We start from the raw sequence: 230686 nt of genomic DNA, 5'->3' as shown, positions 1-230686 counted from the left end.
CCCACATCACCGGGCCCACCGACTACCAGGCCGCGCAGGACCGGGCGGCGGGCACCCTCGGCGCACTGGAGGAAGCGGGGCTCGCCCTCTCCGGCGGCCAGGTGCTCTTCGGCGCATGGTCGCAGCGGTGGGGGCGGCAGGCGGCCGAGATCGTGCTCAACTCCGACCCCGGGATCGACGCCGTGGTCTGCGGGAGCGACCAGATCGCCGCCGGCTTCGTCGAGGCCGCCCGCGAGCGGGGCCGCCGCGTGCCCGAGGACATCGCGGTCGTCGGGTACGACAACTGGGAGGTCCTGTCCACCGAGACCAGGCCCCCGCTGACCACCATCGACATGAACCTCGAAGTGCTGGGCCGCACGGCCGCCCAGCACCTGTTCGCCGCCATCGACGGCCAGGCCGGCTCGGGGGTGCACCGCATGCCGTGCAGCCTGACGATCCGTGACTCGACCCTGCCCCAGTAGCGCGGCCCGCCGACGGCCCGCTGCCTACGCGCCGTCCTCCGGCGGTGTCGCGGGCCTGGTGTGGAGGACTTCGCGGGCCTGTTCGGCGGCGCGGGTGATGCTCTCGCTGATGAAGTCGAGGAAGCGCGCGATGTTCTCCAGGCGGGCGGCGGCCGGGGTGTCGGGGCCGAGGACGGCGACACCCTGACGGGCCGTCGCGACGAGATGGTCGTTGGCCCGGGCGCTGGCGATCGTCGCCTGGAAGAAGAGCTCGTCGTCGACGACGTAGCGGTCGCGGCGGCGTTCGTCGCGTTCCCGGCGCACCAGGCTCTGGCTCTCCAGGAACGAGATCGCCTTGGAGACGGACGCCGGGCTGACCTGGAGGCGCGAGGCGAGTTCGGACGCCGTGAGGCTGCCCGCGTCCGTGGTGAACAGGCAGGTCAGCACGCGGGCCGGAGTCTTGCCCAGGCCCGAGCCCATCAGCACGGTCGTGAAGGTCTCCTCGTACTCCGCGACGGCCGCGGCGTCGCGTCCGTGCGACTGGGGAGCCGTCTGCGGGGCCCGGGAGGACGCGGGCCGGCGCCGGTGCGCGCGGTGCTCGGTGGCGCGGTGCGCCAGGTCGGCGCGGTAGGCGGTGGGGCCGCCGTTGCGCATCACCTCGCGCGTGACCGTCGAGGTCGGACGGTCCAGGCGCCTGGCGATTTCGGCGTAGGGGAGGCTGTCGGCCAGCCCCAGCGCGATCTGCTGGCGTTCGGACTGGGTGAGCCTGCCTCCCGGCATCGCGATCTCCTCGGTGGTTCCTCACGGCGGTCCCTGACTCCCCCATCATAGCGTTCACTTCTTACCCATTGCAATGCATGAGAGATCTGTCGTTGCGTTACTTTCAGGTCCGTTGCAACACTTTCCAGCCTCTGAACTGCTGTTCTATGGATTCGATGCAACAAGTATGTTGTCGTGCGATGGAAAGCAACGTAGCGTTTCTCATGTCGGAAACAAGGAACGAGCACAGGAGAGAACGATGCAGAAGTTCGACACCCCGGCCCCGGTGACCGCGATCCTGAGCATCCCCGCCGGCCGCGTCCAGGTGATCGCCGCCGACCGCGCCGACACCACCGTCGAGGTCGTGGCCGCCGATCCCGCCAAGAGCCGCGACACCAAGACCGCCGAGCAGGTCACCGTCACCTGCACCGGCGGCATCCTGCGGATCACGGCGCCCGACGCCAACCGGCTCATCGGTCCTTCCGGTTCGGTGGAGGTCACCGTCCAACTGCCCGCCGGTTCCCGCCTCGAGGCCAAGACCGGCAGCGCCGAGCTGCGCGGGGTCGGACGCCTCGGCGACGTGGTCTTCGACGGCGCGTACCGCCACATCAAGATCGACGAGGCGGCGGGCGTCCGCCTCACCGCGGTCGACGGCGACGTCGAGATCGGCCGGCTGGGCGGTCCCGCGGAGATCAGCACCGCGCGGGGCGACATCCGGATCACCGAGGCCGTGCGCGGCACGGTCGTGCTCAGCACCCAGTCCGGTGACATCTCGGTCGGCGCGGCCGCCGGCGTCTCGGCCGCCCTGGACGCCGGAACGGGCCACGGCCGCATCGTCAACGCCCTCAAGAACGACGGCACCGTCGAACTCGACATCCGCGCCACCACCCCGCAGGGCGACATCACCGCCCGCAGCCTCTGAACAGCGCGGCACCCCCCACCCCGCCCGACCCGCCGCGGCCGAGTTCCGTTCGGCCGCGGCGGGCGCGGCAGGCCTTGGCAGGGGCCCACGATTCCGCGCCGGGCCCCGCACACCACGTACAGGACATCTCACGCGAGCAAGGGGAATCCCATGACGAACAACAGCACGTCCAAGGCCGGTGCGCAGTGGTCCGGCATGGTTCCGGTCGAGGACACGGCCCTGGCCGTCACCGACTCCGGTGGCCCCGGCATCCCCGTGGTCTACCTCAACGGCCAGTTCGCCACCCAGGGGTACTGGCGCCGCGTCCTCGCCGAACTCGGCCCGCAGTGGCGGCACATCACCTACGACGAGCGCGCCCGCGGCAAGTCGGGGCGCTCGTCGGACTACTCCTTCGAGGCGGCCGTCCGGGACGTCGACGCCGTCCTCGCCGCCAGGAACGTGGACCGGGCCCTGGTCATGGGCTGGTCCTACGGCGCGGTCGTCGCGGCGCACTGGGCCGACCGCAACCCGCAGCGCGCCCTGGGCGCGGTCCTGGTCGACGGCGCGTTCCCGCACGACTGGCTCGACGAGGCCATGGAAGTGCGCATCCGCAAGCTCTTCCGGCGCATGAGCTGGTTCCTGCCCCTGCTGCGCCCGACCGGCCTGGCCCCGCGCATGACCGCCGCACAGCAGGCCGAGAGCAACATCGAGCTGGGCGTGCTCTCCCGCGAACGCGAACTGGGCCCCGTACTCGACCGCGTCACCGTCCCCGTCCGCTACGTCGTCGCCTCCGGCACGTCCCTCGGCAGCCGCGGCGACGAGCAGGAGCGCATCCGCGCCGGCCTCGACGCGGTGACCTCCCGCAACCCGAACATACGGATCGCCGCGAAGGTCGCCAGCAACCACGGTGCGATCCTCAAGAAGGACTACCCGGCCGTCGCCCAGGCCCTGCGCGACATCGCCCCGCAGGACGGCACGGGTCACTGAGCACACCACCGGCGGACTCGGAGGCACGACGGGCGGGCGGCGAGTGACGCGGGCCACCACACAACGAGACCGGATGCGCGCACATCGGGCCCCGGGCGTCCGAACCGCCTCACCCCCGGGATCCCGGACGTAGATTCCAGTTCAGCAGTGCGGGCCCGCGGACGCGTGGCACACGCTCGCGGCCCGGTCCACGGCCCGTCCGGCCGGGATCACGGCGTGCGAGGTGCGGCACCAGGAGCCCCGCAGCCCGCCGCCGTCATCCCTGGAGGAGTTCCGACCGATGAAGACCGTCACCCACTGGATTGCCGGCAAGCCGTTCACGGACGCCCCGGGTGCCCGCGGCACCTGGGGCACCGTGACCGACCCCGCGACCGGAGAGGTCACCGCACAGGTGGCGATGGCCGGCGCCGAGGAGGCCGACGCGGCGGTCGCCGCGGCCAAGCGGGCCTATGCCACCTGGCGCACGACCTCGCTCGCCCAGCGGATCGCGGTCCTCTTCCGCTACCGCGCCCTGCTGGACGCACGCCGCGACGACATCGCCGCGCTGATCACCGCCGAGCAGGGCAAGGTCCACGCGGACGCCCTCGCGGAAGTCGCCCGAGGCCTGGAGATCGTCGAGCTGGCCTGCGGGATCGGCACGGCGCTCAAGGGTGACACGTCCACGGAGGTCTCGGGCCGTGTCGACGTGGCGTCGTTCCGGCAGCCGCTCGGTGTGGTCGTCGGCATCTCACCGTTCAACTTCCCCGCCATGATCGGCATGTGGATGTTCCCCATGGCGATCGCCTGCGGGAACACCTTCGTCCACAAGCCGAGCGGAAAGGCCCCGTCGGCCTCCATGCTCCTCGCGGAACTCGCGGCCGAGGCCGGAGTGCCCGACGGTGTGCTCAACATCCTGCACGGCGACAAGGTCGCGGTGGACGCGCTGCTCGACCACCCCGACGTGGCCGCGGTGTCGTTCGTGGGCTCCACGCCGGTCGCCCGCCACGTCTACAGCCGGGCCGCCGCGAGCGGCAAGCGCGTCCAGGCGCTCGGCGGGGCGAAGAACCACATGCTGGTGCTGCCGGACGCCGACCTCGACGCGGCGGCCGACGCCGCCGTGACCGCCGCCTACGGATCCGCCGGCCAGCGCTGCATGGCCGTCTCCGTGGTCGTCGCGGTCGGCACGGCGGGCGACGCACTCGTCCCGCGGATCGCCGAACGGGCCGCCCGGATCACGATCGGACCCGGGAACGACCCGGCGTCCGAGATGGGCCCGCTCGTCACCCGGGAACACCGCGACGAGGTCGCGGACTACGTCGCGGGCGCTGCCGCCCAAGGCGCCGATGTGGTGCTCGACGGCAGGGATGTCACCGTCGAGGGCCTGGAGAACGGCCACTGGATGGGCATTTCGCTGCTCGACAGGGTCAGCACGGCATCGGACGCCTACCGCAACGAGATCTTCGGTCCCGTCCTGTGCGTGGTCCGCGTGGAGACCTTCGAGGAGGGCCTGGCCGTCATCAACGGCTCCCGGTACGGCAACGCGAGCTCCGTCTTCACCCGCGACGGCGGCACGGCCCGGCGGTTCCAGTTGGAGGTCGAAGCCGGGATGGTCGGCGTGAACGTGCCAATGCCCGTGCCGGTGGGCTACCACTCGTTCGGCGGCTGGAAGGACTCGGCCTTCGGCGACCACCGTATGTACGGGAGCGAGGCCGTGCACTTCTACACGCAGGGCAAGGTGGTCACGAGCGTGTGGCCGGAAGCCGCAGCTCGGGCCTCCCGCTGAACCCCGCGACGGGCGGCGGTGCGCCACCTCGCACGCCGCCGCCCAACTCCGCTGCACAGGCGTCGCGTTGATGTCTCACAGACGGTCGGCCCGGCACCGGATCTCTGTTACTGTCCCCGCCGACAGGCCACTGCGGGCGACTCATCGGCGGAGGAACGCATGGGAGAGGCCGTTGTCGTCGGTGCCGGGCCGACCGGTCTGTGGCTGGCGGCGGAACTGCGCCTGGCGGGCGTCGACGTGACCGTCGTCGAACGCCGCGAGGAGCGCTTCCCGCACTCGAAGGGCTTCACGATCCATCCGCGGACCATGGAGATCTGGGCGTCGCGCGGGATCGACCACCTCTTCCTCGACGAGGGCAGGAAGATCCCGAACTCCCATTTCGGCCTGCTCGACCAGCGCGTCGACTTCAGCACGCTGGACACCCCCTTCCCGCACATCCTCGTGCTGGGCCAGCCGAGGGTGGAGGAACTGCTGGAGCAGTACGCTCGCGGCCTGGGCGCGGACATCAGGCGCGGACACGCCTTCGCCGGCCTCACGCAGGACGCCGATTCGGTGGTGGCGCAGGTGGAGACCGCGGGCGGCCGGTACGCTCTGGAAGCCGACTACCTGGTCGGCTGCGACGGTGCCGCGAGCGAGGTCCGCAAGGCCGTCGGCATCGCGTTCCCGGGAACGGACTCCACCGCGTACACCTGGATCGCCGACGTCACCCTCGACAACCCGCCCGACATACCGTACTTCCAGCGGAACAGCGCCGCGGGCCAGGCACTCGTCGTCCCCATGGGCAACGGCCTCCACCGCGTCGGCGGGGTCAACGCCACCGGCGACGGCGACGACGACTGGACGCGCCATGCGGGCGCGGAGGAGCTCCGCGTCCGGCTCGCGGCCGTGGCAGGCTCGGACTTCGGCCTCCGCGATCCCCTGTGGGTGTCACGGACCGGATCCGCCAACCGGCTCGCGGAGCGCTACCGGTCCGGGCGGGTCCTGCTGGCCGGGGACGCCGCCCATCGCATCTTCCCCGTCGGCGGCCTGGGCCTGAACGTCGGCCTCCAGGACGCCTGGAACCTGGGATGGAAGCTCGCGGCCACCGTGCGGGACTGGGCGCCCGCCGGGCTGCTGGACACCTACCACGACGAACGCCACGCGGCCGGTGTCGCGCTGATGGAACTCGTCCGCGCCCAGACGTCGCTCATGACCGACTTCCGGCCGGACCTGCTCGCCCTGCGCTCGGTGCTGAACCGGGCCATCAGCGACGTGCCCGCGTTCTCCGCTTCACTGGCCAAGGAGTTGTCCGGGCTCGCCGTCGCCCATCCGCCGGGCGGCAACGCCCATCCGCTCACCGGCCACCGGGCCCCGGACCTCCGACTCGCCGACGGCAGGGGACTCTTCTCGGTCCTTGCCACCGATCGGTACGTGCTGCTCATGGCCTCGAAGGCGGACGCGGAGGCCGCGTCGCCGCGCACGGACGGCGGGCGTCCGCCACACGTCCTGACCGTGGTCGCGGACGCGCCCGACCGCGTCCGCCCGGAATGGGACCGGCTCCGCGCCGCACTGATCCGCCCGGACGGCCACGTCGCGTGGGCCGCGGAGACCCGCGACGGCGCGGCGCTCGCCGCCGAGGCGACGGAAGCGGTCGCCGCGGTCAGGCGACCGGGCGCCTGAGCACGGCTCTCCTCAAGCGGGTGCCGCAGGTTCGAATCCTGCCTGGGGCACAGGGGAGAAGGCCCCGGACCGAGCAGGGTCCGGGGCCTTTGACTTCTGACATCAACGGCGGCGGTCAGCCGCGGTACTGGCCGCGCTTCGGCCGAGGACGACGGCGGCCACGATGCCGGCGGTGACGTCGGCGCGGACGGCCCAGTGGATGGCCGACGCGGCCGTCGACGGCGACCAGGGAGATCGTGTCGGACGCGCCGATGCCGGCCCCCGTGGCGGAGGCCAGGTTGAGGTCATCGGCGGTCGTTGTGCCCGACACGGTGGTCGCGCCTCAGTCGAACGTATTGCTCAGTCTTATTTAGCGGATCGCCAATTCCGGGTGGCCGCCCGTCATTGCGATACAGCCCTGTGGGGTCTGTGGGTCTGATCGCTGCGGCCGCCCGCTGGATGTCCGCCGCCGGGTGGCGACCCTCAGCGCCTCCCGGACGGCGGACGGTCCCCGTTCCGGCCATGTGAAGGGTTGTGGACTGCGGTCCGTTCGGCCTGACGCCAAGCGGCGCGAAGCTCGTGAACGGCGCGAACGAGGCTGACGCAGCCACGGAGAACGTCCGCGGCGGCCTTGGGGAGACGGGATGCCGCCGCGAGGACCACACTGAGTCCTCCGAGGACGGCCAGGATGTGAGTGACGCTCATGTGCACTACTGTCTTCCCGCCCAGCGGCAGTGGGACGAATTCCTACAGCAGCCGACGCAACCGGACAGGGGGAACAGGATGGGCGTTCCGGGGCAGTTCAAGAAACCGTCTCTACCGGCGGGCCGTTTGCGCGACCTCAACGATGCTCTTCACGCGCTGCACCTGATCGCGGGGCAACCGAGCCTGGAGAGCATGCACCGCGTGCTGCAGAAGCGGATATCCCGTACCCGCCTGCACGATGCCTTCACCGAACCGCGGCTTCCACCGTGGGACACCGTTGACGCTCTGGTCGAGATCCTTGCGACACGCGCTCCGGGCAGAACGCCTCAGGAGGTCCTACCCGAGATCCATGCCCTCTGGGTCCTCGCCTCCCGGCAGAGGTCGTTGCTCGATCTGCGTGAGCGTGAGGTGCGGATCGAAGTTGTCGAGATTTTCGCACAGTTGCTTGAGATCAGGCCGCGCGAGGTGAAGCTGGACGTACCTCTGGACGAGATCGCGGCCGATTCCGTCACGGTGCTCGAAGCGGCGGGGCGTATCAACAGGTGCTTCGATGTCAGCCTGGAAGACGAAGCCATCGCAGAAGCGGAAACAATCGAGGATCTGGTGAGCTTGACTCTCCTGACGCTGAAGATCGCGCGCGAGGATGGCTAGAGCCATTCCATTGGTCCGATCGTTGACTCGTTGAGTGGGCGTATCTGCATGGCGTGGCCCTCACTCAAGCGGATCTTGCCCGGTCGGCGGACCCGCGGAGCGGCCGGTGTCGGGCACCGGCCGCTCCGCGGAGGTCACTTCAGGCCGAAGGCCCTCGTGATGGTCTGAGTGATGCCGCCGCCGTTGCGCTGCGCGGCGGTGACCCGGATCGACACGTAGTGCGCCCCGGCCGGGGCGTGGAGCTGCGTCTGCCAGGTGCCCTTGTTCTCCTTCATGTTCTGCGGGCGCCAGGATTTCCCGTCGTCGTACGACACGTCGAGCCGGACCGACGAGACCGCGTCCTTCGCGGCGTCACTGCCGAGGACGGCGGGCGTGACGGAGAAGGCCGACGTGTGCTTGGCCCGTCCGTCGAGGTCCACGTCCGTGGCGTAGTCGAGTTGGGCAAGCGGCAGGGCCTGGTCGTCGGCGGTGCCGGACAGGAACGTCCACTCGGTGTGCGTGGTGGCGGAGTAGGGGGTGAAGTCGGCGTTGGCCTTGGTGTCGACGACCAGCCGGTACGGGAGCTTCTGGGGTGCCAGGTCGCCCACCCCGAAATCGGGTCGCGGCCCGCTCTGCACCAGCAGCCGGTCCCCCTGGTAGAGCGCGAAGCTCCGCGACCACAGGGACGACGTGTCGCCGCTGTGGGCGGATCCCCCGTCGCCGAACCCCGCGATCATGCCGCCCATGGCGTTGCCGACCCGGTGCGGGACCTCGAAGCCCAGGATGCGCGGCCGGGTGATCGGGCCGAACCAGTGCTCGCTGTGCACGCTGCCCGGCTGGTAGCCCACGATGTCGGTGAAGGTCCCCCAGCCGTCGGTGGACGCGTACTGCTGCCACTTGACGCCCTTCCCGGCGGACACCCAGTCGGTCCGCTGCCCCCGCGCGACCGGTTCCCTCGGGAACGGCGGGACCCGCACCGATCCGTACACGGCGTACGGGTAGCCGGCCGGCCAGAACTCGTACGGCGGGCTGTCCTCCCGGCTCTCCACGACCTGCGCGCCGGCGGGCGGGGCGAAGACGTTGTCGATGCGCGCGAGGCTGCCGGGGTCGGTGGCCGCCGACGGGTCCTGCGGGATGCCTCCCTGGTGGTAGTCGGCCAGGTCGTACAGGTACGCGGGCGAGGGGTGCGCCTCGACCGCCAGCTTCGTCCCGGCCCTGCCCGCGGACGCGATCCGCCGAATCAGCGTCTCGCCTTCGTCCGTGGTGAGCGAGGCGACCGGCAGCGGACCGGTGCCCATGCCGTCCGGTGCGCCGTACCAGTCGGTCCCGCGGCCGTCCCCGTCGTTGACCACCAGCAGCATCGCCGCACCCGCGGCGTGCGCCGCGGCCGCCTGGTCCGCGGGGGCCACGTCGGCGCTGCGGCGGACGACCACGGCCTTGCCGCGCGCGGACAGGCCCGCGTAGCCGGCGGCCGTTCCGTCGCCGGCGAAGACGGCATCCACGTGCGCGGTGCCGTCGCGGAACTGAGGGGATCCCGGCTGCACCAGCAGTGTGTCGTCGAGAGCGTGACCGGCGTAGCTGATCCTCAGCGGGGTCTGCTCGGCCCGGATCCGGGTGGTGAAGACGAAACTGCCCTTCTTCACCTTGCCGTTGGTCGGCAGCGCCCAGAGGCTGTCGTACGCGGGCGAGGGCAGCAGGATCTCGTGCAGGGCCTGCGTGTCGGTGGGCGTGGGCTCGGCCGAGGTGAAGGAGCGGAAGAGGTCGATCCTGCTGGTGGTCACGGACGTGGGCTTGGGCGTCGCCACCTTGACCTGGCGGATGCGCGAGGCGTCGAGGTCGACGGTCCGGTCGGCCGTCAGGTCGACTTCGGGGGCGGTCAGCACCGCGAACCCGAGGGAGTGCGGGCCATGGCGGCCTTCCACGTCCAGCGTCGACACTACGGTGTAGGAGCCGGGCGCCCAACGGCTGCTGAGCGTGCCGTCCGGGGCCCACATGACGGTGGTCCTCCCGTCGGCGCCGGTGATCTCGACCTCCCCGCTGACCGGCTTGCCGGAGCCGTCCTTCAGACGCACCGTCAGGGTGTGCTTCTCGGACTCGACGGACAGGCCCACGGCCGTGTGCACGGAACCGGTCGGCGACACCGCGGTGACCTGGGCGGCGTACTGACCGGGAGCCAGCCCTCCCGGGTTCGCCACGATGCCGACGGTCGCGGATCCGCGCGCCGGTACGGTGACGCGGTCGGCGGCCAGGGTGAACACGCCGGCGGGCGAGGCCCCGCGATCGGTCGAGAGCCGCAACGTCACCGCGCGGTCTGTGGTGTTGGTGTACGTGATCTTCCGCGTGACCGGATCGTGCTTCCGGTCCTTGGCCCAGCGCACGAGTCCGGCGTCCACCGAACCGGTCGCGACGACCTGGTCCTTCAGGTAGGCCGCGGCGACATCCACCCGGCCGGTGCCGGCCTGGTACGGGCTGTAGTCGGGCGTCAGGACGCTGCTGTCCATCAGCGCGTCCTTGATCTGCCGCCCGCTCCACGTCGGGTGCTTCTGGGCCAGCAGGACGGCCGCGCCGGCGACATGGGGCGCCGCCATGGACGTACCGCTGTCGGAGCGGTACCAGCCCTCGCCGCCGTCGGTCATGTACTGGGAGCGGGCGGCCGTCACGTCGACACCGGGGGCCGTCAGATCGGGCTTGAGGGCGTCGTCGTTCAGGCGGGGTCCGGCGCTGGAGAAGTCGGCCAGGTGGTCGGAGCCGTCCACCGCGCCGACGGTGAGCGCGGCGTCCGCGGTTCCCGGAGCGCTCACGCTGTAGGGGCTGTTGCCGCTGTTGCCCGCCGCGATGACGAACAGCGCGCCGGTCTCGGCGCTCAGCTCGTTCACCGCCTGGCTCAGCGGATCGTCCTGGGTGTGCCAGGCCGGCGTGCCCAGGCTCATGTTGATCACCTTGGCGTGTTCGGTCCGCACCGCCCACTCCATGCCCGCGATGATCCCCGATATCGCGCCCGAGCCGTTGTCGCCGAGGACCTTGCCCACCACCAGGTCGGCACCGGGGGCGACACCGCGCTCCTTGCCGTCGGAGGCGGCTCCGGTTCCGGCGACGGTGGAGGCGGTGTGGGTGCCGTGGCCGTAGCGGTCCACGACCTCCTGGCCGGGGACGAAACTGCGCGACGCCACAATGCGGTCGGCCAGGTCCGGGTGGGTGGCGTCCACACCCGAGTCCAGCACCGCGACCCGCACCCCGGCGCCCGTGCCGCCCGCGGCCCAGGCCGCGGGAGCGCCGATCTGCGCGGTCGAATCGGCCAGCGTGGCCTGTGCCTTGGCGTCCAGCCACACCCCGTCCACACCGGCGGCGAAGAACGGCGCGGACGTGCCGGCCGGGGCGGCCCCGGCGGTCCTCGCCGCCGGCAGGTCGCCGTCCCCTGCACCAGTCAGGGTCGACCAGAACGCGGTTGCCTTCGACCGCTGGGTGCGAACGGCCGCTCCGTGAACGGAGGGCAGGTCCACGGTGGTGGCCGTCCCCGGCAGTGCCTTCTCCAAGGCGCCGCTCGTGCGAGCGGACGCGGCATTGGAGTGGGTGATGATCAAGGGGAGCGCGCCGGCGTGGGCGTCGTCATAGCCCTGGGCCACCAGCCGTGTGACGTTGAAGAGTTGCTTGTCGAGCCGGCCCGTCGCGATGTACGCCATGGCCTCGTCGGGGTACACAAACGTGTCGCCGCCTTCGGCGACCACACGCACGGACCCCTTGGCCCCCGGCGCGCGCTCGACGTCTATCAAAGGAGCCTGGCGGCTCACGTCCTGAGTCATCGTCACCTTGTCCCCGGTGATCAACGTCACGGTGACCGGCGCGTGCTGGGCCCCGCCGGTTCCGGCCGAGGGCGCGGCAGCGGGGAGGAGTGGGGCAGCGCCGTGAGCCGCCCCGGGAGTGCTCAGGGTGACGGCGAGAACCGCGGCGACCGACGCCGCAGATCTTCGGGCGAAAGGGGCTCGCACATTTCCTCCAGAGTCGACGATGGACGGCATCCGACCATCCCCGCAGGGGAAATGTAAAGCCCTTGAACTAATAACTTTCCTGGCCCGTCGTCAGATCGGCCGACGACTGGACAACCCCCGCCACAACGGCACTTGACCAGACAGAACAGCCCGGGACCGGGCGTCAGGAAACGCCCGCGAAATACCCCTTTCACCCAGCACGCAATTCGACATCCGGTGGTTTTCGAAGTTTTCACGCATACGGAACAACGCGGAAATCCCGCCTCGGTACCGCCAGGGCTTCGGCGTTCTTGCGCGACGTCCGTTTTGTGATCACGTGAGCAGGGGCGGCTGGTGGAGGTGCTCGTGGAGCCGGCGGAGGCCGAGGAGGATCCAGCGCGGCGAAAGCAGGTTGTGGCCGCTACCGCCAGCTGGACGTGATGGATCTTGCCGCCCCTGTACGGTGTGCCAAATGAGCCTGGGAGTCCACTTCGCCATCGATGAGAAGACCGCCGATCGTCTGCTCGCGGCCGACGACGACGAGGTTGCTGCGCTCGTCGAAGAGATCGAGGAGGAGGCCATCGGTGTCGGCCACTGTGACACCGACAAGGCATGGGACGCCATCCATCGCAGCCTGACCGATGGTTACCTGGGCTACGACAACGGCTTCTACCCGCTGAACGCGGTGATCCTGGGCGGCGTGCAGCTTTACGAAGGGGACGATTACATCGTCAGTCTGCTCACTCCGGATCGGGTTCGCGACGCCGCCGATGCCGTGGCCGATGTCGGCCGTGAAGCACTGAAAGCCGGCTACGACCGCATCGACATCGAGGACTACGGACCGAACTTCGGCCACGAGGACTTCGCTTACACCTGGGCGAACTTTACTGACTTGGTCGTCTTCTTCCGGCAGGCAGCAGATGCAGGAAGCCACGTGATCTTTACGGTCGACCAGTAGGGGGCTCCGGGGCCGGGGCCATCGGCGCCCTGAAGCTGTCCGGCGCCACCGACATCGCGGCCGACCTCCGCCGCGACGCCCGCTGGCCCTACTCGACCTCGCGTGATCTGGATGATGCGTTGACAGGCACGATCTTCCAGTCGGGCCACGGGGCGTAGAGAACTCCATGATCTTGGAAGCCGTGCCTGCCGTGTTCCCAGGCCCGCGCCGTCCGACGGATCGTCACAGACCGGACGCCCTGTGACTACGCCGAAGCCCTGTCGGTACCGCCAATGAGAACGGAACGCGCGGAACCCCGGCGCCGGGGCCCGGGCCCCGCGGTCACCAGCGTGGAGCGGTGTCCGCGAGCTGGAGTTCGCCCCTGCCGAAGGAGAAGCTCTCGTTCGGAACGGGGATCAGCGCGATGAAGATGTCGTCCGGCGAGACGCCGACCGCCTCGGCCACCAGCCGGTTGATGGCGGCCGCGACCGCCCGCTTGTCCTCCAGGGGCCGGTGCGCCCCGAGGAGCACCGTGATGATCATCGCGTCGCTGCTGCGCTGCATCCCCATGAAGGTCGGGTCCAGGAACAGTTCGCTGTCGCTGTGCTCACTGATCACGATGAAGCGGTCGCCCTCGGGAATGCCGAGCCCCTGCACGAGCGACTGGTTGAGCGCGTCGGCGAGGGCGCGCTTCTGCTCCGGCGAGAAGCGGCCCGCGGGGACGTAGGCGTTGAAGACGGGCATGGCATGCTCCTTCGGCAGGGAGGCCCCGGGGTCCGCGACGCGGTCCGGCCGGGCGTGGACCGTGTGCGGAGGCGAGTGTGCGGCGCCCTCCGGAGGACCGGCCGTCCGGGCGCGGCACGCGCGCCCGCCCCAAAAGGGCTCACGAGGGCATTCTCATCGAGGCGGCACTCCCCCGCGAGGCGGCCGCCCGAACGATGCGCCGACTCCCCCGGACCGAACACGCCCTACAGGCGTGCCGTCATCCCGCCGTCGATCGCGAGCGCGGCCCCCGTGATGAAGCCCGTCTCGTCGCTCAGCAGGAACGCCGCGAACGCGGCGACCTCCTCCGGCCGCCCCATCCGCCCGAGCGGGTGCATCGCCTCGGCCGCGCGCCAGGACTCCTCCCACGTCACGCCCGGCAGGCCGCCGGCCAGCCCCCGCGACAGGGGGGTGTCCACCCCGCCGGTGATCAGGGCGTTGATCCTGATCCCCGCCGGGGCCGCGTCCAGCGCCGCCGAGCGCGTCAGCCCGATCACGCCGTGCTTGGCGGCGTTGTAGGACGCCATGTTCGGATAGGCGGCGACGCCGCAGGTGGAGGCGTTGTTGAGGATCGCGCCGCCGCCGGCGGCCCGGAGCGCGGGGATCTGGTGCTTCAGGCCGTAGAAGACGCTGCTGAGGTTCAGCTCCAGCTCCGCGCGCCAGGCCGCGCCGTCGATCCCGGTGACCGGGCCCATGGCCGTGGGGGCACCGACGTTGTTGAAGGCGCCGTCCAGCCGGCCGTACCGGCTCACCGTCCGCCGGACGAGTTCGGCCACCTCGGCCTCCGCGGTCACGTCGGTGGGGACGAAGACCGCCTCGCCACCGGCCGCCCGGATGCCGGCCACCACCGCGTGGCCGGACTCCTCGCCGCGGGCCGCAAGGACCACCTTCGCGCCCTCGCCCGCGATCCGCTCCGCGGTCGCCCGGCCCACGCCGGAGGTGGCGCCGGTGATCAGGACGACCTTGTCAGTGAATCGGGCGGACACGCGACCCTCCCGTGCTCAGTCGGGCCGGAGGACGGGCAAGAGCCTCCGGCAGAGCCCTGCGGCCAGGTGCTTCACATCCCGCCGTGGGCCGGCGCGGCAGCGGTTGCCAGGTGAGCCTGCTCGTGGTCCGCTGCCGCCGCGCGCTCCTCGACCCAGGTCCGGGCCACGTTCCACGCGTGTCCCGCCGGGTCCACGACGTCGAAGTGGCCGTCGCCGGGCGAGGCCACGAAGGTGACGTCCGCGCCCCTGGCGGCCGCCGCCTCCGCGTAGGTCCGGCCGTAGGCGGGCGGAATGACGTCGTCGGCCGTGCCGTGGATCACGAGGACCGGGACGCCTCCATTCTCCAGCAGAACGGGGGACGCCGCCGCGTACCGCTCGCCGTGCTCGGTGACGCGCCCGCCGAGCAGGAGCGGCACGATCCCGTCGTGCGCCCGCGAGGCGACGTCGGCCCAGGGGTCCGGCAGGGACGGCGACGGCGCACCGGCCGGCGGCTGGGCGCCCGCCTCCGCGAGCTCCGCTCCGAGCCGGGCCTCGTCGGCCGCGACCAGGTCGAGCACACCGGCCAGGGTCACGACGCCGAGCGGCCGCACCTTGGGACGGGCACCCGGGACACCGTCGGGCAGCACGGACCGGTGTGCGGTCCACGTGGCGAGCTGGCCCCCGGCGGAGTGGCCCACCACCAGGATCCGGTCCGCGTCGATCGCGGGGTCGAGGTCCGGCACCGCGTCCACGGCGGTCGCCACGTCTTCGAAAGTGCCGGGCCAGCCGCCGCCGGGCTCACCGATGCGCCGGTACTCGATGTTCCAGACCGCGAACCCGCACGCGACCAGGTCCTCCGCGAGGGCGGTCGACTGCCTGCGGTCGAACATCGCCGCCCACCAACCGCCGTGCATCAGCACGACGGTGGGGAACGGGCCGTCGCCCTCCGGCAGGTACAGCTCTCCGACCTGCGACGGTTCCGGGCCGTACGCGATGGTGCGGACCGCGCGCGGGCCGTCCTCCGCGTCGTCGTACCGCACGGCGCTCTCGGCGCTCACCAGCGTGTCGATCGTGGCGAAGAAGGCGGCGATGCCGGGGAGGTTGCCGCCCTTCGCGCTCGATTCGTCGTACGCCTGCGCGTCGGTCCACTCGACGATGTCGAGCCAGGTGTTCTCCGCCACGCGGACCAGCCGTGCGGCGATGAATCCCCGCCGGTCCGCACGGAAGTCGGCGAGCATCCCGCTCCGGGCGGCCAGCATTGCCGACGTCCGCTCGGGCGCGACAGTGAAGGTGGTCAACTCGATGACAGACATGGAGGAGCTCCCGGCGGTGCGGCATCTCGGGACAGAGGCCGGTAGTAAGTTTCAGTGACTATCAAGATTTCTTACCAATGAGCCTAAGCAGTCGTCCGCGCGATGGCAACCCACCGCTCCGCCCGCCCCCTCCGGCGCTGCTTGCATGGGTGAAAAAGGAGCGTTACGTTCACATTAGTCATGAATTTTGACTGTCGCGATGAGTCACCATGCGTCCCTCGGAAAAGGTGAGCACGTCATGCCCGACACGACGTTCCGCGAGTTTCTGACCACCGACAACGCGGCACTGGTCCTGGTCGACCACCAAGTGGGCCTCTACAGCGGGGTCCGGGACACCGACCTGCTGGAGTTGAAGCACAATGTGGTCGCCCTGGCGAAGGCCGCGCAGGTGCTCGGCCTGCCGATCGTGGTCACCACCACGGCCTCGGACAGCATGTGGGGACCGCTCGTCCCCGAACTCGACGCGGTCCTGCCGCGCGATGTCGACGTCATCGACCGCGGCACGGTGAACGCCTGGCACGACAGCCGGGTACGGGACCGGATCAGGGCGACCGGCCGGCAGCGGCTGATCTTCACCGGCATCTCGCTCGAAGTGTGCGCCGCCCTGCCCGCCATCGCCGCGGCCGCCGAGGGCTTCGCCACCTACGTCGCCCTCGACGCCTCAGGCACCTTCTCCGACGCCAAGCGCGAGGCCGGGCTCATCCGCCTCCAGCAGGCAGGGGTCGTCGTCAGCGACTACGCCACGCTGATGGTCGAGATCCTCGCCGACAACGCCTCACCCCTGGCCGGGGACGTGTACGGAGCGCTCGACATGCCCTTCTCGGTCCTCGTCGGCCAGCTCTCGGAGGCGTACACCAAACACGCGTGACGGGCACGGCGGTGCGCCGGCGGCGTCAGTCGGCGGCGACCGTGCTCGCGTCGCGGCGCTGCTGCTCGACGACATCCACGAACAGGCGCTTGAACTCGGCGTAGACACCGACCCCGAGGCGCTGCGCGTGGCGTGCCTGCATCTCCGTCATGATCTTGTCGGCGGCGGCCATCTGGGCGCGACCGCGCTCCGTGGGGCACACGAGCTTGGCCCTCCGGTCCGCGGGGTCGTTGTGGCGCTCGACGTAGCCCAGCTCGGTGAGTTCGTCGACGAGCGTCCCGATCACCTGCTTGTGCTGACCGGACACCCGGGCCAGGTCGGTCGCGCGGATGCCCTCGGGCTGGAGGTACGCGAGGACCGCGCCATGACGGGGCTTCAGGTCGTCGAACCCGAGGTCGCGCAGACGGGAGAACAGCTCGGCCTGGACGGCGAACAGCAGGCGCCCGGCCAGCACCCCGAGATCCGGGTCAGCAACGTTGCGCACCGTGCGGCTCACGCCCCTTCTCCATCGCCTCGCCCCGGGAGCTGACGCCCCGTATCCCGATCCGGTGATTGTAACGGCGTGGCGGGCGGCCGTACGGGCGGCATGACGAGGCGTCCGCCCCGTCGCGTCAGCGGTCCGCCGTGCCGGCGGCGCCCAGCCATTGGGCGAGGACAGCGGCCTCGCTGTGGTCGAGGTCCTTGGTCGCGGTGAGCAACGTGACCTTGCCGTGGGCGGCGAGGTCGCGCAGATGCCGGACGGCGGGCCGGTGACCGGCGTCCTCCAGCTCGCCGATGTAGCGGTCGCGGAACTCGGCGAAGCGCTCGGGGTCGTGGTGGTACCACGTGCGCAGGTCCGCGGAGGGCGCCACGTCGCGGAGCCATTCGTCGAGGTGGGCCCGCTCCTTGCTCATCCCGCGGGGCCACAGGCGGTCCACGAGCACACGTTTGCCGTCCCGCGACGAGGTCTCCTCGTAGATCCTCCGGCAGCCGAATCGTCCGGCCATGGCGAGTCGCCACCTTCCCGATGGGCCTGCCCGGACTCCGGCCCGAAGCCGGACGTGCCGGGGCGGGAGCCTTCGGTGATCACTCTATCGGCGGTACGGCGCCATGGCCCGGCGAGCGCGGAAACGCCACGTGGGCGGGGCCGCCGGCTGCGGCCCCGCCCACGCGGTACTGGCCCGGGTCGTCCCCGGGGGATGACGTCAGCGCAGGCCGAAGGCCCGGGTGATCGTCTGGGAGACGGTGTTGCCCGCGTTGTCCCGTGCGCCGACCCGGAGGGTGACGAACCCGGCCGACCGCGGCGCGCGAAGGTTCGTCCGCCATCCGTCGTCGCACCGGCTCAGGTCGGACCGCTGCCAGGTCTTGCCGTCGTCGTACGACACCTCGACGGACGGCTTCCCGATGGCGGCTGTGGTGCCCGGCAGGTGCGAGGCGGTGACCGTCAGCGGGGCACGCCGGTCGGCACGGCCCGAGGCGTCGGTGTCCACGCCGTAGTCGAGCTGGATCAGCGGCAGGGACACCGCCGCGTCGCTGCCGGTGACCGCGGAGGTGAAGTCCCACTCGGTCAGGGTGTGCGTCGAGTACGGACTGGCCCAGGTGCCGCGGTCGTTGTCCAGGACCAGCCGGTACGGCAGGCGCTCCGCGCCGAGCCCGGGAACCTGCAGGTATTCGGCGTTGCCCCAGTCGAGCTGCTGGTCGCCCTGGTACAGCGACATCCAGTCCTTGACGTCGAAGTTCGCGCCGGCCTCACCGACATGGCCGGAGCCCGAGTCGCCCCAGCCGGGCGCGGTGATGTACATCGTGTCGAGGTAGCGCACCGGCTGGTAGTTCACCGGGCCCATGCGGGGCCGCTGGATCGGGCCGAACCACTTCACCTCGGCGGTCCTGCGCGCCGGGTAGGTCAGCGGCCCCATCGCGTGCTGCCCCGTCTCGCCCTGGATGAAGGCGTCGTCCAGCCACGTGGCACCGGCGGTCACCCAGTCGGTGCGCTCGCCCTGCGCCGGCGCGGTGAGCTGGTTGCCCACGGCCCAGCCACGCCAGACGTCCGGACGGAACTCCATGGCCTTGCCCTGCCGGAAGTTCCGGAAGGAGACGTTCACCCTGCCGAGGTCCTTGGTCTCCTCACGCCAGGTGGGGTCCTCCGGGACTGCACCGGTCCAGTGGTGCACGACGTCGTAGACGTAGTCGGTCGTGGGGTGCGAGGTGACCTTCAGCGACACCGATCCGTGGCGGAGCGAGCCGATCAGCTCGGCGCCCTGGTCGGCGTTGAGCGTCGCCACCGTCACCGGGGCCGGGCTCAGCGGGCTCCAGGGGTTCTCGTCCCAGGGCTGCAGGCGGCCGGTGCCGTCGTTGACGACCAGCAGCAGCCGGGCCCCGGCCGCCGCGGCGGCGTCGGCCTGCGCCTCGATGCCCTTCGTGCCCGCGCTCCGCACCACGACGGCCTTGCCGCGCACGTTCTGCCGCGCGAGTTCCTCGGCGGTGCCGTCACCGGCGAAGACCGCCGTCAGGTTCCGGGTACCAGCGGGCAGCGGCGTGGCCGCCCGCTTGACCAGCGGGTCGTCGAACGTCGTGGACTTCGTGCCCAGGGTCAGCGCGGGCTGTTCGAGACGGAAGCGCGCGCCGGCCTCGAACTCGCCGTCGGTGACCTTCTTCCCGGTGGGCAGCGCCCAGATGCTGTCGTACGAGGGGTCGGGCAGCATCGAGGTCTCCACCAGGCTGTCGCTGTACGACCGGTGGGCGTCCAGACGCGGCGCGACGGCGGTGGTCTCCTGCGGCACGTGCGCCAGGATCCGGCGTGCCTTGCGGCCGTCGAGCGTGACGGTGCGGTCCTGGTCCAGCTTCACGTCGTTGAAGGCGAGCAGCGCCATGCCGCGCGAGTGCGCGCCCTCGGCGCCCTGCACGTCACCGGTGAGCCAGCCGCTGTAGGAGCCGACGGGCAGCCGCGCGGTGCCGGTGCCGGAGGCGTCGAGGTCCATCACCGTGAAGAGGTGCTCGGCGCTGAGGACGACCCGGCCCTCCATCGGCTTGCCCGCACGGTCCTTCGCGACGACCGTCAGGTTCTGCCGCTGGCCCTCGCGGGCCGCGCCGATCAGGGTCCGGGCGCGGACCGCTCCGGCGCCGTCCGTACCGGTGATCATGGCGCTGACCGACTGGTCACCGGCCAGCTTGTCCAGGGTCGCGGTGAGCGTGACCGAGGCGGTGCCGTGCGCGGGCACGGTGACGTGGTCCGCGGAGAGGCTGAACAGCCCTGCCGGGACGGTGCCGTTCACCGCCAGCGCGAGGCTGACCGGGGCGTCGCCGACGTTGGTGTACGTCACGGTCTGGACGTTGGTCTCCCCCGGCTTCGGGGGCCAGGTGTAGAAGCCGGAGTAGGCGCTCGTGGTGGCGAAGACCGTGGTGTGCACGGCCGCAACCGCGTCGAGCCGGCCGGCGCCCGCCTGGTACGGGGTGTACGCCGGGGTCGCCTTGGCGCTGCTGACCAGCGCCTCCTTCAGCTGGGCGCCCGTCCAGTCGGGATGCGCGGAGGCGAGGAGCGCGGCGGCGCCGGCGACATGCGGCGTCGCCATCGACGTGCCGCTCATCGTGGTGTAGTAGCCGGAACCCCGCTTGTAGTGCGAGCGCGCCGCGACGATGTCGACGCCGGGCGCGGTGATCTCCGGCTTCAGGCCGCCGTCGCCGTCGCGCGGGCCCTGGCTGGAGAAGTCGGCGAGCGTGTCGGTGGAGTCGACGGCGCCGACGGTCAGCGCGGAGTCCGCGGCGCCGGGGCTGCTGATGGAGTGCGGGCCGCCGTTGCCCGCCGCGATCACGAACAACGCGCCCGTGTCGCGGCTGAGTTCGTCGACGGCCTGGCTCATCGGGTCGGACTTGTCGCCGCCGCCGCCCAGGCTCATGCTGATGATCCTGGCCTTCTGGTCGCGGGCGGCCCACTCCATGCCCGCGATGATCCAGGACTCCTGGCCGCTGCCCTCGGAGTTGAGCACCTTGCCGACGGCCAGCCGGGCGCCGGAGGCGACACCCCGCTCCTTGCCGTCGGAGGCGCTGCCCGTGCCGACGATGGTCGAGGCGACGTGCGTGCCGTGGCCGTTGTAGTCGGCGATGTCGTCCTCGCCGGGGACGAAGCTGGCGCTGTCCGACACCTGCCCGACCAGGTCGGGGTGTTCGGTGTCCGCGCCGCTGTCCAGCATCGCGACCTTCACACCCTGGCCGGTGTCGCCCTCCGCCCAGACCTTGTCCGCGCCGATCTGCGCGGTGGAGTCGGCCAGATCGGCCTTCACCTTGCCGTCGAGCCAGACCTTGGCGACGCCGCCCGCGAAGGACGGCGTGGCCGAGCGGGCCGCCGCGGCGGAACCACCGGTCAGCGAGGACCAGAACTCCGGTGCCTGCCGGTGGTTCTGCGCGAGGGCCGCGCCCTGGATGCTGTCCAGGCGGCGGACGCCGGTCGAGCCGGCCATCTTCGCCCGGGTGCGGGACGTGGCAGCGGCGCCGGTGTAGCGCACGATCAGCGGCAGCCCGGAGCTGTGCGCGTCGTCGTAGCCCTCGGCGATCAGCCGTGTCACGTTGAACAGCTGCTTGTCGAGCTTCCCCGCGCTCACGTACGGCAGGGCGGCGTCGGGGTAGACGTAGGTGGCGCCGTCCACGACGGCGCGGTGGAAGCCGGTGGTGGCTCCGCCGGCGGCCTGGAACGAGCGCACGACGGTGCCGTCGGCGGCGGTCCCGAGGGTGACCTTGTCACCCGTGATGAGGGTGACGGTGTGGGTGCCGGAGGTCCGGTGGGCGGCGTCGTTGTGCGACACCTCACCGGCGGAGTACGCGGACACGGCGGCGGTCGCCGGTATGACGCCGAGTGTCAGCGCGGCAGCCACGGCGAGGGCGATCGGCCCGGGCCGGGGAATGGGAACCTTGGGCAAGGATGACTCCTGGGGCGCGGCGATGAGCGAAAGATCACTGGATCCTCCGGCCGCCCTCGCCGTTGTTCAAGGGGTCGCACACGTCACTCTTGTGCCATGGCACAGGTGCGCCGCGATCAGACACGTTCGTCGGCCGTCGCGCGTCCGGGGGGACTGCGGTGGATCTCCCCGTGAATTCGGGGTGTTCGGGGTGTTCGCGGTGTTCGCGGTGTTCGGCGCGTTGAGGCATGGGGCAACGGCTGGGTGGCACCGTCCCGTTGACCGGCGTTGACCGGCGGGGTGAGCCGCGCCCGCACTGCCGCGTCGCCGGTGCGGTCAGGCTCCGGGGCCCGGCGTGCCGTCCTCGCGCCCGCAGGCGGTTTCCGCCGTGCTGCCGCCGGCCGGTTCGCGCAGTTCCACACAGCACCGGTCCGGGCAGGGTGCCAGCACGGCGTCGACGCCGTTGGCCTCCAGGCCGTCGAGCATCCCGGCCAGGAACGCGTGGTTGATGCCGCAGATCAGTTCCGGTGAGCGGGCGGCCAGTTGGTGGAAGGGGCAGTTGAGCAGACGGAGCAGGGTCGGTGCCTGACGGTCGGGCTCGAATCCGAACCGCTCCAGCAGCGGCTCACTGACGCTGAGGGAACGCTCCGGGCCGAGGCGGCCCGGGCGGATGCGGGCACGCTCGGAGGCTCCCATGTCCCGGCCGCGGTCGCGGGCGATGCGCAGGGCCGCGGTGCGGGCGTCCTCGCCGGGATGCCCGGCCAGGACGGCGTCCATGAGGATCTCGGCGATCACGTCCGGGCGGCGTTCGGGGATGCTGACACGGACGTCCGCGTCGGTCGGTTCGTAGACCTTCGGCTTGCGGCCGACCTTGCGGATCCCGCCCGGGTTCTCGTACCGCGTGCGCAGCAGGCCCGCGTCGACGAGCTTGTCGAGGTGGAAGGCCGCGAGTTTGGTGGAGATCCCGGCGTCGGCCGCCGCCTCCTCCCGGGTGACCGGGCGCCTGGCGCGCCGGGCGAAGGCGTACATCCGGCGGCGCTGCTCGTCCGCGAGGACCGCGACGGTCCCGACCGGGTCGTCGTCGGAGGGTTCGGGCGCTGCCGGACTCATGGCCATCGCCCCACAGTAACACCCATGCATGTGGCCGTAACCCCGCCTCACGGCCCTTCTTTACAGGTAGCTTGACCCTTCGAGTCAATAAGTCTAAAACTTGCTGGTGAAAACTGTCGGCGAGGAGAGCCTGCTATGACGAGCGAACCGCACCAGCAAGCCATACGACCCGTCGGCGCGCCCCCGGTCGGCACCGCCGCCCGGGCCGCACGCCGCGACGCGGAACCCGTGACACCGGCACCTCCCGCCGCCCTGCACGTGGTGCACGACACGGACGGCGTCGACCTGTCCGCGGCCGAGACGGCCGCCCGGCAGTTCCTGCACGCGCTCGGCGTCCGCACCGACAACGAGAGCATGCGGGGCACCCCCGGGCGCATGGCCCGCGCCTACGCGGAGCTGTTCAGTCCGCGCGCCTTCGACCTCACCACGTTCCCCAACGACGAGGGCTACGACGAACTCGTCCTGGCCCGCTCCATCCCGGTCCGGTCGGTCTGCGAGCACCACCTGCTGCCCTTCGTCGGCACCGCCCACGTCGGCTACCTCCCCGGGCGGCGCATCCTCGGGCTGTCCAAACTCGCCCGTGTGGTCGAGCACTTCGCCTGCCGCCCCCAGGTGCAGGAACGCCTCACCAAGCAGATCGCCGACTGGCTCCAGGCCCAGCTCGACCCCCAGGGTGTCGGCGTGGTCATCGTGGCCGAGCACACCTGCATGACCCTGCGCGGAGTCCTCGCCACGGGATCGACGACCGTCACCTCCAGTCTGCTGGGACTTCTGCGCCACGACCCCCGGTCGCGCGGCGAGTTCCTCGCGCTGACCGGGGTCACCGCCTGAACGACGGCCCGCACGGCGGGCCGTGCCCGCACCGACAGAAAGGCGAAGCCTTGGAGATCTGGATCAACCCGGCCTGCTCGAAGTGCCGTTCGGCACTCTCCGTCCTCGACGCAGAAGGAGCGCAGTACACCGTACGGCGCTACCTGGACGACCCGCCCACCGCGGCCGAGCTCACGGCGCTGCTGGACCGGCTCGCCCTGGAGCCGTGGGACATCACGCGCCTCGGCGAACCGGTCGCGGAGGAGCTCGGCCTGACGGCGTGGGGCCGGGACGGCTCGACCCGCGAGCGGTGGATCGAGGCCCTGACCCGGCATCCGGTGCTCATCCAGCGGCCGATCATCACCGCGGACGACGGAACAGCCGTCGTGGCCCGCAGCGAGGACGTCGTGCGCTCCGTGCTGCCTTCGTCGTCATCGACGTGAACCTCTCCCGGGCGGTGTGTATCGGCTCCCCTGTGGTCGATACACACCGCCCGCGCCCCCTCCAGGCCCCCCGTCCGTGACCGCCGGCCGGCCGGCGGAACTCTCAGGAACCGACGCGCGCGGGGCTGGCCGTTCCGTGGACCGAGCGGGCGTGGGCCGCGTAGCGGCGGCGCCCCAGGGTCGGGACGATCAGCCGCACGGGCAGCGGGGCGTTCGCCAGGACCGCCTTGACGACCTCCGGGTCGCCCTCGTACATCGCCATGCCGAAGACGAGCGGCAGGTCCTTCTTCGGCGTGTGCGCCATGCCGTGCTCGCCGAGCTGGTGCCATTCCGCCGCGGTGACGTGCTGAGCCGCCAGCGGCAGGATCTCCTTCTCCTCCAGCGCCATGTGCTCGATGAGCACGGTCAGCAGCCGCTCGAAGGCATCGGCGAGCCGCTCGCCGTCCCGTCCCGTGGAGCGCCAGCCCGCGACGAGTCCGGTCACCTCGGTGTGCAGTGTGTCGATCGCGTGGTGCTGCTGCTCCATCGTCGGCACGATGGCCTCCGCCTGCTCGCCGGCCCGCTCGACGAGCTTGGGCCACAGCAGGAGGTCCTCGCCCTCGTGGTGCGTGTGCAGGACCCGGCACACGAGCGCCGCGTGCGCGCCGACGACCTCCGCGCGGCGGGTGTCGCCCGGCGCGACGGACCGGATGAGGGCGGGAAGCAGCCTGAACTCCCGGCGCAGCGCGGTGTGGGCCATGTACATGTCGCGCGTGTCGGCCATGGGTTCGTCAACGAGTGGAGCCATTGTCTCTTCCTCTTACGGCCGCCCGGCATCCCGGAGGATGGCGCGGCCCGGTCGGGCAGGACCCCGCGCGGTGACGTTGCGGAACCGTCCGCCGCACCGGGCGACGGCCGCCGGGTGCCACAGAGGGCGCAGGGTGATCAGGGCAGCGGAAGGCACAGCTCGGTGGCTTTGCCCGCTGCCCAGGTCACTGTGCCAGGGCGCCACGCCCGCCGCATGCGTCAAATGCCCCTGCCTCACGGCCCCCGCATGGGTCGTCCGACTCTGCCGGCCCTCGCACGGCGGGCGTTGGGGTCCCGCTCCACCGTGGCGCCCGCACCCGTGGACCCGATGGGTACGAGGTGCCCTCCCCCCGGTGCGGCCGGGAAGGATCGGCGTCCCCTACGCTGCACACCGTGATCGCGAACCCCACTCCTGTGTGCTCGTGCTGCGGCACCCCCGTGCCCGACGAGGAGCGGATCGACGCCCGCTTCGGGCTGCCCGACGCCGCACTCGGCGTCCCGGAGGACGCCCGGCACGAGGTCGGGGTCGCCGCGCTGCTCCGCGTCGACGGCGCGGGCAGCTTCATCCGCTGCCTGTTGCCGGTCCGCCTCACCGGCGGAACCGAACTCGTCCTCGGCACATGGATGCGGATCAGCGACGACGACCTCGACCACGCCCACCGGATCTGGGAGGACCCGGCCTACCGGGGACTCACCTTCCAGGGCACCATGGCCAACGCGATCATGCCGTGGGGCGCCGGCCTGCTCGACGCCCCGGCCACCCTGGTCGTGCGCGACCCGGACGAGATCCCGTACGTCGACGGCAGCGACAGCGCGCTGCTCCGCAGTGTCCTCACCACGACCTGGGACCGCGACGACGTCCTCAGCCGCCTCGCCCACCCCCTGCCCGTGCCGGTCCGCACCCCGCTGGACGAGCACTGGTCCGTCGAACGCACCCGCGGCCTCTCCGCACGCGTCGTCGACGGCACGCACCGCTTCCTGGCACCCGGCCGGACCGTGCACTGCGACGTGTTCACCGACCGGATCCGCCGCGGTCCCGAGGAGTTCCTCGACGCCCTGCTGAACGGCGCACCCGCCGTGCCGCCGGAGCAGCGGATCACGGAGGACACCGGGAACGGGATCCGGCACGCCTTCTGGACCGTCGCCACGCCGAACGGCCGCACCCAGCACGAGCTGTACGGCTTCACGGTGGACCGCGACGGCAACGCGGCCGGTGTCGTCTGCATGTGGGACAAGCCGGACGACCTCGCCTGGGCACTGCACGTCTGGCGGTCGGTCCGCGGCGTTGGGTGAGCCCGTCGAGCCGGTGACGGAGTCCTGGGTGATCGACGGCGACAGCGCGGCCCCGGTTCCGGCCGCGCTTCGGGCGCGCGTGGGCCGGGGTGCGCTCGAGACGTGGCTGACCAGTTCGTCGGGGCGGTCGCTGGCCTTCGTGACCAACACCGAGCGGGCGATGGTGATGCTGCTCGACGGGGAAGGCGATCCCGGCGAGCATGCCGTCGACCCCGGAGCCGAGGGGTCGAGCGACGGGTTCGTCCTGTCCAACGGGCAGCGGGACACGTACCCGGACCGGGACACCGTGCCCGTCGAGGAGGCCTTCCGGCTCGTGGAGCACCTTGTCCGCACGGGATCCTGGCCCGCGGACGCGCGCTGGATCGCCGACCGCTGAGGCGACGGCCCACCGGATCCGTGCGTCCCCAAGTCCCCCGCCGCCCGGGGCTGTCACAAACACGGGGGTCGCCTTGTCGTCAGTGCGGACACTCCCCGTTTGGAGGAAGAGATGAGCGCTGAGCACACGCACATGCCCCCTGGCGTCGAGGTGATCTCGACCCTGCCGGAGGCGGCGGCCCGCATCCCGGCCGGCGCCGAGGCGAGGACCGTCCGCGTCACCCTGTCGCCCGGTGACCCCGGCGCGCCTCCGCACCGGCACCCCGGGCCGCTGTTCGGTTATGTGACGCAGGGCGAGATCCTCTTCGAGCTGGAGGGGCAGCCGCCGCGGGTGCTGAAGGCGGGCGACGCCCTGTTCGAGCCCGGCGGCGACGTGATCCACTACCAGGGCGCCAACAACCTCCAGGACGCGGAGTCGCAGCTGGTGGTCACCATGTTCGCGGTGCCGGGCACCCCGGTGCTGACCGTGGTCGACGCCGAGGAACTGGCCGAACGACGGCACCTGCGGTACGCCCAGTCCTGATCACCACTCGCGGGCCGGGCGGCGTCCGGCTCCCGCGGCGGGCCGGGCCCCGGTGCTGATGCCACCGGGCAGGGGTGGAGGTGCGGACGGCCCCGATACCTCCACCCGGCCCGGGCCGGCCATGGCCTGCCGCTCCCCTGCCGTGCGGGCCCTCTTCCGGCCCCGGCGGAGCGGGCGGCGTCCCCGCACGGCGAAACACTCACCACCCGCCTCGAAAGGGCTTTTCATGCAGCGCCATTCCCCGTTCCGGAACCTCCTGACACCGCTCTCCCTCATGGCCACGGTGACCGCCGCCGGTCTCCTCGCCGTGGCCGTGGCCCCGGCAGGCGCCGCCAGGGGCAGGAACACCTCGGGCGACCGCAAGCCCACCGTGGTCCTCGTCCACGGCGCGTTCGCCGAGTCCTCCAGCTGGAACGAGGTCGTCAAGACCCTGAAGCGGCACGACTATCCGGTGGTGGCCGCCGCCAATCCGCTGCGCGGACTGGCCTCCGACGCCGCGCACATCAGGAGCCTCCTGGCGAGCATCGACGGACCGGTGGTCCTCGTCGGGCACTCGTACGGCGGGTCGGTGATCACCAATGCCGCCCACGGCTCCGACAACGTCAAGGCCCTCGTCTACATCGCCGCGTTCATGCCGGACCTGGGCGAGAGCGCCGTCGAACTGTCGGCCAGGTTCCCGGGCAGCTCGCTCGGCAGTGCGCTGCGCCGTGTGCCGTTCACGCTGCCCGACGGCTCCCAGGGCGTCGACCTCCTCATCGAACAGGACAGGTTCCACCACCAGTTCGCCGCCGACGTGCACCCGTACACCACGAGTCTCATGGCGGCCACCCAGCGCCCCGTGACCGCGGCCGCGCTGGAGGAGGCCTCCGGCGAGCCGGCCTGGAAGTCGGTTCCTTCCTGGGCCCTGGTGACCGGGGAAGACCTCAACATTCCCCGTGCGGCGCAGCTGTTCATGGCCGAGCGCGCCCGGGCCCACGTGGTCGAGATCCACTCCTCGCACGCCGCGAGCGTGTCGCACCCGGACGACGTCGCCGACATCATCGACAAGGCGGCGCGGGCGGTCCGCTGACCGGCCCCTCGCGGCGCCGGATTCATCGCGAGTGACGAGAGCCCGCCCGAACACCCCTATCACTACAAAGTATTGGTCAAAACATGGCCAGGCCGCCGAAAACGGCCGTCCGTTGCGGTGACCGCCATCTGCCGTTCACACCTGTCTCACCGCTCCGGTCGATCGTGCTTCCTAGCGTCCGTGAGGGCGCGCACCGCTGACCTGCCGCAGCCCGCTGTCAGGTTCGGGGCGCCGCTCTCCGGTCGGTGTGCGACTGCACCCGACGACGCGAAAGGCCCCTGGCATGTCGGAAGCACCCAAGCAAACCAGAATCTCCCGCCGCAACGCGCTCGGCCTGTTCGGCGCGACAGTGTCCGGCGCCGCCGCCGGGCCGCTGGTCCTCGGCGCCGGGACCGCCGAGGCGGCCCCGGCGCAGTCGGAGGTCACCGGTCTCACCACCGGCTCGCCCACCACCCCCGTCCAGGGCCTGCACCTGACCTTCGGCGCCGACCCGCGCAGCCAGATGGTCGTCTCGTGGATCACCGACGCGGCCGTCAAGAACCCGCGGGTCGTCTACGGCACGCTGAGCGGCGGTTTCGGCTCCACCGTGCACGCGAAGTCGAAGTCCTACGTGGACGGCACCTCCGGGCGGACCGTCTGGGCCCATCACGCGCTGCTCAGCAAGCTGAGGGCCGACACCGACTACCTGTACGCGGCCCAGCACGACGGTGCCACCCCCGACGCCGGCACCTTCCACACGGCCCCGTCCGGCAGGGCGCCGTTCACCTTCACCAGCTTCGGTGACCAGGGCACGCCCAGCGTGACGTGGAAGACCGGTGCGAACCCGGCCGACGCCTCGGGCCGCGACTTCGAGCCCAACGCCACGCCCGCCGCCGCCGACATCGTCACCGGCATCGAGAAGGTCGGCCCGCTGTTCAACCTCCTCAACGGCGACCTCTGCTACGCCAACACCGGGCCGGACCGCGTCCGCGTCTGGAAGGACTTCCTCACCAACAACAGCCGCTCGGCGCGGTTCCGTCCGTGGATGCCGGCCGCGGGCAACCACGAGATCGAGCTGGCCAACGGCAAGCTCGGGCTCGACGCGTACCAGACCTACTTCGAGCTGCCCTCGACCGAGACCCAGCCCGAGCTCGACAACCTCTGGTACTCCTTCACGGTCGGCTCGGTGAAGGTGATCGTCCTGCAGAACGACGACATCGCCCTGCAGGAGGGCGGCGACATCTACATCAAGGGCTACTCCGGCGGCCGGCAGCTCGCCTGGCTGGAGAAGGAGCTCAAGGCGGCACGGTCGTCCAAGGACGTCGACTGGATCGTCATCTGCATGCACCAGGTGATGATCAGCTCGGCGACCGCCGCGAACGGCGCCGATGTCGCGCTGCGCGCGGCGTACGGCCCGCTGTTCGACAAGTACGGCGTCGACCTGGTGGTCTGTGGCCACGAGCACGACTACGAGCGCTCGCTGGCCGTGCGCGGCGTCGTCCCCGGCAGCGTCACCCTCACGCCCAACCCGAGCCAGACCGCACTCGACGTGATCGAGAGCGAGCACGGCACGACGCACATGATTCTCGGCGGCGGCGGCGTGTCCGGCATCACCAACAACAGCTTCACCAACGACGACGCCGACGGCCACGGGCACCACTCGGCGTACGTCCAGATGGAGCACGTCGGCAAGTTCAACTCCGTCAAGGAGCAGGAGACGGCGGTCTGGATCGGCGTCCGCGACTCGGAGCACCCCTACGGCTTCGCCGAGTTCAGCGTCGACCCGGGCCGTCACGCCGGTGACATGACCCGCATCCACGTCACCTACTACAACATCATCACGCCCACCGGTGAGCTGTCGGTCTTCGAGAAGTTCACGCTGCAGCGCCGTCGTAGCGACGGCGGCCACGGCGGCCACAACGACCACGGCGGCCACGGCCACCACTGACCCGTCGGGGTCAACGGCAGTAGTAGCCGGAAACGCCTGGGGCCGGGACGACGTCCCGGCCCCAGGCGTTTCCGGTCAGGGCCCGCGGGCCGCCGTACCCGATCCGTCACCGTCGGTGACGAACGGGACGGGACGCGTCCCGTGTCGGGGAATGAGCGGGATCACCCGGCGGCGCGACGTCCGTTTTCCCCGGGCGGTCACGCACTCGGGCCGTGCGCCGAAAGTGCCAATCGGCCGGGCACAAAGTCGTAGGACCATGAGCCGGTTCCGGGACGCGAAGAGCGATCGGATAGGGTCGCTGTCACCGCGGAAGAGCTGCTATTGAGCCCGTTCCGCGGTACCGCAATTCGGGAGGAGCCGCTTTTATGTCACGTCCGATCCGTATAGCCATCGTTGGAGCAGGTCCCGCTGGAATCTATGCGGCGGACGCGCTGCTGAAATCCGATTCCGCGCAGGAACCGGGCGTGTCCATCGACCTGTTCGAGCGCATGCCCGCGCCCTTCGGTCTCATACGCTACGGCGTGGCACCCGACCACCCCCGGATCAAAGGCATCGTGGATGCCCTGCACCAGGTTCTCGACAAGCCGCAATTGCGGCTGTTCGGCAATGTCGACTATCCCGCGGACATCGACCTCGACGATCTGCGCGCCCTTTACGACGCGGTGATCTTCTCGACCGGGGCGCGCACCGACCGGGCCCTGGACATTCCCGGTGTCGGCCTGGACGCGTCGTACGGCGCCGCGGACTTTGTCTCCTGGTACGACGGTCACCCCGACGTGCCGCGCACGTGGCCGCTGACCGCGGAGAAGGTGGCCGTCCTCGGCGTCGGCAATGTCGCCCTGGACGTGGCCCGCATCCTCGCCAAGACCGCCGACGAGCTGCTGCCGACCGAGATCCCGCCGAATGTGCACGAGGGACTCAAGGCCAACAAGGCGCTGGAGATCCACGTGTTCGGCCGCCGCGGCCCCGCGCAGGCCAAGTTCACCCCCATGGAGCTGCGGGAGCTGGACCACTCCCCGAACATCGAGGTCGTCGTCGCCCCCGAGGACATCGACTACGACGACGGCTCGATCGCCGCCCGCCGCGGGAGCAAGCAGACGGACATGGTCGCCAAGACCCTGGAGAACTGGGCGATCCGCGACGTCGGCGACCGGCCGCACAAGCTGTTCCTGCACTTCTTCGAGTCCCCGGTGGAGGTCCTCGGCGAGGAGGGCCGCGTCGTCGGGCTGCGCACGGAGCGGACCGAACTCGACGGCAGCGGGAACGTCCGCGGCACCGGCAGCTTCACGGACTGGGACGTGCAGAGCGTGTACCGCGCCGTGGGCTACTACTCGGACGAGCTGCCGAAGCTGCCGTTCGACGTCGTCTCGGGCACGGTCCCGAACACGGCCGGCCGCGTGCTCGACGGCGGCGAGCACATGACCTCGGTCTACGTGACGGGATGGATCAAGCGGGGGCCGGTCGGCCTGATCGGCCACACCAAGGGCGACGCCAACGAGACGGTCGCCTGCCTCCTGGCGGACCACGCGGCGGGCCTGCTGCCCGACCCGGCCGTGCCGGATCCCGACGCCGTCGTGAAGCTCCTGGAACAGCGCGGCATCCGGTACACGACGCGCGAGGGCTGGTACCGGCTGGACGCCCACGAGCGGTCCCTCGGCCGGCCCGAGGGGCGCGAGCGCGTCAAGGTCGTGGACCGCGAGGCGATGCTGGACAACTCCGGGGCCTGACACCGTCCATGGCCCGGCACGGCCGCAATGCCGCCCCACGACCGGCGTCGTGGGGCGGCATTCCGGCACCCGCGCGGGCGCTTCGGACCTAGTGCTTTTTGCCGATGCGCGGTGCGCCGGGAGACCGATTTCCCCCGCGCCGTGAAGCAATAGTGTCGGCCGTATGAGCGAGCACCCGGGGAAGCCCTCCCACGAGCGCGCGATCGACGTTGTCCGGGGCTACGCGAACCACAACGCCGTCGCGGTGCGCAATGCGCTGGCCGATCTGGATCCCGGCGGCTGGACGGACGTATTCGGGGTCCTGAACGGCCTGCTGCGCTCCACCATCGGCATCGTGGAATTGACCGGCGCGGAGTGGAATACCGGCCAATTGGTCCGGCACGCCGACGAAGTCGCCGCCGCGGCCCCGCCCCACTACGAGTTCGCCGTCGCCGAGGCGACGCGGGCGTGGGCCCTCGGCGACGTGTCGCCGCTGCGCACCTTCGCCGACGGGGACCTCCCGGCGGCGGTGCACATCACGGGTGTGTTCGTCGCCGTTCTGGGTCTGGCGCTGTGGGGCAGGGCCGGCTTCCTCGATGTGGTGAACCGGCTCGACGAGTCCGCCGCCGCACTCATGAACAGCCCGGACTCCGCGATTCCCACCATCCGGCCGTAGCGGCCGGACATCAGACTCTCGCCGGCTTCGTGGTCGTCGATGCCACGAGTTCACGAAGCCGGCGAGACCCCCTTGCCGCTTCTCGTGCGGGAGTCACACGCCGTGAATTTCCAGACCCCTCTGTCCGCCCTGGTCCCGGGAACCTCGGGCCGGCTGCTCACCGCGCTCGTGGCACACCACACCGCCGACGCGAGCAGCCCACTGGCGCTGGACGAGCTGTCCCGCGCCGCCGCGGTGACACCGGCCCAGATGGAGACCGCGCTCTTCCGCCTCGGACTGCTCGGCCTCATCGCGCCCAGGCACGGCGGCGAAGCCGTGTGCCTCGTCCCCGGCCACATCGTCTGGGACGCCCTGCGTCAACTCACCGATCTGCGCGGCCGCGTGGTGGACACGGCGCGCGAGCAGACGCGGGCCCACCTCCACCCGGCACCGGAATACCTCGCGCTGAGCGGCGCCGTCATCGAGGGAACGGCGACGCATTCCGCGGACGTGCTGGAGCTGATCGTCGTCCCGCCCACCGCCGCTCCGGCGGACTGGGACGACGGCCTCGCCGCCCTCGTCACGCAGATGTCCCGCGCCCTGGGCAATGTCGTCGTCCCCCGCCGTGCCCGCAGCACGCGGGAGGCGGAGGCCATGGGCAGCGAGAGCACGGTGCGCATCCTGCCGGCCTGACCGGCCACACCGGTCGGATCACCGTGCCGGGCGGCTGCGGTCGCGGCGTGCGTCCGTATCCGCAGGTGCGCACCGTGCGGTTGACGCGGGACGCGAAGCCTACGGCGGCGGGAAGGGTGCGGCGATCGCGCGGTTCCTCCGGGAACACGGGCCTCACCTCGTGTCCCGCGGACGTGTGGGCGTCGTCCGGTCCGACCTCGCGCGGTGTCCCGCCGGAATCCCGGCACTCCCGCGCGCTCGATCGGGCCGCCGCGTCCGCGGCTCGCGGGCGACCCGCTGGTTCCCGGGCGATCCGGGCGGACGAAAGGAAGCCGTGTGCGCGCGGCACGCGGGCGCGGTGACCGTGCTGCCGGGTGCCTGAGCCGCCGGGCTTGCGCGAGGTGCCGCGATCGGGCTCTCCGCGTCGAGAGCCACACCGTCCGCACCCCCAGGGCATCGGCGTCAACGGCCGCGGACACCGTCCCACCCCGGCAACGCGGCCCCTACAGGAACCGCACGCAACCGCGACGGCCGCACCCGCCGGGGGCCCGAACCCGCACGGCCATACGGAACTGCACCCTGCCGCCAGGCTTCCGCGAGGTGCCCGCGATCGGGCTCTCCGCACCGAGAGCCATACCTTCCGCACCCCACAGGGCATCGGCAGCGGCCTGACGATCACCACGGACACCAACCCACCCCGGCAACGCGCCCCCTACAGGCACCGGACCCAACTGCGACAGCCGTGCCCGCCATGCGGAACCGCGCCCTGCCGCCGGGCTGCTGTGAGGTGCCCGCGATCGGGCCTTCCGCACCCCGCAGGGAATCGCCGGCGCCGGCCTGCCGATCGGCGCGCACGCGATCACCCCGGCAACGCGACCCCTACAGGCACCGCACGCAACTGCTGCGGTGGGAGGCCGCGGCGTCGCCCAACCGTCCGTCGTGCGGCCCGCACGGGCACGCGCCGAAAGGCGATGTCCGCGGTCGGCCGAAAGTCGTAGTGCCCCGTGGCAGGTCCGACTTCTGCCCGAAGCCGGGGCGTGGGCCGCCTTCATAGCCTGCTGGTCATGAGCTCCATGTCGTGGACTCGGCACTCCGTACGGCCGGCGACCCAGGTCGCCCCCTCGGGCACGGGCCCGGTCGTCAGTCGTCAGGAAAGGCGCCGCATGCACTGCGTACCATCGATCGCTTCCGGCGTCCGCGTCGCCGAGCCGCCCCGGCAACGCGGCCGCGGGGACCGGGCGGAGCTGACGCTCGACCCGGCGGCGATCGCGGCCAACACCCGGTTCCTCGCCGCGCGGGCCACCCGCTTGATGGCGGTGGTCAAGGCCGACGGTTTTGGGCACGGGGCCGCCGAGGCCGCCGCCGCCTCGCTCGGCGCGGGCGCGACGTCGCTCGGCGTCACGTCGGTGGAGGAGGCGCTGTCCCTCCGGGGTGCCGGATTCCGGGTGCCGATCCTGAGCTGGCTCAATCCCGTGGACGCCGCCTTCGACGAGGCGCTGCGTGCCGGTGTCTCCCTCGCTGTCCCCGGCTGTGCGCACCTGGCGGCCGTGGTGCGTGCCGCCTCCCGGACGCGCCACCGGGCGCGGATCCATCTGCAGCTGGACACCGGGATGGGCCGCGAGGGCGCCGAACCCGGGGCGTGGCCGGAGCTGTGCCGGCGGGCGCGGGCGGCGGAGGCGGAGGGCCTGGTCGAGGTCGTGGGTGTGATGAGCCACCTCGGCTGCGCGGACACCCCCGGCGATCCCTGCACCGACCGCGCGCTCGCCCTGTTCCGGTCCGCGGTGTCCACCGCGGCGGAGGCCGGGCTGCGTCCGCGCCGCCGGCATCTGGCGGCGACGTCGGCGACCCTCACCGACGCGCGGACCCGGTTCGACCTGGCCCGCGTCGGCGCCGGCCTCTTCGGTATCGACCCGACCGGGACGACCCGGCTGCGTCCCGCGCTCACCCTGACCGCACCCGTGGTGTCGGTCCGCGCCGTGCCCGCCGGTGCCACGGCGGGCTACGGCCACGCCTGGAGCGCGGGACAGCGCACCCACCTGGCCCTGCTGCCCGTGGGGTACGCCGACGGTCTCCCCCGCGCCGCGTCCGGCCGCGCGGAGGTCCTCCTCGGCGGGCGCCGGTGCCCTGTGGCCGGCCGCGTCTCGATGGACCAGGTCGTCGTCGACACCGGTGACCGCCCGGCGGTGCCGGGCGAGCTCGCGACCGTCTTCGGTCCCGGCGACCGCGGGGAGCCGACGGTCAGGGAATGGGCGCGGTGGTCCGGGACGCTGGAGCACGAGATCGTGACGGGGCTGGGCGCACGCCTGCGCCGTACCGTGCGCAGCCGGGCGGTGGCGGCATGACCGGCACAACGGCATCGCGGGACGGCCGCGTCCGCGTCGCGGTGATCGGCGGCGGCCGCAACTGCGAGCACGAGGTCTCCCTGGCGACCGCGGCGTCCGTGCGTTCGGCGCTCGACCCCGCCCGCTACGACGTCCTCGCCCTCACCATCGGCCGGGACGGATTGTGGCAGGACGCCTCCGGGCAGCCGCTGGCGGCCACCGCCGCGGGGAGCGTGTCGGCCGCGCTGGCGCTGCTGGCCGGCTGTGACGTGGCCTTCCCCGCGGTCCACGGCCCGTACGGCGAGGACGGCACGCTGGCCGCGCTGCTGGACCTGGCGGACGTGCCGTATGTCGGATCGGGGGTCCGGGGCGGCGCGCTGGCCATGGACAAGTGGGCGACCAAGCTGGTGGCCGAGGCCGTCGGTGTCGCCGTGGCCCCGGGCCTCCTGGTCACGGCGGACGACGCCGACCAGGTGGTCTTCGACGGCCCGGTCGTGGTGAAGCCGGTGGCCGCCGGATCCAGCCACGGGGTCTCCCTCGTGACGCGGGCCTCCGAGCTGGCCCCGGCGCTCGCCGAGGCGCTGCGGCTCGACGAACGAGTCCTGGTCGAGCAGCTGGTCGTCGGGCGCGAGGTGGATCTGGCCGTGCTGCGGCGGGCTGACGGCGGTCTGACGGTGGGGCCGCCGCTGGAGATCGTCCTGGACGACGGGCGCCTCTTCGACACCGAGCAGAAGTACGACGGAGGGGCCCGGTTCCTGATCCCCGCGCCGCTGACCGTCGACGAGCACGACCAGCTGGCCGAGGCGTCCCTCGCCGTGTTCACGGCGCTGGGCTGCCGTGGAGTCGCCCGGTGCGACTTCTTCCTCACCGCCGCCGGCCCCGTCCTGAACGAGGTCAACACCATGCCGGGCATGACCGCGCAGTCGCAGGTCCCGAAGATGTTCGCGCGCCAGGGGCTGAGCTACCCCGAGCTGCTGGACGAACTCGTGCGCGGCGCGCTACGCACCCACGGCGCGTCGGCCGGCGAGCGGATCCTCGCGTGACCGCGCCGCCGAACGCCGTCCTTCCCGGCGCCCGCCGGGCCACCGTCCACCGCCACAGGAGGTTTCCCATGTCCCTTTCCCTGCAACGGCTGCTGCACTCCGCCCGGGTCTACACCGTGACCGCCCTCGAAGTGGCCGTCCTCGGCGGCAGCACCGACCTGATGTCGGCCGACCCGGACACGGCCCGCGGCGGGAACCGCGACGCGGAATCGCCGGCCGCCCCGGGAACCGCCGGCACGGGGCGCCACCGCGCCGCGGTCCCCGGAGTGAGCGGTGTCTCAGGGGCATCCGAGGCGCTTCGGTGACACTGGAGGGAACCGCGGAGGGCCTGCCGCCCGTCCGGCGAGCCGGAGCACGGCACGACAGTAGGGAAGACGAAGGCGTGGACAGCAGCACGGACCGCTTCTTGGAGCGGCTGGTGCGCGGTGTGGTCGGGCTGGCGGGCCTCGGGGTCCTGCTCGGTCTGGGCATCGTGGACCTGACCATGGGAACGGTCCTCGCGCCCATCGTTCTGCTGGCCGCCGCCGTGGCCATGGTGACGTGGCGGCTGTCCGGGCAGGCGCTGGGCACCGTCGCCGTGGGCCTTGGCGTGATCATGGTGGCGGCGACGAGGGAGGTCAATTCCGGCGCCATCGACGCGCTGCCGTTCGGGCTCACCATGACCACCGTCATCCTCCTGGTCATCGGTCTGGCCGCCTGGCGGGCGGAGCCCGTCCGCGCCGCGCTCGCGGTGCCGCTGCTGCTGGCGAGCCTGGTGCTCCAGCCCCTGCACATGATCTCCGTCTCACGGGCCACACCCGTGGTCTCCCTGGCCCTGGCACTGGCGGGTGTCATCGCCGGCGCCACCGGCCTGTGGGCGCGCATGCTCCGGACCAGCCGGCAGCGTCAGGCGACCGCCGAACAGCTGGCGCAGCGCACGAGCATCGCGTCCGACCTCCACGACTACGTGGCCCACCACGTCACCGGCATCGTGGTGCTCGCCCAGGCCGCGCAGAGCGTCGCGGCCAAGCAGCCGCAGGCGGTGCTGCCCGCGCTGGAGCGCATCGAGGCGGCGGGGGACGAGGCGATGACCGCCATCCGCCGCATGGTCGCCCTGCTGCACGAGCCCGGCTCGCAGGCCCGGCTCACCCCCATGGGCACGATCGCCGACATCGCCTCCCTCGCCGACCACTTCACCTCCGGGGACGACGTGAAGGTGCGGCTGAGGATCACCGGGGACTTCGACGACGTGCCGATCGACGTCCAGTCGGCCGCGCACCGGGTGGTGATGGAGGCGCTGACCAACGTCCGCAGGCACGCCGAGGAGGTGCGGACCCTGGAGATCCTGGTGAGCCGCGACGCGTGGCCCGACGCGGTGACGGTCGAGGTCTCCAACGACGGCCGCGGCCGCGCCGGCCACTCCGCGGGCGGCGGCTACGGGCTGAGCGGTCTGCGCGACCGGGCCGTGGCGCTCGGCGGCTCCTTCACCGCCGGTCCGAGGGACCCCGAGGGCTGGACCGTCCAGGCCCGTATCCCGGCGGGAGGCGCCCGATGACCATCCGTGTGCTGCTCGCGGACGACCAGGCCATGGTCCGCACCGGCTTCTCCCTGATCCTCGGTGCCGAGGACGACATCGAGGTGGTGGGCGAGGCGAAGGACGGCGTCCAGGCCCTGGAGATGAACCGGCTCCTCAACCCCGACGTCGTCCTCATGGACATCCGCATGCCGCGGATGGACGGGCTGCAGGCACTGCGCGAGCTGAACCGCTCCGGCGCCGCGCCCAAGGTCGTGGTCGTCACGACCTTCGACGACGACGCCTATGTCTACGAGGCGCTCAACAGCGGCGCCTGCGGCTTCCTCCTCAAGGACTCGGGGCCGGTGCTGCTCACCGAGGCGGTGCGCGCGGCCCATTCCGGCGAGGCCCTGGTGAGCCCCGCGATCACGGTCCGGCTGCTGCGGGGCATCCAGCCGCCGCGGACGGTGTCACCGGCCGCGTCGGACCTGTCCTCGCGCGAGACGGAGGTGGTGCGGCTGGTGGCCGACGGGCTGACGAACGCGGAAATCGCCGCCGCGCTCTTCGTCTCCCTCGGCACGGTCAAGACCCACCTGGGGAACATCCAAACCAAGCTCGCCGCGCGCAACCGGGTGGAGATCGCGCTGTGGGCGTGGCGCTCCGGTCTCGTGGACAGCTAGGGCCCGCGGTTCACACCGGCGGCCGCGGCACCCGGGGCACGTAGGGCAGCAGCAGGTGGGAGGGGTGGTCCGGTCCGGACAGCAGGGTGGTCGTACCGCCGAAGACCTCGGCCGGACGGTCCTCGGGGTCGTTGTGCAGGAAGATGCCGTGCCCCTTCATCGGCACGCCGTGGACCTGCGGCCAGGGGCCGCTTCCGGGCAGTTCGAAGTCCCGGCCGGTGACGGTCAGGGCGAGCCGGTGGCCGGCGGGCACCACGACTGAGGTGGGCCAGATCTCGATGTCCAGCGGGACGGCGGTGCCCGGCGTGAGCGGTTCGACGCGGTCGTGGGGGTGCCAGGGACGGTACGGCAGGCTGCGGCCCGGGTCGGTGGCGCGGTGCGAGGCCCTCAGCCAGCCCATGCCGATCACGCCGGCCGGATCGAGCCCGCTGACGAAGGTCACGTCCCTGCCCTCCGGGTCCAGGACGCGCAGGGTCAGGAACAGGTCCGCGTCGGTGGTGGTGGACGCGACGTGCAGCCGGGCGGCGGCGGGCCCGGTGATCTCGGTCTCCTCGGCGAACGGCTCGGTGGTGAGGGTCAGCCCCTCACCGGTGGCGGCGAACTCCGCCCGCTCCTCGCGCGTGAGCGCCTTCTCGCTCAGGGACCGGCTGTCCAGGTGGAGGTCGAGCTCGGTCCACCTGGTCCGGGCGAGCGGCCACTCCTGCTCCGCGCGTCGCTCGAACGTCCCGTCCACATGGCGGACGTTGAGCCGGACCGGCGGCCGGCGGTGCCAGCCGGTGTCCTCGCCCTTGAGGAAGTGCCCGAAGAAGCGCTTCTGCAGAGCTACCCCGTAGTCGGTGTAGAACTCCGCGAAGTGCTCGTTGCCGTGCACCTCGAGCCATTTTTCGGCCGATCCGGCGCGGGCGTACCCCTCGAAGCCGCCGCGGGTGTGGAGGTGGTGGGCCCAGTTGACGGCGGAGAGGAGGGGGACGTCGATCTTCTCCAGTTCGGGCGAGCGGTCCCGGTACCAGTCGTCGTCGAGGGGCCGGGAGAGCAGTTCCGCGGGGGTGTCGACGCGGTGCGCGGCGAGTTCGGCGTCGGAGAGGGTGCCGGGCCCCGCGACGGGTTCGCCGGTGCTGGGGTTGCGGGCGCCGCGTTCGCCGACGCCGTGCTGCACGGATGCGACCTGCACCGGGAACCACACCGAGGTGAACGTGTTGAGGATCCCTCCGTGCCGGGCGAACTCGCGGTAGAGGTCGGCGGCTCCCTCCCACGGGCAGATGGCCGCGAGGTGCGGCGGCCGCAGAGCGGCGACCTGCCACTGGTTCATCGCGTAGTACGAGATGCCCAGCAGGCCCACCTTCCCGTTGCTCCACGGCTGGGTGCCCGCCCATTCGACGCAGGTGTAGTAGTCCTGGGTCTCGCGCGGGGAGAGCAGGTCGAGCAGGCCCGGTGAGCGGCCGGCGCCGCGCGAGTCCACGCGGACGCACACGTACCCCTCCGGCACCCATTTCTCCGGGTCGACGGTCTCCCAGTTCTGGTAGCGGTTGGACGATCCGGCCGTCGCGTCCGGGTACTTGGCCGCGAGCGGCGTCCACATGCCCGGATAGCCCTCCTGGAAGGCGAGCCCCTTCGCGTACGGGCCATGGGTCATGATCACCGGGTGGCGGCCGTCGGCCGCGGGCCGGAACACGTCCGCCCGCAGCACCACTCCGTCGTCCATACGGATCGGGACGTCCCAGTCGATGCGCATTCCGCCGGGCACCGCGTCGTCGCGGGTCTCCATGGTCCACTCCGTTCATCGAGCCGTGCGCTGACGGGACGGGCCGTGCCGGTGGCCCTGGTCAACGGGCGATGAGCGCGACGGTAACATGAGTTCGTGCGCAAGCAAACAGGTTCGGACGCGTGTCCGCCAGACGGCACGCAGGGGTACGCCCACCCGGGCCCGGCGGGCTTGTCGCACCGGGCCGAGCGGGCCGCGATGAATGCCACGGACAGTCGTTGTCGTCCCGAGAAAATGCATGTCCGGTCCTGCCGGAGGAATTCCTGCGCCAGCAGTACGGGGCAATGCGACGCATCGGGAAAAGGACCTACTCCCCCGGACTTAGGCCTGGTCAGCGCGGTCTTGACGGGAACGGAAAATAGACCCGCGCCGGTTTTCGTGCTAGAAATCCGATCGGATCGCGACCCACCGCGCCCTGCCTTTGCGCCGGGGTTCTCCCTTTCCTGTCCACCCGCGTTCCCACCCGCGTTCCCGCTCGCATCACGGGACGCGGACCGACGGCCGCCGCGGCCGCCGCGATCCTGCCGAGGACGGCTCGCCCGTCCACCACGACCACCGGCCTTGTGCTGTGCCGCGAGCGGCCGGCATGCGATCCGGCCCCGCTCTGTGCCCGCCGGGCGGCCATGCCATCAGCCAACGGCCCACACCTGGAGACCTCCATGCCCGACTACGGCCGCGACCTGCAGTTCGGATCCTTCGTCACCCCGCTCAACCGCGACCCGGAAGCGGTGGTCGACCTCGCCCTGCTCGCCGAGCGGGTCGGCCTCGACCTCGTCTCGTACCAGGACCACCCCTACCAGAACGGCTTCCTGGACACCTGGACCCTGATGTCCTGGGTCGCCGCCCGGACGACCTCGATCCGGCTGGCCACCAATGTGGCCAATCTGCCGCTGCGCCCGCCGGCGGTCCTGGCGCGCGCCGCCGCCAGCCTCGACCTGCTCTCCGGGGGACGCGTCGAACTCGGCCTGGGGGCCGGTGGTTTCCGCGACGCCATCGCCGCGATGGGCGGCCCGGACCGCACCGTCGGCGAGAGCGTCAGCGCGCTCGGCGAGGCGATCGACGTCATACGCGGCATCTGGGACGAGGGCAACCGCTCGCCGCTGCGCGTCAAGGGGACGTACTACACGGTCGACGGCGCCAAGCGGGGCCCCGCCCCGGCCCACGAACTGGGCATCTGGCTCGGCGCGTACAAGCCGCGCATGCTCCGGCTGACCGGCGCCAAGGCGGATGGCTGGATCCCCACCATCAACTACGTGAACTCGCCGGACATGGCCGAGAGCAGCAGGATCATCGACGAGGCCGCGGCGGAGAACGGCCGCGACCCGCGCGAGATCCGCCGGGTGCTCAACATCTTCGGCGGTATCGGGCGCGGTGCCGAACCCTGGCAGGGCCCGGCGGACGACTGGATCGAGCGCATGCTGCCGCTGATCCTGGAGCACGGTTTCGACACGGTCATCCTGGGCTCCGACAACCCGTCCGACATCGTCGCCTTCGCCGAGGAGATCGCCCCCGCCGTGCGCGAGGCCGTCGCCGCCGAGCGTGCCGCGGCCGGCACCCCCACCGGCCGGGTGCGGTCCGCCGCCGCCCTCGCCAAGCGGGCACCGGGCATCGACTACGAGGCGCTGCCCGCCCCGCTGGCCGCACGGGCCGTGGAACCGGGCGACCGCGGCTACGCGGCCCTGCGCTCCACCTACTTCACCGCGGGCACGCCCGGTCTGGTGCTGCGGCCCTCGAACGCGGAGGAGACGGCGGCGGCCCTCTCCTACGCCCGCGCGCAGGGCGTGCCGTTCGCCGTCCGCAGCGGTGGCCACGGCATCAGCGGACGGTCCACCAACGACGGCGGCATCGTCATCCACCTCGGGGCGATGAACGGCGTCGAGGTGATCGACCGGGAGCGGCGCCTGGTGCGGGTGGGGGCCGGCGCGCGCTGGGGCGAGGTCGCGCAGAAGCTCGCGCCGGCCCGACTGGCCATCAGTTCCGGCGACTTCGGCGACGTGGGTGTCGGCGGGCTGGCGACGGCCGGCGGCGTGGGGTTTCTGTCCCGTTCGTACGGGCTGACCATCGACCACGTCAGGGGGGCCGAGGTGGTGCTGGCCGACGGGCGCGTCGTACGCGCCGACGCGGAGAACCACCCCGACCTGTTCTGGGCGCTGCGGGGGGCAGGCGCCGGCATGGGCATCGTCACGTCCTTCGACATCGAGGCGACCGAACTCGGCGACGTGATCTACGGGCGCTTCGCCCACGAGGTCGAGGATCTCGGCGCCTTCCTCCAGGCGTGGGGGCGTCTCACCGAGAGCAGTCCTCGCGAACTGACGCCGTTCCTCGTCGTGGCGGCCCAGGGCGGCCGGAGGATCGCGCATACGACGGTCCTGTGGGCGGACGACGACACCGAGCGCGCGACCAAGGCGCTCGAGGCGTTCCTGAACCTGGCGCCGGTCCTCGACCAGCAGGCCGCCATCACCCCGTACGCCGCTTTCATGGCCCCGCAGAACCATCCGCAGGACGGTCACGGCGGCCCGAACTTCCGCTCCGCGCTGGTCGATCACCTCGACGAGCGGACCACCGGCGTCATCAGCGGGATGTTCGACAGGGGCGAGACGGGCTACTTCCAGATCCGTACCGTGGGCGGGGCGGTCAACGACACCCCTGCCGACGCCACGGCGTACGCCCACCGGACCCAGAACTTCGCCCTGGCCGTGGTTCCCCGCGGCAGCGCCGCCGACCTCAGGAGCTGGGACGACATCGACTTCCAGGGCCTGTACCCCAGTTTCGAGAGCCACGCCCAGGATTCCGCGCTGGCCAAGGCCTTCCCGCCCGCCACACTGGAGCGGCTGCGCCGGATCAAGGCGGCGTACGACCCGGAGAACGTCTTCCGCGGCAACTTCACCATCCTGCCGGCGACCGGGGCGTGACCCCGGCCGCTCGTGTCCCCGCGCGACACGGCGCAAAGGACCCGGCCGCCCCCGGTGCGGGGCGGCCGGGTCCGTGCGGGGAGCCGGCCCGGATGCGTCGTCAGGCGCCCACGCGGGGCGGCGTGCTGGTGCCGTGCACGCGCTCGGCGTGAGCGGCGTACACAGCCCGGGCGGCGTCCGTCAAAGCAGTGCGGTCGGGCTCGGGCACGTCGGCGAGCAGTGCCGCGACGACCTCCGGGGCGGCCTCGTACGTCGCCATGCCGAGGGACAGCGGCAGCGCCTCCTGCGGGGTGCGGGCCATCCCGTGCTCGCCGAGCTGCTTCCACTCGGCCGCGGTGACGTACCGCTCGGTGAGGGGAAGGATCTCCTTCTCCTCCAGCGCCAGGTGCTCCACGAGGGCGGGCAGCAACCGCTCGACGGCTTCAGCGAGTTGCTCGCCGTTCCGGCCCGTGGCCCGCCACTGCGGCAGCAGCCCGGTCACCTCCGCGTAGCTGCGCTCGATGGCGTGGTGCTGCTCCTCCATCGTGGGCACGATCGCCGTCGCGCTGTCGCCGGCCCGCTCGAGCAGGCGCGGCCACAGCAGCAGGTCCTCCCCCTCGTGGTGCAGATGGAGGATGAGGCAGACCTGTTCGGCATGGGCCCCGATGACGTCCGCGCGCTCGGCGTCACCCGGCGTCACGTCCCGCACCAATTGCGGGAGCAGGCGGAACTCCCGGCGCAGCATGGTGTGCGCCATATACATGTCTCTCACGTCCGCCATGGGCTCGTTCAACCGGGTCATTTCAACACCTCTATTGCTGTGGGAACGCAGTACGTGCGGCCGCCCGGTATCCCGTGGCAACCCTCGACGGGCGCGGGGAATTTCGCCGGCACGGCAATTCACGGGGTCGGCGCATTGCGGGCGGCTCTCCACCCGCGGTGCCACTCTACAGGGTATGTGCGTACGCAAGCAAATATGCGCGAACGTCATCATCCCCTGCCTCTGAACTGGTACTTCCCGTCGCCAGGTGCCCGTCCGGGCGGCTCTCCCTCCCCGATGGCAGCGGCACACCGGCCCGATCGGTCCTACGCCCGGAGCCGTAGACCCAATGTCCCCTTCATGTCCGCTCCCCGATGACTTGACGAGGGACAATCCCACTTTTTAACTGGTGAAGCCGGCGCCCTGATTGCCGCGGTGCGACGGAACTTCCGCCGGCGAAGGGTGAATTCCTCCGATTCTCGAGAACGGGACAACAATGAGCACTGCCCGCACGGCCCGCACGGCCCGCATCATGGGGCGCGACGTGGACGTCTCCCGGGCCGCACCCGATGTGGTGCGGTTCCTCGCCTCCTACTTCGAGGCGAAGTCGGCGGACGACGTGGACGTCCTGATGGGCCATTTCCTGCCCGAGTCGGTCACGTACACCGACGCCACGCTCGGGTGGATCTTCCACGACTGGCAGACCCTGTACGACAAGTTCGCGGAGCTGCTGGCGGCCTGGCCGGCGGAGGCCGTCGCCTGGCCCACCCGCATCGTCGGCGACTTCGACAGCGCCGTGGTGTTCTTCACCGACTCGCCGGAGATGTTCGGCCGCGAGCTGCGCGCCGCCGGCACGGTCGACTTCCGCGAAGGGAAGATCGTCCGCTGGGTCGACACCTGGGACGGGCGCTCGCTGACCGCCGAGACCGCCGCCTCGATGCGTGTCCCGCACGACGTCTACCCCGCGGACTTCGGCGAGGAGAAGCTCGGGGAGAAGGCCGCGCCCGTCCTGCGGCGGGCCGCCCGCGCGTTCGCCGTGGCGCTGGCGGCGGGGGATGCCGCCCAGGCGTCGTCCCTGCTCCACGAGGACGTCGTCTTCGAGGACACTTCCCTGCACCTCCTGCTCGAAGGGCGGTCCCAGACGCGGGACTTCCTCGACCGCACCCTGGCCGACCTGGCCTACGGTCCGGGCTCGACGCTGCGGCACGTCGTGGGCAGCGCCCAGGGAGGCGCGTACGAGTGGAGCACGGGGGGCCGGGTTCCGGCGGGCGTCACCACGCTCGAACTGGACGAGGACGGCACGATCACCCGCGTGACGTCCACGTGGGACGCCTCCCTGACCCCGGAGGCCGTCCTGCACCGGATCCAGAACGCGGCCATCGTGCCGTGACCCGCGTCCGGGCGCCGCACCGCCGGGGCCGTGCCCCGTCGGTGCCCGCCCGCCGACCTCACCATCCCTGATCCAAAGGAAGTTTCAACGTGTCCGGCACCAAGCCGCGCCACCTCGGGGCGGTGCTCGCCCTGCTGGCATTCGCCCAGATGATCGTCGCCATCGACTACAACATCGTGTTCGTCGCCCTGCCCGAGATCGGCGCCGATCTCGGTTTCACCGCGCAGAACCTCCAGTGGGTGGTCTCCGCCTACGCCGTCGCCTTCGGGGGGTTCCTGCTGCTCGGGGGCCGTGCCACCGACCTGTTCGGCCGCAAGAACATGTTCCTGCTGGGCATGTTCCTCTACGCCGCCTCCTCCCTGGTGGGAGCGCTGGCCGCGGCGCCCTGGATCCTCGTCGCCGCACGGGCGGTGCAGGGTCTGGGGGGCGCGTTCCTGGCCCCCGCGACCCTGTCCCTGGTGACGACCCTGTTCCCCGAAGGACGGGAGCGGATCCGGGCCCTGTCGGTGTGGGGCGGCGCCGGCGGCGCCGGCATGGTCCTCGGCTCCATCCTCGGCGGGGTGCTGACGGACGCCTTCGCCTGGTCCGCCGTGTTCTACGTCAACGTGGCCATGGCCGGCGCCGGACTGATCGCGGCACTCGTCCTGCTGCCCAGGACCGCCCGGGCCGCGCGCGGCGGCTTCGACCTGCCCGGCGCGGTGCTCGGCACCGCGTCCTCCTCCCTGCTGGTCATCGGCCTCGTGCAGGGGCCGGACCGGGGCTGGGCCGCTCCGGTCGTCGTATGGTCCCTGGTGCTCGCGGTCGTGCTGTTCGCGCTGTTCGTGGTGGTCGAGGGCAGGTCCGCCTCGCCGCTCGTGCCCCTGAGGCTGTTCCGCAACCGGGACCTGTCGACCGGCACGGTCGTCACCTTCCTGTTCATGGCAACCTTCGGTGCGCTGGCCTACTTCCTCACCCTGCTCTGGCAGTCGGTCCAGGGGTACAGCGCTCTCACCACCGGCTTCGCCTTCGTCGTCCCCTCCGGCCTGGCCCTCGTCGGCACCTTCGCCGGGGGACGGGCCGCCACCCGGGCCGGGACGCGCACGACGCTGCTCCTCGCCCTGGCGATCAGCACCGCCGGCGCCGCCGGGCTCGCCCTGACGATCAGCGCCGACCGGCCCTATGCCGTGATCGCCGTCCCGCTGGCCGTGCTGTCGCTGGGGCAGGGCATGGTGTTCGTGACAATGTTCGCCGCCGCCTCGACCGGCGTTCCGGCCGAGGACCAGGGCATCGGCAGCGGCATCGCCACGACCGGCCAGCAGATCGGCGGCGCCGTCGGCCTGGCCCTGCTGATCGCGCTGGCCGGCGCGGTCGACGGGTCGCACGCCGAGGCCGATCCGGCCCGGGTCGTCGACGGCATCAGGGCCGCCGTCTGGGCCATCACCGCCGGCATCGGCCTGACCGCACTGGCCGTCCTGAACCTGCGGCGGCCCCCCTCCACCATCCGTGCCACGAGCACGGCCGCAGCCGGGACCGCCGCAGAACTGTCCGGCGACCGCGGACGCTGACCCGTCCCCCACCGCGCGCGGTGCGGGCCCGGTGACCTCGGCGCCCGGCACCGCCCGTGTGCCACGATGTGCGGCCCGGCGATCCCGGGGCCGCACATCGGCGCGCCCGGGCACCACCGTTCAGGGCGCCACGGGCTCCAGCACCTGCTCGGCCCAGATGGTCTTGCCCACGGGCAGGTACCGGGTTCCCCAGCGGTGCGAGCACTGGGCGACCAGGAAGAGCCCGCGCCCTCCCTCGTCGGTGGTGGCGGCCCTGCGAATGTGCGGGAAGGTACTCGACGCGTCGCTGACCTCGCAGATCAGCGTCCGGTCGAGTACCAGCCGGAGCCGTATCGGGTCATGGCCGTGGCGGATGGCGTTGGTGATCAGCTCGCTGACGACGAGTTCCATGTCGAAGGCCAGGCGCTCCAGGCCCCACTGCTCCAGCTGCCGCCGCGCCAGGGCCCGCATGCTGCCCACGGCACCGGGGACGGGCGGCACGGTCCACGTGGCCACCTTCTCGGGGTCGAGGGTGCGCGTCCGGGCGAGGAGGACGGCCAGACCGTTGTCCGTCGGGAGGTGGGGGGCGATGAAGTCGGCGATGGCGGCGCATGTGTCGTCGAGCGGACGGCTCCGGCCGGCGATGACCGTGCCGAGCCGGACGGCCAGGGCGTGTGCCTTGTCGGGGTCAAGGAGCGCGTGGCTGCAGAGCACCAGGGTGCTTCCCTCGCCGAGTTCCACGTCCAGCGGCTCGAACACCGGGTCCCCCAGGCCGAGCGGGTTGTTGACCGGCAGATCGGGAAACGTCACCTCCCCCTCCCGGCTGACGACGGCCGGCGGGTGGTGGCCGGCACTGGCCATCACGCAGCGCCGCGAAATGGGGTCGTAGACGGCGTACACGCAGGTGGCGCCCTTCAGGGCCTCCACCACGGGTGCGGAGCCCGAGGCGTGTTCGCGCTCCAGGAGGCGTGGCACCATCTCGTCGATCTGGCCGAGCAACTCGTCCGGGGTGAGGTCCAGTTGGGCCAGCGTACGGATCGCGGAACTCAGGTGCCCCATGCACGCGGCCGCCTGGAACCCCTCGCCGGGCACCGCGCCCACGACCAGCGCCACCCGCGCACCCGACAGGGGGATCACGTCGAACCAGTCGCCGCCGACGCCCGCGTGCCGGCGGGACGGCCGGTAGTGGTGGGCCACCTCGACCGCGCTCTGGTCCGCGACGCTGCGCGGCAGCATGCTGGCGTGCAGGGTGAGGGCCGCCGCGTGCTCGTTGGTGTAGCGGCGGGCGTTGTCCACGCAGACCGCGGCGCGCGCGACGACGTCCTTGGCGAGAACGAGGTCGTCCTCCTCGAAGGGCCGCGTGCGCTTGCGGTACAGATGCACGAAGCCCAGGGTCACGCCCCTGGCGCGCACGGGCACGAGGATCAGGGAGCCGATGCCGTACTTGTGCATGGCCCGGACGCGCCGGTCGGCGGAGTTGCGCAGCCACGCGCCGTCGAGGTCGAGGTGCGGGATGAGCCGCGGCTGCCCGTCGACGAGGCTTTGCACATGGGGCGAGTCGATGGTGTAGCTCCGCAGCTGCCCGAGCTCGGCGAGCCCCTCGAAGACACCGGGTTCGGCGGCCTTCCGAGCCACCAGGCGCACCGCGACCCGGCCGGTGCACGCCGGCTCGGGGTCCGGCTCCGTGCCCGCCATGACGCGGTCCAGGAGGTCGACCACCGCGATGTCGGCGAATCGCGGCACCAGCATGTCCACGAGCTCCTCGCACGTGCGCCGCACGTCGAGCGTCGTCCCGATGCGGACCGCGGCCTCGCCGATGAGGGCCAGGCGCTCCCGCGTCCGGTACTGGTCGGTGATGTCGATGATCAGGTCGGCCACTCCGAGGACACCGCCGTCCGGTCCGGTCAGGACCACGGAGGACACGTCCCACACATGGTCCCGGTCCGGATCCGCGGGGGTGCGCCCGTGATGGACGGCGTGGACGATCGGCTGCCCGGTCTCCAGGACCTTCCTGATCCTGCACTCGATCGCCCCGGCGTCCAGCCCCGGCAGGAGCTCGCCGATGGAGCGGCCGAGTGCCTCCTCCTCGGGGAAGCCGTGGATACGCTCCAGCGCGCTGTTGACCCGCGCGACACGCAGGTCCCGGTCGTATACCGCGACGCCGATGGGCGCTTGGGTGAACAGCGCCTCCAGGAGGGCCTCCCCCTCGACCGTCGCGCGCGGGCCGACGGGGACGGCGACGACCACGCAGCCCTCTCCCGGCAGGCCCCCCGGGGCCTGCATGCGCGAGGTGTGGAGGACGACATCGGCGGGCGGGCCCTCCCGGCGGGCGAGCACGACACGATGCCCTGACGGGCCCCCTTCCGCCGGGCCCGCGGCCCTTCCCTGCTGGTGCGCGAAGGCCTCCGGCCACAGGGCCGCCACCGAGCGCCCGACGACCTCGGAGGGGCGGTAGCCGAAGAGTTCCTCGGCGGCGGCGCTCCACGCGGAGACGAGGCCGTGGCCGTCGAGTACGAAGCCGGCGACCTTCTGGTCGCCGGGCGGGGGACGGCTCGCGGCGCGATTGCCCATGCTCGGTCCTGTCAGGCGAGGGACGTCCGCGGGCCGACGTCGACCGCGGACGGCCGGCGCCGGTGGTTCCGCGGCCGGTACCACCGACGGGTGGCTCTCACCTTCAGCGTAAGCAGACCACCTGCCTCCCGCCCGGCTGCCGGCCCTCCGCACGGCTCCCCCGTATCGCCGGGCACACTGTGTGCTACATACCGGTCGCGCTGCGATGCGCGCGGGTGCGCGTGACGACCGCCACATCATGCCGTTTGACCTGGATTTTCCCGGGAATTGGCCGGATCGGGGACCGGTGGAACACACTGTCTCCACTGATCGGACACCGGCGCGTGTGATCATAAGTCGCATGAGTTGCCACTCCCTCGAGTCCGCCCCCGCCGAAGTGCACGGGGCGGACAGCCCTTTGGCCGTCCTGCCGGGCCCGCGCCCCGGCGCCCGAAGGGAGGGGGCGACGCCTCTTCCACAGCTCGATGCCGCCCTCTGCGAGGTCTTCGACGCCTACGAGGCCCTGGGCACCACCGGGCCGGCCGAGGCATGGGCCGCGTTCACGGACGGTTTCCAGTGGACGGCGTCGCTGCCCGCCGCCGAGCCGGCCGCGGACGACCCCCACGGCGCCCCCACGGCCCGCCCCGCCGACGGCGGTCACATGGTCTCGGGAACGTGGCGTCCGGCGGCTGCCGCGCGGGAGGGACGCTGGATCGCTCTGCCGGTCCGGGCGGGAGACGGCACCCCGGTCTTCGCCGTGCGCCGCTCGCAGGGCACGCACGACGTCGCCGACGGCACATTCCGGGTCAGTGGTCTGTTCGTGCCGACGGGCATGACGAGTTCCGCGGAGGGCACGGCTCTGGGCAGCCGGCACACGGCTTACGCGTGGTGCGCCGCCCTGGGGATGGCGTTCGGCTTCGGGCGGCTCCTCCTCGCGCAGGCCGACGGCCTGCCCGCTCACCCGGAGGGGACGACCTCCTCCCACCTCACTGCGCTGCTGACCCGCGAGCGCGAGGCGGTACGGGGCCACCTGCGGCGCCTGCCCGTCGGGCCGGGCGGCGATGAGCTGCTGGCGGAGCGGGTGCGAGCGGGCGCCGACCTCGTGCGCGACGTGTACGCGGCGGGCGCGGCCGGGGCGGCCGGACCGACCGCGTCGGCGCCACTGCTCCTCGCGGGCGCGCCGCTGCTCCAGTTCGCGAGGTTCGCCACGGAGCTGCTGCCGCCGGGCGCCGCCGGGGCGTGACCTCGGCCGCGGGAGCTCGGCGTGCCCGGCGTACGGGCACGCTCCTGCGTCACAGCGTTCTCCAGGACGGTGGCACAAGTTGCACCCGTCCCGACCATATTACTTGCTTGCGAACGCACACATTGCTAGGTTCATTGCGCACAGCATGGCGCCTGCGGGGACCGCCTCGCCACTCAACCGGATACCGGCGAAAACCCTCCGCCGCGCGACGGTACAGTCTCACCCCGACCTCTTGGGCCCACCGTGCGAATGGAGCCGGAGATTCCGTCATACATCCTGGTACCGGAAGACCCCGTCTTCGCTTCCAAGTTCCGTACCGTCGAAGAACCCCTGCTGTATTCACTGCACTTCTGGTACCGGGGCGAGATTCCCGCCCACCAGAGCGACGTGGTGGACACCGCGTACTCCAGTTACGGGGAAGTGCTGCGCTCGTTCCCGGCACGGCTTCGCCGGCTGATCTGGGAATGCACTTCCGGGCAGAGCGACCGCGATTCCCCAGGCGAATCCGCCGACCCGCCGTTGCCCCGCCTCCATCCCGTCGCCGTCCGGCAGTCGGACCTCGATTCCCTCGACCGCTGCTGCCGGATGCTGCGCACCGCGCACCGGGAGGGCCCCACGAACCCGCTCGGCGAGATCCTCGACGAACTGGGTGAGGGGATCGACCTCGCGGACACCTTCTCCCGCGTGCTCCAGGTCCTGAGACTCCCGGCCCCCCAAGGGCTGATCGCGCGCTCCTTAGGCAGCCGGACGCCCCACAGGGAGGAGCACGTCCAGTACTGCTCCGAGATGATCCGGGCCCTGAGCGACGGCGACGAGTTCCAGCAGCTCGCCCATCGGGCCCTGTACCGGACCTTCGACTCGGCGACGAATTGAACCGCGTTCCCCGGGCGTTCCACCGGCGGACGGGCACCACCGCGACACCAGGAGGTATCCCGGTCCCGGGAGGGCGAGACTGGGGACATGGGAACCGTGGAGTTCGGCAGGGCGGTGCGCCGGTGGCGCGACAAGGTGTCTCCCGAAACGGTGGGCGTGCCCGCGGGCGGTCACCGGCGTGCGGCGGGGCTGCGCCGCGAGGAACTGGCCCAGCTCGCGGGGATCTCCGTCGACTACGTCACCCGGCTGGAACAGGGCCGCGCCTCCAACCCGTCCGCGCAGGTCGTGGAGGCCATGGCACGGGCGCTGCGGCTGTCGCCGACGGAACGCGGCCATCTCTTCGAGCTCGCCGGGCTGGCACCGCCGGGGCCCGAGACGGTCCCCGCGTACATCACCCCGAGCGTCCACCGGCTGCTGGACCGCATGACCGGCACCCCCGTCGCGGTCTACGACGCCTCCTGGACGCTGCTCCAGTACAACCCGCCCTACGCGGCCCTGATGGGCGACCCCTCCGGATGGCGCGGCAACGAGCGCAACGGCGTCTGGCGGCACTTCCTGGGCGCCGACGAGGGCCGCGTCCTGCGCACGGCACAGGAGAGGGCCGACTTCGAGACCGCCGTCGTCTCCGACCTGAGGGCCGCCGCCGCCCGCTATCCGTCCGACCGGCAGCTACGGCACCTGGTCGGCGAACTGCGGGCGCACAGCGGCAGATTCGCGGAGCTGTGGGACTCCGGCGCGGTCGGCCGCCACGAGGCCGCGCGCAAGACCATCGACCATCCGGCGGTCGGCCCCGTACGGCTGGACTGCGACGTGCTCACCGTGGCCGGCAGCGACCTGCGCATCATGGTCTACACCGCCGAACCCGGCACCGAGGACGCCGAACGCCTCGCCCTGCTCACCGTGCTCGGCACGGGCACCGCGAGCGGACCGCGCTGACCGGGCCCTGCGGCGCGGACAGGGCGGCTGTCACTTCCGCGCCATGGCGCGGAACGTCGCACCCCGGTCGATTCCCCTTGCGAATGGCTACGATCGCCGAGGCAAGAGCAGTCCTGAACGGTGGAATTCATGGAATTGTCCGCGGCCTATCCGGTGTTCCGCGCACCCGACACGAAATCGGCCCTGACCGTGGCCTCCCGTCTCGCGCGCTGCGGATCCGTCCGGGGACATCCGGCGGTGTTCGTGAACGCCGAGCTGGCGAACGTCGCGGACGCGCTGAAGGCCCGCACCCTCTTTCCAGGGGGCTGGTATTCGTTCGGGGATTCCCACGTCCGCATGGGGGACCTGCCCGGCGACGGGGAGGCGGTCGCCCGGCTGCTGCCCGGCGAGGTCGACGTGGAGGAGGTCGTGGACGAAAGTGCTCTTCGGCGCTTTCTCCCGCTCACCGCCCCGGGGGCGTGCGGGCATCTGACCTGGGCGGGTCTGAGCTGGCCGGCCGTTCCGGGACTGGGGCTGGGCCCGCAGTGCGAGCGTGCGGGCGTGCAGTTGTGCATCAACTCCACCGTCGACTACAAACGGGTCCTGGGGAACACCGTGTATGTGCACATGCGCCCCGGTGAGGCCGAGCGGGCACACGACCTCGCCCACCGCGTGGGACAGGCGGTCCTCGGTCCGGCCGAAGGGGGATGGTGACGCGCCGTGCCGGTGGGCGGCCCGACCGGTTCAGTCGAGTCCGGCCGCGATGGTTTCGAGTTGCTCGGCGAAGCCGGCGACCGTGGCCGCTTCCAGGTGGTCGATGACGCGCTTGCGGGCGCTCGCCAGATTCGTGGGGTACGCGGACTGCAGCCGCCGCAGGCCTTCGGCCGTCAGGCTCGCCACGCTCCCCCGGGCGTCGTTGGCGTCGCGCTGCTTCACCACCCAGCCGCGGGTCTGCATCGCGTCGGCCACACGCGAGATCCGGCTGACGGACAGCGCGGTCGCGGCGGCGAGATCGGTCATGCGCATCTCGCGTTCCGCGGCCTCGGACAGGTGCACCAGTACCGCGTACTCGGACATCGTCAGCCCGGTGACCTTCAGCAGGTCGTCGTCCAACGCCTTCGGCAGTGCCACCATGACGCGCATCAGCGCACGCCAGAAGCGGTCCTCGTCCGGGTTCAGGGGCGCATCCGATGTCACCGGAGCAGACTACCCTGCCCTCCCTTCCTCACCCGGCCTTTCGCTGCTTTGCGTGCGCACGCAACACCGTGGTACGTTCCGGCACGGCGGATGCGGACTCGCCCCTCGACTTCGCACGATGGCCACGGGTCCCCGACATTCCCGCCTGCCGCACCTTCGCGGCGGGAAAGACCCGCGGGCGCCTTGCGCGTCCGCTCCCCGCTCCACCCTCCCCACGACCGGAGCCGGCGCTCGGCCGGCCCCTCAACGTCAGCCCCTGGATCCGGCGTTGCGTCATGTGGTGAGCGATCGGTCCACCGCGCGCGACGACCGAATCGACTCCGCCGGAATGGATGCGATGCCTGAGACGAACGACCTGCTCGAGGTCGAGGAGATCGCGTACCGCCTGCTGGTGACGGCCGGCACGGTCTCGGTGGATCAGGTCGCGGCGGAAACCGGCGTCTCCGCCGAAGCGTCGGAGGAGGCACTGACGTCGCTGGTCGCGAAAGGGCTGGCCGACCGCACCTGCCGGCCGGACGCCCGGTTCAGCCCCGCGGCGCAGCCCGTCACGGAGGTCCAGGCGCGGCTGCGGCAGCAGGCGGAGGCCCTGGACCGGGCTCGTGCCACCGTCGAGACACTGTTGACGACCTATCACACCGTCGCCGACCGCACGGCGAGTCAGCCTGTCGAGCGGATCACCGGCGCGGCGGCGATCGCCCACCGTGTCGAACTCCTCCAGGAGGAGGCCCGGCACGAGATGGTCTGGCTGGTCAGGTCCCAGGACTTCCTGACGGGCGGCCACCGCTTCGGCGACCACGTCCGCCACCGCGTGCTGTGCGGCGGCACCGTCGTCCGTGGGGACGCCGAAGGCGATGTCGCACGGCATCTGGCGCGCTTCGAGGGCCTCGCGCGCGTCGTCCCGCACGTACCCGTGGACCTGGCGATCTCGGACCGCGACGCGGGCCTGTGCCTGCTCGCTCCCGAGCCCCCGGGGGACGAGTCCTTGCCGCCGACGGCCGTCGTCGTCCGCGACAGCGGCATTCTCGACGCGCTGAGACTCCTCTTCGAGACCCAGTGGGAGATGTCGCTCCCCTGGCAGGGGCAGGGGGCCTCCGTCGGCGAGGGCGACGCGTCCGATGCCGCCCCCGCGGCCCTGGACGAGGCGGATCTGCGGATACTCACGCTGCTCATAGAGGGCGCCACGGAAAAGGCGGCGGCCCGGCATCTGGGGGTGAGCCTGCGCACGCTGCAACGCCGGATCGGGCGCCTGATGACCCTCACGGGTGCGTCGAGCCGTATGCAGTTGGCATGGCAGGCGGCCCGCAGGGGGTGGCTCCGCTGAAGCGGGTTCACCCCTGCGTACCGCTGTCGGGCGGCAGCCTTCCTGCCCTGTTCAGTGCGGCCTCGGCCTGCGCGGCAAGCGTGGTGACGAGGTCGGCCGCCGACGGCAGGTCGGTGACGAGGTCGACGGCCTCGCCAGCCCAGACCGGCAGGGGCGGGATCGCCCCTCGTGCCACGTCGTCCTGGTATTCCTGACGGGCGCGAGGGTCGCCGGCCAGTTCGGCCTCCCGGCCGCGCCACCGGTCGAGACAGGGGTGGCCGAGGGTACGGGCGGTGTACTTCGCCGTCGGCCAGCTTGCGCCGCGGGCGAGGTCCAGCACACTGCTGCGCTCGAGGTCCTGTCCGCGCCCCTCGACGACGGCCTTGTGGACGGAGGGGTCGGCCAAGGCCTCGGTCGTGGCCAGGAAGCGCGTCCCGATGAGGGCCCCCGCCGCACCCAGGGCCAGGGCCGCGGCGACACCCCGGCCGTCCGCGATCCCGCCGGCCGCCAGGACCGGTACGGGTGCCGCGAGGTCCACCACGAGCGGGACGAACGGCAGCGTGGACCGCCCCCGCCGGGCACCGTGGCCGCCGCTCTCGGTCCCCTGCGCCACGATGACGTCGGCGCCCACGTCCACTGCCCGCCGGGCCTCGTCCGGATCGGTGACCTGGACCATCAGGACCGCGTCCGACCGGCGGATCCGGTCGGCGAACGGGCCGGGGTCGCCGAACGACAACATCACGGCCGCGGGCCGGAATTCAAGAGCCCGCTCCACCGCCCCCGCATCCACCGCCCAGGCCAGGAAGCCGACGCCCCACGGCCGGTCGGTGCCCGCCGCGACGATCGGCAGCTCCCGCTCCAGCCAGTCCCGGTCCCCGAACGCGCCGCCCAGCAGCCCCAGTCCACCCGCCCGGGAGACCGCCGCGGCCGGCGCGCCTCCCGCCGAACCGCCCATCGGTGCCTGCACGATGGGGTGCCGCAGGCCCAGCAACTCCGTCAGCTCCGTCGACAGCGCCATGCGCACATCATCGTCCGCTCATCGGGGCGGCGGCCTCATCACGTCCCGATCCCGTGAGCGGCGCCGCCCGCGACGGCGCGGAGCTTGTCCGGGTTGGCCACATTGTGGATGGCGGTGACGCGGCCTTCGGCGTCGAAGTCGAAGGTGACCGTGGCGATCACGCGGTCCGGCCCGCTGAACAGCATGCCCGGTCCGCCGTTGATCTCGGTGAGCTCGGCCCTCATGTCGGCGGGCTCGACGCCCTGGTAGCTGACGGTGCCCATGGCCGCGAACCACGAGGCGACCGTCCGCGCGCCCACGACCGGTTTCATGGCCTGGCGGACCTTTCCGCCTCCGTCGGTCCACAACGTGACGTCCGGGGACAGCAGTTCCATCAGCGCGTTGACATCACCACCGGTCGCGGCGGCGAAGAACCGCTCGGTCACCGCGCGTTGCCGGGACCGGTCGGCGGTGAAGCGCGGCCGCCGGGCCCGCACATGTCCACGAGCACGGTGCGCGGCCTGCCGCACGGCCGTCTCGGAGCGCTCCAGCGCCTCCGCGATGTCGGCGTGGCTGAAGTCGAAGACCTCCTTCAGCACGAACACCGCGCGTTCGAGCGGGCTCAGGGTCTCCAGTACCACCAGCATCGCCATCGACACCGACTCGGCGTCCACGACGACTTCGGCGGTGTCGCGGCTGGTGAGGATGGGCTCCGGAAGCCACGGGCCGACATAGGTCTCCCGCTTGTGCCGTGTGGAGCGCAGCCTTTCCAGCGCCAGGTTCGACACGATCCGGGTCAGGTACGCCTTCGGGTCGGCCACTTGCGAGCGGTCGGCGGCCGACCACTTGATCCAGGCGTCCTGGACGGCGTCCTCGGCGTCGGCCGCGGTGCCGAGGAAGCGGTAGGCCACGGAGAACAGCAGGCTGCGATGGCGGTGGAACATCTGCTGATCGACGTCCGCGGGCACGTCGTTCACCGTACCTTCGGTATGCGGGTGAAACGTCCGCCACGGGGCCAGAACGCGCCCGAGGCCGGCATCTTCTTCATGCGGCCGAAGGTCGGCCAGGGCGAGGCGGTCACCGTCTCCTTGTACCAGGCGGCCGTACGACCGGTCAGGTGAACGCGTCGCGGGCTGTCGTCGGGCCGGGTGAACTGCACGACCGCGTCGTGCCGTCCCAGGCTCACCGGTGTGTGGTAGTAGCCGAAGCGGAACGGCCTCGGCTGCTTGCCTCGCAGGGCGCGGACGATCGAGACCGCGGCGTGCACCCCGGTCGGCATGCCGCCCTGGCAGGTGCCGTGCATGACGCCGTAGCCCTGGCGGACCGCGGCCGCGTCGCCCACCGCGTACACGCTCGGGTGCGACACCGAGCGCAGCGAGGCGTCGGTGACGACACGGCCGCGTTCGTCGACGGTCAGCCCGGCGGCGGCCGCAAGCGGCGACACGCGGGTACCACTGGCCCAGACGACCGCGTCGGCGGCGACGGACCCACCGCCCGTCAGCCCGACCTCGCCGGGCAGCACTTTCGCCACCTGGACCCCGCTGCGCACCTGGACGCCCAGCCGGTCGAGCGCGGCCCGCAGATACGCCCCGGCTTTCGGGCCGAGGGAGGCACCGGGCTCGGTCCGGCCCAGGAGGACGACCTTGAGCCCGGGGTGCCGCTCGGCGATCTCCGCGGCCGACTCGACGCCGGTCAGCCCGGTCCCGGCGACCACCACTGTGCCGTGGCCGAGCCGCGCCAGCCGGGCGGCCAGTGCCTCGGCGTCCAGCGAGCTGTTCAGGGTGTACGCGTGGTCCGCGACCCCCGGCACCGACGCCGTGTCGGCCACGCTGCCCAGCCCGTAGACGAGCGTGTCGTAGCGCAGGACCGTGGCGTCGTCGATCCGTACCGTCCGCGCGTCCGCGTCCACCGCCGTCACCCAGCCGCGCACGAACCTGGCACCCGTGCCGGCCAGCAGCTCGGGGACGCTCCGCTCGGCGACCGGCTGCCCGGTGGCCGTCATGTGCAGCCGCATGCGCTCGGTGAACCGCTCCTGCGCGTTGACCAGGGTCACCCGCACGTCCGCGTGCCGACCGGTCCTGGCCGCGAGCTGGACGGCCGCGGCCATGCCCGCGTACCCCGCTCCCAGGACCACAACACGGTGGACACCCGCGCTTCCGGCTTCCTGCTGTGCGCTCATCGCTTCGCCTGCCTCTCACTCGGCTTCCTCGGCCCGCTGCTGACGAGCACCAGATGGAGGCAGCCGTCCGCTCCGTGACACGAGGAGAATGTGACACGGGCCACAGTGCCTACCGTCGGCCTCCCGGCCGGGCCGGGCGCCCCGCGGCGTGGTGCAGGGAGCGCCACGCCACCACGGCCCAGGCCGCGACGAGCAGCACGTAGAAGCCGACGGCGCTCCACACGAACACCTCGGAGCCGGTGCGGACGGCGAGGGCGCCGGTACCGGTGACGCACGCGCCCAGGGGGAAGATGACGGACCACCAGGTGGGTGCGAAGGGCAGGCCCGCCCGGACCTCCCGTACGGTCAGCGCCGACGCGAGCACCAGCCACAGCATGGCGAAGCCCCAGACGCCGAGGCCGCCGAACAGCGCGAGGACGGCGGCTCCCCGCGCGTAGGGCGCCGGCAGTGCGCTCGGTGCCGCCGTCGCCAGCGCGCCCAGCGCCGTCACCGACTGTCCCAGCGCCCCCACGCCGATCCACACCGTGGGCACCACCGCTCCGGTCGGGGCCTCGTGGTGGACCAGGCGGCTGTACACCATGGCGAGCACCAGCAGTATCGCCACCAGGCTGAGCCCGACCATCGCGTAGCACGCCAGCAGGAGGGTCAGTCGCGCCTGGCCCGCGGGGGCGTGCGGGACGAGCACCGCCCCTGTCGCGGCCGACACCATCGGCGGCACGATGGGCATGAGCCAGCCCCCGAACGCGGCGTCCGGGGCGTAACGGTGCCGTGTGACCATCAGGTACGGCACGGTGCAGGCCGTCACGAGGCCGAGCGCGGTACCGGCCGACCACAGTACCCAGTCCACGTCCAGCGCCGCCCGCGGCCCGATGATCCGCCGGCCGAGCAGCAGCGTTCCCGCGCCCACGATCAGCAGGGCCATGGGCGGCGCGCCGAAGAACTGCGACAGCGCCGGGTCGGCGGCGTGGTGCCGCAGGGCCCGCTGCCGGACGTATCCGGCGGCGAGTACGACGAGCAGCAGGGCTGCCCCCAGCCAGACCGCCGTCGCGGCGTCCCGCAGCCCGGGGAAACCGCGCGGCAGGGTGGCCGCCGCGTTGGCGACGATCCCGGTGCCCATGACGGCGGCGAACCAGCCGGGGACGAGCGCCAGGGGCCCTCCTCCGGTCCTGGGCCGCCGGGCACGGGCGTGCACAGGGCGTCTCGGGCCGGCTCCGTCCGTGGTCGGAATGGCTCGGTCGCTGCTGGGATGGGGCGGCACGGCGCAGTACGCCTCTTTCCTCGTCGTGGGACACCGTCGGTGGTCGGCCGGCGGCGTGGGCCCATGCGGCAGCGGCCCGCGGGTCGGAGCCGAGTCGTCGGCCCGTCGGCTCGCCGGCCTTAGGAGGTTATGGCGGTGTCCCGTGCACGGTGCACAACAGCGTGTGCCACGACAGCCTCAGTTCAGGACACGGCGGGGTGCCCCACGGCGGGCCCTCACGGGCGCGGGCAGCGGTCTGCCTCCTCCGGCGGCGCCCCGGGCGATGTCCTGATGTGCCGCCGTTGTGGCACGTCCGGCTCTCCCTTCCCGCACCGCGCCGCCGTACGGTCGATTGCGCGACACGGCGGATGGGTTCGCCTCAACGACGAGCAGCGGAACCGAGGACCTCGGACGCCATGGGGAACGGCCGAGGAGACCGGCCGCGTCCACCATCGAACGCTCCGAGTGAGGAAAGAAGGCGACCACCCAATGGTGTCGCAGTCACACGCCGGGGAGCCGGCGCTCCGCGGGCTGGAATTCGGGCTCAACGAATGGCTCGTGGACGAGCAGTACAAGCGCTACCTGGAGGACCCGGCCTCGGTCGACCGGACGTGGCGGGACTTCTTCTCCGTTCCGGCCGCCGCGATCGGCCGGCAGGAGCGCCATGCGGCGACGACCACCGTGCCGGACAGCGCGGGCGACGCGGCGCTCAAGGCGGTCCGTGTCGCGGCGCTGATCGACGCGTACCGGGTGCGCGGTCACCTGGTGGCCGACACCGACCCGCTCTCGGCCGAGCCCACGGACGTCCATCCGGAGCTGGACATCGCGGCGTTCGGGCTCGGGCACGAGGACCTGGAGAGGGAGTTCGTCGTCGACGGCTTCGCCGGCCGGGACTCGATGACTCTTCGTCAAGTGCTGGACGTCCTGCGGGAGTCGTACTGCCGCTCCGTCGGCGCCGAGTACATGCACATCGAGGCCGCGGAGGAGCGCCGCTGGATCCAGCGGCGGGCCGAGTCGCCGCAGCCGGTGCCGGACCGCGCCGAACAGCTGCAGATCCTCTACCGGTTGGGGGCCGCGGAGGCCTTCGAGACGTTCCTGCAGACCAAGTACGTGGGCCAGAAGCGGTACTCGCTGGAGGGCGGCGAGTCGGCGATCGTGCTCCTCGACGCCCTGCTGCACCGCTCCATCGAGCACGGCGTGGGGGAAGCCGTCATCGGCATGGCGCACCGGGGCCGGCTCAACGTCCTCGCCAACATCGTCGGCAAGTCCTACGGGGAGATCTTCCACGAGTTCGAGGACGCGGTGGACATCCGGTCGGTCCAGGGCTCCGGCGACGTGAAGTACCACCTCGGCGCGGAGGGCACCTACCGCGCCCTGGACGGCGGCGCGATCGCCGTGTCCGTCGTGGCCAACCCCTCGCACCTGGAGATCGTGGCGCCGGTCGCGCAGGGCGTCGTGCGCGCCCGGCAGGAGCTGGCCGCGCACGCCGGCGAAGGCCTGTCCGTGCTGCCGGTCGTCGTCCACGGCGACGCGGCGTTCGCCGGGCAGGGCGTGGTCTCCGAGACGCTCAACATGTCGCAGCTGCCCGGGTACCGCACCGGCGGGACCGTTCACGTCGTCATCAACAACCAGGTCGGCTTCACGACCTCGCCCGCCGGCGGCCGCTCCGGCACCTATGCCACCGATGTCGCCAGGTCGGTCGAGGCCCCGGTCCTGCACGTGAACGGCGACGACCCCGAGGCCGTCGTCCGGGTCGCGCGCCTGGCCTTCGACTACCGCCGGACCTTCCACAAGGACGTCGTCGTCGACCTGGTCTGCTATCGGCGCAACGGGCACAGCGAGGTCGACGACCCCTCCATCACGCTGCCGGGGATGTACGACCGCATCGACGCCAGGCCCTCGGTGCGCAGGCTCTACGCCGAGGCGCTGCTCCGTCGCGGGGACGTCGGGGAACGGCAGGTGGAGGGCGCGCTGGGGGACTACCGGGCGCGCCTGGAGCAGGCGTTCACCGAGACCCACGCGGCGGCGCCGCCCGCCGGCCCCACGGCTGTCGCGGAGGCGACCGCCCCGCGGCCGGACACGGCCATCACGGAGGCCGCGGCCCGGCGGGTCATCGCGTCCCAGACCGGCCTGCCGGAGGGCTTCACCGTGCACCCGCGCGTCCTGCCGCAGCTCCGGCGGCGCGCCGCGACGCTGGACGCGGGAACGGTCGACTGGGCCACGGCGGAGACCCTCGCCCTCGGCTCCCTGCTGCTGGACGGGATTCCGGTACGGCTCTCCGGACAGGATTCCCGGCGCGGGACCTTCGGCCAGCGCCACGCCGTGCTCACCGACCGGCGCACCGGCGCGGAGCACACGCCGTTGAACTCGCTCGGCGCGCCGGCGTCCTTCACGCCCTACGACTCCATGCTGTCCGAACTGGCGGCGCTGGCCTTCGAGTACGGCTACTCGGTGGCCCGGCCCGAAACCCTGGTGCTGTGGGAGGCCCAGTTCGGCGACTTCGCCAACGGCGCCCAGACGGTCGTCGACGAGTACATCGCGTCGTCGGAGGAGAAGTGGGGGCAGCGCTCCGGAGTGACGCTGCTGCTGCCGCACGGCCTGGAGGGGCAGGGGCCGGACCACTCCTCGGCCAGGATCGAGCGTTTCCTGCAGCTGTGCGCACGGGGGAACATGACCGTCGCCATGCCCTCGCTGCCGGGCAACTACTTCCATCTGCTGCGGCAGCAGGCGCTCGATGGGCACAAGAGGCCGCTGGTGGTCTTCACCCCCAAGTCGATGCTGCGGCTGAAGGCGGCCACCTCCGCGCTGTCGGAGTTCACGACGGGCGCGTTCCGCGCGGTCGTACCGGACGGAACGGCGGAACCCGCAGGGATCAGCCGCGTGCTGGTGTGCTCGGGCAAGGTCTTCTACGACCTGGACGCCCACCGGCAGGACGCCGGCCTGTCGGACACCGCCATCGTCCGCCTGGAGCGGCTCTACCCGTTCCCGGAGGAGGAGCTCGGGGCCGAACTCGGGCGCTTCCCGGCCGGTGCGGAGGTGCGGTGGGTGCAGGAGGAACCGGAGAACCAGGGGGCGTGGTCGTTCGTGGCACCGCGCCTGGAGCGCATGACAGGTCGTCAGGTCAGCTGTGTCAGCAGGCCTGAGGCACCGGCCCCCGCCGTGGGCTCCGCGCGACGCCACGCCGCCGAGCAGAAGACCCTGATCGAAGCGGCCTTCGCCTGACCGGCCCCCTGTCACGGGCACCCCTCGGACCGCTGTCCGAGGGGTGCCCGTCCGCCGTGCCGGGTGACCGGCGCCCATAGGTGGCGGACACCCGCACGCGAGACGACGGCCTGAGCGAACAGCCTCCGGCCGCGCCCGGATTGGGTGACAAGCCATCAGGCCCGATGCGTCATTGGGTCGAAGGCCCCGGCCCCCGCCGTGAGGCCCGCCCGACGCCACGCCGCCGAGCAGAAGGCCCTGATCGAAGCAGCCTTCGCCTGACCGACCCCCTTGCCACGGGCACGCCCGGCCGCGTCCGGGGGTGCCGGCCGCCGCCGCTGTTGGCGCCGACCAGTCCGAGCTGGCGCCGCAAACGCCACGGGCCGACCGCGAACGCCGGGCCCGCCCCAACCAACGTGCCGGGCGGCCGGCGCACACGGCATCAGGGGGCGCCATACGGGCGAACGGCCGCCCGGCCGAACAGAGATGGTGGACGCCCGCGCGCGACACGACGGCCTGGGCGAACAGCCGCCGGCCTCGCCGATAGTGGGTGATGGACCGTCAGACTCGCCGAGTCAGCAGGCCGGAGGCACCGGCATTGCATTGGGCTCCGCCCGGCGCCATGCCGCGAGCAGCGAGCCCCGGTCGAATCGGCCCTCGCCTGACCGTCCCCCTCCCACGGGCACCCCGGACCCCCGACCGGGGGGTGCCCGTCCGCCGTGCCGGGCGACCGGCGTACACGGCATCAGGGGCGGCCTCCACGAGACCGCCCCTGATACGGGCGTACGACCGCCCCGCCGGTCAGAGGTGGTGGACGGCCGCGCGCGAGACGACGGCCTGGGCGAACAGCCGCCGGTAGAAGGGGCCCAGACCGTCGGGGACCGCGAGGGACCGGAAGGCCTCCCCGATGGACAGCAGCCTGCGGTGGGCCGTCCCGCAGCACGGATTCCACGGGGCGAGTCGCACCTCCGCCCGCCACATCGACCGGATCAGCACCAGCCCCTGCCGCGGACCCCGGACGCAGACGCTCCGGCCGAACCCGAGCAGCCTGCTCTCCATCACCGTGGCGCAGGCCTCCTCACGGACCTTCCGGCGCACCGTGTGGCGGCACTCCTCGTGCGGTGCGGCGCAGCCGCTGGGCAGGCGCCACTGCTGCCCGTCCTCACTGACCAGCAGGACCCGGTCGCCGACGACGCACACCACTTCGGCGCCGTACGGCGTGCCCGGCGGGGGTTCGGGGGGCGGGCAGTACGCGACGTCCCATTTCTCGCAGTCGACGGGGGTGGTGAAGTCGGCGCCGTTGTCGGGGATGTGGTCCATGATTCCCTTCCAGCAGTCAGGTGGGCGGTGCGGGGCCGCTCAGGCCACGCGTTGCCGGGTCTCCTGAGGCACCGCCGCCCCCTCGGCCGCCGTGCGGCGGATACCGAGGAGGCCCAGTACCGCGCCGAAGGCCGTCAGGCAGGCGGCGACGGCGAAACTGAGGGCGTAGCCGCGCACCGTGGCGGTCGCCGGGTCGAGGCCCGCGTGCCGCAGGGCGGCGGCGTGGCTGGTGCCCACCGAGACCAGGGCGGCCAGGCCGAGGGCGCTGCCGATCTGCATGGACGCGTTGTTCATGCTGGTGGCGATGCCCGCGTCCTCACCCGTGGCACCGTCCACCCCGGCGACGGTGGACCCGACCAGGACCAGGCCGCCACCAAGGGGTACGAGGACCATTCCCGGCAGTACGTCGGACAGGTAGGTGCCGTGCGCGCTCAGTCCGGCGAGGAGGAGGTACCCGGCCGTGGAGATCGCGAGTCCTCCCCCGTTGAGGACCCGCAGCCCGTAACGGCGGAGCAGGCGCGGTGCGAGCACCGTCGCGCTGAACAGGATGACCAACCCGAAGGGGACGAAGGCGAATCCGGTCGCCAGCGGGGAGAAGCGCAGCGTGTGCTGCACGTACAGGCTCAGCGAGAAGAAGAACGTGGCGAAGCCGACGTAGTAGCAGATGCGGACCACGTTGGCGATGCTCCGGTTGCGCGAGCGCAGGAACGCCAGGGGTACCAGCGGCGCGGCTGCCCGGGCCTCGACCAGGACGAACCCGGTCAGGAGGAGCACGCCGACCCCCACGGCACCGAGGACGGCAGGCGAGAGCCAGGCGTGGCCAGCCTTCTCCAGCAGGCCAAACACCACGAGGAGCAGCCCGAGGGTGACCAGCAACGCGCCGGCGACGTCGGGCCGGCCGCGCCGCGCCGCGGCCCGGCTCTCGGAGACGAGCCGGGGCGTGACGAGGTACGCGAAGGCGGCGACGGGAAGGTTGATGAAGAAGATCCACCGCCACGAGGCGATGTCGGTCAGGATGCCCGACAGCACGACACCCAGCGCCACGCCGACTCCGGCCAGGCCGCTCCAGATGGCCATGGCCCGTGCCCGTTCCTGCCGCTCGCTGAACATCAGCGTCACCAGGGACAGGGCCGCCGGGCTCACGAGCGCCGCACCGATGCCCTGCACGAAGCGGGCGGCGATCAGCACACCCGCCTGCTGGGCCAGTCCGGCGGCCGCCGACGAGAGCGCGAAGACGGCCAGGCCGACGAGGAACAGCCGCCTGCGGCCGAGCAGATCGCCCAGGCGGCCACCGAGCATCAGCAGTCCGCCGTAGGTGACGGTGTAGCCGTTGACGACCCAGGCCAGGCCGCTGGTCGTGAGGCCGAGCTCCCGCTGGATCGGCGGGAGCGCGACGTTGACCACGGTCACGTCGAGCAGCAGCATCACCTGCACCAGGCAGATGACGGCGAGCGCGCGCCACCTGCGCGGATCGGGTTCGGGAGTCGGACTGCTCGCCATCATCGTCGATCGCCTTCTGCTCGGCCGGGGCTCGGTCCCGGTCCTCGGGTGTGCTTCCTCCTTTCTTCAACCCCGCGGGGATCGCGAGCGCTGGCCGCAGATCAGGACAGCAGGGGGGCACATCCGGCTCGCCGGCCCGCGCCGTCGTGAAGTGCCGTCGTGATGTGCCGTCGTACGGGCATGCGTCAGTGGCCCCGGTCACGCGTCGCGGCGTGCGAGGCGGCGTGTGCGGCAGTGTGTGCCCGGCCTCAGCCGGTCACGGGGCCCGGGCCCTCGCCGGTCGTCCGGAAGCGGGCGCGGTACGCGCCGGGCGTCACCCCAAGGTGCCGGGCGAACGCTCTGCGGAGCGACTCGGGCGAGCCGAAGCCCGTGCGGCGCGCGACGACCGCCATGGAGTCGTCGCTGCGTTCCAGCAGCCCCTGGGCGGCTTCCAGCCTGATCTGTTCCACGTAGCGGGCCGGGGTGGTTCCCACCTCTTCGTAGAAGAGCCGGGTCACGTGGCGGACGCTGACTCCCGCCCTGCGGGCCATGGCGGCCAGCGTGTGGTTGCCCCCGGGTTCCTGGGCGACCGCGTCCAGGACTCGGCGGAGCGTGTCCTGTTGGGTGTGCGGGGCCTGGCACCGGGCGCTGAACTGGGACTGGCCGCCCGGTCGCTGCATGAAGACGACCATGTCCTTGGCGGTCGCCCGGGCGACGTCCGCGCCGTGGTACTCCTCGACGACGGCCAGGGCCAGGTCGATCCCGGCCGTGACACCCGCCGAGGTCATCACGTGCCCGTCCCGGACGAAGATGGCGTCGGGGACGACCTCCACGGACGGGAAACGCAGGGCCAGTTGCTGCGAGTAGCGCCAGTGGGTCGCGGCGCGGCGGCCGTCGAGGAGGCCGGCCGCGGCGAGCAGGAACGCCCCCGTGCACACCGACGCCGTGCACCGGCTGTTCTCGTTCAGGCGCCGGACGACGTCCAGGAAACCGTCGTCCTTGACCAGCTTCTCCCACTCGGGACCGCCCGGCACCACCAGGACATCGCTGGGCTCCCCCCGCAGGTCGTCGACCGACAGGTCGGCGCCGACGCGGGTCCCGGAGGCGGTGACCACGTCCGCCCCGTCCTCGGAGACCATCCGCACCTTGTAGCGCCCGCCGAACTCGTTCGCGGTCGTGAAGACCTCGACGGGGCCGGTCACATCGAGCAGCCGCACGCCCGGGAAGACGAACACGGTCACGGTGAGCGGGTCCGCTCCAGGGCGCTTGTGGTTCATCCGATGCCTCCGGGCCGTGCGCGGTGTGGACACCGGGTCCGGCAAGCCCGTGCACACCGGGAAAGTGCTGTGGGACCCGCCCGCGGGCCGCCGGTCCGGGCCGCGCGTGCCGGCTCCCTGTCGGGTGCCGGCCGCGCCGGCGGGAGGCCGTGCCGCGGACGTCACCGGTCCCGGAGCACCGGTCGGCGAGAGCTCCGGGGCAGATCAGGAAGCGGATCACGGTCGGTGCCGGACCGCCGTTTCCCGGTTTTCCCACCGCGAGTCTACGCCTGCGCGCGCCGCCCCGACCCGGGGCCCGGCCGTCCCTGCCGATCCGGTGGACACGTTCCGTTCAGATGGTGAGTACGGTGCGCCACCCGCGCGGCACCCTCCGGCGCGGCGCCGGGTGCCCGGCAGGCACACGGTCACGGTGCGCCCGGCGCGACAGCGCGTCACCCAGGGCCGGTCCGGGGACGATGCGTGTCCCCGGGCCGGCCGCGGGCGGTCAGGCGCCGAAGATCTGGAGCGCCGAGCACTGGCCGGCCGGCCAGCCGGTGTTCGCGGTGAAGTTCAGCCGCACATGGCGCGCGGTGACCGTGGCGGGCAGGGTGAGGGTCACGGCGTTGCCCGTCGCCGGGTCGAAGGTGCAGTTGGCCGACGGCAGCAGGGTGGTGAAGGCGCCGCCGTCGGTGCTGCCCAGCACCGACAGGGTCTGGGTGCGCGTGCCCCAGGCGGTGGAGGGCGGCAGGTGCAGGACCAGCCGGCGGATCGCGGTGGCGGCCTGGAGGTCCACTTGGAGCCATTGCGGGAAGGCGTTGTTCGCGCTCTCCCAGTAGGTGGTGAGGTCGCCGTCGGTGGCGTTGCCCGATCCGTACACCTGGGTGTGGCTGCTCTCCGACGTGGGCTTGCGCAACGCCAGGTCGGTGGTGCCGGAGCCGGTGTCGGTGGTGACGGAGACCTGGTTCGAGGGCTGGGAGACGTTGCCGGCCGCGTCGGCCGCCAGCACGTCGAAGGTGTAGGCGGTGGACGGGCTCAGGCCGGTGACGGTGAAGGAGGTCCCGGTGGCGGTGCCGACCTGGGTCCGCGTGGATCCGCTGACCCGGGTGATCCGGTAGCCGGTGACGCCGACGTTGTCGCCGGCGGCACTCCAGGCCAGCGCGACGGTGGTGTCGCTGTGTCCGGTGACCCGCAGCGCCCCCGGCGCCGAGGGCGGGGTCGTGTCGCCGCCGGCCACCGGCGGGGTGGGCCGGACGGGGGTCAGGGCGATCTGGCCTTTGAGCATCCGGCCGCCGTCGCCGGTCAGCCGGAGGTAGTAGTCGGAGGAGCAGAAGGTGCCGTCCTCGTCAAGGGCGAGGAATCCGGAGCCGGTGGGCACCGAGGCCTGGGTCTCGGCGGTCTTGGCGATCTGGTTGCCCTCGTTGTACTCGTCGAACATCGAGATGTAGATGCCCTGCACGCCGGCCCGGCACATGTTGTAGAACTGCCGCCACATGAAGTCGCCGTGCGCCCGCTGCCGTCCCGAGACGTCGCCGGGCAGCACGCACGGCTGGTAGTCGATGCCGTGCGCGAGGCAGTCCGCCTCGTCGCCGAGGGTGTAAGTGGTGTAGGCGTTGTCGGACTCGGCGGCGTTGCCGATGGCACCGACCATCCACGGCGAGATCATGTGGAAGGCGTGGTAGACGTCCGAGTAGCCGGTCCTGGTGCCCGCGCCGCCCGTCCGCCACTCGCGCGGTACTCCGCCGATGACGTAACAGCCCTGCGCCTTGAACCAGTTGATCACGTCGAGGCAGGCGGCCGGCGGGAACGGGTGGTTGTCGTCGTTGAAGCCGAAGCCCCAGACGCACACCACCGGCTTGCCGTTCTGGCGGGCGTAGGCCGGTGAGGCCGTGTGCGCCGCCATCTTGGCGGTCCAGTCCGTCTTGATCTCGGACTGCATGTTCCACCAGTTGGAGACGTCGTACATGACGTAGAACTTCACGCCGTGCGACTCGGCGGCGCCGCGGACCCTGGCCGCCATCTGGTCGCGGGTGGCGCCCTCGCCGCCGTTGGGGTTGAAGCGCTGGAGCGCCGCGGTGTCGATGGCGTTCTGCTGCATCCAGGAGAAGTGCAGGTCCACGGTCTGCTGGTCGTACGAGGAGAACAGCGTGGCCGGCTGACCGTTGCCCAGGTTCCCGAACGCGGTCGGGTAGGTGTGGGTGTACTCGCGCATGTCGGGCCAGCACGTGATGGCCTTGTTGGTCGTGGACGGCGGCCGGCCCCAGTCCTGGCTCCAGTGCCACCAGCCGTTGATCGGGGCGCTGTCGCCGCCGCAGGCGAACCAGCCCTGGTAGCCGACCGTGATCTTGCCGACCACGTCGCCCGGCGGACTGCCGGCCGCCCCGGCCGGCGGGGCCAGTGCCGTCTGCGCGGCCCCGGTCCCGCCCGCGGCGGTGGCCGCGATCGCGGCCTGCAGGAAGACCCTGCGCGTGACACCCATCTGGACTCCTCCGATCGGCTGTCAACTCCCGTTGCCCGACAGGGCCGTGAGACCGCACGCGGACGGGAGGCCTGGCGCCGGGGAGCGTAACGACGCGATGAGGCATCCGCAATACATGGCTCAGCGAGCGAAATAATCGGCTGGAAACACGCAAGAACGTCACGCCGCCGCTCCGGGAGCCACAGGAGGTCAGCCCCTCACGTGAGTGGACGACAACGGCAGAGCCGACCGCGTTGCCGTCAGGTCGACGGGTCGAGAAGCGGGATCCGCTCGTACGGCGCGTCCATGTGCGTGAGTTCGGCCGTCTCCGCCGCCTGATGCCCGCGCAGCAACCGCGCGATCACCCGCACGCCGCGCGGCAGGTCGTCCCGGATCAGGAGGTCCAACTGGTCGGAGTGCCGCACATGGCCACCGTCCGCGCCCTGCACGGAGGTACTGCCGGTCACTTCGGCCCATCCCAGGCCGGACGTGTGCAGTTCGGCGGAGAGTTCCCCGGCGATCGCCTGCGCGAACCGCACCGGACGGCCGGCGGCGGGCAGGATCAGGGACAACCGCCACGAGCGGCTGCCGGCGAGAGGGCTCGTTCCGCACCACGCCGCGACAACCGTGCCCCGCTCGGTCCCCGCCAAGGTCTCCACGGCCCATGCCGCTTCGGCCACCGCGACGGGCTCGGCCAGCGCGCGGAGCAGGACGGGGTGGCCGAAACCCGCCCGGGACAAGGCCGTCGCAAGGGCGCCGACATGCCGGTGTCCTTCCGGCCCCGTGCAGCGCCCGAGGGCGTCCAGCACCGCGGGGGTGCGCACGGCCGGGTCCGTGCGTACCGCGTCCAGCAGTTCCGTCGCCCGCGCGAGCAGCCCGGACCATGCGGCGAAGGGGAACTCGTCCGACGCGGGCTCCCGCAGGGAGTACAGCATCGCCCCGTCGCGGTCGTGCTGCGTCACCGTCCGGCAGCCGTCGGGCCCGTCGGCCCACTCGATCCGCGTGCCGCGCAGGTCCCGCAGGTCGAACCAGTCCCGTGTCTCCTCCCGCACACCCGCCCTGGAGGCCGCGTCGCTGTCCTCCGCGGGCTGCGCCGCGCTGAAAGCCGCGTCCACCAGCGGCGTGATGGTGTCAAGATCCTCGCCCCCGGACAGGAAGGCGAAGCGCAGCAGCAGTGCGAGCATCGGGCCCGGGTACCGCGACGCCGGGTCGCGCAGAGCCACCGCGCGGCACAGCAGGTCGAGTTCGGACCAGGGCATGACGTGCGGGTGGAAGTGCGCGGTGTCGTCCCAGCCCACGGTCCTGGCCTCCGCGGAATCCGGGGCAAGGACCGCCAGGTCGACGTATTCGATCCCGGGCTCGAACTCGAGCCTGAGTCCGAGACCCCGATCCAGCGGGAACTCCGCCCGCAGGATCTCGTCCTCCTCCGGCTCCTCGTCCTCCCGGGCCTCCGCGTAGGCCTCCGTCGCCTGGCTGTCGAAGAGGTACAGCGGCCAGAAGCCGGGCTCCGCCGAACGCGCAGTCAGATCGTTGTCTCGGGACACGCGGACACGCTATCGCCCTGGTCCGACACACCCTTCTCCCCACCCCCGGGCTGCGACGACGCGGTGACGGTCCCCACCCGCGTCAGCACCGGACGGCGTCGCCAGGCCCCGCGCACGCGGAAGCAGCCGGGTGCTCACGGGGCCGGCGAGGTTCAAGGCGAAGGTGGTGACCGGCGCATTCTCCCAGACCGGCGACACGTGGCTTCCGGCACGGCGCGACCTCACCCTAGAGTCCCCGCATGGACTGGCTGGCCCCCGTGAACACGCTGCTCGGCGCGGCGATCGGTGTCGGCGCCACGCTCATCGCCGACCGGCTCCGCTGGCGGCGCGACCGCGCGGCGGTCCACCAGGACACGCGCCGGCAGGCGTACGCGGCCTTCATGGGCGGGTTGGCGGAGGCGTACGCGCAACTGTGGGAGATCGCACACGCCGCACGGTCGGCGGACGAGGCCCGGGCGGCGGCCCACCAGGTGTTCGCGTCCAGCACGTTGTACCCGCTGCGCTACGAACTCGCGCTCATCGCCCCCTGGGACGTGATGGACCCGGTCAATCAGGCCTTCTGGAAGGTCCGTTCCCTCCGTGACCTCGTGGGAGGAGGCGCCGGGACGGAGGACCCGCAGTTCGGCCGGCACGTCCGCGACTACCTCGCGGCGGCCGAGGAGGCGCAGGAAGCCATGCGCCGGGACCTCGGCACCTCCTGGCCCCGGCGCGATCCGGGCCCGGACGCCTCCGGACACGACGCCTGAAGGGCCGGCTGCCGGTTCGTGTCAGTGCCCCAAGGTGTCCTTGGTCTTCTCCTTCGCGCTGCGCATCCTGCCTCGTGCCTCCAGGGCCGCGCCCTTCGACGCGAGGGTGTTCTTGTGCATCGCGTGCGCCCCCTTCCGCACGATCCTTCCGACGACCTGCTCGGCCTGGGCCTTGACTTTCTCTCCCGTGCTCATCCCGGCACCTCCGCGGACTCTCACTGGGCCGCTGCCCGTGAGGCGGGCGGCAAAACCCGCCACCGGCCGACGGCCCCGCACGCCGCGGTGCGACACTCCGCGGGCCAGGCGGTCCTGAAGGGTCGGCCGGCAGACGGAGACCCGTTGAGACTCGTCCCGTTGGCGACTGCCGCGACAGTCGTCACGCTGCTTGCCTCCTGCACCACGCAGGCACAGGTGCCACACCGTTCCGCAGTGTCGCGCAGCCACTCCCCGGCCCCGGCGAGCGCCCCCAGGTGTGCTGCCGACGCGTACACGTGGTCAAAGATCACGTACCGGGGGTCCTGGCAGGTGTGTCGGAGGCGCAGGATGCCGAACGCGCGTCCACGTCCGCGCCGGTCCACCTCGTTCCGCCCTCCCCCGCCCGCCCCGACCGGCCCGCCGGCGCCTTCGGACCCGTCGAAGTGCTGCCCGCCGTGGCCTGCATCGGAGTCTTCCGCTCGACGGTGGTCGATCCGGGACTCGACCCGGTGCTGCACCGCTCCGTGCTCACCGTCGCCTGGTTCCAGCCGCTGTCGGTCGTCCCCGCCGGCGAGGACGCCGATCCGGCGCTGCGCGAGGTCCGCTGGGAGGAACTGGCGCGGGACTACGAGCTCTGACTCCCCCCTCCGGCGGGAACCGCCGGGAACCGCCGGGAACCGCCGGACCCTGGTGCACGTCGAAGGGCCATGCGAAGAAGGTACTTGGTGCAGGTCGCGGCCGTGCTGCCGCTCATAACCGTGGCGGGCTGCGGACAGTTGGGCGCGGCCGAGCGGCCCTGCACCGCGATGGGTGCGCTGTCCGGAGTCTCAGTCCTGCTCGACACGAACCCCGCCCTGCGGTACCGGCTCTGCGCGGGCGCGTCCTGCGTCACCGGCAAGCCAGGGGACAGCGACCTCATGGTGCGGCTTCCCGACTCCGTGGGCGCCAGAAGCGTGACGGTACGGCTCACCGGAAGCCCCGGCGGTGCGTCCGCCGGCTCGACGCCCACCGTGGACGAGCGCACCGAGGTCACGTTGAAGAGGTACCAGCCGAACGGGCCGCAGTGCCCGCCCACCGTGTATCACGTGGGCCTTCGGTACGAGCCGGGACAAGGACTGGTCCCGGTCGGATAGACGGCCGGCACCGCCCGCCGCGGCGTGGACGCGCGCGGCGGGCGGAACCGTCCCGTGTCGTACGGCGGTTCAGGACTCGAGGGCGGCCTGCGGTGCGGGGGCCGGCGCGGCGTCCGCCCCGGCGGAGGCGCTGCGGGCGGCCGGGATGGCGACGGCGATGAGGGCGGAGACGAGGGCGATGCCGCAGCCGGTCACCAGACCGGTGCGGAAGCCGTTCTCGGAGGTGAAGGTGAAGCCGCCGGCGGTCGTCGTCAGCTGGGAGAGGACCACGCCGATCACGGCGGCGCCCACCGAGGTGCCCAGCGAGCGCATCAGGGCGTTGAAGCCGTTGGCGGCCGCGGTCTCGGTGATCGGGACCGAGCTCATGATCAGGGCGGGCATCGATCCGTAGGCCAGGCCCACGCCGCTGTTGATGACCATGATGGCGAGCATGAGCCCCCACGCGGTGCCCGTCAGCACCAGGGACAGCCCGTAGCCGGCGGCGAGTACCAACGCGCCGCTGATCAGCGTGAACTTGGGACCGCGGGCATTGGTCAGCTTCCCGCCGAGCGGCGAGACGATCATCATCATGATGCCGCCGGGCAGCAGCCAAAGACCGGCCGCGAGCATCGACTGGCCGAGACCGTAGCCGGTCGCCTTGGGGAACTGCAGCAGCTGCGGGATGACCAGCATGCCGGCGTACATGCCGAAGCCGACGAAGACCGAGGCGACGTTGGTCAGCAGCACGCGCGGGCGGGCCGTGGTCCGCAGATCGACCAGCGGGTCGCGGGTGCGCAGCTCCCACCAGCCCCATCCGAGCAGCACGACGACGGCGGCGGCGAGCAGGCCGAGGGTGGTGGCCGAGCCCCAGCCCCAGTCGGCGCCCTTGGAGACCGACAGCAGCAGGCAGACCAGGCCCACGCCGAGGCCGATGGCACCGGGGAGGTCGAAGCGCTGTCCCTTGGCGCCCGCGGGGACGTCGGGGATGAAGAAGAAGATCAGTACCGCGACGACGGCGGCCAGCCCTGCGGAGCCCCAGAAAAGCACGCGCCAGTCGGCGTACTGGGCGATCGCGGCGGCGATCGGCAGGCCGAGGCCACCGCCGATGCCCATGGAGGCGCTGACCAGGGCGATGGACGAGCTGAGCTTCTCCGCGGGGACGACGTCCCGGAGCAGGGCGATGCCCAGCGGCACCATGCCCATGCCCATGCCTTGCAGTCCGCGCCCGACGATCATCGGGACGACGGAGGAGGAGAGCGCGCACACCACCGAGCCCGCCACCAGCGGCACCGAGCACACCAGCAGCATGCGCCGCTTGCCGACCAGGTCGCCGAGGCGCCCGAAAACCGGGACGCACACGGCCGCCACGAGCAGAGTGGCCGTGATCACCCAGGCGGCGTTCGAGCCCGAGGTGTGCAGGATCTGCGGCAGCTCGGCAAGGAGTGGGGTGACCAGGGTCTGCATGATCGCGGCCGTGATACCGGCCAGTGCCAGCGTGGCGACCACGCCGCCCGCGCGGGCTGTGGGTTGTGGGGCATTCATGACGGCACTCCTCGCACGACGTTCGAACCCTCTCGGCATGCATCGTACATAGGAAGTGCATCGCGCACATGATGTGGCTGGTGCATGCGCTGTGAGATGATGGATGCGGGCCCCGAACCAGCACACCGGCGGCCCGGCGAACGGCAGGAGGCTGAAGCACATGGGCAGGCCCACCCACGAGGTCGAGTACGAGCAGATGCTGCTCAGCCGGCACGAACTCCTGCGCCACAGGGACAGCTCCCTGGAGCGCAGCGCCTACATCCTGCTCAGCCGCATCCGCGTCCAGGGGCCCATGTCGATCGGCGAGCTGAGCGACGCCTTCGCGCTCGACGCGTCCACCCTCAACCGGCAGACGGCCGCCGCGATGCGCGCGGGCCTCGTGGAGCGCATCCCCGACCCCGAGGGCGGGATGGCCCGGAAGTTCCGCATCACCGACAAGGGCGCCCGGATGCTGGACGAGGAGCGCGACAGCATCATCGGCGGTCTGGGCAAGGTCATGGCCGACTGGCCGGACGAGGACATCGCCGCCTTCGCCTCCTACCTGAGGCGCTTCAACAGTGACATCGAGCGCCTCGACGGACGGCCCTGGCCGCGCCCGTGAGCGGGGCCGCGGCACCGCGGACCTGAGCACCTGAGGACCTGAGGCCCACCGGAGGATCCCTGCGGACCCCGCACGGCGACGATTGCCAATCGGAGGACCCTCCGTTACGTTGGGGAAGGCAAACCGGAGCCCCCTCCGGTTCAGGGTGCGCGCCCTCGGGCGTCCGGCACCCCCGTTGACGACCCCCGCAGGAGTGCCGACATGGCCACACCCCAAGTGCCGCTCGCCGACCTTCCGTTCGACGCCGCCTCCACCGCCGAGGAGGTCGTCAAGGGCATCGACCTGACCGACAGGACCGCCGTCGTCACCGGCGGCCACTCCGGCATCGGGCTGGAGACCACGCGCGTCCTCTCCCTGGCCGGCGCCGAGGTCGTCGTACCGGTCCGCTCGCCCGAAAGGGCCGCCGCGGCACTGCGGGGAATCCCCCGGGTGCGGATCGAGCCGCTGGATCTCGTCGACCCCGCCTCCGTCGACGCCTTCGCCGAGGCCTTCCTCCGGCTCGGACGGCCGTTGCACATCCTGGTCAACAGCGCCGGGATCATGGGCGTACCGCTGTCGCGCGACGCCCGCGGCCACGAACTGCACTTCGCCACCAACCACTTGGGCCACTACCGGCTCACCGCCCGGCTCTGGCCCGCCCTGGTCCGGGCGGAGGGTGCACGCGTGGTCGCCCTGTCGGCGGCGGCCCACCGCTACTCCCCCGTCGACTTCGCCGACCCGCACTTCGAACGCCGCGTGTACCACCCGATGCTGGGCTACGGCCAGTCCAAGACCGCCAACATCCTCTTCGCCCGGCGGCTCGACGAGCTCGGCGCGGACGCGGGTGTACGCGCCTTCTCCGTCCACCCGGGTTCGATCCTGGGCACCAACCTCAGCGGCTACGCCACGCCCGAGGCCCTGCGCGGGATGGGCCTCGTCGACGACGAAGGCAACCCGGTCATCGACCCGTACACCGGCAAGAAGAACGTCCATCAGGGGGCTTCGACCACGGTCTGGTGCGCCGTCAGCCCGCGGCTGGACGGCATGGGCGGGGTCTACTGCCTCGACAACAACATCGCGTCCGTCACCGCGCCCGCCGACCACGACCCGGGGCAGCACGGCACCCGTCCCGTACCGCCCTCCGGCGTCTCCCCGCACGCCGTCGACCCCGAGGCCGCGGTCCGCCTGTGGCACCTCAGCCGCGACCTGACCGGGGCCGACCTGGCCCGCTGACCGAGCCGGGCCGCGGGCCCGGACGCGGCGTACGCGCCTGTGCGAAAATGACGCGGAGGAACCTCCGGTCGCCGTCCCCGGTCCCGGCCGGAAGGGCTCCGCCGAGCGACCGCACAGAACGGACCTCCCCCGCCGTGACCCCGAGACAGACCCGCTCCGACGCCGTCGCGAACCGGGACCGCATTCTCGCCGTCGCACGGGAGGCGTTCGCCGACGCGCGGGACACCTCCCTCACGGCGATCGCCCGGCAGGCCGGAGTCGGCATCGGCACGCTCTACCGGCACTTCCCGACCCGCGAGGCGCTTGTCATCGAGCTGTACCGCCGCGACATCCAGCAGGTCATCGACCGGGCACCCGCCCTGCTCGCGACCCGCCCCCCGCTGGAGGCGCTGCGCGCCTGGTTCGAGGAGGTCGCCCACTACGGCCGGCTGAAGTACGGGATCGCCGAAGTCGTCCACGCCGTGACCGACGGCGGCCTCGACGATCCCTTCTACGACCCCTTCGTCCACGCCATCGGCATGCTGCTCGACGCCGGTGCGGCCGAGGGACGCCTCAAGGCGGGTCTCGACCCGGAGGACGTGCTGTTCCAGCTCAGTGTGCTGTGGAAGATCAACCCGGCCAAGTACACCGATGCACGCGCGTCACGCCTCCTCGACCTCATCATCGACGGCCTGCGCGTCCCGGCGGCCGGCAGCAACCACTGACGGCCCGTCAGCCGGACCGGGGCGTCAGCCGGATGACCGGCAGCTCGCGATCGGTCCTGCTCGCGTAGCGGGCGTACTGCGCCTGCGCGGCGACGATCCGCCGCCACGCCGCCTCGCGTTCCTCGCCATGGAGTTGTTCGGCGGTCACCTCGGTCGTGCGGCCGCCCGACTCGATGGTGGCCTCGTCGGGACGGGCGGCCAGGTTGAGGTACCACGCGGGGTGACGCGCCGCGCCGTTGGCGGACGCCACGATCAGCCAGGTGTCGTCCTCCCCGGGGAACCAGGCGACCGGCGACTTGCGGGGCTCACCGCTCTTGCGGCCGACGGTGGTCAGCACGAGGGCGTCGACTCTCCCCAGTCTGCCGCCGCCGTTGCGGACGATGGTGCGCATCGTGAACTTGTTCACCATGCGCACCATCGCGCCGGGCCTGCGAGCGCCGTAGGTGCCGGTGGCGGTGGGCTTGAAGCTCATGGGATCTCGCATCTCCTGGTGGGCACAACGCTGTTGCGATCGGACAGTGGGACGAGTGCGGGGGCGATCGGGCCGCCCGGAATTGCCCGGGCCGTTCAGCCTTTGGTGCTGCCGGCGTGCCGGGCGATGTGGGCGACGCTCACGTCCCAGATGCGCCGTTGCAGGTCGGTGTCGTAGGAGGAGTCCGGGGAGGGGGTGTCTGTTTCCAGAAAGAAGTAGCGGCCCGTCGTCCCGGCGAGTTCCCGTGCGGTGGCCGCCTTCAGGGTGGCGGCGGCGCCCTGCTCGGGCGTGAGGAGACTGCGGCGGGTCAGCGGCAGCAGAGGTTTGAGGACCGGGGGCGCGATGTCGTCGATGATGCCGGTGTCGACCAGGCCGGGGTGGACCGCGTTGACCGTGACACCGGTGTCGCGCAGCTGTTCCGCGAGGTGGTAGCCGCTCATCAACGTGAGCATCTTGGCCCGGGCATAGGCTTCGAGCGGCTTCCAGCCCGCCGCCGGATTGAGCTGCCGCAGGTCGTCCAGGTCCGGGTCGATGCGCGGGGCCCGGGGCCGGCCGCCGAGCCTGACCATCCGGGTGTCCTCCAGGGCCATCGACACGACGTTGACCACCCGGGACGGGGCGCCGGCCCGCAGCGGTCCGAGCAGCAGATGCGTCAGCGTGAAGGCGGCGAGGTAGTCGATGGCGATGTGCATCTCGATCCCGTCGGCGTTGACCGTCCGCCGCCGGAAGTGGGAGCCGGCGTTGTTGACCAGCAGATGCAGGGACCCGTACCGGGTCGTGAACTCCTCGGCCAGGCGCTGCAGATCGTCCCGGGAGACGAGGTCCGCGGTCAGCACCTCGACACGGTCAGCACCTCGACACGGTCGGCACCGACGTCCGCGGCGACGCGCCTGCGCAGCTGTTCACCCCGCTCACGGTCGCGTACGACAGCGAGCACGGTGCTGCCCAGCCGGGCGAGCCGGGTGGTGATGACCTGGCCCATCCCACCGGCGGCACCGGTGACCAGGCTGACCTTGCCGGTCAGATCGACAGGGGAAGACGGGGGGATCATGCGGCGTTCCTCGAAGTCCGTTGCGGGGGGCTGCGTTTGAGTGCCGACGGAGGGCCGGTCCGCCGGACGGCGACATCCGGCGGCACCGTATGAGACATGTTGTCTCGCACATCTCACACGGTACTACGGCAGTCCGTCTACGAGTCAAGCTGTCTCATACTTTGCGCTCATAGAATGGGTGCGTGAGCAACCCGACGGACCCCCGCGCCGCACGCAGCAGAGCCGCGATCCTGGTCGCGGCCCGCTCGCTGCTGCTGGACGAGGGCCCCGCCGCGATCACCCACCAACGCGTGGCCCAGAAGGCCGGCGTGGGACGCGCCACCGTGTACCGGCACTGGTCGCAGCCCGGGCATCTGCTCCACGACGCCATGACCGGCATCGACATGCCGTTCTTCCACGACCCGCGGACACCGGTCCGCCCGTGGCTCCGGACCCACCTCCAACGGCTCGCCGACGCACTGACCACGCCCCAGATCTCCGGCGTCCTGCTCACCTTGATGCAGGGCGCGCTGCGCGATCCCGGTATCGCCGCACAGCGCGACGCGTGCCACGAGGACATCAACCAGAAGCTCCGGAACGCGCTGGCGTTGGCCGTGGCCGACCACGAGGTCGAGTTGTCCGCCGACCCGCACGACCTCTCGTCCATGCTCGTCGGCCCCGTCCTCTATCACACCGCCATGCGGGGCAGCACCGTCCCGCCGCATCTGATCGAGCAGCTCATCGACGGCCTGGGCACATGGCGCGAGGCCCCTGCCGCGCCCGGCGGGCCGGGACCGGCGTAGGTCGGCTCACCCCGCGGAACGCGCGCCCGGAGTCGGAGAAGAATGCGGCGGCCGCGGCCTGGGGGGCGATCGCCATCATCTCGGCGGGTATCTCAAGGACTTGTCCGGCGTGCCAGGCAGCGGTGCGCTCGTCGATGCAGCCCGTCATGGTCTCCGCGTACCGGTGGAGACGGGCAGGGTGGAAGGCCGGCTGGGATCAGCCGTCGCTGCCGACGGTGCGCGCTGTACGGACAGGTGGGGAGCCCGTTGCCCGCTACTTCCCGCGCACGATCGTAGACGGGACCGCCTCTGTCGAAGGCGCGGTCACTGGTGAGGACGTGACGGGTCAGTTCCGCGTCGCAGAGCACGACGACGGTGAGCGGCCCCAACCGGATGCGGACCAGATCCCCGTGGTCGGGCAGGGAGGTCAGGAACGCCGGCGGATCCCGCAGCAACCGCACCAGGTGACCGGCCAGAGGAAGCGCGTGGGGAGCTGCGGGGATCGCACGCAGGTCCTTCACTTCTGCTCCGAGGCCGAGGTGTTGGTGGGCAGCGCGTGCCACCACCAGCCGATGCAAGGGATGTCCGGGGGTGCGCCGATCGCGCTGGGAATGTCCGCGACGGGGCTCGTCGCCACACGTACGGCGCCGGGGTGGCGGCCGTCGGGATCGGTGTAGCGGCCTGCCCGTATGCCCCATTCGTAATTGCCGCGGATGAGGCAGGTCAGGTTGGACAGATAGCGGCGCAGCGGCTCGGAAGCGGTCTGCTGGACGATGTCACGAACCTCGACGAAGCGGGCCAGGACACGGTCGCGCAAAGCGACGGCCTGCCTCTGGGCGTCCTGTTGGGTGCACCCGGGCCGGGCCTCGTAGAGGCCGACCAGATTCAGGACAGGCCCGGTCTCGGCAGGCTGCCGGGCGGCGAACCACAGTTCCTTGCCATAGGAGAACAGGTCGTCGTCCATGCGTGCCGTCCCGCCGGTTTCTGGAGAGCACATCGGCCCGAGAGGCTTCGCGGAGCCGCCTCATCTGTCCACGGCGACTTCCGGCAGACGCACCAACCGCCGGGTCAGTAGCGGAGGCGGGCCTCGGACCCGTCGATACTCAGCAGGCAGTTCCGGAAGACCCGCAACGGAGGCTGCCGGCCGTCGACCGGAGCCAGCCTGAGCTCCAAGTCCTGCAACGGCCTGAGGACAGCGACGGTTCGAGACCCGTCCGGGTCCGGGCCCTCAAGGGCCGCCCATGCCTCGAACAACGCCCCCACGCTCTCCCAACCGGGCCCCGGGGTGAAGCGCGCCAGGAAGAAGGGCTGATCGCAACCATGCTCACTGAGCTCGCCGATCAGGACCTCCTCCCGCAGGAGCCACCACTGCGCCATCAGGTGTCCCATCCTCCGCTGCCCAGTCGAGATCGCTTCCTCGCAGCACACGATCCTCTGGCCGAGCGCTTCATTCCGCAACGATCGGTTGGTCCCAGATCCACCCCTGCTCAGGGAACCGACCCAACAGTGCGGTCAACGATTCCGCTTGCAGGATTCCATCGGCCCAGGACCCGGCCGAGACGTCCACGAGCAGCAACGGCGGAGGCTGCCGCCGGAAGTCGTACACGAGCAACTCACGGCTCCCGTCGCCGCCGATGATCACAGCGCCCGGGAGGCGGGTCGCCAACTCGGCCGCCTCGTTGATTCCGGGCAGTTCGTCCACTGGGTTCAAGATGATGCAGTCACCAGTGGACGACCATCGGCCAGTCTCAACTGGCTCTTCAGCGACGAAGCCCCTGTAGTCCTGGGGAAAGTGGATGCCGAGCTTCTGCTCCACTCCCCCGATCGCCTCCAGCGACGAAGCCATGGCTGTCTACTCCTGTTCCTGATGGCTCCCGAGCAGACGGCTGTCCGCAAGCCGCCCGCTCGGCAGGGCGAATTCCGGACGCCCTGCCCGGGGACCAGGCGTGCCTAGCCGCGGCGGCGGCGGCCCCTGGCCTTGCGGGGGTACGGGAAGAGGCGGGGGCTGCGGCGGGCGGCGACGTCCTCCATCCAGCCGAAGAGAACGATCGCGAGAGCGATGAGCGGGACGGCGACGATCAGCGGGAACCACTGGCTCCGCAGCAGCCACTGCATGTGGGCGTAGAAGAAGCCGTTGCTCCACAGCGGGTCGATCAGCGGCTCGCAGAGCACCAGCGCCACGCAGTGCCACAGGTAGACCGTGACGGCACGCGAGTTGAGCAGGCTGATGACCCCGTTGAACCGCTCCAGCGGCTTCGGCCACTGCTCCCAGGAGGGGCTGAGGTGGAGGAGGAGCAGCACGCACCCGAAGGACCAGACGGCCTGGGCCAGCGGTACGGCTTCGAGGTCGGCGCCGATCCGGGGGTTGTCCACCGGCTGCTGCTGGAGCCACCAGTACCCGGCGACGAGGACGAACGGTGCAATCGAGGGGACGACGTACTGCGGGATGCGGCGCAGCAGGCCCTCGTGGTGGGCGATGCCGAGCAGCCAGCACGCGCCGAAGGTGGTGAAGTCGGTGGCGGTCTCCATGATGCGGCCGGACTGGTCGACCAGGCCGGAGTTGAGGAGTGCCGACAGCGCCAGCGGGGCGAGCAGGGTGACCCAGGGCAGCCGGCGCATCGCCTTGAGCATGAGCGGGGACAGCAGCACGAACCAGAGGTAGGCGCGCAGGTACCAGAGCGGGACGGTGATCTGCTCGGCCCAGGTCGTGGGCAGGTGGCCGCCGAAGCCGTGGAGGGAGTCCGCGAAGGGCGGTGTGCTCAGCGGCATGATCCAGAAGGCGAGTTCGCCCCACCACCGGTGGGGGTGGCCGGTCGTGTGCGGGCCCCAGCCGTCGATGATCATGGCGGTCACCACCACGGCGCCGAAGAGCCACATCGGGGGCAGCAGGCGCCTGACGCGGCTGCGGATGACGCCGAGCGCGGGGCGGCTGAGCGACCGCGCCATCAGCGATCCCGCCAGCGCGAACATCACGCCCATGGAGGGGAAGACCAGGGGCAGCCAGGTCCAGCTGAAGTTGTGGTAGATCACGACGCGGACGAGGGCCAGCGCGCGCAGCAGGTCGAGGTAGCGGTCGCGGCCGGCCGGCTTCGGGGGCGATTCCGCGAGTTCGGGAAGGTGGGGGACGCGGAGCGTCAGCGTCTTCGAGGATTCGTCGACGCCGGGTGCGCCGAAGTTGACCGCGCTCATGCCGGTATCTCCGAGGTGGTGACGTCGAGGCCGACCTCGCCGGTGCGCCGCAGCTTCTGCCAGCGCAGCCGGCCGCCGGTCAGGGCGGTGATCCAGGACTGGAGCAGGACCATGTACATCAGCACGCGGTAGACCACCTGCTGCACGGGCAGCGTGATCAGGTGCCAGGGTTTCTCGCGGTCCAGGTGGAAGGACCACCAGGCGCAGAAGCCCTGGAGGGTCAGGACCGCGAGCCAGGCGCCCAGGCTCTTGGCCGGGTCGACGAAGAACACCCCGTACACCATCGCGATGTCGATGGCGGGCGCGAGCAGGGGGGTGAGCACCATGAACAGGGCGACGAAGGGCAGGCCGACGCGCCCGAAGCGGCCGGCGGCGCCGCGTTCCAGGACCGCGTGGCGGTGCTTCCACATCGCCTGCATGGTGCCGTAGCTCCAGCGGTAGCGCTGGGACCACAGCTGGCTCATGCTGCCGGGCGCCTCGGTCCAGGCCCGGGCGTTCTCGACGTAGACGATCTTCCACCCGCCCCGGTGCAGGGCCATGGTCACATCGGTGTCCTCGGCGAGCGTGTCGTCGCTCATTCCGCCCACCGCGTCCAGGGCGCTGCGGCGGAACGCGCCGACCGCTCCGGGGATGGTCGGCATGCAGTCGAGCACGTCGTACATGCGGCGGTCGAGGTTGAAGCCCATGACGTACTCGATGTGCTGCCAGGCGCCGATCAGGGTGTCCCGGTTGCCGACCTTGGCGTTGCCGGCCACCGCGCCGATGCGGGGGTCGGCGAAGGGCTGCACCAGTTCGCGGACGGTCCCGGGTTCGAAGACGGTGTCGCCGTCCATCATCACGACAAGGTCGCCCGACGCGGCGGCCACGCCGGTGTTGAGGGCCGCGGGCTTGCCGCTGTTGGGCTGGCGGATGAGCCGGACGATCGGCAGGTCCATGCTCTCCACGATGGCCGCCGTGTCGTCGGTCGACCCGTCGTCGACGACGATGACCTCGATGGGGTGGTCGCTCCTGGCCAGCGAGAGCAGTGTGTTGGTGATGCACTCCTGCTCGTTGTACGCGGGCACGATCACGCTGACGCGTTCGGTCACCGCGGGCCCCCAGGAGAAGCCCGGCCTGCGGGTCCTCCGTACGTGGATGAGCGAGAGCACGAGCATCAGCGCGAAGCGGGCGAAGACCAGGACCCCGACGACGGCGAGCAGCACGACCAGGAAGGGCATCACCTTCATCGAGAAGGCGGTGCACCACAGGAACGCCTTGCCGGCCCACAGGTCGTAGCCGGTGACCGGGGTGTTCGCGGGGGCCGTGCCGAGCGCCTCACTGATGGTCTTGAACTGGTAGCCCTCGGCCTTGAGTTTGTCGATGATGACCGGGAGCGCGGCCAGTGTCTGCGACCGGTCGCCGCCGGCGTCGTGCAGCAGGATCATCTCGCCCTGCCCGGCCAGGTCGGGCAGGGCCGCCTTGACGATGGCGTCGACACCGGGACGCTTCCAGTCGTCGGTGTCCTTGTCGATGAAGGCGGTCAGGTAGCCGTGCGCGCCGACGTCCTTGGTCACCGGCCAGGACCAGTCGTCGAGGGCGTCGGCCGTGGACGAGTAGGGCGGGCGGAAGAGGCTGGAGTGGATGCCCGCGACGCCCGCGAGGGCGAGCTGGGTCTCGCCGAGCTCCCAGGTGAGCCGGGTCCCGGAGTGCAGCGCGAGGTCGGGGTGGGTGAAGGTGTGCAGCCCGATCTCGTGGCCGCCTGCCACGATCTTGCGGATCAGCGCCGGGTTGTGGGTGGTCATGGCGCCGGTGACGAAGAAGTCCGCGCGGACGTCGTGCTGCTCGAGCACCTTGAGGATCTTGGGCGTCCACTGGGTCGACGGGCCGTCGTCGAAGCTGAGCACGACGGTCTTGTCGGGGATCGCGTAGCTGACCGGCTTGTCGTTCCTGTCCCCGCGCGCGTCGACCAGCGGACCGCCGACGAGCACGCTGCGGGGCACCGCGTCCTTGTTCACGGAGACCGCGATGCGCTCGTCGTGGAAGACCTCGTTGCCGGCCATACCGCGGAGCACGAGCAGCGCCAGCAGGGTCGCCAGGACGGTCACCGGCAGGAAGAAGCGCAGCGGTGGTGCGGCGAGTCGGCGCGGCCGCAGAAGGGACTGCCGTTGGCGCTGGTGGCGTGACATGGATTTCCTGGTGTGTCGCGTGCTGCGGTCGGGACGTCGGGTTGTCACGGGGCCGAGGCGGGGGCCCCGGTGGGGGTGGCCGCCTCGCCGCCAGCGGCGCTCGGGGCGCCGGTCGCGGGACCGGCTCCCAGCGGCGCCGACGGGAGCGGTGCGTTGACGTACTGTCCGGGCTCCGCGGTGTCCGCGGTGGACGGGATCGAGAAGGCCGGCGCGTGCGACTGGGTTCCCACGAGACCCGAGATCATGGCCAGGACGAAGCCGACGAGGACGAGGCCCAGCAGCCAGCCGAGGCCGCGCAACCGCCGTCCGCGGCGCCCCGTCCGGTCGACGAAGACGGGCGAGGTCTCGGCCTTGGTGAGCGTGCTGGTCACTGGAGGACCTCGGGCTTTCCGTGAACGCGTCGCCGCGCGAGGGGTCGGATGCAGAACTTAGTCCAACGCGGCGGCGAATAGCGGACTATATGTTCGATTTGCCGGATCCCCTGCCCAACTATGTGATCTTACTGAAATGAAAATGTGTAGATCCCCCTGCGGGTCTCCTACACTCCCGGTGGTCAAGCACTTCTCCGCCTGCCGGATCGGAACGCCTCGTATGCCCAGCACCCACCGCTTCGGCCGTCTGGCGGCCGCCGCGGCACTCGCGGCCGGCGTCGCGGTCCTCGCGTGCGCGTGCGGCGGCCAGGCCGCCGACGGAGCCTCCCCCAGCGCCCCGGCAACGCCCTTCGACGTCTCCTCGCTGCGGCACCCCGCCGGCCGGATGCTGGGCGTCGTCGACGACAAGACCCCCTGGCAGTACGGCATCGTCACCACCTTCACCAAGCAGGCGGGACGCGCCCCCGACATCCGCGAGTACTACGGGTCCTGGGGCGAGGACTTCGACCCGGAGGGCAACGCCTTCCTGTGGCAGCACGGGCAGCTCCCGATGCTGGAGCTGACGCCCTCCGACACCGCGCTGTCCGACATCGCCCAGGGCGCGGACGACGCCTGGATCCACCGTTTCGCACGCCAGATCGCGGACTACGACGGCCCGCTCGCGCTGTCCTTCGCCGGTGAGATGAACAGCCCCTGGAACTCCTGGGGGCCGGGCCACGCCACCGCCGCCGACTTCGTCGCGGCCTGGCGGCACGTCCACGACGTCGTCCGGGACGCCGGCGCGAAGAACGTGATCTGGGTGTGGAGCCCGCATGTGGTGGACTCCGGCTCCCGGGCCCCGCTGCGCCCCTACTACCCGGGCGACGCCTACGTCGACTGGGCCGGCGTCATCGGCTACTACGGGCCGGTCGACGGCGTCGCCTTCTCCAGCCTGTTCACGCCGACGCTCCGCGAGATCGCGCGCTTCGCCGACCGTCCCGTGCTGATCACCGAGACCGGTGTGGCGGAGAGCGGCCGCAAGGAGGAGCAGATCCGCGACCTGTTCACGGAGGCCGCGAAGGCGGACGTCATCGGACTGGTCTGGTACGACCAGCGCAAGAACTGGCCTGGCAGTTCACTGCCGATGGACTGGCGGATCGACACATCGGTGGGCGCGCAGGCCGCCTTCCGCGTGGAGTCCGAGCGGGCCGGCTTCGGCCATCCGCTCAAGGACGACTGAGTCCGGGAGGCGGACCGGCCGCGCGTGCGTCCGGCCGGTGCGCCTCCGCGACGACGCGTCGGGGCAGCCGAGGCCACGACACGAGGACCGAGACCCAGACCCAGACCCAGACCGAGCAGAGCGGAAGTACGCGGATGACGACGGAAGGGCCGCCGGAACGGGGTGTTCCGCGGGAGTACCCGGGCCGGGGTTCCTGGCCGCCGCCCGGGCAGGGCGGACCGGAGCCCGCCCAGGGTGGGACGGAGCCGTGGGAGGCCTGGCCGGCACGCCACGGCGAACCGCAGCACCGCGACTCCCGCCGGCTCCAGCGGGACCCGTACGACCAGGACGTGGGCGGCACCGTCCCGCCCGTCCCCGAGCACCCCTGGCCCGACCCGGACCCCGCGCCGGGAGTGGGCGAACCGCACGGTGCCCGGACGGACTCCGGGGAGCAGGCGGGCGGCTGGGCGCTGCCTCCCGAGTGGGCGGAGCCCTCGTCCGGCGTCGTCGTTCCGCGGCCGGCGGCCGAAGCGGTCCCGGCGGCCGCGCAGTCCGCGCCGCTGCCCGTACCGGTACGCACCGGGCCGGTGCGCGCGCCCCGCAGGGGCAAGCGCGCGGCCGGTATCGCGCTCACGCTCGCCGTGCTCGTGGCCGGTGGTGCCACCGCCGTCGCCCTGGACCGCAAGGACGCCCCGCCGCTCGCGTCCCGGCAGCTCACCCAGGTGTGGCAGGTGCCCGCGCCGGCCGCCGACGACACCCTCGTCGGGAGCTGGGTCACCCCGGAGCTGCTGATCCGGGCGAGCACCCGCGGCGGCGTCACGGGCTACCACCTGTCCGACGGCAGCGAGGCGTGGAAGGCCTCCCTGCCCCGGTCGGCGGCAGGTGTCCCCTGCGCCATGTCCCCGACGCTCTCCAAGGACGGGACCGGGACGGTCGCGTTCGGCACGGACGGCAACTCCTGCACGTCGCTGGCGGGCGTCGACGCGGCCACCGGCCGGATCCTGTGGACCAGTCCGCTGGTCGACCGCGGGCACCGCACGGCGACGTCCGCCCGGACCTACCTCCAGGGCGAGGTCGCCACGATCGTGAGCGGCAACTTCCTCGGCGGTCTCGACGTCCGCACCGGCCGCACCGTGTGGGGCTACCGCGCCCGGGGCGACTACTGCAACGTCCGGGCGTCGGGCAGCGCGGGCGTCGTGCTCGTGGACGACTACTGCGCCGACCACGCCGACCAGTTCACGCTGCGCGCCTTCGACGGCAGGACCGGGAAACTGCTCTGGGCCCACCGGCAGCGCACGCACACCGATGTGCTGCACGCCTTCTCCGGCTCGCCCCTCATCGCGTCCCTGCACACCCCGGACGAGGACAGCACCCGGGTCTTCACCGCCTCGGGCGGCAGCCGCAAGCTGGCGGTGGGCGACTCCCAGACCATGACCGGGAACGACACGGACGCCGACCACTCCGCCCGGCTCGTCGGGGACGTCCTGGTCACCCCGGCACTGGGCGCGGACCACCTGGAGGTCGACGCGTTCGACGTCACCAGCGGCGCCAAGCTCTGGACCCTGCACTCGGCCGCGCTGGCCACCGCGGTGGCGGGGGACGACGCGGTGTACGCGGTGTCCTCGGCCGGGTCCCCGCAGCTGGTCCGGCTGGAGCCGCGCACCGGCGCGCTCACGCCCGTCGCGGCCCTGCCGTCCGGAATCGCCGGCTCCGGCGTCGTCGGCACGGGCACCGGCACCGTGTACGTACTGCCGGACGACGGCGGAGTGCTGGAACTCGGCGCGCAGGGCAGGAACGGCGGTGCCCGGATGTTCCGGTGAACCCGGAACGGGCGGGCCCCGAGCCGTCGGCCCGGGGCCCGCCCGTGAAGCGGGGCGGCTACGTGCCTACTTGGTGGTGCGGTAGGCGCGGTAGACCGTCTGCTTGGCCGTGTTGCCGTCGGTGTCCGTGAGTGTCACGCGCAGCGAGACGGTTCCGGGACGGGCGGGGTGCCGCAGTTCGAGCCGCTTGCCGTCGACGGCCCTGGCCGGCTTCCAGGTCCTGCCGTCGTCGTAGGACACCGCGAACCGCAGGGAACGCACGGTGCGCGCGGTGGCCGCGCCCTCGATCGTGAACGGGACCGTGAAGACCGCGCCCGCCTTTGCCGTACTGGCCGTTGTCAGCCGGGGCGTGAAGCGCACCGCCGACAGCGGCAGCCACGTCCCGGTGTCCCCGGCCGCGTGGGCGGAGCGGAAGGTCCACTCGGCGGTCACCCGGGTGCTGACCGCGGAAAGGGCGGCCGGGCGGGAGACATCGGTGGTGAGCCGGTAGGTGCGACGCCCGGCGGGGAGAGTGGCCGCCATGCCGTCCAGGGGCGCGTCCGAGGTGAACACCGGCCTGCCGTCCGCGTACAGCGCGCTCCTGGCCCTGCTGTACACCGAGTCGCCGGCGTGGCCCGCGCCGTCGGAGAAGAGCGGCACACGGGCGGTGAAGGTGTCGCCGCGACGGGTCGCGCCCGCCGCGTGGTCTCCCGAACGGATCAGGTGCGGGCCGAAGACGCCGAAGTTGAAGCGCTGCGTGTACGTCTTGCCCGCGCTGTAGGACCTGGCCGCGGTGTCGGTCTGGCCGCCGTCCCACTGCGGCTCCCCCGACGCGTCCGGGGCGCCCGACTGGTAGACGGCGAACTGCCACTTCACGCCCGGCAGGACGTACTCGGTGCCGGCGCGCGGCAGGGTGCCCTCCTCCACGGACGCGGCGTACCAGGAGTCGCTCGGCATCCGGGGCGCGGCGACCAGGCTCATGGACTTGCCCGCGGCGGGCTCGCCGACGGTCAGCGCGATCCTGGCGAAGTCCTGCGGCCGGAGGTTCGCGGTGAACCCGGCCAGGTCGCCGGTACGGTTCCAGGCGGGCCGGTAGTCCACCGCGCCGTGGCTCCAAGTGCCGTTGTACTGCGCGAACGCCTCGCCCGCCGGCAGCCGGGCGCCCAGCTGCCCGACCCGCAGCTTGGCGAAGTCGCCGATGTCGTACGTGGACATGTAGCCGGATCCGCCGTTCGCGACGCCGAAGTCGAAGACGGCGCCGGTGTGCACCGCGGCGTGGTCGGGGACCGTGATGCGCACCGGCTTGGCCTTGCGGGCGTCCATCACCAGGGTCGTGTCACGGGTCAGCGCGAACTTCGGCTGGACCAGCAGCGACAGCCGGCCGCCGGCGGGGTCGGACTCGGGGTAGATGCGGCCTTCGAGGGCGTAGCGCCCCGCGGGCAGCCGCACCGTGAACTCGCCGTCCGCGTCGTCGGAGTAGTCCTGCCAGAGGTCGCCGTCGAGGGCGTACACACCCGTCGCGGACAGGCCGGTCGGCCTGCCGTGCAGATCGAGGTGCTTGACCGTGAGGTTGTACGACTCGGGCTCGCGGTCGACACCGATGGCGGTCCGGACGGTGGTCTCCCCGGCGGTCGCGGTGACGGCGCCGCCGAACGCGCCGTCGGCCGTGCCCACGCGGGTGTCGGCGGTCACGGAGGCGGTCGCGGTGCCGCCGGCCGGGATGGTGAGCCGCTGCGGCGTCACTGTGAACATGCCGTCCGGGGCGGGCTGTCCGGAGTCCCCGCGCGCGTCCGCCGCCAGGTCGAGGGTGACCGGCCGGTCGCCGTCGTTGCGGTAGGTGAGCTCCTTGGTGACGGGCCGGTCGTCGGCGTGCGGCCACTGCGCGATGCCGAAGCCCAGCGCGGGACCCGCGGTCACCTGCTGGACCACAGCGCGGCCGAGGTCCGTGCGGCCGGTGCCCTGCACGAAGGCGGAGACGCCCGCGGCCGGTTCGGCGGAACCGGTGAGGACGGCCTTGATCCGCTCGCCGTTCCAGTCCGGGTGCTCCTGGGCGATGATCGCGGCGGCGCCCGACACGTGCGGGGTGGCCATCGACGTACCGCTCATCGAGACGTAGCCGTCGGCCGCCGGGTCGCCCTCCACGCCCTCAGCCGCGTGCGCGGCGACGATGTCCACACCGGGGGCGGTGAGGTCGGGCTTGAGGGCGCCGTCCGCGGCGGGGCCCCGGCTGGAGAAGTCGGCGACGGTGTCGTCGCGGTCCACCGCGCCGACGGTGAGCGCGGCCGCCGCACTGCCCGGGGAGCCGATGGTGGACGTGCCGGGGCCGCTGTTGCCCGCGGCGATCACGAAGAGGGCGCCCGACGAGGCCGACAGCTCGTCCACGGCCTGCTCGACCGGATCGGTCTCCGGGCTGTCCGGGCCGCCGAGGCTGAGGTTGACCACCTTCGCGCCCTGGGCGACGGCCCACTGCATGCCGGCGATGATGCCGGACTCGTCGCCCTCGCCGGTGTCGTCGAGCACCTTGCCGATGATCAGGCGGGCGCCGGGCGCGACACCCTTGTACTTCCCGCCCGACCGGGCCCCGGACCCCGCCACGATCGAGGCCACATGAGTGCCGTGGCCGACATGGTCCACGGTGTCCGGCGTGCCGGAGAAGTTCTTCTGGGCGTCGATACGGTCCTTCAGGTCCGGGTGGGTGGCGTCCACCCCGGTGTCGAGGACCGCGACGGTGACACCCTTGCCGTCGTAGCCGGCGGCCCATGCCTCGGGGGCGCCGATCTGCGCCGTGCTGCGGTCCAGGCTCGCCTTCACCTTGCCGTCGAGCCAGATCCTCGCGGCCTTCGCCGGAGTTGCGGCGAGCGCGGGGCCCGCCGGCGCGGCGGCACCGGTGAGGGTCCGCCACAGGGTCGCGGCCTCGGACTTGCGGGCCCGCAGGGCGTCGCCGTTGACGCTGGGGAGGTCCCGGCTGACCTCGGCGCCGGAGCCGGCCAGCGAACGCGCCGCGAGGGACCGCCCCTTGGGGTACGTGACAATGAGCGGCAGATCGGACCGCGAGGCGTCGTCGTACCCCAGACCCACCAGGCGCGTCACGTCGAACAGCCGCCGGTCGACGGTGCCGTCGGCGACCAGCCGCTCGGCGTCGCCGGGTATGGCGTAGGTGTCCCCGTCGGCGGCCCGGGATATACGGAATCCCGTGCCTTCGCGGCCCTTTGCGGGCCGCATGCCGACGACCTTTCCGCCGGCGTCCAGGACCGCCTTGTCACCGGTGACGAGGGTGACCGTCCTGCCGGTGTCCGGCAACGGCCCGGGCCCCGCGCCCGGTCCTGCGTCGACGGGGGCGGCCTCGACGACCGCGGGCGTACCGCTCAGCAGGGCGGTGGCCAGGGCGAGGGCGACCGCGGCTCCTGTCGCTCGTCTCTTGCGCTCCAAGACATGCCTCTCTCTTCGGGTTTCTTCGGGTTTCTCCGGGCGAGCCGCGCGCGGCACACCCGCTTCACCATTTAGCTATCTGATTAGTGGAATGATGATGGTGCTGGTCCGGCGCAGACCTGTCAACGAGGACCCCGTCGGCCGGCGCGATTGCGGAGCCGGGCGCATCGGTGGAACCATCGGCAGCCGAGTGGCCCCGGATCCCGGTCGAGGCGGTGGACGGACATGGCGGCGACCGACTGGGCATGGGACGACACGCTGTTCTCGGGATGCGCCCCGTACTACCGGCGCGGACGGCCCCCCTATGCCCCCGGGCTGGTGGACGCCCTCGCCGAGGAACTCGCGCTCGACGGGCACGGCCGCCTCATCGACGTGGGCTGCGGGCCGGGCACGCTCGCCCTGGGCCTGGCGCACCTGTTCGGCGAGACCGTCGGCCTCGACCCGGACCGCGGGATGATCGCCGAGGCCGAGCGCAGCGCCGCCGGACTCGGCCTGGGCGACAGGACCCGCTGGGTCCGGGCCCGGGCCGAGGAACTGCCCGCGGGGCTGGGCACGTTCACGGTCGCGACCTTCGGCCAGTCCTTCCACTGGATGAACCAGGAGCTCGTGGCGGCCGCCGTCCGGGACATGCTCGTGCCCGGAGGCGCGCTGGCCCACGTGTCCGACGCGAAGAACGAGTCCTGGCCGCTGGACGGCCTCCCGTATCCGGCCGTGCCCTACCCGGCCGTCAGCGAGCTGGTCGCACGTCGGCTCGGTCCGGTCCGGCGCGCCGGCCGGGGGACGCTGCCCGAGGGAACACCCGGCGGCGAGGCCGCGGTTCTGGCCCGAGCGGGGTTCCGCGGTCCTCGGCGCCGGATCGTTCCCGGCGGGCAGGCACGTGAACGCACCTGCGACGACGTCGTCGCCCGGGTGTTCTCCATGTCGTACTCGGCGCCGCACCTGTTCGGCACGCGCCGGAGCGAATTCGAGAGCGAGCTGCGCGCACTGCTGCGGGAGGCCTCCGCCTCGGGCCGGTTCAGCGAACGCCTGCCGAGCACCGAGTGCGTCATCTGGCGCACGCCGACCGCCTGACCCTTGCACGGCGCTGGAATCCGTGTACGCGGACCGGGAATTCGGTCATGCCGCGGATCTGCTTCGACAGGCGCACAGATGGTGGGTCCGAGTCGAATCAACGGGGGTGGGCCTATGGACGAGCGCACGGCCGGGCTGAACGAACTCGCGCAGGGACTGCGTCCACTCGCACGCGGGGTAGTACTGCTGGACCTGAGCGGGTTCTGCCTTCAGGCCCGCGCGACGGTGGAGGACGGCGCGGGCAGCTGCCCGAGCAGCTGACGAAGATCATCGATCTGCCGGAGGACGAGCGCGTGAAGGCATTCCGGCCGCTGGTCGCCCTGTTGGGAGTGGCCGACAAGCGCCGCCGGGAGCGATTCCGCTTCGCCGGGTGCACCCACGCGTGGCACCAGGCCCGTCCGGCGCCGGCCCGAGGAATGACGTCGGCATCGCTCAGGTGAGCGCAGCCATGTGCCGCGACGAGGTCATCGGACGCGGCGGTCCCCCTGGCGGGCCGGCAGCGATGTGCCGGTCCGTCAGGGGGACGTGGGCCGCGGACGTTCAGGACACCGTCAGCGGGAACCGCGCTTCACGCTGCGGAGCAGGACGAATCCCGCGATCGCGAGGACCGCTCCGAGCGCCGCCGGCCACAGGTTGGCGCCCGTGTTGGCGAGGCCGCCGCTGATCTCCTGCTGGCCGGCCTGGCCCGCGGGGCTCGGGGCTGCCGGCACGGCGGCCTGGGTCTGCTCGGCGGAACCCGCGCCCGCCTGGTCGTCGTGGTGCTCGTGCTCCTCCGGGGCCCCGGCCGCCGGGGCCTCGGTCGCGCCCGCGCCCTGGGACGCCGGGGGCGTCGCGTCGGCCTTCGGCGTCACCGTCGCCGGGACGCCGGGGGCGTCGTCGCCGGGCTGCCCGTCCTGCGGGGCGCCGGTCGAGGGCTCCGTGCCGTCGCCGTGGTTGCCTTGGTTGCCGTGACCGCCGTGGTTCTGCCCGTTGTCGCCGCCGTTGCCGCCATCGCCGCCGTCACCGCCGGCCACCGTGCCCGACGTCGGTTCGTCCGACGCGGGCGGTTCCTGCGTCGGCTCCTCGGACGCCGGGGGCTCGTCCGTCGGCTGCTCCGACGCCGTCGGCTCGTCCGACGGCTCCTCGGTCGGCTGCCCGCCGGCGCCGCAGGTGCGGCCCTCGTTGATGCAGTCGGCCGCCTCCTGCATCAGCTTCTCGTCGAAGATGTTGATGAAGTCGCCGTGGTCGGTGATCGGCTTGTGCAGGTTCTCCGGGAAGGAGTCGACCGCGAACAACGGGACGCTGCGCCCGCCGTCCGCCAGGCTCGGCGCGTCGACGTCGTAGACGATGCGCTGGACCAGCTGCGGGATGGCCACGAATCCCTGCGGGCAGTTGCCCGCGGGGTCGGCGAACGCCACGTGCGTACGGTGGTTGGCGCTGTCGACGTTCCGTCCGTCCCAGCAGCTCTGGAACCGGAAGGTCCGCACCACGTCACTGCCGCTGGGGCACAGCGGGTACTTGTCCTTCAGCTGCCGGTCCTCGTGACCCGTGCAGCTCCACGACGCGTTCGCGTTCGCGGGGCCGTTGACGAACGCCTTGGCGTCGCCGGTGATGATGCGCAGCAGGCGCGGCATGGGCGTGACCTTGGTCAGCGGGTTGCCGACGAAGGTGAGGGTGACCTCCTTGGGGGTGACGATCTGCCCCGCGTTGCCCTCGGTGCCACCGCCCGGTGCGTCGGCGTCCCGCTCCTTGGTGCCGTTCTGCAGCCGCAGCACGGGCCAGTAGTACGACGACCTGTCGCCCTGGTCCTGGCAGCTCGTGTCGGCCTTCGCCAGGTCGTCGATGGTGGCCAGGCCGTTGTTGGCCTGGTTGCCCACGTAGTCGTGGAAGTGGTGGGCGCCGTTGGTCACGCCGGGCGCCACGATGATGTTGTCGGAGTTGAACAGGCCGCCCGCGTTCACTCCGCAAGCGGTGGTGAACGTGCCGGGCGAGGCGTCCGACGGCCGCGGGGTGCGCGGGGCGTCCGAGGGGACGCTCATGATGTCGGCGTAGTCCGCCACGACCGGGCCGTTCCCGCCCTGGCCGCCCTGGCCGGTCTGGCCCTGGTCTCCCCCGCCCTGGTCGCCCGGGGCCCCCTGGCTGTTCTGGTCCCCGGCCGGTGCGGTCGGCTGCCCCTCGGCGGGCGGGCTCTGGGTCTCGGGCGCGCGCAGACCGCAGGCCGCGAGGTCGTCGACGCCCTGCGGGCGGTCCCCGACGCGGTCGATGGCCTCCAGGATGCGTGCGATCGTCGCGGCGCGCTTCTCCTTCAGCGGGCCCAGGATCGCGTTGTCGGTGAAGGCGGCGTCCTGCTGCTGGGCCGCCGACGTGTCCTTCAGCCGCTGGTAGGCCTCGGCGATCTGCCCGTCCAGAGCGGCGAGTTCCTTGTCGACGTCCTCCCTCGCGCCGTCCGGCACGGAGGTCAGCGCGTTGCCCACGTCCGGGCAGTCGACGGTGAAGGCCTGCGGCGCCGCCGAGACCGTCTGCGCGTCCGGAGTGCCGCTCGCATCACCCTCGGTCGCGGAGGCGAAGACATTCGCCGTGACCAGTACCCCGCCTCCCAGCATCAGGGCGACGGCCACAAAAGTGCCGCTCCGCGTGCCGGTTGCGCGTCTGCGCGTGTTGCGTCCCAAGGAAATCCTCCTGCGCCCGATGGGTGACGGCCTGACACAGCAAGCCGCCGCTTCATACGCAGGGGGTACCTCTGACGTTCAACCGTCCCGGAAATTCACAGGAGTTGTCCTCGGTCGCACCGCGAGGCGCCCCGGGTCGCGGTCACGTCGCAGCAGGCCAATGGGAGGATCGCCACCATGGCGACCCCGAGCTGCATCGACTGCTGTACCGAACCCGCGCTCGTCCGGGTGCGCACACTCCATGAGTCGGCCCACGACCAGGAATCGCTGCTGCGGTGCGCCGGCTGTCAGGCGTTCTGGTTCCACCGCTTCCACGAGTACACCAACTGGGCCGACGGCAGCGACGACCTGACGTCCTGGTACAGCCCCCTCACCCCCGCGGAGGGCGAACGGCTGCGGGACAGCGCCGATCCGGCGGGCGAGGACGTGTCCTTCCTGCGCACGCGCGCCGCCTGGATGGACGACTCCCGGGGGATCCACCGGGTGGAGGGCGCCCCGGACCGGCCGTTCGGCTGAACCCTGCCCCCGGCACCCGGGTGGCTCAGGGGACGACGACCATGCGGAAGCGCGCGGCCCCCGACATCATGCGGGCGAACGCTTCGTTGATGCCGTCCAGCGGCATCGTCTCGGTCATCGGGCGGATCCCGGCGAGCGCGCTGAAGTTCATGGCGTGCTCGACGTCGCGTGAGGTGCCGGAGGGGTGACCGACGATCGAGCGGGACGTCAGGACGATCTGGCTCGGGGTGATCGGCATCGGCTCGGGGGCGATCCCGATGGCGATCAGCTCCCCGCCGGGCCGCAGTCCGTCGACGCCCGACGCCATGGCCTGCGAGTTGGCGGCGGTGGCCAGGACGACCGTCGCACCGCCGAGGGCCTGCAGGGCCTTGGCGGTGTCGCCGGCGGAGCTGTCGACATAGTGATGGGCGCCCAGTTCCACCGCCAGGGCCCGCTTGTCCTCGCCCCGCGCGACGGCCACCGTCTCGTATCCCGACTTCGCCGCGTACTGGACCGCCAGATGGCCGAGGCCGCCGATGCCGATGACGGCGACGAGGTCGCCGGGCCGGGCGATGCTCTTCCTGAAGGCGTTGTACGTGGTGACGCCCGCGCAGCCGAGCGGCGCGGCGTCGACGGCCGACAGCCCGTCGGGGATCCGGGCCAGTGCGTTGACGGGTGCGACCATATGGGTGGCGTACCCGCCCTCGTACGCCCAGCCGGGCACCTGAAGGTTCCGGCAGTCGATGAAGGCGCCCTCGCGGCAGGGCACGCAGTGGCCGCAGTGACCGCCGAACCAGCCGACCTCCACGCGGTCGCCGACCGACCAGTACCGCACGCCCTCGCCGAGGGCGTCGATACGGCCGGCGACCTCGTGGCCCGCGACCAGCGGGAAGGTGACGTTCGGGTAGGCGTTGTGGACGAATCCGGCGTCCGAGTGGCACACACCCGAGGCCTCGACGGCGATCCGGACGTGGCCGGGGCCGGGCTCGGGAAGCTCGCGCTCGACGATTTCGAATGGTCCGCCCGGTTCGGAGACCTGGGCCACCCGCATGGAGTTCATCGCCCGTCCGGTGTGTGAGGGGTACGGCACGCAAGGCGTCGGTCCCGCTCATCGTGGCACGGGGGGCATGCTCCCGCGCGTCGGGCAGCGGCCACCTCGGGGCCCCGCCGGAGGTGTTGGGCGCTGCGCCGCGAACGGGCGCGACCGCCGCTACCAGGCGTGCAGTGCGGCGAACGCCTCGTCGGTGACGGTGGCGAGAGCCAGGCCGCCGTCGGCCTCGACCCAGTGCTCCAGGGCGACCGTCAGGCAGTCCAGAGCCGCCGCCACGCGTACATGCGCGGCCAGGGAGGTCAGTCCGGAGGAGGCGGAGCGTTCGAGGAGCACGCTCGCCAGATGGGGACGCCAGCTGTCCTGCTTCTCCCGGAGCCGGGCGCACAGTGCGGGCGTGGCCTGCACCAGCCTGAGCAGCGCGAGGGTGTCGGCCGGCTCGGCGGAGAAGTGTCCGACGGCGGGGTCGAGAGTCCTGCGCAGCACCGTCCGGTCGTCCTCGCCGGCGGGCCGGGCGCGCAGGGCGCCGGTCATCAGGTCGAGCAGGGGGTCCAGGGTACAGAGGACGACTTCCTCCTTGGTGCCGAAATAGCGCAGGAAGGTGCTGCGGGACACTCCCGCCGCCGCGGCCAGGTCGTCCAGGGTGGCCTTCTCGAAGCCTTCCCGGTGGAACAGCCCAATGGCCACCTCGGCCAGTTCTCCCCGGACCGCGGTGCGCGCGATGTCCCGTGTCTTCGTCCGTGTCGTCGCCACGCCGCCATCATATCCGGCCTTCGCCACTCACTTGCAGGAAGGGAACTCGATAGCTAGCCTGACACTCAGTTTCACCTCTGCGATTCAGTGCCGCGGGGGCTGGTTCGCCGGAGTCCCGCGACGACCGCATCGCACCAATGCGCCACCTTTCGACACGGAATGGAACAGACTCATGACCAAGACCCTCGGGCTCATCGGCAGCGGCATGATCGGAGGCACGCTGGCCCGCCTCGCCGTCGCCGCGGGCTGGAACGTCGTGCTCAGCAACTCACGCGGCCCCGAGACCCTCGGCGCGCTCGTCGCGGAACTCGGCGAGCGCGCCCGGGCGGCCACACCTGCGGAAACCGCCGAGGCCGCCGACCTCGTCGTGGTCACCGTCCCGCTCCACGCCCACGACCGGCTGCCCCGCGAGGCGCTGGCCGGGCGGACCGTGCTGGACACCCTGAACTACTACCCGCAGCGTGACGGGCACGTCACGGAGCTGGACTCCGGGGAGCTGACCTCGAGCGAACTCGTGCAGCGCCATCTGAGCGGCGCACGGGTGGTGAAGGCGTTCAACAGCATCGGCGCCACGCAGCTGCTCTCCCTCGCGCGGCCGGCCGGCGCCGCCGACCGCAGCGCGCTGCCCATCGCCGGGGACGACGCCGCCGCGAAGGCGGAGGCGGCCGCGCTGCTGAACGCCCTGGGCTACGACGCGGTGGACACCGGCAGCCTCGCGGACAGCTGGCGCAGCGAGCCCAACACCCCTCTGTACTGCGTTCCCTACGTGGGCGACATGCCGTCCGGGCTGGACCGGGCGGAGTTCCAGCGCTGGTTCTTCGAGGCGCCCGGCGTCCCCGTGCCCGCCCAGCGGGTCAAGGAACTGGCCGACGCGGCCGAGCGCGGACCCGTCGGCGGCTCGCTGTAGCGCGGCGGCGCGTACCGCCCGCGGCGCGGAGGGGGCGGCGCCACAGGCGGGGCGGGGGTCACTTCGCCTTGAGCGGCTGCCGGTAGGACTTGCGCAGGGACGAGGCGGCCACGGGGAGCAGCCCGGCGAGCACCTTGCCCTTGAACGTGCTCGGTTCACGAGTGAGTTCGACGTCGATACGGGTGCCGTCACCCTCGGGGGTCAGCTGGAAGACCCAGCCGCCGCCGGGCCCGAAGACCTTCGACTCGTGCGTGGTGACGGTGACCCGCCCTCGCTCGGCGTCCCACTCGTAGCGCGCGCGTTCCCATGCGGAAGTGGTCCCCTCGGTCACTTCGGCCCAGGTGTCGCCGATCGCGTGGACGGTGACGGCGTCGATGGTGGGCCAGTTCTCGGCGCGCGAGGGGCCGAAGTCGGTCAGCACCGCCAGCGCGTCCGAGGGACCGAGCGAGGAGTTCAGGTGGAAACGCACGACTGACATTGCGGATTCTGCCTTTCTTGGCAAACGACTGCGCCGACTCTTCGTGCGGGCGCCCTTGACGCCCACGGAGCGTCACCCTTTCAGGTGGTGACGAGATCATCGCAGCCATGCGCGACACCTGTCAAACAGGTGACGGAAGGCCGGAACGGGTGGCGCCCCGCGCAGGGCGTGGATCGCGCCGCAGATCCCCCGGTCGGGCTGCGGACCACCGCCCCGCGGCAACCGGCGCATGCGGCCCCCGGCGCTGCACCCCGACCGCGTCAACCCCGGCGCGCTGTGGGGCGCGGCCGTCACGCTCTTCCCGGCACGCGCGTCGTCATAGGGTGGCGGTGACTCGGATCGGGACGGACGGGGGACCCATGGCCGCGGTGCACGCGTTGATCCATCTTCACGACTTCGACGACGGGAGCTCCGACTTCAAGCTGATCGGGATCTACTCGTCGCGGGAGATGGCCGCGCGGGCCCGGGCCACCGCCGGGGGACTCCCGGGCTTCACGGACTGTCCCGAGGGCTTCGGCATCGAGCCGGTGGAAGTCGACGGACCGAGGGCGGAACACCCCCTCCCCGCCGAGGTGTTCCTGCTCTTCCTCACGTTGCCCGACTCCGGCCGCGGCGAGGAGGTGCGGATCCTCGGGGCCTACCGTACGGAGGAAGGGGCCGACGCGGCCGCGGCGACGGCTCTGCCCCGACCGCGCCTCGGCGAGCTGGAGGTCTGCCCGGTCGACGTGGACGCGACGACGTGGACCGATGGCTTCGTCACCGTCGGGCCCGGGGAGGACTGAGGCCTTCCCGGCCGTCACGGCGCCGAGGACAGCCCGCGCTCCTTCAGACGGGCCCGGTAGGCCCGTACGTTCTGGGTGTTGCCGCAGGTGGTGACGTCATGCCACACGCGTGAGCAGTTCTTGGAACGGTCGTAGAACGCGCCGCGGCAGCGCGGGTTCGCGCACACCTTCAGCCGGCGCAGCGTCCCCCCGTACGAGGCCGCCACCAACTGGACCAGGGCGTAGGAGCGCAGCGCCTCGACGTCGTCCCCCTGGGCGCTCAGCCGCGCGCCTCCCGGGCCGAGAGTGACGGCGGCCGTCGTCCCGATCGAGGGGACGGCGACGGTCTCCGCGGTTCCCTCGGCGGGCCCCGGGGACAGCAGGGCGCGCAGGTCGTCGCGGAACGACACGACGTGCCGGAGGCCGCCGGGGTCCAGGCCGTCCGGCATCGCCGGGGCGCCGGGGTCGATCCGGTGGAGGACGGCGGCGGACGCGTGGAGCCACTGCCGGGCCGCATCGGCGGACTCCAGCAGGTCCGGCTGGCGCGGCTTGCCGAGGCTGGCGGTGTTCAGCAGGTCCTGGACGAAGCCCAGACCGCCCGGCGCGCTGCTCTCGGGGGCCTCGTAGCGAGCGGAAGCGGGCCATCGGGCCGTTGTCATCTCGTCCTCCTCCTCCTCGCTTCCGCCGGACAGATGTAAGAGCCTATCGCCTTCACCTCTGGCAACGGCGGCAGGGGGCTCCCGGGGAGGGCCGTCCGCCGGGCCCGCTACTCTCCCCGGAAGTCGACGGCCGGACGCGGCCGGCCGGCCTTGAAGGCGGCAACCGCCGACGCGAGTCCGGCCGTCGCGTCCCGGGTCTCGAACAGCGGCATCGCGATGTCGAACATCGCGTCGTCCGCCGCCTTCACGCCGCCGGCGTCCCAGAGGCGCAGCAGCGCCTTGTGCGCGGCGTGTGCGCGCGTCGGTCCCGCGGCCACCTTGCGGGCGAACGCCCGCGCGGCCTCCAGGACTTCACCGTCCGGCAGCACGTGGTTGACCACTCCGGCCTCGGCCATGGTGGCGGCGGGCACCTGTTCCGAGGTCAGCGCCCATGCGTAGGCACGGGCACGGCCCGCGCGCGCCGCCACGCGGTGAATCCCGCCGAGGAGCGTGACGATGCCGAGGGTCTGCTCCGGATGCCCGAACCGCGCCCCCTCCCCGGCGAAGATCACGTCGGCGCGCAGGGCGAGTTCGAAGCCGCCCCCGAAGCACAGGCCGCCCACCGCCGCGACGACCGGTACGGGAATCTGCTCGAAGCGGTTGAACGCGAACATGTACCGCTCGAACAGCGTCCGCAACTGCCGGGTGTCGAGGTCGGGCCAGGTCACGATGTCGCCGCCGAAACTGAAGTCGGGCCCCTCCGCGCGCACGACGACCGCCCGCGCGCCCGCCGACTCCGCCTTCTCGACCGCGGCGAGCAGCTCGGCGGCCATCCGCTCGTCGATGCGGTTCTGCGGCGGATGGTCCAGGACGATCTCGGCGACCTGTTCCTCGACGACGACGTGCAGACGGCTCATGGGTGCTCCCGGTCCTCGAACATGCCGCGATCACTTCCCCCGGTGCGGATCCGGCTCCGCGGTCTCCGTGCTCTCCGCGGTCCCCGCGCTCCCCTCGAAGAAGTGGGCGGACGGGACGGTGCCGGCCAGCCGGTCGCGGAGCTCGGCGGAGAACCGCAGCGCCGCCCCGAGGGGCCGGTGGTGGATCGCCGCACGGGTGACCTTGCCGTCGGCGTTCTTCTCCAGGACGGTGACGCCGGAGATCGGCAGGCCGCCGAACGCGGTCGCCCGCCACTGCAGGTAGGTCGTGGTGCCCTGGGTCACCTCGGCGATGAACTCCAGTGACTCGTAGACAGCGCTGGCGGCGGCGAGGGCCGTGGCGACGAGCTCGCGTCCGGCGAGGGGGCGCACCAGGACACTCGCCTCCAGGACGACATCCCCGGCGAAGCGTGCGGCAAAGGTGCTCGCGGACTGCGAGGCGAAGCCGCCGCGCCAGCCCGAGGCCGCGTCACCGGGGTCCAGGGAACGCAGGAAGGCGAGGATCTCGCCCGCCAGAATGTCCGGGAACTCCACGTGCAGCCAGTGACCGCCGCCGGGGACGGTCGCGACACGCGCGCCGGGGAAGCGGGGCGCGATCGTGCCGGCGACCAGCTCGTGCGTGACAAATCCGTCCTCGGCACCGCGGACGATGAGGACCGGGCCGCCGTAGGCGCTCGTTCCCGGTGCTTCGGCGACCCCGTTGTTCCAGATGTCGACATATCGGGCCACCACCGCGGCGGGTACCAGCCTGCCGGCGCGGCCCAGCCTGTCCAGCGCGTCGCTGTCCAGGGCGGGAGAGAGGCGCGCGCGGACGGCCCGCTCCGCCTCCGGGTTCCCACCGAGGGCCCGGAACGGCGCGACCGACCTGTCCGGCAGGTGCGTCCCGCCGAGCGGGACCGGGGTGAGCAGGACGAGCCCGGCGACCCGGTCGGGCCGTGCGGCAGCCGCGAGTTCGACGACCTGGCCGCCCATGCTCTGGCCCATCACCACCACGGGCCCCTCGATCGCGTCGATGACGGAGGCGACCTCGCCGGCGAACAGGGTCAGGCTCAACTCGCCCATGTCCTGCGGCTCGGACGCCCGGCCGCCGGACCCCGGCAGGTCGTAGCGCACGGTGGGCACCGCGCCTGCCACCGCCTTGACGAGGCCGTCCCACACGGCGGCATCGTCCAGGAACCCGTGGACGAGCAGCAGCGTCCGCGTCGCCTCGCCGTCGCGGCGGACGGGGGTGCCTGCGGGAAGGGTCTCGTCGGTCATGTCTGTCCCGTCGTCGGTGGGGGCGACGGCCGTCGGGCCGCCTCGATGAGCGGGCACTCGTACATGAGCATATTCCGAATACTTATTACTGGCCAGAAACGTCCTTCGGCAGGGGTCACTCACCCAGGAGGGCGAGGGCTCCGTACCAGACCGGGCCGGGGTTGATCCGGTCCGGGTGGCGCCGCAGCATCTCGTCGTAGAAGTCGCGCGCGCCGGAGGCCGTGCCCAGCAGCTCCGCGACGTCCCTCAGGTACTGCCGGGTCGTGCCGACGGCGGCCGGGGAATCGGGCAGGTCCTTGTTCTTGTGGCCGGCCACCACGGCGGTCGGACGCAGGGCCTCCACCTGGTCGAGGGCCTTCTGCCACTCCTCCAGACCGCCGTCCACGCCTTCGCTGAAGTACTGGTGGACCCCGTTGTAGACGACGTCGCCGGCCACCACCAGCCCGGTGGACGGCACGTGCAGGACGGTGGTCCCGTCGGTGTCGGTGTGCCCGACCTCCACGGCTCGTAGCGCCCTGCCCTCCAGTGCGAACCCGTCCGCCGGGACCGGCTGCGCGAGAACGGGGCTGTCGGGGATCTGGCCGGGCCACAACACGTCCCACATCTGCGCGCGGCCTTCGGTGGCCTGCCGGTGCATGAGCTCGATGGTGCCCTCGGTGGCGTACACCGTGGCGCCGGGGAAGCGCTTGAGCAGTTCCGCGGTGCCCAGCCAGTGATCACCGTGTCCGTGGGTGATGTAGACATGGCGCAGGCGCTTGCCGGACGCCTCGATCCAGTCGCCGGTCTCCTTGATCTGGTCGCGGGTGAACGGGACGTCGACGAGAACGGCGTCCCGCTCCCCCTGGATGAGCGTAGTGGTGACCGGCGAGGAGACGATCGGCCGGCCGTCCGGCAGCCGCTGGTCGCCGGCGCGCGGGGCGCCGGCCACGACGAGGGTCTCGTAGCCCAGGGGCTCGGGGGTGGTCATGGGTTCTCCTCCCGTGGGGAGACGTCCTTGTCCGCGGCGGTCGCGAGGTTGCGCGCCCTCGCATGCCGATGGACACCCGCGATGAGGGGTCGCGGGGCCCCGGCAACCCACTCCGGGGGAGGACGCGGTCGCACCTTGGCGCCACGCGCCTCCGCCGAGGACTCCACACGCACCTGCTACCAGCACTTTCCCACTAAAACGGCGCTGGTGCAGGAGTACCCGCGGGACCCCGGGACCGGGCCGGCACACCGGATCGCACAGCACCTGAGCCGGGCGCGGCACACGCCCGAGGACCGGATGCCGGCCCTGCACGACGCCGTCGAGGCCGCCCGGGGGCACGGCCCCGTACGCACAGAGGCACCCCGGGCACGTGGGCCGGGGTGCCTCGGTCCGTTCATGGCTCGCCGCGGCGGGCCCGTCAGGCCGCCGGGCGCCGGGCGAAGGAGCGGGCGCGGGCCAGGCGGGCGGGGTCGAAGGCGTCGGTGGCGCCGGCGCCCACGGCGCCGCCGAGCCCGGCGTTCCCCGCCTCGATCTTCCGGGCGACGCCCTTCACCTTGGGGTGGCCCGGTGCGAGGGCGATCTCGAAGTGGGACTCCTTGGGCACCGGGAAGTCGCCGCCCCAGGCCACCACGCCGTCCAGTTCGGCGAGGATGTCGCGGACCACGGTCAGCTCGCGCGGGTAGAAACCGCCCCGCGCGTTCAGCGGGTAGGCCAGGGGCCTGATCTCGAGCGCCGTGCCGGACAGGTAGTTCGACTCGAACGCCTCTCGCACCCGGTACGACGACGCCCGGTACCCCAGGACGTCGCCGGGGCGGAGCTGGTCGATCTCGTAGTGGAAGCGCCGCGCGACGTACAGCAGGACGGTCGCCGCGGCACCGCCGGCCAGGCGCACCGGCAGACCGCTTCCCTCGATCACCTGGGACCGCGCCCCGTCCGCGGTGAGGACCTGCCAGCCGTTCGCCGAACGGCTGCCGGGCCACGCGGCGGCTGTGTCCTGCGTGTTCGCCGGGACGGCGGCGGCGGGCGCCGCGCCCAGCGTGCCGAGGGCGGCGGCCCCGGCCAGTGCGGTGGTGGTGCCGAGCAGATGACGCCTGGTCAGCTCGTTCACGGTGTGCCTCTCTTGGTGTGTCGGTGGAGAACGGCGAGCCGTGCGGAACGCCGGCCGGACCACGGCCGGAGCGGGGTTCGCCCGGCCCGGCACCGGGTCGTGGCCGGCGTGGCACCTGTTGTGGAGCGGGAGCCGCTGCGGGTACGCGTCGGCGTGCGCCCGTGGCCGGCGGCCGGCGGCGCGGTGCCGAGGAACCGGCGGGCACCGCGACGCCACCGTCAGGGCCGATCGCCCGGCCCCGCACCCACAGGCCGGGACCGGCCGGGAGCACGAGGAGCAGCAGTGCGCTAGCTCCGCGTGCCGGTCCTCGTGGCCCGTGCCGCGGCCCGCTTCGCGGCCTGCTCCTGGTAGGCCGTGAGGTTCCGGCGGTACTGGGCGGCCCGGCTGTTCTCGAGGCCGATCAGGGCGAGCTGACGGTCCGTGAAGCCCTGGCAGAACTCGTCGAACTTGGCCTGACCCCCCGGCAGCAGGATGTAGTCGCCCGGCAGGACGGCGCCGGACGCCGTGATCAGCGCGAAGCGGGCCGGGCTGATCTTGGAGTCCGCCGTGCCGTAGAGCAGGCGGCTGCAGGACGACGTGGTGTTCCCGGCCGTCTGCCAGCGCCGGTCGAAGTGCGCGCGGAAGCGGCTCAGCCCGCCGCCGTTGTTGTACTGGGAGGTCACCCAGTCGACGATGCTGCCGCCCCCCGCCACGTACTTGGCCAGCAGGTAGCCGTCGACGTCCTCGATCATGTCGGTGAAGGAGAAGCTGGAGACCGTGCCCGGGATGGCCAGCTTGGCCCTGCAGAAGGCGCCCGGGGAGGCGTACTGCTCCTCGGAGTTCCGCCAGTCCGCCCAGAAGGTCATGATGTCGCCGCCCCAGCCGGCGACGTCGCCGCCGGTCGCGTCGCCCTTGTTGTCCGGGTCGGGGGCGACCAGGAACCCGTTGGCGGTGGCCATCAGGTGGGCGGCGTCCAGGGTGTAGCCGGTGACGGGATCCGTGAACGAGTAGGCGTCCGGCACGCCCGCGCCGCGGCTGTCGCAGTAGGCGACGAAGTCGTCGTCGTAGCTCCCTGCCAGCCACCACCAGGTCAGGCCCTGGTACTTGCGGTGACGCAGGTGCTCCATGACCAGCTGGCTCGCGTTGGTGCCGACGTTGTTCGCGGCCTTGTAGGCGAGCGCGAGGTCGTGGATGTGCTGCACGTAGGCGATGAACGAGTCGGCCGGGCCGGCCGAGCTGTTCACCGAGCCCACGCCCGGCTCGGCGTACGCGCCGTGCCGCCACACGTCCCGGTCCAGGTCGAAGGTGTCGGAGCCGTTGACGACCTGGAACTCCTTGATCTGGTTCATCGCCCAGTTCGACGGCAGGGGGTAGCCGAGGTTCCCGGAGAAGCCCCAGGACATGCCGGAGACGAAGGAGAAGCGTGCCCCGGTCCGCTCGGTGACGTTGGTGCAGACGTTGCGGGAGCCGTAGACGCCGTGGAAGTACCTCTTGCCGCGACTGGCCAGTCCGGCCACCACGCCGTTGAAGTAGGCGACGACACCCTGGGGCTGGCCGTCGATCTCCCACTGCTGGGCGTCGTAGTCCACGGCGAAGTAGATCGTGGTGCCCCGGTCGAAGCCGTAGCCGGACGCCAGGTCGTGGGCGTTGAGGGCGTGCTGGAATCCCTGGGTGTAGGTGAAGTCGGACAACTGGCGCGCGTTGTCCTGGTAGATGGGGAAGACCCGCAGGCCCGCGTCGAAGATGGTCTGGAGCTCGCCCGGCTTGATCTCCTTGTCGAGGGTGGAGCCCGGCGGGTCGTACAGGTAGCGGCCGACGAGGCGGTAGCCGTTGTCGTACATCCAGCGGGCTCGGGAGCCGGTGATCTGGAAGCGGGTGTCGGAACCGGACGCCGCCCGGTCGGCGTTGCCCATCGACACCAGCAACTGGGCCCAGGTGTCGTACTCGCCCACCCCGTAGGACGGGTCGCCCTGGCTGTACAGCTGCGAGAACCCCTGGAAGATCTCGACGAATTCACGGGTCTTGTCGTCGAAGGTGCTCTTGAAGGTGGTCCGGACCTCGGAGTCGTCGGGGCCGCGCAGGATCACCGGCTCGTTGAACACGCAGGCCGCGGTGAAGAGCTGGACGAAGATGCCGGCGTCGCCCTGGCGCACGGTGTGCTGGCGCAGACCGGCCTGAGTACCGGGCCCGAAGTTCCCGTTGGGCTCCAGTCCGAGCTCGTACTGCAGGCCGATCATCAGGGACTTCTGCACGTCCCGGGAGTAGATGCCGTCGGCCGGGCCGATGCTGTACGCGCTGCGCTGCCAATAACGGCCGTTGAGCCACTGCTGGATGGCGCGGATCTTGTCGGTGCCCCCGGCCACGACGACGTACGCGTCCATGTTGAGGATGCACTTGGCGATGGTGGCGTTGATCGTGCCGTCGCCCTCGGGTATCCCCATGTTGGCGCGCAGGTCCTTGACCGCTTCCCGGGTCACGCCGGTGAACCAGCCGTAGCTGTCGGGCTCGACGCCCCAGTAGCCCTTGCAGAACAGGCCGTGCTCGAGGATGGCGACGATGTTGCGGTTCGCGTCCCAGCCGAAGCCGATCTCTCCGAGGGCCGCGAACCGGGACACGGTGGTCGGCCCGAAACTGGCGACCACGGGAGAGATGCCGAGTTCGTGCTGAAGGCCCATGATCAGGGAGTACATGGTGGACCAGCCGGTACGGCCGTCCTCGGGGCAGCGCTGATAGCCGCTGACACTTCCATAGGTGGCGTTGACCCACTGCTGGGCTTCCAGAACCTTCGCGTCCGCCATCGTCCAGCCTTCACGTCGTGGGGGGACAGGCCGGATCGGAGCCCGGCCTCTGGCCTTGGCCCACCCTAGGAGCGCGTTCTCTCCTCTCTCTCTTCATGTCTCACTTCACACGGGAGACCCCGGCCGCCCGCACCGGGCGGGAGCGGCCGGGGCGGAGGGTGCTCAGGTGGTGTACTCGGAGTTCAGCCGCACGTAGCCCTCGGTGAGATCGCAGCCGTAGACGGTGAACTCCCCGTCCGCGATGCCCAGATCGATGCCGATGACCACCTCGTCGTTCCCCTTGAGGTAGGTGGCGACGGACGCGCGGCGGTCGTCCTCGTCGGCCCCGGGCGGGTAGACGCCGATGTCCCCGAAGCGGACGGTGACGTCCTCCTGGCGGATGTCCAGGTCGTCCTGGCACTTGCCGACGGCCATCACGACCCGGCCCCAGTTCGGGTCGGCGCCGTGCACGGCGGTCTTGACCAGGGGCGAGTTGACCACGGTCTTGCCCACGCGCTTGGCCTGGGCCGCGTCGCGCGCCCCGGTCACCTCGACCTGGATCAGCTTCGAGGCGCCCTCGCCGTCGGAGGCGATCATCTTCACCAGGCCCAGGGCCACCTCGTACAGCGCCTGTTCGAACTCCTCGGCCCCGACGGGTCCGGCGAGGCCGTTCGCGAAGACGGCGGCGGTGTCGGAGGTCGAGGTGTCGGTGTCGATGGAGACGGCGTTGAAGGTGGTGTCCATGACCCGCCGGAACACCGCGTCGAGTGTGTCCCCGTCCAGTTCGGCGTCGGTGGCGAAGAACGTCAGCAGCGTCGCCATGTCGGGTTCGAGCATGCCGACGCCCTTGGCGATCCCGGTGAGGGTGGCGTCGCCGATCCGGACGGTGAGGCACTTGGGGCGGGTGTCCGTGGTCATGATCGCCCGCGCGGCGGCCGCCAGGTCGGCCTCCTCCGCCGGGGGCCAGGCGAGGTCTTCGAGGTGGGCGGTGATCTGCTTCATGGGGTACTGGCGGCCGATGACCCCGGTCGAGGCGATCAGCAGTTCCCCCGGCTCGATGCCCAGGGCGCGGGCCGTGCGGTCCCTGACCTCGACGGCGTTGCGCTCCCCCTCGGGGCCCGTGGCGACGTTCGCGTTGCGCGCGACCACGACCACGCCGCGCGCCGTGCCGTCCGCCGCGGCGTCCCGCGAGAGGTGGACGGACGGGCCGGCGAACCGGGAGCGGGTGAACACCGCCGCCGTCCGGGCGGGCACCTGCGAGGCGATGACGCACAGGTCGTCGCGACCGTCGTCCAGGATGCCGACGGGCGCGACGTGCACGGCGAATCCCCGGGGGACCTGCCCCTGCAGCTCTTGCATAAGAAACCAACTTTCAGAATAGGTATGCAGTCACGTCCGAACGAGAGGCCGGAGCGACCGCCCCGGCCATCACGTCCTTTCGTACCAGACGGCGGACGCCCCGCGCCGCAGAACCACCCGCACGAGCGTCCGCGCCGCGGGGGCGGGTCAGCCGGCCGGCTCCTCCTCCGTCACGGACAGCACGGCGTAGTCGTACATGCCGTAGACCGGGGACATGGCGACGTTCGCCGCCCTCCTCCCCCGGAACAGCACGGACTTCACGAACATGTAGGGGCACATGACGGCCTCGTCCATGGCGGCGCGGTCCACCGCCGTCCAGATGTCCGCGCGCTCCTTCTCGTCGAGCGTCCGCGCCCCGGTGTCGAGGAGCGCGTCGATGGTGCCGCTCGCCAGTTCGCCGAGGTTCTGATTGCCCGTCTCCTTGATCGCCCGGGAGTCGGCGATCTGCTGGAGGAAGCCGTAGCCGTCCGGGAAGTCCGCGGCCCACCCGAACATCACGATCCCGATGCCGTGTTCGCGGACGTACGCCGGTACCCCGGCCGCCTTCGTGAAGTAGTCGCCGCTGCCGAACGGCACCAGGTCGGCGCGGATGCCCACCCGTGCGAGGCCCTCGGCGAGGGCCACCGCGGCGTTCCACTCCTTGCGGCGGTCCGTACGGGCGGCGATCCGGGTGGTGAACCCCTCCGGGAGGCCCGCGAGTTCCAGCTCCCGGCGGGCCGCCGCCAGGTCCCCGGTGCCGTCCGGGCCGACCGGGTAGCGGTCGAAGGGCACATGCCCCGCCAGGGACGGCGGCAGCAGCGAGGTGGCGATCTCGCCGGCCGGCTCGCCTCCGTACGCGGCGAGCATCGCGGCCTTGTCGGTCGCCAACTGCACGGCGCGGCGGGCGTGGACATCGGCCAGCGGCCCGATGTTCTGGTTGATGCAGTACAGCCAGACGAATCCGGTGCGGGGGTTGTCGACCCCGCTCCTCAGCTCCGGATCGTCCAGCAGCCGCGCCTGCGCCTCGGGTTGCACGCCCACTCCGGCCAGGTCGATGTCGGCCCGGCCGTCGAGCAGCAGGCGGTCCACCTCCGGTCCGCTCACCCCGAGCCGCACCGTGATCCGGTCCGGGAGGGCGGTACGGACGGGGTCGGTGCCGGCCCGCCAGTGCTCGTTGCGCTCCAGTTCCAGGGCCTCGCCCGGTGCGTAGTGCGCGATGCGGTACGGGCCGGAGGAGACGGGGCGCAGCCGGTAGCGGGGGAAGGTGTCCCGGGCCTGCGGCACCGCGATGGTCGTGGGGAGCGCGGCGAGACGGTCGAAGGCGGCGAAGGGCTCGCGCAGCCGGAAGACGACCGTGCGGTCGTCCGGCGCCTGCACGCCCGCCGGGCCGGCCAGGTACTGCCGGAAGTAGGCGGGTCCGCCCCGGGTGACCGGTTCCCCGTAGACGTGCTCGGGGAAGGCGGCACGCAGGACGGCGTACCGCACGTCGTGGGCGGTGACGGGGGTCCCGTCCTCGAACCGCACGCCCTCGCGGACGTGGTAGGTCCAGGTGCGGCCGCCGTCGCGGACCTCACCGAGCGCCTCCGCGAGGTCGGGGACGAGCCGGGGCGCGCCGTCGTCGCCGGCGGTGTAGCCCACGAGCGGGCGCCCGATGAGGCGGATGAAGTTCCAGGTGTAGGCGTAGTAGGTGTCGGCGGGGTCGAGGGAGTCGAAGTCGTCCGTGCGGACGAACCTGAGCGTCCCGCCCCTGCGGACGGAGGGGTTCACGATTGCGCGTGATGCTGCGTCGAAGGCCACGGGGTGCCGGCGCCTCTCTCCTCGGACGGGTCTCGGTACGGGTCTCGGCCGGGCACCGGCGCGCTGGGCGCGGGGTGCGCGGTTCAGCCGCGCCCGGCGGGCACCGGGGCGCTCATCAGCCACATCTGACGTGCTCCGGCACGCCGGTAGCCGAACTCGGTGTTGATGCGCAGCATGTGCGCGTTCTCCTGCGCGTTCCAGGTGTCCACATGGGTCAGCCGCGGCTCGGCGGCCCGGCACGCGGCGAGATTGTGCGCCTTCACCAGGCGCCCGAGTCCGGCTCCGCGGTGTGCGGGGTCCACGACGGTGACGGCCTGCAGCGCGTTGTCGGGATTGGTCCGGGTCATGGACAGTCCCGTCCAGGCCACCATGCGCCCGGTGCCGTCGTCGACGACGCCGCACTGGTACGCGCGGCGCCCGCGGGCCGCGCGCATACGCTCGAAGTCGCGGATGCGGGAGACCGCCGCGGCCTGCGGTTCCCGGTCGAGGCCGCCGGTGGGGGCGTCCGCGGAGAGCACGGCCTCCAGCCGCGCGGCCTCGGCCACCAGGTCGCCGGGGACCGCCGATCCCCAGAACCGCAGCCGCAGCGGACCGCGGAGCGGCTCGGGACTCGGCGCCTGCGCGACGTCCAGCCGCAGGTGGTGCAGGACCGCCACCATCCGGGCGCCGATCCGGTCCCCGAAGTGGTGGGCGGGGGCGGCGGGATCGGCGGTGTCCGCGGCCAGCAGCACCCGGGAGCAGTGCCGGGCCGCGGCGTGGCGGCGTACGAACGCGGCGAGCCGGCCGCCCCATCCGCGCCCGCGCCAGGCCGGATGGACCACGAAGACCGCGGCGGTGGCGGTGGCGGCGTTCTCCTCCTGGGGGAACTCCAGGCGCGCGCAGGCCACGCACTCCCCTCCGTCGTAGACCGCCCACTCCTCCACCTCGGTGGCCGGCGGGCCGACCGCGAGCGAGCCCTCGAAGTCCGCGAGGCAGGGGCGGGGCAGGTGGGGTGTGTCGGCCGCGTGCGCCGCGACGCGCAGCGCGTGGACGTCCTCGACCACGCGCCCCGCCCCGCCGTCGACACGGGTGAAGGCGGAGGTCATCGCGCCAGTCCCATCGCCTGGATGTCGTACAGCCCGAAGGCCGGATGCACGTACACATTGGTGAGGTCGGGATGGCGGTGGTGCAGGGTCCGGTCGTGCGCCATGGGGAGGATGACGGCCCGGTCCATCACCGTCGCCTCCACCTGCCGCCAGATCCGGCGCCGTTGGGCGGCGTCCTCGCAGGACTGCGCCGCGTCGATGAGCCGTTCGACCACCGGGTCGTCGAGCTCGGCGAAATTGAAGTTGCCGCCGCCCTGCCTGATCTGCCGCCCGTCGACGAGCGGGGCGAGGAAGCCGTACTCCGTGGGGTAGTCGGCGCCCCAGTCGGTGACGCCGAGGCCGAGGCCGAGGCGGCGCACCGTGCCGGGGTGGCCCAGGCCGCTGCGGTAGTACGAGGCGGTGTCCAGCACCTCCACCCGGGCGCGGATGCCGACCCGGGACAGTCCCGCGGCGAGGGTGCGGGCGACGAGTTCGAACTTGCCCGGTTGCGTGGCGATGGCGGTCTCGAAGCCGTCCGGGAGCCCCGCGGCGGCCAGTTCGGCGCGGGCGGCGGCCAGGTCGCCCCTCAGGTCCGGCCCGGACGGGTAGGGGTCGGCGCCGCTGTGGGAGGGCAGGTGGGGCGGGATCAGGCCGGTGGCGAGCGAACCGCCGACCCCGTCGCCGCCGCGGGCCTCCAGCAGCGCCGCCTTGTCCGCGGCGTAGAACACCGCGCGCCGGGCGTGCACGTCGTCCAGCGGCGGGACGCGGGTCTGGACGGTGACGTACTGCAGGAAGCCGGTGGCGGGATTGTCGGACCGAGCGCGCAGGGCGGGGTCGGCGAGGATCACGTCGCGCGCCTTGTGCTGGATGCCCCTGCCCTCGACGTCCACGTGGAACTCCCCTGCCAGCAGGCGCCGGTCCAGTTCGTCGACGTCGACACCGAGGACGGCGGTGAGGGCGTCCGGCAGGGCGCGGCGCACCGGGTCCGTCGACCCGTCCCACTCCGTGTTGCGGACGAGGTGGAGGGAGCGTCCGGGCTCGTAGCGGTGGATGCGGTAGGGGCCGGAGCAGACCGGCGCGCCGCCGTAGGCCGCTCCGGAGTCGCGGTGCGCGGGCACGGGCGCGGTGTTGGGCTGCGCCATCAGGTAGTCGAAGTCGGCGAACGGCCGCTTCAGCCGGAAGCGGAGGGTGCTCTCGTCGGGGCACTCGACGGCCCTGCACCGGCCGCCCCGGTAGGGGCCGGGGTAGCCGCCGTGGTCGAGCAGGTCGACCAGGTAGGTCGGTCCGCCGGGCAGCACGTCCTGGGCGAAGACCCGCTCGACGGCGTGGGCGATGTCGCGGGCGCCGATCTCCTCCCCGGTCTCGAACCTGGCACCGCCGCGGATCCGGTACGTCCAGGTGAGCCCGCCGTCCGAGACCTCGCCCGGCTCGCACGCCAGGTCGGGTACGACGGCGGGGGTGCGGGGGTCGGTGCCGAAGGCCATGAGCGTGCGGTGCATGGTCCGCTGGAGCAGCCAGGACCACACGTAGTAGGTGCGGGCGGGGTCGAGCGAGTCGACGTCCGCCGAGGCCACCATGGCCAGCGTTCCGCCGCGCCGGTCGGAGGGTTCGGCGACGGCGCCGACGGCGGCGTTCCAGCCGGTCATCAGCCGAGCTCCTTCACATACAGGTACTGCGTCGACAGGGTGCATCCGCGGGAGACCTTGGCGTCCGTCGAACCGATGCCGTAGTGGACGGTCTTCACCCCGTGGCGGGGGGCGTGGTCGGCGAGCGTGTAGTACAGCAGCTCGTAGTAGAGCGGGAGTCCGCCCTGCGCCGCGTAGTCGAAGCCGGCGCGGTGCGCGAACCAGTCGCCGCCGTGGGAGAGGACCAGCCCGAAGCCGGCGATCCGTCCGTCCAGGACGGCCTTGGTCACCAGCGCCCGGTCCCCCAGCCGCTCGGCGGCGGCGTACAGCACCGCCTCGGAGCGCCGCGGATCCCAGCCGGTCATCCCGTACTTGGCGAACAGCTCCGTCTCCAGGGCGGCCAGGCGCGGGACTTCGGCGGGGTCCAGGGGCTCCAGTGAGATCACGGCGTCCGACGCCTCGATGCGCCGCCGTTCCGCGCGGACCCGCCGGGAGCGCCGGGAGCGCAGCGCCATCGCGTAGTCCATGAATCCCTCGCCGGGCAGCGTGAGGGCGGCGAACTCGCCGGACACGTGGGAGAGGTAGCCGCGTTCGACCAGGACCTGGCGCTGGACCCGGTCGGAGGCGTCGACGTACGGGAAGCAGATCGAGCGGCACCCGTGGAGCGCGGCGGTCCGCTCGGCCCGCTCCACCACGTCGTGCGCGCTCCGCGCGGTGGCGTCCGGGTGCAGCAGCAGCCGGGTCCGGCCGAGGTGGCGGCCGCCGCACATCATCGAGGGCATGAGGCGGTCCGGGTCGCCGAAGCCCGTGAGGACGTCGGCGGCACCGGCCATGCCCTCGGCCGCGCAGTGCCGGATCAGCAGGTCGGTGCGGCCCAGCGCCCAGGGCGACCCGCGGTCGGCCAGCACCAGCGGCAGGGCCGCCACGAGGCGCGCCTCCTCGGTCGCGGTCAGGTAGGCCATCCACGCTCCCGCGGAATCCTGGAGGACGCGCATCCAGTCGGGGGTGAGGAAGAAGTCCTCACCGCCGACGAGCGCGGCCCAGCCGGCCTCGCGCGCCTCCTCGGGCGTCCGCCACTGGTCGATCACCATTCCACCGGTCACGCCGGGAGTGTGGCCCGCCGCGATCTCCGGCCGCTCTCGAAGTGCTCCCCGCCGACGGCGATACCGGCCCGAGAGATCCATGAGAGAACCCCGCCCCAGGGTGTGCACAGCTTTCCCCGTCGCCGTGCGAACAGGAGATCCCCGCAGCCATGTCCCGTGTATCCACCGGTCCGAGCACGCAGCCCACCACCGCACATGCCCTGCTCAAGCGCCTGAGAGAACACGGCGTCGAGAAGGTGTTCGGCGTCGTCGGCCGCGAGGCCGCCTCGATCCTGTTCGACGAGCAGGACGGCATCGAGTTCCTGCTGACCCGGCACGAGTTCACCGCCGGTGTCGCGGCCGACGTGCTGGCCCGTATCAGCGGCCGGCCGCAGGCGTGCTGGGCGACGCTGGGCCCCGGCATGACCAACCTGACCACGGGCATGGCGACCAGTGCCCTGGACCGCTCCCCCGTCATCGCAATGGCGGCGCAGTCCGAGTCGCACGACATCTTCCCCAACGACACGCACCAGTGCCTGGACCTGGTCAAGATCGCCGAGCCGATCTCGAAGTACGCGGCCGAGCTGCAGCGCCCCCGGGAGATCACCGACCTCGTCGACTCGGCGGTGACCTCGGCGATGACCGAACCGGTGGGCCCGTCCTTCCTCAGCCTCCCGGTGGACCTGCTCGGCTCCTCTGAGGGGATCGACCTCGCGGCAGACCACGGCCCGGCCCGCACGCCGGCCAAGCCGATCACGGCGTTCCAGCCGGGCTGGGAGAGCAGCGCGGACGAGGCCGTGGCCCTGGTGCGCGAGGCCGCCCACCCGGTGTTCGTCGTCGGCGCGGCCGCCATCCGCTCGGGTGCCGTCCCCGCCCTCCGCGCCCTGGCGGAGCGGCTGAACATCCCCGTGATCACGACCTACATCGCCAAGGGCGTCCTGCCGCAGGGCCACGAGCTCAACTACGGCGCCGTCACCGGCTACATGGACGGCATCCTGTCGTTCCCCGCGCTGGAGACGCTGTTCGGGCCGGCCGACCTCGTGCTGACCGTGGGCTACGACTACGCCGAGGACCTGCGGCCGTCGATGTGGGAGCGCGGTCCGGCGAAGAAGACCGTCCGCGTCGCCCCGACCGCCAACCCCGTGCCGCGGATCTACCGGCCGACGGTGGACGTGGTCACGGACGTCCTGGCGTTCGTCGAGCACCTCGACGCGGGCACCCGCGGCGTCGCGGCCAAGAGCCGGCACGACATCGCGCCGCTGCGGGAGCGGATCGCCGACTTCCTGGCCGACCCGGAGCAGTACACCGACGGCATGCGTGTGCACCAGGTCATCGACTCGATGAACACCGTCATGGCCGACGCCGCCGCCCCGGGCGAGGGCACGATCGTCTCGGACATCGGCTTCTTCCGCCACTACGGCGTGCTCTTCGCCCGCGCCGACCAGCCCTACGGATTCCTCACCTCCGCGGGGTGCTCCAGCTTCGGTTACGGCATCGCCGCGGCGATCGGCGCCCAGCTGGCCAGGCCCGGCCAGCCCACCTTCCTGATCGCCGGCGACGGCGGCTTCCACTCCAACAGCGCCGACCTGGAGACCGCGGCCCGCCTCGGCCTGCCGATCGTCACCGTCGTGGTGAACAACGACACCAACGGCCTGATCGAGCTCTACCAGAACATCGGGCACCAGCGCAGCCACGCCCCCGCGATCAAGTTCACCGGTGTCGACTTCGTCCAGCTCGCGCAGGCCAACGGCGTCGAGGGGACCAAGGCGACGACCCGCGAGGAACTGGTCGCCGCGCTGCGCAAGGGCGTCGAACTGGGCCGCCCCTACCTGATCGAGGTCCCCGTCGCCTACGACTTCACCGCCGGCGGCTTCGGGGCGCTGAAGATCTGACATGACGGACACGGGCCTTCCCGCCGTCTTCGGCTTCCTCGCCTCTGCCGGCACCGGCAGAGGCGGGGCCGCCCCCTCGGCGGACTTCGCGACGCGCGGCCGGCACACCCCGATCGGGGAACGGCTGCGCCTTCAGAGCGTGGACGCCACGCTCGTCCACCCCGGTCCCGACCCCTCCCCGGCGTACGCCCGCGGCGCGGACACGTTCGCGCTGATCGCCGGGGAGCTCTACAACCGCGACGAGATCCACGCCACCCTCGGCACGCACGCCGGGGTGCCGGACGCCGAGTTGCTGCTCGGCCTGTTCGAGAAGTACGGGATGCACGCCTTCCGGCTGCTCAACGGGCGGTACGCGGCGCTGCTCGCGGTGGGCGACCGGCTGCTGGCCGCCACCGACCACGCCGGGTCCGTGCCGCTGTACGTACGGGCGGTGCCGGGGCACGTGCTGGCCGCGACCGAGGCCAAGGCGCTCGCCGGGCGGACCGCGACGGGGAGCGGCGCCCCGCTCCCCGGGGTGCGCAGGGTCCGCCGGCTGCCGGGGCTGCACCAGGTGCCGGCCGGTGCCGTGCTCGACATCCGCACCAGTAACGGGGCGGTGTCCGTGCACCGCACCTGGGTGCCGCCCGTGCACCGGCTCCTCGTCGGCGAGGACGAGGCCGTCAACCTGGTGCGTACGGCACTGGAGCGGGCCGTGGTCCGCCGGCTCGGCGCCGGCGGGCGGCCGCTGGTGGTGCTCTCGGGGGGCATCGACTCCTCCGGTGTCGCGGCCCTGTCCAACAGCGCGGCCCCGCAAGGGATCGACACGCTGTCGATGGGGACCGACACCGCGGACGAGTTCCCGCAGGCCCGGCTGGTCGCCGGGCACCTGCGCTCCGCGCACCGGGAGATCACCGTCCCCACCGCCGAATTGCTGGCCCAGCTGCCGCACACCGTCCACGCGGCGGAGACCACCGACCCGGAGGTCATCGAGTACCTGCTGCCGCTGACCGCGCTGTACCGGCGGCTGGACGGGCCGGCGCGCAGGGTGCTGACCGGGTACGGGGCGGACATCCCGCTGGGCGGCATGCACCGGGAGGACCGGCTGCCCGAGCTGGACACCGCGGTGGCACGGGACATGGACACCTTCGACGGGCTCAACGAGATGAGCCCGGTCCTGTCGGCACTGAACGGCCACTGGTCCACGCACCCCTACTGGGACCGGGAGGTGCTGGACCTGCTGACCTCGCTGGAGGCAGGGCTCAAGCGCCGCCACGGGCGCGACAAGTGGGTGCTGCGTACCGCGATGGCCGACCTGCTGCCCGCCGAGACCGTGAACCGGCCCAAGCTCGGCGTCCACGAGGGCTCGGGAACCTCGTCCGCCTTCTCCGCGCTGCTCCTCGGCGCCGGGGTCGCGGAGCCGGACGTGCCCGACGCCAAGGCCCGGGTGGTGCGGGAGCTGTTCGACCGGACGGTGGCCGGCGGTGCCGACCCGGACGGCATCGCGGTGGCCGAGGTCGTCGAGGCCGTCGCGGCGGGGGTGGCGGTGTGAGCGGCTACGAGCAGTTCCGGGGCAAGCGGCTCGCCCTGGTGGAGTCCATGCTGCACGACGCCTTCTACAACGGCATCCACCGCGCCCGGGACTTCGGCTGCGAAGTGTGGCTGCTGGTGCGGGGGGAGGAGTGGTACACCGGCGGGCGGCCGCTGTCCGGGCACCCGCTGGGCAGGGTCGACCGGGTCGTGCAGGTGGACACCCACGACTGGCGCGCGGTGGCCGGTGTGCTCACCGACGCGGACGGCAAGCCGCTGGTGGACGGCGTCCTGTCGTTCTCCGACTACCACACGGAGGTCACCGCCCGGGTCGCGGAGAGTCTCGGCCTGCCGTCGCAGGGGCTGGAGGCGGTGCGTGCCGCCAACCACAAGCACCTGCTGCGCGAGGCCCTGGGCGACGATCCGGCGAACGTGCGCTGGCGGCTGGTGACCCGCCGCGAGGAACTGGAGGCCGCGGTCGGCCACGTGGGGCTGCCGCTGATCGCCAAACCGCCCTCGGAGGCGATCTCGTTCGGCGTCCGCAAATGCCTGACGTGGGACCAGGTGCTCGACGCGTGGCGGGAGTTGTCCGCCGTCCGGGCCTCGCTGCGCGGCCAGCCGCGCCCCGGCCACGTGCTCCTGGAGGAGTACGTGCGGGGCACCGAGGTCAGCGTGGAGTCGATGACGGCGGGCGGGGTGACGCACTTCTTCGGCGCCACGTCCAAGGAACTGCACAAGGACACGCTGCTGGAGGAGGCCCACTCCTTCCCGGTCGCCCTGGACGCCGGTGTCTGGGAGGAGGTCCGCGCGTGCGTGGACCGCGCGCTGCGGGCGGTCTCGTACCGCCAGGGCCCGGCGCACACCGAGGTGATGATCACCGAGGACGGTCCGCGCATCGTCGAGGTCAACCCGCGGCTGCCGGCCCACATGATCTCGACCATGGTGACCGACGTGTGCGGCACCGATCCGCACCTGGACGCCAAGCTGCTCGCCGTCGGCGCCGAGCACGTGCCGCACCGCGGTCCGGGCGACGGGGCCGTGGGCGGCGCCGCGGTGGTCGTGCTCTTCCCCGACGAGCCGGGCGAGTTCACGGGGATCGACGGCACCGGGGACACGGCCGGCACCGACTCCACCGGCGGGGAGGGCCCATCGCCCGGGGTGTCGGTGCACCTGCACCACGAGCCGGGGGACCCGGTCGCCACCCGGCTGGACAACTCCGCCTCCGTCGGCTTCGTGTACGCGCGGGCGCACTCCGCGAAGGAGGCCCTCGACGAGGCCCGCAGGGCGGCGGGCCGCATCCGCATCCACACCCGGAAGGAGGCTCCGTGAACGGCCAGGCCGACTCGCACATCTCCCCGCGCTACGCGCAGATCCCCACGTTCATGCGGCTCACGCACGACCCGGCACCGGTCGGGCAGGACGTCGTGGTCATCGGCGCCCCCTACGACGGCGGCACCAGCTACCGCCCCGGGGCCCGGTTCGGCCCCCGGCAGATCCGCTGCGAGTCCGGCCTGATCCACGGGGTCGGCATCGACCGCGGCCCCGGGGTCTTCGACCTGCTCTCCGTCGTCGACGGCGGGGACATCGACCTGACGCCCTTCAACCAGCACATCGCCATCGCCACCGCGCAGGACCACCTGTCCCGTCTGCTGGCGGACAACGCCGCCTTGCTCATGCTCGGCGGCGACCACTCGCTGACGCTCTCCGCGCTGCGGGCCGTCCACGCCAAGCACGGCCCGGTGGCGGTGCTGCACCTCGACGCCCACTCGGACACCAACCCCGCCATGATCGGCGGCGAGTTCCACCACGGGACGCCGTTCCGGCACGCCATCGAGGAGGGCCTGGTCCAGGCGGACGCCATGGTCCAGCTCGGCATCCGCGGCCACAACCCGCGGCCCGACAGCCTGGACTACGCGCGCGGCCACGGGGTGCGCGTCGTCACCGCGGACGAGTTCGCCGACCTGGGCACGGCACGGACGGCGGACCTGATCCGGGCGAGGATCGGGGACCGTCCGGTCTACGTCTCCGTGGACATCGACGTCGTCGACCCCGCGTTCGCCCCCGGCACCGGGACGCCCGCCCCGGGCGGGCTCACCAGCCGGGAGGTGCTCGCGCTGCTGCGCACGGTCGGCGACCTCGACCCCGTCGGGTTCGACGTCATGGAGGTCTCCCCGCTGTACGACCACGCCGGGATCACCTGCGTCCTGGCCACCGAGATCGGCGCGGAGCTGCTCTACCAGTACGCCCGCGCACACCGGAAGAAGGAGGAGAACCAGTGACGACTCTGGACGTCACCCGGTACCGGGAGGACCTGCTCGCGCTCGCGACGCAGCTGCCCGCCGTGCCCCGCCTGGACCTCTACGGGTTTCTGGAGGCGGCGCACAAGCTCTCGCAGCAACTCCCCTACGAGATCAGCGACACGCTGGACGCCTTCAACCAGGGCGGCAACGAGGACGGTTACCTGCTCCTGCGCGGGCTCCCGGTCGAGGCGGAGGAGGATCTGCCCGTCACGCCGTCGGCCACGCCCGCGCCCGTCGACCGCGAGCGGCTGAACATGGAGGCCTTCCTGGCGCTCGTCGGCCGCCGGCTCGGCCTGCACACCGGCTACGCGGAGCTGCGGTCGGGCTCCGTCTACCACGACGTGTACCCGTCGCCGGGCGCGCACCACCTGTCCTCGGAGACCAGCGAGACCCTGCTGGAGTTCCACACCGAGATGGCGTACCACACGCTCCAGCCCAACTACGTCCTGCTGGCCTGCTCCAGGGCCGACCACGAGCGCCGGGCCCGCACCCTCGTCGCCTCGGTGCGCAAGGCGGTCCGCCTGCTGGACGAGGAGACGATCGACGCGCTCCACGGCACCAAGCAGCCCTGCGAGGTGGACGTGGCGTTCCGCGGCGGTGTCGAGGACCCCGGCGCGATCGCCAACGTCACGCCGCTCTACGGGCCCAAGGACGACCCCCTGCTCGGCTACGACCGCGAGCTGCTCAAGCCGCGCGAGGGGGCGGGCGCCGAGGCCGTGGCGAAGCTGTCCGCGTCCCTGGACGAGGTGACCGAGGCCGTCTCCCTGGAACCGGGCGATCTGCTGATCGTCGACAACTTCCGTACCACGCACGCCCGTACGCCCTTCTCGCCCCGCTGGGACGGCAAGGACCGCTGGCTGCACCGCGTCTACATCCGCACCAACTCGGGCGGGCAGCTCCCGACGGGTGGTGAACGCGCCGGCGACGTGGTCACCTTCACCCCGCGCCGGTGACCGCCCCCTGACGCGCCCCGCGGTTCCCGCGCCGATGTGCGCGGGAACCGCGGGGCGCCGGCGTGTTCTAGCCCTCCGCCCCCCGTGCCGCGGCGGCGGCCGGTCCGCGGTGCAGGCTGAGCATCCCGAGGCAGAGGGCCGCGGTCGCCGCCGCGAGCACCCACCACAGGCCGGCCGGCGCGTGTGCCAGGAAGAAGGCCACCAGCAGGGGGACCACGGCCAGCGCCAGTCCCACGAGGACCTGGTTGAACGCCTGGTAGGACCCCAGTTGCCGTTTCGGCGACAGGGTGACCAGCAGCACGGACAGGGTCTGGGTGGAGACGATCTCACCGAGCGTGTAGACGGCCATGCCGAGCACCAGCAGGGGCAGCAGGGCGCCGAGCGGCAGCGCGTCCGCGCACCCGAGGACCACCAGCAGGCCGGCGTGCAGGGCGGTGCCGGCCGCGACGACCCGCAACGGGGACCGGTTCCCCAGGCGGCTGCTGAGCGGGAGCTGGAGCACCACCATCGTCACGGTGTTGACCGCGAACAGGAGTCCCACGATCCAGGCCGGTGTCCGCAACTGGTCGACGAGGTACACCGGCAGGCCGGCCTCGGTGGCGACGATCACCGTGATGAGGAGGAAGTTGGCGACGGCGATCCGCACGAACAGCGCATCGCGCCAGGGACGGCCCCCGGCCGGGACGGCCTCCTTCCGGGCGGGACGCACGGTCGGCAGCGGCAGGTAGAGCAGCGCCGCCACGGCGAAACTGGCGGCGTTGAGCAGGCCGACCAGGACGAAGCCGGCGCGGTCCCCGGAGGCGACCAGCGCCAGTCCGGCGAGCAGGCCGCCGAAGCCCATCCCCGCGTTGAGGGCCACCCTCGACAGCGCCAGCCACCGCCCGACCTCGCCCTCGGGGGCGATCCCGGCCGCCAGCACCGGTACGGACACCTGCTCCGCCCGCTGCGCGACCGCGGCCACGACGGCGAGCGCGACGAAGGTGACGATGTTGTGGACGAACGGGTAGGCGACGAAGGCCGCCGTCCGCACCAGTGCGGCGGTGACCAGCACGGGTCGGGTGCCCCAGGTGTCGACGCACCGCCCCACCAACTGGACGGCCGGCAGCGCCAGTAGGGTGGCCACCGTGAGGGCGGTGCCGATCGTGGTGAGCGAGAAGCCGGTCACCGCGAGGAAGAACAGCAACTGGTAGGGGTAGAAGAAGCCGGTGCCCACGGCGTTCACCAGGGCCGCGAGTCCGAACCAGCCGACCCCCGCGCCCCGGGGCAGCACGGCCACCCGGGGTGCCTTCGTCTCCTGCGGCGCACTCCCACGCGTCGTACTGCCGGACTCCTCCGGAGCGTTCACAGCGGGCCCCCTCCTCGTCGCTTCTCGTATCATTCTGTTGCGTGCATGACAAAATTGGCCGAAAACCGTGCGCCTGATCGCACTCACGTGGGCATCAGCGCGCTGTCCTGCCGCAGGATCGCCTGGGCCAGTGTGCGCAGGCTGGGACCGGGGTCGATGCCGAGCTCCTCGGCGAGGGTCCGCCGCACGCGGCGGAAGACGCCGAGCGCGTCGGCCTGACGGCCCGACCGGTACAGGGCCAGCATCAGGTCCCGGTGCAGACTCTCCCGCAGCGGGAACCGCTCGACGAGCTCGTACAGTTCGGGGATGACCTCGTCGTGCCGCCCGAGCCGCAGTTCCAGGGTGACCCGGTAGTGCACCGTGGCGATGTGCTCCTCCTCGAGCCGTATCAGGGCGTTGCGCAGGCCCTGGTACGTGATGTCGAGCAGTGCCGGACCGCGCCACAGCTCGTGCGCCGACCTCAGCAGCCGGACCGCCTCCTCGGGCCGGTGCCACCGGTCCATGTCCCTCGCGGCGGCGACCCTCGCGCGGTAGGTCGCGATGTCGACCGCGCATAACTCCCCGCTCAACCGGTATCCGGTGCTGCACGACTGCAGCGCCTCGGAAGGACCGCCCGCGCCGGTCAGGGCGCTGCGCAGCATCCAGATGCCCGTCTGCACCTGCCCCGTCGCGGTGCGAGGCGGCCGCTCGTCCCACACGGCCCTGATCAGATGGTCCGTGGCGACGATCCGCCCCGGTTGCAGCGCCAGCGCGGCCAGGAGCCCGCGCTGCCTGCGCCCCGGAACCGTCACCGACGCCCTGCCGACCCGTAGTTCCAGCGGGCCCAGTACCGCGATCTGCACCGGTCTGGACGCACCGTCGCCCACCTGCACTCCCATGAGGATCCCCCCTCTGTACCTGACACGCGTAGATTCACGGAGCCATGAACCACTGCATAGGCAGTACACGGATACCCGGAAGGCATATCAAATGATGCGGTGAAGGGCACAGGAGTTCGCTCGCTCCATACCCGAGCACCCGTCCAGACCGGCCGCTTCGCCGCCCGGCACGCGAGAAGCGCCACGGCCGGGGCGATTTCCGGAAAACGCCTCCGCGGGCGGCCGAAATTCGCCGCTCACGACCGATCGGGGTATACGGCGGCGTTGCCGCGCAGCATTCCGGACAAACATCGGCCGGCGCCGGGCGCCGCCCCCGCCCCACTGCCAGGCCGGGCAGCCGCACCGCACCCGGAGGGCCGCCGCGTCCGCTGTCCGAAAACCTCCCGACCCTCCTGTCGCTCTGCGTACCGTTGATCTCACTGTGTGTTTCAGGAGGGGTGAATGAGGCAGCAGCGCCGCATGGTGCTCAAGACCGCCGTGGCCATGGGTACGTCGGTCCTGCTGGGAGCCGCGCGACCGGAGCCGCACGCCGCCGGCGGCCGGCGCGCGAGCACCGCCGGGCTGACGATGCGCTGGCTGGGAGTGGCGGGCTGGGAACTCCGCTTCGGGGAGACCGGCCTGCTCTTCGACCCCTATCTGAGCAGGATGCCCTTCGAGTCGCCCGACGGGGACCTCGACCCCTCGCTCCCGCTGCGGACGGCCCCCGAGAGCGTCGAGCGGATCGCGCGGGAGAGCCTGTCCGGTGCCCCCGACCTCCTCCTGGTCAGCCACGGGCACTTCGACCATCTTGCCGACGTACCGCAGTTGCTGGCCCGCGACGCCTGGGCGGGGCACCGCATCCGGACCCTGTGCGACGAGACCTCGCACCATCTGCTCGCCGCGATGGACGCCCCCGCGCGGCGGCTGGCCGATGTCGTCCGGGTGCAGGGCGGCGAGTACCTGCAGTTCCCCGGCTACACCGTGGAGGTCGTGCGCAGCCTGCACAGCCAGTTCGGCGACCACGGCTACTTCGCGCCGGGAACGCGCACCGCCGCGCCCGCCGCGCCCCGGACCCTCGGGGACCTGGTGGAGGGCCGGACGCTGGCCTACATGGTCCGCTTCGACGGGGGCCCGTCGGTCTACCTGTCCGGGACGAGCAACCTGGCCGAGCGCGAACTCACCGGCCTGCGGCCGGACGTGGCCGTCGTCGGCATGACCTCGTACTCCGCCGTGCACCGCTACCTGGAACGGCTGCTGGAGGTGCTCGGCGACCCGCCCGTCGTGCTGCCCAGCCACCACGACGACATGGTCACCCCGCTCGCCCGGCTCGCGACCGCGGCCCCCGGGACGGTGCCGGCCCGGTCGCCGGCCGCCGCGGCCCTGGACGAGGCGGCCGCCGCCCGCGGCGCCGGAACGCGGGTCGTCGACCCGGTCGCCCTGCGGAGCTTCACGCCGGCCTGAGCCCCGGGCCCCTCCTCTCACCGGTCTCTCCGCCCGCTCTCCGCCCGGCACGCCGCGCGACGTGCCGTACCAACGGTGAGCCGCCGACGCACGTGGCGCAGGCGGGAGTTGCGGGGAGCGGCCCGTTGCGGGCACGGCGCGAAGCTGCCAGGGTTCCCCGCGTTCTGACGTGTCCACGTCCCGGTGTCCACGGCACCGGGCGGTTCCCGCGGCGGTCGTATGCAGATCAGCACGGTCCACAACGGCACCGCCCGCGACGTGGGCGGAGGCCGACTGCCCACCGAACTGCGCAGGTTGCTGCTCGCGCAGTCACTGAGCCAGGCCGGGTTCGTCGTGATGAACCTCGCCATGCCGCTCATCGCGGCGACCTCGCTGCACGCCTCGCCGCTCGGGGTGGGCCTGGTCTCCGCGTGCCAGACCGTCGCGTTTCTGCTGATCGGGCTGCCCGTCGGGGTCTGGGTCGACCGGATGCGCAAGCGGCGGATCATGATCACCGCCGACCTCGTACGCGCCGCGGCCCTCGCCCTCGTCCCGGCCCTGTGGGCGCTCGACGCCCTCACGGTCGCCGCCCTCTGCGCGGTCGCGCTCGTGGTGGGCACCGCCACGGCCTTCTTCGACGTCGCGGAACAGAGCTACCTGCCGCACCTGGTGGCACCCGACCGGCTCGTCGCCGCCAACGCGCGCCTGGTCACCGTGGAGCAGACCGCGGCGGTCGCCGGCCCCGGGACCGCGGGACTCGTGGTGCAGGCGGTCACCGCGCCGCTGGCCGTCGCGGTCACCGCCGTGTCGTACCTGGGCTCGGCGGTCTTCCTCGGCCGCATTCCGGACCGCGGCGAGCGAATCGCGGCGAAGAGCGCGGAGCCCCTGCACCGCGCGGTGGCCGAGGGCGTCCGCCATGTGTGGCGGCATCCGCTGATCCGCCCCCTCGTGGCCTGCTCCACCACGATGACCTTCTGCTGGAGCATGGGGTACGCCATGCTCCTGGTGCTGCTCGCCCAGGACCTGGCGGTGCCCGCCGCCACCATCGGACTGCTGTTCACCGCGGGCGGGGCGGGCGGGCTGCTGGCCACCGCCGTCGTACGCCGCCTCATCGAACGGCTCGGCGACGGACGCGCCGTCGTGCTGAGCGTGACGGTGGCCGGCCCCTGCACGCTGCTGTCCGCGCTCGCCGCCCCCGGCCCGCGGCTGGCGCTGGTGGCCTGCGGCCAGTTCGCCTTCGCGGCGGGCGTGGTCGTCTACAACGTCGCCCAGGTCAGCTACCGCCAGCGTTCCGTGCCGCCGGACCTGCTGGGCCGCGTCAACGCGACGGTGCGCTTCTTCGCCTGGGGCGCGCGACCGCTCGGCGTCATCGCCGGGGGCCTTCTCGCCGAGTCCTTCGGCACCCGGACCGCCGTCTGGGCCGGGGCGGCCGGCACCGCCCTGGCGGGTCTGTGGCTGCTCTGCTCGCCGCTGCGGTCGCTGCGCGTACTGCCGGGTCCGGACACCGCACCGCGACCGGGCCTTCTCCCCTGACTTCGCCCACCGCACCCCTCACCCGTCGCAGCCCACCGAAGGAGACCCCGTGCACGGCGCCGGCCCGGCCCCCCTGGTGTGGATCACCACACCCGACAACTACGACCCGCGCGTCCAGGAGCGCCTGAAACGCGAGGGTTCGGGGCGCGTGGACATGCTGCGCGCGGCCGGCTTCGACGTGCGGGTCGTCCACTCCTGCGACATCGTCCCCGCCTGGAACGGCCGCCCGCGCCTCCTGCACGACGGGGACGACCTCCTCGCAAAGCGGGCGGGCTTCCTCGTCACGTCCTGGACCTGGGACCCGGGCATCGCCCGCCACCTGGAGGCCGTCGTCCGGACGATCCGCGCCTCGGACAGCGTGCTCCTCACGGACGGGACCCTCGATCCCGACGGCCTCGGCACCGACAAACTGGCCATGTACCACCACGCGGCGTCGCTCGGCGCACCGGTCCTGCCCACGGTCAGCGTGCCCTTCGGCCGCTACGCGCGCCGCGCCCTCGACGCGGTCCGCTCCGAACTGCCCGAAGGCCCCTATGTGGTGAAGCCGCGATCGATGGCCATGGGATTCGGTGTGCTGAAGGCCGACACACCCCAGCACCTCGCCGCCACGGTCGACCTGCTGGCACCCTCGGGTCTGGGCTGCCTGGTCCAGCCCCACCTGCCCAACACCGGCGACCTGCGGGTCTACGTGTCCGAGGGCAAGACCGTCGCCGCGCTGCTGCGGCGCCCCGGGGACGAGGCGTACCTGGCCAACGTGAGTCAGGGCGGCAGCGGTTCCGTGCACGAACCTCCGGGTGACACCGCCGCGTCGAGTGAGCGGCTGGCCCGCAGCCTCGAGGCGGACTATCTGTGCGTGGACTGGCTGCTGGCCGGGGACCGCCCGGTGTTCAACGAGTGGATGACGGTGCTGGCCGGCTACGAGGACCTCAAGGGCGCCCCGCGCCTGCGCGTCGAGGCGGCGCTCGTCGACCACATCCGGCACCGCCTCTCCGCGGCCACGTGACCCCGCCCCGGTCCGGGCACCGGCGTGAGCGCCCGGACCGGGGTGCGGGCCGTTCTGATTGAATGGTCCGCATATGACTGATCCGCTGCCGAACGGGACACCGCTGGACGTCGACCTGGTGCGGGCCGCACAGGCAGGCGACGCGGGCTCCCTCGGCCTGCTGCTCGCCAGGCACCAGGCGGCTATGCACGGAGTCGCCCTCGCCGTGCTGGGCCACGGACCGGACGCCCAGGACGCCGTGCAGGAAGCCGCGCTCATCGCGCTGCGGCGCATCGGGGACCTGCGCGACCCGGAGGCCGCTGGCCCGTGGCTCCGCATGGTGGTCCGCAATGTGTGCCGTGCGCAGTTGCGGAAGAAGTCGGCGGTGCCGGTGGCCGAACTCGAGGGGTTCGCCGCCATGGACCGCTCGGGCGGGCCGCCCGACCCGGCGGACGTGCTGGACGGGCACGTCCTGCGGGACTGGATCTGGAGTGCGCTGGAGAGGCTGTCGCCCGGGCTGCGGCTGGTGACCATGCTGCGCTACTTCACCGACGTCACGTCCTACGAGGAGATCGCGCTGCTGTGCGGCACCCCCGTCGGCACCGTGCGCAGCAGACTCAACCAGGCCCGGGCGCAGCTCGCCGGCGGCCTGGCACGCACGGGAGACCAGGTCCACGACGACGTCGCCACCCGCACCGCCCGCCACCGCCGCCTCGCCGAGGAGACGATGGTGGCCGCCCATCGCGGCGAGCTCGCCTCGGCATGGGCGGACTGGCGGTCGCCCCGGCTGGAGGTGACCTGGCCGACCGGCAAGCACACGGACCTGGACTACCTGGGGTTCTCGTTCACGCGTGACGTCTCCGAGGGCGTCCGCCAGAAGCTGCTGAATGTGGTGGCGGGCCGCGAGGTGGTCATCTGGGAGGCCGCCATCATCAGCCCGCCGGAGGACCCGTTCCACTGCCCGCCCAGCGTGGTCTGGGTGCACTTCCTGGACGCGAACGGTGACGGCAGACTGCGCCTGTACCACCCGCGCCACCGCTGAACCGGCCCCGCGAAAAAATCTTGGCGGCGGATCGAACCTCTTCGCTCCTCACCGCATCGTGGGGGTATGAACGCAACCTTTCCGGAGACGGAGTACGGCACGCGGGCGCCCGAAGTGCGCAGCGTCCTCGTCGACGGGGTGCGCCAGGTCTACCGCGTCACGGGGAACGGGCCGGTGTGCCTCGTCCACTCGGGGGGCCCCGGTGTGCACCCCGAGTACCTGCGCGTCCCCGCGCTGGAACAGCATCTGACCATGGTCTACGTGGACCCGGTCGGTTCGGGCGACAGTGACCTGCTGCCGGACGGGGACTACTCCGTGTCCCGCTACGCGCGCTTCGCCGAAGCCGTGCTCGACGACCTCGGGGCGCCGACCGCCTGGTTCCTCGGCCACTCGCACGGCGGTTTCGTCGCGCTGCAGTTCGGCCTCGACCACCCCGAGCGCCTGGACGGGCTGATCCTCTACGACACCGCGCCCGTGTACGGGCCGGAGCTGAGGGGGACGGCCACCCGGGAGATGGCCCGGTTCGTCCGGCGCTGGCCGGACCGGCCGGAGGCCGCCGAGGCGGGACGGGCGTGGGACGCCCGGATGTCGGGAACGCTGGAGATCACCGACGGCAGGTCGCGGGAGCGCTACCTCGACGCCCTCCTGCCCGCCTACTTCGCCGACCACCGCGCGACGGCCGGCCGCATGGGCACCGCGCCCGTCCTGCGGGCCACACATGACCCGAACCGGCTTCCCGCCGACTGGGACGTACGCGACCGGCTCGGATCCGTCCAGGCACGGGCCCTCGTGGTCGTCGGCAGCTACGACTTCATCTGCCCGCCCCGCTACGCCTACGAGATCCGCACCCGGATGCCGGACGCGCGGCTCTGCGAGCTGACCGCGAGCGGGCACTTCGGGCACATCGAGGAGCCGGAGAGGTTCGTCGCCGCCGTGCTCGACTTCGTCACCACCCACCACACCGAGGGGAACCACGCATGAGCACCACAGTGCCGACCGGCCTGGCCGAAGAGACCGAGATCAGGGCCTACAGCGACTTCGTGACCGGCGCGCCGGCGGGCGTGCACGAGGCCCTGGGCATCGGCGCGCGGGAGTTCGGCGCGGCGCGGGCACTGGCCATTCGCGAGGACCCGAGCCGCTTCTTCAACCGGGTCGGGGGATTCGGGCCCGATGAGCCGGTCACGGCGGACGTCGTGGAGGAGGTGTGCGGCTTCTTCCGCGACCAGGGCGTGCCGCGCGGCTCGTTCATGATCGCGCCGTCGGTGCTGCCGGCGGACTGGGACGCGACCGCCGGCAAGTGGGGCCTCACCGAAGGCGCCCGTTTCGCCAAGCTCGGGTACGACGTCGGGACCTCGGTCGCCGCCGGCGATGCTGCGGCCGCGCTCGACCCGGACCTGAGCGTGGGCCCGGTCGAGCCCCACGAGGCCCGCGAGTGGGCGACCGTGATGATGACGACGTTCGGCTTCACCACGCCGGCCATGATCGACATGGCCGCCGCGTGCGTGGGCCGGCCGAACTGGCGGCAGTACGCCGTCCGGGACGCCGAACGCATCGTCGCGGTCGGCAGCGTCTTCGTGAACGGCGACTGCGCCGACATGTTCGGCGGAGCGACGCTTCCGGAGGCGCGGGGCCGCGGCGCCCAGTCGGCACTGCTCGCGGCCCGCGTGCAGGCAGCCCGTGACGCGGGCTGCCGCTGGCTCGTCGCCGAGACCGGAGCCGAGGGCCCCGGCGACCACAACTCGTCCCTCCACAACATGCTGCGCTCCGGCTTCGCGCCGCTGTACGAGCGGGTCGCCTGGGTGTGGGGCGAGTAGCCGGACCGGACACCGGGGCGCCCGCGGCCGGTCCCGGTCGCAGGCGCCGCGCGGGCCGCCGCCCTTGGTCAGCGCCCGGGCACGGGCGCGGCGGCCCGTGCCAGGGCCAGGGTAACGGTGTCCGCGACGGCCCGTGCGGTCAGGCCCGCCTCCGCGAGGATCTCGGCGCGGCCGGCCTGCCGGGGAAAACCGTCCGCCACCCCCAGGACACACACGGGGGTGCGGACGCCGGCCTCCTGCAGTGCCTGGACCACCGTCGTGCCCACTCCCCCGGTCCGCAGGCCGTCCTCGACCGTGACGACCAGCGCGTGGTCGGCGGCGAGGGCGGGCAGTTCGTCGGGGAGCGGCTTGACCCACAGCGGGTCCACCACGGTGACCTCCACACCCTGCTCCGCGCAGAGTCCGGCCGCTTCGAGGGCGACCCGGGCCGTCGTCCCGACGGCCACCAGCAGGGCGCCACCGCTGCCGGATGCCGCACGCAGGACGTCGACCGCGCCCACCCGGCCGGCCGCCGGGATGTCCGGGCCGACCGCGCCCCGCGGGTAGCGCAGGACCGTCGGGGCGTCGGTGACCGCGACCGCCTGCCGCAACTGCTGCCGCAGCGTGCGCGCGTCGCGGGGAGCGGCGATGCGCAGGCCGGGGACGGCCTGGAGCATCGCCAGGTCCCACAGCCCGTTGTGGCTCGGCCCGTCGTCGCCGGTGACCCCGGACCGGTCGAGCACGAGCGTCGTGCCGAGGCGGTGCAGCGCGAGGTCCATCAGCACCTGGTCGAGCGCGCGGTTCAGGAAGGTGCCGTAGAGGGCGACCACCGGGTGCAGCCCCGCCATGGCCATTCCGGCGGCCGAGGCGACCGCGTGCTGCTCGGCGATCCCGACGTCGAAGAACCGTGCCGGGTACTGTGCGGCGAAGTCGTTCAGGCCCACCGAGCCGGGCATGGCCGCGGTGATCGCCACCACATCGGGGTGCGTTTCCGCCAGCTCCACCAGTTCGCGGCCGAACGCCGCCGACCACGTCGGGGCGGAGGGCCGCAGAGGGCGTCCCGTCCGCGGGTCGATGGTGCCGATGCCGTGCAGGTGGTCCTCCTCGTCCTGCTCGGCGGGGGCGTAGCCGAGCCCCTTGCGTGTGATGCAGTGCACGACGACGGGTGCCCCGTGGTTCTTGGCGCGCTCCAGGGCGGTCTCCACGGCGGTGATGTCGTGGCCGTCGACGGGCCCGAGGTAGTGCAGTCCCAGCGCGGTGAAGAGGGAGGACGGCGTCACGGCCTCGGCCGGGGCCGGGCCTTCCAGGCCGGCCCGCAGGCCCTCCTTGATGCCTTCCTTGGCCGCGTGCAGGGTGCGGTGCAGCGCCCGGCCCGTCGTCCCGGCGCCGCCGAGGGCCTGTTTGCCCCAGCCCGCCAGGCGCTCGTAGCCGGCGTGGGCGCGCAGGGCCGCCAGGTGCCGGGCGAGCCCGCCCACGGTCGGTGCGTACGACCGGCCGTTGTCGTTCACGACGATCACCACCGGCCGGTCGGGGGCCTCGGCGATGTTGTTCAGGGCCTCCCAGGCCAGCCCGCCGGTGAGGGCCCCGTCACCGACGACGGCGACGATGTGCCGGTCCGACTCGCCCGCGAGTTCGCGGGCCTTGGCCATGCCGTCGGCGTACGACAGGGCCGCCGACGCGTGGGAATGCTCGATGTGGTCGTGCGCGGACTCCTCCCGGCTCGGGTACCCGGAGAGGCCGCCGCGCTGCCGCAGGCCCGTGAACTCCGCGGCCCGCCCCGTCACGATCTTGTGGACGTACGCCTGGTGCCCGACGTCCCACAGCAGCAGGTCGCGCGGGGAGTCGAAGACGCGGTGCAGGGCGAGGGTCAGTTCCACGACACCGAGGTTGGGCCCGAGGTGGCCGCCCGTGGCCGCCACGTGCCGGACCAGGAACTCGCGAATCTCCCCGGCGAGCGCGGCCAGTTCCGTACGGCTCAGACCCCGCAGGTCCGAGGGCTGGTTGACCCGTGCCAGCAGACTCATGCCGCTGCTCCTCCTGTGTGCCGATGTGCCGTCCGGCGCCCGCGCCCCAACTTCGCGGGGCGGGCCGCCGTTTCCCCGTCCGGCCCGCGCAACCGCGTTGACGACACTAGGTCCGGGAGCGGACGGGGGCGGACGGCCTTTCGTGCCACATCGGCCTCACATCAGGACATCGGCGCCGCCGGCCGGAGTTCGGCCGTCGTGGCTCCGTTCATGAGAACGGACAGCAGATGTTCACCACTTCGGGAGGCGGCACGACGCACCGAGGATTCGAACGATGCGTGAGGTGTGGTCCGAGAGGTGGCCGTAGGGCGGATGCCGTCGTCGGCGCTGGAGCCCTTTGTCGACGTCGTGGCGGCGCTCGGGCCCCGCGGCGGACGGGAAACACCATGGCTCGGCCGCCGCCAAGCTGCGACGATGCTGTTTTTCAAGCGGAGGGCATTTGTTCGTCTTCGTGTGTGAGGGGTGCGGCGCCGAGCTGACCACCCCGCTGTCCCAGGTGGTCCTGCCGGTCCACGCCCATCAGAAGTACGGAAACGGGATTCAGCTCCCGGTCCTTATGGAGTCGGGCACGTTCGCCGTGGAGCCGGAGCCCTGGGGGCCTCCGTGGCGGAGGTGGGAGGAGATCGATCCGGGCGAACTGGACGCGCGCGGCATCTACGCGCCGGTCTACAACCTGTCGGACGGCGCGCCGGGCGCGATCGTCATCGCGCCCGGAGATGTCCGCGGCACCGTGCTGATCCCGGAGAAGTGCGGTGGCTACTGCTGCGGCCTCGACGGTGCTGACGGCCCCAACGTGGCCTGCGAGACGTGCGGCTTGCCCGTGGCGAGCAGGATCGACGACTGCTCGCTCTGGCAGGCGGTGTGGCTCGCCCCCGACGCGGTGCGCCGCCGCCGAGTCGACGGCACCGATGCCGCACCGCTTTCCTGGGCGGAGCTGGCGGCGCAGGGAAAGCGCACGCCTCCGTTCGAGCCGATCACCGCCTGGGACGGACCACGGCTGGGGTTGAACCACTGGTGGTCCTGGAGCCCGCGGTGGGAGGCGGCGGCCGGCCGGGCGCTCGCCCATCTGCTGACGGCGTCGGAGGGCCGGTCGGTGACCGTCCCGGACGGCCCGGCCGAGGAGGTGTTCCAACGCGTCCTCGACACCCTGTTGCCCGCAGGTCCGCCGGCGCGGCGCGCCGTTCTGGCCGGACCGGGGCTGCCCGCTCCCGACGCGGACGTCGACATCCTCATCGTGCCGGTCCATCCGCAGACGGGGGAGACCTGGGCCCCGCCCAGCCCGGCCGCCTCGGCACCCCCGGTGCCCCTGCCGTTCGGGGTGTGGTGGTGGCTGGCTTTCCCCGAGCCGCACCTGCCCGCCCCCGCGTCGGGCGTCATGCCCGACGGCGTCCTACGCGACGATCCACCCGCACCGCACCCCTGCAGCCTCTTCAGACCCGACCCGGGAATCTTCTGGCACACCCTGGTCCGGCTACCAGCCGTCCGCAGCCAGTGGCTGCGCGAGATCTTGAGAACCTCACGCGGGACACGCGCACGCCTCTTCTGATCAGCCAGCAGAAGACGCCCACGCCCACGCTCAGTCTCCGACCTGTCGGGTGATCATGCCTCCGCAATCGAACAGCGCCAGACGGTGGTGCCTCCCGAAGTGGTGAACGTCTGCTGTCCGTTCTCCTGAACAAAACCAGCCGTCGCGCATGCCTACGGCCGGTGCGCCCGAAGGCACACCGGCCGGGTCCGCCGAGCGGGCGCGTGCCGCCGTTCGCTCAGGCGCCGACCGCCGCGCGCCCGGCGACGTGGATGCGCGTCTGCTCGGTGATGCGGCGGCCGAGGTGTCCGGCGGTGGCGATGTCCGCCTTGTGGACTTCCTCGGGACCGTGGTCGGTGTGGGTCTGGGCGCCCGCACCGAGGTAGAAGCCGAGCCGGTTCAGGTCGTCCTCGGAGGCGGTGGAGCTGTTCCAGCCCGGGTGCAGGCCGAGGTTGACCCAGGTCATGCCGTGCTGGGCCGCGAGGACGGTGAAGTACTGGAGCGTGTGGAGCTTGTCACCGCTCTTCGCCCCGGAGTTGCTGAACCCGGCGGCGAGCTTGTCCTTCCAGGAGTGGACGAACCAGCGCTTGGACGTGGCCTCGGCGAACTGGTGGAAGGCGCCGGAGGCCGTACCCATGTAGGTCGGTGAGCCGAAGACGATGGCGTCGGAGGCGTCCAGCAGCGCCCACTGCTCGTCGGTGATCTCGTCGACCTTGATCAGGTGGGCGATGCCTCCCGCCTCGGCCACACCGTCGCGCACGGCCTCGGCCAGGACGGTGGTGTGGCCGTAACCGGAGTGGTAGGCGATCGCTACGACGGGGCTGGTCATGAACTTCTCCTCAGGCAGGGGGTCCGGCCGGCTCCCTGCGGGAGCCGGGAGGCCGACGACCGTCCGGCGTGGGGCCCGGGCAGTCGGCCTTGCACTTCCTCGACCGGGGAGCCCTCGATGTTGTGACACCGAGGGGACGCCTGTGACGTGGAGCACCTTTGTTGCCACCGCCGCCGGCCGCCCCGCCATGCGCCCGCGACAGGGCGGGGTGCGCGCCGCGCCCGTGGTCGCGGGGCGATCTCGATCCGCCGGAGGGGCGTCGCGCCTGCCCGCCGGCCTGGTGTCAACCGGGGGACACGCCTGACCGGCCGCGAACGGATGGTTCACCGAGCCCGCGTACACCCGCGGGAGCCCGGCATACCTCGGCCCGCGATCCGGGGAGTCCCGTGCACCGCGATGAACCGGCAGGGTGGCGCCACCGTAGAGACCGTCGTGTGCGACAGGCACACGCAATGTGCCGTCGGCGGGCACACCAAGGGCCCCATCCGCACACGTTCGGGGTCGCTGCGGTACAACACCCGCCATTTCGGCAAACGAATGGGTACCATCCGGCAACAACACCGGAATGAGGAGAGCGGGCTGACATGTCCAAAGAATCCAATGAGCCGGGCATCACCACGATCCAGGACCGGGCGGCGGCGCGCGCCGCGCGCATCGCGGCCGACCTGGACAGCAACGCCCGCGAACAGGAGAGCGTGCGCGCTCAGATCGGCGAGTTGCAGGAGCACCTGACCAAACTGGGCCGTGAGCACGAGCTGCTGACGCAGTTGCGGGGCACCGAGCCCACCGGGAGCGGCGCCGCATCCCCGCGCCAGGAGGTGCCCGCGCCGGCGGAGGAGGCACCCGCGGCACCCGTGGACGCCGTGACACCGAAGCCGGCGAAGGCAGCGAAGTCGGTGAAGTCGACGAAGTCGGCGCGGACTTCGAAGGCGCCGAAGGCGCCGGTCACGGCCAAGGCGGCCACGGCGACCGGGACGGTCGCCGCGGCGGAGCCCGTCGCCGCCAGTGAGCCCGTCGCCGCGGTGGAACCGGTCGCCGCGCCCGCGGTCCCCGGTCCCCGCGGAGGCCGCAAGAAGGCGCCCGTCCGGACCGCCACGCGTCAGCGCGGGAAGAACACGGCCGGAGCGCGCAAGCCGGAATCCGGGCCGACCCTGGTCAGCCTTCTTGAGGAGATCCTGTCCGCGAGCCAGGAGCCCCGCATGGTCAGTGAGATCGTCAACGTCCTGACCGACCGGCACCCCGATCGCGCGGCCAAGACCCAGGTGGTCAGGAACACGCTGGAGGCGCTGGTGGCCAAGGGCGTCGCCGAACGCACCCGCCAGCAGGGCTCCGTGTTCTACACCCCCGTGCCCGCGGGCGGCGCCGACGCCAACGGCACCGCGGCGACGAAGGCGGAGCAGGCGGCCGAGCCCGCCGCGGCGACCGCCTGAGAGCGGCGTGGGGGCGGGGCAGGACCCCGGAGCGGGCGACTCCGGGGTCCTCGGCCGGCCGCCCGGCGATCAGGCGGTGGTGACGGGCGCGTTAAAGTAGTGCCCCTTGTCGAGGTCTTCGAGGAGACCGGGATGGACCGGCTGCCAGCCGACCAGTTCTCGGGTCAGGGCGCTGGAGACCACGATGTCGTGGCCGAGGAACCCGCTCAGCCAGGCGAAGTGCCCGGCCGCGTCCTCCGGGGCCACGGAGGCCACCGGGACGTCGAGGTGACGGCCGATCACCTCGGCGACATCGTGGATCGCGACGCCCTCCTCCGCGACACCGTGCAGGACCGAGCCGGCGGGTGCCTTCTCGACCGCCAGGCGGAACAGCCGCGCGGCGTCGAGGCGGTGGACGGCCGGCCAGCGGCCGGCGCCGTCGCCGAGGTAGCCGGAGACGCCCTTGGCGCGGGCGATGGCGACGAGGGTCGCCATGAAGCCGTTGTCGCCGTCGCCGTGGCAGGTCGGGGACAGCCGCACCACGGACGAGCGCACTCCGCGCGAGGCCAGGTCGAGCGCGGCCCGGGCGGTGGTCGCCCGGATCGACACCGCTGAACCGTCGGTCGCGGGCATGTCCCGCTCGGTCGCCACCTGGCCGGGCTTGAGCCCGACCACGCCGGAGGCGAGCACGAACGGGCGGTCGGTGCCGGCCAGTGCGTCGCCGAAGGTGTCCACGGCGCGGCGGTCGGCCTTGCCGGCGTCCTGGAAGCCGCCGCTGAACGCGATGTCGTGCTTGAAGGCGAGGTGGATCACCCCGTCCGACGCGGCGGCCGCCGCGCGCAGGACGTCGAGGTCGTCGATGGTGCCGCGGACGACGTCCGCCCCGGCGGCGGTGAGGGCGGCGGCGGAGGAGTCGGAGCGGGCGAGCCCGACGACCTGGTGCCCCGCGTCGATGAGTTCGGGAACGACCGCGGAACCGATCCAGCCGGACGCGCCGGTCACGAAGATGCGCATGGGAGAACCCCAGACTGTTGATGTCAGTTTCTGTCATCAACGCTAGCACCTGATGTCAGACACTGTCATCGCGTAGAATCCCGGCATGGGCAGATGGGAGCCGGACGGACGCGGGCGCCTGGCGAGAGCCGCGCTGGAGCTCTACAGCGAGCGCGGCTACGAGCAGACCACCGTGGCGGAGATCGCCAAGCGGGCCGGGCTCACGGAGCGGACCTTCTTCCGGCACTACGCCGACAAGCGCGAGGTGCTGTTCGACGGCTCCGGCACGCTGCAGGAACTGTTCGTGAACGCGGTCGTCGACGCCCCGGAGCCTGCGGCGCCGATCGACGCGGTCGCGGCGGGCCTCGACGCGGTCTCCGGGATGTTCGACGGCCGCCGGGAGCACTCCCGGCTGCGGCAGTCCGTCATCGTCGCGAACCCCGAGCTCCAGGAGCGCGAGTTGATCAAACTCGCCTCGCTGGCGGCCGCGCTGGCCGAAGCCCTGCAGCGGCGCGGCGTCGCGCCGCCGACCGCGAGCCTGGCCGCCGAGGCGGGGATCGCGGTCTTCAAGGTCGGCTTCGAGCGCTGGATCGCGGCCTCCGAGGAGTGCGGGATGCCGCAGCTGATGCGGGAGTCGCTGGACGACCTCCGGGCCGTGACCGCAGGCCGCCGGGACTGACCGTCCCCCCACCGGGGGGCGCGCCGGGCCCGGCCGCCGTACGCCGGTGATCAGCCAAGCTTCGCTCCGCGCATGACAAAGGACTGGTGCGGGTCCGCCGCGGGACGGAGGATGATCCCCATGCCTGATTCCACTCCCTTCCACGACCTGGCGGCGTTCATCGCGCTGCCCCGGGTCTCCTCACTGGCCCTGTCACCGGACGGAACCCGTCTGGTGACGGCGGTTCAGGAACTGTCCACCGACCGCACCCGCTTCATCAACGCCCTCTGGGAGGTCGACCCGGCGGGCGAACGCCCCGCCCGGCGGCTCACCCGGTCCGGGCGCGGCGAGTCCGCCCCCGCGTTCCTGCCCGACGGCACCCTGCTCTTCCTCTCCTCCCGTCCGGCCGCCGACCCCGGCGAGGGCGCGGACGACACGCAGGAGGCGGCGCTGTGGAGCCTGCCGGCCGGCGGCGGGGAGGCATCGCAGCTGCTCACCAGGCCCGGCGGGATCGACGGGTACGCGACCGCCACCGGGGCGTCCCGGATCGCCCTGGCGGCCGGGCTGCTCCCCGGCGCGGCGGATGCCGAGCAGGACGAGCTGCTGCGCGAGGCCCGCCGGAAGGCCAAGGTCTCGGCGATCCTGCACGAGTCGGTGCCGGTCCGGTACTGGGACCACGACCTGGGCCCCGCCGTCCCGCACGTGTTCACCGTCCCGGACGCCGGAGCCGCGCACCCCGTCGCGGTCGACTGCGGCGCCCGCCGGGTCACCGGCTCCGGGGACGTCGTGGTCTCCCCCGACGGCTCGCTCGTCGCCTACACGGCGGCCGTCGGCACGCTGCCCGACGAGGTCCGCGACGTCGTCGTGGTCGTGGACGCCGCCACCGGCAAGCAGCTGCGGGTGCTGGAGTCCCCCGACGCGGAGTTCAGCGCCCCGGCCTTCACGCCGGACAGCCGCCGTCTGGTCTGCGTCCGCGAGCGCCGGATCACCTGGGACAGCCCCGGTGACGCCACCCTGTGGCTCGCCGACGCGACCGGCGACCAGGACCCCGGCCGCGATCTGCTGCCCGACTTCGAGCAGTGGCCCGGTGCCCCGGTGGTCTCCCCCGTGCCCGGCGAGGATGGTTCCCCGGTGGTGTGGTTCACCGCCGACGAGGCCGGGCACGCGCCCGTCTTCCGGCTCTCCACCGGCAGCGGCGACCTGGTCGCGCTGACCGCGTCCGGCGCCTACACCGACGTGGTGGCGAGCCCGGACGGCGGCACCCTCTACGCGCTGCGCTCGGCCGTGGACAGCCCGCCCGTGCCCGTACGCCTCGACGCCGCCACGCCCGGGCAGCAGCCGGTGACGCTGCCGTCCCCCGGGCAGGTGGCCGCGCTGCCCGGCACCCTCACCGAGGTGCACACCACCGCCGAGGACGGGACGGCGCTGCGCGCCTGGCTGGTGCTGCCGCACGAGGCCCGCCCCGGCACCCCGGCACCGCTGCTGCTGTGGGTGCACGGCGGCCCGCAGACCAGCTGGAACGCCTGGCACTGGCGCTGGAGCCCCTGGGTGGCGGCCGCCGCCGGCTACGCGGTGCTGCTGCCCGACCCGGCGCTGTCCACCGGCTACGGGCAGCACATGCACGAGCGCGGCTGGGCGCACTGGGGCGGTGCCTCGTACACCGACGTGCTGGCGCTCACCGACGCCGCGTTGCAGCGGGACGACCTGGACGCGGAGCGCACCGCGATGATGGGCGGCTCGTACGGCGGGTACATGGCCAACTGGATCGCCACGCAGACCGACCGCTTCAAGGCGATCGTCACCCACGCGAGCCTGTGGAACATGTACAGCTTCGCGCAGGTCACCGACTTCCCGGCGTACTGGATGCGCCGCCAGGGCGACCCGCTGGAGACCACGGAGCGGTACGAGCGGGAGTCCCCGCATCTGCGGGCCGCGCACATCACCACACCGATGCTGGTGATCCACGGCGACAAGGACTACCGGGTGCCGATCGGCGAGGGCCTGGCCCTGTGGAACGACCTCTCGCGGTTCGAGGTCCCGGCGAAGTTCCTGTACTTCCCCGACGAGGGGCACTGGATCACCAAGCCCAACAACATCCGGCTCTGGTACGCCACCGTCCTGGGCTTCCTGGCGCACCACGTGCTGGGCGAGGAGTGGCAGCGCCCCGACCTGGTCTGACACCCCTCACCGCAGGGGCCCGGTGTCACCGGGCCCCTGCGGCCGGCCGCGTCAGTACGAAGGGGCGCGGGGCGGCCGGGGGTTGACCGCGTCGCGCCGCTCCTCCAGCTGCCGTGCCCGCTCGGTGAACCGGATGTCGCGCAGGAACGCCTCGCTCTGAAGGGTCATCAGTGAGTTGAGCGCGTGCCGCTCCCGCGCGGGGTTGGCCAGGCACCGTTCGTAGAAGTGGGCGGCGCGGCCGGGATCCGCGTACGCGGTGCGGTACAGGTCGGCCACGCGGTACTGCGCGTACGGGTGGCCTGCCTGCGCGGCCGGCAGGAAGCACTCCAGCGCGTGGTCCACCGGCGCGCGGTCGAGGCGCACCAGCCGCTCCAGGTACATCTCGCCGAGTGCGAGCATCGCCTCGGGCTCGCCGAGGGCGACCGCGCGCCGGTACCACTCGGCGGCCGCGTCGAAGGACTGGGTGATGCCGGCCTCGGGGCACCCGCGGTAGGCCAGCGTTCCCAGGTAGTAGGCCGCCCTGGGTGACGCGGGGCTGCGCCGCAGCCAGGGCACGGCCTCGGCCCACTCGCCCTGCACGTAGCGGACATGACCCAGCAACTCCCCTGCGTCCGCGTGGCCTTGGGCGGCCGCGGGTTCCAGGAAAAAGGCAGCGGCGGCGCGGTACTGCCCGCTGTCCCAGCAGTACCGGCCGATCTGGTGGAACTCCTCGGCCGTGGTGGGCTCACGCCCGTCCGCGGTGAAGTTGACGCCGTTCCAGAGCACCATGCGCCGGACCCCCTCCCTGCCTCAGCACGCTACCCCGCCGGAGCGATTCGGTGACGGGTCGCGCAGACGGGATCATGGACGTATGCCGTACCTGCGAAAGACCCTTCCGCTACTGCTCCTTCCGGCGGCGGTGGCCCTGACCGCCTGCGGGGCGGAGTCCGCGAGCCCGTCCGCGCTCGATGCCAGGGCCCGTGCGCTGGGCGTCGAACGGGAGATGGTGTACGTGACCGACGTACCGGGCTACACCCTCGCCACCCAGTCCGTGGGGGTGGTCGGCGACCACGGTTTCGGGGCCTCGTGGTTCTCGCCCGGCGGCAGGAGGATCGAGATACGGGTCGACGAACGCGAGGGCGGCGGCCCCGTCGCCTGCTCCGACCCGGACGACCGGCGCGCGGCCGAACGGGGTTTCTGCGAGCGGGACGGCACGCGCTGGTACCGCGCGACGAGGACCGGCCACGAGTACGCGTTCCAGGACGGCGGACGGGTGGTCCGGCTGTCCGCGGACCGGACCCTCGTCACCCGCGGCACCCTGCGCCGGGCGGCCGAGAACGCCCATCAGGCGGACCCCGGCGAACTCGCCGACGTCCTGCCGCCCACCGGCGGTCCCGGGCCGGGGCCCGTCGAACGCGGCGATCTGCCGGAAGTGGGCGACGGCGCGCCGATGGACCCGTTCGCGATCACCGAGGGGACCAGCGGCTGAGCGGCACGGGCGGAACCCGACCGGCGGGCGGTACGTCCCAGGGACATCGCGGGAATACCCGCACATTCTCTGGGGGCGTCATGAGACGGTTGATATGGCTGGGTGTGATGTGCCTGCTCACCGTGGGGTCGGTGGGCTGCGGAACGGAACCGCCGGCCGACCTCGTCGGAACGGACAGGTCCACCCCGCGCATGCGTCAGGTGGCCGAGGCGTGGAAGGGCTCGGAGGCGGCCCGTGTGTGGCGCACCGGTTTCTACCTCCTGGACGACCCCGAGCGGCTGCCGGAGGACGCCTTCCACAACGGGGCGGACAAACTCGCCTACGGCAACGGGAACTTCCGCCTGCGCGCCGGCGCGCTGCCCGGCGCCGCCGCCCGGCACGGACGGATCCGCTGGACGAACGGCGACTCCCTTCCCGCCACGGTGATGACGGCGCGGCAGGCGTACGACACGCTGGACCGCGGCGACCGGGGCGACGGCGCCGACCCGTTGACCGTGACAAAGGCCGCCCTCGGCGAGATGACGGTGAACACCAGCCGGGGCCCTGCCAGGGTGCCCGCCTGGCTGCTCACCCTCGACGGCTACGACACCCCGGTCCGGCTGATGGCGGTCGCCTCCCCGAAGCCCCCGCGGGCCCCGGTCCCGTCCCTGTCACCGCAGACGGTCCACGGCGTGCAACCGCTGGACGAGATCCGGGAGGTGTCCGGGGACGGCCGGACCCTCACGGTGCGGGCGAGCCACGGCGCCTGCGACGACGGTCCGGCCGTCGATGTCCTGGAGACCGGCGACAGCGTGGTGCTCGCGGGCGGCATCCGCGGTGCCAAGGACGGTCCGTGCACGATGCAACTCCTGCACGCCTCGGTCACCGTGCATCTGGACCGCCCGCTCGGCGACCGGCTGATCCTCGACGCGTTCACCGGCAAGCCGGTCACGATGGCGGCCTGACGTTCTGGGGGCGCACCGCGGGGCGCACCGTCAGTTCCCGCCGGACAGCCGCGCGGTGACCGTCTTGGGGCGCTGGTACTCGTGCAGGGCCAGGGTGCTCAGGTCCGTGCCGTGGCCCGAGGCGCCGCGGCCGCCGTGCGGGAGTTCGGCGGTCTGCACGAGATGGCAGTTGAGCCAGACCTCGCCCGCGTTCAGCCGGCCGGCGAGGTCGAGGCCCGTCGCCAGGTCGCGGGTCCACACACTGGCCGCCAGCGCCTGGGGCACTCCGTGCGCGAGGGCCACGGCCGCGTCCAGGTCCTCGGCCCGTTGCACGGTGAGCAGCGGGCCGAAGACCTCCTCCACCACCGCCGGGTCGTCGTCGGGGAGGTCGGCGAGGATCCGGGCGGGGCGCCAGAAGCCGTTCTCCTCGCCGGGCCGCGGGGCGATGCCGGCCACACATGCCCGCCCGGCGGCGGACGCCTTGACGATGCCGTCGTAACGGGCCAGCTGATCGGGGTTGTTGAGCGGCCCGAAGTCGCGTCCCGCCAGGCAGTCCCGTGCGGCGGCGCCCAGTTGTGCCACGGCCTCCTCGTAGTTCTCGCGCAGAGTGATGACACGGGCGGGGGCGGCGCAGCTCTGCCCGGCGTTGTAGGTGCAGGCACGTACGAGTTCGGCCCAGGTGTCGCCGGGCGCGTCGGGCAGGACGAGCGCCGGGGCGTTGCCGCCGAGTTCCAGGCTGACCCGGCGTCCCGCCGCGCGCGCCGCCACATCGGCCCCGGCCGCCGCGCTGCCGGTGAAGGCGACCATGTCGACATCGGCGCCGACCAGCAGCCGCCCGGTCCGCCGGTCACCGGGGACCGCGGTGAGGACACCGGGGCCCAGTGCCTCGGCGGCGTGCTCGGCGAGGAGTTCGAGGGTGTCGGGGGTGGTCTCGGCGGGTTTGGCGACCACGGTGTTGCCGGCGGCCAGGGCGGGCGCGCACCGCCAGGCGGCCATCATCAGCGGGTAGTTCCAGGGCACGACGACACCCACGACGCCGACGGGCTCCCAGCGCACCCAGCTCTCGTGGCCGTCGACGATCCGTCCGGCGGCCGGCGCGGACCGGGCGCGGACGGCGGAGGCGTAGAACCGGAAGAGGTCCGCGACCTGTTCCACCTCCCCGGCGGTCTCGGAGTCCGGTTTGCCGGTGCCGACGGCCTCGCGGACGACGTAGGAGTCCGCGTCCGCCTCCACCAGCGCGGCCAGCCGTTCCAGCCGGCGGGAGCGTTCCCTGGGGGTGAGGCCGCGCCAGCCGGGCAGGGCGGCGCGGGCGGTGTCGACCGCGGCCCCCACCTCCTGCTCGCGGGCCGGCGGGAAGGTGCCCCGGGCCCGGCCGGTACGGGGGTCGAAAAGAATGGTGTTCACCGTGCGCGTGCCTCCATCGTTGGATCCGTTCACAACCCGTACGCCCGCAGCCACAGCTCCAGGGTGAGGACCAGCCACAACTTGCCGCCCTGCCGGGGCAGCAGCGCGCCCTCGCCGCGCATCCAGGTCCGCACGGTGTCGGGCCGGAACAGGCCGCGCTGCCGGGCGGCGCGGCCGAGCAGCAGGTCACCGCCCAGCTCGCGCAGCGGCCCGCTGAGCCACTGCTGCACCGGCACCCGCATCCCGCTCTTGGGCCGGTCCACGACGGTGGCGGGCAGCAGATCCCGTACGGCTTCCTTCAGCACCCACTTCTCCGCCGTGCCGCGGAGTTTGAGTGCGGGCGGGGTGGCGAAGGCGTGGTCCACCACCCGGCGGTCGAAGAGCGGGGCACGGCCCTGGATCCCCTGCGAGGCGGTCAGCCGCTCGACCTTGGTGAGGATGTGGTGGGCGCCCTTGGTACGCAGATTGCAGTGGAGCAGCTGGTTGAGCAGGTGGGTCATCCGGTCCGGGCCCGTCAGATAGGGCTCGACGAAGCGTTGCGGGGCCGGTGCGGACCCCAGGGCGGACAGGGCGTCCGCGGTCAGCAGATCGGGGAGGTCGGTCCAGCATTTGCGGTACGAGCGCAGATAGGCCGTCGCCCGGTCCTCGTACCAGGGCGACTCGCGTGCGTCCGGGGCCCCGGCGTGCATCTCCTGGACGAGCATCGGGAGGTTCTTCGGCCCGCCGAACACCGGGTCCCCGCCCTCCCCGTTGAGCACGGTCTTCAGCCCGTCGCCCGCGACGGCCTCGGCGAGCATCAGGTTCGGCACCGTCAGGGGGTCCCCGACCGGGCTGTCGAGCAGGGCGGCCGTGTCGGCGAGCCGTGCGGCGACGGCCGTGCCGGAGACCGTCAGGACCCGGTGCCGGGTCTGGCAGTGGACGGCGACCAGGCCCGAGTAGCCCAGTTCGTTGGGGAGTTCGTCACCGAAGCTGATGGAGTACGTGTGGACGGGCCTGCCGTGCAGCTTGGCGGCGAGCGCGGTGACGAGGGAGCTGTCGATCCCGCCGGAGAGCAGCACGCCGACGGCCTCGTCCTCGGGCAGCCGCCGTGCGGTGGCCTCTTCGAGCAGGGTGCGCAGGGTGAGCACGTGGTCGTCGGCGTGCCGCTCGCCCGGGGGCTCGTCGAGCCGCTCCCGGGGCTCCCAGTGCACGGTCCCGGTCACCGTCCCGTCGGCGGTCAGCCGCAGCACCCGGCCGGGCAGGACCTCGTGCACGCCCTCCAGCAGGGTTTCGTCGCCGGGCAGATAGGCGAAGGTGAGGAAGGAGCGTACGGCGGACAGGTTCATCCGGGTGCCGAGCGCGGGCCAGCGGCGCAGGGACCGCAGGGACGTGGAAGCCGCCCAGGCGCCCGCGGCGCGCGCGTAGAACAGGGTGCGGGCGCCGACGTGGTCGCGGATCAGCACGAGGTCCGCGCCGTCGAGGACGGCCAGCGCGAACATGCCCTCGGCCAGCGCGACGCCCCGTTCGCCGAGCCGGGCCCAGCAGCGCAGCAGCAGCTCGCCGTCACCGGTGCCGGGCGGGGCGGGCGCGCCGTCGGCGACGAGGGCCGCGAGGAGTTCGGCGCGGTTGTGCAGGGTGACCTCGCCGGCGGCCCGCATGCCGTACGCCTCGAACGGCCCCTCGGCATGGCCGGGTTCGTCCCGCACCAGGGCCAGTCCCGGCGCGATCGCCGGGGTGCCCATCGCCGCCAGGTGCGCGTCGGCCGCACCGTCGGTGTAGCCGGCTCCCGACGCGAGACAGACGCTGAAGCGCGCCATCAGTGGGTCCTTTCCTGTTGCCGCCCACAAGTGCGGTCCGGAGGAGCGGGATCGGCCGCGGGCTCAGCCGAAGTCGTCGTCGCTCCAGCCGCCGCCGTCGTCACCCCAGTTCCCGTCGCCCCAGTCGCCGCCGTCCCCGCCGCCGTCGCCCCCGCCGCCGGAGGACGAGCTCTGGGCCTGGCGGCGCAACTCCTCTTCCTCCTCCAGTGAGAGGTGCAGCGGCGGAAGCTGGGAGGCCGAGATGGCGAGTCCGGTGACGCCGAGGCCGACGAGGATCGCCCCCGTCCGGCCGCCGAAGGAGGTCCGGTTGACGGTGAGGGTGTCGCCGGCTCCCCACAAGGTACGGCCGAAGCCGATGTCCCGTCCGTAGGTCACCGTGCCGCCGGGGAGGACACGCTTGACGATCTTGTGACCGAGCAGCTCGTCGGTCCCCTGGTTCCCGTGCTCGTCGTGCCAGTGCACCACGCCGCCCGCGCCGCGGCGACGCCATTCGTGCCGGCCGTCCTCGTAGGTGCGGTGGACGCTGCGGTCGGCCAGCAGATCGTCCGTGTAGCCGATTTCGCGTGGGCGGATCATGCGCTGCGGTCCTTCGGTCTGCGGTGTCCGGGCATGCGGTCCTCGGGGCGGGTGCGGGGTCGGGGTCGGTTCATGCGTCGGGCCAGGTCAGGAATCCGGAAGTGCGCAGCTCGCGCAGGTCGCCCCAGACGGAGTGCCGGGGCGGACGGGGTCCGCGGGTGAGCCGGAGCACGGCGCGCAGGAGCCGGGCGGGCGGGACCGCGGCGACCTCGGCGAACCGGCCCGCGGCGAGCCAGTCGGCCTCCGCGGGCCGCAGTCCCGGCGGCAGCGGTCCGAGCGGCGGCACCGGGCCGGGTCTGCGCCCGGACACCAGGTGCAGCGCCTGGGCGTGCCGGGGCACCAGCCCGAGCGAGGCGACCCGTACGGGCACCGCGCCCAGCCCCTCACGCACCCGGGCGGGCAGCGCGATCCCGGCGGGGCTCGCGTCGTGCAGGACGTGCACGGTGGCACCCTCGGCCCGCTCCAGCGCCTCCACCAGCAGGGAGTCGGGCGGCAGGTCGTCCTCGGCGGTCAGGACGGGACAACCGGCCTCCAGGTGCACATGGTTGGCGAGGAGCATCGCGGCGATGGAGCGGTCCTGGCAGACCAGCAGCCGGGGCAGTCCGTAGGCGTACAGGTCGGGCTCGCGTCCCGGTCCGCCGGTCGATGTGCCGGCGGTGGGCGCGGGCAGCAGTCCGGCCGGCTCCATGCCGCGCAGCGCGTCGGTGAACCGGGGCAGCCGCAACGGCGGGGCCGGGGTGCGGGGGATGCGCCGCACGGGCCCCGGTGCCGGGCGCAGGACGCGGCAGGTCTCGTAGTACAGCTGCCGCTCGGTGAAGCGCAGGTTCCCGGGGGCGGCCGCGCGCCGTGCCGCGAGGATGATCGCGCGCTCCAGCAGGGGGCGGGCGAACCCGCTGGTGGATGCAGGCATGTCAGTCACCGTCCTTCACCGGCGGCACGGAGGGGCGCGGCCAGCTCAGGAATCCGAAGGCCGCGGCCGTGCGCACCTCGTCGTCCGTGATGGCGCGGGCCTCGCCCACGGCCCGTACGACGGCCGATTCGAGCACCTCGGGCGGCACCGCGGCGACGGGGCTGTACCAGCCCTGGAGCAGCCATTCGGCTTCCTCTGGGGCGTGCTCCGCCAGCTGTCGCAGCCATTCCGGCCGGTCCAGCAGCACCCGCGAGGGCGGCACCTCGTGGAGGGTGACGGCCTTCTCGTTGCCCATCACCGCCCGGACCGGCAGCCCCGCGTCCACGACCACCCGCCGGGGGTGCGCCCTGGCGTCGGCGAGCAGTTGGAGGCCGCGCACGCTCGCGTCGTGGAGCACCACCACGGGCCCGGTGGCGGAGACCTCGCGGAGTCCGGCGGCGAGCCGGAGATTCAGGCGCCGCGGAATCGCGTTGGCCGTCAGGAAGATGCGGACGGCCGGGTCGGGGCAGAGCAGTTCCACCGGCTCCGGGGCGGGCTCCCTGCCGGCGTCCGGGTCCCCGTCCGTGGCGGGGTCGCCCTGCGTGGTGCGGCGTTCCCGGTCGTCCACGATCCTGGGCGGCAGGGTTCCGTACACCGCCCGCCACCGCAGTCGGAGCATCGACCGGAAGTCCCATTCCGCGGGGACCACGGACGCGCCGGCGTCGCGCGGGGGACGGCGCGGTTCGCCCTTCGCGAGCATGTACAGGACCCAGGACACGCACAGGCCCGCGAACCACAGGAGGCCGCCGAGGGGCACTCCGCGTACGGCCACGCCGAGCGCGATGAGCCCACCGAGGAGGACGACCGCCACCGCGCGGCCCACCCACGGCGAGCGTCCGCTCGCCGGTACCGCCGGCCAGAAGCTGTTGGACGTGCGGGCGAGGTACCACAGCTGCGTGATGGTGACCGTGAGGCGCCCTCCGTCCGTGGCCTTCTCGACGACCCGCCGGATGCGGGTGTCGTGCATGCCGCGGCCGTGCACCTTGGGGTCGAGGGCGAACGCGCGGTCGCAGCGCGAGCACACACCGCCCGTGCGTTCCTTGCCGAGCAGTGAGGTCCGGCAGTGGGGGCAGATCATCCGCTCTCCTCGGGCCAGGTCATGAAGCCGGCGGCGGACGCGCGCTGCCACTGCGGATCGGCTGTCGCGCCGACCCGTTCGACGGCCCGGGAGACGGCGGCCAGCAGTTTGGCGGGCGGCACGCCGACGAGCGGGAACCCCCAGCCGCGGCGCAGCCACTTCAGCTGGCGGGGGCTGAACCTGCCGCTCTTCTCGAGCGCCCGCACGATGTGCGGCGCGGGCGCTTTGCCCCGCACGGGCACCGCGCGCTTGACACCGTGCACGGCGTCGAGCGGCAGGCCGATGTCGATCACCAGGCGGTCCGGCAGCACGGTGCGGACGAGGTCGGGGAGCACGAGCCCGTGCGCGTCGGCGTCGTGGAGCACCAGCACCGGCCGGGGGCCGGGTGAGCGCGGCAGTGTCTCCGGGTCGATGGCGAGGGTGAGCCCGTAACGGGAGGTCAGCCCCGTCGCGTCGAGGAAGACGGCGATGGCGCGGTCGGGGCAGACCAGGACGAGCCCGCGCGTCGGCGGATGGCTGGACTCGGGCACGTGCGGCTCACGAGGGCCCGGGGCGAACGGATAGGCGGTGTCGTCGATCACGCCGCGGGGCAGTGCGCCGTAGACGAACTCCCATTCCCGCAGCGGGCCGCCGCGGAAGTCCGCGCGGGCGAGCCGTGGTCGGCCCCGGCCGAAACCCCTGACACGCAGGACCACGAAACCCGACGCCGCGAGCAGCGCCAGCACGCTGATGACGCGGTAGGAAGTCATGTTCGCCGGCGCCCCCAGGAGTCCGGCGCCGATGCCGCCGAGCGCGAGGACCACGGCGCAGCCCGTCCCGCTCTTGGTGCCCCGCAACGCCTTGCGGGACGCGGCGTACCACAACTGCCCGGGCACGCACGGCACTGTGCCGTCCTCGGTGACCCGCTGGACGACCCGGACCACCCGGAGGTCGCTGAGCCGCATCTTGTTGGTCTTGGGGTCCAGGGCGAACCGGCGCCCGCACTTGCTGCAGATGTTGTCCGGCCGCTCCTTGCGCAGCAGCGACACGTTGCAGTGCGGGCAGATCACCGGCGGCCCTCCAGTCCCCGCGCCAGCCCGCGCAGGCGGGCGGCCAGTCGTTCTCTCGCGGTGGTGACGCCCGGGCCGTGCGACCGCTGGGCCCGTTCGATGCCGCGCAGGGCACCGGCCAGGGCCCGGTAGTCCGTGCGGGCGAGGGTGCCCGTGCGGGTCCCCGGTGGTGGCGTCGCGGTACCGTGCGACGGGTCGGCCGCCCTGCGCTCCGCCTCGGCGGCGGTGATCGCGTAGTCCTCGTGGTCGATGCCGTAGCCGGTGTTGGCGGCCAGGATGGTCAGCGGGGTGGTGTCCCGGTTGCCGAAGGAGTGCGGCATCATCTCCGGGATCCGGATCAGCTCGCCGGGGGTGAGCAGGACTTCGCAGGTCGTGGCGCGTTCGCTGTCGTACAGGCCGCAGGCCGCGTACCCGAGGCTGAGGACGAAGTGCTCCCCGCCGTGGGCGTGCGGGGTGAAGGCGCTCCGCGGGCCGACGATGCCGAGTTTGACGGTGGCGTTGGAGGGGCGCTCGGGGGACGTGGCGGCGTCCCCGACGAGGTAGTGGGCGAACTGGCCGTCGTCGATGAACGGCAGGAGGTCCCGCCCCGGCCCGAGTTCCCGGGAGCCGTCCCGGTCGGTGAGGACGACGGCGCCGCTGGACCGCGGCCGGTACAGGCGTACCCCGCGCGGCAGTTCCCCCGGTCGCCGCCGGACGTCCGTCGTGTCCCGTGATTCTGACGTCTCCTCACGTATGCTGCCGAACAAGTGCCCCTCCCCCAGGTGCCACTCACGTCCGCATGCGCATGGTAAGCCGCTGATCCCGAAGTGACGAGGTTGCGCACGAAGCCATCGGCGGACGCAGGGGCGAACGGTGGGTGAACCGGGCCCCGTTGACGGGAGTACGGTTCACCAGGTCCCGGTAAAGGAGCCCTGCCTTCGGGGGCAGTCCTTCCGCCGGCGGGTCGCGACGGTGCGGGCGGGCAATGCGGCGTCCAGCCCGCCCGCTGCGCCGCCGAGCGTCGTCCGACGCACATGTCCAACGGCGTTGCATCGTGCTCTCATGACGATCCCTCAGCGCCCCCGGGAATTCACTGTCGAGGCGGGACTGTCGTCCGTACACTGACAAGTTGAAAGTGTTCGGGCGTTGCCGACGGGGGGAGCCGCCATGTCCGAGGGACCGCAGGGCAATCCGTACGGCAGCCCCTGGAACGACCCGCGCAACACGCCGCACAGCAATCCGTACGGGTTCGTGATCCCGCCCATGCCGTCGGCCCCGCCGCCCGCACCGCCCGTACCGCCGGACGGACTGCGGGCCGCGGCAGTGGCGCTGCTCAACCTCAGCGGCCTCGGCCTCGGTTACGCCCTGATGCGGCGCTGGGGTCTGATGGTCGCCTGCTGGCTCGTCACCGGCGTCCTGCTGCTCGTGGCGCTTCCGGCCGACCCCGACGGCGTGTCCTCGGGGGTGGTCGTCGGCTACCTGGTCGTCCTCGTGCTGGCGGCGGTCCACGGCGCCGTCGCGGGACTGCGGACCCGGCTGGTGTGGCCCACGGGGGCTCCGGTGGCCATCGCGCTCGGTCTGGTGCTGCTGGCCGTGCCGGCCGGAGGCGTCGTGCTGTACGACATGGCGCGCGACGAGGCCACCGAGCAGATGCTCCTGGACCGGCTCGACCAGGCCGACCGGCTCGTCCGGGCCGGGGAGGGGCGGCCCTTCGCGGCCGCCGAGAACGGCTACCGGCAGGCCCTGCGCGCCTACCGCGACCTGCGGGCCGACCACCCGGACTCCCGGGCCGCCGGCAAGGTGCCCGACCGGCTGAAGACGTACTACACCGCGGTCGGCGCCGCCTACGGGCAGAAGGACTACTGCGGCGCGATCCCGGAGCTGACGTATCTGCGGACGGTCCCGGCCACCATCGGCAAGAAGGAACTGGGCACCCTGGCCGAGTGGCCCGACGACCGGCTGGCCACCTCGCTCTACGAGTGCGGGTCGCAGGGCCTGGCCACGAACGCCACCGGCTGGCCCGAGCTCTTCGGTGACCTCCTCAACGACTTCCCCGACTCGGCGCAGGCGGCGAAGGTCGCGCCGGCGATCGGCGCGGTCGTCGACAAGGCCGCCAATGCCGTGCGGGGCTCCGACCCCTGCGCGGCCGTCGAGCGGTTGCGCACCCTCGGCACCCAGGTGGACGGCGTGAGGAGCGGCCAGGCCGGCACGGCGGAAGCCATCGCCCAACAGGCCGGCCGGGCCACCAAGAGCGCCAACGCCGGCGTCTACGCCTGCGGCGTCGACCAGTACAAGGACGGCGACTTCGACGAGGCGGCGCAGACGATGAACAAGTTCGTCGCCGACAACAAGTCGGACAAGCGCCGCGCGCTGGCCGGCAAGTACGCCATCGCCGCCGAGGTCGCCGGCGAAGTGCCCGCGGCGGGCAAGCGCCTGCCGACGCTGGCTTCCGGCGGCAGCATCTCCGTCACGATCAAGAACGACAGCCCGCACGCCGTCACGGTGTACTACACCGGGCCGGTGACCGGGAGCCTCACCCTGGGCGCCTGCGGCAGCTGCACCACGTACTCCCTCCTGGAGCCCAGCCTCATCGGGTTCAAGCCCTGCCAGAACAGCGCCCGGCACTACCCGCAGCGGACCATCCGGCTCCCCGTCGGCACCACGTACTTCCTGCACAAGTCCGACGCGGGCGCCGGCACCACCCCCGCGTCCGACACCGTCAAGCTCAGGTCCGGCTACATCTACACCGAGTGCGCCTACACGACGAAGGCCTTCGGTTTCTGACGGAGCCTCACCTCACGGCGAGGCGGAGAAGCCGTGCCGGTAGGCGATCGCCGCGGCCTCGGTGCGGCCGGAGGCACCGAGCTTGGCGAGGATGCTGGAGACGTGGGTGCTGGTGGTCTTCTGCGAGATGAACAGCTCCTCCGCGATGCGGCGGTTGCTGTGTCCGCGGGCCACCAGCTCCAGGACCTCCGACTCGCGCGGGGTGAGTCCGAAGGCGGACAGCCCGCCGGGGCTCTCCTCGCGTTGCGGCGTGCCTGACGGGGCAATCGCGTCTCCCTCACCGGTCAACTGCCCGATGTCGGCAAGGAGCAGGCCCGCGCCGAGCCGGGTGGCGATCGCGTGCGCGCGGGCCAGCCGGTCGCGCGCCTCGGCGTCGCGCCGCCGGTCGGCGAGCAGGGCGCGCCCCTCCCCGAGAAGTGCCCAGGCCAACTCGTGGACGCGCTCGGTCCGCGCGAAGGCGGCGACGGCGGCGGACCAGGGTGCCGGATCGTCGTCCCCCTCCGCATGGCACAACTCGGCCCGCAGCAACCGCGCATAGGCGGCCGAGACCGGCAGGACGGCCTCCTGGCGCGCGGCGGCGCGGTGCAGGACGTCGAGCACCTCGCGGGACGCGCCGCCGGGCGCGGACCGGCGCGCCGCGCCCTCGACGGCCGCCGCGGTGCAGAGCAGGGGCAGCGACCACCGGACCGGGCCGGCGGTCAGTCCGGCGTCGTCGGCGCGCAGCAACTCCGCGCGGGCCTCGGCGAGACGGCCCTGCCGGGCCGCGATCTCCATCGTGCAATGGCTGAGCGCGACCAGCAGTTGTGCCTGCAGCTTCTCCGTGCCGCGCAGTTCCTCGGCGAGTGCCAGTTGCGCCGCGGCGGCGTCCACCTCCCCGCGGAGCAGCAGATGGACCGCGCGGCGGGCCTCGAACGTCCAGCGCGGCAGACGGGCGCGGGCCAGGCCCGCCGCCTCGTCGAGTGCCGCCCCAGCCTCGTCCCAGCGGCCCAGGGAGAAGAGGCTGAACGACCGGTTGGAGTGGACCCAGGCCTCGCGGTCGGTCAGACCGAGCGACCGGCACAGGGCGATGCCGTGGTCGGCGGCCTCAAGGGCCTCCTTCGACCGGCCGACACCCTCCAGGATCGAGGGCAGGTTCTGGTTGACCCGGCCCGCGAGGGTGAGTTCGCCGAGTTCCTCGGCCCGCCGCCGGACCGCGTACAGCTCGTCGACGACGCTGCCGTCGGTGTCGGTTTCGGCGTCCAGCAGGCAGCGGGTGAGGCGGGCGTGCAGCGCCAGTTCCTCGGCGCCCGCGCGGGTCGCGTACTCCACGGCCCGCTCGGCGTCGGCCCGGCTGGCCGCCCCGGGGCGGTGCATCGCACCCCAGTTGGCGACGCGCACCAGCACCTCGGCCGCGACGACCGACGGCGGCAGCGCCGCGACCGCCTTCCGCGCGGTCTGCACCTCGTACCAGCCGTCCCCGCGGCTCAGCCCTTCCACCAGACGCGAACGCTGCGTCCAGAACCAGGCGACGTACAGGGGGTGGTCCCCCTCCACCTCCGACAGGTGGGCGAGCGCGGTGTCGACCAGGTGCAGCGCCTTCTCGAAGTCGCCGCTGTGCATGGCCGCGACCGTCGCGGTGGCGAGCAGGTGCTGATGGCACGGCCCCGGCTCCTCGCCCGGCGCCCCGTTCGGGTACGTCTCCGGGAACCGCAGCGCGGGCAGGTGGGCGCGGTCCTCGTCCGGCACCCGGTCCCACAGGTGCAGGGCGCGCTCCAGCAGCAGCAACTGGTCCGCGTAGGCGCACCGGTGCCGTGCCTCTTCGGCCGCGGCAACACACATGTGCAGCGCCTTCACCGTGTCCTCGGCCGCGTACCAGTGCTGGGCGAGACGCCCGGTCAGTTCCTCGGCCCGCACCAGTGACGGGTCCGCCTCCAGCACCTCCCCGTACCGGCGGTTGATCAGGGCCTGTTCGCCCGGCAGCAGGGCCGCGCCGACGGCCTCGCGCACCAGCGAGTGCCGGAACCGGTAGTCCGTGCCGTTCGGTTCGGGAACGAGGATCTGCGCCAGCACCGCCGCGCGCAGGGCGTCGATCAGCGCGTCCTCGGGCAGCCCCGCGACGGCCTTCAGCAGCGGGTACCCGATCACGGCGCCGCCCTGGGCGGCCGTGCGCACGATCCGCTGGCTCTCCTCCGGCAGCGCTTCCAGCCGGGTCAGCAGGACGTCCCGCAGGTCGTCCAGACCCGTGCCGACGCGGTCGCGGTGAGCGCGGGCGAGTTCCTCGACGAAGAAGGCGTTGCCGTCGGAACGGACGAAGATGTCGTCCAGGACGCCGGGGTCCGGCGGCGCACCGAGGATGCCGGTGAGCTGCCCGCCGACCTCACCCCGGGTGAAACGGGACAGGTCGACGCGGTGCACCGACCGGAGCCGGTCCAGCTCCGCGAGCATGGGGCGCAGCGGGTGCCCGCTGCACACGTCGTCGGACCGGTAGGTACCCACGATCAGGAGCCTGCCGGTGCGCCGGGTGCGGAAGAGGAAGCCCAGCAGATCGCGGGTGGACGCGTCGGCCCAGTGCAGGTCCTCGATGACCAGCACCACCGGCCGGGCCGACGCCAGACTCTCCAGGATGCGCGTGATCAGGGCGAACAGCCGTGTCACGTCGCCGTCCCGGTGCACGGCGGGCACCGGGTGGTCCAGGTCCGGCAGGACCCGCGCCAGCAGGGCTTCCTGGCCTGCGCTCGCCGTGCGCACCTCGTCGGGGAACCGCTGCCACAGGGTCCGCAGCATCTCGGAGAACGGCGCGAAGGGGAAGCCGTCACCGCCGACCTCGATGCACCCGCCGACCGCCACGGCGGCCGCCCCGGGCCCGAGGGCCCGCAGCAGTTCCTCGACGAGCCGTGTCTTGCCCACCCCCGCCTCCCCGCGGACGAGCACGGCCCGGGAGTCGCCGCTCTCCGCCGCACGGGCGGCCTGCACCAGCTCGGCCAGCTCGGCCTCCCGGCCCACGAAGACGGGGCTGACGGGGGTGCGTGCGGTGGTGGGGTTCATCCGGTCCATGCGGGGGTGGGTGGTGGTCGTGCCGTGCGCGCGGGGCGTAAGGGGTGCTCGTGCTGCCGCTCTCACGATACCAATGGCCCGGCGGGCTCCGGTCGCCCCCGCGCGCGGCGACGGGGCAGCCGCCGTACCCCGTCGTACGGGCGTGACCAGCGGGGACGCCGGCTCCGCGGCGATATCCGCACGTCGCGGTGGCGCACCGTGGACATGGCGGGATCCGGACGGCGAAACTGACGCGCCGTCGTCCCGCGTGCCAGGCGTGTGGCAACCGGTTCACCCGGCGACTCGTCCTGAGGGGTGAGGCCGCCGCTGCCGAACGCGGCACGGGCAGAGGAAGGTACGGCGTCGAAGGTGAAGGCTGTGGCGCTCCGGCGGGCGGGACGACGGACTCCAGGACAACAACCTCCGGGACAACGGGACCCCGGACGGGGGCGCGTGGTCGCCGCGCTCGCGGTGGCGGCGGCCGTCCTGCTGCTCTTCCCACGGGCCGTGCCCAACTCCGCGGGGCGCCTTGGCAGTCTGCTGGAGACCTTCCTGCCGTGGCTCGGGCTGGGCATCGTGGTGCTGCTCGGTGCGGCCCTGCTGCGTCGTTCGGCCGTCGCGCTGGTGGCCCTGCTGCTGCCGGTGGCCTCCTGGACGTACCTGTTCGGCGGGCTGCTCCTGCCCGGGGCGGAGCCCGGCGCCCACGACCTGCTCGTGGTGCAGCACAACGTCAGCGACGAGAACGCCGACCCGGCGGGCACCGCCAGGGCCCTGGCCGCCGCCGGGCCCGATCTCGTCGCGCTGGAGGAACTGACGCCCCCGGCGCTCCCGGCGTACGAGAGCGCCCTCGCCGCCGGGTACCCGCACCACGCCGTCCTGGGCACCGTCGGGCTCTGGTCGAAGCATCCGCTCACCGGCACCCGGGCGCTCGACATCCGGCCCCGGGGCATCCCGGAGGACTGGAACCGGGGCCTGCGGACGGTGGTGGCCACCCCGCACGGCCGGGTCGCGGTGTTCGTGGCGCACCTGCCCTCGGTGCGCGTCGGCGCGGGTGGCCTCGCGTCCTCGTGGCGCGACGAGAGCGCGCGCCTGCTGGGCCGGGCCGTCGCCGCCGAGGACGTGCTGCCGCTCGTCCTGCTCGGCGACCTCAACGGCACCGTGGACGACCGCGGGCTGGCCCCGCTGACGACGCGGTTGAACGTCGCGGAACGGGGCTTCGCCTTCAGCTACCCCGCAGCGTTCCCTATCGCCCGGATCGACCAGGTCATGGCCCGCTCCGGAACCGTCGGCCGGATCCGGACGCTGCCCGCCACCGGCAGCGACCATCTCCCGGTCGTCGCCCGCGTCGCACTGGCTCCGCCCGGCAGGGGCTGAGCGAGCGGCGGACGGTGTCAGCTCTCCGGGCCGGCCGTCCCGCGGGGGCGGACGGCGCGTGCCTCACGGCGGCGGGGCGTGTCGAGGGGCACGGCCTTCTCGATGGGGTCCGCCGCGCGCGACCGGACCAGGAGCATGTCGTCGGCGGTGAGTTCCCTGCCGTCGGGCGCGGTGAGCGTCAGGGGCTGCGGCGGCTGACCGGTGCGGGCGTCGACGACGCGGTTCATCGGCTCGTCGTCGTCGAACAGGTGCTTCTGCCCCCACTGCCGCAAGGCCGCCAGAACGGTGTGGAAGTCCTTGCCCTTCTCGGTGAGCACGTACTCGTGGGAGTTGCCGGGGCCGGTCTCGTGGATCTCCAAGATGCCCACCGACACCAGCTTCTGCAGCCGGGCGGTCAGCACATTCGTGGCCAGCCCGATGTTCCTGCTGAAGTCCGTGAACCGTGTGACACCGTGCATGGCGTCCCGGAGGATCTGCAGCGTCCAGGTGTCACCGACCTCGAACAGCGACCGGTCGATGGGACAGGCCGAATCCCCCAGCTCTCGACGCTTCACCGGTGACTCCCCTCACGACGTGCTTGCGATTGTAGAGCAGGGGGTGCCCCGCCCGTCCCGGCAGGACACCCCGCCACCTCACTCGGCCCGCAGGTGCGTACGGAAGAACCGCGCCGCCGCGGCCGTGCTCGCCTCGAAGCCACTGCCGGTGTACGGGTCGAAGTGGCCGCCGGGCAGGAGGACGAGCTCCTTGGGCTCCAGCGCGCGCTCGTAGGCGCTCAGCGCCAGATCGGTGGGGGCGACGGCGTCGTGGGTTGCGACCACCATCGACGTGCGACGAATGCCGGATTTCTCACTTGCAAAGAGCAAGCGGCGATGTCAAGGTAGACATGTCACTTGCGAAAAGCAAGCACACGGAACAGAGGAGATGTGGACCGATGAGCTGGACCTACTCGACGATCACCGCGGAACTCCGCAACGGCGTCCTCTGGGCGACGATCGGCAATCCCCCGATCAACCTGATCGACGAACGGTTCGTCGCGGACCTGATCTCACTGCTCGACGACACCGACAAGAACGGCGACGTACGGGTCGTCGTCTTCCGGAGCGGTGACCCCGACTTCTTCGTCCCGCACGTCGACCTCAAGCGCATCGCCCAGTACACGGCGGCCACCGCGACCTCCGGCGGCCCCGACGACGTCAGCCTCGGAGCGCTGTACCGGCGGCTCAGCGAGGCGCGGCCCGTCACGATCGGAGTCCTGGAAGGCCGGGCGCGGGGGGCCGGCGCCGAGTTCCTCTACGCGTGCGACATGCGCTTCGCCTCACTGGAGCGTGCGGTGATCGGACAGCCGGAGGTCGGCGTGGGCACCTTCCCCGGCGCCGGTGCCGTCCAGCACCTCGTGCGGCTCGCGGGCCGGGGCCAGGCCATGCAGATCATCCTCGGGTCCGAGGACATCGACGGGCGTGAGGCCGAACGCATCGGCGTGGTCAACAAGGCCTTGTCGGACGCCGACTTGGTCACCCATGTCGAGCGCCTCGCCGAGCGCGTCGCGTCGTTCCCCGAGGCTGCCGTGCGGATCGCCAAGCGCCGGATCAACGCGGCGGGGCTCGCGCCGAAGGAGGACGTCCACGTCGACGCCGGCTTCTTCCAGACCCTGGCCCGCGACCCGGCGAGCGGGGCGCGCGTCGCCGCACTCTTCGAGCGCGGACTGCAGGAGCGGTCCCGCACCGAGCTCGAACTCGGCGCGGCCCTCGGGGAACTCTGAGCGGCACCGGGACACCCGGCGCACCGCGCAACACCCGCTCCGCCCCCGGGGCTTCGCCGTCCACGTCGGGCACCCGTGCCGGGTGCCACCGGCAGACGGAGGCGGCTACTCCCGGGGTTCCTCCGCGCTCCGGCCCGGCGCGTTCGCCACCGCGTCGAGGGCGGCGTGCAGATACGGGACCAGCCGTTCCACGTCCGGGCTGTTGAGCGCGGTGTGGCCCAGGACGAGCCGGCTGAGCAGCACGCCCGAGCAGATGGCGATCAGCACGGCGGCGCGCCCGGTGGCGTCGTCGTCGCCGGGAAGTGCCGCGGCCAGCCGGCGCTGGTAGTTGCGTTCGATGCTCTCCCGCATGATGGCGGACGCCCGGGTGTTGGAGGCGGACCGCAGCGTGAGCAGCAGGCCGTCGGACGCGGCCTTGTCCATGCCGCTGAGCAGCGCCCGGGCCGCCTCCGCGTTGTGCTCCGGCGTCATCATCAGGGACTTCTCGTAGGCCAGGTCCACGACCTCGGCGAACAGCCCCTCCTTCGAGCCGAAGTAGCGGCTGATCAGCCGCGTGTCCACGTCGGCCGCGCGGGCGATCTCGCGCACGCCCGCGCCGTCGTAGCCGCGCTCGGTGAACACCTCGCGGGCGGCGCTGAGGATCGCTGCCCGGGTCGCCGCGGCATCCCTGCGGCGGGCGGCGGCGGGGGGCTGGTCGTCCAAGGTCATGGTGACCAGATTACGAGGTCGCCGACCTCCTCGCGGGACCCGCGCTTCACATGTCCACGACTGTGGACTTATGATGTCCACAGTCGTGGACATACCTGTCCGCGGCACGTCCCGACACGAACGACGAAGGTTGCGCATGTCCATTCCCCAGCGCCCCCTCGGCTCCGGCGGCCTGACCGTCGGCGCCGTCGGCTACGGAGCCATGAGCTTCGGCCGCCCCTACGGGCAGAGCGAGGAGCACACCACCGGCGGCACCGCGGACGCCCTGATCGGCCGCGCCGTCGAACTCGGCGTCACCCTCATCGACACTGCCGACGTCTACGCCGGCAGCGAGGAGATCATCGGCAAGGCCGTCGCCGGCCACCGCGACCAGGTGATCCTCGCCACCAAGTTCGGCATCGTCCGCCCGCTGACCTCCGACGGACCGCCGGTCATCAACGGCCGCCCCGAGTACGTGCGCGAGCGCCTCGAACGGTCCCTGAGCAGGCTCGGCACCGACCACGTCGACCTCTACTACCAGCACCGCGTCGACCCCTCCGTCCCCATCGAGGAGACCGTCGGCGCCATGGCCCAGTTGGTGGCGGAGGGCAAGGTCCGCCACCTCGGGCTGAGCGAGGCCGCCCCCGACACGATCCGCCGCGCCCACGCCGTGCACCCGATCAGCGCGGTCCAGACCGAGTGGTCCCTGTGGTCGCGCGATATCGAGCACGAGGTCTTCCCGCTCTGCCGCGAGCTGGGCATCGGCGTCGTCCCCTACAGCCCGCTGGGCCGCGGCATGCTCACCGGCCGGATCACCTCGCGGGAGGACCTGCCCGCCGACGACTACCGGCGCCGGATGCCGCGCTTCTCCCAGGACGCCTTCGACGCGAACCTCGCGGCCGTCGGGACGGTACGGGAGATCGCCGCGGCCCACGACGCCGCACCCGGCCAGGTCGCCCTCGCGTGGCTGCTCGCCAAGGCACCCGGAGTCGTCCCGATCCCCGGCACCCTGCACGTCTCCCGGCTGGAGGAGAACACCGGCGCCGCCGGGCTCGCGCTCACCGAGGAGGAGATCGCCCGCCTCGACGCGCTCCCGGTCGCCGGTGAACGCGAGAGCGAGCTGGGCCACAACTGGTCCTACGGCATCACCCCGCCCCGGGGCTGACACCGCCGCACCGCCCGACGGTCCCGGCCGCCGCCCGGCGGCCGGGACCCGGGGCGGCCCGGGGTCAGTGCTCCAGCGCGGGAAGGCCGGCCAGGCCGCTGTCCCGCATGATGCGGTCGACGGTGGCGTCCAGGGTGCTGCCGCCGCCGATCACGGTCTCGGCGCCGCCCGGCAGCAGATCGAGCGGCCGGTACCAGGACCGCAGCACGTCCGGCGGGACGTCGGCGGCGATCGGCTTGCCGGCGTGCCGGCGTGCCGGGTGAGCGTCTCCTCGAAGGGCACGTCCAGGTAGAAGCCGTGTGCCGGGCCGCGATGGTCCTCGCGCAGCCGGGCGAGCATCGGGCCGTAGTGGTCGGCGCGGAGGATGCCCTCGACGACGACGTGGTACCCGGCGTCCAGCGCGTAACGGGCCGTCAGGTCGATCAGCCCGATGTTCGCGCCGCCGGGCACGTCCCGTTCGCACAGCACGACCCTGCGGAGGTTGTCCTGCCCGACCAGGGCCAGGCCCCGGCCGAAGCGCTCGCGAATACCGGCCGCCACGCTCGACTTCCCCGAAGCGCTGTTGCCGCGCAGGATCACGAGCCGTGTCTCCTCGGTGCCCACCGTCACGGCGGTCACGCTACCGGCCGGGAAGTCCGGCCCGCCCCTGTCCCCGCGCACCGGCCCGGCGCGCCGACGCGTCCTTCACCGGGCAACTAAAATGGGCGGATGTCACAGTCCCCACCGCAGCCGCTGACCCCGGACGAGGAGGCGCTCGTCCGGTCCCTCGCGCGGATCATCTACGCCCTGCCGCGCGCCCTGGACACGGACCTGGTCCGTGAGCAGCACATGCCCCTCATCGAGTACCTGACCCTGATGCATCTGTCGGAGGCCCCCGGCCGGCAGCTGCGGATGAGCGATCTCGCCACGATCTGCGAGTTGTCGGTCAGCGGGATGACCCGCGTGGTGCAGCGGCTGGAGAAGCAGGGCATCGTGCGCCGGGTCAGGTCCGAGGAGGACGCCCGCGGCTGGAACGCCGTCCTCACCGACAGCGGTTTCGCCCGCCTGCGGGAGGCCTGGCCGACCAACCTGGCCTCCGTGCGCCGACACTTCCTGGACCACATGGGCGGCCTGGACATCAGGACGCTCGCCGCCGCTCTGGAGAAGGTCGCCACCTGAGCGGGAGGGAGGCGCCGGCACTGCCCGCGCCTCTCCCCCCGTCGCCCCGGGGCCGTCCTCAGCCGGGCGCGTCCGCGATCGCGGCGGCGCCGGGGGGTTCGTGCCGCGCGGCCGCGCCGGCCCGCGGTGCCTCCCGCACGGCCCGGTTGGCCGTGGTGAGGAGGGCCAGGGCGAGCAGCCACGCACCGCAGCACCAGACCAGTGGCCGGGCGCCCAGCACGGTGATCAGCACGCCGCCCGCGAGGGTGCCCAGCGACAGCGCCCCCGTGGTCAGCGTCGCGGTCGCGCTGGTCGTCCGCCCCCGCAACTCATCCGGGGTGACGATGAGTTGATGGGTCGTCATGGCCACCGTGTACACCGGTGCCACCAGGGACTCGGCGGCCGCGACGACGGCCAGCAGCGCCGGGTGGGGGGCGAGTGCGTACAGCGGGAACATCAGCGCCTCCAGCCACAGCATCACGATGGCGATCCGCCCGAGCGGGAAGCGCCGCGTGACCCGGTCCGCCACCAGTGCCCCCGCCATCGCGCCGACGGCGGCGCCGCCGAAGACGACGCCGATCCACAGTGCCGAGGCGCCCAGTTGCCGGGCAAGGGTGATGATCAGCAGGTACCCGGCTCCGTAACGCACCTTGTCGGCGGCCGACACCAGGGTGAGGAAACGGATGACAGGCCGGTGCCAGAGCCAGCCGATCCCCTCCCGGATCTCGGTGGTGAGCCGGGCCGCGGGCCGCACGTCCTGCCGGTCCTTCTGGAACCTGGCACGCATCAGGCGCAGCGAGGCGGCGGACACCGCGAAGGACACGGCGTTGACGGCGAACGGCACGGTCCGCCCGGCGGCGTAGAGCGCACCGGCGAGCGGGGCCCCGAGAACGCCGACCGCGCCGGCGGCGGACTGCTGGAGGCCTAGAGCGGCGGTCAGCTGCCGGGGAGCGACGACGTTGGGCAGCGCCGCGGTGCTCGCGACCTGGAAGAGCGTGCTCAGGACCCCGGTGAGCAGGGCCGTCGCGTACAGCTGGGGCATGGTCAGCCGGTCCAGCCACAGCGCGACGGCGACACCGGCCGTGAGCACGGTCCGGCCGAGTTCGCACCCGATCATGGTGGCCCGGCGGTCCCACCGGTCGGCGAGGGCGCCGGCGACCAGTCCGAACGCCAGGAAGGACAGGGTGCCGAGGCCGAGGACGAACCCGGCCTGGGAGGGCGACCCGGTGAGGGTCAGCACGATCAGGGGCAGGGCCATGAAGTGGGCCTGGTCGCCGACGGCGGACACCAGCTGGCCGCCGAGCAGCAGTGAGAAGTCACGGTTCCGGAGCAGGCCGGAACCACGAGGGGTTGTCATGATGGTTGCACTCCGTGACAGCTCTAGGACACAAGGGTGGCGTCGAAGCTGGTGTCCGAGCTAGGAGACACGGGGCGTGGTGACCATGCGCGGACCGTACCGAGGACGCCGGCCGGGCCGCAACCGGTTATCCCGCGAAGTCCGTGCACGGCCGCGGGGCGCGCCCGCCACGTGCGCGGAGTCCGGGATCACACCCGCGGGCGCGGATCGCCGCACCTCGCGCGGGGCAGGCATACTCGGGCCCTGCGGGAGCATCGGCATCCGCAGTCAGCGGGAGGTGCGCGATGGTGTCGTCGTCGGGAACGGAGCCACGAAGGGTCACGATCCATGACGTCGCCCGGTCCGCCGGGGTGTCGCGGCAGACCGTGTCGCGGGCGCTGAACGACAAGGACGAGATCGACGGGCTGACCAAGCAGCGCGTGCTCGACGCCGCCCGGGAGCTCGGCTACCGGCCCAGCCGGTTCGCCCGCGGCCTGGTCCGGCAGGACACCACGACCATCGGGCTGGTGATCCCCGACCTGCTCAACCCGTTCTTCACCGAGGTCGCCGCCGCCGCGCTGGAGGCGGCACGCGCCCGCGGCTGGCACGTCGTCGTCTACGACACGGCCGACCGGCCCGAGGAGGAACTCGGCACGCTTCAGGTGATCGGTTCGCAGGTGGACGCCGTCGTCGGCTACTTCAGCGCTTCCGAGGACACCCTGGAGCGGTTCACCCGGGGCGTCCCCGTGGTGCTGATCGGCCGGCCGCACCACTCGGCCCGGTTCACCTCGATCCGGATCGACGGGGAGCAGGGCGTCCACGCGGCGGTCGCGCACCTGGTCGCCAAGGGCCACACGCGGATCGGGATGCTCGACCACGGCGGCCGCGCCGAGCCGAGCATCCGCCGCGACTGGTTCACGGCCGCCGCGGGGGCCTACGGGGTCGACGCCGGCCGGGTGGTGGGCGCCGACCAGTCGGCCGACGGCGGCGGAGCGGCGCTCAGGGCGCTGCTCGCCGCGCATCCGGACGTCACCGCGGTGTTCACCTTCAACGACATCATCGCGATCGGCGCGCTGCGCGAGGCGCGCCGGCTCGGCAGGAGCGTCCCGCGGGATTTCGCCGTGATCGGCTTCGACGGCCTGCAGCTCGGCGCGCTCGTCGAGCCCCCGCTGTCCAGTGTCGCCCTCGACACACGCCGGCTCGGCGCCCTCGCCATCGACCAGGTGGCACGGCTGCTGACCGGCGCCGATCCGCTGGACGAGGACGCCCTGGTCGTCCGGGCGGAGCTGCGGCTGGGCGGGTCCGCGTAACCTCCAGGACACGTGTGTGACCGAATGTCTTGACACTCGCCCGCACCGGAGCGCACACTCTCGAACAATTCAGAACGTCCCCGTGAGCGTTCACGTGAACGTTCACGGGAGCGCTCACGAGAATAGAATGCTTGGCTTGCTGATTTCCGCCACGGCGCACGGCAGTTGAACCGGCACCGTTGCGACCTGTCCCTTCCGGCCAGAAGGCATCCCGCCTGAGGTGTCAACGTCGACCCGTCTAGCGTCGTCGCTAGTCGTTCTCTGGTAAGGAAATAATGAGCAACACAGTCACGCGCATCCGCCTCGCGGCCGTCGCCGCCGTCGCCGCCACCGCCAGTGTCGCCGTACTCGCCGGGTGTTCCTCGTCGCCCGACCCCAAGGCCGATGCCGCCGCCGCCGGCTCCTGCGAGCCGGCGAAGGGCAAGGTGACCCTCCAGTACTGGAACACCGTTCCGGGCATGGACCAGGTCGTCGCCCTGTGGAACAAGAAGAACCCGGACATCCAGGTGGAGATGAAGAACATCTCCAACGACCAGTACGGCACCATCGGCAACGCCCTCAAGGCGGGCAAGGCACCGGAGCTGGCCCAGGTCGGCTACGACGAACTGCCCTTCCTGCGCACCCAGAACGCCTTCGTCGACGTCTCCGCCTGCAAGGACGCCACGGCGGCCAAGTCGAAGTTCGTGCCGTGGACCTGGTCGCAGACCAGCTTCGGCGACACCGGTGTGTTCGCCTTCCCGCAGGACACCGGTCCGATGGCGCTCTACGTGCGCAGCGACATCTTCAAGCAGCACAACATCGCGATACCGAAGACCTGGGACGAGTACGCGGCGGACGCGGCGAAGCTGCACAAGGCGGACCCGAACCTCGACATCACGTTCTTCGACCCGAACAACGCCGAGTGGTTCAACGGGCTCCTCTGGCAGAACAACGCCGAGATGTACTCGTACGCCGGCGACAAGTGGCACGTCACCGTCGCGTCCGACCAGAGCAAGCAGGTCGCCGACTACTGGCAGAAGCTGGTCGACGACAAGCTCGTGCGCACCGACCTCGCGCACGGCTCGACGGAGATGTACGCCGCCTACCAGAAGAACCAGATCGCCACCTACGTGGGCGCCGCCTGGGGCTACAGCATGTTCCGCGACAACCTGCCCAAGCAGTCCGGCAAGTGGTCGATCGTCCCGATGCCCACCTGGGGCACGAGCGCCGCGTCCGGCGACTGGGGCGGCTCCACCGTCGCGTTCATGAAGGGCAACACGCACCTGTACGAGTCGGTCAAGTTCAACGACTGGCTGAACTCGGACCCCGAGGCCCTCGCGATGGAGAACAAGCTGGGCGGCCTCTACCCGGCGGCCACCGCCGGCGCGCAGCTCCCCGCGCTCTCGGAGGGCGTCCCGTACTACAACAACGAGAAGATCTTCGACGTCTTCGCCGAGTCGTCCAAGAACATCGACACCAAGTTCTCCTGGGGTCCCACCCAGAAGACGGTGAACCTGGCGCTCCAGGACACGCTCGCCAAGGCCGCGGCCGGTGACGGCAAGCTCACCGACGCGCTCGACGCGGCCCAGGCCGCCGCGCTGAAGTCGATGCAGGAACAGGCGATCCCGGCTGTCGCGGGCAAGTGACCGCGGATGACTGATATCGCAACCCGCGCGACGCGCGTGGTGGCGGCCAGAGGGGGCCGCCGTCGTCTCAACGGCGGCGGCCCCCGGGCGGGCACCATCATCGCGTTCCTCACCCCGTTCTTCCTCCCCTTCGTGCTGTTCTACCTGGTGCCGGTCGGCTACGCCGTCTGGCAGAGCTTCCAGGTCGTGCGCCGCACCGGGGGCCAGTACGGCACGTCGTACACGACCTTCGGCGGCTTCGAGCAGTACGTGCAGGTCTTCCAGAACGCGGAGTTCTGGAGCAGCATCGGGCGCATCGGCCTGTTCGGCGTCGTGCAGGTGCCGGTCATGCTGTTCGTGGCCCTGATCATGGCGCTGCTGCTGGACACCCCGCTGCTGAAGCTCAAGTCGTTCTTCCGCATCACGGCGTTCATGCCGTACGCGGTGCCCGGCGTCATCGCCGCGATCATGTGGTCGTACCTGTACTCCCCGCAGCTCAGCCCGCTCGTGGACGCCCTCAAGGGCATCGGCCTCCAGCCCGACTTCCTCGGCCCGGGCGCCGTGCTGTGGTCGGCGGCGAACGTCTCCACGTGGCTGTGGACCGGCTACAACATGCTGATCATGTACTCGGCGCTGCAGGCGATCCCGCAGGAGCTGTACGAGGCCGCCAAGCTCGACGGTGCGAGCAACTGGGCCATCGCCTGGAAGATCAAGGTCCCGATCATCGCCCCGTCGATCATCCTGACGACGGTGTTCTCGATCATCGGCACGCTCCAGCTCTACGCCGAGCCGGCCGTGCTGCGCCAGATCTCCTCGAACATCTCGAGCACGTACACGCCGAACATGCTCGCCTACGCGGTGGCCTCCGGGAACAACTACCAGCAGGCTGCGGCGATCTCCGTGGTCATCGCCGTCATCACCTTCGTCTTGAGCTTCGGGTTCATGCGACTCACCTCGAAGAAGGCGGGACTGTGAGCAACCAGACCCTGATCCGCGAAAGCCGCGTCAGCCGCACCGCCGTCATGGCGCTGATGCTCCTGCTGGCGATCTACTTCCTGCTGCCGATCTACTTCCTGATCGTCGCGGCGACCAAGCCGCAGGGCGACCTCGCCTCCACCAACGGCCTGGTGTTCTCGCACTTCGACCTCTTCAGCAACCTCAAGCTGCTGTTCACCCGCAGCGACGGCATCTTCGGGCGCTGGGCGCTGAACAGCGTCATCTACGCGGTGCTGGGCGCGGCCGTCGGAACCCTGATCTCCGCGCTGTGCGGCTACGCGCTCGCCAAGTTCCGGTTCCGGGGCCGGGAGTTCCTGTTCTCCGTCATCCTCGGCGGCGTCCTGGTCCCCACCACCGCGCTCGCGCTCCCGCTGTTCCTGCTGTTCTCGGCGACCGGCCTGGTCAACACCTACCTCGCGGTCTTCCTGCCCAGCATCGTCAGCCCGTTCGGTGTCTACCTGGCCCGCATCTTCACCGCCGCCGCCGTCCCCGAGGAGATCCTCGAATCGGCGCGCCTGGACGGCGCGGGCGAGTTCCGCACGTTCTTCTCGGTGTCGATCAGGCTCATGGCGCCGTCGCTGGTGACCATCTTCCTGTTCCAGTTCGTCGCGATCTGGAACAACTTCTTCCTGCCGATGGTGATGCTGCAGAAGGAGTCGCTCTTCCCGATCACCCTCGGCCTGTACGAGTGGAACGGCCAGACCGCCCGCGCCCCTCTGCTCCAGGAATCCGTGATCACCGGTGCGCTGGTCTCGATCGTGCCGGTGATCATCGTGTTCATCCTCCTCCAGAGGTTCTGGCGCACCGGGCTCGCCTCCGGCTCCCTGAAGTAGTTCCGCGGCACCGCTCCCCCGCCCCCGGCTCTCCCGCCACCCGCAACAGAAGGTCCCCGCGTGATGCACAACTCCGCCGACTCCGCCGTTTTCGTTCCTCATTTCCACTGGGACCGCGAGTGGTACGAGCCGTTCCAGGTGTTCCGGCACCGGCTCGTCGCCGCCCTCGACACCGTGCTGGAGACGGCCGAGGCGAACCCGGACTTCCGGTTCACCGTCGACGGGCAGATGGCCGCGATCGAGGACTACCTGGAGATGCGGCCGGAGAACCGCGACCGGGTCAAGGCCCTGGTCGCCGACGGCCGGCTCGCCATCGGGCCGTGGCTCATCCTGCTCGACGAGTTCCTGTGCTCCGGCGAGACCATCGTGCGCAACCTCCAGATGGGCTGGGCGGCGGCCGCCGAGCTGGGCGGCTCCATGCCGATCGGCTACCTGCCGGACATGTTCGGCCACGTCGCGCAGATGCCGCAGATCCTGGCGCGCGCCGGCATCGAGCACGCGGCGCTGTGGCGCGGTGTCCCCGGCTCCGTCGAGGGCCACGCCTTCCGCTGGCGTGCTCCCGACGGCTCCGAGGTCCGCACCGAGTTCCTCTTCGACGGCTACGACAACGGCCTCGACGTCCTGCTCGTGCCCGACCAGATCAGGCGCGCGCTCGGCGAGTACGCGGAGATGACGGCCGGGCGCTGGGGCAACGACCCGGTGCTCGCGATGGCCGGCACCGACCACAACGCGCCCGACCCGCAGCTGGCGGCCTGGCTGCGGCGCGCCTCCAGCGACGAGCGCGCCATCACCATCGCGACCCTCGACGAGTACATCCGCGAGCACGTGCGCGACGAGGTCTCCGCCGTCGTCACCGGTGAACTGCGCAGCCACGTGCGCGGCAACATCCTGCCGGGCGTGCTCTCGGTGCGGCTCGCCCTCAAGCAGCGGATGGCCGCGGCCGAGCGCACCATCGACCACGCCGAGCGGGTGAACGCGCTGTGGTCCGAGCGGGACGACTCCCCGTTCCTGTCGCTGGCCTGGCACAAGATCATCGAGTCGTCCGCGCACGACTCCGTCGTCGGCTCCGGCACCGACGAGACCTCCGACCAGGTCGAGGCGCGGCTCGCCGAGGCCGCGCAGGCCGCGCGCGCCGTCCGGGACGCGGCCCTGGCCGAGCCCGCCGCGCGGATGCCGAGCGACGCCCACCTGGTCGCCAACCCGCTGCCGTTCCCGCGCACCGCGCTGGCCGAGGTCGATGTCGTGGCACCGCCGGAGGGCACGCGTCTCGTCGCGACCGCCGCCGACGGCTCGGCGCACCCCGTGCAGCTCATCTCCCAGGCCCCGACCGTGCTCAGCGACGAGCGCATGGACGCCTCGCAGCTCGAGCGCGTGCTGCGCCGCATCCACCGCCGCGAGCTCTTCGGCCGGCTGATCGACCACTACGAGCTGACCGCGGGCTCGCTCGTCTTCCACCTGGCCGAGGTCCCCACCAGCGGGCCGTTCGACCTGCTCATCCTGCGCCGGGAGGTCGCCGCGGCGGCCGCGGCGCACCCGGGCGAGTGGCGGGTGCTCACGCTGGAGGAGGCCCGCGCGACCGCACTGGTGCCCGTCCACGTGCCCGCCTCCGGACTCGCCGGCTTCCGCGTCGCGCCGAACGAGCTGCCCGCCCCCCAGCCGACGGCGTACGCCCCCGCCACCGCGACGGACCGCACGCTGACGAACGGCCTGGTCCAGGTCGCGGTCGCCGCCGACGGCACGCTGGACGTGACCGGCGCCGACGGCACCGTGCTGCACGGGGTCGGCCGCCTCGTCGACGGCGGTGACCGCGGCGACAGCTACAACTACGCTCCCCCGGCGCGGGACGTGCTGGTGTCGGAGCCGGCGGACGTCACCGTCGACCTCCTCGAGGACGGCCCGCTGCGTTCGCGGATCCGGGTCACCCGGGTCTACGAGTGGCCGGCCGAGCTCTCCTCCGACCGCGACGTCCGCAGCGCCCGGACCGTGGCCACCCCGGTGGAGACCCTGGTGGAGGTGCGGGTGGGCGAGCCGTTCGTGCGCGTCTCGACGTCCTTCCTGAACCAGTCCGCGGACCACCGGCTGCGCTTCCACGTACCGCTGCCGCAGCCGGCGGGCACCTCCGCCTCCGCCGGGCAGTTCGCCGTCACCGAGCGCGGGCTGACCTCCGAGGGCGGCTGGGGCGAGTACCCGATCCCGACCTTCCCCGCCACCGAGTTCGTGTCGGCCGGGGCCGCCAACGTCCTGCTCGACCACGTCGCCGAGTACGAACTCGTCGGCGACGGCGCCGAACTCGCCATCACCCTGCTGCGCGCGATCGGCTCGATCAGCGTCAACATCCACCCGCTGCGGGACGAGCCCGCGGCGAGCGAGATCCCGGTGCCGGGCGCGCAGGACCTCGGCGTGCGCATCGAGAACCGCTTCGCCGTCGTGCCCTCGGCGACCGGCTGGCAGGGTGCCCACGCCGTCGCGCTCGCCGCGGAGTTCCGCAACGACGTGCTGGTCACCCGCGGGACCGCGCCGGCCGGGGGCCAGTTGCCCGCCGACGCCGCGGGCCTGCGGGTCGAGGGCGCCGACGTCCTCGTCTCCGGCATCCGCCGCGTCACCGGCGACGACCGCGCCGCCGGCACGGAGGTCCGCATGGTGGCGATGACCGGCACGGGAGCGACCGCCCGGCTGACCGGCGCGTTCACCGAGGCCACCACCGTCGACCTGCTCGGACGGCCGCTGTCCACGGCGCGGGCCGAGGGCGTACTCGAACTCCCCCTCGGGCCCTGGGAGATCCGCACGGTCGTGGTCCGGTAGGGAGAACGGCAAGCGCACGCGAAGGACGACGTCACGGTGACCGACAGATTCATGACCCACGGCACAGGCGAACACCCCTGAGTCGCCCCACCTCCCCAGAGCCGGCCTCCTCCGCACGACGCCGGGTGACCGGGGCCCGATGGCCCCGGTCGTCCGGGTCGGCGCACCCGTCCGGCGTCCGGACCCTTTTGTGAGCAAGAAAGAGTTGTGACCTCGTGCCCTCCCCCATTTCCGCGTACGTTTCGGACACCGCGCCAGGGCGTGGCGCGCTGCGCCCGGCGCGCTCGTGGCTGCACTCCGACGCCCCTTCCCGGTCGCTGAACGGGAACTGGCGCTTCCACCTGTCGCCGACGGTGCCGGCGGAAGAGGACTTCGCGGCCGAAGGCTTCGACGACAGCGGCTGGGACAGCATCCCGGTGCCCTCCCACTGGGTGCTCCAGGACGACGGCGCCCACGGCCGGCCGATCTACACGAACGTGCAGTACCCCTTCCCGATCGACCCGCCGCACGTCCCGGACGAGAACCCCACCGGTGACTACCGCCGCCACTTCGAGGTGCCGGCCGACTGGTCGCAGGCCGAGCGCGTCGTGCTGCGCTTCGACGGCGTCGAGTCGCTCTTCAAGGTGTGGGTGAACGGCGACGAGATCGGCAGCGCCAGTGGCAGCCGCCTCGCCCACGAATTCGACGTGACGTCGTCGGTGCGCCCGGGCGGCAACGTCGTCGCCGTGCGTGTGCACCAGTGGTCGGCGGCCAGCTACGTCGAGGACCAGGACCAGTGGTGGCTGCCCGGCATCTTCCGCGACGTCACCCTCCTCGCGCGCCCGGCCGGCGGCATCGAGGACGTCTGGCTGCGCGCCGGGTTCGACGGCGGGCGCGGACGGATCGAGACGGAGATCACCGCCGAGGCGGCGGCCTTCCCGGTCACGCTCCGCGTCCCCGAACTCGGCGTCGAGAAGGTCTGGGCGTCAGCGGCCGACGTGACCCCGTTCGCCGTCGACGGCGTGGAGCCCTGGTCCGCGGAGCGGCCGCGCCTGTACGACGTGACGGTGTCGACGGCCGCGGAGCGCATCGAGCTGCGCGCGGGCTTCCGCACCGTCGAGATCCGCGGCGACCGGTTCCTGGTCAACGGCCGCCGCGTCGTCCTCCACGGCATGAACCGCCACGAGACCCACCCCGAGCGGGGCCGTGTCTTCGACGAGGAGCACGCCCGCGAGGACCTGGCGCGCATGAAGCGGTTCAACGTGAACGCCGTCCGCACCAGCCACTACCCCCCGCACCCGCGGCTGCTGGACCTCGCCGACGAACTCGGTTTCTGGGTCGTGCTGGAGTGCGACCTGGAGACGCACGGCTTCGACAAGCTCGGCTGGGTGGGCAACCCCAGCGACGACCCGGCGTGGCGCGCCGCCTACCTCGACCGCATCGAGCGCAGCGTCGAGCGGGACAAGAACCACCCCAGCATCGTCATGTGGTCGCTGGGCAACGAGGCCGGCACCGGCTCCAACCTCGCGGCCATGTCCGCCTGGGTCCACGCCCGCGACCCCGAGCGGCCCGTGCACTACGAGGGCGACCACACGGGCGAGTACACCGACGTCTACTCGCGCATGTACGCCTCGGTGCCCGAGACCGAGCAGATCGGCACCGACGGCTCCCGCGCGCCGCTGCTCAACTGCACCCCCGCGCAGGGCGCCCGGCAGCGCACCAAGCCGTTCGTGCTGTGCGAGTACGCGCACGCGATGGGCAACGGCCCGGGCGCGCTCGACCAGTACGAGGAACTGGTGCACCGTCACCCGCGGTTGCACGGCGGCTTCGTGTGGGAGTGGCGCGACCACGGCATCCTGGCGAAGGCCCCGGACGGCACGCCGTACTACGCGTACGGCGGCGACTTCGGCGAGGTCGTGCACGACGGCAACTTCGTCATGGACGGCATGCTGCTCAGCGACGACGTCCCGACGCCGGGCCTGTGGGAGTACAAGGCGGTCGTGCAGCCGGTCCGCTTCACCTTCGGCGAGCTCAGCAGTGTCAGCGGTATCAATGGATTCAACCTGGTCGACGCCGACCACGTCGCGATCACCAATCTGCGGCACTCGGCCGACACCTCCGACCTGCGCTTCCGCTGGCGCGTCGAGCACGACGGACGGCTCGTGGACGCCGGGGACCTGACGGTGCCGGTCGTCGCAGCGGGCGAGTCGGCGCGGGTGCCGCTGCCGAAGATCGCGGTGGCCGAGGACGCGGAGACCTGGCTCACCATCGACGCCGAACTGGCGGCCGGGACCGCCTGGGCGGCCGAAGGACATGTGATCGCCACGGCCCAGCTGGACCGTTCGGCCCGGCGACCCGCACCGGCCGCCCGGCCCCGCGGCGACTGGCGGCCGGGCGACGGCACCCTGACGCTCGGCATCGCCGAGTTCGAGGGCGGGTCCCTGGTGCGCCTCGCCGGACGCGACGTGGCGGGCCCGCGGCTGGAGCTGTTCCGTGCCCCCACCGACAACGACGAGGGCACGTCCGGGGAGAACGAGGAGACCGACACCGGCGTGGCCGGGGTCTCCCACGCCGAACTGTGGCGTCGCGACGGCCTCGACCGGCTGACCTCGCGGCTGGTGTCCGTGGAGCAGGCGGACGGGGCGCTGCGCACCGTCGCCAAGGTCTCCGCGGCGGACTCCGCCCTGTCGGTGACGGTGGAGTCCGTCTGGTCGGTCGAGGGCGGCGAGCTCGAACTGCGCGTGGAGATCGAGCCCTCGCGCGGCTGGTCGACGGTGTGGCCGCGGATCGGGGTCCGGTTCGACCTGCCCGACGGCACGGCGCCGGTCGACGGCGCCGAGTGGTTCGGCCTCGGGCCGCTGGAGTCCTATCCCGACAGCATGCGCGCGGCGCGCACCGGCCGGTTCTCGTCCACGATCCGCGACCTGTCCGCCGACTACGCGCGGCCCCAGGAGACGGGACACCGCTCCCAGGTCCGGGAGCTGTCGCTGACGAGCGCGGGCGGCGAGGTACTGCGCGTCACCGCGGTCCCGGACACGCGCGGGCGCCGCCCGGGCTTCACGCTCAGCCGGCACACCCCGCAGCAGATCGCGCGGGCCGCGCACCCCTTCGAGCTGCCGCACTCGACGACGAGTCACCTGTTCGTCGACGCGGCACAGCACGGCCTGGGCTCGCGGGCGTGCGGACCGGACGTGTGGGCGGAGTTCGCACTCCGCCCCGAGTCCCGCACGATCCGGCTCCGCATCGCGTCGGGCGCGTGACCGAATGAACGAATGAACGGCGAGGGGCGCCCGCGGGAAGCGGGCGCCCCTCGCCGTTCGGGCGTCAGGCCTCGACGAGTTCGCCGGCCGGAACGGCGGCGGCGGAGGCGGAGGCGGAGGCGGCACGACGGCGGGCGATCGTCCCCGAGAACCAGTAGCCGGCGATCATCAGGGCGACGACCGCGACGGTCTCGGTCGTGCCCAGCGCCCAGGTGGAAGCGGTGGCCTCCTTCGGCGGCAGCTTGGGAAGGTCGTCCAAGGCCAGGGGAACCGCCGAGTGCGCGGCCGCGTCGGCCTGGAAGGCCTGGTTGCGGGCCGAGCCGTGCAGGAAGGGCGCGACGAAGAGCAGGCTCATCGCGAGCAGCGTCTCCAGGGTGATCACGACGGGGAACTCCCGTATCAGCAGCGTCCGCAGCGGGCGCTCGTCACCGGCGGCCCGCAGCGCGTCGATCCGCGGGTGCAGCCAGAACTGGTTGAAGACGCCGAGCAACAGCAGCGTGCCGAAGATGAGGATCTTCACGCCCAGCACGCGCCCGTACATCGTCGTGAACAGCTGCGAGGGGCCGTCGACGTGCTCCCAGTACAGGAACAGGCCGGACAGGGTGATCGCGGCGACGCAGCCCATGGCGGCGGCCGAGAAGCGGCGGATCGCCGGGGACCAGAAGGCGCCGCGGTCGGCGGGCGCGACCGCGCCGGGGAGGGCGAGCAGTGCCAGTCCGGCCACGCCGCCCAGCCAGACGGCGCCGCCGAGCAGGTGGAGCATCCACATCACGGTCTCGAAGGTGGTGCGGCCCCAGTCGTCGGGGACCTCGTCGGGGAACTTGGTGGTGCCGAGCGCGACGGCGCCCGCGCCGAGTCCCGCCGCGAGCAGCAAGCGGCGGGTCGCGGCGGAGACGCCCCCGCGGAAGGCCAGGGGCGCGACCAGGAGCGCGCCGGCCAGGACGAGGGTCACCTCCAGCCCCGACAGCCGGCCCGCGTTGCTGCCGTCGTAGAGCGAGTTCCATGCCGCGCCGTAGTCGTACCCGCCGTCGTCCCCGGAGTGGGCGAGACCGGTGAGCACCGCGGGCACGGCGAGGACTCCCAGGACGACGGCGGCACGGGCGAGGCGGACGGTCACCGCGGACAGAGCGTCGGCGCCGATCCGGCCGGCCGCGGGCCGCGCGGCCACCAGGGCCAGGGCCGTCACTCCGACGAACCCCATCAGGGTCACCCAGGCCGACCAGGCGACAGCGCTGTCCGCGAACGGGCCGAGTGGGGTCGACGGCGCCGGAGCCGCGGAAAAGGGCAGCTGGAAAGGCAATTGATGGGACGGCGGCATGACTGATCACCCTCGGGCATTGGCAGGAGAAATCCAGAGGGCCTTAGGTTAGGCACACCTAACCAGCCCGTCAATATCGCTCCGGCGCACCGGCGGCGACAGCGACCGCACCGGCCGTGAACTTCCCTCGAAGGGAGGGCCGTTGCGCAATGGCCGCCCTCGCGACCTGGACGAAGGCGGCAACACCACGAATTGCCCCGGGAAGTCGGAACGCGGCGGCCGGGAAAGCGCCGTGCATTCCGGCATATTCACCAAGCGGCGGTAAAGGTTTTCCGATCACTGCCCCAAATTGGGGACCTGGGGGCGGAAACATGAAAAGGCCGGACCGGCAGACGGGCTGCCGATCCGGCCACGCGTGCCGCGCCCTCGGGCCTCAGGGGCAGCTGGTCGTCGACTGCCCCCGGACGTAGGCCGTTCCCCAGTTCTCGACCTTCACGTAAGCGGCGGACGCACCGCGGCGGTCGTAGCGCACGTGCCACTTCTTGGCCGGCGCGTGCAGCTCGACCAGGTAGCACCATCCGGCGTCGATCCGCAGCACGTCCCAGTCCTCGCCGTCCGGGGTGTGCGCCCCGTTGGTGAGCCCGTAGGGAGAGCCGCCGACGCAACCCGTGCTCCACGACCCCGTGGTGCCCCAGTCGCACGTCCAGCTCTGGAAGGCGGTGGCGTAGACGCCGGAGTAGTTGTAGGTCTGCGAGCACCCCAGGATGGTGCACCCTCCCGCGTACGCCTGCGGCGCCGGCGCCAGCACGGCCAGCCCCGCTCCCGCGGCGACGACCGCCACCGCCCTCGACAGCCACCGCCCGATCCTGCTGCCCATCACATCCCCCTCTATGTCGCGTACATGACGGCCTGTGCGGCCGAGGGCAAGCATGACAGGAAGGGTCAAGGGCGGGTAAGGGGTCATGGATGAACGAGTAAAGACCGCCGGAGCGGACGGATCAGCTTCCGTCCATGCCGAACGAGTCGTGCACGGGCCGCACTTCGACCGCCACGACGTGGAAGTCCACGACACGGGCGGCGATCTCGCGCGCCCGCTCCGGGCTCGCGCACTCGATCACGTAGTACGCGGTGAGCTGGTCGGTCGACCCCGTGAGCGGCCCGTCCGCCGTCGTCGATCCGTCCCCGCGCCACCGGATCGTCGTGGTGTCCTTCGGGTACGCGAGTCCCGCTCCGTTGAGCATCTCACCGGAGCCCGCCAGGTCCTGGTGGAGCGCCTCGTGCCTGCGGAACACCTCGGCGCGCTGCGTCGCCGACATCGCCTCGGTCGCCGCGGGATCGGCGTACATCAGCACCATGTACTTCATGCGACCACCCTGGCACCGTACGTGGTCGCGGCACCAGACCGGGCCGGGGGCGGGCAGCCCGTCACAGGTCGTGGAAGCGGCGCACGAACCGCCGTTGCCGCGGGGTCTCCACCGCGCGGCGGTCGTAGCCCCGGCGGACGAACGCCACCGCCCGGTCGGCCGGCACCCCGTCGAGGACCGCCATGCACGCGGCGCAGTCCCCGTCCGGCGGTACCCTCCGCCGCAGGCGGTCTCCGCACGTTCGCGCGCCGCCCGGGCCAGTGCCTCGCGCGGCACGTCCCGCGCCTCCCGAGGGTCCCGGGGCAGCCGGTCGGGCCGGTGGACCCACCGGGCCTCCCACGCGGCCGGCGGAGGCCGCTTGCCCAGCAGGTACACGGCGAACGACGGCAGCGGCCCCGCGGGCGGCGGATCACGCAGGCCCCGGCCCCGCACCAGCGCACCGGAGGGGACCTCATGATCCCGCCGCCTGCCGGGTCCCAGCCCTCCGCCGTCCCCGTACCACCGCTCAACTCCCGGCGAGCCCCGCGACGATGCCCGAGACCTGTTCGCGCACGACGTCCCGAGCCGCAGCGGGCAGTGTGCCGACGCCGGTGGACTCCAAAGCGTGCAGGGCCTGTTCGCTACCGGCGTCGCACGGGACGGTCGCGCTCAGGACGTCGTAGCCGTCGCGGACGGCGACCCGCAACCGCCTTTCTCCGACAGGGTCGGCGTGCACCGCGGTGGCCACGACGAGGGGCGGCGGCCCGCCCGCTTCGGCGGGCTGCTTGCGGTAGCCGCTGGCGATCGGCTCGCGCCACCGGATGCCGAGCAGGAGGTGGTGCTTGGTCAGGGCGTCGGACAGGTCGGTCTCGTAGACCCCGTCCGGTTCGAGAGTGACGGCACGGGCGTCGAGGACGAGCGCGGCCGGCAGCAGGCAGCGCAGGGCGCTGCCGACGAGGTTGCCGCCGACCGTGGCCGTGCGGCGGACGGCTCCGGTGCCCACGCTCGTGGCTGCCCGGCGCAGCGCCTCCGGCACGCGGTCGTCGATCCGGTGGAGCACCACGGCCGCGCCCAGCGCCTCCCGTTCGATCCCGTTGGCCTCGGGCAGTTCCCGCAGCGACATGGCGTGCTCGGGGAAGCCGTCCCGCTGCCAGCCGGCCCACACGAGCGTCGCCCCGCCGATGGGCACCGCGTCCCGGGCCATGCACTCCTGGGCCTCGGACACCGTCGTGGGCAGATGCAGCAGCACGGCAGTCGACCTGCTTTCTGGGGAGCGGGCGGTGGAAGGAGATCGCTTCGCCTGTCCGATCGCCTGAGGTGCGTATTCTCCCCCGGCAGGCGGATCGACGTACAGAGCACGGCAGTTGGACTCTCCGGCCGCACGGGGGCCGTTCCCCCTACCCTTCGCGGGCAAGCTGCCGCCGCGCGACGAGGCCTACCCGCCGGCGATGGGGCAGGACTCGCAGCCGCACACCCACGCTTGGGCGCGGAAGAGGCGATCGACTTCCTGCACACCGAGTGGGTCGGCAAGGCCATCGGCTTCGTCGGCTACGGCTCGACCGGCGGCACCCGCGCCGTGGAGCACCTGCGCCTGATCGTCGCGGACCTCCCGGCGGCCGAAGTCGCCCCCCGGTCGCCCTCCCCCTCTTCACCGACTTCGAGGGCTTCAGCGCCTCAAGCCCGCCGACGGTCGGCGCGACACCCTCGCCGCCGTCTTCGACCAGGTCGTCCGGCGGGCCGGCGCCCTCGCTCCGCTGCGCACCGGCTGACACCGCCCCGCGGCACCGGGAGAGCACCACGGGCGGCGTCCCGGGGTCCTCTCCCGCCGCGCCTCACGGGACCCGCCCCTGGTGGACAGGGCTGCGCCGATCGGTGGGACGGCCGGGCGGGCGGGCCTGCCGCCGGGAGGGGCTGGGCAGGCATGGGGGCGGAGGTGCTGTCGCATGCCCAGCGGTGACGTGCTCGCGCTCGTCGATGAGAGCGGCCGGGTGGTCGAGTGGGGGCCCGCGGCCGAGGAGCTGCTCGGCCGGTCGGCCGAGGAGGCCGTCGGACGGTCCGTGACCGCGCTCATGGGCGCGGCCCCCGGGCCCGGCGCCGCCGGCCTGCCCAGGGTGCTGGTCAGTCCGGTGCAGCGCGGCACGTCGGTGGTCTGGCAGGTGCTCTCGGCGGGCGATGCCGCGCCCGGGCTGGACGCGGCGGTCCTCCAGGCCCTGTTCGCCCACGCGCCGGTGGCGCTGTACGTCCTCGACGACCGGCTGCGCGTGCTGCGGGTCAGCGCCGCCGGCGGGCCGCGGGCCGTGCCCGCCGGACACTTCCTGGGCCGGCACTTCACCGAGGTGTGCGCGTTCGAGGCTCCGGAGGCGGAGGCCGCCGTGGCGCGAGCCGTCCTCGACAGCGGGGAGCCCGTGGTGGACCGGCTCGTCCGGAGTGTGCGGACGCCGCAGGAGGCCAGGGGCCGTATCCGCTCCTTCTCGTACTTCCGCCTCGAGGACGCCGGCGGCGGTGTGCTCGGACTCGTGGCGTCGGCCGTGGACGTCACGGAGCGCGAGAAGGCGCTGCACCGCCTGGCGTTCCTGGACAGGGTCAGGGCGCGGGTGGGGCACCGGCTGAACGTCGCCACCGTGTGCCAGGAGGTGGTGGAGGTGGTGGTGCCCGCCTTCGCGAGCGTCGCCGTCGTCGAGGTGGTGGACGACGTCGTCCGCGGGGAGGAACCTCCCGCCGCCCCCGCCCGCACCGACATCCCGCTGCGCCGGGCGGCCTTCAAGGGGATCGTCTCCGGTCACCCGGTCGGGGACGTGCGCGCGCTGCCGTCCGGCACACCGTTCTCCCACGTCCTGGCCGACATGCGGCCGCGCCTGGTGCGGATCGACGAGGACAGCCGGTGGCTGGACGTCGACCCGGACCGGGGCGATGCCATCAGGCGGTCGCTCAGCCACTCCTTGATCGTGGCGCCGCTGGAGCTGCGCGGCCAGGTGCTCGGCGTGGTCAGCTTCTACCGCCAGCTGCACGAGGACCCCTTCGAGGAGGACGACGTCCAGGTCGCGGCCGCGGTGTGCGCGCACGCCGCGCTGTGCATCAACAACGCCCGCCAGTACATGCGCGAGTGGATCATCGCGGCGACCGTCCAGCACCGGCTGCTCCCCCAGCGGTCCGCCGTGCCGGACACCCTGGAGGTCGCCGGCCTGCACCTGCGCAATCCGGAGGACACGGGTGCGTGGTTCGACGTGATCCCGCTGTCCGGCGCGCGGACCGCGCTGGTCGTCGGCAACGTGGCGGGGCAGGGCATGACGGCGGCGATCGTCGTGGGACTGCTGCGCACGGCCGTCCACACACTGGCCGCCCTGGACCTGGAGCCCGACGAGTTGCTGGCCCGCCTGAGCGACACCGCGACCCGTCTGGCCGCCGCGTACGCCGCTCTGCCCCCGTTCGACCCCGGCCCGCCCGGTCCCCTGACCGCCGGCTGCCTCATCGCGGTGCACGACCCGGTGGCCCTCACCTGCACCGTCGCGCGCGCCGGCCTGCCGGCACCCGTCGCGGTCCTTCCCGACGGCACAACGCCGGGCGGGTCCGTCCCGCCGGGGCCCCCGCTCACCGGACCGGGCAGGGCCCCGTTCCCGGCGACCACGCTCAGCCTCCCCGAAGGCACCACGCTGGCGCTTGCGACGGCCTCGCTCGCGGAGCAGGTGCTGGCGCCGGCCGGCCCACTGCGTCCGCTCCTGGACGGCGCCCACACCACGACGCTGCCCGCCCTGCACGACGCCATCTCGGCTGCGGCCAGGGACGACCACGACGCCGCCGAGACGGTGATGCTGCTCGCCCGCACCCGGGCCCTGCCCGCCGGACGCGTGCTGACCCTCCCGCTGCCCGCGGACGCCGAGGCGGCGCCCGTCGCCCGCGCGGCGGCGCTGCGCCAGCTGGATTCGTGGGGCGTGGACGAGGAGACCGCGTTCACCACCGAACTCGTCGTCAGCGAGTTCGTCGGCAACGCGGTCCGCCACGGCGCTCCGCCGCTGCGCCTGCGCCTGATCCTGGACCGGATGCTGACCTGCGAGGTCAGCGACGGCGCGCCCAGCTCACCGCGGGTGAAACACGCCCGCACCGTCGACGAGACGGGCCGCGGGCTGTTCATCGTCGCGAGCCTCGCCGAGCAGTGGGGCACCCGCCACCACGCACACGGAAAGACCGTCTGGGCGGAGCTGCCGCTGCCGGCCGCCCCGGCGCCCTGACGGGTGGTCCCGGGGCCCGCCGGAAAGCGCGGGTGCACGCAGCCCGTACGCTGAGGGGGCGATGAACGTCTTCAGCACGCCGTGGGGCGCCCTCGAACTGACACGCTTCCCTGCGGACCCGCGGGAGTCGCTGCGCGCATGGGACGCCGCTGACGACTACTTGCTGCGGCACCTGGCGGAGACCGGGACCGACCTGGCGGGCGAGGTCGCGGTGCTGGGCGACCGCTGGGGAGCGCTGGCCACCGCGCTGGCCGCGCACCGCCCCACGCAGATCACCGACTCCCACCTCGGGCAGCAGGCCACCCTGGCGAACCTGCGGCGCAACGCTCCGCAGGCGGCCGCCGGAGTGCGGATGCTGACCACGCGGGACGAACCGCCCGCGCGCATCGACGTCCTGCTGGTCAGGGTGCCCAAGAGCCTCGCCCTGCTGGAGGACCAGCTGCACCGGCTGGCGCCCGCGCTGCACGCCGGTACCGTCGTCGTCGGCACGGGCATGGTCACCGAGATCCACACCTCGACGCTGAAACTCTTCGAGCGGATCATCGGGCCGACCCGCACCTCGCTGGCCGTTCGCAAGGCCCGGCTGATCTTCAGCACGCCCGATCCCGCGGCGCGGCCCGGGGCGAACCCGTGGCCGCTGCGGTACGCGCTGCCCGACGACATCGGTGTGCTGTCGGGCCGCACGGTCACCAATCACGCGGGCGTCTTCTGCGCCGACCACCTCGACATCGGCACCCGGTTCCTGCTCCGGCACCTGCCCTCACGGCAGGGCCCCGACAAGGTGGTCGACCTGGGCTGCGGCAACGGCGTCGTCGGGACCGCGGTGGCGCTCGCCAACCCGGCCGCAGACGTGCTGTTCACCGACGAGTCGCACCAGGCCGTGGCCTCCGCCGAGGCCACGTTCCGCGACAACCTGGGGCCCGCGGGCAAGGCCCGGTTCCTCGTCGGTGACGCCGCGGACGTCCTGACGGCGGTCCCGCCGGGCGGCGCCGACCTCGTCATCAACAACCCGCCGTTCCACTCCCACCAGTCGGTCACCGACACGACCGCCCGCCGTATGTTCCACACCGCCAGGGAGGTACTGCGCCCCGGCGGTGAGCTGCTGGTCGTCGGCAACCGGCACCTGGGCTACCACGTGCGCCTGCGGCGCCTGTTCGGCGACTGCGACGTCGTGGCGTCCGACCCGAAGTTCGTGGTGCTGCGGGCCGTCAGGCGCTGAGGCCCATGCCGCCCCGGCCGCTCACGCGAAGGCGGCCTCGTCGAAGGAGCAGCCCCCGCGGTCCGCGGCCGGCAGGGCGTAACGGGACGTCAGCCGGGGCGCGTGGCGGAAGTACTGCCGGAAGCCGGACGCCCGGAACCTCAAGTCGAAGGCGTGGCCCTCGACATGCCAGTGCGGCAGGTCCTGCCGGCCGTCGTCGGGCGTCAGCCGGTGCAGGGCGTCGATCTCCAGCTCCGGCGACCGGCCCCGGAAGCCGAGCCCCCCTTCGAGGTCCTGGACGTCCTCGAAGACCAGCGTCGCCGGGGACACCCAGAAGGTGAAGTGCTTCTCCGGGGGCAGCGGCTGGACCCATTGGACGATGTAGTCCAGGTCGAGCAGGAGACGCGGGGAGTCCGCCTCGGTCCGCTGCACGTGGAGGCCGTGCACGGTGGCGTAGTGCCACCACATGTCCTCGAAGTCCGCGTCGCTCCACACACTCTTCGAGAGACCCGATTCCTGGTGATCATCTGCGCTCATGGCTGCATCCAACCAAATCTTCGCCCGGCAGCGGCAATGAGGGGACGGGATGACAGGCCGGGGTACGGGGCCGGTTGGCCGCACTGCCGCGGGTGAAGCGGTGGACGACGGCACCGGTCACGGCCCGGGAATGAGGGAACAGGCCGGGCGGAGCCCGGTGCGCACGCTCGCCGCGAGGGTCTGTCGGCTCGCGGCCGGGCGGGCGCGGGACCCCCTCGCCGGGGCGGCCGGAGAATCCCCGGACGGCCCAACGCGGGCGGCAGGACGGAGGACGCGCTCGTGCCCGGCGGTTGCCGGGCGGCGCCGCATCCTACAGGGACCCGTACGCGGCCCTGGCGGGGATCGCAGTTCCCCGCCCCACCCCGCACACGTTCCGTAGCCTCCCGGTCACAAGCGCCCGGCGGTCCGTGTACCGGGGCACGAGCAGCGAGAGCAGGAGAAGTGACGATGGCGAACATCGAGACCTCCCTCAAGGAGACGATGACCTCGATCGAGGGCAGCGTGGGGGCGGCCCTGGTCGATTACACCAGCGGCATGGCGCTGGGCACGATCGGCGGCGGGAAGGACTTCGACCTGAACGTCGCCGCCGCGGGCAACACCGATGTGATCCGCGCCGAGACCCGCATCATGAAGGAACTCGGCATCAAGGAGGAGATCGAGGACATCCTGATCACCCTCGGCACCCAGTACCACCTGATCCGGCCGCTGAAGAACCGGAGCGGCAAGGGGCTGTTCCTCTACCTCGTCCTCAACCGTGCCCACGCCAACCTCGCGATGGCCCGCCACCAACTCAGGCGCATCGAGGCCGAACTGGAGATGTAGCGTCACGTCCGCCGCCCGGGCTCCGCATGCCCATGAATTGAAGAATCTTTCAATTGGGCACATCCTCATCCTGAGAAGCGCGCAAATCCATCGGTGTGCGGGTCCCGGGGGCGGAAGGATTGGACAGCAGCATCGCGTCGGCCGCCCCGGTGGCCGGCGCGGAACGGCCGTCGAGTCCGGGCAGGAGCAATCACACGATGCAGGTACCGCTGTACCAGGCAAAGGCGGAGTTCTTCCGCATGCTCGGGCACCCCGTGCGCATCCGGGTCCTGGAGCTCCTGCAGGACGGCCCCAAGCCGGTGCGCGAACTGCTCAACGAGATCGAGATCGAGCCGTCCAACCTGTCCCAGCAACTCGGCGTGCTCCGGCGCTCGGGCATCGTGGTGTCGATCCGCGAGGGCTCGACCGTCAGCTACGCCCTCGCCGGGGGCGACGTGGCGGAGCTGCTGCGCGCCGCGCGCCGCATCCTCACCGAACTCCTGGCCGGACAGAGCGAACTGCTCGCCGAGTTGCGCCAGGCCGACACCGGGAGCGGCACCGACCACCCGGCCGAGCGTGCCGTCCACGGAGCGGGCTGAGCGCGACCGGAGCGGCGCTTCGTCGCACTCCACGGGCGGTTCCGGGCACGGCTTCCCGGTCGCCCACCGGCCGCCGCGTTGGCCGGAGTTCCCCGGAACCCGATCATCACTCTTCTGGAGGCGGCGGCGCGCGCTCCCACCGGTGGCGCGGACGGACTGCTTGGGTGTGGACCGGCCACCCGGTCTCCGTCACCCTCTCCCTGGGGAACACATGCTGCACACCACCGAGGCGACACCTCTCGCCACCGCGCCACCGGATGTCGACTCCGTTCTCCGCGACCGCGTACGGCCGTTCGCCGACGAGGTCGACCGCGCGGGCCGCTTCCCCCGCGAAAGCGTGCGCGCGCTCGCGGACGCCGGCGCCCTCGGCCTGCTCAGCTCTCCGGCGCTCGGCGGGGCCGGCGGCGACCTGCGGCAGGCGGCCTCGCTCATCGAGCGGGTGGCGGGGACCTGCGGCTCCACGGCGATGGTCCTGCTCATGCACTACTCGGCCGTGTCCGTCATCGAACGCCACGGGCCGGACGACGTACGGCGGGCGATCGCCGAGGGCCGCCACCTGAGCACGCTCGCCTTCTCCGAGCGCGGGTCGCGCAGTCACTTCTGGGCACCCGCGGGCACCGCCGTCGCCGGAGAGTCGGGCACCGTGCGGCTGGACGCGGTGAAGTCGTGGGTCACCGCGGCGGGCGAGGCCGACAGCTATGTCTGGTCGAGCCGGCCGCTGCGGGCCGACGGCCCCATGACGCTGTGGCTCGTCCCGCGCGACCTCCCCGGGCTGTCCGTGCGGGGCGACTTCGACGGTTTTGGGCTGCGCGGCAACGCCTCCTGCCCGGTCACCGCCGAGGGCGTGTCCGTGCCCGCCGAGGCCGTGCTCGGGACCGACGGGCAGGGCCTGGCGACCGCGTTGGAACTGGCACTCCCCTGCTTCCTCGTGCTCAGCGCCGCGTTCTCCCTCGGGGTCATGGAGACGCTGACGGAGCTGACCGCCCGCCACCTGCGCACCGCTCGCCTGGAGCACCTGGGCGAGACGCTGGCGCAGCAGCCCGTCTCCCGCCGCCAGTACGCCCAGTTGCGCCTGCGCACCGACTCCGTGCGCACCTTCCTGGACGCCACCTTGGACGCGATGGCCGCCGGGAGCCCGGAGGCGACGGTGCGGGCGCTCCAGGTGAAGGCGCTGGCCGGCGAGGCCGCGGCCGAGGTGGCGGACGGCGCCATGCGCCTGTGCGGAGGGTCCGCCTTCCGCCGGGACCTGGGCGTGGAGCGCCGGTTCCGGGACGCCCTGGCGGCGCGCGTCATGGCGCCGACCACCGAGGCGCTGTACGACTTCTGCGGCCGGGCCGGGCTGGACCTGCCGCTGTTCGAGGAGGCCCGGTGACCGGAATCGTCCTGGGCGCCGTCGCGTACGACCCGAAGGTCGTCACGATCTGGTCCGGTTTCCGCTCCTGGCTGCGGGAGCACGACCTCGACCTGGACTTCGTGCTCTACTCCCACTACGAGCGGCAGACCGAGGACCTCGTCGCCGGGCGCATCGACGCGGCGTGGCAGTCGCCGCTGGCCTGGCTGCGCTCCTGCCGTCTGGCGCGGGCGGCGGGCACGGACGTCAGGCCGCTCGTCATGCGCGACACCGACCGCGACCTCACCTCCGTGATCGTGGTGCGGTCGAACGGTCCGGTCGCCACGGTCGCCGACCTCAAGGGCGAGACCGTCGCCGTCGGCGCGATCGACTCCCCGCAGGCGACGCTGCTGCCGCTGCGTCATCTGAGGGACGCCGGCCTCGTTCCGGGGGCCGACTTCCGCGTCCGGCGCCACGACACCGGCGTCGGCCTGCACGGGGACCACATCGGGGGCGAGCGCGAGGCGGCCAGGGCCGTCCTCGCCGGTGAGGTCGCGGCGGCCTGCATGAGCGACGCCTCCCACCTCACCTTCGGGTTGGAGGGCGCCCTACCCGCCGGGACCACGCGCGTGCTGGCGCGTACCGCCCCCTTCGACCACTGCGTGCTCGCCGCCGGGCCCTCGCTCGGCGCGACGCGCGGCGAACGCCTGTCGGCGCTGCTGGAGTCGATGTCCTACGCGGACCCCGACGTGCGTCACCTGCTCGACCTGGAGGGGCTCAGGCAGTGGCTCCCGGGACGGGACACCGGCTTCGGCGACCTGGCGACCGCAGTCGACGAGGCGGGCTTCTACGACGCCGAGGGCGCCGTCACGATCGCCGGCTACCGGCCGTGACCGCGGGCGAGGAGCCCTCCGGCCCCGTACTGGACCTGGCCGGCACCGGTTTCGACGAGGGCGCCCACCTCCTGCTGCGCCGCTCGCTGAGCCAGGTCGCGGCCGGGGGCCGCGTCTCGGTCGCCGGCATGGGTCCCGCGCTCCTCGCCCCCCTCACCGCCTGGTGCCGCCGCGAGGGCCACACCGTGACCCTCGCGGCGCCGCACGAGGCCCCGGTGCGCGCCCATGTGCACCGGGGTCACTCGGCCGTCGCCCGGTGGGAGGGCGCCGAACGTGCCGGGGGTCCGGACGCGCGGGAAGTCGCCGGGCAGCCGCCGCTGCACTGGGGCCTGGCCGCTCGCGGTGCCCTGGTGGAGGCCGGCGGACCCGAAGTGCCCTTCGCGGTCGCCGAACGGGACGTCGCCTGGACGGATCTCGCGCCGCGGCTCTACCGGCAGGCGGCGGCCGCGCAGTGGGACCCGCTGACCGCCGTCCCGTGGGACACCGCGTTCGCCCTGCCGGACGAGGTCGAGGCGGCCGTCGTACAGGTCATGACGTATCTGGTGGAGAACGAGCAGGCGGCACTGATCGTGCCCGCGCGCCTGCTCGTGCAGGTGCACCCGCACTTCCGCGAAGTGCTCCAGCTCCTGGCCGTGCAGGCCGCGGACGAGGCCCGGCACATCGAGGTGTTCACCCGCCGGGCGCTGCTCAAGGGCGGCACCATGGGAACGTCCACGGTCGGCGGCCGGGCGTCGCTGACCACCCTGCTGACCGAGCCGGACTTCTCGATCGCCTCCTTCCTGCTGTCGGTGCTGGGCGAGGGCAGCTTCCTCAACCTGCTGGCCTTCCTCGAACGGCACGGCCCCGACCCGGTCACCCGCCGGATCAGCCGGCTCGTCCGCCAGGACGAGGCCCGGCACGTGGCCTTCGGCCTCGGGCACCTGGAGCACCGGGCGGGCGTCGACCCGCGGCTGCGCGGCCGGCTGCGGGCCGCGGTGGAACGGCGGCACGACGCGCTGGCGGGCTCCGCCGGACTGAACCAGGACGTCTTCGACGCCCTCGTGCTCCTGGCGGCCGGTTCATGGGATCCGGCGGCCGTCGCCCGCGGCTGGCGGGCGGTGCAGCGCCTCCAGGCGGACATGGACGAGGCACGGCGTCACCGGCTCTCCCGCCTGGGCTTCCCCGACGACGAGGCCACCGCCCTGTCGGCGCTGCACACTCGCAACTTCATGTGACGGCGACGGCGACGGCGGCATGCGGCCGCCCGGGCCGCGCGCGGGCGCGACAGGACAGTGCGTCCTACGATGGTCGAAACGGCCCCTCGCGCCCGCGGCCGTCCCGTTGTGCCGTCCCGGCGGCCACCGGGCGCCCGGCGCCCAGGGGTTCGCCGGCCGAGGGAGGCAACTCCATGTCGCGCAAGCCCGTTTCGTGCTTCCTGCTCGCGCTCGCCGTCGCCCTCGTTCCGGCGGCCGCCGCGGCGCGCGCGGATGCGCCGATGCTCCTGGACGACCTGGCCCGGCGGCCGTCGGTCATGCCGTCGACCTTCGAGGCGACGAACACGGTCGCCCTGGACGGCCTGCGCTGGTCCCACTGGGGGTCCGCGACGGCCACCGGCCGGGGCACGCTGAGGATCAACACCTGTGAGCCCAACTGCGCGGAGGGCCACGTCCGCGTCCTGCCGGACTCCGACCTCCAGGTGCAGGGCGTACGGATCGACCAGGGCCGCCACTACTACCGGCAGTACCGGATCCTGAACGCCTCCTTCTCCCCGTCGGACCGCGCGCTCTACTCGCACTGGACCGACGCCTACACCCCCGGGGACTTCGCCTGAGGCCCCGGGCGCGGGAGCCGGGGGATCACTCCTCGCCGGAGAACCGCTCCCAAGCGGACTGGCGCGTGATCCCGAGAGTGCCCCCGATCCTGTGCCACGTGACGCCGCGCCGGCGCAGTTCCTGCACCCAGGAGCGGAGGTCCGCCTCGGCGCGGTCGATGTGCCCTGCGACGCCCGGGATGTGACCGAGCATCTCCTCGTCCGTCATCGACTCCCAGACGGGCACGGGCCGCCCCGAGGGGGTGCCGAGGCTCCCGTCGATGATCGAGGCGGACAGGGCCACACACTCGTTGCAGATGTACACGCCGGGACCGGCGACCAACTTGTCGATCTCGGCGGCCGATTTGCCGCAGAAGGAGCAGTGGGTGAGTTCCGGCAGGGTCTCGGACACCGTCACGGTGCGCCTCCAGGCTGTGGACGTGCGTGAACTCTAGTCCGTCAGGGCGCTCCTGACAAGTCGTCAGACATGATGAACCCTCAGCAAGCTTGCGGCTTTGGCGGGTTCACGTTCTCGCGGACAGCTGCCGCAGCCCGTTCTCTCCGCGGCGGCGAGCGCCCCCTCGTAGCGGGCGTCGGCCGGTTCCCCGTGGGCCATGCGCTCGGCGCTGTCCTGTGCGGGCGCCCAGTGGACGGCGACGATCCGGACGGCGGCCAGGCGGGCCGTGAGTCCCCGGGACGTCCGCCGTTTCCGCCAGCGCCTCGGCGAGGGGGCGTCGAGGATCGTCCGGTACACCCTGCGCACGTCCGGATGGTCGTTGAGCCCGGTGATCGGGTCCCGCTCCCGCGATGCCGCGCTCGCCGCGGACGCGGGCAGCCTCGCGACGGTGGGCCGAGTCCGCCCGAAGCCCGGTTCAGCCGGAGGGCGGCAGCAGTTGGTCGGTCATGGCGGCCACCGCGGCGACCACGGCGGCGCGGTGGCGGTCGCGCCGGGCGGCCTCGTCGTCCCCGCCCGGGTTCCTGATCCCGTGCGGCGTGAAGAGCCAGGACTGCGCGGCGGACAGGGCGATCATCAGCGCGTCCATGCCGGCTTCGAGTTCCGCGCCCCGGGCGTCGGCGACGGCCTGGGCCTTGGCCAGGTGGTTGTCGCGTTCCGCGGCCGACGCCTCGGGCCGCTCCAGCGCCTTCCACTGGGTCAGCCGGATCAGGTCGGGGTCGTCGGTGAAGGCGTCGAAGAGCGCACCGGCGTAGCCGGCGAGGTCGTCGGGGGTGAACGGGACGACATCGGCCAGCACGCGCAGCCGGGCTTCGAGCACGGCGTCGAAGAGTTCGTCCTTGGAACCGAAGTAGGCGTAGATCGCCTGCTTGTTGGCCGGTGCGGCCTTGGCGATCCGGTCCACCCGCGCGCCGGCGAGCCCGTGCGCGACGAATTCGCCGTAGGCGGCCTCGATGAGGCGGGCGCGCGTAGCGGCAGAGTCGTAGACCATGGGGACAGCCTAAAATATCCGCGCCCGGCCGCGGCGACGGGCCTTTCGCGCGGCGCGGGAATCCGGCGGTCTCCCGCCGGATTCCCCTCTCCTCCAGGTCAGGTGCCGCCCTGACGGGCGGTCCCGGATGCGGGCCGCCGCGGCGGACCTCCGCGGGCACGGCGCCCGGTTCCGGGTCCGGGCGCCGCCGCGGTACCGGTTCAGAAGCCCAGTTGCTTCGTGATGTCGTCCCACAGGCGGTCGGCGGCGCTCTCGTCGGCCGCCCAGGCGGCGATGCCGCTCCTGCCCGGCGCGGGGTCGGGCTGAGGTGCGGCCGGCCGGCAGTCCTCGAAGTAGCGGCCCGTCACACCGTCCACGAGCGGCGAGGCGGCGAGCAGCACGGAGGTGGCGGCGCCCTGCTGCGGCGTCTTCCAGCCCGGCGGCACCTGGAGCTTCCGGCCGGCCTCGTCGGTCGCGCCGACGAAGCGGAGCTGCTCGTCGCTGAGGTGGCGCTGGAGGTTGGTCATGATGCCGCCGGGGTGCAGCGCGTTGGCGGTGACGCCGTCGGCCGCCCAGCGGCGGGCCAGGGCGACGGTGAACAGGATGGCGGCCGACTTGGACTGCCCGTAGGCCGTCCACGCCTCGTAGGGGCGGTGGGTGAAGTGGATGTCGTCGAAGTCGACGGGGGCCATCAGATGTGCGGAGGAGCTGACCGTGACCACTCGGGCGCCGCCCGCAGCGCGCAGGGCGTCGTGCAGCCCCAGGGTGAGGGCCGCGTGGCCGAGCACGTTGACGGCGTACTGCCGCTCCCAGCCCTGCTCGGTGCGGCTGAGCTCGGGCAGCGCCATGATGCCGGCGTTGTTGACGAGGATGTGCAGCGGGCCGTTCCAGCTCTCGCCCACTGCGCGGGCGCCCGCGGGGTCGGCCAGGTCCACGACGGCGACGTGGACGTTCGGGCTGCCGGTCTCCTGCCGGACGCGGTCAGCGGCGCGTGCGCCGCTTTCGGGATCGCGTACGGCCAGGGTCACCTCCGCGCCGGCCCCGGCGAGGGCCAGCGCGGTTTCCAGCCCGATACCGGACGCGCCGCCGGTGACGAGGGCGCGCTTGCCGGTCAGGTCCACACCGTGGACGACCTCCGCGGCCGTCGAGTGGGCTCCGAAGGGAATGCGGGGGGACGCAGTGGACACGGGGACTCCAAGGGGTTGCGGTGAGCGCCGGACCGGAATTTGAATCCATCCGGTTGGTTGGAACCATAGTCCGCCGCGGCACCGAAAAACAACCAGCCGGTTGGATGTGTGTTCGGCAGGCGCGGCTCGTCACCGGGGAGGCCCCGCCCCGCGCGCGGCCCCGAGGGGCCCGGGGCAGGCTGAGAGCGCGCGGCGGCCGTGGTACGGAACCCGCCACAGCCCTCACGCCACAGGTCGGCCCCCGCCACGGCACGGTGGCGGGGGCCGGCAGCGCACGGACCCCCGGCACGGCCTGCCCGGCGGGCCCCCAGGACCCCGCCGATCCGCCCGGGCCCAATTTCGTCCGGCGTGCCGGAATAGTTGCCTCGACATACGGGTTTGCACGAGGTGGTGGTGTGACCACCGACGCCATGTCCTCTTCCCGGCCCGGAGGCCCCACTCAATGACCCACACGACGACCGACCAGCCCACGCGGAGAACCACCGCGGCCGTCGTCCCCGTTCTCGCCTTCGCAGGCATCGTTGTCGCGGTCATGCAGACGCTGCTGGTCCCCGTCATCAAGGACCTGCCGCAACTGCTGGACACCGCCCCGAGCAACGCCACCTGGGTGCTGACCTCGACCCTGCTCTCCGGTGCCGTGGCAACCCCGATCATGGGCCGCCTCGGCGACCTCTACGGCAAGCGCCGACTGCTGATCACCAGCCTCGCGATCATGGTGGTCGGCGCCGTGATCAGCGCCGTCACCAGCGAGCTGCTCACGATGATCGTGGGCCGCACCCTGCAGGGCTTCGCCATGGGCGCGATCCCGCTCGGCATCGGGCTGATGCGCGACATGCTGCCGCGCGAGCGGCTCGGCTCCGCGATGGCCCTGATGAGTTCCTCGATCGGCGTCGGCGGCGGCCTCGCGCTGCCCGGCGCGGCCCTGATCGCGCAGCACAGCGACTGGCACGCCCTGTTCTACGCCGCCGCGGGCCTGGGCGTGATCGCGATCGCGCTCACCCTGTTCGTCGTGCCCGAGTCCCCGATGCGGGCGAAGGGCACCTTCGACCTGCCCGGCGCGGTCGGCCTGACCGCCGGTCTGGTGCTGCTCCTGCTGCCGATCACCAAGGGCAGCGACTGGGGCTGGTCCTCCGGCACCACGCTCGGTCTGTTCGGCGCGGCCGTCGTCATCCTGCTGCTGTGGGGCCTGATGGAGCTGCGGGTGAAGGCACCGCTGGTCGACCTGCGCACCACCGCGCGCCGCGAAGTGCTCCTCACCAACCTGGCCTCGATCATGGTCGGCGTCAGCTTCTACGTGGTCTCGCTGGTCCTCCCCCAGCTGCTCCAGCTGCCGGCCGCCACCGGCTACGGTCTCGGCCAGTCGATGGTCGTCGCGGGCCTGTGCGTCGCCCCGCTGGGCCTGACGATGATGCTGACCGCCCCTGTCTACGCCCGTCTTTCGGCCCGCTTCGGGCCGAAGGTCACCCTCATCATGGGCATGCTGATCATCGCGATCGGCTACGGCGGCGGCCTCGGGCTGATGGACGCCGCCTGGCAGACCGTGATCACCTCGGTGGTCCTGGGTGCCGGCATCGGGCTGGCGTACTCGTCCCTGCCCGCGCTGATCGTCGGCGCCGTCCCGGCCTCCGAGACGGGCGCCGCCAACGGGCTCAACACCCTGATGCGGTCGATCGGCACCTCGGTGTCGAGTGCCGTGATCGGCATGGTGCTGGCCAACACCGCGAACCACGTGAACGGCGTCGCGCTCCCGACCATGCACGGCTTCCGCGTGTCGTTCCTCATCGCCACCGCCGCGGTCGGCATCGGCGTGCTCCTCGCCCTGGGCCTGCCGGGGCGGCGGGCGGCCACGCTCCAGCTGCGGGCCAGCAGCGAGGAGGCGGCCAACCTAGCGAACGCCGAGGCGGTCCTGCGGGGCTTCCGCGGCCGGGTGCTGGCGGCGGGCGGCACGCCCGTCGCCCGCGCCAAGGTCACGCTGATCGACCGCCGCGGCCGCCAGGCGGGCGCGACGATATCGGGCGACGACGGCACGTACACGCTCACCGTGCCGGCCGAGGGCCACTACGTCCTCGCCGCGCGCGCCGCGGGACACGGCCCGCTGGCCTCCTCGGCGACCCACCCGGGCCACGACCGGCTGGTCGACCTGGACCTGTCGCTGCCCGGCGAGACGGTCACCGCCTGATCCGAACGCGGACGTGAAGCGACGGCGGCCGGTGTGCCACGGCACCCGGCCGCGCGGCACGCCGTGCGGGCCGCGCCCTGGGGCACGCGGGCCCCGGGCCGCGCCGGAGCAGTGGGCCACGGCCGACGGGCTGCCGGCCGAAGGGCGCGACGCCCTCGGTGAGCCCGCCCCGCCGCCATGAACGGGCCCGGCGGCCTCGGCGGCCCGGCCGGCCGCGACGCGGTCTTCGCCAAGACGCTCGACGGCGCCCCGGACGGCTTCTTCACCGCGGGGGCGGAGGGACTGCGGCTGCTGGCCCCCACCAGGACGGTCGCGGTGCCCGAGGTACGGGCGGCCGACCGGCACACCCTGGTCGTGGAGTGGGCCCGCCACACCGTCCCAGGCCGAGCGGCTGGGCCGCGAACCGGCCGCGCGGCACGGCGTGCGGGCCGTTTTCACGGACACCACGGTCCCGGCTTCACCACCGGCTCCCTCTTCCGTCGCCCGCTGACAGCGAGGCAGTGATCCAGGCCGATGCGCGGGCGGTGGAGCGTCTGCGCACGGCGTCACAGGGGGCGCAGCGCCGCCCGGGCCAAGCGGGTCAGGCAGCCGCGCATCCGGTGCTCGCCCACTTCTGCGAGCACGGCGGTCACCTGCGTGGCGGACAGATTGGCGAGCAGCGCGTGGGCGGCGGCCTCCGGATCGGCCGTGCCGTCGAGCAGGGTCACCAGGTGGCGGTGCCAGAAGCGGTACGGCTCCGCCCCGCGGCGCGAGCCGATGCCAGTGCCTGCGGTCGCGCCCTCGCACAGGCGCGCCACATCGAGGTGCCGCATCAGGTGGTCGAGGTAGGCGTCGAGGAACGCGTCGAGGCGGTCGCCGGCCGGGGCCCCGGGCCCGAGCGGGGGCGGCCCGTGCGTGACGGCTTCCCGCAGGTCCCGCTCCCCTTCGGCCAGCAGGGCCGCGGCCAGTCCCGCCCTGTCGCCGAAACGGCGGAAGACGGTGCCCTTCCCGACCCCGGCCGCCGCCGCCACCTGCTCCATGGACACGCCGTCCGCACCGTGTTCGGCGAACAGCCCCCTGGCCGCGTCAAGGATCGCGGCACGGTTGCGCACGGCGTCCGCCCGTTCCCGCGGTACCGGCGGCGATCCGGCGCCGACCTCCGGGTACGGGGCCGGGCTCACCCGCCCACGCGGGGCGGGGTCGGCGTGCCGTGCACGCGCCTGGCGTGGGCGGCGTACGTCCGGGGGCCGACGATCGGCATGATCATGCGGGCGACGAAGGGGGCGTGCGAGAGCGCCGCCTTGACGACCTCCGGGTCGCCCTCGTACGCCATCATTCCGAAGGCGAGCACCAGGTCCTTCTTCGGGGTCTTCTCCAGCCCGTGCTCCGCGAGGAGCATCCACTCGGCGGCGGTGATGTGCCGCTCCGCCAGGGGCAGGATCTCCTTCTCCTCCAGGGCCATGTGCTCCAGCAGCGCGGTGAGCAGCCGCTCGAAGGCGGCGGCGAGCTCGTCGCCGCCCCGTGCCGTGGAACGCCAGCCCGCGAGGAGTTCCGTGGCGTCGCCGAGTGCCTCGTCGATCCCGTGGTGCTGCTCCTCCATCGTCGGCACGATCGCCGCGGTCCCCTCCCCACCCCGCTCCAGGAGGCGCGGCCACAGGACCTCGTCCTCGCCCTCGTGGTGGAGGTGCAGGATCTGGCACACCTTGTCGGCGTGGGCCGCGACGACTTCGGCGCGCCGCGTGTCGCCCGCCGGTACGTCCCGCACGAGCTGCGGGAGCAGCCGGAACTCGCGCCGCATCATGGTGTGGGCCATGTACATGTCCCGCACATCGGCCATGGCCTCGTTCACTGCCTGGTCCACCGTCACCCGAACCTCGTTCTCACCTTGTGAATGCTTCGTTGCCCACCGGAAGGCGCGAGCCGTCTCCGGGGTCCTGTCCTCGATCGTGTCCGTGTGTCAGGCGAGCGTGGCCACAGCGCCATCGAGAAGCGGCTGGAGTGCGCGGCGGCGATCAGCTCCTCGGGGCTGGTGCGTCCGTTGGCCTCGTTCGCGCGCGGGGGCCAGGACACCGGCTGCGCGCCCGTGTCCGAGGAGCCGAAGGCGACGACTCCGCCGCCGGCCGGCGGGTCGCCGTCCCGGACAGTGTGAGCGCTCCGCGCGGTTGCCACGACGTACCTTCCGCATGCTGCCACGGCCCGGTGGCGCGGCCCGGCTGGGGACCTGTCACGGGGCACCGATCCTGTTCGCGGGACGATGCTGTCAGCACGGGGCCCCGTGGCCATCGGGAGGATTCCGCATCTTGTGCCGGCCGGCGGCGACGGCACCATCGCCGCCGGCCGGGCGGCATGGGGAGAAGTCCCGACGCTCCGGGCTAACCGATCTCCACCACCCGCGCCCAGTCCGGGGGTGCGTCGGGGACGTAGTCGGATTCGTCGTCGCCATCGTTGTAGGAACGCACGGACGACGACCACCGGGGGAACAGGCCGACCACCGTGCGGCACGCCGGACGCGCCGCCGGCCACGGCGTCTGACCGTCCGTCAGGACAACGACGACGTCCGGACGGGGCCGGGCGCGCAGCGCCGCGGCGAAACCGGCGCGCAGGTCCGTGCCCCCACCGCCCATCAGCGGAATCCCTTCGGCCCGGCACAGTTGGTGCGCGAGGGGGGCCGACGCGTCGCACGGCACGACGGTGACCATGTCGCGGCGGCCCCCTACGGCCCGGCAGATGGCCGCGACTTCGAGAAGGGCGCTGCCGAGTTCGGCGTCGCTGACCGAGCCGGAGGTGTCGATGACCACGGACACCCGCGGCGGCCTGCGCCGAAGGCTCGGCAGCACGACTCCGGGCACACCGGCGGAGCGGCGGGACGGCCGGCCGTACGAGTAGTCCTCCCCCGCGCCGGGGCCGGAGGCCGCCGAACGGACCGCGGCGCCCAGCAACTCCCGCCACGGCTGCGGCGCGTGGAAGGCCTGCTCCGCCCAGCGCTCCCATTGCCTGGAGGCGGTCCCCGGCCGGCCCCGGATGCCCTGCGCGACGCGGAACCGCACCGCGTCCCGCTCCTGTTCGCTCAGGCCGTCCGCGCCCTCCGGTCCCAGGTCCCAGGCGCGGTCGAGGCCGTCGGCGCCGCTGCCGCAGTCCAGCCAGACCATGCCCTGGGTGTGCGGCCCGAGCCCGAACCGGCTCACGTAGTCCTCCATGAGCCCGTCCTCGGGCAGTCCCAGCGTGCCGGGCACGACGGCGTCCGCGGGCCGCACCAGACCGTCGCCGTACACGTCGTCGTTGATCTCGCAATCGGCGGCGATGTTCATCCGCAACCGGTCGCCGGGGCCGGTCAAGCCGCGCTCCTTCGCCAAACGGTCGCTGCGTCCGTGGTGGTCGCGCAGCAGGTGGGAGACCTCGTGCACCCAGACGCCGGCCAGTTCCTCCACCGGTGTCCGGTCGACGAACGCGGGCGACACGTAGCACCGCCAGTGCCGGTCGACCGCCATCGTGGGCGTCCGCGGCGACTCCACCGGACGCAGGGCGAACAGCGCCGTCGCCAGATAGGGCCGGGCACGGGCGGCGTGCAGCCGGGCGGCGAAGAGCTTGTCCCGGTCCAGGGCACCAGGGGTGCCGGGCGCGGTCACCGGCCGGCCTTCGCGGCGGCGGCGACACGGGCCGCGGCCTGGTCGGCCCGGCGGGACAGGGCCACCGTTCCGGCGAGCCGCTCGATGGAGGCCGGTACGTCCCAGTCCTGACGGCGCAGCGTGGCGAGGGTGGTGGCGGGGACGACGACCAGGTCCGGCGCCCCGGTCTCCACCGCCCGTACCAGCAGCGCCCACGCCGCGTCCCAGCGGGACTTGTCCGGTCTCGCGCGCACGGCCTGCACCACACCGTCGAGCACGGCCTGGCGCAGGTCCCCGCGTTCGGGCAGGACGGCGCCCGCGGGGTCGGCGAGCAGGTCCTCGGGGTCGGGGAGGTCCATCCGGTCCGTGCTCGCCAGCAGTTCCAGCCCCGGCCCGTCCCCCACCGTTCCTCTGACCAGCAGGGACAGCACATCACGGGAGGAACCGGCCGCGGTGGCGAAGGCGATGAGGCGCAGGGTCATCTCCCAGCTGCGGGGCGAGGGCCAGGCGCCGCCGCGGCGCGTCTCGTTGGCGGGCAGCTGGTGCACGAGGGCGGGGCGGGCGGCCAGCAGTCCGCAGACCGCGCGGCGCGCGAAGGCCACCGCCTCCGGCAACCGCCGCGGGTCGAGCGTCGGCAGTGTGGCCCTCGGCCAGGTCCCGCCGAGGCCGCGCACCACGACCTCGTGGTCGTGGGTCCACTTGAGGTGCACGAACCGGTTGGCCAGTGGCGGGCTCAGCTCCCAGCCGTCCGCCGCCGAGGACCGCGGATTGGCCGCGGCCACGATCCTCACCCCGGGCGGGAGTCGGAGCGCGCCGATCCGCCGCTCCAGCACGAGGCGGAGCAACGCCGCCTGGACGGCGGGCGGGGCGGTGGACAACTCGTCGAGGAACAGCAGGCCCCGGCCCGCCCGCACCAGCCGCACGGCCCAGTCCGGCGGGGCCATCGGGACGCCCTGCTCGGCGGGATCGTCCCCGACGACGGGCAGGCCGGAGAAGTCGGACGGCTCGTGCACGCTGGCGATCACCGTGGTCAGCGGAAGGTCGAGGGCGGCGGCGAGCTGCGTCAGGGCCGCGCTCTTGCCGATGCCAGGTTCGCCCCAGAGCAGCACGGGCAGGTCGGCGGCGACGGCCAGGGTCAGGGCCTCCAGTTGCGGATCGGGCCGCGGCTCCGTGGTCGTGTCGCGCAACAGGTCCAGCAGCGCGCCGGCGACGTCGAGTTGGGAGGTGCGGTCGGGTTCGAGGGGCATTTCGGGCGTGGACAGTAGAGCAGCTGTGGGCATGAGGGATCACCTGGGATTCATGAAGGAGGAACGGCAGAAGGACGGGAGGGACGTGGTTCGCGGATCCGGTGTCAGCGGAGGGACGCGGACCGGGGGCGGGAGCGGCGGTCGCGGGACCCGCCCCGGACCGGCACACGGCGGGACATGGGCTCGGCCAGTCCCGCCCGGAAGAGCCCGTGGACGATCCGCCGCTCCGCTGCCGCCCGGAGTTCGTCCCGCAACGGGCCGTCCCGGAGCACGGCTTCGGGACCGAGCAGGCCCTCGACGACCGCGAGCGCCCCGGCGGTGTCACCGTGGTCCAGGCGCTCGCGGACACCGGGGAGGCAGTCCGGGCGGCGGTGCGCCTCGTCGATCGCCTGGAGACAGGGAAGCGGGGTGCCGGTCAGTGCGGCCAGCAGTTCCTCCCTGCGGATCTCGTCCGGGCCGTGGTCGAGCGGGACGAGGACCCCGTCGACCTGACCGATCCGGTGCCGGGCACCGCGGCACTCCACCCACCGTGGCTCCCCCGCCGTGCCGGGGGCCCGGCGGGAGTCCGGCGGCACGTACCCCGGCACGAGAGCGGCGGCGACCAGCGGGTGCAGCCGGTCCGCCGTGACGGCCCCGGCGCGCAGCAGCTCCAGGTCGGGCAGCGCCCAGGTCGCCGCGTCGGGCAGCACCGGCAGCCGGGAGGCCCGGTCCCCCGCACGCAGCGCCGAAATGCGCGCGGTGGGCGGGCCGGAACCGTCGGCGGTCGCGGTCAGGTCGACGAGCAGCGGGTCCCGCGCGCCGGGTCTGACGAGAACGGCACCGCTGCGCCGCCCCTCGGCCCGGAGCACGATTTCCGCCTCGGCCGGCCACCGGCCGACGGCACACCGGGGATCAGGGGACCGGTCGCCGGCGGCCGGCCGGTCCGCTCCCGACCGGATCCGCAACTCGTCCGCCCTGCGGGCGTCCCACAGATGCCGGTGCAGGTCGAACCGGAACCGGCGGTGCGGACGGGGACGGGGGTGCGCACCCGCCGCGGCCCGCCCCGCCTCCCACAGCGCGAGGCTGACGCGCTGACCGGCGTCCGCCCAGGCCGGAGGCGTCCGCACCACGAGGTGCACGGACCGCCCGCCCTCCTGGTACCGGGCCAGGGCGATCGTCAGCCCCGGCCGCAACAGGCCGTCGGGGGCGATCCTCGGCATGTGCCAGCGCAGCAGGTCGGGAGCCAGATGGCGCAGATCCGCCCGGACCCGCGCCGCGAGCGGCCCGCCGTGCGTGCGGGCCAGTGCGCGCAGATCGAGATCGACGTCGAAGCCCGCGGCGGCGCACGCGCCGGCCCAATCCCCCGCACGGCGGCGGGCGGTCGCGGCCTCGATCATGGACGGCGGCACGGCGTACTCGCGTACGCGCAGCCACAGCGAAAGACGGGAATCCCCGTACGCGTTCTGAGTGAGCATCAGCACTCACCTTGCGCGGACGGGACCCCCGATCTGTTGAGAGGGAAGGTCGTCATCGCGGGGAGCATAGCGCTCGGTGCCCGGCGCTGCCACACCTATTCGGCCCGGCGACCCGACCGCTGTTCGGTCCAGTAGCGATGGAGGGCCCAGGCGGCACCGAGCGCGGCGGCCACCCAGACGACGGTCCGGGCGAGGACCGCGGGTGGGCTCAAGGGGAGGAGCGCCGGCCCGGGCGGCAGCACCACCATCTGCAGGGCGGCGCCCACCGGCACGGTCAAGGAGGCCACCAGTCCGGCCACTCCGCGCCGCCTTGTGCTCGCGCCCACTGCCCCCAGCACCGATCCGAACAGCAGCGCCGCCACGCACCAGACCACCAAACCACCGCCCGCGTCCGCGACGAGGGAGTCCGTCGCGTAGTACGCCCCCGTGGCGGCGACCAGGGACACGGCCCCAACCAGCGCGCCTTGCAGCGGCGTTCGTGCCGCCGCGCCCACCAGCACGGCCAGCGCGGCCCACGACCAGCCCGCGTCCATCAGCAGGCTGAGCACCTTGGCGGCGCCGGCCCACACGGTGCCGGTGAGCGGCGCGCCGATGTCGGCGTACGGGGAGGACAGCGCGTTGACGAGTGAAGTGGCGGCCCCGAATCCCGCACCGGCCCCGAGGCCGACCGCCATGATCCTCATGGCAGGACACTAGCCACTGCCCGGCTGTCGCACGGGAGTTGCCGGAAAACGCCCTTGCCGGCGGACCGGGCAGGGCCGCCCGCACCCCGTCAGGCGAGCCAGAGGGAACTGCGCCGGTGACGGGCCGGGATCACGTCCGCGTCGTCCACGGCATCCCGTGCGAGCCGGCCTCCGGCGGAGTTCACCGACCGCAGGAGGGCGCCCACTTGGGCTCGCAGTCGCTGTCGCGCACGGCGTTCCTCCGCCGCGGACCACTCGGCGACAGAAGGGTCGGACTGATACCGGGGCCACGAGTAGTGGCACACCGTGCGGCGGACACGGCGAGGCCGGGGCCTCCTGGACTCGCGTGCCGCGTCGGCGAGATCGCGGGCGCTGTACCTGAGGTCGTGGAGCACCAGGGTCTGGCGGAATTCCACGGGCGAGCGGCCCCCCGCGTTCCGGCGGTGCGAGGGTGGCAGATGGTGAGCGGTGCGTGCCACGGGACTCCGTTCGCGGCAACCGCCAGGTCTCTCCTGGCGGGCTACGTGAAGCCCGCCGGGCCCTTCGAACGTCCGTCTCCCATGCGCGCCACCCTACCGTTGCCCCTCACCCGACCGCATGGCTGCCGCCGCCTCGCTCACCTGCCGCACCTGGTCGGCGGTCAGAGGTCGCACGTCCCAGATCAGCTCGACGATGCCGGCCACTGACGGCGCCGGATCCCGAGGCTCCTCAGACAGTGTGGTGCCGGTCAAAGCGGCCAGATCGCGCACGGGGATGCCCAGCACCGTACCGAAATCGGCGACCAGGTCGGCTGTCAGTGGTTTGCGGCCGGTACCGACAGCTCCGTACGTCGCGGCGGACCAGTACCGGCCGGTGAGGTACAGAAAGATCCGGGCCATACCGATCCAGTCCAGGTTCCGATATCTGAGCATGCGCACCAGAAAGGCCCCGGGTGGCCCGACGGGCGGGTCATAGACCTGCGGGAACGGCTGGGACTGCACGCACCCGTGCCTCGGCAAGGATCGGGCGAGTGCGCTCGACTCACCCCTCTTCTCGGGTGGGAGACCCAGGGCGTGCCGCACGACATAGGGCACCCACCTGCGGGCGGCAGCGTCCAGGGGAGTCAGGTCGTCCGGGACCTCCGCCTCCGCGAACACGAATACGTCCACGTCCCGCAGACCGAGCGCTGGTCCGAGCTGTCGGAGCAGCAGCGGGCTCGGTGCGGCGCCGGCGAGTACGCCGGTCAGCTCGAGTTCTGGGACTCCGGCGCGGTGCGCGAAGGCACCGGCCTCCAGGTCCCTGTGGTCGAGGAGCTGTGCCAGCAGCACACCAAAGCCCGGATATCCCGTCATGGGGCCAGGGTAGAGCGGTGCTCACCGCTTCCTGCGGTTTCGGCAACAGCCGCGCGCGAGACCGCAACCCGGGACGAGCGGCATCACGAAGGCCGAACAAGTTCGCCGGAGTGAGTGTGCTGTGCAAACTGATGCCGTTGGGATCCATACTGCGTGTCGGCAGCTTCGGGGAGGGAGTGTCCATGCGGCACAACAGTGGGCGCGCACGAACAGTCGGGCGAGTAGCGGCCGTTGTCGCCGTCGCTGTCCTGATGAGCGGTTGTTCGTCAAGCGAGCCGGCGCAGGCCGAGGAGTGGCAGCAGGACTACTGCAGCAAACTGGGCGCCTGGCAGGACGCGAGGCGCGCCGTGGCGGCGGATGACGCGGACGTCGACACCGGTGGCGGACTCAACGTCCGGTCGCCCGAGTCCGAGGACATCGCATCTGCGGGTCAGGAAGTCATCGACGCCTCGAAAAGGCTCGCCCGTCACGGCCTTGAGCACGGTGGAACCTACATCCTCGACGACACGGCCAACGCGGTCGGCGGCGACGTCGGGGCTGAGTACCGTGCGGTGTCCTACTGCGACAGCTCAGGCTTCGAGACGCTGGTCGGTTCGGCCGGCCAGATCCTCTTGCGAACGCGCCGGCCCGCGGTGGGGCGGCCGAACAGCCCCGGAGCCATGCCCGCTCCACAGGGGTAAGTGGTGGGTCGAGGAGAGATCGCCGTCAACCCTGGACAGTCTCCGTCAGGAGCAGGACGCCTCCGCTGAAGAAACCCGCTCCCCAGAGCATCAGGAAATAGGGAGCGGCCATGGCCAGGATCCTGCGGACCGATTGACGGCCCAACGGGTCGGGTCCGGTCGGCTTCGGCGGCAGCCCGTCCCGCCGCAGTGTGCGGAGCAACATCACGCCCGCTGCGAACACGCCGGCGCCCAGCAGGAGGAAGGGGAGATCGAAGGAGAGAGGCGGTGCCCCCACGATGTCACAGTGCCCGTTCTGCCACACCGCGCCACTCGCGCACTCAGCCATGACCTGCCCCCCGTAGTCCGCCCGGGATCGTAGCGCAGGGAGAAGCCGCTTCAGGACGCCGGGTGACGGACCGTCGGGTCGGCCGGCAGAGACGGAACCGCGGCCGGGGTGGGCGGCGTGGGGCGCAGGCCGGGGGCGAGGAGGAGGGTGACCGTGACGGAGGCGACGGCCAGGGCCGTCATCGCGGTGGCCGGGGAGGTGTGCTGGGCGACGGTGCCTGCGAGGAGGGCGCCGAGGCCCTGCCAGGCGAGCATGCCGGAGGAGTGCAGGCCGAGGGCGTGGCCGCTGAGTTCGTCCGGGGTGAGGGCCATCAGGCGTTCCTGGAGCACCAGGCTCGCCGCGTAGCCGACCGACGCGAGGGCGACGACGGCTGCCGCCAGGGCCGGCGCGGGGTGCAGGGCGAAGAGCAGGTAGGGCGCGGCGAGGAGCAGCCGCAGCACGGCGCCCGCGCGGTCGCGCCATCGCGGCGGGAGGAAGCGGCCGGCCAGCGTGTCGCCGACGAGCATGCCGCAGGCGGCGGAGGCCAGCAGCGCCCCGGCGTGGGCGGGGGTGTACGGAACGAAGAGCGATTCGCAGCCCACGATGAGGCCGTTGGGCACCCAGAGCGCGAGGTACACGGTGCGGCGCGGACGGGAGGACCAGAGCAGGACGTTGGTCCGCCAGGTCTCCGCGGGTGACGGGCGGCCGGCCGCGCGCGGCGGCCTGGCGCCGAGCCCGAACCGGGTGGCGGCGGAGGCGGCCAGGTACAGGGCGGCGCCGACGAGCAGGACGCCGCGCGGCGACAGGGCGGCGAGCAGGAGGCCGCCGACGGCGAAGCCGCAGATCTGCATGGTGCCGGTCGACATGTTGAGCACGGAACGGCCGAGCAGGAAGCCGCCCTTGGGGAGGATCTGGTGGAGCAGGCCGTAGCGGACCCCGCCGCCCACGGAGGCGACCAGGCCTTCGGCGGGCAGGATGAGGAAAGCGGCCCACAGCGGCAGACCGGGGACGGCCAGCGCGGCGGTGCCGAGGGCGAAGAACAGCGAGACGGCGCTCAGCGCGGCCCGTGGCGGCAGGCGGTCCGCCGCGGACAGCAGCAGGGTGGCCCCGGCCACTTGTGCCAGCGACGGGCCGAACATGGCCAGCGCGGACAGCAGCGGGGAGCGGGTCGCGTCGTAGACCAGGGTGCTCAGGGCCAGTCCGCCCACCGTCTGTGCCGCCACCTGGGCGGTGGCGGCCAGGAACAGCGGGGTGAACTCCGGTGTGCGGAACAGCTCTCGGTAGGTGCGCATGCGACGGAGTGTCGGGGGGCCGCGGACGTTGCGCTTAATGTTTCGCGCGGACGCGAAACGACAGGGAGGCGGGGCGGGATGGGCTGGTGGCAGGTCAACACCGAGACGCTGGTGGGCAGCCGCTTCGTGGTCTCCCCGCTGGCCGAGGCCATCGCGGGCCTGAAGCTACTGGACCGGGGCAGCGCCGCGCACCCCGGGGAGCGGGCCTGGCTCGACGCCCATCTGCCCGCGTACCGGGAGCGGGTGGGCGGGGACCCGGTGGACGCTCTGCTGGTGCGCGTCGCGCTGGGCGGCGCCTGGAACGCCGATTTCCTGACGCCCACGCCCACCGGTGACGGCAGCCCGGCCTTCGAGGAGGAGTTGTCCCCGGTCCGCGGGACGCCGCCGGACCTCGCCCTGGCGCACCTTGCGGTGTCGGCCGGCGGCCGGATCCCGCCGCTGCTGCGCCGGCCGGATCTGGCGGAGCGTGCCGCGGACGTCCTCGCGTGGGTGTGGACGCAGACGGTCCTGCCGGACTGGCCGCGGCGGCGGCGTGTGATCGAGGCCGACATCGTCGCGCGGACGGCGCAGTTGAGCCGGGGCGGCTGGGCCGAGGCGCTGGACGCCATGCGTCCGGGCATGCGCTGGCTCGGCGAGGGCAGGTTGCAGATCAACACGCGTGACAATCCGCCGCGCGACGTGTCCGGGGCCCGGCTGATGTTCGTGCCCGTCACCCCGGTCACCGGGTGGGTGTCGTGGGACGAGCCCTTGCGGTACGCGGTGGTCTACCCGTGCTCGGGGGCTCTCGCCGAGGCGGGCGCACCGCGGGTCCCCGAGGCGCTGGGCGCGCTGCTCGGTCCCGCGCGGGCCGCGGTCCTGGTGCTCGTCGGCACGCCGAAGAGCACGACGCAGCTGGTCGCCCTCACCGGCCAGGGGCTGGGGTCGGTGGGGCGCCATCTGAAGGTGCTGCTGGACGCCCGCCTGGTGCGGCGCCGCCGCGCCGGACGGTCCGTCCTGTACTACCGGACGGAGACCGGCGACGCGCTGGTCGCGGCCCAGCAGGGCGAATGACGTTCCGTCAGGATCGCCCGCGCAGCCAGACGGTGGTGTCCGCAGGGATGACGCGGCCGTCGAGCGGGGTGCTGGCCAGCAGGACGTCGTCGCCGGGCGCGAGGGGCACGGGGTCGGGGCCGAAGTTCGTCAGGCAGCGCAGTCCGGGGCCGCGGTCGAAGGCGAGCCACGAGCCGTCGTCCGGGCCGTCGACGGCGAGGTCGGCGTCCGCGGGCGCGGCGTGCCGCAGGCGCAGCGCGGAGCGGTAGAGCTCCAGCATCGAGGCGGGGTCGTCCTCCTGCGCCGCGACGGTGAGGTCCGCCCAGTCGCCGGGTTGGGGGAACCAGCAGTGGTCCGCGGGGGCGGTGCTGAATCCGTAGGGCGCGGCGGTCCCTTCCCAGGGCAGTGGCACGCGGCAGCCGTCGCGGCCGCGTTCACGGTGGCCGGACCGTTCCCAGAGCGGGTCGCGGAGCCGGTCGTCCGGCACGTGGGCCTGGGGCAGGCCCAGTTCCTCGCCCTGGTAGAGGTAGGCGGCTCCGGGCAGGGCGAGCATCAGCAGCGCGGCGGCGCGGGCGCGGCGCAGGCCGCGGGGGCCGCCGCCGTACCGGGTGACGGGCCGGATCGCGTCGTGGCTGGAGGCGACCCAGGTGACGGGGGCTCCGACGGCGCGCATGGACGCCACCGAGCGTTCGATGACCGCGCGCATCTGCTCCCCGTCCCAAGGGCATTCGAGGAACGCGAAGTTGAAGGCCTGCTGCATCTCGCCGGGGCTGACGTAGCGGGCCAGCCGGGCGGGGTCGAAGACGGCGGCCTCGGCGACCATCACCCGCTGCCCGGGCGGGACGGCACCGGGCGGCGCCGGGTGGGTGTCGAGCAGCCGTCGCCAGGTGCGGAACAGCGGGTGCAGTTCCTCCTGGTCGTAGTACGGCATCAGGTGGTTGCGCAGGATGTCCTGGTGCTGGCCGGGGCCGGCGTCGGGGAGGCCGGGCGCCTTGTAGAGGGTGTGGGCGACGTCCACGCGGAAGCCGTCCACGCCGCGGTCGAGCCAGTGCCGCAGGATCCGCTCGAAGTCGGCGACGACCTCGGGGTGCCGCCAGTCGAGGTCGGGTTGCTCGGGTGCGTGCAGGTGCAGATACCACTCCCCCGGGGTGCCGTCCGGTGCGGTGACGCGGGTCCACGCGGGGCCGCCGAAGGCCGACTGCCAGTCGTTGGGCGGGAGTTCGCCGTGCGTGCCGCGGCCGGGGCGGAAGAGGTAGCGGCTTCTGGCCGGGGAGCCCGGGCCGGAGGCCAGCGCCTCGCGGAACCAGGGGTGCGCGTCGGAGGTGTGGTTGGGGACGAGGTCGATGAGGACGCGCAGGCCGAGCTCGTGCGCGCGGGCGGTGAAGGCGTCGAAGTCGGCCTCGGTGCCCAGGTCGGGGGCGACAGCGGTGTGGTCGGCGATGTCGTAGCCTCCGTCGGCCAGCGGGGAGGGGTAGAACGGGGTGATCCACACCGCGTCCACGCCGAGCCGGCGCAGGTGGTCCAGGCGCGCGGTCGCGCCGGGGAGGTCGCCGACGCCGTCGCCGTTGCCGTCGGCGAAGGAGCGGGGGTAGATCTCGTAGCAGACCGCGTCCCGCCACCAGGGCGTGCGGGACTCCGGTTCCGGGGTGCTCATACGTCCCTCTCGAACGTCGGCGGGGCGGGGACGGGTTCGGCGCGGCCGGTCGCCGCGGACCGGGTGGCGGCCTCCGCGACGGCGACCGCGGCCCGCCCGGACGCGGCGTCCGCGACGGGGGTGCCGCCGTCGGCCGCACAGCGCAGCAGGTCGGCGAAGGCCGCGCGCACGCTCTCCGCGTACACATGCTGCTTGCGCGCCTCGCCGCCCAGGTCGGCCACGCAGGTCACGCGGTGCGGGACGGAGCGCACCACGCCGCGGCCCCGGGCGGACGCGGCGGACCCGGCGTCGCGCTCGACGGTGACGGTGACCCGTTCCCCGCCGTGCGGCCGCAGGCCGGGGACGGCGAGCAGATCGCCGGCCCGGGCGGGCAGTTGCTCCCAGCGGCGCGCGCCGTCCTCGTCCGTCCAGGCCGTGATCGTGGCGTACGTCGGGATCCAGCCGGTGACGCGGGCCTCGGCGAAGCCGTAGTCCAGGCGCATCAACTGGCGTTCGGCGCGGTGGGCGTGGGTGAACGAATGGGTGTGGGTGGCGACGGCGCCGCCCGGATGGGTGGCGGTGGCGACCACGATGTCGACGGCGCCGACCGGCTCACGGCCGTCCCTGCGGATCTCCGTGCCGTGGACAGCGACGGGGTCGCTGCCCATGAGGGCGCGGGCGGCGTCGAAGAAGTGCACGCCGTGCTCGATGTGGATGCCGCCGCTGTGGGCGGGGTCCCAGAACCAGTGGCCGGGGTCCAGGGCCTCGTCGGCGGCGTCGTTCTCGAAGGCGAAGCGCACCAGCGGGTCCAGCAGCCCTTCCCCGCGCAGCCGCTGGAGCATCCGGAGCACGGGGTTGTAGCGCAGCACGTGGTCGACGACGAGCACTCCGGGGGAACGGTCGGCCTCCGCCTCCACGCGCAGGGCGTCGTCGAGGCTGGTGGCCAGCGGCTTCTCGCTGAAGACATGCCGTCCGGCACGCAGCGCGCCGACCGCGAGGTCCGCGTGGGTGGCGGGCGGGGTGGCCAGCGCCACCACGTCCACCCCGGGGAAGTCCGCCAGCGCGGCGGCGTCGGGGCAGACGGCCGCGCCGTGCCGCCGCGCGAGGGCGGCGGCACGGTCACGGTCGGGGTCGGCGCAGGCCACGACGCGCACGCCGGGCAGTCCGGCGATCGCGTCCAGCAGGTAGGCGCCGAAGGCGCCGCAGCCGGCGAGGCCGACACCGAGGGGGGTCGTCATCAGACGTGGTCCAGGCGGGCGACGCCGATGTGGGCGTCGGCCATGCCGTAGAAGACGTAGCGGACGCCGTCGATCTCCTCGATCGCGGTCGGGAAGACCACGTTGGGCACGGTGCCGGAGCGCTCCTCCTCGGTCTCCGGCTCCATCAGGGGCTCGTCCGTGCGGGCCAGGATGCGCGCCGGGTCCTGCGGGTCCAGGATCATCGCGCCCGCCGCGTAGCTGACCTTCTGCTGCTGGGCGAACGGGTCGTCGATGCTGCCGGACACACCGTGGTGGATGAGCAGCCAGCCCTCCTCGACACGGATCGGGGCCGGGCCGGCGCCGATCTTGAGCTCTTCCCAGGGGTGCTCGGAGAGCGCGACGAGGCGGTGGTCCCGGGGACGGGCCAGGGCGCTGAGGTCCTTCTCGACCTCGGCCACGGGCACGTAGGAGATCCAGATGCCGGGGCGCTCGTCGGTGATGCCGGCCGGCAGGTGCACGCCCTCGCCGGGACGGAACCAGCCGAGGTCCCACATCGGGCGGTGCAGCATGGCGAAGGCCGGCTCGCCGTCCGGGCCCGGCACGGGCTCGGGGAAGTGCACAACGTCCTTGTTCGGGAACAGGTTGAGGTCGGTGTCCAGGTCGGCCTGGTAGGCGAACTGGATCGGGCCCAGCCGCTCCCAGGTGACCAGGTCCTTGGAGACGGCGAGGGCCGGCTTGGGGCCGAGCGGGCCGTACGCGACGTACGACATGACGTGCAGGCCCAGCGCCTCGATCCAGGTGGTGCGGGGGTCCTCGACGCCGGCGTTGTTCTTGCCGCGCTCCCATCCGGCGTCGGGGGCGAGGACGACACCGCGGCGCTGGACGCCGGTGGGCACGCCGTCCTCGACGACGACCTCGGCGAGGCCGACACGGGAGATGTTGCCCTCCGCGACGAGTCGGGGCAGCAGGTGCAGGACTCCGTCGGGGGTGCGGCCGGAGGCGGGGTTGAGCACGCCCTCGGCCTCGTTCGCCTCGCCGGCCAGCGGGGACATCACGACGCCGACGCGGGTGAGGCGGTAAGGGACGGAGGTCGAGGCGGTGGAGCCGGTGGTACCGGTGGTGCGGTCGTTCACAGGGGTTCAGCCCTTCGTGGCGGAATCGATGTCGGTGGAGGTGAAACGGCTCTGGAAGACGAGGTAGAGGGCCACCGCGGGCGCGGCCAGGACGCACGCGCCGGCGAGGATCGCGCCGAACGGGTTGGCGGCGGCGGAGGAGACGGTGCTGATGTAGTTGGCCAGGGACACCGCGAGCGGCTGCATGTTCTGCTCCTTGGTGACCAGGAACGGCCACAGGAACTCGTTCCACGGCCCGGTGAAGCTCAGCAGCACCACCGAGGCGATGGCCGGCTTGCACAGCGGGATCGCGATGCGGAGCAGGATCTGCAGTTCGTTCGCGCCGTCGATGCGGGCGGCCTCGAACATCGCCTGCGGCAGTTGCAGGAAGAACTGCCGGAAGATGAAGACCGCGCTGGTGTTGATGGCGAACGGCAGGATCATGCCGAGGTAGGAGTCCGCGAGGCCGTAGTCCCGCACGATCAGCACGTACAGCGGGATCATGAGCAGCTGGAACGGGACGACCTGCACCAGCAGCACCATGGCGAAGGTGGTGCCCTTGCCGCGGAAGTGCAGCCGGGCCAGGGCATAGCCCGCCAGCAGGCCGAAGACAGTGGTGCAGATGATGACGCCGCCGGTGAAGATCCCCGAGTTGACCAGGGAACGGCCCAGCGAGATCGCCGAGTTGATCTCGGTGTAGTTGTGCAGGGAGAGGTTCCCCGGGCGGGGGAACGCCCCGGCCGGGCTGCTGTCCGGCTCGCGCTGGAGCGAGCCGATGAGCATGTAGTAGAAGGGGAAGAGGAACGCGAAGGCTCCGGCGAGCAGCGCCAGCCGCGACAGGATCCGGCGGACGCCGGAATGCGTGTGCGGGCTGTGGTGCGCCGCCGGACGGCGCGTCAGCGTGGGGGCGTGGGCGTCGGCCATGTCAGTCCCTCTCCAGCACGCGGCGGTAGACGAGGGAGATCGCGGTGATCAGCACCACCAGGATCACCCCGATCGCGGCCGCCTCGTCGGGGTGGCCCTGCTGGAGGCCGCGCTGGTACATCAGCAGCACCGGTGAGGTGGTGGCACCGTCCGGGCCGCCGCCGCTGGTCAGCAGATACGGCTCGGTGAACAGGTTCGCGCCCGTCACCGTCGCCATGACCAGCACCAGCAGGGTCGCGGTGCGCACGGCCGGCACGGTGATGGACCAGAACATCCGCACCTTGCCCGCGCCGTCGAGGGACGCCGACTCGTAGAGCTCTCCGGGCACGTTCTGCAGCGCCGACAGGTAGAGCACGATGAAGAAGCCGAGCTGCTTCCAGGCGACGAAGACCGCGATGGTCGGCATCGCCAGGTGCGAGTTGACCAGCCAGGACGGGTGCGGCGCGAGGGGCCCGAGGGCCTGGTTCACCAGGCCGTTCGAGTTGAACAGGAACAGCCACACGCCGACGACCGCCACACTCGCGGTGATGTACGGCACGTAGTAGGCCGTGCGGAAGAACGCCCGCCCGCGCAGCTTGGAGTTGAGGGCCGTGGCGAGCACGAGGGACGCGCCCACTGTCAGCGGGACATTGATGACCAGGAAGATCGCGATGTTGAGGAAGGAGTTCCACACCGCGGGATCGGTCAGGACGGCGGTGTAGTTGGCCAGTCCCACGAACGGGCGGTCGACCTGGGCGCCGGGCGCGGCGAAGAAGTAGTCGTGGAAGGACATCCACACTGCGAACCCGAGCGGGTACAGGAAGATCGCGGCCAGGTAGAGCACATACGGCGAGACGAAGGCGATGCCGATCGGGTGCCGGCCGGCGAAGCGCAGCCTGCCGGGCCGCGGCTCCCGTGCGGTCCGGGGGCGCGCCCCGGGCCGCGTGGGCCCGGGGCGGACGAGGTCATGCTGCGTGGAGGACATGGCGCCGGCTCACTGCTTCGCGAGGCCGTCGACCTTGCCCGCCGCCTCCTGGAGGGCGCTGCTCACATCGCCCTTCCCGAAGATGACGGACTTGGTGTACGCGTCGCGGAAGGTCTGCCAGATCTCCACGGAGTTCGGCACGTTCGGGGCCTCGACGGTGTGGTCGGCCTGCTCGGCGAAGGTCTTGTAGGCCGGGTGCGAGGCGAAGTACTGGGGGTACGTGGCCGCGAGGTCCTGGCGCATCGGCATCTGGCCGGTGGCCTCCAGCAGCTTGCCGTCCTGCTCCTTGCTGGTGGCGAACTTCAGGACGTCCCAGGCGGTGCCCTTGTTCTGGCAGGCGGTGAACATGCCGATGGACTTCTCGTCGCTGAAGGTGCCCTTGGCGGCGGCGCCGGTGACGGTGGGGACCGGCACGGCGCCCCACGTGACCTTGTCGCCGTAGACGGAGACCGCCCACGGGCCGACGATCGCCATGGCGGCCTTGCCGTCGGCGAAGGAGTCGCCGTTGTACTGCTCGTTGGGCGCGAGGTGGTCCGCGTACATGGTCTTCCAGAACTCGGCGGCCTTGACGCCGTCGGGCGAGGCGAACTGGGCCTTGCCGTCCTCGACGAGCTGCTTGCCGGTCTGGGCCGCGAACAGCGGGTAGAAGTCGAACCAGGACTGGTAGAACTCGGAGGTCGGCGCGGGCCAGATGGCCGCGTGCACGCCGGACTTGACCAGGGTCCGCGAGGTGTTCAGGAAGTCCTGGTAGGTGGCGAGCTTGGGGTGCTCGGGGTCGAGGCCGGCCTTCTTGAACAGCTGCTTGTTGTAGAAGACCATGACGGGGTTGCTCTTCCAGGGCATCTGGTAGTGCTTGCCGTCGGGCGAGGCGTACTGGGAGAGCCGCTCGCCGGTCCGCTCCTGAAGGTACTTCTGCGCGCCCGGGAAGTCGTCGAGGGCCACGAGGCCGCCCTGCTTCTGGAAGCCGGGCACGGCGGCGGGGGCGGTGTTCAGGATCAGGCACGGGGCGTTGCCCGCCGTGATGGCCGCGCCGATGACCTCCTCGGAGCTCTTGCCCGCCGGTATCTCCTGCGCCTTGACCTTCTCGTCCGGGTGGGCGGCGTTCCAGTCGGCGACCATGCTCTTGCCCCAGGCGACTTCCTGGGCGTTGTTGGAGTACCAGACGGTGATCGGCCCGTGGGCGTCGTCACCGCCGGCGGAGCCGGACCCGCCGCTGCCGCACGCTGCGAGCGGCACGGTCAGGGCCACGGCGGAGAGAACTCCGAGGAGGGTCTTCTTCATTGCGGTGTGCTCCATCTTCTCAAATGCGGATGAAACGGCTGTTCCGGGGCGTCGTCCGGCCACGGGGACGGCCTTTCATGAGAGAAAAACGTTCCGGGACACGCGGGCCGTACGGACCGCGCGGGTCGGTCAGGGCTGCGGTCTCGTGGCGGGCGCGGGGCCCGTGGAGTCGCGCAGCATCAGCGCGGCGGGGTCGAGTTCCACGAGCGGGGTGGCGCCGGTCTCGATCGTGTCGATCAGGGCGAGCGCCGCGGCGCGGCCCCAACGGGCGGCGTCGGCACGGCCGGTGGTGAGCGAGGGCCGGGTCCACGAGGCCAGCGGGACGTCGTCGAAGCCGACCACCGACAGGTCCTCGGGCAGCCGCAGCCCCGCTTCCTGCGCGACCGCCATGCCCGCGGTCGCCGACAGGTCGTTGGCGTACACGATGGCGGTGGGGCGGTCGGGGCGCGCGATCAGTTCCTGCGTCGCCAGCGCCCCGCCCTCGGCGGTGAATCCGCCGGGCAGCACCGGGCACGGCGGCAGGCCGGCCTCGGCGACCGCGTCCTGGCAGGCCTTCAGGCGCCGCTGCGCGTGCAGGTACTCCTCGGGGCCGGCGACATAGGCGATGCGCCGGTGGCCGAGTTCCACCAGGTGGCGCACGGCGCCGGTGACCACGGGGCGGTCGTCCAGGTTCACCGTCGCCAGCCCCTCGACACCGCCGTCGGCGCCCACGGCCACGCCCGGCAGGCCCAGTTCGCGCAGCAGACCCGGCCTGGTGTCGTCCACGCGGAGGTCGGTGAGGAAGACCCCGTCCACGCGCTGGTCGTCGACCAGGCGGCGATAGGTGTCCGTCTCGTGCTCGGGCCGGCACACATGCAGCATCAGGCCGTCGCCGGACTCGGCTATCACCGACTCGATGCCCGCCATGAACGCCGGGAAGAAGGGGTCGGTGCCGATCAGGTCCGGCTCACGGGTCAGCACCAGCCCCACGGCCCGCGCCCGGCCCGTGGACAGGGCCCGGGCGCTGCGGCTGGGCGTCCAGCCGAGCTTCTCGACGGCGGCCCGGACCCGCTGCTGGGTCGCGGCGGCAACTCCGGGGCGGTCGTTGAGGACGAAGGAGACGGTGGCCCGGGACACGCCGGCCAGTGCGGCGACATCGGCGATGGTGGGGCGTCGGGCCATGACGGACTCTCCGGGTACGGCTGCGAAGGGAGCCACCACGGCATCGCGGGCACCGTCGGGCGGCGTGCGCGAAGGCACGCCGTCCGGCGGCGACCTCGGCGCCGGAAGCAGCACGTTCTGACGCCCGCATACCGGTGCAATCTTCGCGAAGCGATTGCTTCATCTGTCGTTTGAACCGGTTTAAACGAGCGATGTGAGGAACCCTGACCTCCATGGCGACGGGTGTCAAGAGTTTGTATGGGACCGCACAGCAATACATGGGGTATTGAGTGAAATGTCCTAAATATTCCGCCGAAGTCGCCGGCAGCCCGGCACAAGAAAACGGGCGGCCCGCTCCCCGAAAAAGGGGTGCGGGCCGCCCTCAGGACGATCCGTGCGCGCCCTCCGCGGTCGTCCGCGGAGGGCGCGCCGAGGGTCACCGGCCCAGGGAGTCCAGTGCCTTGCCGAGCAGATCGGCACGGTCGCCCGCGGAGCCGAGGTGCTCCAGGCCGAAGCCCAGCAGGACCGTGTCCTCCGTGGTGACCGCTCCGTACGTCTGGAACAGCGCCCCGGTGCGGCGCCAGTCACGGACGACGGCGGGGCTGCCCGCAGGCGGTCCGGCGACGGACCACGGGCCGAAGGAGCTCTCGAAGCCCTCGGTCTCGGTGGCCGCGCCGCGGATGACGACCGAGGCCTCGTCGGCCTGGAGTCCCTGGCCGCCGGAGCTCGGGTCGGTGACGTAGCTGAGCGAGACCTCGACCTTCTTGCCCACGAAGGGGCTCAGGTCGAAGTTCACCTGCTGCCAGCCCTGGGAGGCGCCGGTGAAGCTGTTCCACGTGCCCGTGGTGCCGCTCGCGGCGCAGCCGTCGCTCCCCGGGGTGAGGTAGTGCTTCAGCCACGGGTGCTCGGCGATGTAGAACCCGGCCTCGCACTCCGCCGGCACGTCGGTGCGGGTGCCGCCGTTGGTGTCGGGGAGCGTGGTCCAGTCGTCCGCGCCGACGGTGTGGATCTCCAGGAGCGCGTTGTCGTAACCGGGCTCGGTGTCCCAGAGCAGACGGGTGCGGAGCGCGGGCGCGTCGGCCGCGGTCACCCCCGTCAGGTCGATGGTGCGGGTGAGCCGGTTGTACGTGTCGTCCGCGTGGACGGCGGCCGCCATGAAGGCGCCGGCGTACGGTGCGTTCGGCGGCGCGGTCCCGTCGAACCTGCCCGCGCCCGCGCTCGCGAACTGCGGGTAGTCCTCGACCGACAGGTTGTCGGACGTGACGCGGTACGTGCCCGCCCGGTCCAGCGGGTTGCCGGGCGCGGCCCCGAGCGGACCGGCGAAGCCGCCCAGGACGCCGGAGCCGGTGAAGGCGGTGGCGCCGGGGGTGGAGGTGCGTGAGTAGGCGCCCAGGTAGTACTGGCTGAAGTCGTCCGAGGGGTTGCCGCCGCCGAGGTCGACGGTGCCTCCGGCGCGCTCGCCGGCCTCGATCAGCTTGCCGCGCTCGTTGAGGTACGCGCGCAGCTGCAGCTGGGTGGCGTTGCCGGGGATGGCGCCGCCGGTGTAGTGCACGACCGTGCGGAAGTGCCCGAGGACACCGAGCGCGTCCGGCGCGCCCTGCGTGGCCACGTCCCAGACCGCCGCCTTGTGGCCGTTGGCCGCGAGCGCGTCGACGTAGGCCTGCGCCTGCGTCGCCGGGGCGCCCTCCTCGGCGACGACGAGGGTGTCCGCCTTGGGCCGGTCGGCCACGGTGTAGGTGAAGGGCGTGCTGGAGACCCGCTGGCCGCTCTTGGTCTCGGCGGTGTACCACACCTCGACCTTGTCGCCCGGCTCGCCGTCCCTGACCTTGGCGCGGTACTCGTCGAAGTAGAGGTTGTCCTCGCCGCCGTAGGTCTCGCCGCCGTTCCAGGAGTGCAGCGCCTCGCCCTGTGTACGGCCGCCGTTGACACGGTAGTTGAGCTTCTTGTCACGCAGCGACTCACGGATGACGACCGAGACTTCCTGGTCGGAGCCGCGGGAGTACGAGGTGCCGAAGGTCGCCGGGGTGAAGTCCGCCGCGTCCAGGCCCACCGAGGAGGACGGGGTGTCGGGGTGGGCGGCGGTCTCCGCGACGGAGAGCGCGAAGGGGACGTTCTTCTCGAACTCGCCCTGGATCAGACCCTCGTCGTCCGGGAAGTTGAAGACGGACTGGCAGTCGGCCGCCTTCCACTGGTCGTCCGGAACGCTGTTGGAAGCGGTCTGGCAGGTCGACATCTCGGGCGTGAACATCGCCGTGCCGTTGACGTTGGCCGCGTGGCCGTCGGCCTCGCCGTTGGTCGTGTACAGCTCCGAGGAGACCTGCGGGTGGTAGCCCGGGATCGCGGAGTTGTCCGGGGTGCCGGCCAGCGACTTGTACAGGACGTCGTCGGGGGTGTCCGTGGCCACCTGCCAGCCGACGCCGTACAGCAGCAGTTCGGCGGCGGAGTGGTAGTTGATGCCGTAGGTGAAGTCGATGTGCTTCTCGAACGAGTCCAGCGCCTTCGTCTCCGGCTCGGAGCCGGGGCTCGCGCCGCGGTAGGTCTCGCTGGCGGGGCTGGGGGACGAACCCTCGTCGTCGTAGCCCCACTTGTAGGCGAAGTTGCGGTTGAGGTCGACGCCGTCGCCGGCGGATATGACGCCGTCGCCGTTCACGTCCCGCAGGTTCTTGCGCCACAGGCGGTTGCCCGGGTCCTGGAACGTGTAGTCGTAGCCGTCCGGGTTGGCCGAGATGACGAACCACAGCTCGGTGCTGTCGACGATCTTCTTGATGCGCGGGTCGGTGGAGTAGTTGTCCAGGTAGTAGTGCATCAGCCGGCGGGTCATCTCCGGCGTGATCCACTCCCGCGCGTGCTGGTTCGACATGTACAGCACGGAGGGCTTGGAGCCGTCCTTGGACTTCTTCGCGTCCTTCGTGAGCCGCAGCGCGAGGATGTCCTGACCGTTCACCGTCTTGCCGATGGAGACGACCTTGGTCAGGTTCGGGTTCGCCTGGCCCGCGGCAAGGATCTCCTCCTTGATGCCGCCCGGGCCGCTGTACGGCCGGAAGACACCCTCGGCGGCGCTCTGGAGGCGCGCCTCGGACTTGGCGGCGATGGTGTGCTCGGTGAGCCGCACGCCCTTGCGTTCCAGCTGCCCGGCCTGCTTGTCGGTGAGGTAGACCTCGACCGAGGCGGTGCCGTTGACGGGCGCCTGCTCGCTCAGTTCGTGACCGTCCTGCCCGGCTTCGAGCAGCAACGGGATCTGGCTCTTGGTGACTTCCGCGCGGAACACCTTGACCTCGTCCGCGTCACCCCTGGCCGGAATCGTGCTCCGGGCCTGGGCGACGGGCGCGATGGCCGCACTGCAGAGGATGAGAGCGCCGGCAACGACGGTCGTTAAGACTCTGGGTCTCACGACTCTCCTTCACATGGTCTGCGACAAGGACGCCCATACCATAAGAAGTTCACGCCACCGTCAAGGGTGTCTCAAGGCCTACTTAGGCCACCGGCACCTCGTGGGCCCCGGCGGCGGCCCGGCCGAAGGCACGACGAGCGGGGCCGCCCCCGTGGAGGGCGGCCCCGCTCGTACGGGACACGGGCTGCGGGCGGCAGGCGGGTCAGCCGCGGACGATGTTCTCCGCCTGCGGGCCCTTCTGGCCCTGCGTCACCTCGAAGGTGACCGCCTCGCCTTCCTGGAGCTCGCGGTAGCCGTTACCGACGATGTTGGAGTAGTGGGCGAACACGTCCGGCCCCCCGTCCTGTGCGATGAAGCCGAAGCCCTTTTCGGCGTTGAACCACTTCACGACTCCAGATGCCACCGTGTCCATCCCTCATGTGCCGATGTGGCGGCGCACCAGGTGCGCCGGCGGGCCCCCGCGGCTGCGGGCCCCGGAGCCTGCCTACCCGATGACGGGGACGTCTATCCCCCGGGACGGCGGCGGGATGGCGTGGGCCGCGTCCGGCGGCCCTCCGCGGTCAGTGTCCGGGGCGCAGCAGGCCCGACTCATAGGCGAGAACCACCAGTTGGGCCCGGTCGCGCAGTCCGCGCTTGCCGAGCAGATTGCCCACGTGGGTCTTGATGGTGCTCTCGGCGAGGCAGAGCACCGTGCCGATCTCGGTGTTGGACATGCCGCGGCCCACCAGGCGCAGCACGTCCAGCTCACGCTGCGTCAGGTCGTCGAGGGCCGGCTGGGCCGCCGCGCCCGGCGGTGGCCCGCTGAGGAACTCCTCCAGCAGCCGCCGGGTGAGGATCGGCGCCAGCAGCGCGTCACCCGCCGCCACCGTGCGCACCCCGGCCGTGAGTTGGTGCCGCGGCGCGCTCTTGAGCAGGAAGCCCGAGGCCCCGGCCCGCATCGCGTGGTAGACGTACTGGTCGAGATCGAAGGTGGTGAGCACCAGGACCCGGCTGCGCGGTGCGGTGCGGGCGAGCCTGCGCGTGGCCTCGATCCCGTCCAGCAGGGGCATGCGGATGTCCATCAGCACGACATCGGGATCGGTGCGCCGCACCTCGCCGAGCGCCTCCACGCCGTCCGCGGCCTCCGCGACCACCTCGATGTCCGGTTCGCCGGAGAGGATGGCCGCGAGCCCGTGCCGGATCAGCATCTCGTCGTCGGCGACGACCACGCGGATCACGCCGGGACCCCCACCGCGAGCGGCAGCCGCACGCGTACGGTGAAGCCGGCGGACACGTCGAGCGTCAGGCTGCCGCCGCAGACCACGACACGCTCCCACATGCCGACGAGCCCCTTGCCGGTGCCGCCGCGGCCCGAGTCGCCGACCCCGGCGTCGGTGTGCACCTCGATCTCCAGCACGTGCTCGTCGTAGCGCAGCCTCAACTCGGCCACCTCGGAGGCGGAGTGCTTGAGCGCGTTGGTCAGCGACTCCTGGACGACACGGTAGGCGCACAGCGAGACACCCTGGTCGAGCGGGCGCGGCAGGCCCTCCGTCGCTGTGCGCACCGTGAGCCCGGCCGCGCCCATGGTGGACACCAGCCGGTCCAGGTCGTCGAAGTGCGGCTGGGGCACCAGAGGTTCGGGCTCGGCCGGCGCGGCGGAGGTCGCCGGGTCGTCGTCGCGCAGCAGCCGCAGCAGCCGGGCCAGTTCCACCAGGGCGCCGCGCGAGGCGTCGGCTATCGCCGCGAACGCCCGTCCCGCCGTGGCCCGGTCCGTCTCCAGCATCCCGCGGCCCGCTTCCGCCTGGACGGCGATCACGCTCACCGCGTGGGCGACCAGGTCGTGCAGTTCCCGGGCGATGCGCTGCCGTTCGGCGGCGACCGCACGGCGGGCCTGCTCGTCCCGTGTGCGCTGCAGTTCCTCCGCCTGCGCGGTGAGGTGCTGCACGGCGGTGCGGCGGCGCCGGTAGGCGGCACCCACCGCGGCGGGCAGCACCACGAACAGCACGATCGTCGGCACGATGTTGCCGGGATCGGAGTCCGAGGGGTCGTTGAGGATCGCCACCACGAGGGAGGCGGAGTTCGCCGCGGCCGCGGCCACCAGCTGAACCGTCGGCAGATAAGCCGCGGCGCTGTACACGGCGACGATCAGCGCGAGCAGCACCGCCACTTCGTCGGACGGTTCGGCGCCGAGCGCGGTCAGGGCCATGGCCGTGGCGATGCCGAGGGCCACCGTCAGCGGGTGCCGCCGGCGCACCGCGAGGGCGCAGGTGGTGACCACGACCGCCAGCAGATGCTGCGGCCCGGCCTCGGGGTTCAGGGGCGAGTCCGTCAGCTCGACCACACCGAGGAGGCAGAGCAGGACCGCCGGAGCGATGTCGATGAGGAGTTCGAGCCGACTGCGACTGGCCAACACGGTGGCGAGTATAGGTCGGGCAAAGTCGGCGCCGGTTCCCCCTGTGGTACCGGTTCGCGCCGGTGGGATTCCCCCCGCGGGGGGAGCGGGCGGGTACTGCGGGGCCGGGTGCGGGCCGGCCGCGGCTGACACCGTCCTCGGTGTGCCGGGCGTTCCGGCCGCAGTCAATGGAGGGGATCATGCTTCACCACACCTGGCGCGCCCCTGCGCTGTCCTTCGCCGCCCTCGCCGCCGCGCCGGTCCTCGGGCTGGTGTCCGAACTCGTCGTCCCGCGCGACACGACGTCCACGCCGGCGGACGAGCTGCGCTTCGTCTCCGCCCACGCCGGAGCCTTCCTCGTCGCCGATCTGCTCGCGATCGTCGGCGCGGCCCTCTTCGTCGTCGGCCTCGTCCGGCTGGTGCCGGCGGTCACCGGCCGGGGCCGCGTGGCCGTACGGATCGGCGGGACCATGGCCATCACCGGCTCCCTGGCCCTGGTCGCCCACCCGTTCCTCCTGCTGGCCATCCGCGACCTGGCCACGGCGGAGAACCTGACGGCGATGGCCTCCGCCAACGACACCATCTCCAACGGCGTGGCCGCGATGGTCATCCTGGTGGCCCGGCTGTTCGCCTTCGACCTCGGCCTGGTGGTGCTGACGATCGGCCTGTGGCGGGCCGGCGCGCTCCCGGTCTGGCTGGCCCCCGCGGGCTTCCTCGCCCTCTTCGCGGACTTCTCCCCCAGCTCTTACAACGCCGTCCTGATGTACGCCGTCCTGGCCGCCACCTTCGTGCTCATGGCCCTGCGGACCCGCCGCACCGCGGACCCGGCCGGGCAGCCCACCGCGCAGCCGGCGACCGCCGGCACGGTCTGACGGCCTCCGGCCGCGGCGTTCGCCCCGCAGGGGGAGGCGAACGCCGCGCCCGGCGTCCCCGACGGGGCCGCCCGGGGCCGCCCAGACGTCAGTCCGCGGGTCGACGGGCCATGTGCCGCTCACAGATCGCCCGGTGCTCCGGGAAGCCCCGGGCGATCTCCGTGAGCTTCACGACCATCTCCGCACGCGTGGGCAGGGGGTGGCGTTCATGGTGCAGCGCGATGCCCAAGCGAAGACTGTCGTCCGCCCGGCGAACCCACTCGTCCAGTGTGTGCCCCATCGACGCGCCGTTGTCCGTCCCCGACCACGCGGCCACGTTCAGGAAAACGATCGCCTGCTCCGCCGTCGCCCGTTCGGCCACCACAGCCTCGGCGACGATCCCGGCGATGTCCTCGGCACCGTAGGCATCGATCAGATCGTCCACACGGTCGTAGAGCTCATCAGGGAACTCGGCGTCCCGCCGCGACACCCCCACGGCACACAGCCGGTCGAGCGCCCCGCGCCATGCCGGCACCGTCATCGAGCCCCTCCTGCCAGGCGTGCGACCGGACAACAGCGCGGTCCGACCCGAGAGCGCCCCGGAGGCATCACCTGCCGGCACGCCACCGGAACCAGTAATCCGGGCCCTCCACCCGGTAGCGCGCCCCGGGCCCGAAGCGCACCTCGCCCACAAGTCGCCTGGCGTCGTCGGGGGCCTGCCGGTACTGCGCCAGCAGCAGGTTGAGTTCGTCGTAGCTGGCGTCGATCCCGCCCTCACCCGGATGGGTCTCCGGCCCCGCTGTCCCTGCCTCATAGCGCTCGTTCCACCTCGCGAAGATCGCCCACTGCTCGCGCTCCCACTCCACTGCCGCGTCGCTCGCGGGCCAAACGCTGTACTCGTCGGCGAGGTCGGCGTGGCTGTAATCCTCACTCAGGAAGTAGTGCGGCCTGCCGTCGACGTCGGCAAGCCCGGCGCGCGGCCCGTCGTACCACTCCGACTCGGCGTACACCCGCTCGAAGCCATCGGCGATCAGCTGCGCCTCGTCCCACGTCTCAGCCACACGGGCAGGCTACCGAAGGGCGAATCCGCACGGCGCGTCGCGTTTCGACGCCTTCGTTGCCGGCCGCGTCCGGACGCATCCGGGACGCAGGCCGGCGCGCCGACAGCGCTGGTGGCGGGTGCGGGCCGCTGCCTTTGGGCAGGCCGTGCACGCAGCCGGTGCCCGGCATACGGCCGTGCGACCGCGGCCCCGTCGGGGCCGTACACCACTTACCGCGCTCAAAGCAGGACGCGTCACAGGATGTTCACAGCAAACATCCCCGATGATCACCCACGTCGGGGCGCGTCGACATCAACGGCACATCGACTGGGCGCTGACCCCCGGCCATTCCACGGAAAGAAGTCAGCCAGTGCCCCTTCCCATTGACTCCGTCGTCCCGCGGCCGCGTGCCGCGGCCCGGCGCGGTGCCGTCGTCCTGGCCTTGGCCACGGCGCTCAGCATCGGTGCCGGCATGATGACGACCGCCCAGGCGCTCACCCCCGAGCACCTGATGTCGGCGACCGCCGATGCGCCGAAGCCCGCCGGTTCCGTCCAGGGCCTCATCCCGAGCACCCCGGGCCAGTCCATCGTCACGCGCGAGGACCGCACGCCCATCGCGCCCGGGCTGAACCTCACGCGCTTCGACCGCTTCGAGGCGGACGGCTGGGTGCGCGGGCAGGTGCTTGTCGCGGATCTGGCGGACGACCGGGTCAAGGTGGACTACATCTCCTCCGGCACGGTCACCGGGAAGTCCCGGGTCACCGAGCAGGCCAAGCGCACCGGGGCGGTCGCCGCGATCAACGGCGACTACTTCGACATGAACGACACCGAGGCCCCGGTCGGCGGCGCCGTGTCACGCGACGGCGGGCTGATCAACTCCCCCACCGAGGGCCGCAGCCAGACCGTCGCGATCGGCGCGGACGGCCTCGGCCGGCTCGCCCAGGTGTTCCTGGAGGGCGAGGTCACGGTCGGCGGTACGCAGCACCTGAAGCTGTCCAGCGTCAACTCCCCGGTCCTGGCGGCCGGCGGCATCGGCCTGTTCACCGACCAGTGGGGCCCGTCCCCGCGCACCAAGCCCGTGAGCGGCGCGAGCCGTGTCGCCGAGGTGTGGCTGCGCGACGGCAAGGTCACCGAGGTGCACACCTCCGTCAGCAGCGGCCCGATCCCGGCCGGCACCAGCGTGCTGCTCGGCCGTGAGGCGGGCGCCGACGCGCTGTCCGGCCTCGTGCCCGGCGACTCCGTGAACGTCGCCTACCGCCCGCGCGCCGACTTCGGCGACGTGGCGGTCGCCGTCGGCGGCGGCCAGGTCCTGGTCGCGGACGGCGTGGTGAAGCACTACACCGACGGCGACACCGTCACCGCCACCTCCCGCACCAGCGTGGGCTTCTCCGCCGACGGCCGCACCATGTACCTGGTCGCGATCGACGGCAAGCAGACCAACAGCCGCGGCATGGACCTCAACGAGCTGGGCGCCTTCATGAAGGGCCTCGGTGCCGTCAACGCCCTCAACATGGACGGCGGCGGTTCGACCACCATGGCCGCCCGCCTGCCCGGCGAGAGCGTGACGGGTCTGGTCAACAGCCCCTCGGACGGCTCGGAGCGCCAGGTCGCCAACGGCCTCGGCCTGTTCGCCGCCCCCGGTTCCGGCGAGGCCCGCGGCTTCCGCGTCCTTCCGGCCCTGACGGCCGACGGTTCCGACAAGGTCTTCCCCGACCTGCACCGCACCATCAAGGCCCTGGCGCACGACGAGACGTACGCGCCCGCGCCCACCCCGCGCGTGCACTGGCGGGACGACTCCCTCGCGGCGGTCAAGGGCGGCGACGGCAGCACCGCCGTGGTCACCGGCAAGCACTCCGGCACCAGCGAGGTCGAGGCCACCGCCAGCCACGGCGTGAGCGGCACGATGAAGCTGACCGTGCTCGCCCCGGCCGTGCGCATCACCCCGAGCAGCAGCCTGGTGGCGCTCGACGGCCTGGACGACGCGGCCCGTCTGACGGTCACCGGCTACGACGCCCTCGGCGACTCCGCCCCGATCGAGGCCTCCGACATCAAGGTCACCGGCGGCGACGGCGTCGTCTCGCTGACCCCCGCGGACGACGCGACGTTCACCGTGCGCGGCCTCGCCGACGGCGCCTCCGCCACCCTGCACCTGACGGTCGGCACGATGACCACCGACGTGGCCGTCACCGTCGGCCTGGCCGAGAAGTCCTTCGCGGACCTGTCGGACGCGGCCGCCTGGACCTCGGCGAACGACCGCGCCCCCGGCGGCTCGGTCACCCCGGCCGCCGGCCACGACGGCGCGCCCGGCCTGGCCCTCACGTACGACTTCACCAAGTCCACCGCCACCCGCGGCCAGTACGCCGTACCGCCGCAGCAGATCCAGCTGCCCGGCCAGCCGCAGGCCGTCACCATGTGGATCAACGGCGACGGCAACGGCGAGTGGCCGCGGCTCCAGTACCGCACGGGTGCGGGCGTGACCGCCAACCTCGACGGCCCGCTCATCACCTGGACCGGCTGGCGCAAGGTCGAGTTCCCGGTGCCCGTCGGCACCCCCTACCCGCTCACCTTCCAGCGGGTCCGGCTGCTGGAGACCAGCGCCGCCCGTTCGTACACCGGCAAGGTGACCGTCAGCGACCTGCGGGTCAAGGTCGCCCCGGACGTCGAGCTGCCCGTGCAGCCCAAGGTCGCCGACCCCGTGGTGGTGACCAACGGCACCGTCGACGGCCGTCCGCTGCGCGTCGCCGTCATGTCCGACGCCCAGTTCGTCGCCCGCGACCCCAACAGCCCGCTGGTGGAGGCGGCCCGCCGGACGCTGGCCGAGATCGCCGACGCCAAGCCGGACATGCTGGTCATCGACGGCGACTTCGTCGACGAGGGCTCACCCGCCGACTTCAAGCTGGCCCGCACGCTCCTCGACGAGTTCGACGCCCGCACCGGCGGCACCATCCCGTGGCACTACGTGCCCGGCAACCACGAGGTGATGGGCCCCGGGACGCCCGTCAACTTCAAGGCGGAGTTCGGCGACACCACGTCGGTCTTCGACTCCGAGGGCACCCGCTTCATCACCCTGGACTCCTCCAGCGGCACCCTGCGCGGCGGCGGCTTCGCCCAGCTCCAGCTGCTGCACGACCAGCTCGCCGCCGCGGCCACGGACAGCTCCGTCAGCGGCGTCGTGGTGTTCGAGCACCACCCCACCGAGGACCCGCTGCCGGACAAGGCCAGCCAGCTCGGCGACCGCAAGGAGGCCGCGCTCGTCGAGCAGTGGCTCGCCGACTTCCGGGCCCAGGGCCACAAGTCCGCCGCGTTCGTGGGCGGTCACGTCGGCGCGTTCTCGGCGTCCTCGATCGACGGCGTCTCCTACCTGGTCAACGGCAACTCCGGCAAGAACCCGGCCAGCACGCCCGACAACGGCGGCTTCACCGGCTGGACGATGCTGGGCATCGACCCGGCCAAGGGGCGGGTCACCGACACGTTCGCCGTCCCCACCCGTGACTCCGACGCCTGGCTCCGCGCGGAGGTGCACGTCCGCACCGACGCGGTGGACCTCAGCGCGCCGGACACGCTCACGGTCGGCGACCGGGCCAAGGCGTCCGCGACGGTCACGCAGGACGGCACGCGTGCCGTCCCGGTGGCCTGGCCGGTCAGCGCCTCCTGGACCGGCTCGCGCGTCGAGATCGCCGGCCGCACCGAGGGCGGTTCCGCGGTCGTCTCCTATGACCCGGCCACCGGCGACCTGACCGCGCTCCGCGCCGGTACCGCGGTCCTCCGCGTCACCGTCAACGGCGTGACCACGCAGCGCACCATCACGGTGGGCCGCCGCTGATCCCCCGGCCCGGCGACCGTGCCCTCGCACGGTCGCCGGGTCACGGCGCGGCAGTTGTGGCGGACGCCCCTTGTGCCCTGCGCCATTCCACTTCCCGGGCGGTCATCGGGACGTGGATCTTGTACACGTCACCGACCCGCAGACGGTCCGGCGTGCTGTACTCGCCGTAGGTACCGATGACGGAGATGCCCACCTGCACGCGGGGCTGCCAGAAGGTGCGGAAGTACGGGGCGTTCGCCGATATCTCGGGGACCTCCACCAAGGGCACGCCGCGCCTGTCCAGCAACCGTCGCAGCTTGTCGAACCGCAGCCGTGGCGCGAAACGCCCGTACCGGGCGCGCAGCACCTCGTTCACGATGCCGCGATCCCGCTCCGCGAGCCGGTGCACCTGCAGGGTGACATGGTGCCCCTCCCACGGGCCACCGGCGGACGCGCGGTGCCAGAAGAACTCGGCGAGGCCGTAGTCACGGAACAGGCTGACGTCATCGAAGTTGCCCTCGGCGAAGCGGGGTCCCAGCAGCCCGGTCACACGCTCAGGGGACTCATCGGGGCCCGCCCCGAACACCGTGCCCGTGGTGACGACGTCCACGTAGAACGCCAGGGAGTACGGGGTCACACTGCCGCCCCGTCGCGGCCCTGCCAGGTCGTCACGCAGGCCTCGTTGCCCTCCTTGTCGGCAAGCACCCAGAACGCGGGGGCACGGTTCGCGGACACGAGCAGGCCGCCGGCCGCCAGTGCCGCCTCGATCCGGCGGGGTGCCTCGTCGTGCGGCACGCTGATGTCGAGGTGGATGCGATTGCGCTGCGTGCGCGCCTGGTCCATCTGCTGGAACCAGACCGCCGGGCCCTGCCGTTCCGGGTCGACCAGCGGGTCCTCGGGTCCGTCGGCGCCCGCCTCGTCGGTCCAGCCCAGCACCGCTTTCCAGAACGGCCGGACACCGGCGATGTCCAGCGCGTCGATCGCGATCTCCAGGAGCTGCACCGACCGGCCCTCGCCCGTGCCGGTTCCGGGGTCCGCCGGCGACCCGGCGGCGCGCATCGCGGCGGAGACGCGGCACGCGAGGTCGACGTCGAGCGACGTGACGGCCGCGTGCGCGAGTGACTGCAGGGTGAGCAGCACGCGCCCCGGGCGGACGTCGACCCAGAGGTGCCCGTCGGCCTCGTCGCCGCAGACCGCGACGGCCTCCGCCGCCAGCGCAGCCCCCTGCGCCATCGACCCGGTGGGGACCGACGTCTGCAACGTGCCCAGCACGTACCGCCATCCGTGGCCGCCGACCGCGTCCGAGGCTTCCTGCCGGCTCAGTTTCCGCTCCATACGGGCATCCTCGCAGCCGGGCGCGACCCGGGTCGCCGGATCGCGCGGGACCGGCGTTCGGCCTCCGCGCCGGGCGCAGGTCGGCCTCCTTCTCCAGCGGGGCCACCGCTCCCGCCGGGTCGGCCCCTGCCGCGCCGGCCGCCGGTGACCTCCGCGCCGGCATCGCACGCCCGTCCTCACCGGAGGGGACGCCTCGGCACGAGGCGCCAGCGGCCCGGCGCGACAGGTCTCCACGCGCCTGAGAACGCGGTGCGATCCCACCCGGGCTGTGCGCCGCACGCTGTCGCGTCAGGTCGGGCGTGCGGGGCACAGGGGTCGCTCGGCTCAGCCGGTGCGCCGGACCTCGATCAGGAGGGCCTGCTCCGGGTTGAGTTGGGGCATCGGGAGACCCGCGGAGGCGAGGACCGCGCCCGGGAGGGGGAGCCAGCCGTCGATGGCCGCCGTGAGCCAGGCGGGGCCGCTGGTCTGGTGGAAGGACGGCAGGCCGAGGTCGGTGCGGACCCGGACCTCGTAGCGGTGGGCGGGGTCGAGGCCGGGGAGCCGGACGCGGCCGGACTGGCCCTCGGGGGAGGTCGCGACGCGTGCCCAGCAGTAGACGGCGGCGGTGCCGTCCTGGGCGACGACGCCGTGCAGGAGCGTGGCGTCGCCGGGGAGGTCGGCGCGCACGGTGCGGCCGCTGTGGAGCAGGGGGCGCAGCTCGCGGTAGAGGGCCGTCCACGCGGTCAGCCGGGCGATCTCCTCCGGGGTGCAGCGGGTGATGTCCTGCTCGATGCCGGCGTGGCCGAACAGGGCGGTGGCCATCCGGAAGGCGTCGGAGGTGACGCGGGCGGTGGTGTGGCTCGGGTTGGCGCCCACGTGGGCGCCGACGAGCTCGGGGGGCAGCAGCTGGCCCGTCCACCGCTGGATGGACTGCCGCTCCACGGGGTCGTTGCAGTCCGAGGCCCACACCCGGTCGGTCCTGGCCAGGATGCCCAGGTCGACGCGGCCGCCGCCGCTGGCGCAGCTCTCGATCTCCAGGGCGGGGTGGCGCTCCTTGAGCGCGTCCAGCAGCCGGTAGAGCGCCACGACCTGGGCGTGCGAGGCGGGTCGGTCCGCGGGGCCGTGGACGGCCTCGTAGAGCTCCCGGTTGTGGTCCCACTTGAGGTAGTCGATGCCGTACGTGGTGATCAGGGTGTCCAGCGAGTCCAGCAGGTACGCGGCGAGGGCGGGCTGGGACAGGTCGAGGGCGTACTGGTGACGGGCCGTCGGGCCGAGGCCGGCGGCGGGGCCGAGGACCCACTCGGGGTGCTCGCGGGCCAGGTCGGAGTCGAGGTTGACCATCTCCGGTTCGAACCAGAGGCCGAACTCCATGCCGTGGGAGCGCACGTGGTCGACGAGCGGGGCGAGTCCGCCGGGCCACACCTTCGGGTCGACCGTCCAGTCGCCGAGTCCCGCGTGGTCGGAGCGGCGGCCGCGGAACCAGCCGTCGTCCAGGACGAACCGCTCCACGCCGACCTCGGCGGCGCGGTCGACGAGGCGCAGCAGGTGGTCGAGGTCGTGGTCGAAGTACACGGCCTCCCAGCTGTTGAGGATGACCGGGCGCGGGCGCCGGGGGTGGCTCGGGCGGGCCCGCAGCAGGGTGTGGAAGCGGTCGGCGAGGCCGTCGAGGCCGGAGCCGGACCAGGCGAAGTGGCACACGGGGGTGCGGTAGCTCTCGCCGGGGGCGAGCCGGATCTCGCCGGCGCGCAGCAGTTCGCCGCCGCCGAGGGCGGCTGCGTGGCTGCCGGCACCCTCGGGCAGTCGCTCCACGAGGTAGCGCTGGTCGCCGCTCCAGGCGACGTGCAGGCCCCACACCTCGCCCTCGCGGAAGCCGAAACCGGGCACGCCGACGGCGACGAGGTACGGGGAGTCGAGGCCGGGCTTGCCGCGCCGGACCTCGCGGGTGTGGGCGCCGAAGCCGAGCGGGCGCCGCTGCGGGGAGCGTTCGCGGCTCCACTTGCCGGTGAAGTCGAGGATCTCGCCGGCCCGCCGGGGCAGCGGAAGCAGCACGGTGGCCTGGGCGAGGTCGTAGGGCGCCGGGCCGGCGGTGCCGTGCCGGGTCATGTCGGCGTGGACGGCGAGCACTCCGGACGGGTCCATCCGGTAGGTGACCGTGATGTCGAGCCCGGCGGCGGTGTCGGTGAGGGAGACCTCCAGTTCGCCGCCGCCCTCGGGGTCCTGGCGCAGGGCCGTGCCGGTGGTGGTGAGTCGCGGGGCGGCGGACCCGCCGTCGGCGTGGCCGTGGTGGGCGGGGGTGCCGGCCCATCCGTCGGCCTCGGTGGGCCAGACGGTGTAGCGGCGCGGGATGTCGACGGCGTTGTTGAGGACCGCGGGCTCCGCCGTCAGGGAGAGCGCTGCGAGGTCCGCCGAGGACAGGTCGCCGAGGTCCTCGCCCCAGTGCAGGACCCTGGGCACCGGCTCGGTGAGCTCCAGGACGAACGCGGTGCCGGCCGCGCGCAGGGCCACGATCCGCGCGGTGGTGTCTGCCATGGGGGGTCCTTCCTTTCGATGTGCTCCGCCGCCCGGACGGGCCCCGGTGGGGGCCGCGTCCGGGCGGCGGTTTCACGGGTCACTGCAAGTGGATCAGTTCTTCGCGAGCAGCGTCTTGCTCTGCTCCTGCATGCCGGTGAAGACGGAGTCGTCCTTCTGCCCGGCGAAGTACGCCTCGAAGAGCGGGTTCATCGCGTCCTGGACCGCGGCGCCGTTGCCGTAGACCGGCGAGGGGTAGAGCACCTTGTTCTTCAGCATGTCGGTGAAGACGGTCAGGTCGACGCCCTCGGCGGCCAGCGCCTTGGCGGAGGCGTCCATGGACGCAGGGATGGAGGGGAAGAACGTGCCGGTGAGCGAGGCCTTGCTCTGGCAGGCCTCGGATCCCATGTAGGAGACCCACTTCCAGGCCAGGTCGGGGTTCTTGGTGCCGGCCCAGATGTTGTTGCCGTTGGAGTTGCTCATCACGGCGCGGGTCGTGCCGTCGGGGCCGTACGGGGGCGCCGCGATGCCCGCCTTGATGCCGGGGATCTTCGCGAAGGTGGAGGCCTCCCAGGAGCCGCCCATCTCCAGGGCGACCTTGTGGGAGGAGAGCAGGTCGACGTCGCTGACGCTGGAGGTGAACTCGCCGATCTTGGGGGCGTAGCCCTTGTCGGTGAGGGAGCGCACCCACTTCATCGTCTTGATGAACCGCGGGTCGCCGTAGTTGAAGACGGTGGGCCAGCTCTGCTTGTCGCCCAGGCGCCAGCCGGTGCTGGAGACGAAGGGGCTCCAGGTGGTCTGGCCGATGAAGTCCTTGGCCGCGACCTGGCCGAAGCCGAAGGTCTTGACGTGGGCCTTGTCGAAGCCCTTCTCGTCGCCGCGGTGGCCCTTCTCGTCGATGGTGAGGTGGGCGATGAGCTTGCCGAAGTCGCCGCCGTCGTCGGGGTTCCACTTCAGGGAGGCGAGCTTGTCCGCGGTGTAGCCGGCCTTGGTCAGGGCGTCCTGGTCGTAGTAGAGGGCGGCGGCGGCCCAGTCGAGCGGCAGCGCGTACTGCTTGCCGTCGGTGAACTTCCACGCGTCCACGCCCACGGAGAACCGGGACATGTCGAACTTGTCCTTGGCGATGAAGTCGTCCATCGCCAGCAGCTGGTGCTGCGAGGCGTAGGCCTGGAAGAACTGCACGCTGTTCTGGAAGGCGTCGGGGGCGTTGCCCGCGACGAAGCCGGCGGTCAGCTTGGTGAAGTAGTCGTCGACGGCGTACTGGGAGATCTTGACGGTCGTCCCGGGGTTGGCCTTCTCGAAGTCCGCGGCGCAGACCTTGTACGCGGCGGCCTGCTTGTCGTCCCAGGTCCACCAGTTGACGGTCTTCGAGCCGCCCGCGGAGGAGGAGCCGGACGAGCAGGCGGAGAGCACCGCCGCGAGGCTCAGCGTGGCGCCCAGTGCGACGACCTTGCGTATTCTCATGATTCCTTCTTTCGGGGTGGTTCCTGGTGGGCGTGGGACGACGTCTTGAGGAGCGCGCGGAAGGCGCTCAGGGTGATGGCCAGGTCCTCGGAGCCGCCGGCGTCGTGGCCGTTGAACTCCCACAGCCGCATCTGCTTGGGGCCGCCGTAGGCGTGGTACGCGGCGATCGCCGTGGCCGGCGGGCAGACCTCGTCGCGCAGCCCGGCGGAGAACCAGGCGGGGGCGGTCGCGCGGCGGGCGAAGGCGAGCCCGTCGAAGTAGCCGAGGGTCCGGAAGGTCTGCTCGACCCGGTCGCGGCGGGCGGCGAGGTAGCCGATGAGTTCCGCGTAGGGCTGCTCGCCGGTGAGGCGGGTGGCCTGCCTGATGTCGCAGAGGAACGGTGACTGGAACTGGGCGGCCGTCAGGTCCGGCACGAGGCCGGCGACGGCGAGCGCGATGCCGCCGCCCTGGCTGGGACCGGTGACGGCGACACGGGCCGGGTCCGCGTACGGCGAGCCGCGCAGGGCTTCGACGGCGCGCACGGCGTCGGTGAACACCCGGCGGTAGACGTAGGTGTCCTTGTCCTCGATGCCGCGGGTGAGGAATCCGGGGTGGGACGGGCCGCTGCCGACCGGGTCGGGGGTACCGCCGCCGCCCGCCCAGGCGCCGCCCTGACCGCGGGCGTCCACCAGCAGGTGGGCGTAGCCGGCGCAGGCCCACATCAGGTCGTCGACGGGGGCGCCGCGCCCGCTGCCGTAGCCGTGGAACTGCACGACCGCCGGCAGGGGTCCGCCGCGGTGGCGGGGCATCCGCAGCCAGCCGCGGACGGGGTGGCCGTCGAAGCCGGGGAAGACGGCGTCGAAGACGTCCACGGCCTCCAGGCCGGTGTCGACCGGGGTCAGTTCTAGCCGGGCGTCGTGGCGCCGGGCGCTGTCGAGGGTGTCCTTCCAGAAGGCGTCGAAGTCGGCGGGCTCCTGGTAGGCGCTGCGGTACGACCACAGCTCGGGGACGTCTTGTTCGGTCAGCACGGCCGCGCCTCCCCCCGCGGCCGCAGGTCGGCGCCGAGGGTGACGGCGGCCCCGGCCGGGACGCGGAGTTCGGCGGTGCGGTCGCGGTGGCGGATCCGTACCGGCACGGTGTCGTCCCCGGCGTGCCGGCGGAGCGTCACGGCGGTCAGCTCGCCGTCGCGCCAGGTGAAGTCGGCGCCGAGGCCGCCGCGGCAGCGCAGGTCCGTCGCCTGCCCGTCGGCCCATCCGGCGGGGAGGGCGGGCAGCAGGTGGACGGTGCCGGTGTGGCTCTGCAGCACCATCTCGGTGAGCGCGGCGGTGAAGCCGTAGTTGCCGTCGATCTGGAACGGCGGATGGGTGGAGAAGAGGTTGGGCAGCAGGCCGCCCCACTGCGAGCCGTCGACGGGTGCGTCGGTGCCCGGGTCGCCGGCGAGCGGCCGGGTCGCCTCGTCGAAGAGGGAGCGGGCCGTGTCGGCGTCGTGCAGCCGGGCGCGCAGCGCCATCTTCCACGCCCAGGACCAGCCCATGGCTCCGGGTCCGCGCCGGTCGAGGAGGGCGGTGGCGGCCGCGGCGAGTTCGGGGGTGGCGTCGGGGGTGATCTGGCCGAGCGGGTGGACGGTGACCATCTGCGACAGGTGACGGTGGTGCGGGTCCTGCTCGGGCAGGTCCTCGGCCCATTCCTGGAGCCAGCCGCCGGCGGCGATCCGCGGCGCGTGCAGCTTGGGCAGCGTCTCGGCGATGCGGCCGGTCAGCGGGGTGTCGAGGCCGAGCAGTCCGGCGGCGTTCAGGGTGCGTTCGAGCACGGCCCGGGTGAGGGCCATGTCCATCGCCGTGGAGCGGGTGACGGAGGCCGGGGAGCCGTCGGGGGTGAGGAAGTGGTTCTCCGGCGACGTGGAGGGGAGGGTGTCGAGGCCGCCGGCGCCGTCGTCGACCAGCCAGTCGAGCAGGAACTCCGCGCAGCCGCTGAGCAGGGGCCAGGCCCGGTCACGGAGGAAGGCGGCTTCCTGGGTGAACTCGTAGTGGTCCCAGACGTGCTGCACCAGCCAGGCGCCGCCCATCTGCCAGATCGCCCAGGACGCGGCGCCGTGGCCCATGCCGACGGGCAGGGCCCAGCCCCACATGTCGGTGTTGTGGTGGGCGACCCAGCCGCGGACGCCGTACAGCCGCGTGGCCACGTCCGTGCCGTTGGCCGCTACGCGGTCCAGCAGGTCGAAGAGCGGTTCGTGGCAGCTGCTGAGCCCCGCGGCCTCGGCGCCCCAGTAGTTCATCTGGGTGTTGATGTTGACGGTGTAGTTCGAGGACCAGGCCGGGCGCAGGTCGGCGTTCCAGATGCCCTGGAGGTTGGCGGGCGGCCCGGCGTGCGGGCGGGAGGCGGAGGCGAGCAGGTAGCGGCCGAGCTGGAACAGCACGGTGGCGGTGAGGAGTTCGTCGCCGCCGCCGAGGATGTCGCGGGCCACGTCGTAGGTGCCGGAGCGGCGCGGGCCGATGCGCAGCGATGTGCCGCCGAGGAGTCCGCGCAGGTCGGCCTCGTGGGCCTTGAGCAGATCCCCTGCGCCGCGTTCTGCGGCTCGCGCGGCGCTGCCCGCGGCGGTGTCGAGGTGGCCGGCGCGGTCTTCGGCTGCCGGCAGGCCCCGCCAGTGCCGCAGGGCCGCGGTGGAGCTGGCCACGACCGCCAGCAGCCGGGTCGCGCCGGTCACCCGCAGGGCGCCCGCGTCCGCGGTGACCTCGCCGTCGGTCTCCACCCGCAGGGCGATGGCTCCGAAGGGGTCGTAGCCGTCGACGGGACCCTCGCTGTAACGCAGGGGGTCCGTGACGCCGGGTTCGTGCGCGGGCGCGCCGTCGACGGGGATCTCGACGCCGAGGACGAGGCCGCTGCCGTCCGCGGTGCGGTGGGTCTCCTTGAGCGGGCTGGTCAGTTCGAGCCGCAGGTCCACGCTCCCGCCGTGCGCGACGAGGTCGGTGCACAGGGTCCCGGTGCCGGCGTCGGCCCAGGTCCGGCGGTCGACGGCGGTGCCGTCGGGGAGCTCGAAGGCGTCCTCGGCGAGCCCGTTGTCGAGGTTGAGG

194 protein-coding genes and 3 pseudogenes (2 of these 197 only partly in view) are annotated in these 230686 nt (G+C 72.6%); 89 read left to right on the top strand and 108 right to left on the bottom strand.

The features are described 5' to 3' along the window. A protein-coding gene (locus ABZ883_RS12645; protein ID WP_360905593.1) for a LacI family DNA-binding transcriptional regulator crosses the window boundary here: on the top strand, window positions 1–461 show its 3' end. 556 nt of this gene lie to the left of the window's left edge; the window shows 461 of its 1017 coding nt (coding positions 557–1017); its start codon lies beyond the left edge, outside the window; its stop codon occupies window positions 459–461. Between the two features lie 24 nt (window positions 462–485). Here ABZ883_RS12645 and ABZ883_RS12640 read toward each other — a convergent pair whose 3' ends face one another. Next, on the bottom strand, window positions 486–1220 hold the full coding sequence (locus tag ABZ883_RS12640; protein WP_360905592.1) for a helix-turn-helix domain-containing protein: 735 nt from the start codon (window positions 1218–1220) through the stop codon (window positions 486–488). Between the two features lie 238 nt (window positions 1221–1458). On the opposite strand from ABZ883_RS12640, the gene ABZ883_RS12635 reads away from it, so the two are divergent. The 4 genes from ABZ883_RS12635 (at window position 1459) to ABZ883_RS12620 (ending at window position 6508) form a co-directional block, all read left to right on the top strand. Continuing rightward, on the top strand, window positions 1459–2121 hold the full coding sequence (locus ABZ883_RS12635; RefSeq protein ID WP_360905591.1) for a DUF4097 family beta strand repeat-containing protein: 663 nt from the start codon (window positions 1459–1461) through the stop codon (window positions 2119–2121). 150 nt (window positions 2122–2271) lie between these two features. Next, on the top strand, window positions 2272–3087 hold the full coding sequence (locus ABZ883_RS12630; RefSeq protein ID WP_360905590.1) for an alpha/beta hydrolase: 816 nt from the start codon (window positions 2272–2274) through the stop codon (window positions 3085–3087). A 280-nt stretch (window positions 3088–3367) separates the two neighbouring features. Beyond that, entirely contained in the window at window positions 3368–4849 is a 1482-nt protein-coding gene (locus tag ABZ883_RS12625) for a CoA-acylating methylmalonate-semialdehyde dehydrogenase (RefSeq protein WP_360905589.1), read from the top strand. 18 nt (window positions 4850–4867) lie between these two features. Then, complete coding sequence (locus ABZ883_RS12620; protein WP_360905588.1) at window positions 4868–6508, top strand: FAD-dependent monooxygenase; 1641 nt, start codon at window positions 4868–4870, stop codon at window positions 6506–6508. 115 nt (window positions 6509–6623) lie between these two features. Here ABZ883_RS12620 and ABZ883_RS12615 read toward each other — a convergent pair whose 3' ends face one another. After that, window positions 6624–6818 carry a hypothetical protein gene (locus ABZ883_RS12615; protein WP_360905587.1) on the bottom strand — a complete coding sequence of 65 codons (195 nt, stop codon included), beginning with the start codon at window positions 6816–6818 and terminating at the stop codon, window positions 6624–6626. A gap of 203 nt (window positions 6819–7021) precedes the next feature. Here ABZ883_RS12615 and ABZ883_RS12610 point away from each other — a divergent pair, with 203 nt between their 5' ends. Then, window positions 7022–7843, top strand: coding sequence for an acyl carrier protein (locus tag ABZ883_RS12610; RefSeq protein ID WP_360905586.1), 822 nt, complete (start codon window positions 7022–7024; stop codon window positions 7841–7843). Window positions 7844–7977: 134 nt separating this feature from the next. On the opposite strand, the gene ABZ883_RS12605 is transcribed toward ABZ883_RS12610, so the two are convergent. Next, complete coding sequence (locus ABZ883_RS12605; protein WP_360905585.1) at window positions 7978–11622, bottom strand: S8 family serine peptidase; 3645 nt, start codon at window positions 11620–11622, stop codon at window positions 7978–7980. A 637-nt stretch (window positions 11623–12259) separates the two neighbouring features. On the opposite strand from ABZ883_RS12605, the gene ABZ883_RS12600 reads away from it, so the two are divergent. Further along, window positions 12260–12745, top strand: a complete 486-nt coding sequence (locus ABZ883_RS12600) for a YfbM family protein (RefSeq protein WP_360905584.1) — start codon at window positions 12260–12262, stop codon at window positions 12743–12745. Window positions 12746–13066: 321 nt separating this feature from the next. Here the strand turns inward: ABZ883_RS12600 and ABZ883_RS12595 are convergent, their stop codons facing one another. The 3 genes from ABZ883_RS12595 to ABZ883_RS12585 all read right to left on the bottom strand — a co-directional run bounded on the left by ABZ883_RS12595 (window position 13067) and on the right by ABZ883_RS12585 (window position 15764). Continuing rightward, entirely contained in the window at window positions 13067–13468 is a 402-nt protein-coding gene (locus ABZ883_RS12595) for a tautomerase family protein (RefSeq protein WP_360905583.1), read from the bottom strand. 224 nt (window positions 13469–13692) lie between these two features. Next, window positions 13693–14472 (bottom strand): SDR family oxidoreductase, encoded by a 780-nt coding sequence (locus ABZ883_RS12590; protein ID WP_360905582.1) that lies wholly within the window; start codon window positions 14470–14472, stop codon window positions 13693–13695. A 71-nt stretch (window positions 14473–14543) separates the two neighbouring features. After that, entirely contained in the window at window positions 14544–15764 is a 1221-nt protein-coding gene (locus tag ABZ883_RS12585; RefSeq protein ID WP_360905581.1) for a prolyl oligopeptidase family serine peptidase, read from the bottom strand. A gap of 238 nt (window positions 15765–16002) precedes the next feature. Between ABZ883_RS12585 and ABZ883_RS12580 the strand changes: the two genes are divergently transcribed. Further along, complete coding sequence (locus ABZ883_RS12580; RefSeq protein WP_360905580.1) at window positions 16003–16632, top strand: isochorismatase family protein; 630 nt, start codon at window positions 16003–16005, stop codon at window positions 16630–16632. A gap of 25 nt (window positions 16633–16657) precedes the next feature. Here the strand turns inward: ABZ883_RS12580 and ABZ883_RS12575 are convergent, their stop codons facing one another. The 4 genes from ABZ883_RS12575 to ABZ883_RS12560 all read right to left on the bottom strand — a co-directional run bounded on the left by ABZ883_RS12575 (window position 16658) and on the right by ABZ883_RS12560 (window position 22616). Beyond that, window positions 16658–17128: a MarR family winged helix-turn-helix transcriptional regulator gene (locus tag ABZ883_RS12575; RefSeq protein WP_360905579.1), complete on the bottom strand. Its 471-nt coding sequence runs from the start codon at window positions 17126–17128 to the stop codon at window positions 16658–16660. Between the two features lie 115 nt (window positions 17129–17243). Beyond that, window positions 17244–17618 carry a DUF488 family protein gene (locus tag ABZ883_RS12570; RefSeq protein ID WP_360905578.1) on the bottom strand — a complete coding sequence of 125 codons (375 nt, stop codon included), beginning with the start codon at window positions 17616–17618 and terminating at the stop codon, window positions 17244–17246. A 198-nt stretch (window positions 17619–17816) separates the two neighbouring features. Beyond that, on the bottom strand, window positions 17817–21521 hold the full coding sequence (locus ABZ883_RS12565) for a S8 family serine peptidase (RefSeq protein WP_360905577.1): 3705 nt from the start codon (window positions 21519–21521) through the stop codon (window positions 17817–17819). A 315-nt stretch (window positions 21522–21836) separates the two neighbouring features. Next, the gene (locus tag ABZ883_RS12560) at window positions 21837–22616 is read right to left on the bottom strand and encodes a transcriptional regulator (protein ID WP_360905576.1); all 780 of its coding nucleotides are present in this window, start codon (window positions 22614–22616) and stop codon (window positions 21837–21839) included. 129 nt (window positions 22617–22745) lie between these two features. Here ABZ883_RS12560 and folE point away from each other — a divergent pair, with 129 nt between their 5' ends. Further along, on the top strand, window positions 22746–23441 hold the full coding sequence (gene folE / locus ABZ883_RS12555) for a GTP cyclohydrolase I FolE (RefSeq protein WP_360905575.1): 696 nt from the start codon (window positions 22746–22748) through the stop codon (window positions 23439–23441). Window positions 23442–23491: 50 nt separating this feature from the next. Continuing rightward, window positions 23492–23863 carry an ArsC/Spx/MgsR family protein gene (locus ABZ883_RS12550; RefSeq protein WP_360905574.1) on the top strand — a complete coding sequence of 124 codons (372 nt, stop codon included), beginning with the start codon at window positions 23492–23494 and terminating at the stop codon, window positions 23861–23863. A gap of 103 nt (window positions 23864–23966) precedes the next feature. Here ABZ883_RS12550 and ABZ883_RS12545 read toward each other — a convergent pair whose 3' ends face one another. Beyond that, window positions 23967–24650 (bottom strand): hemerythrin domain-containing protein, encoded by a 684-nt coding sequence (locus tag ABZ883_RS12545; RefSeq protein WP_360905573.1) that lies wholly within the window; start codon window positions 24648–24650, stop codon window positions 23967–23969. A gap of 392 nt (window positions 24651–25042) precedes the next feature. On the opposite strand from ABZ883_RS12545, the gene ABZ883_RS12540 reads away from it, so the two are divergent. The 13 genes from ABZ883_RS12540 (at window position 25043) to ABZ883_RS12480 (ending at window position 38405) form a co-directional block, all read left to right on the top strand. Further along, window positions 25043–25942: a DUF2199 domain-containing protein gene (locus ABZ883_RS12540; protein WP_360905572.1), complete on the top strand. Its 900-nt coding sequence runs from the start codon at window positions 25043–25045 to the stop codon at window positions 25940–25942. Then, window positions 25935–26318 carry a hypothetical protein gene (locus tag ABZ883_RS12535; protein ID WP_360905571.1) on the top strand — a complete coding sequence of 128 codons (384 nt, stop codon included), beginning with the start codon at window positions 25935–25937 and terminating at the stop codon, window positions 26316–26318. The genes ABZ883_RS12540 and ABZ883_RS12535 overlap by 8 nt, the downstream gene beginning before the upstream one ends. 111 nt (window positions 26319–26429) lie before the next feature. After that, on the top strand, window positions 26430–26840 hold the full coding sequence (locus ABZ883_RS12530; protein WP_360905570.1) for a cupin domain-containing protein: 411 nt from the start codon (window positions 26430–26432) through the stop codon (window positions 26838–26840). A gap of 226 nt (window positions 26841–27066) precedes the next feature. Beyond that, the gene (locus tag ABZ883_RS12525; protein ID WP_360905569.1) at window positions 27067–27909 is read left to right on the top strand and encodes an alpha/beta hydrolase; all 843 of its coding nucleotides are present in this window, start codon (window positions 27067–27069) and stop codon (window positions 27907–27909) included. A 283-nt stretch (window positions 27910–28192) separates the two neighbouring features. Further along, window positions 28193–29836 carry a metallophosphoesterase family protein gene (locus tag ABZ883_RS12520; RefSeq protein WP_360905568.1) on the top strand — a complete coding sequence of 548 codons (1644 nt, stop codon included), beginning with the start codon at window positions 28193–28195 and terminating at the stop codon, window positions 29834–29836. 365 nt (window positions 29837–30201) lie between these two features. Further along, on the top strand, window positions 30202–31563 hold the full coding sequence (locus tag ABZ883_RS12515; protein WP_360905567.1) for an FAD-dependent oxidoreductase: 1362 nt from the start codon (window positions 30202–30204) through the stop codon (window positions 31561–31563). 163 nt (window positions 31564–31726) lie between these two features. Next, window positions 31727–32218, top strand: coding sequence for a hypothetical protein (locus ABZ883_RS12510; RefSeq protein WP_360905566.1), 492 nt, complete (start codon window positions 31727–31729; stop codon window positions 32216–32218). A gap of 102 nt (window positions 32219–32320) precedes the next feature. Next, the gene (locus ABZ883_RS12505; RefSeq protein ID WP_360905565.1) at window positions 32321–32890 is read left to right on the top strand and encodes a hypothetical protein; all 570 of its coding nucleotides are present in this window, start codon (window positions 32321–32323) and stop codon (window positions 32888–32890) included. A 1142-nt stretch (window positions 32891–34032) separates the two neighbouring features. Continuing rightward, on the top strand, window positions 34033–35211 hold the full coding sequence (alr, locus tag ABZ883_RS12500) for an alanine racemase (protein ID WP_360905564.1): 1179 nt from the start codon (window positions 34033–34035) through the stop codon (window positions 35209–35211). Next, window positions 35208–36233 (top strand): D-alanine--D-alanine ligase family protein, encoded by a 1026-nt coding sequence (locus ABZ883_RS12495; RefSeq protein ID WP_360905563.1) that lies wholly within the window; start codon window positions 35208–35210, stop codon window positions 36231–36233. Before alr ends, ABZ883_RS12495 begins: the two co-directional genes overlap by 4 nt. Window positions 36234–36301: 68 nt before the next feature. After that, on the top strand, window positions 36302–36538 hold the full coding sequence (locus ABZ883_RS12490; RefSeq protein ID WP_360905562.1) for a hypothetical protein: 237 nt from the start codon (window positions 36302–36304) through the stop codon (window positions 36536–36538). 77 nt (window positions 36539–36615) lie between these two features. Continuing rightward, on the top strand, window positions 36616–37767 hold the full coding sequence (locus ABZ883_RS12485; protein ID WP_360905561.1) for a histidine kinase: 1152 nt from the start codon (window positions 36616–36618) through the stop codon (window positions 37765–37767). After that, window positions 37764–38405 carry a response regulator transcription factor gene (locus ABZ883_RS12480; RefSeq protein ID WP_360905560.1) on the top strand — a complete coding sequence of 214 codons (642 nt, stop codon included), beginning with the start codon at window positions 37764–37766 and terminating at the stop codon, window positions 38403–38405. Before ABZ883_RS12485 ends, ABZ883_RS12480 begins: the two co-directional genes overlap by 4 nt. Window positions 38406–38415: 10 nt before the next feature. On the opposite strand, the gene ABZ883_RS12475 is transcribed toward ABZ883_RS12480, so the two are convergent. Continuing rightward, window positions 38416–40170 (bottom strand): CocE/NonD family hydrolase, encoded by a 1755-nt coding sequence (locus ABZ883_RS12475; protein WP_360905559.1) that lies wholly within the window; start codon window positions 40168–40170, stop codon window positions 38416–38418. Window positions 40171–40826: 656 nt separating this feature from the next. Between ABZ883_RS12475 and ABZ883_RS12470 the strand changes: the two genes are divergently transcribed. After that, window positions 40827–43079, top strand: coding sequence for an LLM class flavin-dependent oxidoreductase (locus ABZ883_RS12470; protein WP_360905558.1), 2253 nt, complete (start codon window positions 40827–40829; stop codon window positions 43077–43079). Between the two features lie 100 nt (window positions 43080–43179). On the opposite strand, the gene ABZ883_RS12465 is transcribed toward ABZ883_RS12470, so the two are convergent. After that, on the bottom strand, window positions 43180–43860 hold the full coding sequence (locus ABZ883_RS12465) for a hemerythrin domain-containing protein (protein WP_360905557.1): 681 nt from the start codon (window positions 43858–43860) through the stop codon (window positions 43180–43182). 454 nt (window positions 43861–44314) lie between these two features. Here ABZ883_RS12465 and ABZ883_RS12460 point away from each other — a divergent pair, with 454 nt between their 5' ends. Further along, complete coding sequence (locus ABZ883_RS12460) at window positions 44315–45208, top strand: nuclear transport factor 2 family protein (RefSeq protein ID WP_360905556.1); 894 nt, start codon at window positions 44315–44317, stop codon at window positions 45206–45208. An 89-nt stretch (window positions 45209–45297) separates the two neighbouring features. Next, window positions 45298–46752 carry an MFS transporter gene (locus tag ABZ883_RS12455; protein ID WP_360905555.1) on the top strand — a complete coding sequence of 485 codons (1455 nt, stop codon included), beginning with the start codon at window positions 45298–45300 and terminating at the stop codon, window positions 46750–46752. 120 nt (window positions 46753–46872) lie between these two features. Here the strand turns inward: ABZ883_RS12455 and ABZ883_RS12450 are convergent, their stop codons facing one another. Continuing rightward, entirely contained in the window at window positions 46873–49302 is a 2430-nt protein-coding gene (locus tag ABZ883_RS12450; RefSeq protein WP_360905554.1) for a SpoIIE family protein phosphatase, read from the bottom strand. Between the two features lie 340 nt (window positions 49303–49642). Between ABZ883_RS12450 and ABZ883_RS12445 the strand changes: the two genes are divergently transcribed. The 4 genes from ABZ883_RS12445 (at window position 49643) to ABZ883_RS12430 (ending at window position 53026) form a co-directional block, all read left to right on the top strand. Continuing rightward, window positions 49643–50524 carry a hypothetical protein gene (locus ABZ883_RS12445; RefSeq protein WP_360905553.1) on the top strand — a complete coding sequence of 294 codons (882 nt, stop codon included), beginning with the start codon at window positions 49643–49645 and terminating at the stop codon, window positions 50522–50524. Window positions 50525–50773: 249 nt separating this feature from the next. Further along, on the top strand, window positions 50774–51397 hold the full coding sequence (locus tag ABZ883_RS12440; RefSeq protein ID WP_360905552.1) for a hypothetical protein: 624 nt from the start codon (window positions 50774–50776) through the stop codon (window positions 51395–51397). Window positions 51398–51484: 87 nt separating this feature from the next. After that, window positions 51485–52333 carry a helix-turn-helix transcriptional regulator gene (locus ABZ883_RS12435; protein WP_360905551.1) on the top strand — a complete coding sequence of 283 codons (849 nt, stop codon included), beginning with the start codon at window positions 51485–51487 and terminating at the stop codon, window positions 52331–52333. Between the two features lie 129 nt (window positions 52334–52462). Further along, window positions 52463–53026 (top strand): hypothetical protein, encoded by a 564-nt coding sequence (locus ABZ883_RS12430; RefSeq protein WP_360905550.1) that lies wholly within the window; start codon window positions 52463–52465, stop codon window positions 53024–53026. Between the two features lie 30 nt (window positions 53027–53056). Here the strand turns inward: ABZ883_RS12430 and ABZ883_RS12425 are convergent, their stop codons facing one another. Beyond that, the gene (locus ABZ883_RS12425) at window positions 53057–53509 is read right to left on the bottom strand and encodes a MarR family transcriptional regulator (RefSeq protein ID WP_360905549.1); all 453 of its coding nucleotides are present in this window, start codon (window positions 53507–53509) and stop codon (window positions 53057–53059) included. Between the two features lie 337 nt (window positions 53510–53846). Here ABZ883_RS12425 and ABZ883_RS12420 point away from each other — a divergent pair, with 337 nt between their 5' ends. Continuing rightward, window positions 53847–54830: a helix-turn-helix transcriptional regulator gene (locus tag ABZ883_RS12420; RefSeq protein ID WP_360905548.1), complete on the top strand. Its 984-nt coding sequence runs from the start codon at window positions 53847–53849 to the stop codon at window positions 54828–54830. 7 nt (window positions 54831–54837) lie between these two features. On the opposite strand, the gene ABZ883_RS12415 is transcribed toward ABZ883_RS12420, so the two are convergent. The 4 genes from ABZ883_RS12415 to ABZ883_RS12400 all read right to left on the bottom strand — a co-directional run bounded on the left by ABZ883_RS12415 (window position 54838) and on the right by ABZ883_RS12400 (window position 59177). Next, on the bottom strand, window positions 54838–55827 hold the full coding sequence (locus tag ABZ883_RS12415) for a nitronate monooxygenase (protein ID WP_360905547.1): 990 nt from the start codon (window positions 55825–55827) through the stop codon (window positions 54838–54840). 38 nt (window positions 55828–55865) lie between these two features. Then, complete coding sequence (locus tag ABZ883_RS12410) at window positions 55866–56750, bottom strand: RNA polymerase sigma-70 factor (protein WP_360905618.1); 885 nt, start codon at window positions 56748–56750, stop codon at window positions 55866–55868. A 29-nt stretch (window positions 56751–56779) separates the two neighbouring features. Continuing rightward, the gene (locus ABZ883_RS12405) at window positions 56780–57985 is read right to left on the bottom strand and encodes an FAD-dependent oxidoreductase (protein WP_360905546.1); all 1206 of its coding nucleotides are present in this window, start codon (window positions 57983–57985) and stop codon (window positions 56780–56782) included. Between the two features lie 109 nt (window positions 57986–58094). Beyond that, window positions 58095–59177, bottom strand: a complete 1083-nt coding sequence (locus tag ABZ883_RS12400; RefSeq protein WP_360905545.1) for a TDT family transporter — start codon at window positions 59175–59177, stop codon at window positions 58095–58097. Window positions 59178–59711: 534 nt separating this feature from the next. Between ABZ883_RS12400 and ABZ883_RS12395 the strand changes: the two genes are divergently transcribed. After that, window positions 59712–62444, top strand: coding sequence for a multifunctional oxoglutarate decarboxylase/oxoglutarate dehydrogenase thiamine pyrophosphate-binding subunit/dihydrolipoyllysine-residue succinyltransferase subunit (locus ABZ883_RS12395; protein WP_360905544.1), 2733 nt, complete (start codon window positions 59712–59714; stop codon window positions 62442–62444). Between the two features lie 780 nt (window positions 62445–63224). Here ABZ883_RS12395 and ABZ883_RS12390 read toward each other — a convergent pair. From ABZ883_RS12390 to ABZ883_RS12370, 5 genes are all read right to left on the bottom strand, one after another. Next, window positions 63225–63743 carry a hypothetical protein gene (locus ABZ883_RS12390; RefSeq protein WP_360905543.1) on the bottom strand — a complete coding sequence of 173 codons (519 nt, stop codon included), beginning with the start codon at window positions 63741–63743 and terminating at the stop codon, window positions 63225–63227. A 39-nt stretch (window positions 63744–63782) separates the two neighbouring features. Continuing rightward, complete coding sequence (locus tag ABZ883_RS12385) at window positions 63783–65246, bottom strand: MFS transporter (protein ID WP_360905542.1); 1464 nt, start codon at window positions 65244–65246, stop codon at window positions 63783–63785. Between the two features lie 245 nt (window positions 65247–65491). Next, complete coding sequence (locus ABZ883_RS12380) at window positions 65492–66499, bottom strand: GlxA family transcriptional regulator (protein ID WP_360905541.1); 1008 nt, start codon at window positions 66497–66499, stop codon at window positions 65492–65494. Between the two features lie 484 nt (window positions 66500–66983). Further along, window positions 66984–68954 (bottom strand): discoidin domain-containing protein, encoded by a 1971-nt coding sequence (locus ABZ883_RS12375; protein WP_360905540.1) that lies wholly within the window; start codon window positions 68952–68954, stop codon window positions 66984–66986. Between the two features lie 239 nt (window positions 68955–69193). Next, the gene (locus tag ABZ883_RS12370) at window positions 69194–70477 is read right to left on the bottom strand and encodes a hypothetical protein (RefSeq protein ID WP_360905539.1); all 1284 of its coding nucleotides are present in this window, start codon (window positions 70475–70477) and stop codon (window positions 69194–69196) included. Between the two features lie 239 nt (window positions 70478–70716). On the opposite strand from ABZ883_RS12370, the gene ABZ883_RS12365 reads away from it, so the two are divergent. Then, complete coding sequence (locus ABZ883_RS12365) at window positions 70717–71223, top strand: hypothetical protein (protein ID WP_360905538.1); 507 nt, start codon at window positions 70717–70719, stop codon at window positions 71221–71223. Window positions 71224–71244: 21 nt separating this feature from the next. Here ABZ883_RS12365 and ABZ883_RS12360 read toward each other — a convergent pair whose 3' ends face one another. Further along, window positions 71245–71418 (bottom strand): hypothetical protein, encoded by a 174-nt coding sequence (locus tag ABZ883_RS12360; RefSeq protein WP_360905537.1) that lies wholly within the window; start codon window positions 71416–71418, stop codon window positions 71245–71247. A gap of 296 nt (window positions 71419–71714) precedes the next feature. Between ABZ883_RS12360 and ABZ883_RS12355 the strand changes: the two genes are divergently transcribed. Together ABZ883_RS12355 and ABZ883_RS12350 are read left to right on the top strand one after the other, a co-directional pair. Continuing rightward, the gene (locus tag ABZ883_RS12355) at window positions 71715–72056 is read left to right on the top strand and encodes a hypothetical protein (protein WP_360905536.1); all 342 of its coding nucleotides are present in this window, start codon (window positions 71715–71717) and stop codon (window positions 72054–72056) included. A gap of 87 nt (window positions 72057–72143) precedes the next feature. Beyond that, complete coding sequence (locus ABZ883_RS12350; RefSeq protein WP_360905535.1) at window positions 72144–72551, top strand: hypothetical protein; 408 nt, start codon at window positions 72144–72146, stop codon at window positions 72549–72551. A 69-nt stretch (window positions 72552–72620) separates the two neighbouring features. Here ABZ883_RS12350 and ABZ883_RS12345 read toward each other — a convergent pair whose 3' ends face one another. After that, the gene (locus ABZ883_RS12345) at window positions 72621–74072 is read right to left on the bottom strand and encodes an MFS transporter (RefSeq protein WP_360905534.1); all 1452 of its coding nucleotides are present in this window, start codon (window positions 74070–74072) and stop codon (window positions 72621–72623) included. A 160-nt stretch (window positions 74073–74232) separates the two neighbouring features. Between ABZ883_RS12345 and ABZ883_RS12340 the strand changes: the two genes are divergently transcribed. The 3 genes from ABZ883_RS12340 (at window position 74233) to ABZ883_RS12330 (ending at window position 76589) form a co-directional block, all read left to right on the top strand. Next, window positions 74233–74673: a MarR family winged helix-turn-helix transcriptional regulator gene (locus ABZ883_RS12340; RefSeq protein WP_360905533.1), complete on the top strand. Its 441-nt coding sequence runs from the start codon at window positions 74233–74235 to the stop codon at window positions 74671–74673. 201 nt (window positions 74674–74874) lie between these two features. After that, window positions 74875–75885 carry an SDR family NAD(P)-dependent oxidoreductase gene (locus ABZ883_RS12335; protein WP_360905532.1) on the top strand — a complete coding sequence of 337 codons (1011 nt, stop codon included), beginning with the start codon at window positions 74875–74877 and terminating at the stop codon, window positions 75883–75885. A gap of 134 nt (window positions 75886–76019) precedes the next feature. Further along, the gene (locus ABZ883_RS12330; protein ID WP_360905531.1) at window positions 76020–76589 is read left to right on the top strand and encodes a TetR/AcrR family transcriptional regulator; all 570 of its coding nucleotides are present in this window, start codon (window positions 76020–76022) and stop codon (window positions 76587–76589) included. Window positions 76590–76596: 7 nt separating this feature from the next. Here the strand turns inward: ABZ883_RS12330 and ABZ883_RS12325 are convergent, their stop codons facing one another. From ABZ883_RS12325 to ABZ883_RS12315, 3 genes are all read right to left on the bottom strand, one after another. Further along, a complete protein-coding gene (locus ABZ883_RS12325; RefSeq protein WP_360905530.1) occupies window positions 76597–77061 on the bottom strand; it encodes a nitroreductase/quinone reductase family protein in 465 nt (154 codons plus the stop codon). A 95-nt stretch (window positions 77062–77156) separates the two neighbouring features. Continuing rightward, window positions 77157–77897: an SDR family NAD(P)-dependent oxidoreductase gene (locus tag ABZ883_RS12320; RefSeq protein ID WP_360905529.1), complete on the bottom strand. Its 741-nt coding sequence runs from the start codon at window positions 77895–77897 to the stop codon at window positions 77157–77159. Continuing rightward, complete coding sequence (locus ABZ883_RS12315; protein WP_360905528.1) at window positions 77891–78112, bottom strand: SDR family NAD(P)-dependent oxidoreductase; 222 nt, start codon at window positions 78110–78112, stop codon at window positions 77891–77893. The genes ABZ883_RS12320 and ABZ883_RS12315 overlap by 7 nt, the downstream gene beginning before the upstream one ends. Before the next feature lie 182 nt (window positions 78113–78294). On the opposite strand from ABZ883_RS12315, the gene ABZ883_RS12310 reads away from it, so the two are divergent. Further along, window positions 78295–78894 (top strand): TetR/AcrR family transcriptional regulator, encoded by a 600-nt coding sequence (locus ABZ883_RS12310; protein ID WP_360905527.1) that lies wholly within the window; start codon window positions 78295–78297, stop codon window positions 78892–78894. Window positions 78895–79390: 496 nt separating this feature from the next. On the opposite strand, the gene ABZ883_RS12305 is transcribed toward ABZ883_RS12310, so the two are convergent. The 6 genes from ABZ883_RS12305 to ABZ883_RS12280 all read right to left on the bottom strand — a co-directional run bounded on the left by ABZ883_RS12305 (window position 79391) and on the right by ABZ883_RS12280 (window position 84598). Beyond that, complete coding sequence (locus tag ABZ883_RS12305; protein ID WP_360905526.1) at window positions 79391–79837, bottom strand: hypothetical protein; 447 nt, start codon at window positions 79835–79837, stop codon at window positions 79391–79393. Window positions 79838–79941: 104 nt separating this feature from the next. Continuing rightward, window positions 79942–80250: a hypothetical protein gene (locus tag ABZ883_RS12300; RefSeq protein ID WP_360905525.1), complete on the bottom strand. Its 309-nt coding sequence runs from the start codon at window positions 80248–80250 to the stop codon at window positions 79942–79944. A gap of 70 nt (window positions 80251–80320) precedes the next feature. Then, window positions 80321–80719, bottom strand: coding sequence for a hypothetical protein (locus ABZ883_RS12295; protein WP_360905524.1), 399 nt, complete (start codon window positions 80717–80719; stop codon window positions 80321–80323). Window positions 80720–80823: 104 nt separating this feature from the next. Continuing rightward, the gene (locus tag ABZ883_RS12290; protein WP_360905523.1) at window positions 80824–82062 is read right to left on the bottom strand and encodes an acyltransferase; all 1239 of its coding nucleotides are present in this window, start codon (window positions 82060–82062) and stop codon (window positions 80824–80826) included. Next, window positions 82059–84227: a bifunctional polysaccharide deacetylase/glycosyltransferase family 2 protein gene (locus tag ABZ883_RS12285; RefSeq protein ID WP_360905522.1), complete on the bottom strand. Its 2169-nt coding sequence runs from the start codon at window positions 84225–84227 to the stop codon at window positions 82059–82061. The genes ABZ883_RS12290 and ABZ883_RS12285 overlap by 4 nt, the downstream gene beginning before the upstream one ends. A 44-nt stretch (window positions 84228–84271) precedes the next feature. Beyond that, on the bottom strand, window positions 84272–84598 hold the full coding sequence (locus tag ABZ883_RS12280; protein ID WP_360905521.1) for a hypothetical protein: 327 nt from the start codon (window positions 84596–84598) through the stop codon (window positions 84272–84274). 220 nt (window positions 84599–84818) lie between these two features. Here ABZ883_RS12280 and ABZ883_RS12275 point away from each other — a divergent pair, with 220 nt between their 5' ends. Both ABZ883_RS12275 and ABZ883_RS12270 read left to right on the top strand, forming a co-directional pair. Then, on the top strand, window positions 84819–85817 hold the full coding sequence (locus ABZ883_RS12275) for a glycosyl hydrolase (RefSeq protein ID WP_360905520.1): 999 nt from the start codon (window positions 84819–84821) through the stop codon (window positions 85815–85817). Window positions 85818–85951: 134 nt separating this feature from the next. Then, window positions 85952–87616, top strand: coding sequence for a PQQ-binding-like beta-propeller repeat protein (locus tag ABZ883_RS12270; protein ID WP_360905519.1), 1665 nt, complete (start codon window positions 85952–85954; stop codon window positions 87614–87616). Window positions 87617–87682: 66 nt separating this feature from the next. On the opposite strand, the gene ABZ883_RS12265 is transcribed toward ABZ883_RS12270, so the two are convergent. Next, on the bottom strand, window positions 87683–91024 hold the full coding sequence (locus ABZ883_RS12265) for a S8 family peptidase (protein ID WP_360905518.1): 3342 nt from the start codon (window positions 91022–91024) through the stop codon (window positions 87683–87685). Between the two features lie 225 nt (window positions 91025–91249). On the opposite strand from ABZ883_RS12265, the gene ABZ883_RS12260 reads away from it, so the two are divergent. The 3 genes from ABZ883_RS12260 to ABZ883_RS12250 all read left to right on the top strand — a co-directional run bounded on the left by ABZ883_RS12260 (window position 91250) and on the right by ABZ883_RS12250 (window position 92535). Further along, the gene (locus ABZ883_RS12260) at window positions 91250–92095 is read left to right on the top strand and encodes a class I SAM-dependent methyltransferase (protein ID WP_360905517.1); all 846 of its coding nucleotides are present in this window, start codon (window positions 91250–91252) and stop codon (window positions 92093–92095) included. Window positions 92096–92209: 114 nt separating this feature from the next. Beyond that, window positions 92210–92356, top strand: coding sequence for a hypothetical protein (locus tag ABZ883_RS12255; protein ID WP_360905516.1), 147 nt, complete (start codon window positions 92210–92212; stop codon window positions 92354–92356). 32 nt (window positions 92357–92388) lie between these two features. Further along, window positions 92389–92535, top strand: a complete 147-nt coding sequence (locus tag ABZ883_RS12250) for a DUF5958 family protein (protein ID WP_360905515.1) — start codon at window positions 92389–92391, stop codon at window positions 92533–92535. Window positions 92536–92646: 111 nt separating this feature from the next. Here the strand turns inward: ABZ883_RS12250 and ABZ883_RS12245 are convergent, their stop codons facing one another. Continuing rightward, window positions 92647–94677 carry a DUF1996 domain-containing protein gene (locus ABZ883_RS12245; RefSeq protein ID WP_360905617.1) on the bottom strand — a complete coding sequence of 677 codons (2031 nt, stop codon included), beginning with the start codon at window positions 94675–94677 and terminating at the stop codon, window positions 92647–92649. A gap of 243 nt (window positions 94678–94920) precedes the next feature. Here ABZ883_RS12245 and ABZ883_RS12240 point away from each other — a divergent pair, with 243 nt between their 5' ends. Then, window positions 94921–95259: a hypothetical protein gene (locus ABZ883_RS12240; protein WP_360905514.1), complete on the top strand. Its 339-nt coding sequence runs from the start codon at window positions 94921–94923 to the stop codon at window positions 95257–95259. A gap of 25 nt (window positions 95260–95284) precedes the next feature. Here the strand turns inward: ABZ883_RS12240 and ABZ883_RS12235 are convergent, their stop codons facing one another. Continuing rightward, window positions 95285–96298, bottom strand: a complete 1014-nt coding sequence (locus ABZ883_RS12235) for an alcohol dehydrogenase (protein WP_360905513.1) — start codon at window positions 96296–96298, stop codon at window positions 95285–95287. 150 nt (window positions 96299–96448) lie between these two features. Then, the gene (locus tag ABZ883_RS12230; RefSeq protein WP_360905512.1) at window positions 96449–97039 is read right to left on the bottom strand and encodes a TetR/AcrR family transcriptional regulator; all 591 of its coding nucleotides are present in this window, start codon (window positions 97037–97039) and stop codon (window positions 96449–96451) included. Here ABZ883_RS12230 and ABZ883_RS12225 point away from each other — a divergent pair. After that, on the top strand, window positions 96966–97946 hold the full coding sequence (locus tag ABZ883_RS12225) for an NAD(P)-binding domain-containing protein (RefSeq protein ID WP_360905511.1): 981 nt from the start codon (window positions 96966–96968) through the stop codon (window positions 97944–97946). The two genes, ABZ883_RS12230 and ABZ883_RS12225, sit on opposite strands and share 74 nt — an antisense overlap. A gap of 58 nt (window positions 97947–98004) precedes the next feature. On the opposite strand, the gene ABZ883_RS12220 is transcribed toward ABZ883_RS12225, so the two are convergent. Continuing rightward, a complete protein-coding gene (locus tag ABZ883_RS12220) occupies window positions 98005–98424 on the bottom strand; it encodes a hypothetical protein (RefSeq protein ID WP_360905510.1) in 420 nt (139 codons plus the stop codon). 359 nt (window positions 98425–98783) lie between these two features. Between ABZ883_RS12220 and ABZ883_RS12215 the strand changes: the two genes are divergently transcribed. Beyond that, a complete protein-coding gene (locus ABZ883_RS12215; RefSeq protein WP_360905509.1) occupies window positions 98784–99206 on the top strand; it encodes a hypothetical protein in 423 nt (140 codons plus the stop codon). Window positions 99207–99220: 14 nt separating this feature from the next. Here the strand turns inward: ABZ883_RS12215 and ABZ883_RS12210 are convergent, their stop codons facing one another. From ABZ883_RS12210 to ABZ883_RS12160, 11 genes are all read right to left on the bottom strand, one after another. Beyond that, window positions 99221–99844 carry a CGNR zinc finger domain-containing protein gene (locus ABZ883_RS12210; protein WP_360905508.1) on the bottom strand — a complete coding sequence of 208 codons (624 nt, stop codon included), beginning with the start codon at window positions 99842–99844 and terminating at the stop codon, window positions 99221–99223. 107 nt (window positions 99845–99951) lie between these two features. After that, the gene (locus tag ABZ883_RS12205; RefSeq protein WP_360905507.1) at window positions 99952–100740 is read right to left on the bottom strand and encodes an enoyl-CoA hydratase/isomerase family protein; all 789 of its coding nucleotides are present in this window, start codon (window positions 100738–100740) and stop codon (window positions 99952–99954) included. A gap of 30 nt (window positions 100741–100770) precedes the next feature. Beyond that, the gene (locus ABZ883_RS12200) at window positions 100771–102015 is read right to left on the bottom strand and encodes an alpha/beta hydrolase (protein WP_360905506.1); all 1245 of its coding nucleotides are present in this window, start codon (window positions 102013–102015) and stop codon (window positions 100771–100773) included. A 115-nt stretch (window positions 102016–102130) separates the two neighbouring features. Next, window positions 102131–102982, bottom strand: coding sequence for an MBL fold metallo-hydrolase (locus ABZ883_RS12195; protein ID WP_360905505.1), 852 nt, complete (start codon window positions 102980–102982; stop codon window positions 102131–102133). Window positions 102983–103400: 418 nt separating this feature from the next. After that, the gene (locus tag ABZ883_RS12190; RefSeq protein WP_360905504.1) at window positions 103401–104090 is read right to left on the bottom strand and encodes a hypothetical protein; all 690 of its coding nucleotides are present in this window, start codon (window positions 104088–104090) and stop codon (window positions 103401–103403) included. A gap of 287 nt (window positions 104091–104377) precedes the next feature. After that, window positions 104378–106867 (bottom strand): glycoside hydrolase domain-containing protein, encoded by a 2490-nt coding sequence (locus ABZ883_RS12185; RefSeq protein ID WP_360905503.1) that lies wholly within the window; start codon window positions 106865–106867, stop codon window positions 104378–104380. A 162-nt stretch (window positions 106868–107029) separates the two neighbouring features. Further along, the gene (argJ, locus tag ABZ883_RS12180; protein WP_360905502.1) at window positions 107030–108205 is read right to left on the bottom strand and encodes a bifunctional glutamate N-acetyltransferase/amino-acid acetyltransferase ArgJ; all 1176 of its coding nucleotides are present in this window, start codon (window positions 108203–108205) and stop codon (window positions 107030–107032) included. A gap of 147 nt (window positions 108206–108352) precedes the next feature. After that, window positions 108353–109951 (bottom strand): ABC transporter substrate-binding protein, encoded by a 1599-nt coding sequence (locus ABZ883_RS12175; RefSeq protein WP_360905501.1) that lies wholly within the window; start codon window positions 109949–109951, stop codon window positions 108353–108355. Between the two features lie 113 nt (window positions 109952–110064). Beyond that, entirely contained in the window at window positions 110065–111066 is a 1002-nt protein-coding gene (locus tag ABZ883_RS12170) for a GNAT family N-acetyltransferase (RefSeq protein WP_360905500.1), read from the bottom strand. Continuing rightward, a complete protein-coding gene (locus ABZ883_RS12165; protein ID WP_360905499.1) occupies window positions 111063–112691 on the bottom strand; it encodes an ABC transporter substrate-binding protein in 1629 nt (542 codons plus the stop codon). The genes ABZ883_RS12170 and ABZ883_RS12165 overlap by 4 nt, the downstream gene beginning before the upstream one ends. Further along, window positions 112691–113773 (bottom strand): GNAT family N-acetyltransferase, encoded by a 1083-nt coding sequence (locus ABZ883_RS12160; RefSeq protein ID WP_360905498.1) that lies wholly within the window; start codon window positions 113771–113773, stop codon window positions 112691–112693. The genes ABZ883_RS12165 and ABZ883_RS12160 overlap by 1 nt, the downstream gene beginning before the upstream one ends. A 149-nt stretch (window positions 113774–113922) precedes the next feature. On the opposite strand from ABZ883_RS12160, the gene ABZ883_RS12155 reads away from it, so the two are divergent. The 5 genes from ABZ883_RS12155 to cs1 are packed head-to-tail and all read left to right on the top strand — an operon-like array spanning window position 113923 to window position 120403. Continuing rightward, window positions 113923–115644: a thiamine pyrophosphate-binding protein gene (locus ABZ883_RS12155; protein WP_360905497.1), complete on the top strand. Its 1722-nt coding sequence runs from the start codon at window positions 113923–113925 to the stop codon at window positions 115642–115644. Window position 115645: 1 nt separating this feature from the next. Further along, window positions 115646–117172, top strand: coding sequence for an asparagine synthase-related protein (locus tag ABZ883_RS12150; RefSeq protein ID WP_360905496.1), 1527 nt, complete (start codon window positions 115646–115648; stop codon window positions 117170–117172). Then, the gene (locus tag ABZ883_RS12145; protein ID WP_360905495.1) at window positions 117169–118479 is read left to right on the top strand and encodes an ATP-grasp domain-containing protein; all 1311 of its coding nucleotides are present in this window, start codon (window positions 117169–117171) and stop codon (window positions 118477–118479) included. Before ABZ883_RS12150 ends, ABZ883_RS12145 begins: the two co-directional genes overlap by 4 nt. 53 nt (window positions 118480–118532) lie before the next feature. Next, window positions 118533–119429: an agmatinase gene (speB, locus tag ABZ883_RS12140; protein ID WP_360905616.1), complete on the top strand. Its 897-nt coding sequence runs from the start codon at window positions 118533–118535 to the stop codon at window positions 119427–119429. Further along, entirely contained in the window at window positions 119426–120403 is a 978-nt protein-coding gene (gene cs1 / locus ABZ883_RS12135) for a clavaminate synthase Cs1 (protein ID WP_360905494.1), read from the top strand. Before speB ends, cs1 begins: the two co-directional genes overlap by 4 nt. A 67-nt stretch (window positions 120404–120470) precedes the next feature. Here the strand turns inward: cs1 and ABZ883_RS12130 are convergent, their stop codons facing one another. Both ABZ883_RS12130 and ABZ883_RS12125 read right to left on the bottom strand, forming a co-directional pair. Beyond that, a complete protein-coding gene (locus tag ABZ883_RS12130; RefSeq protein WP_360905493.1) occupies window positions 120471–121748 on the bottom strand; it encodes an MFS transporter in 1278 nt (425 codons plus the stop codon). An 83-nt stretch (window positions 121749–121831) separates the two neighbouring features. Beyond that, complete coding sequence (locus tag ABZ883_RS12125) at window positions 121832–122626, bottom strand: AfsR/SARP family transcriptional regulator (RefSeq protein ID WP_360905492.1); 795 nt, start codon at window positions 122624–122626, stop codon at window positions 121832–121834. Window positions 122627–123067: 441 nt separating this feature from the next. Here ABZ883_RS12125 and ABZ883_RS12120 point away from each other — a divergent pair, with 441 nt between their 5' ends. From ABZ883_RS12120 to ABZ883_RS12095, 6 genes are all read left to right on the top strand, one after another. Next, on the top strand, window positions 123068–124066 hold the full coding sequence (locus ABZ883_RS12120; protein WP_360905491.1) for an MBL fold metallo-hydrolase: 999 nt from the start codon (window positions 123068–123070) through the stop codon (window positions 124064–124066). 219 nt (window positions 124067–124285) lie between these two features. After that, on the top strand, window positions 124286–125578 hold the full coding sequence (locus ABZ883_RS12115) for an MFS transporter (protein ID WP_360905490.1): 1293 nt from the start codon (window positions 124286–124288) through the stop codon (window positions 125576–125578). A gap of 49 nt (window positions 125579–125627) precedes the next feature. Then, window positions 125628–126581 (top strand): hypothetical protein, encoded by a 954-nt coding sequence (locus ABZ883_RS12110; protein ID WP_360905489.1) that lies wholly within the window; start codon window positions 125628–125630, stop codon window positions 126579–126581. A 73-nt stretch (window positions 126582–126654) separates the two neighbouring features. After that, window positions 126655–127602, top strand: a complete 948-nt coding sequence (locus ABZ883_RS12105) for a sigma-70 family RNA polymerase sigma factor (protein WP_360905488.1) — start codon at window positions 126655–126657, stop codon at window positions 127600–127602. A gap of 66 nt (window positions 127603–127668) precedes the next feature. Next, entirely contained in the window at window positions 127669–128583 is a 915-nt protein-coding gene (locus ABZ883_RS12100; RefSeq protein WP_360905487.1) for an alpha/beta hydrolase, read from the top strand. Continuing rightward, window positions 128580–129416: a GNAT family N-acetyltransferase gene (locus ABZ883_RS12095; RefSeq protein ID WP_360905486.1), complete on the top strand. Its 837-nt coding sequence runs from the start codon at window positions 128580–128582 to the stop codon at window positions 129414–129416. The genes ABZ883_RS12100 and ABZ883_RS12095 overlap by 4 nt, the downstream gene beginning before the upstream one ends. Before the next feature lie 68 nt (window positions 129417–129484). On the opposite strand, the gene dxs is transcribed toward ABZ883_RS12095, so the two are convergent. Continuing rightward, on the bottom strand, window positions 129485–131419 hold the full coding sequence (gene dxs / locus ABZ883_RS12090) for a 1-deoxy-D-xylulose-5-phosphate synthase (RefSeq protein ID WP_360905485.1): 1935 nt from the start codon (window positions 131417–131419) through the stop codon (window positions 129485–129487). Window positions 131420–131858: 439 nt separating this feature from the next. Here dxs and ABZ883_RS12085 point away from each other — a divergent pair, with 439 nt between their 5' ends. Beyond that, window positions 131859–132965, top strand: a complete 1107-nt coding sequence (locus ABZ883_RS12085; protein WP_360905484.1) for a hypothetical protein — start codon at window positions 131859–131861, stop codon at window positions 132963–132965. Window positions 132966–133182: 217 nt separating this feature from the next. Here the strand turns inward: ABZ883_RS12085 and ABZ883_RS12080 are convergent, their stop codons facing one another. Then, window positions 133183–133773, bottom strand: a complete 591-nt coding sequence (locus ABZ883_RS12080; protein WP_360905483.1) for a flavodoxin family protein — start codon at window positions 133771–133773, stop codon at window positions 133183–133185. 584 nt (window positions 133774–134357) lie between these two features. On the opposite strand from ABZ883_RS12080, the gene ABZ883_RS12075 reads away from it, so the two are divergent. Continuing rightward, window positions 134358–135203 (top strand): hypothetical protein, encoded by an 846-nt coding sequence (locus tag ABZ883_RS12075; protein ID WP_360905482.1) that lies wholly within the window; start codon window positions 134358–134360, stop codon window positions 135201–135203. 69 nt (window positions 135204–135272) lie between these two features. On the opposite strand, the gene ABZ883_RS12070 is transcribed toward ABZ883_RS12075, so the two are convergent. Beyond that, on the bottom strand, window positions 135273–136196 hold the full coding sequence (locus ABZ883_RS12070) for an SDR family oxidoreductase (RefSeq protein WP_360905481.1): 924 nt from the start codon (window positions 136194–136196) through the stop codon (window positions 135273–135275). 85 nt (window positions 136197–136281) lie between these two features. Here ABZ883_RS12070 and ABZ883_RS12065 point away from each other — a divergent pair, with 85 nt between their 5' ends. Both ABZ883_RS12065 and ABZ883_RS12060 read left to right on the top strand, forming a co-directional pair. Next, window positions 136282–136854 carry a helix-turn-helix domain-containing protein gene (locus ABZ883_RS12065; protein WP_360905480.1) on the top strand — a complete coding sequence of 191 codons (573 nt, stop codon included), beginning with the start codon at window positions 136282–136284 and terminating at the stop codon, window positions 136852–136854. A gap of 120 nt (window positions 136855–136974) precedes the next feature. Beyond that, window positions 136975–139011 carry a S9 family peptidase gene (locus ABZ883_RS12060; protein ID WP_360905479.1) on the top strand — a complete coding sequence of 679 codons (2037 nt, stop codon included), beginning with the start codon at window positions 136975–136977 and terminating at the stop codon, window positions 139009–139011. A 51-nt stretch (window positions 139012–139062) separates the two neighbouring features. On the opposite strand, the gene ABZ883_RS12055 is transcribed toward ABZ883_RS12060, so the two are convergent. Continuing rightward, complete coding sequence (locus tag ABZ883_RS12055; RefSeq protein WP_360905478.1) at window positions 139063–139779, bottom strand: tetratricopeptide repeat protein; 717 nt, start codon at window positions 139777–139779, stop codon at window positions 139063–139065. 82 nt (window positions 139780–139861) lie between these two features. Between ABZ883_RS12055 and ABZ883_RS12050 the strand changes: the two genes are divergently transcribed. Both ABZ883_RS12050 and ABZ883_RS12045 read left to right on the top strand, forming a co-directional pair. Next, complete coding sequence (locus ABZ883_RS12050; protein WP_360905477.1) at window positions 139862–140479, top strand: hypothetical protein; 618 nt, start codon at window positions 139862–139864, stop codon at window positions 140477–140479. Window positions 140480–140559: 80 nt separating this feature from the next. Next, on the top strand, window positions 140560–141423 hold the full coding sequence (locus tag ABZ883_RS12045) for a hypothetical protein (RefSeq protein WP_360905476.1): 864 nt from the start codon (window positions 140560–140562) through the stop codon (window positions 141421–141423). Window positions 141424–141453: 30 nt separating this feature from the next. On the opposite strand, the gene ABZ883_RS12040 is transcribed toward ABZ883_RS12045, so the two are convergent. The 7 genes from ABZ883_RS12040 to ABZ883_RS12010 all read right to left on the bottom strand — a co-directional run bounded on the left by ABZ883_RS12040 (window position 141454) and on the right by ABZ883_RS12010 (window position 149000). Further along, the gene (locus ABZ883_RS12040) at window positions 141454–142806 is read right to left on the bottom strand and encodes an aldehyde dehydrogenase family protein (protein ID WP_360905475.1); all 1353 of its coding nucleotides are present in this window, start codon (window positions 142804–142806) and stop codon (window positions 141454–141456) included. Between the two features lie 29 nt (window positions 142807–142835). Beyond that, entirely contained in the window at window positions 142836–144602 is a 1767-nt protein-coding gene (locus tag ABZ883_RS12035) for an asparagine synthase-related protein (RefSeq protein ID WP_360905474.1), read from the bottom strand. 63 nt (window positions 144603–144665) lie between these two features. Next, the gene (locus ABZ883_RS12030; protein ID WP_360905472.1) at window positions 144666–145178 is read right to left on the bottom strand and encodes a hypothetical protein; all 513 of its coding nucleotides are present in this window, start codon (window positions 145176–145178) and stop codon (window positions 144666–144668) included. 70 nt (window positions 145179–145248) lie between these two features. Next, window positions 145249–146088: a hypothetical protein gene (locus ABZ883_RS12025; protein WP_360905470.1), complete on the bottom strand. Its 840-nt coding sequence runs from the start codon at window positions 146086–146088 to the stop codon at window positions 145249–145251. Between the two features lies 1 nt (window position 146089). Continuing rightward, window positions 146090–147205: a hypothetical protein gene (locus tag ABZ883_RS12020; RefSeq protein ID WP_360905468.1), complete on the bottom strand. Its 1116-nt coding sequence runs from the start codon at window positions 147203–147205 to the stop codon at window positions 146090–146092. Next, a complete protein-coding gene (locus tag ABZ883_RS12015) occupies window positions 147202–148254 on the bottom strand; it encodes a hypothetical protein (RefSeq protein WP_360905467.1) in 1053 nt (350 codons plus the stop codon). Before ABZ883_RS12015 ends, ABZ883_RS12020 begins: the two co-directional genes overlap by 4 nt. Continuing rightward, window positions 148251–149000, bottom strand: a complete 750-nt coding sequence (locus ABZ883_RS12010) for a cupin domain-containing protein (protein ID WP_360905465.1) — start codon at window positions 148998–149000, stop codon at window positions 148251–148253. Before ABZ883_RS12010 ends, ABZ883_RS12015 begins: the two co-directional genes overlap by 4 nt. Before the next feature lie 496 nt (window positions 149001–149496). Here ABZ883_RS12010 and ABZ883_RS12005 point away from each other — a divergent pair, with 496 nt between their 5' ends. Further along, window positions 149497–151017 (top strand): hypothetical protein, encoded by a 1521-nt coding sequence (locus ABZ883_RS12005; protein ID WP_360905615.1) that lies wholly within the window; start codon window positions 149497–149499, stop codon window positions 151015–151017. Between the two features lie 12 nt (window positions 151018–151029). On the opposite strand, the gene ABZ883_RS12000 is transcribed toward ABZ883_RS12005, so the two are convergent. Next, a complete protein-coding gene (locus ABZ883_RS12000; RefSeq protein ID WP_360905463.1) occupies window positions 151030–154050 on the bottom strand; it encodes an AAA family ATPase in 3021 nt (1006 codons plus the stop codon). Window positions 154051–154482: 432 nt separating this feature from the next. Here ABZ883_RS12000 and ABZ883_RS11995 point away from each other — a divergent pair, with 432 nt between their 5' ends. Continuing rightward, window positions 154483–155403: an endonuclease/exonuclease/phosphatase family protein gene (locus ABZ883_RS11995; RefSeq protein WP_360905461.1), complete on the top strand. Its 921-nt coding sequence runs from the start codon at window positions 154483–154485 to the stop codon at window positions 155401–155403. A 17-nt stretch (window positions 155404–155420) separates the two neighbouring features. Here the strand turns inward: ABZ883_RS11995 and ABZ883_RS11990 are convergent, their stop codons facing one another. Then, complete coding sequence (locus tag ABZ883_RS11990) at window positions 155421–155957, bottom strand: helix-turn-helix domain-containing protein (protein WP_360905460.1); 537 nt, start codon at window positions 155955–155957, stop codon at window positions 155421–155423. A 78-nt stretch (window positions 155958–156035) separates the two neighbouring features. Further along, window positions 156036–156224, bottom strand: a complete 189-nt coding sequence (locus ABZ883_RS11985) for a hypothetical protein (protein ID WP_360905458.1) — start codon at window positions 156222–156224, stop codon at window positions 156036–156038. 110 nt (window positions 156225–156334) lie between these two features. Between ABZ883_RS11985 and ABZ883_RS11980 the strand changes: the two genes are divergently transcribed. Further along, complete coding sequence (locus tag ABZ883_RS11980; RefSeq protein ID WP_360905456.1) at window positions 156335–157162, top strand: enoyl-CoA hydratase/isomerase family protein; 828 nt, start codon at window positions 156335–156337, stop codon at window positions 157160–157162. 105 nt (window positions 157163–157267) lie between these two features. Here ABZ883_RS11980 and ABZ883_RS11975 read toward each other — a convergent pair whose 3' ends face one another. Continuing rightward, window positions 157268–157870 carry a TetR family transcriptional regulator gene (locus tag ABZ883_RS11975; RefSeq protein WP_360905454.1) on the bottom strand — a complete coding sequence of 201 codons (603 nt, stop codon included), beginning with the start codon at window positions 157868–157870 and terminating at the stop codon, window positions 157268–157270. Between the two features lie 136 nt (window positions 157871–158006). Here ABZ883_RS11975 and ABZ883_RS11970 point away from each other — a divergent pair, with 136 nt between their 5' ends. After that, the gene (locus ABZ883_RS11970; RefSeq protein WP_360905452.1) at window positions 158007–159014 is read left to right on the top strand and encodes an aldo/keto reductase; all 1008 of its coding nucleotides are present in this window, start codon (window positions 158007–158009) and stop codon (window positions 159012–159014) included. Window positions 159015–159078: 64 nt separating this feature from the next. Here the strand turns inward: ABZ883_RS11970 and ABZ883_RS11965 are convergent. Then, window positions 159079–159632, bottom strand: a pseudogene (locus ABZ883_RS11965) (kinase). Between the two features lie 90 nt (window positions 159633–159722). Here ABZ883_RS11965 and ABZ883_RS11960 point away from each other — a divergent pair. Then, entirely contained in the window at window positions 159723–160172 is a 450-nt protein-coding gene (locus ABZ883_RS11960; protein ID WP_360905450.1) for a MarR family transcriptional regulator, read from the top strand. A gap of 58 nt (window positions 160173–160230) precedes the next feature. On the opposite strand, the gene ABZ883_RS11955 is transcribed toward ABZ883_RS11960, so the two are convergent. Continuing rightward, window positions 160231–161508, bottom strand: coding sequence for an MFS transporter (locus ABZ883_RS11955; RefSeq protein ID WP_360905448.1), 1278 nt, complete (start codon window positions 161506–161508; stop codon window positions 160231–160233). A 284-nt stretch (window positions 161509–161792) separates the two neighbouring features. Between ABZ883_RS11955 and ABZ883_RS11950 the strand changes: the two genes are divergently transcribed. The 6 genes from ABZ883_RS11950 (at window position 161793) to ABZ883_RS11925 (ending at window position 172271) form a co-directional block, all read left to right on the top strand. Next, window positions 161793–162797 carry a LacI family DNA-binding transcriptional regulator gene (locus tag ABZ883_RS11950; protein WP_360905446.1) on the top strand — a complete coding sequence of 335 codons (1005 nt, stop codon included), beginning with the start codon at window positions 161793–161795 and terminating at the stop codon, window positions 162795–162797. A gap of 275 nt (window positions 162798–163072) precedes the next feature. Further along, complete coding sequence (locus ABZ883_RS11945) at window positions 163073–164422, top strand: ABC transporter substrate-binding protein (RefSeq protein WP_360905444.1); 1350 nt, start codon at window positions 163073–163075, stop codon at window positions 164420–164422. A gap of 6 nt (window positions 164423–164428) precedes the next feature. Then, window positions 164429–165376 carry a sugar ABC transporter permease gene (locus tag ABZ883_RS11940; protein ID WP_360905442.1) on the top strand — a complete coding sequence of 316 codons (948 nt, stop codon included), beginning with the start codon at window positions 164429–164431 and terminating at the stop codon, window positions 165374–165376. Further along, window positions 165373–166230 (top strand): carbohydrate ABC transporter permease, encoded by an 858-nt coding sequence (locus tag ABZ883_RS11935; protein ID WP_360905440.1) that lies wholly within the window; start codon window positions 165373–165375, stop codon window positions 166228–166230. Before ABZ883_RS11940 ends, ABZ883_RS11935 begins: the two co-directional genes overlap by 4 nt. A gap of 63 nt (window positions 166231–166293) precedes the next feature. Next, window positions 166294–169032 (top strand): alpha-mannosidase, encoded by a 2739-nt coding sequence (locus ABZ883_RS11930; RefSeq protein WP_360905614.1) that lies wholly within the window; start codon window positions 166294–166296, stop codon window positions 169030–169032. A gap of 215 nt (window positions 169033–169247) precedes the next feature. Beyond that, window positions 169248–172271, top strand: coding sequence for a glycoside hydrolase family 2 TIM barrel-domain containing protein (locus ABZ883_RS11925; RefSeq protein ID WP_360905438.1), 3024 nt, complete (start codon window positions 169248–169250; stop codon window positions 172269–172271). A 64-nt stretch (window positions 172272–172335) separates the two neighbouring features. On the opposite strand, the gene ABZ883_RS11920 is transcribed toward ABZ883_RS11925, so the two are convergent. From ABZ883_RS11920 to ABZ883_RS11900, 5 genes and pseudogenes are all read right to left on the bottom strand, one after another. Next, complete coding sequence (locus ABZ883_RS11920) at window positions 172336–173472, bottom strand: CopD family protein (RefSeq protein ID WP_360905436.1); 1137 nt, start codon at window positions 173470–173472, stop codon at window positions 172336–172338. 490 nt (window positions 173473–173962) lie between these two features. Further along, window positions 173963–174406, bottom strand: coding sequence for a hypothetical protein (locus ABZ883_RS11915; RefSeq protein WP_360905434.1), 444 nt, complete (start codon window positions 174404–174406; stop codon window positions 173963–173965). A 121-nt stretch (window positions 174407–174527) separates the two neighbouring features. Beyond that, complete coding sequence (locus tag ABZ883_RS11910) at window positions 174528–174893, bottom strand: YciI family protein (protein ID WP_360905432.1); 366 nt, start codon at window positions 174891–174893, stop codon at window positions 174528–174530. A gap of 61 nt (window positions 174894–174954) precedes the next feature. Continuing rightward, a pseudogene (locus ABZ883_RS11905) lies at window positions 174955–175348 on the bottom strand (protein phosphatase). Window positions 175349–175398: 50 nt separating this feature from the next. After that, on the bottom strand, window positions 175399–176121 hold the full coding sequence (locus ABZ883_RS11900; protein ID WP_360905430.1) for an FAD binding domain-containing protein: 723 nt from the start codon (window positions 176119–176121) through the stop codon (window positions 175399–175401). Window positions 176122–176815: 694 nt separating this feature from the next. Between ABZ883_RS11900 and ABZ883_RS11895 the strand changes: the two genes are divergently transcribed. Further along, on the top strand, window positions 176816–179098 hold the full coding sequence (locus ABZ883_RS11895) for a SpoIIE family protein phosphatase (protein WP_360905428.1): 2283 nt from the start codon (window positions 176816–176818) through the stop codon (window positions 179096–179098). A 61-nt stretch (window positions 179099–179159) separates the two neighbouring features. Further along, window positions 179160–180317 carry a methyltransferase gene (locus ABZ883_RS11890; RefSeq protein WP_360905426.1) on the top strand — a complete coding sequence of 386 codons (1158 nt, stop codon included), beginning with the start codon at window positions 179160–179162 and terminating at the stop codon, window positions 180315–180317. A 21-nt stretch (window positions 180318–180338) separates the two neighbouring features. Here ABZ883_RS11890 and ABZ883_RS11885 read toward each other — a convergent pair whose 3' ends face one another. Then, entirely contained in the window at window positions 180339–180833 is a 495-nt protein-coding gene (locus ABZ883_RS11885; RefSeq protein WP_360905424.1) for a hypothetical protein, read from the bottom strand. A gap of 447 nt (window positions 180834–181280) precedes the next feature. Between ABZ883_RS11885 and ABZ883_RS11880 the strand changes: the two genes are divergently transcribed. The 6 genes from ABZ883_RS11880 (at window position 181281) to ABZ883_RS11855 (ending at window position 186266) form a co-directional block, all read left to right on the top strand. Then, on the top strand, window positions 181281–181655 hold the full coding sequence (locus tag ABZ883_RS11880; RefSeq protein WP_360905422.1) for a hypothetical protein: 375 nt from the start codon (window positions 181281–181283) through the stop codon (window positions 181653–181655). A 197-nt stretch (window positions 181656–181852) separates the two neighbouring features. Continuing rightward, complete coding sequence (locus ABZ883_RS11875) at window positions 181853–182233, top strand: metalloregulator ArsR/SmtB family transcription factor (protein WP_360905420.1); 381 nt, start codon at window positions 181853–181855, stop codon at window positions 182231–182233. A gap of 211 nt (window positions 182234–182444) precedes the next feature. Continuing rightward, window positions 182445–183605, top strand: coding sequence for an acyl-CoA dehydrogenase family protein (locus ABZ883_RS11870; protein ID WP_360905418.1), 1161 nt, complete (start codon window positions 182445–182447; stop codon window positions 183603–183605). Next, window positions 183602–184456, top strand: a complete 855-nt coding sequence (locus ABZ883_RS11865) for a PhnD/SsuA/transferrin family substrate-binding protein (protein WP_360905416.1) — start codon at window positions 183602–183604, stop codon at window positions 184454–184456. The genes ABZ883_RS11870 and ABZ883_RS11865 overlap by 4 nt, the downstream gene beginning before the upstream one ends. After that, window positions 184453–185670 carry a ferritin-like domain-containing protein gene (locus tag ABZ883_RS11860; RefSeq protein ID WP_360905414.1) on the top strand — a complete coding sequence of 406 codons (1218 nt, stop codon included), beginning with the start codon at window positions 184453–184455 and terminating at the stop codon, window positions 185668–185670. The genes ABZ883_RS11865 and ABZ883_RS11860 overlap by 4 nt, the downstream gene beginning before the upstream one ends. A 173-nt stretch (window positions 185671–185843) precedes the next feature. After that, on the top strand, window positions 185844–186266 hold the full coding sequence (locus ABZ883_RS11855) for a hypothetical protein (protein ID WP_360905413.1): 423 nt from the start codon (window positions 185844–185846) through the stop codon (window positions 186264–186266). Window positions 186267–186291: 25 nt separating this feature from the next. On the opposite strand, the gene ABZ883_RS11850 is transcribed toward ABZ883_RS11855, so the two are convergent. The 3 genes from ABZ883_RS11850 to ABZ883_RS11840 all read right to left on the bottom strand — a co-directional run bounded on the left by ABZ883_RS11850 (window position 186292) and on the right by ABZ883_RS11840 (window position 188856). Further along, window positions 186292–186663, bottom strand: a complete 372-nt coding sequence (locus tag ABZ883_RS11850; RefSeq protein ID WP_360905411.1) for a ClpX C4-type zinc finger protein — start codon at window positions 186661–186663, stop codon at window positions 186292–186294. A gap of 454 nt (window positions 186664–187117) precedes the next feature. Further along, entirely contained in the window at window positions 187118–187690 is a 573-nt protein-coding gene (locus ABZ883_RS11845) for a TetR family transcriptional regulator (RefSeq protein ID WP_360905409.1), read from the bottom strand. 200 nt (window positions 187691–187890) lie between these two features. Further along, window positions 187891–188856 carry an SDR family NAD(P)-dependent oxidoreductase gene (locus tag ABZ883_RS11840; protein WP_360905407.1) on the bottom strand — a complete coding sequence of 322 codons (966 nt, stop codon included), beginning with the start codon at window positions 188854–188856 and terminating at the stop codon, window positions 187891–187893. A 442-nt stretch (window positions 188857–189298) separates the two neighbouring features. Between ABZ883_RS11840 and ABZ883_RS11835 the strand changes: the two genes are divergently transcribed. Next, the gene (locus ABZ883_RS11835; RefSeq protein WP_360905405.1) at window positions 189299–191035 is read left to right on the top strand and encodes an MFS transporter; all 1737 of its coding nucleotides are present in this window, start codon (window positions 189299–189301) and stop codon (window positions 191033–191035) included. A gap of 177 nt (window positions 191036–191212) precedes the next feature. After that, window positions 191213–191539 carry a hypothetical protein gene (locus ABZ883_RS11830; protein WP_360905403.1) on the top strand — a complete coding sequence of 109 codons (327 nt, stop codon included), beginning with the start codon at window positions 191213–191215 and terminating at the stop codon, window positions 191537–191539. 41 nt (window positions 191540–191580) lie between these two features. Here the strand turns inward: ABZ883_RS11830 and ABZ883_RS11825 are convergent, their stop codons facing one another. From ABZ883_RS11825 to ABZ883_RS11790, 8 genes and pseudogenes are all read right to left on the bottom strand, one after another. Further along, a complete protein-coding gene (locus tag ABZ883_RS11825) occupies window positions 191581–192195 on the bottom strand; it encodes a helix-turn-helix domain-containing protein (protein ID WP_360905401.1) in 615 nt (204 codons plus the stop codon). Further along, entirely contained in the window at window positions 192192–192875 is a 684-nt protein-coding gene (locus ABZ883_RS11820) for a hemerythrin domain-containing protein (RefSeq protein ID WP_360905399.1), read from the bottom strand. Before ABZ883_RS11820 ends, ABZ883_RS11825 begins: the two co-directional genes overlap by 4 nt. Window positions 192876–192988: 113 nt before the next feature. Then, window positions 192989–193183, bottom strand: a pseudogene (locus ABZ883_RS11815) (peroxiredoxin); the annotation flags it as partial. 203 nt (window positions 193184–193386) lie between these two features. Then, a complete protein-coding gene (locus ABZ883_RS11810; protein WP_360905397.1) occupies window positions 193387–194640 on the bottom strand; it encodes a VWA-like domain-containing protein in 1254 nt (417 codons plus the stop codon). Beyond that, complete coding sequence (locus ABZ883_RS11805; RefSeq protein WP_360905395.1) at window positions 194637–195866, bottom strand: MoxR family ATPase; 1230 nt, start codon at window positions 195864–195866, stop codon at window positions 194637–194639. Before ABZ883_RS11805 ends, ABZ883_RS11810 begins: the two co-directional genes overlap by 4 nt. Window positions 195867–195970: 104 nt before the next feature. Next, window positions 195971–197320, bottom strand: coding sequence for a hypothetical protein (locus ABZ883_RS11800; RefSeq protein WP_360905393.1), 1350 nt, complete (start codon window positions 197318–197320; stop codon window positions 195971–195973). Window positions 197321–197415: 95 nt separating this feature from the next. Beyond that, complete coding sequence (locus tag ABZ883_RS11795) at window positions 197416–198003, bottom strand: hypothetical protein (RefSeq protein ID WP_360905391.1); 588 nt, start codon at window positions 198001–198003, stop codon at window positions 197416–197418. A gap of 572 nt (window positions 198004–198575) precedes the next feature. Beyond that, the gene (locus ABZ883_RS11790) at window positions 198576–199334 is read right to left on the bottom strand and encodes a hypothetical protein (protein WP_360905389.1); all 759 of its coding nucleotides are present in this window, start codon (window positions 199332–199334) and stop codon (window positions 198576–198578) included. A gap of 182 nt (window positions 199335–199516) precedes the next feature. Between ABZ883_RS11790 and ABZ883_RS11785 the strand changes: the two genes are divergently transcribed. Then, on the top strand, window positions 199517–200014 hold the full coding sequence (locus ABZ883_RS11785; RefSeq protein ID WP_360905387.1) for a hypothetical protein: 498 nt from the start codon (window positions 199517–199519) through the stop codon (window positions 200012–200014). A gap of 25 nt (window positions 200015–200039) precedes the next feature. On the opposite strand, the gene ABZ883_RS11780 is transcribed toward ABZ883_RS11785, so the two are convergent. Continuing rightward, the gene (locus tag ABZ883_RS11780; RefSeq protein WP_360905385.1) at window positions 200040–200291 is read right to left on the bottom strand and encodes a hypothetical protein; all 252 of its coding nucleotides are present in this window, start codon (window positions 200289–200291) and stop codon (window positions 200040–200042) included. Between the two features lie 101 nt (window positions 200292–200392). Beyond that, entirely contained in the window at window positions 200393–201613 is a 1221-nt protein-coding gene (locus ABZ883_RS11775; RefSeq protein WP_360905383.1) for an MFS transporter, read from the bottom strand. A gap of 78 nt (window positions 201614–201691) precedes the next feature. Between ABZ883_RS11775 and ABZ883_RS11770 the strand changes: the two genes are divergently transcribed. Beyond that, window positions 201692–202663 (top strand): transcriptional regulator, encoded by a 972-nt coding sequence (locus ABZ883_RS11770; RefSeq protein WP_360905381.1) that lies wholly within the window; start codon window positions 201692–201694, stop codon window positions 202661–202663. 7 nt (window positions 202664–202670) lie between these two features. On the opposite strand, the gene ABZ883_RS11765 is transcribed toward ABZ883_RS11770, so the two are convergent. The 11 genes from ABZ883_RS11765 to ABZ883_RS11715 all read right to left on the bottom strand — a co-directional run bounded on the left by ABZ883_RS11765 (window position 202671) and on the right by ABZ883_RS11715 (window position 216678). Continuing rightward, window positions 202671–204296: a glycoside hydrolase family 13 protein gene (locus ABZ883_RS11765; protein WP_360905379.1), complete on the bottom strand. Its 1626-nt coding sequence runs from the start codon at window positions 204294–204296 to the stop codon at window positions 202671–202673. Then, window positions 204293–205513, bottom strand: coding sequence for a Gfo/Idh/MocA family oxidoreductase (locus ABZ883_RS11760; RefSeq protein WP_360905377.1), 1221 nt, complete (start codon window positions 205511–205513; stop codon window positions 204293–204295). Before ABZ883_RS11760 ends, ABZ883_RS11765 begins: the two co-directional genes overlap by 4 nt. Continuing rightward, window positions 205513–206526 (bottom strand): glycosidase, encoded by a 1014-nt coding sequence (locus tag ABZ883_RS11755; protein ID WP_360905613.1) that lies wholly within the window; start codon window positions 206524–206526, stop codon window positions 205513–205515. The genes ABZ883_RS11760 and ABZ883_RS11755 overlap by 1 nt, the downstream gene beginning before the upstream one ends. An 87-nt stretch (window positions 206527–206613) precedes the next feature. Next, window positions 206614–207510: a carbohydrate ABC transporter permease gene (locus ABZ883_RS11750; RefSeq protein ID WP_360905375.1), complete on the bottom strand. Its 897-nt coding sequence runs from the start codon at window positions 207508–207510 to the stop codon at window positions 206614–206616. A 1-nt stretch (window position 207511) separates the two neighbouring features. Further along, window positions 207512–208474, bottom strand: coding sequence for a sugar ABC transporter permease (locus ABZ883_RS11745; RefSeq protein WP_360905373.1), 963 nt, complete (start codon window positions 208472–208474; stop codon window positions 207512–207514). Window positions 208475–208483: 9 nt separating this feature from the next. Further along, entirely contained in the window at window positions 208484–209755 is a 1272-nt protein-coding gene (locus ABZ883_RS11740) for an extracellular solute-binding protein (protein ID WP_360905371.1), read from the bottom strand. Window positions 209756–209884: 129 nt separating this feature from the next. Beyond that, the gene (locus ABZ883_RS11735; RefSeq protein ID WP_360905369.1) at window positions 209885–210916 is read right to left on the bottom strand and encodes a LacI family DNA-binding transcriptional regulator; all 1032 of its coding nucleotides are present in this window, start codon (window positions 210914–210916) and stop codon (window positions 209885–209887) included. Window positions 210917–211331: 415 nt separating this feature from the next. Continuing rightward, window positions 211332–214286, bottom strand: a complete 2955-nt coding sequence (locus ABZ883_RS11730) for a M14 family zinc carboxypeptidase (RefSeq protein ID WP_360905367.1) — start codon at window positions 214284–214286, stop codon at window positions 211332–211334. Between the two features lie 202 nt (window positions 214287–214488). After that, on the bottom strand, window positions 214489–214689 hold the full coding sequence (locus ABZ883_RS11725) for a cold shock domain-containing protein (RefSeq protein ID WP_360905365.1): 201 nt from the start codon (window positions 214687–214689) through the stop codon (window positions 214489–214491). A gap of 157 nt (window positions 214690–214846) precedes the next feature. Next, window positions 214847–215503 carry a response regulator transcription factor gene (locus ABZ883_RS11720; RefSeq protein ID WP_360905363.1) on the bottom strand — a complete coding sequence of 219 codons (657 nt, stop codon included), beginning with the start codon at window positions 215501–215503 and terminating at the stop codon, window positions 214847–214849. After that, entirely contained in the window at window positions 215500–216678 is a 1179-nt protein-coding gene (locus ABZ883_RS11715) for a histidine kinase (RefSeq protein WP_360905361.1), read from the bottom strand. Before ABZ883_RS11715 ends, ABZ883_RS11720 begins: the two co-directional genes overlap by 4 nt. Before the next feature lie 179 nt (window positions 216679–216857). On the opposite strand from ABZ883_RS11715, the gene ABZ883_RS11710 reads away from it, so the two are divergent. Continuing rightward, window positions 216858–217529, top strand: coding sequence for a hypothetical protein (locus ABZ883_RS11710; RefSeq protein WP_360905359.1), 672 nt, complete (start codon window positions 216858–216860; stop codon window positions 217527–217529). 88 nt (window positions 217530–217617) lie between these two features. Here the strand turns inward: ABZ883_RS11710 and ABZ883_RS11705 are convergent, their stop codons facing one another. After that, the gene (locus ABZ883_RS11705; RefSeq protein ID WP_360905357.1) at window positions 217618–218049 is read right to left on the bottom strand and encodes a hypothetical protein; all 432 of its coding nucleotides are present in this window, start codon (window positions 218047–218049) and stop codon (window positions 217618–217620) included. 67 nt (window positions 218050–218116) lie between these two features. Then, window positions 218117–218569 carry a hypothetical protein gene (locus ABZ883_RS11700; RefSeq protein ID WP_360905355.1) on the bottom strand — a complete coding sequence of 151 codons (453 nt, stop codon included), beginning with the start codon at window positions 218567–218569 and terminating at the stop codon, window positions 218117–218119. A gap of 349 nt (window positions 218570–218918) precedes the next feature. On the opposite strand from ABZ883_RS11700, the gene ABZ883_RS11695 reads away from it, so the two are divergent. Next, a complete protein-coding gene (locus ABZ883_RS11695) occupies window positions 218919–222371 on the top strand; it encodes a phosphodiester glycosidase family protein (protein WP_360905353.1) in 3453 nt (1150 codons plus the stop codon). A gap of 40 nt (window positions 222372–222411) precedes the next feature. Here the strand turns inward: ABZ883_RS11695 and ABZ883_RS11690 are convergent, their stop codons facing one another. From ABZ883_RS11690 to ABZ883_RS11665, 6 genes are all read right to left on the bottom strand, one after another. Continuing rightward, window positions 222412–222987 (bottom strand): hypothetical protein, encoded by a 576-nt coding sequence (locus tag ABZ883_RS11690; protein WP_360905351.1) that lies wholly within the window; start codon window positions 222985–222987, stop codon window positions 222412–222414. After that, the gene (locus ABZ883_RS11685) at window positions 222984–223685 is read right to left on the bottom strand and encodes a VOC family protein (RefSeq protein WP_360905349.1); all 702 of its coding nucleotides are present in this window, start codon (window positions 223683–223685) and stop codon (window positions 222984–222986) included. Before ABZ883_RS11685 ends, ABZ883_RS11690 begins: the two co-directional genes overlap by 4 nt. 324 nt (window positions 223686–224009) lie before the next feature. Beyond that, the gene (locus ABZ883_RS11680) at window positions 224010–226193 is read right to left on the bottom strand and encodes an alpha-galactosidase (RefSeq protein WP_360905347.1); all 2184 of its coding nucleotides are present in this window, start codon (window positions 226191–226193) and stop codon (window positions 224010–224012) included. A 93-nt stretch (window positions 226194–226286) separates the two neighbouring features. Next, complete coding sequence (locus ABZ883_RS11675; protein WP_360905345.1) at window positions 226287–227636, bottom strand: sugar ABC transporter substrate-binding protein; 1350 nt, start codon at window positions 227634–227636, stop codon at window positions 226287–226289. Further along, window positions 227633–228643: an acetylxylan esterase gene (locus ABZ883_RS11670; RefSeq protein WP_360905343.1), complete on the bottom strand. Its 1011-nt coding sequence runs from the start codon at window positions 228641–228643 to the stop codon at window positions 227633–227635. The genes ABZ883_RS11675 and ABZ883_RS11670 overlap by 4 nt, the downstream gene beginning before the upstream one ends. Continuing rightward, window positions 228637–230686: the 3' portion of a glycoside hydrolase N-terminal domain-containing protein gene (locus tag ABZ883_RS11665; protein ID WP_360905341.1), read on the bottom strand. Its footprint extends 374 nt past the window's final position; the window shows 2050 of its 2424 coding nt (coding positions 375–2424); its start codon lies beyond the right edge, outside the window — the gene reads right to left on this strand; its stop codon occupies window positions 228637–228639. Before ABZ883_RS11665 ends, ABZ883_RS11670 begins: the two co-directional genes overlap by 7 nt.

The organism is Streptomyces sp. NPDC046977 (assembly GCF_040644455.1).
Classification (GTDB): domain Bacteria; phylum Actinomycetota; class Actinomycetes; order Streptomycetales; family Streptomycetaceae; genus Actinacidiphila.
This window is presented reverse-complemented; position numbering and strand designations above follow the sequence as displayed.

Coding starts and splice junctions, on each gene's coding strand:
- ABZ883_RS12360 (WP_360905537.1), bottom strand. CDS start 71,418: ATGAGCACGGGAGAGAAAGTCAAGGCCCAGGCCGAGCAGGTCGTCGGA.
- ABZ883_RS12115 (WP_360905490.1), top strand. CDS start 124,286: ATGCAGATCAGCACGGTCCACAACGGCACCGCCCGCGACGTGGGCGGA.
- ABZ883_RS12490 (WP_360905562.1), top strand. CDS start 36,302: ATGTCCCTTTCCCTGCAACGGCTGCTGCACTCCGCCCGGGTCTACACC.
- ABZ883_RS12315 (WP_360905528.1), bottom strand. CDS start 78,112: ATGATCCCCCCGTCTTCCCCTGTCGATCTGACCGGCAAGGTCAGCCTG.
- ABZ883_RS12215 (WP_360905509.1), top strand. CDS start 98,784: ATGGCCGCGGTGCACGCGTTGATCCATCTTCACGACTTCGACGACGGG.
- ABZ883_RS11705 (WP_360905357.1), bottom strand. CDS start 218,049: ATGACGGTGCCGGCATGGCGCGGGGCGCTCGACCGGCTGTGTGCCGTG.
- ABZ883_RS12430 (WP_360905550.1), top strand. CDS start 52,463: ATGGAATTGTCCGCGGCCTATCCGGTGTTCCGCGCACCCGACACGAAA.
- ABZ883_RS11775 (WP_360905383.1), bottom strand. CDS start 201,613: ATGCGCACCTACCGAGAGCTGTTCCGCACACCGGAGTTCACCCCGCTG.
- ABZ883_RS12125 (WP_360905492.1), bottom strand. CDS start 122,626: ATGGGAGTGCAGGTGGGCGACGGTGCGTCCAGACCGGTGCAGATCGCG.
- ABZ883_RS12300 (WP_360905525.1), bottom strand. CDS start 80,250: ATGGCGCAGTGGTGGCTCCTGCGGGAGGAGGTCCTGATCGGCGAGCTC.
- ABZ883_RS12210 (WP_360905508.1), bottom strand. CDS start 99,844: ATGACAACGGCCCGATGGCCCGCTTCCGCTCGCTACGAGGCCCCCGAG.
- ABZ883_RS12495 (WP_360905563.1), top strand. CDS start 35,208: ATGACCGGCACAACGGCATCGCGGGACGGCCGCGTCCGCGTCGCGGTG.
- ABZ883_RS11750 (WP_360905375.1), bottom strand. CDS start 207,510: ATGGCCGACGCCCACGCCCCCACGCTGACGCGCCGTCCGGCGGCGCAC.
- ABZ883_RS12480 (WP_360905560.1), top strand. CDS start 37,764: ATGACCATCCGTGTGCTGCTCGCGGACGACCAGGCCATGGTCCGCACC.
- ABZ883_RS11795 (WP_360905391.1), bottom strand. CDS start 198,003: ATGAGGATCATGGCGGTCGGCCTCGGGGCCGGTGCGGGATTCGGGGCC.
- ABZ883_RS11975 (WP_360905454.1), bottom strand. CDS start 157,870: ATGACCTTGGACGACCAGCCCCCCGCCGCCGCCCGCCGCAGGGATGCC.
- ABZ883_RS12475 (WP_360905559.1), bottom strand. CDS start 40,170: ATGGAGACCCGCGACGACGCGGTGCCCGGCGGAATGCGCATCGACTGG.
- ABZ883_RS12165 (WP_360905499.1), bottom strand. CDS start 112,691: ATGACCGGCTGGAACGCCGCCGTCGGCGCCGTCGCCGAACCCTCCGAC.
- ABZ883_RS12050 (WP_360905477.1), top strand. CDS start 139,862: ATGCCGTACCTGCGAAAGACCCTTCCGCTACTGCTCCTTCCGGCGGCG.
- ABZ883_RS12025 (WP_360905470.1), bottom strand. CDS start 146,088: ATGCCTGCATCCACCAGCGGGTTCGCCCGCCCCCTGCTGGAGCGCGCG.
- ABZ883_RS11890 (WP_360905426.1), top strand. CDS start 179,160: ATGAACGTCTTCAGCACGCCGTGGGGCGCCCTCGAACTGACACGCTTC.
- ABZ883_RS12000 (WP_360905463.1), bottom strand. CDS start 154,050: ATGGACCGGATGAACCCCACCACCGCACGCACCCCCGTCAGCCCCGTC.
- ABZ883_RS11945 (WP_360905444.1), top strand. CDS start 163,073: ATGAGCAACACAGTCACGCGCATCCGCCTCGCGGCCGTCGCCGCCGTC.
- ABZ883_RS11765 (WP_360905379.1), bottom strand. CDS start 204,296: ATGAGCACCCCGGAACCGGAGTCCCGCACGCCCTGGTGGCGGGACGCG.
- ABZ883_RS11915 (WP_360905434.1), bottom strand. CDS start 174,406: ATGGGCAGCAGGATCGGGCGGTGGCTGTCGAGGGCGGTGGCGGTCGTC.
- ABZ883_RS12275 (WP_360905520.1), top strand. CDS start 84,819: ATGCCCAGCACCCACCGCTTCGGCCGTCTGGCGGCCGCCGCGGCACTC.
- ABZ883_RS12335 (WP_360905532.1), top strand. CDS start 74,875: ATGGCCACACCCCAAGTGCCGCTCGCCGACCTTCCGTTCGACGCCGCC.
- ABZ883_RS12065 (WP_360905480.1), top strand. CDS start 136,282: ATGGGCAGATGGGAGCCGGACGGACGCGGGCGCCTGGCGAGAGCCGCG.
- ABZ883_RS11785 (WP_360905387.1), top strand. CDS start 199,517: ATGCGGCACAACAGTGGGCGCGCACGAACAGTCGGGCGAGTAGCGGCC.
- ABZ883_RS11955 (WP_360905448.1), bottom strand. CDS start 161,508: ATGACAACCCCTCGTGGTTCCGGCCTGCTCCGGAACCGTGACTTCTCA.
- ABZ883_RS12220 (WP_360905510.1), bottom strand. CDS start 98,424: ATGTCAGTCGTGCGTTTCCACCTGAACTCCTCGCTCGGTCCCTCGGAC.
- speB (WP_360905616.1), top strand. CDS start 118,533: ATGCGGCTCACGCACGACCCGGCACCGGTCGGGCAGGACGTCGTGGTC.
- ABZ883_RS12585 (WP_360905581.1), bottom strand. CDS start 15,764: ATGTCTGTCATCGAGTTGACCACCTTCACTGTCGCGCCCGAGCGGACG.
- ABZ883_RS12005 (WP_360905615.1), top strand. CDS start 149,497: ATGCCGTCGGCCCCGCCGCCCGCACCGCCCGTACCGCCGGACGGACTG.
- ABZ883_RS11680 (WP_360905347.1), bottom strand. CDS start 226,193: ATGGCAGACACCACCGCGCGGATCGTGGCCCTGCGCGCGGCCGGCACC.
- ABZ883_RS12020 (WP_360905468.1), bottom strand. CDS start 147,205: ATGATCTGCCCCCACTGCCGGACCTCACTGCTCGGCAAGGAACGCACG.
- ABZ883_RS11930 (WP_360905614.1), top strand. CDS start 166,294: ATGCACAACTCCGCCGACTCCGCCGTTTTCGTTCCTCATTTCCACTGG.
- ABZ883_RS11940 (WP_360905442.1), top strand. CDS start 164,429: ATGACTGATATCGCAACCCGCGCGACGCGCGTGGTGGCGGCCAGAGGG.
- ABZ883_RS12465 (WP_360905557.1), bottom strand. CDS start 43,860: ATGACCCGGTTGAACGAGCCCATGGCGGACGTGAGAGACATGTATATG.
- argJ (WP_360905502.1), bottom strand. CDS start 108,205: ATGCAAGAGCTGCAGGGGCAGGTCCCCCGGGGATTCGCCGTGCACGTC.
- ABZ883_RS11770 (WP_360905381.1), top strand. CDS start 201,692: ATGGGCTGGTGGCAGGTCAACACCGAGACGCTGGTGGGCAGCCGCTTC.
- ABZ883_RS12060 (WP_360905479.1), top strand. CDS start 136,975: ATGCCTGATTCCACTCCCTTCCACGACCTGGCGGCGTTCATCGCGCTG.
- ABZ883_RS11800 (WP_360905393.1), bottom strand. CDS start 197,320: ATGCTCACTCAGAACGCGTACGGGGATTCCCGTCTTTCGCTGTGGCTG.
- ABZ883_RS12340 (WP_360905533.1), top strand. CDS start 74,233: ATGGGCAGGCCCACCCACGAGGTCGAGTACGAGCAGATGCTGCTCAGC.
- ABZ883_RS12515 (WP_360905567.1), top strand. CDS start 30,202: ATGTCACGTCCGATCCGTATAGCCATCGTTGGAGCAGGTCCCGCTGGA.
- ABZ883_RS11920 (WP_360905436.1), bottom strand. CDS start 173,472: ATGGGGTTCGTCGGAGTGACGGCCCTGGCCCTGGTGGCCGCGCGGCCC.
- ABZ883_RS11685 (WP_360905349.1), bottom strand. CDS start 223,685: ATGGAGCGGAAACTGAGCCGGCAGGAAGCCTCGGACGCGGTCGGCGGC.
- ABZ883_RS12625 (WP_360905589.1), top strand. CDS start 3,368: ATGAAGACCGTCACCCACTGGATTGCCGGCAAGCCGTTCACGGACGCC.
- ABZ883_RS12435 (WP_360905551.1), top strand. CDS start 51,485: ATGGGAACCGTGGAGTTCGGCAGGGCGGTGCGCCGGTGGCGCGACAAG.
- ABZ883_RS11830 (WP_360905403.1), top strand. CDS start 191,213: ATGAACGGGCCCGGCGGCCTCGGCGGCCCGGCCGGCCGCGACGCGGTC.
- ABZ883_RS11710 (WP_360905359.1), top strand. CDS start 216,858: ATGCTTCACCACACCTGGCGCGCCCCTGCGCTGTCCTTCGCCGCCCTC.
- alr (WP_360905564.1), top strand. CDS start 34,033: ATGCACTGCGTACCATCGATCGCTTCCGGCGTCCGCGTCGCCGAGCCG.
- ABZ883_RS12290 (WP_360905523.1), bottom strand. CDS start 82,062: ATGAGCGCGGTCAACTTCGGCGCACCCGGCGTCGACGAATCCTCGAAG.
- ABZ883_RS12295 (WP_360905524.1), bottom strand. CDS start 80,719: ATGGCTTCGTCGCTGGAGGCGATCGGGGGAGTGGAGCAGAAGCTCGGC.
- ABZ883_RS12460 (WP_360905556.1), top strand. CDS start 44,315: ATGAGCACTGCCCGCACGGCCCGCACGGCCCGCATCATGGGGCGCGAC.
- ABZ883_RS12285 (WP_360905522.1), bottom strand. CDS start 84,227: ATGTCACGCCACCAGCGCCAACGGCAGTCCCTTCTGCGGCCGCGCCGA.
- ABZ883_RS12105 (WP_360905488.1), top strand. CDS start 126,655: ATGACTGATCCGCTGCCGAACGGGACACCGCTGGACGTCGACCTGGTG.
- ABZ883_RS12150 (WP_360905496.1), top strand. CDS start 115,646: ATGACGGACACGGGCCTTCCCGCCGTCTTCGGCTTCCTCGCCTCTGCC.
- ABZ883_RS12635 (WP_360905591.1), top strand. CDS start 1,459: ATGCAGAAGTTCGACACCCCGGCCCCGGTGACCGCGATCCTGAGCATC.
- ABZ883_RS12560 (WP_360905576.1), bottom strand. CDS start 22,616: ATGGCCATGAGTCCGGCAGCGCCCGAACCCTCCGACGACGACCCGGTC.
- ABZ883_RS11805 (WP_360905395.1), bottom strand. CDS start 195,866: ATGCCCCTCGAACCCGACCGCACCTCCCAACTCGACGTCGCCGGCGCG.
- ABZ883_RS11885 (WP_360905424.1), bottom strand. CDS start 180,833: ATGAGCGCAGATGATCACCAGGAATCGGGTCTCTCGAAGAGTGTGTGG.
- ABZ883_RS11870 (WP_360905418.1), top strand. CDS start 182,445: ATGCTGCACACCACCGAGGCGACACCTCTCGCCACCGCGCCACCGGAT.
- ABZ883_RS11960 (WP_360905450.1), top strand. CDS start 159,723: ATGTCACAGTCCCCACCGCAGCCGCTGACCCCGGACGAGGAGGCGCTC.
- ABZ883_RS12030 (WP_360905472.1), bottom strand. CDS start 145,178: ATGATCCGCCCACGCGAAATCGGCTACACGGACGATCTGCTGGCCGAC.
- ABZ883_RS11880 (WP_360905422.1), top strand. CDS start 181,281: ATGGCGAACATCGAGACCTCCCTCAAGGAGACGATGACCTCGATCGAG.
- ABZ883_RS12170 (WP_360905500.1), bottom strand. CDS start 111,066: ATGACCTCCGCCTTCACCCGTGTCGACGGCGGGGCGGGGCGCGTGGTC.
- ABZ883_RS12595 (WP_360905583.1), bottom strand. CDS start 13,468: ATGCCCGTCTTCAACGCCTACGTCCCCGCGGGCCGCTTCTCGCCGGAG.
- ABZ883_RS12570 (WP_360905578.1), bottom strand. CDS start 17,618: ATGGCCGGACGATTCGGCTGCCGGAGGATCTACGAGGAGACCTCGTCG.
- ABZ883_RS12365 (WP_360905538.1), top strand. CDS start 70,717: ATGGACTGGCTGGCCCCCGTGAACACGCTGCTCGGCGCGGCGATCGGT.
- ABZ883_RS12520 (WP_360905568.1), top strand. CDS start 28,193: ATGTCGGAAGCACCCAAGCAAACCAGAATCTCCCGCCGCAACGCGCTC.
- ABZ883_RS11970 (WP_360905452.1), top strand. CDS start 158,007: ATGTCCATTCCCCAGCGCCCCCTCGGCTCCGGCGGCCTGACCGTCGGC.
- ABZ883_RS12155 (WP_360905497.1), top strand. CDS start 113,923: ATGTCCCGTGTATCCACCGGTCCGAGCACGCAGCCCACCACCGCACAT.
- ABZ883_RS12255 (WP_360905516.1), top strand. CDS start 92,210: ATGGACGAGCGCACGGCCGGGCTGAACGAACTCGCGCAGGGACTGCGT.
- ABZ883_RS12240 (WP_360905514.1), top strand. CDS start 94,921: ATGGCGACCCCGAGCTGCATCGACTGCTGTACCGAACCCGCGCTCGTC.
- ABZ883_RS12070 (WP_360905481.1), bottom strand. CDS start 136,196: ATGCGCATCTTCGTGACCGGCGCGTCCGGCTGGATCGGTTCCGCGGTC.
- ABZ883_RS12605 (WP_360905585.1), bottom strand. CDS start 11,622: ATGACTCAGGACGTGAGCCGCCAGGCTCCTTTGATAGACGTCGAGCGC.
- ABZ883_RS11875 (WP_360905420.1), top strand. CDS start 181,853: ATGCAGGTACCGCTGTACCAGGCAAAGGCGGAGTTCTTCCGCATGCTC.
- ABZ883_RS12390 (WP_360905543.1), bottom strand. CDS start 63,743: ATGGACCACATCCCCGACAACGGCGCCGACTTCACCACCCCCGTCGAC.
- ABZ883_RS11790 (WP_360905389.1), bottom strand. CDS start 199,334: ATGACGGGATATCCGGGCTTTGGTGTGCTGCTGGCACAGCTCCTCGAC.
- ABZ883_RS12580 (WP_360905580.1), top strand. CDS start 16,003: ATGCCCGACACGACGTTCCGCGAGTTTCTGACCACCGACAACGCGGCA.
- ABZ883_RS11985 (WP_360905458.1), bottom strand. CDS start 156,224: ATGGTGGTCGCAACCCACGACGCCGTCGCCCCCACCGATCTGGCGCTG.
- ABZ883_RS12385 (WP_360905542.1), bottom strand. CDS start 65,246: ATGATGGCGAGCAGTCCGACTCCCGAACCCGATCCGCGCAGGTGGCGC.
- ABZ883_RS11735 (WP_360905369.1), bottom strand. CDS start 210,916: ATGGCCCGACGCCCCACCATCGCCGATGTCGCCGCACTGGCCGGCGTG.
- ABZ883_RS12205 (WP_360905507.1), bottom strand. CDS start 100,740: ATGAGCCGTCTGCACGTCGTCGTCGAGGAACAGGTCGCCGAGATCGTC.
- ABZ883_RS12395 (WP_360905544.1), top strand. CDS start 59,712: ATGGTGTCGCAGTCACACGCCGGGGAGCCGGCGCTCCGCGGGCTGGAA.
- ABZ883_RS12095 (WP_360905486.1), top strand. CDS start 128,580: ATGAGCACCACAGTGCCGACCGGCCTGGCCGAAGAGACCGAGATCAGG.
- ABZ883_RS12530 (WP_360905570.1), top strand. CDS start 26,430: ATGAGCGCTGAGCACACGCACATGCCCCCTGGCGTCGAGGTGATCTCG.
- ABZ883_RS12305 (WP_360905526.1), bottom strand. CDS start 79,837: ATGGACGACGACCTGTTCTCCTATGGCAAGGAACTGTGGTTCGCCGCC.
- dxs (WP_360905485.1), bottom strand. CDS start 131,419: ATGAGTCTGCTGGCACGGGTCAACCAGCCCTCGGACCTGCGGGGTCTG.
- ABZ883_RS12380 (WP_360905541.1), bottom strand. CDS start 66,499: ATGAACCACAAGCGCCCTGGAGCGGACCCGCTCACCGTGACCGTGTTC.
- ABZ883_RS12080 (WP_360905483.1), bottom strand. CDS start 133,773: ATGACCAGCCCCGTCGTAGCGATCGCCTACCACTCCGGTTACGGCCAC.
- ABZ883_RS12325 (WP_360905530.1), bottom strand. CDS start 77,061: ATGAGCTTCAAGCCCACCGCCACCGGCACCTACGGCGCTCGCAGGCCC.
- ABZ883_RS11845 (WP_360905409.1), bottom strand. CDS start 187,690: ATGGTCTACGACTCTGCCGCTACGCGCGCCCGCCTCATCGAGGCCGCC.
- ABZ883_RS12415 (WP_360905547.1), bottom strand. CDS start 55,827: ATGGCGCTGTCGACGGAGCTGACGGAGTTGCTGGGCCTGCGGCACCCC.
- ABZ883_RS12200 (WP_360905506.1), bottom strand. CDS start 102,015: ATGACCGACGAGACCCTTCCCGCAGGCACCCCCGTCCGCCGCGACGGC.
- ABZ883_RS12510 (WP_360905566.1), top strand. CDS start 31,727: ATGAGCGAGCACCCGGGGAAGCCCTCCCACGAGCGCGCGATCGACGTT.
- ABZ883_RS12035 (WP_360905474.1), bottom strand. CDS start 144,602: ATGGCGCGCTTCAGCGTCTGTCTCGCGTCGGGAGCCGGCTACACCGAC.
- ABZ883_RS12245 (WP_360905617.1), bottom strand. CDS start 94,677: ATGCTGGGAGGCGGGGTACTGGTCACGGCGAATGTCTTCGCCTCCGCG.
- ABZ883_RS12440 (WP_360905552.1), top strand. CDS start 50,774: ATGGAGCCGGAGATTCCGTCATACATCCTGGTACCGGAAGACCCCGTC.
- ABZ883_RS11740 (WP_360905371.1), bottom strand. CDS start 209,755: ATGAAGAAGACCCTCCTCGGAGTTCTCTCCGCCGTGGCCCTGACCGTG.
- ABZ883_RS12235 (WP_360905513.1), bottom strand. CDS start 96,298: ATGAACTCCATGCGGGTGGCCCAGGTCTCCGAACCGGGCGGACCATTC.
- ABZ883_RS11950 (WP_360905446.1), top strand. CDS start 161,793: ATGGTGTCGTCGTCGGGAACGGAGCCACGAAGGGTCACGATCCATGAC.
- ABZ883_RS12420 (WP_360905548.1), top strand. CDS start 53,847: ATGCCTGAGACGAACGACCTGCTCGAGGTCGAGGAGATCGCGTACCGC.
- ABZ883_RS11980 (WP_360905456.1), top strand. CDS start 156,335: ATGAGCTGGACCTACTCGACGATCACCGCGGAACTCCGCAACGGCGTC.
- ABZ883_RS12545 (WP_360905573.1), bottom strand. CDS start 24,650: ATGGCTCCACTCGTTGACGAACCCATGGCCGACACGCGCGACATGTAC.
- ABZ883_RS12630 (WP_360905590.1), top strand. CDS start 2,272: ATGACGAACAACAGCACGTCCAAGGCCGGTGCGCAGTGGTCCGGCATG.
- ABZ883_RS12450 (WP_360905554.1), bottom strand. CDS start 49,302: ATGGGCAATCGCGCCGCGAGCCGTCCCCCGCCCGGCGACCAGAAGGTC.
- ABZ883_RS11895 (WP_360905428.1), top strand. CDS start 176,816: ATGCCCAGCGGTGACGTGCTCGCGCTCGTCGATGAGAGCGGCCGGGTG.
- ABZ883_RS11755 (WP_360905613.1), bottom strand. CDS start 206,526: ATGTCCCCGCTGGCCGGCGAGGCGAACGAGGCCGAGGGCGTGCTCAAC.
- ABZ883_RS12055 (WP_360905478.1), bottom strand. CDS start 139,779: ATGGTGCTCTGGAACGGCGTCAACTTCACCGCGGACGGGCGTGAGCCC.
- ABZ883_RS12405 (WP_360905546.1), bottom strand. CDS start 57,985: ATGAGCGCACAGCAGGAAGCCGGAAGCGCGGGTGTCCACCGTGTTGTG.
- ABZ883_RS12045 (WP_360905476.1), top strand. CDS start 140,560: ATGAGACGGTTGATATGGCTGGGTGTGATGTGCCTGCTCACCGTGGGG.
- ABZ883_RS11855 (WP_360905413.1), top strand. CDS start 185,844: ATGTCGCGCAAGCCCGTTTCGTGCTTCCTGCTCGCGCTCGCCGTCGCC.
- ABZ883_RS12375 (WP_360905540.1), bottom strand. CDS start 68,954: ATGGGTGTCACGCGCAGGGTCTTCCTGCAGGCCGCGATCGCGGCCACC.
- ABZ883_RS12445 (WP_360905553.1), top strand. CDS start 49,643: ATGAGTTGCCACTCCCTCGAGTCCGCCCCCGCCGAAGTGCACGGGGCG.
- ABZ883_RS12260 (WP_360905517.1), top strand. CDS start 91,250: ATGGCGGCGACCGACTGGGCATGGGACGACACGCTGTTCTCGGGATGC.
- ABZ883_RS12100 (WP_360905487.1), top strand. CDS start 127,669: ATGAACGCAACCTTTCCGGAGACGGAGTACGGCACGCGGGCGCCCGAA.
- ABZ883_RS11745 (WP_360905373.1), bottom strand. CDS start 208,474: ATGTCCTCCACGCAGCATGACCTCGTCCGCCCCGGGCCCACGCGGCCC.
- ABZ883_RS12225 (WP_360905511.1), top strand. CDS start 96,966: ATGGCCACCTCGGCCAGTTCTCCCCGGACCGCGGTGCGCGCGATGTCC.
- ABZ883_RS12600 (WP_360905584.1), top strand. CDS start 12,260: ATGAGCCTGGGAGTCCACTTCGCCATCGATGAGAAGACCGCCGATCGT.
- ABZ883_RS12185 (WP_360905503.1), bottom strand. CDS start 106,867: ATGGCGGACGCGAAGGTTCTGGAAGCCCAGCAGTGGGTCAACGCCACC.
- ABZ883_RS11675 (WP_360905345.1), bottom strand. CDS start 227,636: ATGAGAATACGCAAGGTCGTCGCACTGGGCGCCACGCTGAGCCTCGCG.
- ABZ883_RS12525 (WP_360905569.1), top strand. CDS start 27,067: ATGCAGCGCCATTCCCCGTTCCGGAACCTCCTGACACCGCTCTCCCTC.
- folE (WP_360905575.1), top strand. CDS start 22,746: ATGACGAGCGAACCGCACCAGCAAGCCATACGACCCGTCGGCGCGCCC.
- ABZ883_RS12470 (WP_360905558.1), top strand. CDS start 40,827: ATGCCCGACTACGGCCGCGACCTGCAGTTCGGATCCTTCGTCACCCCG.
- ABZ883_RS12345 (WP_360905534.1), bottom strand. CDS start 74,072: ATGAATGCCCCACAACCCACAGCCCGCGCGGGCGGCGTGGTCGCCACG.
- ABZ883_RS12120 (WP_360905491.1), top strand. CDS start 123,068: ATGAGGCAGCAGCGCCGCATGGTGCTCAAGACCGCCGTGGCCATGGGT.
- ABZ883_RS11835 (WP_360905405.1), top strand. CDS start 189,299: ATGACCCACACGACGACCGACCAGCCCACGCGGAGAACCACCGCGGCC.
- ABZ883_RS12410 (WP_360905618.1), bottom strand. CDS start 56,750: ATGTTCCACCGCCATCGCAGCCTGCTGTTCTCCGTGGCCTACCGCTTC.
- ABZ883_RS12195 (WP_360905505.1), bottom strand. CDS start 102,982: ATGACCACCCCCGAGCCCCTGGGCTACGAGACCCTCGTCGTGGCCGGC.
- ABZ883_RS12270 (WP_360905519.1), top strand. CDS start 85,952: ATGACGACGGAAGGGCCGCCGGAACGGGGTGTTCCGCGGGAGTACCCG.
- ABZ883_RS12075 (WP_360905482.1), top strand. CDS start 134,358: ATGTCCAAAGAATCCAATGAGCCGGGCATCACCACGATCCAGGACCGG.
- ABZ883_RS12640 (WP_360905592.1), bottom strand. CDS start 1,220: ATGCCGGGAGGCAGGCTCACCCAGTCCGAACGCCAGCAGATCGCGCTG.
- ABZ883_RS11910 (WP_360905432.1), bottom strand. CDS start 174,893: ATGAAGTACATGGTGCTGATGTACGCCGATCCCGCGGCGACCGAGGCG.
- ABZ883_RS11760 (WP_360905377.1), bottom strand. CDS start 205,513: ATGACGACCCCCCTCGGTGTCGGCCTCGCCGGCTGCGGCGCCTTCGGC.